Annotated in this window: 203 protein-coding genes, 1 tRNA gene and 7 pseudogenes (2 of these 211 only partly in view); 124 read left to right on the forward strand and 87 right to left on the reverse strand. The window is 66.4% G+C overall.

Going from position 1 to position 230,686, the window contains the following annotated elements; translation table 11 throughout:
* Both RHA1_RS25495 and RHA1_RS25500 read left to right on the forward strand, forming a co-directional pair.
* Window positions 1–417, forward strand: partial view of a TetR/AcrR family transcriptional regulator gene (locus RHA1_RS25495; RefSeq protein WP_009478243.1) — the 3' portion only. 201 nt of this gene lie to the left of the window's left edge; only the last 417 of its 618 coding nucleotides appear in the window; the start codon falls outside the window, past its left edge; the stop codon is at window positions 415–417.
* 49 nt (window positions 418–466) lie between these two features.
* Window positions 467–1,396 (forward strand): alpha/beta fold hydrolase, encoded by a 930-nt coding sequence (locus RHA1_RS25500; RefSeq protein ID WP_011597417.1) that lies wholly within the window; start codon window positions 467–469, stop codon window positions 1,394–1,396.
* Between the two features lie 33 nt (window positions 1,397–1,429).
* Here RHA1_RS25500 and RHA1_RS25505 read toward each other — a convergent pair whose 3' ends face one another.
* Window positions 1,430–2,203: a VOC family protein gene (locus RHA1_RS25505; RefSeq protein ID WP_009478245.1), complete on the reverse strand. Its 774-nt coding sequence runs from the start codon at window positions 2,201–2,203 to the stop codon at window positions 1,430–1,432.
* Window positions 2,204–2,306: 103 nt separating this feature from the next.
* Here RHA1_RS25505 and RHA1_RS25510 point away from each other — a divergent pair, with 103 nt between their 5' ends.
* Window positions 2,307–3,593, forward strand: a complete 1,287-nt coding sequence (locus tag RHA1_RS25510) for a lactate 2-monooxygenase (RefSeq protein WP_011597418.1) — start codon at window positions 2,307–2,309, stop codon at window positions 3,591–3,593.
* A gap of 5 nt (window positions 3,594–3,598) precedes the next feature.
* On the opposite strand, the gene RHA1_RS25515 is transcribed toward RHA1_RS25510, so the two are convergent.
* Together RHA1_RS25515 and RHA1_RS25520 are read right to left on the reverse strand one after the other, a co-directional pair.
* On the reverse strand, window positions 3,599–3,895 hold the full coding sequence (locus RHA1_RS25515) for a response regulator transcription factor (protein WP_005574983.1): 297 nt from the start codon (window positions 3,893–3,895) through the stop codon (window positions 3,599–3,601).
* Window positions 3,896–4,002: 107 nt separating this feature from the next.
* On the reverse strand, window positions 4,003–5,085 hold the full coding sequence (locus tag RHA1_RS25520; RefSeq protein ID WP_011597419.1) for a GmrSD restriction endonuclease domain-containing protein: 1,083 nt from the start codon (window positions 5,083–5,085) through the stop codon (window positions 4,003–4,005).
* A 172-nt stretch (window positions 5,086–5,257) separates the two neighbouring features.
* Here RHA1_RS25520 and RHA1_RS25525 point away from each other — a divergent pair, with 172 nt between their 5' ends.
* From RHA1_RS25525 to RHA1_RS25540, 6 genes are all read left to right on the forward strand, one after another.
* Window positions 5,258–6,250: an alpha/beta hydrolase gene (locus RHA1_RS25525; protein WP_041812008.1), complete on the forward strand. Its 993-nt coding sequence runs from the start codon at window positions 5,258–5,260 to the stop codon at window positions 6,248–6,250.
* The gene (arfB, locus tag RHA1_RS25530) at window positions 6,247–6,708 is read left to right on the forward strand and encodes an alternative ribosome rescue aminoacyl-tRNA hydrolase ArfB (RefSeq protein ID WP_011597421.1); all 462 of its coding nucleotides are present in this window, start codon (window positions 6,247–6,249) and stop codon (window positions 6,706–6,708) included. The genes RHA1_RS25525 and arfB overlap by 4 nt, the downstream gene beginning before the upstream one ends.
* A gap of 592 nt (window positions 6,709–7,300) precedes the next feature.
* Window positions 7,301–7,567 (forward strand): helix-turn-helix domain-containing protein, encoded by a 267-nt coding sequence (locus RHA1_RS51995; RefSeq protein WP_167540953.1) that lies wholly within the window; start codon window positions 7,301–7,303, stop codon window positions 7,565–7,567.
* 8 nt (window positions 7,568–7,575) lie between these two features.
* Complete coding sequence (locus tag RHA1_RS52000; protein WP_011597423.1) at window positions 7,576–7,869, forward strand: hypothetical protein; 294 nt, start codon at window positions 7,576–7,578, stop codon at window positions 7,867–7,869.
* A 15-nt stretch (window positions 7,870–7,884) separates the two neighbouring features.
* Window positions 7,885–8,850 carry an RNA-guided endonuclease InsQ/TnpB family protein gene (locus tag RHA1_RS51320; protein ID WP_237726944.1) on the forward strand — a complete coding sequence of 322 codons (966 nt, stop codon included), beginning with the start codon at window positions 7,885–7,887 and terminating at the stop codon, window positions 8,848–8,850.
* A gap of 103 nt (window positions 8,851–8,953) precedes the next feature.
* Entirely contained in the window at window positions 8,954–9,436 is a 483-nt protein-coding gene (locus RHA1_RS25540; RefSeq protein WP_011597425.1) for a sigma factor-like helix-turn-helix DNA-binding protein, read from the forward strand.
* 13 nt (window positions 9,437–9,449) lie between these two features.
* On the opposite strand, the gene RHA1_RS25545 is transcribed toward RHA1_RS25540, so the two are convergent.
* From RHA1_RS25545 to RHA1_RS25560, 4 genes are read right to left on the reverse strand one after another with little or no spacing between them, the layout of a single operon-like run.
* Complete coding sequence (locus RHA1_RS25545) at window positions 9,450–9,800, reverse strand: VOC family protein (protein ID WP_011597426.1); 351 nt, start codon at window positions 9,798–9,800, stop codon at window positions 9,450–9,452.
* A 41-nt stretch (window positions 9,801–9,841) separates the two neighbouring features.
* Window positions 9,842–10,405 carry an SRPBCC family protein gene (locus RHA1_RS25550; RefSeq protein WP_011597427.1) on the reverse strand — a complete coding sequence of 188 codons (564 nt, stop codon included), beginning with the start codon at window positions 10,403–10,405 and terminating at the stop codon, window positions 9,842–9,844.
* Window positions 10,402–10,719, reverse strand: coding sequence for an ArsR/SmtB family transcription factor (locus RHA1_RS25555; protein WP_011597428.1), 318 nt, complete (start codon window positions 10,717–10,719; stop codon window positions 10,402–10,404). Before RHA1_RS25555 ends, RHA1_RS25550 begins: the two co-directional genes overlap by 4 nt.
* Before the next feature lie 33 nt (window positions 10,720–10,752).
* On the reverse strand, window positions 10,753–11,370 hold the full coding sequence (locus tag RHA1_RS25560) for a TetR/AcrR family transcriptional regulator (RefSeq protein WP_009478259.1): 618 nt from the start codon (window positions 11,368–11,370) through the stop codon (window positions 10,753–10,755).
* Window positions 11,371–11,495: 125 nt separating this feature from the next.
* Here RHA1_RS25560 and RHA1_RS25565 point away from each other — a divergent pair, with 125 nt between their 5' ends.
* The 10 genes from RHA1_RS25565 to RHA1_RS25610 all read left to right on the forward strand — a co-directional run bounded on the left by RHA1_RS25565 (window position 11,496) and on the right by RHA1_RS25610 (window position 23,067).
* Window positions 11,496–12,422: an AurF N-oxygenase family protein gene (locus RHA1_RS25565; RefSeq protein ID WP_011597430.1), complete on the forward strand. Its 927-nt coding sequence runs from the start codon at window positions 11,496–11,498 to the stop codon at window positions 12,420–12,422.
* Window positions 12,419–14,230: a DUF4873 domain-containing protein gene (locus RHA1_RS25570; RefSeq protein WP_011597431.1), complete on the forward strand. Its 1,812-nt coding sequence runs from the start codon at window positions 12,419–12,421 to the stop codon at window positions 14,228–14,230. Before RHA1_RS25565 ends, RHA1_RS25570 begins: the two co-directional genes overlap by 4 nt.
* A 51-nt stretch (window positions 14,231–14,281) precedes the next feature.
* The gene (locus RHA1_RS25575) at window positions 14,282–15,424 is read left to right on the forward strand and encodes an XdhC family protein (protein ID WP_011597432.1); all 1,143 of its coding nucleotides are present in this window, start codon (window positions 14,282–14,284) and stop codon (window positions 15,422–15,424) included.
* 76 nt (window positions 15,425–15,500) lie between these two features.
* Complete coding sequence (locus tag RHA1_RS25580; RefSeq protein WP_011597433.1) at window positions 15,501–16,406, forward strand: FAD binding domain-containing protein; 906 nt, start codon at window positions 15,501–15,503, stop codon at window positions 16,404–16,406.
* Between the two features lie 2 nt (window positions 16,407–16,408).
* A complete protein-coding gene (locus RHA1_RS25585; protein WP_011597434.1) occupies window positions 16,409–16,993 on the forward strand; it encodes a (2Fe-2S)-binding protein in 585 nt (194 codons plus the stop codon).
* Window positions 16,990–19,392 carry an aerobic carbon-monoxide dehydrogenase large subunit gene (locus tag RHA1_RS25590; RefSeq protein ID WP_011597435.1) on the forward strand — a complete coding sequence of 801 codons (2,403 nt, stop codon included), beginning with the start codon at window positions 16,990–16,992 and terminating at the stop codon, window positions 19,390–19,392. The genes RHA1_RS25585 and RHA1_RS25590 overlap by 4 nt, the downstream gene beginning before the upstream one ends.
* A 29-nt stretch (window positions 19,393–19,421) precedes the next feature.
* Window positions 19,422–20,315, forward strand: coding sequence for an XdhC family protein (locus RHA1_RS25595; RefSeq protein WP_009478266.1), 894 nt, complete (start codon window positions 19,422–19,424; stop codon window positions 20,313–20,315).
* Window positions 20,312–21,199 carry an AAA family ATPase gene (locus tag RHA1_RS25600; protein WP_009478267.1) on the forward strand — a complete coding sequence of 296 codons (888 nt, stop codon included), beginning with the start codon at window positions 20,312–20,314 and terminating at the stop codon, window positions 21,197–21,199. Before RHA1_RS25595 ends, RHA1_RS25600 begins: the two co-directional genes overlap by 4 nt.
* A 12-nt stretch (window positions 21,200–21,211) precedes the next feature.
* Window positions 21,212–21,853 (forward strand): SRPBCC family protein, encoded by a 642-nt coding sequence (locus RHA1_RS25605; RefSeq protein WP_009478268.1) that lies wholly within the window; start codon window positions 21,212–21,214, stop codon window positions 21,851–21,853.
* Window positions 21,850–23,067, forward strand: coding sequence for a vWA domain-containing protein (locus RHA1_RS25610; protein ID WP_011597436.1), 1,218 nt, complete (start codon window positions 21,850–21,852; stop codon window positions 23,065–23,067). The genes RHA1_RS25605 and RHA1_RS25610 overlap by 4 nt, the downstream gene beginning before the upstream one ends.
* Before the next feature lie 414 nt (window positions 23,068–23,481).
* Here the strand turns inward: RHA1_RS25610 and ligD are convergent, their stop codons facing one another.
* Both ligD and RHA1_RS25620 read right to left on the reverse strand, forming a co-directional pair.
* Window positions 23,482–24,453 (reverse strand): non-homologous end-joining DNA ligase, encoded by a 972-nt coding sequence (gene ligD / locus RHA1_RS25615; RefSeq protein ID WP_011597437.1) that lies wholly within the window; start codon window positions 24,451–24,453, stop codon window positions 23,482–23,484.
* Window positions 24,454–24,585: 132 nt separating this feature from the next.
* On the reverse strand, window positions 24,586–25,020 hold the full coding sequence (locus tag RHA1_RS25620; protein WP_011597438.1) for a PAS domain-containing protein: 435 nt from the start codon (window positions 25,018–25,020) through the stop codon (window positions 24,586–24,588).
* A 226-nt stretch (window positions 25,021–25,246) separates the two neighbouring features.
* Here RHA1_RS25620 and RHA1_RS25625 point away from each other — a divergent pair, with 226 nt between their 5' ends.
* On the forward strand, window positions 25,247–25,735 hold the full coding sequence (locus RHA1_RS25625; protein WP_011597439.1) for an FBP domain-containing protein: 489 nt from the start codon (window positions 25,247–25,249) through the stop codon (window positions 25,733–25,735).
* A gap of 211 nt (window positions 25,736–25,946) precedes the next feature.
* Here the strand turns inward: RHA1_RS25625 and RHA1_RS25630 are convergent, their stop codons facing one another.
* Window positions 25,947–27,065 carry an AbrB family protein gene (locus RHA1_RS25630; RefSeq protein WP_009478274.1) on the reverse strand — a complete coding sequence of 373 codons (1,119 nt, stop codon included), beginning with the start codon at window positions 27,063–27,065 and terminating at the stop codon, window positions 25,947–25,949.
* A gap of 93 nt (window positions 27,066–27,158) precedes the next feature.
* On the opposite strand from RHA1_RS25630, the gene RHA1_RS25635 reads away from it, so the two are divergent.
* On the forward strand, window positions 27,159–27,857 hold the full coding sequence (locus tag RHA1_RS25635) for a GntR family transcriptional regulator (protein ID WP_011597441.1): 699 nt from the start codon (window positions 27,159–27,161) through the stop codon (window positions 27,855–27,857).
* A gap of 9 nt (window positions 27,858–27,866) precedes the next feature.
* On the opposite strand, the gene RHA1_RS25640 is transcribed toward RHA1_RS25635, so the two are convergent.
* From RHA1_RS25640 to RHA1_RS25650, 3 genes are all read right to left on the reverse strand, one after another.
* Window positions 27,867–28,601, reverse strand: a complete 735-nt coding sequence (locus tag RHA1_RS25640; RefSeq protein ID WP_011597442.1) for a tripartite tricarboxylate transporter permease — start codon at window positions 28,599–28,601, stop codon at window positions 27,867–27,869.
* Between the two features lie 107 nt (window positions 28,602–28,708).
* The gene (locus RHA1_RS25645) at window positions 28,709–29,065 is read right to left on the reverse strand and encodes a hypothetical protein (RefSeq protein WP_011597443.1); all 357 of its coding nucleotides are present in this window, start codon (window positions 29,063–29,065) and stop codon (window positions 28,709–28,711) included.
* Window positions 29,066–29,097: 32 nt separating this feature from the next.
* Entirely contained in the window at window positions 29,098–30,594 is a 1,497-nt protein-coding gene (locus RHA1_RS25650) for an aldehyde dehydrogenase family protein (protein ID WP_050787522.1), read from the reverse strand.
* 451 nt (window positions 30,595–31,045) lie between these two features.
* Here RHA1_RS25650 and RHA1_RS25655 point away from each other — a divergent pair, with 451 nt between their 5' ends.
* Entirely contained in the window at window positions 31,046–31,939 is an 894-nt protein-coding gene (locus RHA1_RS25655) for a helix-turn-helix domain-containing protein (protein WP_041812014.1), read from the forward strand.
* On the opposite strand, the gene RHA1_RS25660 is transcribed toward RHA1_RS25655, so the two are convergent.
* Entirely contained in the window at window positions 31,897–33,150 is a 1,254-nt protein-coding gene (locus RHA1_RS25660; RefSeq protein ID WP_009478280.1) for an acyl-CoA dehydrogenase family protein, read from the reverse strand. The two genes, RHA1_RS25655 and RHA1_RS25660, sit on opposite strands and share 43 nt — an antisense overlap.
* A gap of 327 nt (window positions 33,151–33,477) precedes the next feature.
* Between RHA1_RS25660 and RHA1_RS25665 the strand changes: the two genes are divergently transcribed.
* Window positions 33,478–34,545, forward strand: coding sequence for a LacI family DNA-binding transcriptional regulator (locus RHA1_RS25665; RefSeq protein ID WP_081437535.1), 1,068 nt, complete (start codon window positions 33,478–33,480; stop codon window positions 34,543–34,545).
* A 13-nt stretch (window positions 34,546–34,558) separates the two neighbouring features.
* Here the strand turns inward: RHA1_RS25665 and RHA1_RS51325 are convergent, their stop codons facing one another.
* Entirely contained in the window at window positions 34,559–34,744 is a 186-nt protein-coding gene (locus RHA1_RS51325; protein WP_011597449.1) for a hypothetical protein, read from the reverse strand.
* 119 nt (window positions 34,745–34,863) lie between these two features.
* Window positions 34,864–35,103: pseudogene (locus RHA1_RS52005) on the reverse strand (salicylate 1-monooxygenase); the annotation flags it as partial.
* Between RHA1_RS52005 and RHA1_RS52010 the strand changes: the two are divergent.
* A complete protein-coding gene (locus tag RHA1_RS52010) occupies window positions 34,996–35,493 on the forward strand; it encodes a hypothetical protein (protein WP_237727023.1) in 498 nt (165 codons plus the stop codon). The pseudogene RHA1_RS52005 and the gene RHA1_RS52010 sit on opposite strands and share 108 nt — an antisense overlap.
* Here the strand turns inward: RHA1_RS52010 and RHA1_RS53650 are convergent.
* Window positions 35,484–35,612, reverse strand: a complete 129-nt coding sequence (locus RHA1_RS53650) for an NAD(P)-binding protein (protein WP_202800451.1) — start codon at window positions 35,610–35,612, stop codon at window positions 35,484–35,486. The genes RHA1_RS52010 and RHA1_RS53650 overlap by 10 nt on opposite strands.
* Before the next feature lie 270 nt (window positions 35,613–35,882).
* On the opposite strand from RHA1_RS53650, the gene RHA1_RS25675 reads away from it, so the two are divergent.
* The gene (locus RHA1_RS25675; protein ID WP_011597451.1) at window positions 35,883–37,061 is read left to right on the forward strand and encodes a Gfo/Idh/MocA family protein; all 1,179 of its coding nucleotides are present in this window, start codon (window positions 35,883–35,885) and stop codon (window positions 37,059–37,061) included.
* Between the two features lie 50 nt (window positions 37,062–37,111).
* Complete coding sequence (locus RHA1_RS25680) at window positions 37,112–38,113, forward strand: sugar phosphate isomerase/epimerase family protein (RefSeq protein ID WP_011597452.1); 1,002 nt, start codon at window positions 37,112–37,114, stop codon at window positions 38,111–38,113.
* On the opposite strand, the gene RHA1_RS25685 is transcribed toward RHA1_RS25680, so the two are convergent.
* Entirely contained in the window at window positions 38,110–38,988 is an 879-nt protein-coding gene (locus tag RHA1_RS25685; protein WP_011597453.1) for a LysR family transcriptional regulator, read from the reverse strand. The genes RHA1_RS25680 and RHA1_RS25685 overlap by 4 nt on opposite strands.
* Before the next feature lie 83 nt (window positions 38,989–39,071).
* Between RHA1_RS25685 and RHA1_RS25690 the strand changes: the two genes are divergently transcribed.
* From RHA1_RS25690 to RHA1_RS25720, 7 genes are read left to right on the forward strand one after another with little or no spacing between them, the layout of a single operon-like run.
* Window positions 39,072–39,962 carry an EamA family transporter gene (locus RHA1_RS25690; RefSeq protein ID WP_081437468.1) on the forward strand — a complete coding sequence of 297 codons (891 nt, stop codon included), beginning with the start codon at window positions 39,072–39,074 and terminating at the stop codon, window positions 39,960–39,962.
* Window positions 39,963–40,003: 41 nt separating this feature from the next.
* Window positions 40,004–40,588: a biotin transporter BioY gene (locus RHA1_RS25695; protein ID WP_011597455.1), complete on the forward strand. Its 585-nt coding sequence runs from the start codon at window positions 40,004–40,006 to the stop codon at window positions 40,586–40,588.
* Window positions 40,585–41,706 (forward strand): class I adenylate-forming enzyme family protein, encoded by a 1,122-nt coding sequence (locus RHA1_RS25700; RefSeq protein ID WP_011597456.1) that lies wholly within the window; start codon window positions 40,585–40,587, stop codon window positions 41,704–41,706. The genes RHA1_RS25695 and RHA1_RS25700 overlap by 4 nt, the downstream gene beginning before the upstream one ends.
* Window positions 41,703–42,830 (forward strand): thiolase family protein, encoded by a 1,128-nt coding sequence (locus tag RHA1_RS25705; RefSeq protein ID WP_011597457.1) that lies wholly within the window; start codon window positions 41,703–41,705, stop codon window positions 42,828–42,830. The genes RHA1_RS25700 and RHA1_RS25705 overlap by 4 nt, the downstream gene beginning before the upstream one ends.
* Window positions 42,827–43,507, forward strand: coding sequence for an energy-coupling factor ABC transporter ATP-binding protein (locus tag RHA1_RS25710; RefSeq protein ID WP_009478291.1), 681 nt, complete (start codon window positions 42,827–42,829; stop codon window positions 43,505–43,507). Before RHA1_RS25705 ends, RHA1_RS25710 begins: the two co-directional genes overlap by 4 nt.
* Window positions 43,504–44,106 (forward strand): energy-coupling factor transporter transmembrane component T family protein, encoded by a 603-nt coding sequence (locus RHA1_RS25715; protein WP_011597458.1) that lies wholly within the window; start codon window positions 43,504–43,506, stop codon window positions 44,104–44,106. Before RHA1_RS25710 ends, RHA1_RS25715 begins: the two co-directional genes overlap by 4 nt.
* On the forward strand, window positions 44,099–45,493 hold the full coding sequence (locus RHA1_RS25720) for an AMP-binding protein (RefSeq protein ID WP_011597459.1): 1,395 nt from the start codon (window positions 44,099–44,101) through the stop codon (window positions 45,491–45,493). Before RHA1_RS25715 ends, RHA1_RS25720 begins: the two co-directional genes overlap by 8 nt.
* A 4-nt stretch (window positions 45,494–45,497) precedes the next feature.
* On the opposite strand, the gene RHA1_RS25725 is transcribed toward RHA1_RS25720, so the two are convergent.
* From RHA1_RS25725 to RHA1_RS25735, 3 genes are all read right to left on the reverse strand, one after another.
* Window positions 45,498–45,818: an AtuA-related protein gene (locus RHA1_RS25725; RefSeq protein WP_011597460.1), complete on the reverse strand. Its 321-nt coding sequence runs from the start codon at window positions 45,816–45,818 to the stop codon at window positions 45,498–45,500.
* Window positions 45,815–47,188: an acyclic terpene utilization AtuA family protein gene (locus tag RHA1_RS25730; RefSeq protein WP_011597461.1), complete on the reverse strand. Its 1,374-nt coding sequence runs from the start codon at window positions 47,186–47,188 to the stop codon at window positions 45,815–45,817. The genes RHA1_RS25725 and RHA1_RS25730 overlap by 4 nt, the downstream gene beginning before the upstream one ends.
* Before the next feature lie 67 nt (window positions 47,189–47,255).
* Window positions 47,256–48,566, reverse strand: a complete 1,311-nt coding sequence (locus RHA1_RS25735; RefSeq protein WP_011597462.1) for a CitMHS family transporter — start codon at window positions 48,564–48,566, stop codon at window positions 47,256–47,258.
* A gap of 155 nt (window positions 48,567–48,721) precedes the next feature.
* Here RHA1_RS25735 and RHA1_RS25740 point away from each other — a divergent pair, with 155 nt between their 5' ends.
* Together RHA1_RS25740 and RHA1_RS25745 are read left to right on the forward strand one after the other, a co-directional pair.
* Entirely contained in the window at window positions 48,722–49,642 is a 921-nt protein-coding gene (locus RHA1_RS25740; RefSeq protein ID WP_011597463.1) for a LysR family transcriptional regulator, read from the forward strand.
* A gap of 9 nt (window positions 49,643–49,651) precedes the next feature.
* Window positions 49,652–50,017, forward strand: coding sequence for a VOC family protein (locus tag RHA1_RS25745; protein ID WP_011597464.1), 366 nt, complete (start codon window positions 49,652–49,654; stop codon window positions 50,015–50,017).
* A gap of 15 nt (window positions 50,018–50,032) precedes the next feature.
* On the opposite strand, the gene RHA1_RS25750 is transcribed toward RHA1_RS25745, so the two are convergent.
* A complete protein-coding gene (locus tag RHA1_RS25750; RefSeq protein ID WP_011597465.1) occupies window positions 50,033–51,058 on the reverse strand; it encodes a LacI family DNA-binding transcriptional regulator in 1,026 nt (341 codons plus the stop codon).
* Between the two features lie 142 nt (window positions 51,059–51,200).
* Between RHA1_RS25750 and RHA1_RS25755 the strand changes: the two genes are divergently transcribed.
* The 3 genes from RHA1_RS25755 to RHA1_RS25765 all read left to right on the forward strand — a co-directional run bounded on the left by RHA1_RS25755 (window position 51,201) and on the right by RHA1_RS25765 (window position 54,364).
* Entirely contained in the window at window positions 51,201–52,256 is a 1,056-nt protein-coding gene (locus RHA1_RS25755) for a Gfo/Idh/MocA family oxidoreductase (protein ID WP_011597466.1), read from the forward strand.
* Between the two features lie 5 nt (window positions 52,257–52,261).
* A complete protein-coding gene (locus RHA1_RS25760) occupies window positions 52,262–53,044 on the forward strand; it encodes a TIM barrel protein (protein WP_011597467.1) in 783 nt (260 codons plus the stop codon).
* Window positions 53,045–53,107: 63 nt separating this feature from the next.
* Window positions 53,108–54,364, forward strand: a complete 1,257-nt coding sequence (locus tag RHA1_RS25765; RefSeq protein WP_011597468.1) for an IS701 family transposase — start codon at window positions 53,108–53,110, stop codon at window positions 54,362–54,364.
* A 99-nt stretch (window positions 54,365–54,463) separates the two neighbouring features.
* Here RHA1_RS25765 and RHA1_RS25770 read toward each other — a convergent pair whose 3' ends face one another.
* On the reverse strand, window positions 54,464–55,564 hold the full coding sequence (locus tag RHA1_RS25770) for an IS630 family transposase (protein WP_041812017.1): 1,101 nt from the start codon (window positions 55,562–55,564) through the stop codon (window positions 54,464–54,466).
* A gap of 62 nt (window positions 55,565–55,626) precedes the next feature.
* A complete protein-coding gene (locus RHA1_RS25775; protein ID WP_041812020.1) occupies window positions 55,627–56,055 on the reverse strand; it encodes a hypothetical protein in 429 nt (142 codons plus the stop codon).
* A gap of 16 nt (window positions 56,056–56,071) precedes the next feature.
* Here RHA1_RS25775 and RHA1_RS25780 point away from each other — a divergent pair, with 16 nt between their 5' ends.
* The 5 genes from RHA1_RS25780 (at window position 56,072) to katG (ending at window position 61,703) form a co-directional block, all read left to right on the forward strand.
* Window positions 56,072–57,412 carry a histidine kinase gene (locus RHA1_RS25780; RefSeq protein WP_041812023.1) on the forward strand — a complete coding sequence of 447 codons (1,341 nt, stop codon included), beginning with the start codon at window positions 56,072–56,074 and terminating at the stop codon, window positions 57,410–57,412.
* A 17-nt stretch (window positions 57,413–57,429) separates the two neighbouring features.
* The gene (locus RHA1_RS25785) at window positions 57,430–58,089 is read left to right on the forward strand and encodes a response regulator (RefSeq protein WP_041812473.1); all 660 of its coding nucleotides are present in this window, start codon (window positions 57,430–57,432) and stop codon (window positions 58,087–58,089) included.
* Window positions 58,090–58,614: 525 nt separating this feature from the next.
* Complete coding sequence (locus tag RHA1_RS50600; RefSeq protein ID WP_041812026.1) at window positions 58,615–58,881, forward strand: hypothetical protein; 267 nt, start codon at window positions 58,615–58,617, stop codon at window positions 58,879–58,881.
* A 113-nt stretch (window positions 58,882–58,994) separates the two neighbouring features.
* Entirely contained in the window at window positions 58,995–59,438 is a 444-nt protein-coding gene (locus RHA1_RS25795; protein WP_043781216.1) for a Fur family transcriptional regulator, read from the forward strand.
* A 36-nt stretch (window positions 59,439–59,474) separates the two neighbouring features.
* Complete coding sequence (katG, locus tag RHA1_RS25800) at window positions 59,475–61,703, forward strand: catalase/peroxidase HPI (protein ID WP_011597474.1); 2,229 nt, start codon at window positions 59,475–59,477, stop codon at window positions 61,701–61,703.
* Window positions 61,704–61,797: 94 nt separating this feature from the next.
* Here the strand turns inward: katG and RHA1_RS25805 are convergent, their stop codons facing one another.
* The 3 genes from RHA1_RS25805 to RHA1_RS25815 form a co-directional block, all read right to left on the reverse strand.
* Window positions 61,798–62,124 (reverse strand): hypothetical protein, encoded by a 327-nt coding sequence (locus RHA1_RS25805; protein ID WP_009478310.1) that lies wholly within the window; start codon window positions 62,122–62,124, stop codon window positions 61,798–61,800.
* Between the two features lie 580 nt (window positions 62,125–62,704).
* The gene (locus RHA1_RS25810; protein WP_009478313.1) at window positions 62,705–62,938 is read right to left on the reverse strand and encodes a hypothetical protein; all 234 of its coding nucleotides are present in this window, start codon (window positions 62,936–62,938) and stop codon (window positions 62,705–62,707) included.
* 91 nt (window positions 62,939–63,029) lie between these two features.
* Window positions 63,030–63,809, reverse strand: a complete 780-nt coding sequence (locus tag RHA1_RS25815) for an acetoin reductase (RefSeq protein ID WP_011597476.1) — start codon at window positions 63,807–63,809, stop codon at window positions 63,030–63,032.
* Between the two features lie 327 nt (window positions 63,810–64,136).
* Between RHA1_RS25815 and RHA1_RS25820 the strand changes: the two genes are divergently transcribed.
* Window positions 64,137–65,045, forward strand: coding sequence for a hypothetical protein (locus tag RHA1_RS25820; protein ID WP_011597477.1), 909 nt, complete (start codon window positions 64,137–64,139; stop codon window positions 65,043–65,045).
* A gap of 413 nt (window positions 65,046–65,458) precedes the next feature.
* Complete coding sequence (locus RHA1_RS44695) at window positions 65,459–65,881, forward strand: MmcQ/YjbR family DNA-binding protein (protein ID WP_043781227.1); 423 nt, start codon at window positions 65,459–65,461, stop codon at window positions 65,879–65,881.
* 109 nt (window positions 65,882–65,990) lie between these two features.
* On the opposite strand, the gene RHA1_RS25830 is transcribed toward RHA1_RS44695, so the two are convergent.
* From RHA1_RS25830 to RHA1_RS50610, 3 genes are all read right to left on the reverse strand, one after another.
* Window positions 65,991–66,596, reverse strand: a complete 606-nt coding sequence (locus RHA1_RS25830) for a hypothetical protein (RefSeq protein WP_011597479.1) — start codon at window positions 66,594–66,596, stop codon at window positions 65,991–65,993.
* Window positions 66,597–66,950: 354 nt separating this feature from the next.
* Window positions 66,951–67,085, reverse strand: coding sequence for a winged helix-turn-helix domain-containing protein (locus RHA1_RS53655; protein WP_167540954.1), 135 nt, complete (start codon window positions 67,083–67,085; stop codon window positions 66,951–66,953).
* On the reverse strand, window positions 67,049–67,645 hold the full coding sequence (locus tag RHA1_RS50610) for a response regulator transcription factor (protein WP_011597481.1): 597 nt from the start codon (window positions 67,643–67,645) through the stop codon (window positions 67,049–67,051). The genes RHA1_RS53655 and RHA1_RS50610 overlap by 37 nt, the downstream gene beginning before the upstream one ends.
* A 297-nt stretch (window positions 67,646–67,942) precedes the next feature.
* On the opposite strand from RHA1_RS50610, the gene RHA1_RS25840 reads away from it, so the two are divergent.
* A complete protein-coding gene (locus RHA1_RS25840; protein ID WP_011597482.1) occupies window positions 67,943–68,821 on the forward strand; it encodes a dihydrodipicolinate synthase family protein in 879 nt (292 codons plus the stop codon).
* Between the two features lie 357 nt (window positions 68,822–69,178).
* Here the strand turns inward: RHA1_RS25840 and RHA1_RS25845 are convergent, their stop codons facing one another.
* The 8 genes from RHA1_RS25845 to RHA1_RS25880 all read right to left on the reverse strand — a co-directional run bounded on the left by RHA1_RS25845 (window position 69,179) and on the right by RHA1_RS25880 (window position 79,179).
* Complete coding sequence (locus tag RHA1_RS25845; RefSeq protein WP_011597484.1) at window positions 69,179–70,714, reverse strand: APC family permease; 1,536 nt, start codon at window positions 70,712–70,714, stop codon at window positions 69,179–69,181.
* Window positions 70,715–70,954: 240 nt separating this feature from the next.
* Entirely contained in the window at window positions 70,955–72,001 is a 1,047-nt protein-coding gene (locus RHA1_RS25850) for a proline racemase family protein (protein ID WP_011597485.1), read from the reverse strand.
* A gap of 83 nt (window positions 72,002–72,084) precedes the next feature.
* Window positions 72,085–73,581, reverse strand: a complete 1,497-nt coding sequence (locus RHA1_RS25855; protein WP_011597486.1) for a gamma-aminobutyraldehyde dehydrogenase — start codon at window positions 73,579–73,581, stop codon at window positions 72,085–72,087.
* A 91-nt stretch (window positions 73,582–73,672) separates the two neighbouring features.
* On the reverse strand, window positions 73,673–75,154 hold the full coding sequence (locus RHA1_RS25860) for a gamma-aminobutyraldehyde dehydrogenase (protein WP_011597487.1): 1,482 nt from the start codon (window positions 75,152–75,154) through the stop codon (window positions 73,673–73,675).
* Between the two features lie 46 nt (window positions 75,155–75,200).
* Window positions 75,201–75,626: a hypothetical protein gene (locus RHA1_RS25865; protein ID WP_011597488.1), complete on the reverse strand. Its 426-nt coding sequence runs from the start codon at window positions 75,624–75,626 to the stop codon at window positions 75,201–75,203.
* Complete coding sequence (locus tag RHA1_RS25870; RefSeq protein ID WP_011597489.1) at window positions 75,623–77,263, reverse strand: GMC family oxidoreductase; 1,641 nt, start codon at window positions 77,261–77,263, stop codon at window positions 75,623–75,625. Before RHA1_RS25870 ends, RHA1_RS25865 begins: the two co-directional genes overlap by 4 nt.
* Window positions 77,264–77,475: 212 nt before the next feature.
* The gene (locus tag RHA1_RS25875) at window positions 77,476–78,180 is read right to left on the reverse strand and encodes a FadR/GntR family transcriptional regulator (protein ID WP_237726946.1); all 705 of its coding nucleotides are present in this window, start codon (window positions 78,178–78,180) and stop codon (window positions 77,476–77,478) included.
* A 213-nt stretch (window positions 78,181–78,393) separates the two neighbouring features.
* Window positions 78,394–79,179 (reverse strand): SDR family NAD(P)-dependent oxidoreductase, encoded by a 786-nt coding sequence (locus RHA1_RS25880; protein WP_011597491.1) that lies wholly within the window; start codon window positions 79,177–79,179, stop codon window positions 78,394–78,396.
* Window positions 79,180–79,761: 582 nt separating this feature from the next.
* Here RHA1_RS25880 and bar point away from each other — a divergent pair.
* From bar to RHA1_RS25900, 5 genes and pseudogenes are all read left to right on the forward strand, one after another.
* On the forward strand, window positions 79,762–80,871 hold the full coding sequence (bar, locus tag RHA1_RS25885; RefSeq protein ID WP_011597493.1) for a barbiturase: 1,110 nt from the start codon (window positions 79,762–79,764) through the stop codon (window positions 80,869–80,871).
* A gap of 162 nt (window positions 80,872–81,033) precedes the next feature.
* Window positions 81,034–82,536, forward strand: a complete 1,503-nt coding sequence (locus RHA1_RS25890; RefSeq protein WP_011597494.1) for an amidase — start codon at window positions 81,034–81,036, stop codon at window positions 82,534–82,536.
* A gap of 49 nt (window positions 82,537–82,585) precedes the next feature.
* Window positions 82,586–82,984: pseudogene (locus tag RHA1_RS52015) on the forward strand (PucR family transcriptional regulator ligand-binding domain-containing protein); the annotation flags it as partial.
* Between the two features lie 206 nt (window positions 82,985–83,190).
* Complete coding sequence (locus RHA1_RS52020) at window positions 83,191–84,300, forward strand: PucR family transcriptional regulator (protein ID WP_237726947.1); 1,110 nt, start codon at window positions 83,191–83,193, stop codon at window positions 84,298–84,300.
* Between the two features lie 742 nt (window positions 84,301–85,042).
* On the forward strand, window positions 85,043–85,324 hold the full coding sequence (locus RHA1_RS25900) for a hypothetical protein (protein ID WP_011597498.1): 282 nt from the start codon (window positions 85,043–85,045) through the stop codon (window positions 85,322–85,324).
* 529 nt (window positions 85,325–85,853) lie between these two features.
* Here RHA1_RS25900 and RHA1_RS25905 read toward each other — a convergent pair.
* Both RHA1_RS25905 and RHA1_RS25910 read right to left on the reverse strand, forming a co-directional pair.
* Window positions 85,854–86,498, reverse strand: coding sequence for a TetR/AcrR family transcriptional regulator (locus tag RHA1_RS25905; protein WP_011597500.1), 645 nt, complete (start codon window positions 86,496–86,498; stop codon window positions 85,854–85,856).
* Window positions 86,499–86,646: 148 nt separating this feature from the next.
* Window positions 86,647–88,089 (reverse strand): MFS transporter, encoded by a 1,443-nt coding sequence (locus RHA1_RS25910; RefSeq protein WP_237726948.1) that lies wholly within the window; start codon window positions 88,087–88,089, stop codon window positions 86,647–86,649.
* 234 nt (window positions 88,090–88,323) lie between these two features.
* Here RHA1_RS25910 and RHA1_RS25915 point away from each other — a divergent pair, with 234 nt between their 5' ends.
* From RHA1_RS25915 to RHA1_RS25935, 6 genes are all read left to right on the forward strand, one after another.
* Window positions 88,324–88,758, forward strand: coding sequence for an acyl-CoA thioesterase (locus RHA1_RS25915; protein WP_011597502.1), 435 nt, complete (start codon window positions 88,324–88,326; stop codon window positions 88,756–88,758).
* A 409-nt stretch (window positions 88,759–89,167) separates the two neighbouring features.
* On the forward strand, window positions 89,168–90,001 hold the full coding sequence (locus RHA1_RS25920; RefSeq protein WP_011597503.1) for a phytanoyl-CoA dioxygenase family protein: 834 nt from the start codon (window positions 89,168–89,170) through the stop codon (window positions 89,999–90,001).
* Window positions 90,002–90,029: 28 nt separating this feature from the next.
* Window positions 90,030–90,431: a RidA family protein gene (locus RHA1_RS25925; protein WP_005570157.1), complete on the forward strand. Its 402-nt coding sequence runs from the start codon at window positions 90,030–90,032 to the stop codon at window positions 90,429–90,431.
* Between the two features lie 9 nt (window positions 90,432–90,440).
* A complete protein-coding gene (locus RHA1_RS25930; protein WP_011597504.1) occupies window positions 90,441–91,424 on the forward strand; it encodes a hypothetical protein in 984 nt (327 codons plus the stop codon).
* Between the two features lie 89 nt (window positions 91,425–91,513).
* Window positions 91,514–91,654: a hypothetical protein gene (locus tag RHA1_RS50615; RefSeq protein ID WP_167540955.1), complete on the forward strand. Its 141-nt coding sequence runs from the start codon at window positions 91,514–91,516 to the stop codon at window positions 91,652–91,654.
* A 28-nt stretch (window positions 91,655–91,682) separates the two neighbouring features.
* A complete protein-coding gene (locus RHA1_RS25935; RefSeq protein WP_011597505.1) occupies window positions 91,683–93,011 on the forward strand; it encodes an NAD(P)/FAD-dependent oxidoreductase in 1,329 nt (442 codons plus the stop codon).
* Between the two features lie 183 nt (window positions 93,012–93,194).
* Here RHA1_RS25935 and RHA1_RS25940 read toward each other — a convergent pair whose 3' ends face one another.
* Complete coding sequence (locus RHA1_RS25940) at window positions 93,195–94,163, reverse strand: alpha/beta hydrolase (RefSeq protein WP_011597506.1); 969 nt, start codon at window positions 94,161–94,163, stop codon at window positions 93,195–93,197.
* 158 nt (window positions 94,164–94,321) lie between these two features.
* Between RHA1_RS25940 and RHA1_RS25945 the strand changes: the two genes are divergently transcribed.
* From RHA1_RS25945 to RHA1_RS25955, 3 genes are read left to right on the forward strand one after another with little or no spacing between them, the layout of a single operon-like run.
* Window positions 94,322–94,987 carry a hypothetical protein gene (locus tag RHA1_RS25945; RefSeq protein WP_011597507.1) on the forward strand — a complete coding sequence of 222 codons (666 nt, stop codon included), beginning with the start codon at window positions 94,322–94,324 and terminating at the stop codon, window positions 94,985–94,987.
* The gene (locus RHA1_RS25950; protein WP_011597508.1) at window positions 94,980–96,335 is read left to right on the forward strand and encodes a glutamine synthetase family protein; all 1,356 of its coding nucleotides are present in this window, start codon (window positions 94,980–94,982) and stop codon (window positions 96,333–96,335) included. The genes RHA1_RS25945 and RHA1_RS25950 overlap by 8 nt, the downstream gene beginning before the upstream one ends.
* A complete protein-coding gene (locus RHA1_RS25955) occupies window positions 96,332–97,105 on the forward strand; it encodes a gamma-glutamyl-gamma-aminobutyrate hydrolase family protein (RefSeq protein WP_011597509.1) in 774 nt (257 codons plus the stop codon). The genes RHA1_RS25950 and RHA1_RS25955 overlap by 4 nt, the downstream gene beginning before the upstream one ends.
* Before the next feature lie 68 nt (window positions 97,106–97,173).
* On the opposite strand, the gene RHA1_RS25960 is transcribed toward RHA1_RS25955, so the two are convergent.
* Window positions 97,174–97,845: a TetR/AcrR family transcriptional regulator gene (locus RHA1_RS25960; RefSeq protein ID WP_011597510.1), complete on the reverse strand. Its 672-nt coding sequence runs from the start codon at window positions 97,843–97,845 to the stop codon at window positions 97,174–97,176.
* Between the two features lie 246 nt (window positions 97,846–98,091).
* On the opposite strand from RHA1_RS25960, the gene RHA1_RS25965 reads away from it, so the two are divergent.
* Together RHA1_RS25965 and RHA1_RS25970 are read left to right on the forward strand one after the other, a co-directional pair.
* On the forward strand, window positions 98,092–98,991 hold the full coding sequence (locus RHA1_RS25965; protein ID WP_011597511.1) for a phytanoyl-CoA dioxygenase family protein: 900 nt from the start codon (window positions 98,092–98,094) through the stop codon (window positions 98,989–98,991).
* 19 nt (window positions 98,992–99,010) lie between these two features.
* Entirely contained in the window at window positions 99,011–100,480 is a 1,470-nt protein-coding gene (locus tag RHA1_RS25970; protein WP_011597512.1) for an MFS transporter, read from the forward strand.
* A gap of 33 nt (window positions 100,481–100,513) precedes the next feature.
* Here RHA1_RS25970 and RHA1_RS25975 read toward each other — a convergent pair whose 3' ends face one another.
* Window positions 100,514–101,194, reverse strand: coding sequence for a TetR/AcrR family transcriptional regulator (locus RHA1_RS25975; protein WP_011597513.1), 681 nt, complete (start codon window positions 101,192–101,194; stop codon window positions 100,514–100,516).
* Between the two features lie 308 nt (window positions 101,195–101,502).
* On the opposite strand from RHA1_RS25975, the gene RHA1_RS25980 reads away from it, so the two are divergent.
* The 12 genes and pseudogenes from RHA1_RS25980 to RHA1_RS26030 all read left to right on the forward strand — a co-directional run bounded on the left by RHA1_RS25980 (window position 101,503) and on the right by RHA1_RS26030 (window position 117,946).
* The gene (locus RHA1_RS25980; protein WP_011597515.1) at window positions 101,503–103,125 is read left to right on the forward strand and encodes a class I adenylate-forming enzyme family protein; all 1,623 of its coding nucleotides are present in this window, start codon (window positions 101,503–101,505) and stop codon (window positions 103,123–103,125) included.
* 10 nt (window positions 103,126–103,135) lie between these two features.
* Window positions 103,136–103,915, forward strand: coding sequence for an enoyl-CoA hydratase/isomerase family protein (locus tag RHA1_RS25985; protein ID WP_041812033.1), 780 nt, complete (start codon window positions 103,136–103,138; stop codon window positions 103,913–103,915).
* A 14-nt stretch (window positions 103,916–103,929) separates the two neighbouring features.
* Window positions 103,930–105,024 carry a Zn-dependent alcohol dehydrogenase gene (locus tag RHA1_RS25990; protein WP_029539551.1) on the forward strand — a complete coding sequence of 365 codons (1,095 nt, stop codon included), beginning with the start codon at window positions 103,930–103,932 and terminating at the stop codon, window positions 105,022–105,024.
* A 49-nt stretch (window positions 105,025–105,073) separates the two neighbouring features.
* Window positions 105,074–106,531, forward strand: a complete 1,458-nt coding sequence (locus RHA1_RS25995; protein WP_011597518.1) for an aldehyde dehydrogenase family protein — start codon at window positions 105,074–105,076, stop codon at window positions 106,529–106,531.
* 110 nt (window positions 106,532–106,641) lie between these two features.
* On the forward strand, window positions 106,642–108,306 hold the full coding sequence (locus RHA1_RS26000; protein WP_050787383.1) for a flavin-containing monooxygenase: 1,665 nt from the start codon (window positions 106,642–106,644) through the stop codon (window positions 108,304–108,306).
* Complete coding sequence (locus RHA1_RS26005) at window positions 108,303–108,677, forward strand: hotdog fold domain-containing protein (RefSeq protein WP_011597520.1); 375 nt, start codon at window positions 108,303–108,305, stop codon at window positions 108,675–108,677. Before RHA1_RS26000 ends, RHA1_RS26005 begins: the two co-directional genes overlap by 4 nt.
* Before the next feature lie 5 nt (window positions 108,678–108,682).
* The gene (locus RHA1_RS26010; protein WP_011597521.1) at window positions 108,683–109,981 is read left to right on the forward strand and encodes an NAD(P)/FAD-dependent oxidoreductase; all 1,299 of its coding nucleotides are present in this window, start codon (window positions 108,683–108,685) and stop codon (window positions 109,979–109,981) included.
* Between the two features lie 77 nt (window positions 109,982–110,058).
* The gene (locus RHA1_RS26015; RefSeq protein ID WP_011597522.1) at window positions 110,059–110,748 is read left to right on the forward strand and encodes a hypothetical protein; all 690 of its coding nucleotides are present in this window, start codon (window positions 110,059–110,061) and stop codon (window positions 110,746–110,748) included.
* Between the two features lie 33 nt (window positions 110,749–110,781).
* Complete coding sequence (locus RHA1_RS26020) at window positions 110,782–112,167, forward strand: flavin monoamine oxidase family protein (RefSeq protein ID WP_011597523.1); 1,386 nt, start codon at window positions 110,782–110,784, stop codon at window positions 112,165–112,167.
* A gap of 159 nt (window positions 112,168–112,326) precedes the next feature.
* Complete coding sequence (locus tag RHA1_RS26025; RefSeq protein WP_041812475.1) at window positions 112,327–113,919, forward strand: AMP-binding protein; 1,593 nt, start codon at window positions 112,327–112,329, stop codon at window positions 113,917–113,919.
* Window positions 113,920–114,184: 265 nt separating this feature from the next.
* Window positions 114,185–114,594: pseudogene (locus tag RHA1_RS52025) on the forward strand (zinc ribbon domain-containing protein); the annotation flags it as partial.
* Window positions 114,595–114,691: 97 nt separating this feature from the next.
* The gene (locus tag RHA1_RS26030) at window positions 114,692–117,946 is read left to right on the forward strand and encodes a protein kinase domain-containing protein (RefSeq protein WP_011597526.1); all 3,255 of its coding nucleotides are present in this window, start codon (window positions 114,692–114,694) and stop codon (window positions 117,944–117,946) included.
* Window positions 117,947–117,980: 34 nt separating this feature from the next.
* Here RHA1_RS26030 and RHA1_RS26035 read toward each other — a convergent pair whose 3' ends face one another.
* A complete protein-coding gene (locus tag RHA1_RS26035; RefSeq protein WP_011597527.1) occupies window positions 117,981–118,295 on the reverse strand; it encodes a YbaK/EbsC family protein in 315 nt (104 codons plus the stop codon).
* A gap of 243 nt (window positions 118,296–118,538) precedes the next feature.
* Between RHA1_RS26035 and RHA1_RS26040 the strand changes: the two genes are divergently transcribed.
* The 7 genes and pseudogenes from RHA1_RS26040 to RHA1_RS48995 form a co-directional block, all read left to right on the forward strand.
* Window positions 118,539–119,438 carry an NAD(P)-dependent oxidoreductase gene (locus RHA1_RS26040; protein WP_011597528.1) on the forward strand — a complete coding sequence of 300 codons (900 nt, stop codon included), beginning with the start codon at window positions 118,539–118,541 and terminating at the stop codon, window positions 119,436–119,438.
* Window positions 119,435–120,895 (forward strand): aldehyde dehydrogenase family protein, encoded by a 1,461-nt coding sequence (locus RHA1_RS26045; protein ID WP_011597529.1) that lies wholly within the window; start codon window positions 119,435–119,437, stop codon window positions 120,893–120,895. The genes RHA1_RS26040 and RHA1_RS26045 overlap by 4 nt, the downstream gene beginning before the upstream one ends.
* 173 nt (window positions 120,896–121,068) lie before the next feature.
* Window positions 121,069–122,502, forward strand: a complete 1,434-nt coding sequence (locus RHA1_RS26050; protein WP_011597530.1) for an amino acid permease — start codon at window positions 121,069–121,071, stop codon at window positions 122,500–122,502.
* A gap of 76 nt (window positions 122,503–122,578) precedes the next feature.
* Window positions 122,579–123,940, forward strand: coding sequence for a serine hydroxymethyltransferase (gene glyA / locus RHA1_RS26055; RefSeq protein ID WP_011597531.1), 1,362 nt, complete (start codon window positions 122,579–122,581; stop codon window positions 123,938–123,940).
* Window positions 123,940–125,349, forward strand: a complete 1,410-nt coding sequence (locus RHA1_RS26060; protein WP_011597532.1) for an L-serine ammonia-lyase — start codon at window positions 123,940–123,942, stop codon at window positions 125,347–125,349. Before glyA ends, RHA1_RS26060 begins: the two co-directional genes overlap by 1 nt.
* A gap of 99 nt (window positions 125,350–125,448) precedes the next feature.
* Window positions 125,449–126,663 carry a PucR family transcriptional regulator gene (locus RHA1_RS26065; protein WP_011597533.1) on the forward strand — a complete coding sequence of 405 codons (1,215 nt, stop codon included), beginning with the start codon at window positions 125,449–125,451 and terminating at the stop codon, window positions 126,661–126,663.
* A gap of 85 nt (window positions 126,664–126,748) precedes the next feature.
* A pseudogene (locus RHA1_RS48995) lies at window positions 126,749–128,140 on the forward strand (NAD(P)/FAD-dependent oxidoreductase); the annotation flags it as partial.
* An 854-nt stretch (window positions 128,141–128,994) separates the two neighbouring features.
* Here the strand turns inward: RHA1_RS48995 and RHA1_RS26075 are convergent.
* Window positions 128,995–129,068, reverse strand: a tRNA-Gly gene (locus tag RHA1_RS26075).
* Between the two features lie 96 nt (window positions 129,069–129,164).
* Window positions 129,165–129,989: an oxygenase MpaB family protein gene (locus RHA1_RS26080; protein ID WP_011597535.1), complete on the reverse strand. Its 825-nt coding sequence runs from the start codon at window positions 129,987–129,989 to the stop codon at window positions 129,165–129,167.
* An 86-nt stretch (window positions 129,990–130,075) separates the two neighbouring features.
* Here RHA1_RS26080 and RHA1_RS26085 point away from each other — a divergent pair, with 86 nt between their 5' ends.
* The 7 genes from RHA1_RS26085 (at window position 130,076) to RHA1_RS26115 (ending at window position 139,620) form a co-directional block, all read left to right on the forward strand.
* On the forward strand, window positions 130,076–130,744 hold the full coding sequence (locus tag RHA1_RS26085; RefSeq protein ID WP_011597536.1) for a TetR/AcrR family transcriptional regulator: 669 nt from the start codon (window positions 130,076–130,078) through the stop codon (window positions 130,742–130,744).
* Window positions 130,745–130,753: 9 nt separating this feature from the next.
* Window positions 130,754–131,323, forward strand: a complete 570-nt coding sequence (gene dcd / locus RHA1_RS26090; RefSeq protein WP_005238072.1) for a dCTP deaminase — start codon at window positions 130,754–130,756, stop codon at window positions 131,321–131,323.
* 123 nt (window positions 131,324–131,446) lie between these two features.
* Entirely contained in the window at window positions 131,447–132,847 is a 1,401-nt protein-coding gene (locus tag RHA1_RS26095; protein WP_011597537.1) for a lipase/acyltransferase domain-containing protein, read from the forward strand.
* 12 nt (window positions 132,848–132,859) lie between these two features.
* A complete protein-coding gene (locus RHA1_RS26100) occupies window positions 132,860–135,817 on the forward strand; it encodes a CHAT domain-containing protein (RefSeq protein ID WP_011597538.1) in 2,958 nt (985 codons plus the stop codon).
* Window positions 135,818–135,900: 83 nt separating this feature from the next.
* Window positions 135,901–137,841 carry a DNA/RNA non-specific endonuclease gene (locus tag RHA1_RS26105; protein WP_011597539.1) on the forward strand — a complete coding sequence of 647 codons (1,941 nt, stop codon included), beginning with the start codon at window positions 135,901–135,903 and terminating at the stop codon, window positions 137,839–137,841.
* Window positions 137,842–137,863: 22 nt separating this feature from the next.
* Complete coding sequence (locus RHA1_RS26110) at window positions 137,864–139,135, forward strand: zinc metalloprotease (RefSeq protein ID WP_011597540.1); 1,272 nt, start codon at window positions 137,864–137,866, stop codon at window positions 139,133–139,135.
* 116 nt (window positions 139,136–139,251) lie between these two features.
* Complete coding sequence (locus tag RHA1_RS26115; protein WP_009478367.1) at window positions 139,252–139,620, forward strand: hypothetical protein; 369 nt, start codon at window positions 139,252–139,254, stop codon at window positions 139,618–139,620.
* Between the two features lie 4 nt (window positions 139,621–139,624).
* Here RHA1_RS26115 and RHA1_RS26120 read toward each other — a convergent pair whose 3' ends face one another.
* Genes RHA1_RS26120 through RHA1_RS26140 form a run of 5 tightly spaced genes read right to left on the reverse strand, consistent with a single transcriptional unit; the run spans window position 139,625 to window position 145,748 of the window.
* On the reverse strand, window positions 139,625–140,230 hold the full coding sequence (locus RHA1_RS26120; protein WP_011597541.1) for a hypothetical protein: 606 nt from the start codon (window positions 140,228–140,230) through the stop codon (window positions 139,625–139,627).
* A 49-nt stretch (window positions 140,231–140,279) separates the two neighbouring features.
* On the reverse strand, window positions 140,280–141,965 hold the full coding sequence (locus RHA1_RS26125) for an ABC transporter family substrate-binding protein (RefSeq protein WP_011597542.1): 1,686 nt from the start codon (window positions 141,963–141,965) through the stop codon (window positions 140,280–140,282).
* A gap of 29 nt (window positions 141,966–141,994) precedes the next feature.
* Window positions 141,995–143,851: a dipeptide ABC transporter ATP-binding protein gene (locus RHA1_RS26130; RefSeq protein ID WP_011597543.1), complete on the reverse strand. Its 1,857-nt coding sequence runs from the start codon at window positions 143,849–143,851 to the stop codon at window positions 141,995–141,997.
* Window positions 143,848–144,774 carry an ABC transporter permease gene (locus tag RHA1_RS26135; protein WP_011597544.1) on the reverse strand — a complete coding sequence of 309 codons (927 nt, stop codon included), beginning with the start codon at window positions 144,772–144,774 and terminating at the stop codon, window positions 143,848–143,850. The genes RHA1_RS26130 and RHA1_RS26135 overlap by 4 nt, the downstream gene beginning before the upstream one ends.
* A complete protein-coding gene (locus RHA1_RS26140; RefSeq protein ID WP_011597545.1) occupies window positions 144,771–145,748 on the reverse strand; it encodes an ABC transporter permease in 978 nt (325 codons plus the stop codon). Before RHA1_RS26140 ends, RHA1_RS26135 begins: the two co-directional genes overlap by 4 nt.
* Before the next feature lie 137 nt (window positions 145,749–145,885).
* On the opposite strand from RHA1_RS26140, the gene RHA1_RS26145 reads away from it, so the two are divergent.
* The gene (locus RHA1_RS26145) at window positions 145,886–146,659 is read left to right on the forward strand and encodes a serine aminopeptidase domain-containing protein (RefSeq protein ID WP_011597546.1); all 774 of its coding nucleotides are present in this window, start codon (window positions 145,886–145,888) and stop codon (window positions 146,657–146,659) included.
* 40 nt (window positions 146,660–146,699) lie between these two features.
* Here the strand turns inward: RHA1_RS26145 and RHA1_RS52950 are convergent, their stop codons facing one another.
* Entirely contained in the window at window positions 146,700–146,825 is a 126-nt protein-coding gene (locus RHA1_RS52950) for a hypothetical protein (protein WP_005257351.1), read from the reverse strand.
* A gap of 137 nt (window positions 146,826–146,962) precedes the next feature.
* On the opposite strand from RHA1_RS52950, the gene RHA1_RS26155 reads away from it, so the two are divergent.
* Window positions 146,963–147,259, forward strand: a complete 297-nt coding sequence (locus RHA1_RS26155; RefSeq protein WP_011597547.1) for an Rdx family protein — start codon at window positions 146,963–146,965, stop codon at window positions 147,257–147,259.
* A 2-nt stretch (window positions 147,260–147,261) separates the two neighbouring features.
* Here RHA1_RS26155 and RHA1_RS26160 read toward each other — a convergent pair whose 3' ends face one another.
* Window positions 147,262–148,653, reverse strand: a complete 1,392-nt coding sequence (locus tag RHA1_RS26160) for a WS/DGAT/MGAT family O-acyltransferase (protein WP_011597548.1) — start codon at window positions 148,651–148,653, stop codon at window positions 147,262–147,264.
* Window positions 148,654–148,987: 334 nt separating this feature from the next.
* Here RHA1_RS26160 and RHA1_RS26165 point away from each other — a divergent pair, with 334 nt between their 5' ends.
* The 5 genes and pseudogenes from RHA1_RS26165 to RHA1_RS26180 all read left to right on the forward strand — a co-directional run bounded on the left by RHA1_RS26165 (window position 148,988) and on the right by RHA1_RS26180 (window position 152,564).
* Entirely contained in the window at window positions 148,988–149,659 is a 672-nt protein-coding gene (locus RHA1_RS26165; protein WP_011597549.1) for a type 1 glutamine amidotransferase, read from the forward strand.
* A 96-nt stretch (window positions 149,660–149,755) separates the two neighbouring features.
* A pseudogene (locus RHA1_RS26170) lies at window positions 149,756–150,076 on the forward strand (VOC family protein); the annotation flags it as partial.
* Window positions 150,077–150,133: 57 nt separating this feature from the next.
* Window positions 150,134–150,466, forward strand: a complete 333-nt coding sequence (locus RHA1_RS46380) for an excisionase family DNA-binding protein (RefSeq protein ID WP_011597551.1) — start codon at window positions 150,134–150,136, stop codon at window positions 150,464–150,466.
* 82 nt (window positions 150,467–150,548) lie between these two features.
* Window positions 150,549–150,755 carry a recombinase family protein gene (locus tag RHA1_RS26175; RefSeq protein ID WP_041812040.1) on the forward strand — a complete coding sequence of 69 codons (207 nt, stop codon included), beginning with the start codon at window positions 150,549–150,551 and terminating at the stop codon, window positions 150,753–150,755.
* Window positions 150,756–150,758: 3 nt separating this feature from the next.
* Complete coding sequence (locus tag RHA1_RS26180; RefSeq protein ID WP_011597552.1) at window positions 150,759–152,564, forward strand: zinc ribbon domain-containing protein; 1,806 nt, start codon at window positions 150,759–150,761, stop codon at window positions 152,562–152,564.
* Between the two features lie 42 nt (window positions 152,565–152,606).
* On the opposite strand, the gene RHA1_RS26185 is transcribed toward RHA1_RS26180, so the two are convergent.
* From RHA1_RS26185 to RHA1_RS26195, 3 genes are all read right to left on the reverse strand, one after another.
* Entirely contained in the window at window positions 152,607–153,590 is a 984-nt protein-coding gene (locus RHA1_RS26185) for a sigma-70 family RNA polymerase sigma factor (RefSeq protein WP_011597553.1), read from the reverse strand.
* Between the two features lie 61 nt (window positions 153,591–153,651).
* Entirely contained in the window at window positions 153,652–154,152 is a 501-nt protein-coding gene (locus RHA1_RS26190; RefSeq protein WP_011597554.1) for an SRPBCC family protein, read from the reverse strand.
* Window positions 154,149–154,466, reverse strand: coding sequence for an ArsR/SmtB family transcription factor (locus RHA1_RS26195; protein ID WP_005573288.1), 318 nt, complete (start codon window positions 154,464–154,466; stop codon window positions 154,149–154,151). The genes RHA1_RS26190 and RHA1_RS26195 overlap by 4 nt, the downstream gene beginning before the upstream one ends.
* A 191-nt stretch (window positions 154,467–154,657) precedes the next feature.
* On the opposite strand from RHA1_RS26195, the pseudogene RHA1_RS26200 reads away from it, so the two are divergent.
* A pseudogene (locus RHA1_RS26200) lies at window positions 154,658–155,823 on the forward strand (zinc ribbon domain-containing protein); the annotation flags it as partial.
* Window positions 155,824–155,827: 4 nt separating this feature from the next.
* Window positions 155,828–157,049, forward strand: a pseudogene (locus RHA1_RS26205) (alkaline phosphatase PhoX); the annotation flags it as partial.
* A 32-nt stretch (window positions 157,050–157,081) separates the two neighbouring features.
* Here the strand turns inward: RHA1_RS26205 and RHA1_RS26210 are convergent.
* The 3 genes from RHA1_RS26210 to RHA1_RS26220 are packed head-to-tail and all read right to left on the reverse strand — an operon-like array spanning window position 157,082 to window position 159,992.
* A complete protein-coding gene (locus RHA1_RS26210; RefSeq protein WP_005238131.1) occupies window positions 157,082–157,537 on the reverse strand; it encodes a GtrA family protein in 456 nt (151 codons plus the stop codon).
* 5 nt (window positions 157,538–157,542) lie between these two features.
* Window positions 157,543–159,486 (reverse strand): MDR family MFS transporter, encoded by a 1,944-nt coding sequence (locus RHA1_RS26215; protein ID WP_011597559.1) that lies wholly within the window; start codon window positions 159,484–159,486, stop codon window positions 157,543–157,545.
* Complete coding sequence (locus tag RHA1_RS26220) at window positions 159,483–159,992, reverse strand: MarR family winged helix-turn-helix transcriptional regulator (RefSeq protein ID WP_016883656.1); 510 nt, start codon at window positions 159,990–159,992, stop codon at window positions 159,483–159,485. The genes RHA1_RS26215 and RHA1_RS26220 overlap by 4 nt, the downstream gene beginning before the upstream one ends.
* Before the next feature lie 117 nt (window positions 159,993–160,109).
* Here RHA1_RS26220 and RHA1_RS26225 point away from each other — a divergent pair, with 117 nt between their 5' ends.
* Together RHA1_RS26225 and RHA1_RS26230 are read left to right on the forward strand one after the other, a co-directional pair.
* Entirely contained in the window at window positions 160,110–160,520 is a 411-nt protein-coding gene (locus RHA1_RS26225) for an ArsR/SmtB family transcription factor (protein WP_011597561.1), read from the forward strand.
* Window positions 160,517–161,521, forward strand: a complete 1,005-nt coding sequence (locus tag RHA1_RS26230) for a cation diffusion facilitator family transporter (RefSeq protein ID WP_011597562.1) — start codon at window positions 160,517–160,519, stop codon at window positions 161,519–161,521. The genes RHA1_RS26225 and RHA1_RS26230 overlap by 4 nt, the downstream gene beginning before the upstream one ends.
* A 7-nt stretch (window positions 161,522–161,528) precedes the next feature.
* Here RHA1_RS26230 and RHA1_RS26235 read toward each other — a convergent pair whose 3' ends face one another.
* The 3 genes from RHA1_RS26235 to RHA1_RS26245 form a co-directional block, all read right to left on the reverse strand.
* Entirely contained in the window at window positions 161,529–162,362 is an 834-nt protein-coding gene (locus tag RHA1_RS26235) for a sulfurtransferase (protein ID WP_011597563.1), read from the reverse strand.
* Between the two features lie 180 nt (window positions 162,363–162,542).
* Window positions 162,543–164,882, reverse strand: coding sequence for a glycoside hydrolase family 65 protein (locus RHA1_RS26240; protein ID WP_011597564.1), 2,340 nt, complete (start codon window positions 164,880–164,882; stop codon window positions 162,543–162,545).
* Window positions 164,883–164,884: 2 nt separating this feature from the next.
* Window positions 164,885–165,610 carry an HAD family hydrolase gene (locus tag RHA1_RS26245; protein WP_011597565.1) on the reverse strand — a complete coding sequence of 242 codons (726 nt, stop codon included), beginning with the start codon at window positions 165,608–165,610 and terminating at the stop codon, window positions 164,885–164,887.
* Window positions 165,611–165,760: 150 nt separating this feature from the next.
* On the opposite strand from RHA1_RS26245, the gene RHA1_RS26250 reads away from it, so the two are divergent.
* The 3 genes from RHA1_RS26250 to RHA1_RS26260 all read left to right on the forward strand — a co-directional run bounded on the left by RHA1_RS26250 (window position 165,761) and on the right by RHA1_RS26260 (window position 168,436).
* Entirely contained in the window at window positions 165,761–166,291 is a 531-nt protein-coding gene (locus tag RHA1_RS26250; protein WP_011597566.1) for an ester cyclase, read from the forward strand.
* Window positions 166,292–166,647: 356 nt separating this feature from the next.
* Window positions 166,648–166,923, forward strand: coding sequence for a hypothetical protein (locus RHA1_RS52955; protein ID WP_272942762.1), 276 nt, complete (start codon window positions 166,648–166,650; stop codon window positions 166,921–166,923).
* A 379-nt stretch (window positions 166,924–167,302) separates the two neighbouring features.
* On the forward strand, window positions 167,303–168,436 hold the full coding sequence (locus tag RHA1_RS26260) for a glycosyltransferase (RefSeq protein WP_041812045.1): 1,134 nt from the start codon (window positions 167,303–167,305) through the stop codon (window positions 168,434–168,436).
* A 79-nt stretch (window positions 168,437–168,515) separates the two neighbouring features.
* Here RHA1_RS26260 and RHA1_RS26265 read toward each other — a convergent pair whose 3' ends face one another.
* Window positions 168,516–169,262, reverse strand: a complete 747-nt coding sequence (locus tag RHA1_RS26265) for an alpha/beta hydrolase family protein (RefSeq protein ID WP_029539543.1) — start codon at window positions 169,260–169,262, stop codon at window positions 168,516–168,518.
* A gap of 190 nt (window positions 169,263–169,452) precedes the next feature.
* On the opposite strand from RHA1_RS26265, the gene RHA1_RS26270 reads away from it, so the two are divergent.
* Window positions 169,453–169,821 (forward strand): hypothetical protein, encoded by a 369-nt coding sequence (locus tag RHA1_RS26270; RefSeq protein WP_011597570.1) that lies wholly within the window; start codon window positions 169,453–169,455, stop codon window positions 169,819–169,821.
* Between the two features lie 11 nt (window positions 169,822–169,832).
* Here the strand turns inward: RHA1_RS26270 and RHA1_RS26275 are convergent, their stop codons facing one another.
* Both RHA1_RS26275 and RHA1_RS50620 read right to left on the reverse strand, forming a co-directional pair.
* Entirely contained in the window at window positions 169,833–170,126 is a 294-nt protein-coding gene (locus tag RHA1_RS26275; protein WP_011597571.1) for a hypothetical protein, read from the reverse strand.
* A gap of 48 nt (window positions 170,127–170,174) precedes the next feature.
* The gene (locus RHA1_RS50620) at window positions 170,175–170,333 is read right to left on the reverse strand and encodes a hypothetical protein (protein ID WP_167540956.1); all 159 of its coding nucleotides are present in this window, start codon (window positions 170,331–170,333) and stop codon (window positions 170,175–170,177) included.
* 177 nt (window positions 170,334–170,510) lie between these two features.
* On the opposite strand from RHA1_RS50620, the gene RHA1_RS26280 reads away from it, so the two are divergent.
* The gene (locus tag RHA1_RS26280; protein ID WP_011597573.1) at window positions 170,511–170,954 is read left to right on the forward strand and encodes an SPW repeat protein; all 444 of its coding nucleotides are present in this window, start codon (window positions 170,511–170,513) and stop codon (window positions 170,952–170,954) included.
* Window positions 170,955–171,034: 80 nt separating this feature from the next.
* Here the strand turns inward: RHA1_RS26280 and RHA1_RS26285 are convergent, their stop codons facing one another.
* From RHA1_RS26285 to RHA1_RS26330, 10 genes are all read right to left on the reverse strand, one after another.
* The gene (locus tag RHA1_RS26285) at window positions 171,035–172,225 is read right to left on the reverse strand and encodes a TerC family protein (protein WP_011597574.1); all 1,191 of its coding nucleotides are present in this window, start codon (window positions 172,223–172,225) and stop codon (window positions 171,035–171,037) included.
* Window positions 172,226–172,349: 124 nt separating this feature from the next.
* Window positions 172,350–173,843: a gamma-aminobutyraldehyde dehydrogenase gene (locus tag RHA1_RS26290; RefSeq protein ID WP_011597575.1), complete on the reverse strand. Its 1,494-nt coding sequence runs from the start codon at window positions 173,841–173,843 to the stop codon at window positions 172,350–172,352.
* The gene (locus RHA1_RS26295; protein WP_011597576.1) at window positions 173,840–175,225 is read right to left on the reverse strand and encodes an aspartate aminotransferase family protein; all 1,386 of its coding nucleotides are present in this window, start codon (window positions 175,223–175,225) and stop codon (window positions 173,840–173,842) included. Before RHA1_RS26295 ends, RHA1_RS26290 begins: the two co-directional genes overlap by 4 nt.
* A complete protein-coding gene (locus RHA1_RS26300; protein WP_011597577.1) occupies window positions 175,222–175,683 on the reverse strand; it encodes an Lrp/AsnC family transcriptional regulator in 462 nt (153 codons plus the stop codon). Before RHA1_RS26300 ends, RHA1_RS26295 begins: the two co-directional genes overlap by 4 nt.
* Window positions 175,684–175,768: 85 nt before the next feature.
* Entirely contained in the window at window positions 175,769–177,304 is a 1,536-nt protein-coding gene (locus RHA1_RS26305) for an APC family permease (protein ID WP_011597578.1), read from the reverse strand.
* Between the two features lie 78 nt (window positions 177,305–177,382).
* Entirely contained in the window at window positions 177,383–177,763 is a 381-nt protein-coding gene (locus RHA1_RS26310) for a cupin domain-containing protein (RefSeq protein WP_011597579.1), read from the reverse strand.
* On the reverse strand, window positions 177,760–179,184 hold the full coding sequence (locus tag RHA1_RS26315; protein ID WP_011597580.1) for an NAD(P)/FAD-dependent oxidoreductase: 1,425 nt from the start codon (window positions 179,182–179,184) through the stop codon (window positions 177,760–177,762). Before RHA1_RS26315 ends, RHA1_RS26310 begins: the two co-directional genes overlap by 4 nt.
* Before the next feature lie 176 nt (window positions 179,185–179,360).
* A complete protein-coding gene (locus RHA1_RS26320) occupies window positions 179,361–180,800 on the reverse strand; it encodes a family 43 glycosylhydrolase (RefSeq protein WP_011597581.1) in 1,440 nt (479 codons plus the stop codon).
* Window positions 180,801–180,923: 123 nt separating this feature from the next.
* Window positions 180,924–181,355: a nitroreductase/quinone reductase family protein gene (locus tag RHA1_RS26325; RefSeq protein ID WP_011597582.1), complete on the reverse strand. Its 432-nt coding sequence runs from the start codon at window positions 181,353–181,355 to the stop codon at window positions 180,924–180,926.
* A gap of 340 nt (window positions 181,356–181,695) precedes the next feature.
* Window positions 181,696–182,631 (reverse strand): alcohol dehydrogenase catalytic domain-containing protein, encoded by a 936-nt coding sequence (locus RHA1_RS26330; RefSeq protein ID WP_011597583.1) that lies wholly within the window; start codon window positions 182,629–182,631, stop codon window positions 181,696–181,698.
* A gap of 113 nt (window positions 182,632–182,744) precedes the next feature.
* Between RHA1_RS26330 and RHA1_RS26335 the strand changes: the two genes are divergently transcribed.
* Window positions 182,745–183,590 (forward strand): SDR family NAD(P)-dependent oxidoreductase, encoded by an 846-nt coding sequence (locus RHA1_RS26335; RefSeq protein WP_237726949.1) that lies wholly within the window; start codon window positions 182,745–182,747, stop codon window positions 183,588–183,590.
* A gap of 51 nt (window positions 183,591–183,641) precedes the next feature.
* Here the strand turns inward: RHA1_RS26335 and RHA1_RS26340 are convergent, their stop codons facing one another.
* Entirely contained in the window at window positions 183,642–184,967 is a 1,326-nt protein-coding gene (locus RHA1_RS26340; protein ID WP_063711561.1) for an MFS transporter, read from the reverse strand.
* Window positions 184,968–185,252: 285 nt separating this feature from the next.
* On the opposite strand from RHA1_RS26340, the gene RHA1_RS26345 reads away from it, so the two are divergent.
* Window positions 185,253–187,211 (forward strand): flavin-containing monooxygenase, encoded by a 1,959-nt coding sequence (locus RHA1_RS26345; RefSeq protein WP_011597586.1) that lies wholly within the window; start codon window positions 185,253–185,255, stop codon window positions 187,209–187,211.
* 63 nt (window positions 187,212–187,274) lie between these two features.
* On the opposite strand, the gene RHA1_RS26350 is transcribed toward RHA1_RS26345, so the two are convergent.
* Together RHA1_RS26350 and RHA1_RS26355 are read right to left on the reverse strand one after the other, a co-directional pair.
* Window positions 187,275–190,457, reverse strand: coding sequence for a carboxyl transferase domain-containing protein (locus RHA1_RS26350; RefSeq protein ID WP_011597587.1), 3,183 nt, complete (start codon window positions 190,455–190,457; stop codon window positions 187,275–187,277).
* Window positions 190,454–191,035, reverse strand: coding sequence for a flavin reductase family protein (locus RHA1_RS26355; RefSeq protein WP_016883624.1), 582 nt, complete (start codon window positions 191,033–191,035; stop codon window positions 190,454–190,456). The genes RHA1_RS26350 and RHA1_RS26355 overlap by 4 nt, the downstream gene beginning before the upstream one ends.
* A gap of 287 nt (window positions 191,036–191,322) precedes the next feature.
* Here RHA1_RS26355 and RHA1_RS26360 point away from each other — a divergent pair, with 287 nt between their 5' ends.
* From RHA1_RS26360 to RHA1_RS26380, 5 genes are all read left to right on the forward strand, one after another.
* Window positions 191,323–191,832, forward strand: coding sequence for a nuclear transport factor 2 family protein (locus tag RHA1_RS26360; protein WP_011597589.1), 510 nt, complete (start codon window positions 191,323–191,325; stop codon window positions 191,830–191,832).
* 127 nt (window positions 191,833–191,959) lie between these two features.
* Window positions 191,960–192,442, forward strand: coding sequence for a nuclear transport factor 2 family protein (locus RHA1_RS26365; RefSeq protein WP_011597590.1), 483 nt, complete (start codon window positions 191,960–191,962; stop codon window positions 192,440–192,442).
* Window positions 192,439–193,302 (forward strand): enoyl-CoA hydratase-related protein, encoded by an 864-nt coding sequence (locus tag RHA1_RS26370; RefSeq protein WP_011597591.1) that lies wholly within the window; start codon window positions 192,439–192,441, stop codon window positions 193,300–193,302. Before RHA1_RS26365 ends, RHA1_RS26370 begins: the two co-directional genes overlap by 4 nt.
* 13 nt (window positions 193,303–193,315) lie before the next feature.
* Complete coding sequence (locus RHA1_RS26375) at window positions 193,316–194,092, forward strand: enoyl-CoA hydratase-related protein (RefSeq protein ID WP_011597592.1); 777 nt, start codon at window positions 193,316–193,318, stop codon at window positions 194,090–194,092.
* Window positions 194,093–194,275: 183 nt separating this feature from the next.
* Window positions 194,276–195,052: an SDR family NAD(P)-dependent oxidoreductase gene (locus RHA1_RS26380; RefSeq protein WP_011597593.1), complete on the forward strand. Its 777-nt coding sequence runs from the start codon at window positions 194,276–194,278 to the stop codon at window positions 195,050–195,052.
* A gap of 60 nt (window positions 195,053–195,112) precedes the next feature.
* Here the strand turns inward: RHA1_RS26380 and RHA1_RS26385 are convergent, their stop codons facing one another.
* Window positions 195,113–195,790: a TetR/AcrR family transcriptional regulator gene (locus RHA1_RS26385; RefSeq protein ID WP_011597594.1), complete on the reverse strand. Its 678-nt coding sequence runs from the start codon at window positions 195,788–195,790 to the stop codon at window positions 195,113–195,115.
* Window positions 195,791–195,936: 146 nt separating this feature from the next.
* Complete coding sequence (locus RHA1_RS26390; protein ID WP_011597595.1) at window positions 195,937–197,103, reverse strand: LLM class flavin-dependent oxidoreductase; 1,167 nt, start codon at window positions 197,101–197,103, stop codon at window positions 195,937–195,939.
* 413 nt (window positions 197,104–197,516) lie between these two features.
* Here RHA1_RS26390 and RHA1_RS26395 point away from each other — a divergent pair, with 413 nt between their 5' ends.
* Together RHA1_RS26395 and RHA1_RS26400 are read left to right on the forward strand one after the other, a co-directional pair.
* Window positions 197,517–199,175, forward strand: coding sequence for a class I adenylate-forming enzyme family protein (locus tag RHA1_RS26395; RefSeq protein WP_011597597.1), 1,659 nt, complete (start codon window positions 197,517–197,519; stop codon window positions 199,173–199,175).
* A 5-nt stretch (window positions 199,176–199,180) separates the two neighbouring features.
* Window positions 199,181–199,840, forward strand: a complete 660-nt coding sequence (locus RHA1_RS26400) for a carboxymuconolactone decarboxylase family protein (protein WP_041812052.1) — start codon at window positions 199,181–199,183, stop codon at window positions 199,838–199,840.
* A 63-nt stretch (window positions 199,841–199,903) separates the two neighbouring features.
* On the opposite strand, the gene RHA1_RS26405 is transcribed toward RHA1_RS26400, so the two are convergent.
* Window positions 199,904–201,349, reverse strand: a complete 1,446-nt coding sequence (locus RHA1_RS26405; RefSeq protein WP_011597599.1) for a 3,4-dihydroxy-2-butanone-4-phosphate synthase — start codon at window positions 201,347–201,349, stop codon at window positions 199,904–199,906.
* Between the two features lie 113 nt (window positions 201,350–201,462).
* Entirely contained in the window at window positions 201,463–204,135 is a 2,673-nt protein-coding gene (locus tag RHA1_RS26410) for a LuxR C-terminal-related transcriptional regulator (protein ID WP_011597600.1), read from the reverse strand.
* 231 nt (window positions 204,136–204,366) lie between these two features.
* On the opposite strand from RHA1_RS26410, the gene RHA1_RS26415 reads away from it, so the two are divergent.
* Genes RHA1_RS26415 through RHA1_RS26425 form a run of 3 tightly spaced genes read left to right on the forward strand, consistent with a single transcriptional unit; the run spans window position 204,367 to window position 206,720 of the window.
* Window positions 204,367–204,768, forward strand: a complete 402-nt coding sequence (locus tag RHA1_RS26415) for a nuclear transport factor 2 family protein (protein WP_011597601.1) — start codon at window positions 204,367–204,369, stop codon at window positions 204,766–204,768.
* A 60-nt stretch (window positions 204,769–204,828) separates the two neighbouring features.
* Window positions 204,829–205,944, forward strand: coding sequence for an LLM class flavin-dependent oxidoreductase (locus RHA1_RS26420; RefSeq protein ID WP_011597602.1), 1,116 nt, complete (start codon window positions 204,829–204,831; stop codon window positions 205,942–205,944).
* Window positions 205,945–205,970: 26 nt separating this feature from the next.
* Window positions 205,971–206,720: a glucose 1-dehydrogenase gene (locus RHA1_RS26425; RefSeq protein WP_011597603.1), complete on the forward strand. Its 750-nt coding sequence runs from the start codon at window positions 205,971–205,973 to the stop codon at window positions 206,718–206,720.
* A 128-nt stretch (window positions 206,721–206,848) separates the two neighbouring features.
* Here the strand turns inward: RHA1_RS26425 and RHA1_RS26430 are convergent, their stop codons facing one another.
* Entirely contained in the window at window positions 206,849–208,657 is a 1,809-nt protein-coding gene (locus RHA1_RS26430; RefSeq protein WP_011597604.1) for an MFS transporter, read from the reverse strand.
* A gap of 292 nt (window positions 208,658–208,949) precedes the next feature.
* Here RHA1_RS26430 and RHA1_RS26435 point away from each other — a divergent pair, with 292 nt between their 5' ends.
* Window positions 208,950–210,077, forward strand: coding sequence for an RNA-guided endonuclease InsQ/TnpB family protein (locus RHA1_RS26435; RefSeq protein WP_011597605.1), 1,128 nt, complete (start codon window positions 208,950–208,952; stop codon window positions 210,075–210,077).
* Window positions 210,078–210,327: 250 nt separating this feature from the next.
* The gene (locus tag RHA1_RS26440) at window positions 210,328–210,726 is read left to right on the forward strand and encodes a hypothetical protein (RefSeq protein WP_011597606.1); all 399 of its coding nucleotides are present in this window, start codon (window positions 210,328–210,330) and stop codon (window positions 210,724–210,726) included.
* A 115-nt stretch (window positions 210,727–210,841) separates the two neighbouring features.
* Here the strand turns inward: RHA1_RS26440 and RHA1_RS26445 are convergent, their stop codons facing one another.
* Window positions 210,842–213,460 (reverse strand): helix-turn-helix transcriptional regulator, encoded by a 2,619-nt coding sequence (locus RHA1_RS26445; RefSeq protein ID WP_050787387.1) that lies wholly within the window; start codon window positions 213,458–213,460, stop codon window positions 210,842–210,844.
* A gap of 289 nt (window positions 213,461–213,749) precedes the next feature.
* Here RHA1_RS26445 and RHA1_RS26450 point away from each other — a divergent pair, with 289 nt between their 5' ends.
* The 5 genes from RHA1_RS26450 to RHA1_RS26470 all read left to right on the forward strand — a co-directional run bounded on the left by RHA1_RS26450 (window position 213,750) and on the right by RHA1_RS26470 (window position 217,721).
* Entirely contained in the window at window positions 213,750–214,175 is a 426-nt protein-coding gene (locus tag RHA1_RS26450; protein ID WP_011597608.1) for a GTP cyclohydrolase II, read from the forward strand.
* Between the two features lie 163 nt (window positions 214,176–214,338).
* Complete coding sequence (locus RHA1_RS26455) at window positions 214,339–215,010, forward strand: hypothetical protein (RefSeq protein WP_011597609.1); 672 nt, start codon at window positions 214,339–214,341, stop codon at window positions 215,008–215,010.
* 138 nt (window positions 215,011–215,148) lie between these two features.
* Window positions 215,149–216,432 (forward strand): S8 family serine peptidase, encoded by a 1,284-nt coding sequence (locus RHA1_RS26460; RefSeq protein WP_011597610.1) that lies wholly within the window; start codon window positions 215,149–215,151, stop codon window positions 216,430–216,432.
* Window positions 216,433–216,447: 15 nt separating this feature from the next.
* Entirely contained in the window at window positions 216,448–216,690 is a 243-nt protein-coding gene (locus RHA1_RS26465) for a hypothetical protein (protein WP_011597611.1), read from the forward strand.
* 359 nt (window positions 216,691–217,049) lie between these two features.
* Window positions 217,050–217,721, forward strand: coding sequence for a chymotrypsin family serine protease (locus tag RHA1_RS26470; RefSeq protein WP_237726952.1), 672 nt, complete (start codon window positions 217,050–217,052; stop codon window positions 217,719–217,721).
* Window positions 217,722–218,333: 612 nt separating this feature from the next.
* Here RHA1_RS26470 and RHA1_RS50625 read toward each other — a convergent pair.
* The 3 genes from RHA1_RS50625 to RHA1_RS26485 all read right to left on the reverse strand — a co-directional run bounded on the left by RHA1_RS50625 (window position 218,334) and on the right by RHA1_RS26485 (window position 220,520).
* Complete coding sequence (locus tag RHA1_RS50625; protein ID WP_011597614.1) at window positions 218,334–218,480, reverse strand: hypothetical protein; 147 nt, start codon at window positions 218,478–218,480, stop codon at window positions 218,334–218,336.
* Window positions 218,481–219,671: 1,191 nt separating this feature from the next.
* On the reverse strand, window positions 219,672–220,049 hold the full coding sequence (locus tag RHA1_RS26480) for a hypothetical protein (RefSeq protein WP_148228415.1): 378 nt from the start codon (window positions 220,047–220,049) through the stop codon (window positions 219,672–219,674).
* A gap of 63 nt (window positions 220,050–220,112) precedes the next feature.
* Window positions 220,113–220,520 carry a thermonuclease family protein gene (locus RHA1_RS26485; protein WP_237726953.1) on the reverse strand — a complete coding sequence of 136 codons (408 nt, stop codon included), beginning with the start codon at window positions 220,518–220,520 and terminating at the stop codon, window positions 220,113–220,115.
* 716 nt (window positions 220,521–221,236) lie between these two features.
* Here RHA1_RS26485 and RHA1_RS26490 point away from each other — a divergent pair.
* A protein-coding gene (locus RHA1_RS26490) for a non-ribosomal peptide synthetase (RefSeq protein ID WP_011597620.1) crosses the window boundary here: on the forward strand, window positions 221,237–230,686 show its 5' portion. It continues 6,303 nt past the right edge of the window; only the first 9,450 of its 15,753 coding nucleotides appear in the window; it begins with the start codon at window positions 221,237–221,239; its stop codon lies off the right edge, out of view.

Raw genomic sequence — 230,686 nt, forward strand, 5'->3', positions numbered from 1 at the left:
GTGCAGGTGATCGAGGGCATTGCCGCGGAGATCGCGGAGGCGGCGAGGGTCACCCTCCAGACCGTGACCGGCGACCCCGAGGTGCGGGCGCGGGCGGCGATCGCGACGTTCGTCGACATCCTGACGGCGGACCCGCGAAAAGGTCGGGTGTCGATCATCGAATCGGCGGCTGCCGAACCGCTACGGACGCGACGGCGTGAGTTGTTACGGGCGTTCGCCCTGCTGGTCGCGGAGGAATCGAAGGAACTCTACGGCGACAGGGCGTGGTCGTCGCCGCAGGACGAGATCACCGCGCTGCTGTTCGTGGGTGGGCTCGCGGAGCTCATGACGGCGTGGCTGAACGGCGAGATCGAGGTGTCTCCCGAGCAGATCGTCGATGCCGCGACCTACCAGTTCACGTCCACCGCACACCGCTGAGCGGGTCCCGGACGGAAACGTGACGGGTGTCACGTGCGAAGCTGTGGGCATGGTGGATATCGCACGCCCGCAGTTGGAGGGCACGGTCGCGGTAGGCGAGGGGCGTCGGCTCGGCTTCGCGGAGTTCGGTTCGGCACAGGGCAGGGCGGTGTTCTGGCTGCACGGCACACCCGGTGCGCGGCGTCAGGTACCGATGGAGGCCCGGGCGTTCGCCGAACGCGAGCACGTCCGGCTGATCGGGATCGACCGGCCGGGGGTCGGGTCGTCGACGCCGCACCGCTACGGCGCCGTGATCGACTTCGCCGAAGACCTGCGCACGGTCGCCGACACACTGGGCGTCGACCAGATGGCCGTGGTCGGCCTGTCCGGTGGCGGCCCCTACACGCTGGCCGCGGCGTACGCGATGCCCGACCGCGTGGTCGCGACCGGCATCCTGGGGGGTGTCGCGCCGACGAAGGGTCCCGACGCGATCCGCAGTGGGCTGATGGATCTCGCCGTCCTGGCGGCTCCGGTGCTGTCCGCGGGCGGTGTCCCCGTCGGGTTGGCGGCGAGTTCCGTGATCAGGCTGGCGAGGCCGTTCGCGTCGCCGATCATCGACCTGTACGGGCGGCTGTCGCCGGAGGGTGACCGCCGTCTGCTCGCGCGGCCGGAGTTCAAGGCGATGTTCCTCGACGATCTGCTCAACGGCGGCCGTAAGCAGCTCAGTGCACCGTTCGCCGACCTCGTGCTGTTTGCGCGGGACTGGGGATTCCGGGTGAATGCGGTGAAGACCCCGGTGCGGTGGTGGCACGGCGACTGCGACCACATCATTCCGCTCCGGCACGGGCAGCACATGGTGTCGCTTCTTCCCGACGCCGAGTTCCACACGATGCACGGGGAAAGCCATCTCGGGGGCCTGGGCATGTCGGAGGAGATTCTCCGCTCACTCCTCGACATCTGGGACGCCAAGGAGGCGCAGGCGCCGTTCGGCCCGGTGTGACGGTGGCGCGTTCTGCGCGCCACCGTCACCGGGTCAGGACTGCAGCGTCGTGATCTGGAAGGTGGCGCCGAGCGGGTCGGCGACGGACGCGAGCCGCCCGAATGGGGTGTCCTCTGGGGCGCGCCGGACGGTGCCGCCCAGTTCGGTCACCTTCGCGACCGCGGCATCCGTGTCCTCGACGCCGATGTAGAACTGCCAGAACGAGGGGACGCCTTCGGGCAGGAACGAGTCGGCGTCCATGACTCCGGCCACGGTGCGGTCGCCGAGGTTCGCCTGCGAGTACCGGAATTCGTCTGTGTCGCCAAGGGTCCGGAAGGTCCAGCCGAAGACGTCCGCGTAGAACGGGAGCGCCGCCGCGTAGTTCCGCGACAGCGTTTCGTGCCAGACGGGCGCGCCGGGCTCGTCCACGAGACCGAAGCCGCCGTGCTGATCGGCCTGCCACACGCCGATGACGGCGCCGGCCGGATCGCCGAGGATCGCCATCGTGCCCTGGTCGCCCACGACCATTGCGGGCATCATCACCTGGCCGCCCGCCTCGGCGGCCTTCGCCGCGGTGGCCTCCGCGTCCTCGGAGGCGATATACGTGGTCCACACGTTGCCGTACGGGTTGCCCTGCTGTTGGGGGCCAAGGCCCGCAATGGGTTTGCCGTTCATGCTGAAGATGGAGTAGCCGCCGTACTGCGGATCCTCGTTGGTGTCGGACCTCCACCCGAACAGCCCGGTGTAGAACGGAATGACCTGTCGTGGGTCGGAACTGGTGAGATCGATCCAGCAGGGAGCGCCGGTGAGGGACGGGCGGTCGGGCATCTCGGTCTCCTAGGATGTCTGGGGTCGGTGTGGTGCCGGTCACAAACCTACGCGTCCCGACGACCTGCCGTCGGTTCGCGGCGGCCTGTGGAAGACTCGGCGCATGTCTGCGAGCGAGAACCAGGACAGCCCGGGCCGGGCCCGCCAGAATCTGATCTATCGCGACGGCGTCCTCGGTCGCACACCCTCCGTTCCCACCGACTTCGACACGCTGGAGCGGCGCGCGAAAAGGAAGATGAGCGCGAAGGGGTGGGCGTACGTCCACGGCGGCGCGGGGCTGGGTCGCACGATGCAGGCCAACCGCGATGCGTTCGACAAGTGGCAGATCGTTCCCCGGGTGTTGCGCGACGTCTCGAAGCGCGACATCGGGGTCGAGTTGTTCGGGCGCAGGATTCCGGCCCCGGTGCTGCTCGCCCCGGTGGGCGCGGCCGAACTGGCCAGCCCCGAGGCGGATGTGGCGATCGCCGCCGCGGCCGCCGAACTGGGTGTGCCGTACATCTTCTCCAACCAGGGCTGCGCACCGATGGAGGAGAGTGCGGCGGCGATGGGCGACGCACCCCGGTGGTTCCAGCTGTACTGGAGCACCGACGACGATCTCGTCGACAGCCTGCTCCAGCGCGCCGAGAACATTCGTGCGGACGCCGTCGTCGTCACCCTCGACACGACCATGCTCGGCTGGCGCCCGGAAGACCTCAATCTCGGCTCGCTGCCCTTCGCGCAGGGGCAGGGGATCGCGCAGTACACGTCCGATCCGGTGTTCCGCCGGATCGTGCACGAGCGGATCAAGGCCGCCGCAGGCAAGGCGGACGTCGAGGTGACACTCGGCGCGATCCGGTCACTGGTGTCGATGACCCGGCGCTTCCCGGGTCGCTTCCTCGACAACCTGCGGTCGCCGGAACCGCGGGCCGCCGTGGAGACGTTCCTCGACATCTACTCCCGGCCGTCGCTGAGCTGGGCCGATATCGAGACCCTCCGCAGCAGGACGTCGCTGCCGATCCTCCTCAAGGGCGTGCTGCACCCGGACGACGCCAGGCGCGCGCTCGACGCCGGGGTGGACGGCATCGTGGTGTCGAATCACGGTGGGCGGCAGGTGGACGGCAGCGTGTCGTCGCTGGACGCGCTCGTGGACATCGCGCCCGTCGTCGCCGGCAGGCTGACGCTGCTCCTCGACAGCGGAATCCGCACGGGAGCAGACGTCTTCAAGGCCCTCGCCCTCGGTGCGGACGCGGTGACGCTCGGCAGGCCCCACCTGTACGGCCTGGCCCTCGCAGGTCAGGCGGGTGCGCGGGACGCCGCCGCCAACGTGATCGCCGAGTTCGACCTCACGATGGGGCTCAGTGGCCTGACGTCGGTGGCCGAGATCGACCGGGACGCCCTGCGCAGGGCGTAGACATGTCAGAGTTCGGCGATCGTGATGATCCCGTCCTGAAGGGCCCGCACCAGCAGCGCCGTCTTGGTGGACGCATCACGCCCGACCAGCGCGTACTTCTCGCGGATACGGGTCAGGTGTGTGTTGACCGTTCCGAGGGCGATGTGGAGGTCGGCGGCGACGGCGAGCTTGGAGTCGCCGCGCAACCAGTGGCGGAGAACCTCGATTTCGCGCGCCGACAACGCCGGCTTCGGATACGTGCGGGCGACTGCCGGCTCGTCCGTATGTGGGGGGTGCCCGAGTGCGTCGGGTGCAGTGGTCATGCCGATCTCATCTTTCTGACATGTACGAAAGCGCTACAGGTACCCGACGTCCCTGCAGGCAGTTCAGGTTAACTGGTGACGGCGGCGCGTGTCGCACCAGGCCCGGATCAGCTCTCACAGCCGACGCCGTCGCCGTCGCGATCGAGGTGGGTGCCGTAGCCCGGCGCGCCGATGTGGACCGGCGCGGCACCGGCCGCCTTGGCCGCCGAACAGTTCTTGTAGTAGACGTCGCTCGGCGGTGCCGTGTCAACGAACGGGACGGGTGCGGGCGCGGGCGCGGGTGCCGGAACGGGCGCAGGTGCTGCTTCCGGGACCGTGCTGGTAGTCGGAGCGGGCGCGACTGCGGGCGCCGCCGCCCCGCAGTCCCGGAGAACCCGGGCGATCGCATCGTGCTCGGCCTGAGTCACCCACAGCCCGTACGCGGCCTTCACCTCCACCTGATCGGCCACGTAGGTGCACCGGTAGCTCTTGTTCGGGGGCAGCCAGGTTGCGGCGTCTCCGTCCGACTTCTGCTGGTTGGTGGGGCCGTCGACGGCTTTCAGGTTCCGCGGATCGTTCGCGAAGTTCGCCCTGGTCGCGGTGTCGAGCTGCTGCGCCCCCTTCTGCCAGGCGTCGGACAGCGCGACGACGTGATCGATCTGCACGGCATTCGACGTGTCCGCACCGCGAACGAAGGAGATGGTGTTGCCCGTGTACGGGTCGAGCAGCGTTCCGGTCTGTACCGCGCAGTCGCGGGTCCCCGGCCTGAACACGATCTGTTCGAGGTCGCGCCGGAGGATGTCGTTCCGCGTGTCGCACCCGTTGTGACCGCCCTCGACCGTGACGTCGTCGGTCCACGCCTGGCCGAAGAGATCCCGGTCGTAACCGGTCTTCGGTGCGCGTCCCTTGACCTCGAGGCCGGCGAGTAGCTGCAACGCGGCGGTCGCGTCCGCGCCGCCGGCCGCGGCGGGTTCGACCGGCGAGAGGGCGAGCACAGACGGCACCGGTGTCGACGAACTCGACGCGACACGCACGGTCGTCGGATCGGCGACCGAGGGTGCCACGGACGCGGATACCGCTGTGGCCTGGGCCGATTGGTCGTCCTGTCCAGGGCTGAGGAACGAGACCGCGGCCACGACTACGACGATCCCGCCGGTGATCCAGGGCCACTTCTGACGAGTGGCAGATGATGAGGGCGGGGGAAACGTCATGCCGGTCCTTCAATGAACGTGGGGGGTCGAATGTTCATCGCGCGGAAAGGCTCTTCCGTTACTCGGTATCGCGGGAACTGTTAGCATGCCCGGGACCGGAATTCGTGCGGGTGGAGGGCGGTAGTCGGTCGTGACACGACAGATCTTTCGGGGGAAATTGCGAACAGCGGCCGTGACGGCCGTGACCGTGGTCTCTCTCTGCCTCGGCGGCACCGTCGCGGCGGCCGCCGATCCGATCGTCGACACCGGTCAGGCGCTCGGTTCCGCGGTGGCGCCGAATGGGTCGACGCTCGATCACGTCACCGTGATCGATTCGAGACACCTGACGTTGCACGTCTTCTCGGCGTCGATGCAGCGGGTCGTTCCGGTGTACGTGCAGCGCCCCGCCGACACGAGCGTGCCGAGGCCGACGCTGTACTTCCTCGACGGTCAGGTCCGTCGGGAGAAGACCGATGTCGAAGAGTTCCTGGCCGACCAGAACGTGAACGTCGTGAGCCCTTCCGGCGGCGAGAACGCGTATTGGACGGACTGGAAGAGCCCCGACCCGGTGATGGGGGTGAACAAGTGGAAGACCTTTATGACTCAGGAACTTCCGCCGGTCGTCGACGCAGCCCTCGGCACCAACGGAGTCAACGCGCTCGCCGGCATGTCACGGGTGGGTACTGCCGCTCTGCAGTTGGCGATCGCCGCTCCCGGCCTGTTCCGCGGTGTGGCCGCCTACAGTGGTTGCGCTCTGACCAGTGATCCGCTCGGTCAGCTCCTCATCAAGATCACCATGGACAACTACGGCTACGGCAACCCGGCCAACATGTACGGGAAGGCGGACGATCCGGCGTGGGCGGCGAACGATCCCTACGTTCACGCCGCCGAACTGCGCGGAACGGAGCTGTTCCTCTCCAGCGGCAACGGTCTGCCGGGGCGCCACGAGACCCTGGACGGCCCCGGGATCGACGGGAACGTCGCGACGCTCGCGCGTCAGATCTACGCGGGTGGTCCCATCGAAGCGGTGACCAACTACTGCACCCATCGATTTACGGATCGCCTGGGGGAACTGGGAATACCTGCAACCGCGAGTTTCCGTGACTCGGGCACACACTCGTGGGGATATTGGCAGGACGACCTGCACGATTCCTGGCCGGTGCTGGCTCGGGCGCTGGGAGTGTGAGCGAAGTTCCTCCGGTGTTTCCCGGCGGCGAGGTCACCGACGACCTCGAGATCACGCGGTCGCTCGTCGTTCCGGCCGCCGAGTTGCAGTGGCGGTTCTCCCGCGCCGGCGGTCCCGGCGGTCAGGGCGTCAACACCACGGACTCGCGGGTGGAGTTGCGAGTGAACCTGTGGACGTTGTCGACGCTGTCACGGTCCCAGCTCGAACGCATGCAGGTTCAGCTGGGACACAGGCTCGTTGACGGGGTGATCACCGTGACGGCGTCCGAAACCCGTTCGCAGCTGCGCAATCGGCGCGCGGCGCGGGCCCGGATGGCGGCGTTGTTGCGCGCGGCCGTCCTCGCTGAAACCCGCACCCGGCGTCCGACCAAGGCGACCAAGGGTTCGCACCGACGAAGACTCGACGCCAAGAAGCAACGCGGCCAGACCAAGAACCTGCGGAGGAAGCCGGACATGTAGGGGGTTGCGTACAGCTGCGTGTTCTGAATGTTTGATGTCGTTTCGTGTTGTTTAGTGCAGTGATGTTGCGGGGTCGGGCGACCGGTGTGCAGTATCGGACCCCGTTGGTGTGGTTCCACGCGGCGGCACTGCCGGTCCAGGCTCACCGTTTGCTCTCGGAGACGATTGTGGTGGGGGTTCCGGCGGTCGGAACCCGGCGGTGGGTGCGGTGGTGCGTGTTGCCGGGTGTCGTCCTGTCAGTAGGCCGATCTGGAACGCCAGGCGGGGGTGTGGTGACCGAATATGGAACGCGAGGTCTGGGTGTGTCGAGGACGGTCACCGAGATCGGTTCCGACCACTACATTTCGCAGGCAAGTGGCTGATCCGAGTGTGTCGTCGGCATCGGGACCCACTCGCCAGGTTCGGGTTCGGCCTCATCGAGGCTGTGTTGTCGGTGCCCTGTCGTACCGTGCTTGTGTTGACCGACGACGGGTGGTGATGATCTGGTGCGCGATATGACCGAGGTGAAGGCCTCGCTGTGTGCCCGCCGATGCGGGCGGCGTGGTTCACGCCGGAGTGCCGCAGCTGCGGTGACCGCTGCGGCGGATCTGTCGTGACGCCCACAGCTGTGCTCGCCGATCCCGGTGACCACGTCACGGCACCGGCTCCGGGCGCGGCGCTCGACCAGGCTGCGGACTCTTCTCGGACGGTGATCCGTGCCTACGTTTTTGTCCTCGAGCCGACCCCGGAGCAGGCGTCGGTGTTGCGGTCGCACTGTGGGGCGCAGCGCTTCGCCTACAACTGGGCACTGTCGCAGGTCAAGGCGAACCTCGACCAACGGACTGCGGAACGGTCTTACGAGATCCCTGACGCGAGTTGACGCCGCCGGTGTCCTGGTCGGCGTACGGCCTGCGCAAACACTGGAACACCGTGAAAGACGACGTCGCCGTCAACACCGACACCGGGCAGGTGTGGTGGCCGGAGAACTCGAAAGAGGCCTACAGTTCCGGACTCGCGAACTGCGCGGCCGCCCTATCGAACTGGTCCGACGCCCGATCCGGAAAACGCAGAGGTCCGATGGGATTCCCCCGCTTCAAGGGCAAACGGGCGGTGCTGTCGTGCCGGTTCACCACCGGCAGTTTCGGGTTGGTCACCGACAGCGGGGATCGACGCCACATCTAACTACCACGGATCGGCGTGGTCCGGTCTGCCGAATCGACCCGCAAATTGGCACGAAAGACGATCGCCGGGACGGCGCGGATTCGGTCGGCGACCCTCTCGTTTCGTCGGGGCCGGTGGCAGGTGTCGTTCTCGGTCGAAATCGCTCTCCCCGCGCGGGCACTGCCACCCGCCACCACCGGTACCTCCGCCGCGGTCGGCGATTGCGGTGTGGTGGTCGGAGTCGATGCGGGGGTCAAACACCTCGCAGTCCTCTCGAACGGGGAGATGATCGAGAATCCGACGCACGCACGCAAGCATGCGAAACAACTTCGTAGCCTCGGGCGCCGTGCGTCCCGCCGTGTCGGCCCGGATCGTCGCACCGGTCAACAACCCTCCCGGCGCTGGCTGCGCACCCAGGAACAGATCCGGGCGGTGCGCATCCGCATCGCGAACAGTCGCCGCGATCACCTGCACAAACTCACCACCCGACCGGTGCGGGACTTCGATACCGTCGTCGTCGAAGACCTCAACGTCGCGGGAATGACCCGTTCCGGTGGCGCCTACAAGCGGGGGTTGAACCGGGCTCTGCAGGATGCGGCGTTCGCCGAGATCCGGCGACAACTGACCTATAAGTGCGAGTGGGCTGGCACCGGTCTGCAGGTGGCGGACCGTTGGTATCCGTCGAGTAAGACCTGGTCGAACTGTCAGGTAGTGAAAGCCAAACTACCCCTGAAGGTTCGGGTGTTCACCTGCGATGCGTGCGGATTCCGCGCTGATCGTGATCACAATGCTGCTCTCAACCTCGCTGCCCTCGCAGCGGTTGACGGTGGTGCGTCTTCGGCGAGTTGCGGACGAGACGTAAAAGACGCCCGACAGAAACCAACCATAAGACCCGCCGCTCGGTGGGCTGACGGTATTGCTGCGGGAACACCACTGAGTGGTGAACGTGACCGGGGTAACCCGGACACTCATGCAGAATGCACTAAACAACACTCAGCATGAACGGAACCTCCCGGATGTGTTGACCCCTGGTGTGCCGGAAGATGAGTACGGAAGCGCCGTGACGGGTGACCGGAGACGGCGAGGTCGGGGGATCGAGGGTCACATGAGTGTGCTTGACGAGGAATTACATTCGGCAGCGACGGCTGCCGCGGCGGGGGATCGCAAGGCCGTCGAGCGGGTGATGACGACGTTGTGGCCGCAGGTGGTGCGCTATTGCCGCACCCGCGTGGGGGATTCCATGCAGGTCACGCGGCCGGCGGACGAGGTGGCGCACGAAGCGTTACTCGCGGTGGCGCGGGAACTACCGGCTCTCGCGCGCAGTGATCATCCGGTCCGCGAGGTGTATCGCGTCGTGAGCCAGACCGTTTCGGATGTGCACGGCGGCACGGCCGGAAGTTCGGACATTCCGGCGGAAGTGGCCGGGCTGCTGCACCATCTCGACGTCACCGCCCGGGAGATCGTCCTGTTGCGGGTCATAGACGGGCTGTCCGTGCACGACACCGCGGGCGTGCTCGGGCTCCCGGTGGGCCGGGTCCTCGTCGTGCAGCACGAGGCGCTGCGGACCCTGCGGGCCAGGGTGGCGTGATCAGCGGTCGGCGTCAGCGCCTGCCGGACAGGACGCAGAACTCGTTGCCCTCGGGATCGGCGAGCACCACCCAACTCTGCTCGCCCTGACCGACATCCGCGTGCCGGGCGCCGAGCCCGAGAAGCCGCGCGACCTCGGCCTGCTGATCGTCGGGCCGGAAGTCGAGATGCAGCCGGTTCGGTATCTGCTTCCGGTCCGGAACCGCCACGAACAGGATCTCCGGGTGACTGTCGGCCAGGGGCCGGATGTGGACGTCGCCGTCGGAGTCGGTCACGGAGCCCCAGCCAAGGGCCTCGGCCCACCAGCCTCCCAGGGCTGTCGGATCGAGAGCGTTGACCACCACGGCTTCCCATTGCAGTCCCATGCGTCAACGGTACGGGGAGCGGCGGACGCCCGTCACCGATTTCACCGCAGCGTCGGATCGATCGGTTCGACGCCGAGGCGTTCGGAGTACTGCTCGTTGAGTTCGCGCCAGCCGTAGTTCATCGCCTCGGCGCCGACAATCGGTCCGATCGGATTGCGTTCGAGCAGGCTGTCGGCGACGTCCAGGCACATGTGCCACCCGGCGGCCGTCATCGCCGCGGTTCGCTGGTCGTCGACCGTGTGGCGCAAGGTCAGTCGGGTGCCCGCATCGGTTTCCTCGATCGTCCAGAGCAGGACGTCCTCGCCCCACGCGTGTTCGAGGACGTGAGGTGATTCGGCCCGGGTCACGGTGCCGTCGAGTTCGGTGCGGTCCTGCCCGTCGACCATGATCAGGGTTGCGGGACCGACCGTTCCGAGGTTCCGGTCCGCGGTGTACGGCGCCCACTGCGGAAGTTCGCCGGGATCCGTGAGCGCGGTCCACAGCGCCGCCGGCGAGTGGGTGAAGTCGCGAACGAAGGTCAGAGCCCATCGGGTGCCGTCGGGTCGTGCCTCGACGTGCCGCAGTGGGCCGGGGCGGTAGTCGCGTCGTGCGTCTGATTCGGTCATGACGGGGTCTCCTTCGATTCGAGGTGCCGCCCGAGCGCATCGAGGTGATTCGCCCACAGCCGGCGGTAGGGCTGCAGCCACGCGTCGAACTCGTCGAACGGTTCGCGGTGCAGGCTGTAGATGCGCTGCTGGGCCGCGGTGCGGCAGGTGACGAATCCGGCCTGTCGCAGCACCCGCAGGTGTTTGGACACGGTCGGCTGGGGCAGGGCGAGTTGGTCGACGAGTTCGCCGACGCTGGCGTGACCGGCCCGCAGCCGTTCGAGGATCCTGCGGCGCTGTGGTTCGGCGACCACGGTGAACACGTCCGGTGCCATGACCCCGAGTATGCGCCTACGCGTATATACGCGTCAAGGAATATGAACGTCCGGTTGTGGCATGAACGCGATCGTCAGCAGGGACCGGACGAACTCGCGCAGAGCCCGCTCGTCGGACGTGTCCACGATCCCCTCCGTGATGATGAGCGAGCCGATGATGCGGAACGCCCACTCGGAGATGGCGGTGGGGCTCACGCCCGACAGTTGGTCGGGAGAGAACAGGCGCTCGAAGTGGGGAGTGAGCAGTTGCGCCCCGAGTTCGATCATCGGCTTCGCCTCGACCGTGAACCAGGGGAGCACCACGGCGGGGTCGTCGCGCAAACCCTTCTGCAGCAACCGGTGTCCGCGTGCGTACTGGACGGCGAACACGACGGCGTCGACGAATCGCACCTGGAGTTGGCTCTGCCGTCCCCGCAGCACCGGGTCGAGCACGACGAAGAACCGTGAGATCTCCCGCTGGAAGAGGGCCTCGAGAATGGCGGACTGATCGCCGACGTGTTTGTAGAGCGTGGGCCGGGACAGTCCCGCTCGCTCGGCGATGACCGCGTGAAGCCGGGTGCTGTAACCGAGTTCGATCAGGCATTCCTCGGCCGCGTCGAGGATCCGTTCCCGGAGTTCGCCGGGTGTCGGTGTCGTCGGCTGCGTCCTCACGGCCCTGATTGTGCTGTTCGGGTTGGGTGGGCGCAAACAGAAGCCACAAATGTGAACTCGAGTCACAGATAACCATTGACCTGCGTCACACCCGGGTTTACGTTTTACCTATAAACGGCAACGAGATGGAATCGCGCTCGACGAAGGGATCAGCGATGTCTCAGCGTTCACACACGATCGATCGGGAGGAAGTCGCCGGGCGGCTCCTCGCAGGCTCCGTCAAGCGTTCGTACGCCCCCGTGGTCGATATCGACTGGGACGCGCCCCTCGAGGACGGCAAGTACTTCCTGCCGCCGCAGGTCCTGTCCCTGTGGGGAACCGAGATGTGGGACCGGATGAGCGAGGCACAGCGCATCGAGTTGTCCCGGCAGGAATCGGCGAACATCCTCAGCGTCGGAATCTGGTTCGAGAACATCCTCAACCAGGCGCTCCTGCGCGCGCTGCTGCACAACGATCCGAGCTCGCTGCACACCCGGTACATGCTCACCGAGATGGGCGACGAGTGCAGGCACATGACGATGTTCGGGCGCGCCATCGAGCGGATGGGCGCCAAGCCCTTCCAGCTCCGGTGGTATCAGGCAGTCGTGGTCAACGTGCTGCCCAAGACATTTCGCGGAACCATGCTCTGGGTGGCCGCGCTGATCGGCGAGGAGATCTTCGACGCCACGCAGCGGCGCGTCCTCGAGGACCCGCAATTGCAGCCGATGATTTCCCGGCTGATGCGGATCCACGTCACCGAGGAGTCCCGGCACATCCGATTCGCGCGCGAGGGGGTGCGTCGCCGCGTCGCGGAAGGCCACCGGATCGACCGGCTGTGGGTCGCAACGGTGCAGGGGATCGGCGGCCCGCTGTTCCAGCGGCTGTTCACCAACCCGGCCATGTACGAGCGGGCCGGGCTGGATCCGAAGGAGGCACGTCGACAGGCGTTGACAAATCCTCACTTTCGCGAGAATCAACGACGCGGGTTCGAGTCGCTGGCCGCGTTTCTCGAGGAGAACGGCCTGATGCGACCGACGTCCCGCGCGCTGTGGCGGCGCGGGGGATTCCTGTGACAACCGGGACCACCGAACCGGACGTCCTCGTCGTCGGCACCGGATTCGCCGGACTGTGCATGGCGATCAAGCTGAAGGAGGCGGGCGAGGAGAACGTCGTCGTTCTCGAGAAGGCCGACCGGGTGGGCGGAACGTGGCGGGAGAACACGTATCCCGGATGTGGTTGCGACGTGATGTCGCTGATGTATTCGTTCTCCTTCGCGCCCAACCGGAAATGGACCCGGATGTACGCGCGGCAGCCCGAGATTCTCGACTACATCGAACGGGTGGTCCGCGACTACGATCTGGCTCCACACATCCGGTTCGGCGCCGAGGTGATCTCCTACGAGTTCGACGAGACCACCGACCGGTGGCGGGTGGAGACCCGGTCGGGTTCGGTCTATCACCCCCGCATCGTGGTCGCCGGTCCGGGACCGCTGCACAAACCCAGCGTTCCGGATCTTCCCGGCCGGAAGTCGTTCTCGGGTGTGGCATTCCATTCCGCCGAGTGGGATCACTCGGTCGATTTGACCGGTAAGCGGGTGGCGGTCGTCGGCACGGGAGCGAGTGCCGTGCAGTTCGTTCCGGAGGTCGCGAAGACGGCCGCGCACGTCGACGTCTTCCAGCGGACGCCGCACTGGATACTGCCGAAGCTGGACCGTCCGATCACCGCCGGTGAGAAGGCGGTGTTCAAGGCTGTTCCCGGAGTCCAGAAGGCTTACCGCGGTGCGATCTACTGGAGCCACGAATCGCTGATCGCCGGTTTCCTGCACCCACGACTGATGACGGTGCTGGAGTCGGCCGCCCGGGGTCTGCTGCGCAGGCAGGTGCGTGATCCCGAATTGCGTGCCACGCTGACCCCCGACTACATCATCGGCTGCAAGCGGATTCTGGTGTCCAGCAATTTCTACCCGGCCCTGCAACGCGGCAACGTCGATCTGGTCACGTCGGGCATCTCGGAGGTCACCGAACGCGGGATCCGGACTGACGACGGAACGATGCACGAGGCGGACGTCATCGTCTACGGCACGGGATTCGCGGCCGGCGACCGATTCGAGAACGAGCACATCGTGGGCCGCCGCGGCCTGACGATCCAGCGGGCCTGGCGCGACGGCATGGAGGCGTACCTCGGTGTCGCGGTCGCGGGGTTCCCGAACTTCTTCCTCATGATGGGTCCGAATTCCGGTGGCGGCAACCAGTCGATCGTCTTCGTCATCGAGGCCCAGGCGCACTACATCACCCGATGCCTGGCGCTGATGAAGAAGCGCGACGCGACCCGGATCGAGGTGCGCGCGGGCGCGCAGCGCGAATTCAACCGGGTGGTCCACCGCAAACTCGCGGGCTCGGTGTGGAATTCGGGTGGTTGCGACAGCTGGTACCTCGATTCCACCGGCCACAATCGGGCGGCGTGGCCCGGGTCGAGCGCATCCTACTGGCGGCGCATGCGCACCCCGGACGACCGGCACTTCGAGCTGAGTTCGCTCGCCGAGCGCGAGGACGACACGGAGTACCGCGGGCCCGGCGTGCTCACGTCCGGCGACCTGACCGTGGCCGTCGAGGTCTTCCTGAACGGCCACATCGAACCGCTGGACGGCCTCTACCACTGGTACGGCCGCGTCGTCGGCGACGGCGTCGACGCGGCGAAAGGGCGCAACCGCACCCCGTTGTTCCTCACCATCGGGGACGGTCCGGAAGTGCCCGCGGCGCTCGCCGAGCGCGACCCGTGGGGCCACTTCCGGATCGCCGGGGTGGGCACGCCCCCGTTCCCGCTGGCGCCGGTCGAAGTCGAGGTTCCGATCTCCCGGGCCAAACTCGCCTCGGCGGAATAAGCTTGTTGCTGAGCGTGTATCACACGTCGGACTCGAGCGGGAAGGGTGCTGATGCGCGACGTGCTGGCGGACCTGATGGCGGTGTGGACCGCGGGCGGAACGGCGGGTGTCGGGACGGTGGTCCGCACGTTCCGCTCCGCGCCGCGACCGCCGGGGGCGTCGATGGTCGTGGCGCCCGACGGCAGCGCGTCCGGTTCGGTGTCCGGCGGGTGCGTCGAGGGGGCGGTCTACGAACTCGCATCCGAGGTCACGGCATCCGGCACGCCAGTGCTGCAGCGGTACGGGATCAGCGACGAGAACGCGTTCGAGGTGGGTCTCACCTGCGGTGGAATCATCGACATCTTCGTCGAGCCCGTGTCGCGGGACAATTTTCCGGAGCTCGGCGAGATCACCCGGGACATCGACAATCACCTGCCGGTCGCGGTCGCGACCGTCGTGGCGCATCCCGATGCGGCTCGGGTGGGGCGCCGGCTGGTCGTCCGGCCCGAGAGCGTGAGCGGTTCGCTCGGCTCGGACCGGGCCGATTCCGCGGTCACCGACGACGCCCGGGGCCTCCTCGCGGCGGGCGGCAGCACCGTCCTGACGTACGGCACCGACGGCCAGCGTCGCGGCGAGGGCATGGAGGTGTTCGTCGCCAGTTACGCGCCGAGGCCGCGCATGCTCGTGTTCGGGGCCATCGACTTCGCCGCCGCGGTGGCCCGGCAGGGCGCCTTCATGGGATATCGGGTGACGGTCTGCGACGCCCGTCCGGTGTTCGCGACCCACGCGCGGTTCCCGACGGCCGACGAGGTGGTGGTGGACTGGCCGCACCGGTATCTCGCTGCGCAGGCCGAGTCCCAGGCCATCGACGGCCGGACTGTGATTTGCGTACTCACCCACGACCCCAAGTTCGACGTCCCTCTCCTCGAGACGGCGCTGCGCCTCCCGGACGTCGCGTTCATCGGCGCCATGGGCTCACGCAGAACGGACCTGGACCGGCGTGAACGCCTACGTGAGGCCGGTCTGACCGACACCGAACTCGACCGGCTGTCGAGCCCTATCGGCCTGGACATCGGCGCCCGGACACCCGAGGAGACTGCGGTGTCCATCGCCGCCGAGATCATCGCCCGTCGGTGGGGTGGCACGGGGCGCCCGCTGGCGGAGTCGAGCGGCCGGATTCACCACGAGGAACCCGTCGATTCCTTCGTCGACTAGGGCGGTTCACCCGGGGTTGACGGACCACCGGTTCTTGCGCAGGCTGAAAGGATCCACGTTTGTGAGGTAGGTCACAATGCAAGTACCAGGATCCTTCGAATACGAGCGTGCAACGGGCGTCGAGGACGCCATCGCCCTGCTCGACCGGCTGGGCGACGAAGCCCGCCTCGTCGCAGGCGGCCACAGCCTGCTCCCCATGATGAAACTTCGCCTCGCCAATCCCGAGTACCTCATCGACATCAACGATCTCGAGGGCGAACTCGGCTACATCACGACCGAGCGGTCGAGGCTGCGGATCGGTGCGATGACACGGCACCGCCGGCTGCTCGAATCGGACGAGCTCGCGGTGGCGTTCCCCCTCTTCCGCGACGCGGAGAAGGTGATCGCCGACCCGGTGGTCCGCAACCGCGGGACCATCGGCGGATCGCTGTGCCAGGCGGATCCGGCCGAGGACCTCACCACTGTCTGCTCTGTTCTCGACGCCACCTGCGTGGTGCGCGGGCCCGGTGGACGCCGCGAGATCCCCATGTCCGAGTTCCTCGTCGGGCCGTACGAGACGGCGCTCGCACACAACGAGATGCTCATCGAGATAGTGATACCCGTCCACGGCCACAGCTCCAGCGCGTACGCCAAGGTCGAACGGCGGACCGGGGATTGGGCGGTCACCGCGGCCGGAGCGGCCGTCACGGTGGAGGGCGGCGAGATCGCCCGGGCCGCGGTCGGCCTCACGGCAGTCAACCCGGATCCGTCCGGACTTTCGGACGTCGCCGACTACCTGACCGGGCGTCCCCCGTCCGAGGAGGCGTTCGCCCAGGCCGGGCGGATGGCCGCGCAGGCCTGCGAACCTGTCGCCGACGCCCGCGGCACCGTCGACTACAAACGCCATCTCGCATCCGAACTCACGATCCGCACACTCCGTACAGCGGTCGACCGGGTGCTCCGTAGCGACGTGGAGCACGAGCCGACCGGAAAAGAGGCATAGCCATGCAGGTGAACATGACCGTCAACGGTGAAGCAGTGAGCGCCGAGGTGGAACCGCGCATGCTGCTGGTCCATTTCCTCCGCGACCAGCTCGGCCTGACCGGGACCCACTGGGGCTGCGACACCAGCAACTGCGGCACGTGCGTCGTCACCGTCGACGGCGATCCGGTGAAGTCGTGCACGATGCTCGCCGCGATGGCGGGCGGGCACGACGTCCGCACGGTCGAGGGCCTCGAACACGACGGCGAACTCGATCCCGTCCAGCAGGGCTTCATGCAGTGCCACGGACTGCAGTGCGGGTTCTGCACCCCCGGCATGATGATGACGGCGCGGGCACTGCTCGACCGGGAGGAGAGCCCCGACGAGGCCACCATCCGGGAGGCGATCTCCGGGCAGATCTGCCGCTGCACCGGGTACACCACGATCGTGCGCTCGATCCAGTGGGCGGCCGACCATCGGGCGGGCGAGGCCGCCGAGCCGGAACCGGCAGGCGACTTCGACGCGGACGTGCAGGAGGACAAGACGCGGGGCGCCGAGGGCGCACCGATGACAGTCGAGGAACACGCGACGACTGGAAGTGCATCATGACCACCGTCGAATCCCGCCCTCCGTCTGGCGGCGCGGATATCGTCGACAACGACAAGAAGCCCTGCGGCCACGGTCGCATGCTGCGCAAGGAGGATCCCCGCTTCATCCGGGGGCTCGGAAATTACGTCGACGACATCACCCTCCCCGGCATGCTGCACCTGGCGATCCTGCGGTCGCCGGTCGCGCACGCGCGGATCGTGAACATCGATACCACTGCGGCACAGGAACACCCGAAGGTGACGGCAGTGGTGACGGGCGCCGACCTCGCCGCGAAGAACCTCGCCTGGATGCCGACGCTGTCCAACGACGTGCAGGCCGTGCTGGCCACCGACAAGGTGCGTTTCCAGGGCCAGGAGGTGGCGTTCGTCATCGCGGAGGACCGTTATTCGGCCCGGGACGCGCTGGAACTGATCGACGTCGAATACGACATGCTCGATCCCGTGGTCGACGCGCGCGCCGCGCTCTCGCCCGATGCGCCGGTGATCCGCGACGACCTCGAGGGCAAGACGGACAATCACTGCTTCGACTGGGAGACAGGCGATGCCGCCGCGACCGAGGCCGTGTTCGCGAAGGCGGACGTGGTGGTGAAGCAGGAGATCGTCTACCCCAGGGTGCATCCGGCGCCGATGGAGACGTGCGGTGCGATCGCCGACGTCGACAAGGTGTCCGGCAAGCTCACCCTGTACACCACGTCCCAGGCACCGCACGCGCACCGGACGGTCTACGCCCTGGTCTCGGGGATCCCGGAGCACAAGATCCGGGTGGTGTCCCCGGACATCGGCGGGGGATTCGGCAACAAGGTCCCGATCTACCCGGGATACGTGTGTGCCATCGTGGCGTCGCTCGTGACGGGCAAACCGGTGAAATGGATGGAGGATCGCAGCGAGAACCTGATGAGCACGGGCTTCGCCCGCGACTACATCATGGTCGGCGAGATCGCGGCCACCGCAGAGGGCAAGATGCTCGCGATCCGCACGAAGGTGCTGGCCGACCACGGTGCGTTCAACGGCACTGCGGCCCCGGTGAAGTATCCGGCCGGTTTCTTCGGCGTCTTCACCGGCAGCTACGACATCGAGGCCGCGCACTGCGCGATGACGGCGGTCTACACGAACAAGGCGCCCGGCGGGGTGGCGTACGCCTGCTCGTTCCGCATCACCGAGGCCGTGTATCTGGTCGAGCGGCTCGTCGACTGCCTGGCGTTCGACCTGAAGATGGATCCGGCGGAACTGCGGCTGAAGAATCTGCTGAGGCCGGAACAGTTCCCGTACACCAGCAAGACCGGGTGGGTGTACGACTCGGGCGACTACGAGACCACCATGCGCAAGGCCATGGACATGATCGGCTACCAGCAGTTGCGCGAGGAGCAGAAGGAACGCCGCGAACGCGGCGAGCTGATGGGAATCGGCATGTCGTTCTTCACCGAAGCCGTCGGTGCCGGACCCCGGAAGGACATGGACATCCTGGGCCTCGGCATGGCCGACGGCTGCGAACTGCGCGTCCACCCGACGGGCAAGGCCGTCGTGCGGTTGTCGGTGCAGACCCAGGGGCAGGGTCACGAGACGACGTTCGCGCAGATCGTGGCGGAGGAACTGGGGATCCCACCGGACGACATCGACGTCGTGCACGGCGACACCGACAACACGCCGTTCGGGCTCGGCACGTACGGCAGCCGGTCGACACCGGTGTCGGGGGCGGCTGCGGCGCTCGTGGCCCGCAAGGTCCGGGACAAAGCGAAGATCATCGCCTCGGGCATGCTCGAGGCCTCGGTCGCGGATCTGGAATGGGAAAAGGGCGAATTCCATGTGAAGGGCGATCCCTCGGCGAAGGTGACCATCCAGGACATCGCGATGCGGGCGCACGGCGCCGGCGATCTGCCGGAGGGAATCGAGGGCGGACTCGACGCGCAGATCTGTTACAACCCCGAGAATCTGACGTACCCCTACGGCGCGTACTTCTGCGTCGTCGACGTCGATCCCGGCACCGCGGTGGTGAAGGTGCGGCGGTTCCTCGCCGTCGACGACTGCGGCACGCGCATCAATCCGATGATCATCGAGGGGCAGGTCCACGGCGGCATCGTCGACGGCATCGGTATGGCGCTCATGGAGATCATCGAGTTCGACGAGGACGGCAACTGCCTCGGCGGATCACTGATGGACTACCTGATCCCCACCGCACTCGAGGTCCCGAAGCTCGAGACCGGTTTCACCGTGACCCCGTCGCCGCATCACCCGATCGGCGCGAAGGGCGTCGGCGAGTCCGCGACGGTCGGATCGCCCCCGGCCGTGGTGAACGCGGTCGTGGATGCGCTCGCCCCGTTCGGTATCCGGCACGCCGACATGCCGCTCACCCCGTCCCGGGTGTGGGAGGCCATGCAGGGCCGCGCGACACCCCCGATCTGAATGTCGCCCGTCGGCTGCGAGGAGGCTTGATGGATCTGAAAGAGCGTGCGGCGCAACTGACGCGCGACCGCAGGCCGTTCGTCCGTGCGACCGTGGTGCGGGCGCAGCCGCCCACGTCCAGTCACACCGGCGACGAGGCGATCCTCCTGCAGGACGGGACGATCGAGGGGTTCGTCGGCGGTCAGTGTGCGCAGAATTCGGTACGCATGGCCGCCCTGGGTGCGCTGGCAACCAACGAGAGCGTGCTGTTGCGGGTCCTTCCCGACGGGGCCGTGCAGTTCCCCGAGGCTCCGGGCGCGTCCGTCGTGGTGAATCCGTGCCTGTCCGGCGGTGCCATGGAGATCTTCCTGGAGCCGCAGTTGCCACCGCCGTTGGTGCGGATCTTCGGCACCACACCGATCGCGCAGGCGTTGGGGGGCATAGCGGAACTGCTGGGATTCACCGTCGAGCACGACGACGCCGGAATCGGGCAGTTCTCCGGCACGACGGCGGTGGTGCTCGCCGGCCACGGCGGACCCGAAGCGGAGGTCATCCGTGCGGCGCTCGACGCCGGGGTCGGATATGTCGGGCTCGTCGCCAGCCGAACACGCGGTGGGGCCATCCTCGACACCCTGGGGCTGACCGAGCCCGAGCGGGCGCGCGTGCACACCCCGGTCGGTCTCGACATCGGCGCGCGGACGGCGGCGGAGATCGCGGTGTCGATCGCGGCCGAGTTGGTGCAGGAACTGCGGACCGCGGGACTTCGCGCGCCCGAGGATGATTCGACTCCGTCGGTGGTGGTGACGGAGGTGATCGATCCCGTGTGCGGGATGCGCGTCGTCGTCGGGCCGGACACTGCCCACCTACGGCGCGGCGGCGACGACTTCTGGTTCTGCGGGCCGGGTTGCCGGGCATCGTTCGCGCAGGAGACGGGAGCGGTATGACGGCGGCATTCGAGGACGTGGCGGACGTGGTCCGGCGCTTCGACGCCGAGGACTACCTCCTGGACTTCGGAACCGCGTCGGCCCTGTATCTCGCGGCTGCTCTGCGCCGGCCGCTCCTGCTCGAAGGCGAACCCGGAGTCGGCAAGACCACCGCGGCGAAGGCTCTCGCGACCGTCCTCGGCGCCCCGCTGATCCGGTTGCAGTGCTACGAAGGCCTCACCGCGAACGAAGCCCTCTACGACTGGAACTACCAGCGGCAGTTGCTCACCATCCGGCTGGCCGAATCGCGGGGCGACGGCCTCACCGAGGACGACCTGTTCACCGAGGAGTTCCTGCTGGAACGTCCGATCCTCCATTGCGTGAGATATCGGGGACCGACCCCGCCCGTACTGCTGATCGACGAAATAGACCGAGCCGACGACGAGTTCGAGGCACTCCTCCTCGAATTCCTGGGGGAGGCATCGGTCACCGTTCCGGAACTGGGAACGTTCACGGCCGAACAGCACCCCGTCGTCGTGCTGACGTCCAACCGGAGTCGCGATCTCCACGACGCGCTCCGCAGACGATGCCTCTACCACTGGATCGACTATCCGGAGCCGGCACGGGCGGCCGCCATCGTGCGCCGCACGGTGCCCGCGGCGGCGTCGCCCCTCATCGAGCACGCCACCTGCTTCGTCGGCAGGGCGCGCGAACTCGATCTCGACAAGCCGCCCGGAATCGCCGAGACGATCGACTGGGTGTCCGCACTCGCGGCGCTGGGAGTGGCCGATCTGGTGCGCGACGACGCGATCCAGAGCCTGAGTGCCCTCGCGAAGACCCCGGACGACCGCACAATAGTTCAGGACGCATTCGCCGACTACGCGCACGGCCTGGCCACCGGATGAGAGGCAACTGCCATGAAGATCGCCAACGAGTTCACCGTCAGCGCCCCGATCGAGCAGGCGTGGGAGGTGCTCAGCGACCTCGAGGAGGTTGCTCCCCTGCTCCCCGGAGCTCAGATGACAGGGCGGGAGGGCGACGATTACCTGGGGAAGGTGAAGGTCAAGGTCGGCCCGGTGACCAGTGAGTTCAAAGGCAAGGCCGCCTTCGTCGAGCGTGACCCGAAGGAGCACCGCGCCGTGATCGATGCCCGCGGGAGGGACTCGCGCGGGTCCGGCAACGCGTCCGCGACGATCACCGCCCAGTTGCACGAGGTCGGCGACCGCACCCGCGTCACCGTGGATACCGACATGAAGATCGTCGGCAAACTCGCGCAGTTCGGCAGCGGGATGATCCAGCAGGTGTCGGAGAAACTCATGGGGCAGTTCGCTGAATCGCTGGAAGCGAAGCTCGCCGGGGGACCCGCTGAACAGCCCGCGGCGGCGCCGGAGTCCACCGGCACCACGACGCTGTCCGTGGCCCGGCCTGCCGCCGAACCGGCGCCGCTGGACCTGCTGGCGTTGTCCGGCGCGGGTGCGTGGAAACGGTATGCCCCGATCCTCGCTGCCATCCTCGCCGGGATCGTGGTCGTCCTCGTGGTGGGCCGCCGCAGGCGATGACCGCGTCGGGCGTCCTGCGGGGCGTCGATCTCGCGGCGTTCGCGGTGGCACTCGTCGCCCGGTTGCGTTCCCGTGGCGTCGTCGTCTCCGCGAGCGGCCCCGCGGTGTTCGTGCAGGCACTTCATCTGTCGCCGCCGAGTTCGCGGTCGCGGCTGTACTGGTCGGCGCGTCTGACACTCGTCAACCGCGTCGACGACCTCGCGCCGTTCGACGCCGTCTTCTCCGCGGTCTTCGAGGACGCCCTGCTGTCTGTGGATCCGCATGCGCGGCGAGCCGCTGCGGGACGGGAGACGGCCCTCGCCGGTGTCCGAGACGGCCGCGACCGGCCCGGTGACGCGCAGGACGTCGACGGCGTGCCGTGGATGACACGACCGATGATGACCGGCGGCGACGACAGCGGCGAGGACGACATTCACGACGTGCTCACCGCCGTGCCGGACACCCTGCCCAGCAGGCTCGTGGTTCGCGCGGACGAATCCTTCGCCCGATTCGACGCCGGCGACCTCAGGCTCCTCGGGGCCTGGCTGGAGCAGGCCACCGCCGCGTGGCCGTCCCGCCGCACCCGACGTCGCGAAGTGCATCGCCGCGGCCGGCGTATCGACCTGCGGGCCACCATGAACCGGTCGAGGGCCACGGGCTGGGAGCCGGTGGTCCTCGCGCGGAGCCGTCCGCGGAACCGTCCGCGGCGCATCGTGATGCTGTGCGACGTGAGCCGGTCGATGCAGCCATACGCCGCGATCTATCTCCATCTGATGCGGGCGGCGGTGCAACGACAGACCGCGGGCAGGCCGGAGGTGTTCGCCTTCTCCACGTCGCTGACGAGGCTCACGCCCGTGCTCGCGCACCGCAGCGCCGAGACCGCGGTCCGCAAGGCGAACGACAAGGTGGTCGACAGATTCGGTGGCACCCACATCGCAGGCAGCGTGAGCGAACTGCTCGCGTCCCCGCACGGCAACGCGCTGCGCGGGGCAGTCGTGGTCATCGCGTCCGACGGCTGGGACAGCGACGACCCGACGCGCCTGGCGCATGCCCTCACCCGGGTCCGTCGCCGCGCCCATCGACTGGTGTGGCTCAATCCCCGCGCCGGTGATCCCGACTTCCAGCCGCTCGCCGGATCGATGGCGGCCGCGCTGCCCTTCTGCGATGCCTTCCTCCCCGCGCACTCCGTGTCCGCGCTCCGCGACGTGCTGGACGTGATCAGCCGGATGGGATAGCGGGGGCGCGATTTCCACCCCCAGGGTGCCTGGCCGCCGTCGTGTGTTTCGCCGAAGCTCTATGGACGGTGCACACCGTTCTTCAGCTCACAGGAGGAAACCCACATGTCGACTTCCAGAACTTCCGCCAGGATCGTGGCGGCCATCGGGGCGGTCCTCGCAGCCCTCTCGATCTCACTGGTGGGGACGGCCGAAATCGCCGGCGCCAGACCATGTCAGAACGACTGTCACGCACCGGTTCCCAAGCCGCCGGTCGACGGCTGCCAACTCTGCAATCCCAACCCACCACCGCCTCCGCCGCCACCGCCCCCGCCGCCACGGTAGGGAAGAGTTCGGCATGCGAGACACGCGCCTCGGCCGCACGGTCGGGGCGCGTGTCGCGTCATGGGGACGACCTCGGTCAGTCGTCCGCGATCAGTCCTCCGCGCCACCGGGATCCGACTCGCCTTCGGCCTCGTCGCGGTCGGCCCACTCGAGCAGCGGCTCGAGCGAGAACACGGCGTCGTCGATTCCGGCATGCAGGTCACCGAGTTTCGCGAAGCGGTCGGGGACGGTGGCGATCGTGAACTCGTGCGGGTTCACGTCGTCGATCTCCTCCCACGTCACCGGTGTGGACACGGTCGCGTCGGGCACACCCCGCACCGAGTACGCGCTGGCGATGGTGTGATCGCGGGCGTTCTGGTTGTAGTCGACGAACAGCTTGCGCGGGTCCCGGTCCTTCCGCCACCAGGTGGTGGTGACGTCCTGCGGGGCCCGGCGCTCCACTTCGCGGGCGAAGGCCAGCGCGGCCCGCCGGACGTCGCCGAAACCCCAGTCGGGCCGGATCCGGACGTAGACGTGCATGCCGCTTCCGCCGGACGTCTTCGGCCAGCCCGTCGCACCCAGTTCGTCGAGCACCTCGTGCACCACCCCGGCCACGCGCCGCACCGTGTCGAACCCGCACTCGGGCATCGGATCGAGATCGATCCGCCACTCGTCGGGGCGTTCGACGTCCGCGCGGCGCGAGTTCCACGGATGGAACTCGACCGTGGACATCTGCACCGCCCAGATCACGTCCGCCGGGTGCGTCACGCACAGTTCGTCGGCGTGACGGTTGTACCGCGGAAACGTCACCCGCACCGTCTGGACCCAGTCCGGTGCACCGTGCGGCAACCGCTTCTGGTGCACCTTCTCCCCGCTCAGGCCGTCGGGAAAGCGGTGCATCATGCAGGGGCGTTCGCGCAGGGCGCGGACGATCCCATCGCCGACGCTCAGGTAGTAGTTCGCGAGGTCGAGCTTCGTGGCACCGGTGGCGGGGAAGTAGACGCGTTCCGGGTGCGAGATCCGCACGGTCCGATCGCCGACCTCCAGTTCGACAGCGGGAGCCTTGCTCTTGCCGGTCGCCATGCAGTCAACCTAACCCGCACCCGATCCTTCCCGCGCTGTTTGCAGACGGTTTCGCCGGAATCCCAGGCAATTCGTTCGTTGCCAGGATGGTCGTGAGAATCCGGCCACTGTCCGTGCGTCTGTGGGGCGGGGTCAGAAGCCGGGCGCCCGGCCGCCGTTCCACAGTTGTTCGGTGACGTCGTGGAAGCAGACGAGGGTCACCGGATCGTCCTGACGACGGAGGATGGGCCGGCTGACGAGTGCGCGCACTCGGGATCCGTCCTGATGTGCGAGGTCGACGGGTGTGGTGGCGGACTCGCGGAGGTGTTCGACTGCGTCGGCACCCGCCGGTGCGTCGTCCAGGTTGAGGAATTCGGACACCGGACGTCCGCGCAGTGACGCAACGGGATGACCCAGCATCTCCTCGAAAGCACTGTTCGCGTGGACGACGGTGCCGTCGTTCTCGACCGCCAGGACGGGAACCGGAAGGCGTTCGAGCAGGACGAGGGCGGGTAGCTGCTCGAGGTAGCCCAAAGGAGTTTCCGGGGTCGGGCGACGTCTCTCCTCATACTCTGCCTGTGCGCTCACAGCCCTATACTCTCACCGATTCCGACCGCCCGTCCCGTTGTCGTCGTAGTCGGCGGTTCACGTCCTCCGTGGCCGGGATGTGCACCTGACTACCGGTAGCCGCGGCGACACCCGCCGCACTCGCTACAGCCTGGGATCGTTTCCGAAAATCCGTTGCCCGACCTCACTGCGGTCCGTATTGTCACGTGGCTTTGTCAACCCGTCGAGAGAAGGAGTTCAACTCGTCATGGAACCTGTCACCGAACGCGACATCAGGTCGTCGTTCATCAACTGCTCCAAAGGCGACGCCAAGCGCCTACCGGTCCCTCGTGACCTGGACGACCGGCCCTGGGACGACCTCGACTTCCTCGGCTGGAGTGACCCGTCGTTTCCCGGCCGCTGCTACGTCGTCGTTCCGCGGGACGGTGGTCTCGTCGGCGTCGCGCTGCGCTACGAAACGGGCGGCTATCGCCGCGCGCAAATGTGCACCGTCTGCATGACCACGCACGCCAATGGCGGCGTCTCGCTGATGACGGCACGCAAGTCGGGTGAATCCGGACGCCGGGGCAACTCGATCGGCACCTACATGTGCGCCGATCTCGCCTGCTCGCTCTACGCGCGCCGGAAGAAGTCGCCCGCGCTGGGTAGGCAGTACCGCGAGGATCTCGAGCCCGAGGAGAGGATCGAGCGGGTCCGCGTCAACCTCGACGCCTTCATCTCGAGGGTCTACGGCTGACCGACCCGACCCGACACCCACCCATCGAGCAGCTCGCTAGCTGCTCGTGAGAACGGAGGTAGATGCCATGCGCCGACATTCGAGGAACCCGCGTCCCGGTGGACCCCGAGTTCGGAGACACTGCAACGACACTCGGGGTGTACGGGACTCCTCTCCGGTCGAGACGGCCCGGACATAGACCGGACCGTCCTGTCCGGAGAGGATTCCCGAACTATGCTCGTCGACGCCGAGAACTGAAGTGGGCAAATGCCTTCGCCATGATCGGGGTGGTGACGAGCATGATGACCAGGCGCAACACCTGAGCGGCCGCGACGAACGTGACGTTGGAGGCGGTGGATGCCGATACGGCCAGCACCGCCGCCAGGCCACCGGGCGTCGTGGCGAGATAGGCCTCGAGCAGGCTCACACCGGTGAGGTGGGAGAGTAGGACGCCCAGGCCGGCGCAGGCCGCCCCGACCAGCAGCGTGAGCAGCGCCGCGTACGGCAGGATTCGTCCGATCGCCCGCAGGCTCGCCCGGTCGAACGCGAGCCCGGCCTGCCAGCCGATGAGAATCAACGCGCCGGTCATCAGCATCGGCGGGACCGCGACCGCGTCGCTCCAGCCGCCGAGTTCGAACCCGGCGCTCACCGCCAGCGGACCCAACGTCGCGGGAGCGGGTAGTCGCACGAGTGATGCCACGGCGGTGCCGCCCACGATGAACAATGCCAGGAACGGCAGGGCCACATACCATTCGGACCCACCGCCCTCGGTGCCTGTCACGGTTTCCGCACCGGTATCGGCGCGGAAGCCGAACGTGACGATCATCGGCATCGACACGACGACGAGCGCCACCCTCAGGTACTGCACCACTGCGACGACCCGGTCGTCGCCGCCGAGTTCGCGGGCCATCGCGACGAGTCCGGTGGCGCCGCCCGCAGTCATGGCGAGGGAACCGGTCACCGCGTCCACGTCGCGGTGCAGCGCGAGCAGGGCCCCGGCCGCCACGCTGAGCGCGAGAGTCGCGGCCGCGATCGAGACCACCGGCATCCACATCGAGCCCAGTCCGGCGATCGTGTCCCGGTGCACCATCAGCCCGACCGCGCTCGCCAGCACTCCCTGCGCAAGCTTTCCCAGCGGGCGCGGCACTCGGGCCGGCCCCCATCCGGTGACGGCCAGGGTCGCCGCGACGATCAGGGCGGAGAAGAGACCGGCCGCCGTCAGACCGACGCTTTCGCCGAGCACCCAGCCGCCGACCGACAGTGCGATCAGTGCGGCCCATCGGAGTCCGTGCCGACGCAGTGCGGCCGCGCGCGTGGGCACGGATCGTTCGGGGGATTGCACGTCGTTCACGGGTGGGCGCCTACTCCGGGATGCTGTCCCTGCTCTATGGTGTGCATCAATGTATACCTTAACGGATGTCACTGCGAACGTTAGGATGTATGCATGACGGGTGGCAGCAAGAGCGAACAGGTATACGAGCAGCTCAAGCAGGACATCCTGAACGGTTCCCTGTCCCCGGGCCAGTCGCTGAGTGCCATCGACGTGGGCGCGCGGTTCTCGGCGTCTCGCACCCCGGTTCGCCAGGCCTTCCTTCGGCTCGAGGGGGAGGGGCTGGTCTCGCTCATCGACCGGCAGGGCGCACGGGTCGCTCCCATCTCGATCAAGAGCGTTCGGGACCTGTTCGAGCTACGCATCCTGCTCGAGGCGGCCGCCGCGCGCATGGTCGCCGAGGCCGTCGCCCGAGACGCCACGGCCCGGCAGCAGTTCGAACAGGTAGCGGACGCACTAGGGGCGATCTCCGAGGAGGACCCATCCGAGTCCCGGCGAGATCGTTTCTACGAACTCGCGGAAACGTACGACCAGGCCGTGATCGCGCACACCCGGAACGCGCAACTAGCCCGATCGATCGCCGAACTCCGGCCGCACACCGAGAGGCTGCGCAACATCGCCCACTCTCGCCCGGACCGTCTCGACGTCTCGTTGGCGGAGCACCTGTCGATGTGCCGTGCGATCCTCGCCGGCGACGGACCGGCGGCTGCCGCGGCCTGCACCGAGCACCTGACCCAGACGCAGAAGACCATCCTCGACGCGGTCGTCGATCCGCAGGGAGCGGCCGTCGCCATCGACCTGGTCACCGCGTAGTCGCCGTGGTCAGAGCGCGAGGATGGCGGGGACGCTGAGGACTGCCACGTAGTACCCCATGAACAGGACGCCTGCGTGGATCTTGAACGCCCGCGACAGCAGACCGCCGACGAGTCCGACAGTGAGGGTGACGGCGAGGCCGAGGATGCCGCCCTCCCAAACGCTGATGACGACGACCAGGCCCGTGACCGTGGCGATGATCGCCTCGTGGCTGACGTACCGGACGACGAGCGTCGCCGCGCGGTGAGCGAAGTTCATCGCAAACGGGTACGCGATGATCGCGGCGATCACCACCGCACCGAGACCGTAGAGCAGAAACTCCCAGTTCGTCAGTGCCGTGGACAGGTTGCGGATCTGCCCGGTGCCGTCGTCGGTGGTGAAGACCGGCGGCGCGTTGAACAGGGGAGCGGCCGGGCCTGCCGCGACCGGGCTCAGCGGCAGACCGAACGCGATGAGCGGGATGAGCGCTTCGGCGATGTAGGTCGATTCGGTGGTTCCGTTGCGCGCGGCGATCACCGACGTCAACCGGTGGTAGCCCTGCTTGACCCGTGAACCGACGACCTCGCCCATGAGCACGGTCATCGCGACCGGGCTGAACACAAATGTGGCGCTCGAGACGGTCGCGGTCGCCGCGACCTGTGCGGTCTGCCTGCCGTCGAGCATCCGGAACGGGTTCGGGAAGTATCCCTTCCACCCCTTGATCTCCGGGGCGAGCCACACCGTCGCCGGTTCCTTGCGGGCCATGTCCTTGCGTCCCGACGCACCCAGTACGAGGAATAGGTCCGCGATGAGCGGGCCGACCGCGATGCCGAGGAAGTAGCTGATGTTCAGCGAGACGTCGTAGCTCTTCGTCAGACGTTCAGCTCCCGGGTCGCCGGATCGAACTCGGACAGGTAGGTGACGTCGGTGCCCATCATCTCGTGGGCGCGGCTTACCAACCGCCCGAGGAGGGCGTCGATGTCACGGAGTTCGGCGAGTTCGCGGGCACTCGAGAACAGCACCCCGAGTTCGCGTTCCCGTCGCCGCAAACGGGTCAGCTCGACCTGGTGCCGGCGCACCTTCTCCGCGAACGCCGCCCTGTCGGCCGGACCGGTAGCGACCCGGTCGAGCGCATCGCGCACTGCGGCCGAGTCGACCGTCAATTCGCCGACCATCGCATCGGCGAGTATCCCCAGCGAGTCGCCGTTCTCCCGTGAATCCGTGCCCACACTCTGCCCTGGCGGCCGGGGAAGTCCCTAGCTCATCCCTTCTTGAGGATCACGGTCTTCGTCTCGGTGTATGCGTCGAAGACCGCCGCACCGTGCTCACGTCCCCAACCGGACTGCTTGTAACCACCGAACGGCAGGGCCGGGTCGAGCACGTGGTAGCTGTTGATCCACACCGTCCCCGCTTTGATGCGCGCCGCGACGTTGTGGGCCTTCGACACATCCGAGGTCCAAATGCCCGCGGCGAGACCGTACTCGGTGTCGTTGGCAGTCCGGACGATGTCGTCGATGTCGTCGAACGGTATCGCGGTGACGACGGGTCCGAAGATCTCTTCCTTCACCACCCGCATGTTCGGTGTGGTGTCGACGAGCACTGTCGGCTCGACGAAGTAGCCGATGTCCCCCTTCCGGCCCCCACCGGTCACGGCGGTGGCACCTTCGGCCCTGCCGCTGTCCAGGTATCCGAGAACGGTGTCGAGTTGCTTCTCCGACACGACGGGACCCATCTGCGTGTCCGGGTCGAGGCTGTCGCCGACCTTCAACGTGGACGCGATCTTGGCGACCCCTTCGACGACCTGGTCGTACACCGTGGACTGAATGAACAGCCGCGACCCGGCCTCGCAGGCCTCACCCTGATTGAAGAAGATGGCCATTGCCGCACCCTCGATGGCGGCGTCGATGTCGGCGTCGTCGAAGACGATGTTGGGGGATTTGCCGCCGAGTTCGAGGGTCACCTTCTTCAGGTTTCCGCGTGCGGCACCGACGATGTGCCGTCCCACCTCGGTCGACCCCGTGAACGAGACCTTGTCGACGCCGGGATGAGCGCTGAGTGCGGCGCCGACGTTCTCGCCGTCGCCTTGCACGATGTTCACCACGCCGTCGGGGATACCGGCCTCGCGGAGCACGTCGCCGAGCAGCGCCGCGCTGAGCGGGGTCTGTTCCGCCGGCTTGAGGATGACGGTGTTGCCCGCGGCGAGTGCGGGGCTCAGCTTCCAGGCTGCGAGCAGCAGCGGGAAGTTCCAGGCGACGATCGCGGCGACGACGCCCACCGGCTCGCGCACGGTGTACGCCAGGTAATCGCCCGGCGCTGCGGTGGACGTGACCGGAATTGTGCTGCCCTCCAGTTTCGTGGGCCACCCCGCCATGTAGCGGAACCAGTCGGCGGACAGGGGGACATCGACCAGACGTGCGTAGGTCAGCGGCTTTCCGTTGTCGAGCGCTTCGACGAGCGCGAATTCCTCGACCCGTTCCTCCAGTAGATCGCCGACCCGCCAGAGAATCTTGCTTCGCTGTGCCGGAGTCATGCGTCCCCACGGTCCGTCGAGTGCTCTGCGAGCAGCCGACACCGCCCGGTTGACGTCCTCGTCGCCGCCGAACGCCACCTGCGCCAAGGCTTCACCATTGCATGGATTGACTGTTGCGAAGACTTCGCCGGAGGCGGACGGAACATTCCGGCCGTCGATCAGATGGAGAACGGGACTCGTCAGGAAGCGGGAGACCTCGGGTGACGGTGCGGGTGATGTCGTTGTCATGGTGTGCTCCTCGATGGTGTATTTGGCCTGTCGGCCGATGGTGGGCAGGGATGTGAACTGTGGTCTCGAACGGTGGCGCGGCTCTCTCTCCGCGCGGAAGATCGTCAATTGCCGGGAACCACAGTGCAGTTCGTCATTCGCCGGCTCGTGGACGACGCTAGTCTCCCGCGTCGAAGGTCATCTGTGTGGAAACCGGACAGTTTCTTGACAACCCCGTCGGAACGCGCAGAATTTGGAGTGCAACAGGCACCGGTTCCGAGTACCCGGCACCGGTGACCCTGCCCAGAAACCGGGAGGTGTCATGCCGTATTGGTCCACCTCAGGTCTGAGCACTCGCGATCAGGCGAGTTACTGGGGTGATGTCGTGTGTGAAGCCTTCACTCCACTGGCACCTCAGCGTGGGCGTGCCCAGACTGCGCGTAGCGCGACCCCGGACGGTATTCCCGGGTGGGTGCGCTCGGAGGCACTGGTCGAGACCAACTGCGCCGAGATCTCCTCGTGCACACAGCTACTGACCCACGGTCCCAGGGAAGTTCGCCGCGCACCCCTGGACGCCTTGTTCGTGAATCTGCAGTTGGAGGGAACGTGTCACGGAGAGCAGGATGGACGCCGTTGCATCGTCCATCCGGGCAGCTATGCCGTGTTCGACACGACGCGCCCGTACACCCTCGAGTTCCGGGAGCCGGACGACGCGGCCAGTTGGCGGGTGTTGTCATTTCGCATTCCTCGGGATCAGTGGAGCGCGAACGTGCGGGGCGTCGGAGCGACGGCGCGCGCCATCGACACGACGAGCGGACCGGGAAACGTCGTCGGGGCAATGATGTCTTCCCTCTGGCGGGAACGCCCCGCCTTCGACCAGACCACGGTGAGAACGCTCGAGCGTTCTTTCACGGATGTTCTCGCCGCAGTAACGGAGCCCCCGGCCGGAGGAACCCGCACCGAAGGTCGTGACGCGGCGCTCCGCCAGATTGTCCGCCATTACATTCGCTCAGCAGTCCCTCTGGGCCGGGTAACCGCGGCGGCCGCTGCGCGCGAAGCCGCCGTCTCGGTGCGAACGCTGCACCGCCTGTTCCAGGCGGTCGGCGCCACGTTCGCGGAGTGTGTTCGGGACGAACGCCTGCAGGGGGCGATGCAGGACCTGGCGGTAGCGCCCGACTCGGTGACCGTGAGTGAGATCGCTGCGCGGTGGGGCTTCTACGACAGCTCCCACCTCACCCGCACGTTTCAGAGCTGTCTCGGTTGCACGCCCACGGAATTTCGCGTCACGAGCAGAGCGTCGGTTGGCCGACGGGTCGTACGAGGTCAACCTGCCACGATTCCGGCGGCGGACAGCATCGGATCGTAGTCCGACCGCTTCATCAGGGCATGGAGCTGCCGGCGCCGAACGCCCATGTTGCCCCCGTCGTAGAGCGGGAAGCACAGGACGTCTTCCATGATTCCGGCGATTGGTGTCTGGTCTCCATAGGAGTTCACTCCCACCACACGCATCGTGTCGTACACCACCTGTACCGCAAGTTCGGACGCGTAGATCTTGACCATGTGGCCGAGCTCTTCGTCCGCGCCGCCCGTCTTGTCGTAGAGATCGCATGCTTTCCACGTGAAGTATCGAGCGGCCTCGATGCGGGTCTTGATGTCGACCAGCATGTACCCGACGTTTTGGTAGTCGATGATCGGGACCGGGCCCGAACGCCTGTCGCTCTTCGCGAAGGTGAAGGCGTAGTCGAATGCCGCCCGCATCCGGCCGACACACGCAGCCCCGATGATCGACGAGGTCCAGTTGAACGTCTTGCGGACGATCTCCATGCCGTCACCGGGCTTTCCGATGATGTTTCCGGCCGGCACGCGCACGTCGGTGAAGGTGATGCGAGGTGATGCCGTGGCACGGTGCCCCATGGTGTCGATATAGGACTCGACAGCGACGCCGGGCGTGTCCCCGGGTACGACGATCACGGCCATCGACTCGTTCAAGGGAAGTGTCGGATCCGTACGGCAGAGAACGCTGATCAGCGCAGCACCGTTGCCGTCCCAACCCGAACCATTGGTGGTGAAGTGCTTGTCCCCGTTGATCACCCATTCGTCGCCGTCCAAGCGCGCGAAGGTTTGCACACCTGCCGAGGCATCCGCATTGTCGAAGTTCGCGCCGCCGGCGGTCTCGGTGAACGCCCACGCCGCGAGTAACGGTTCACTGCCGGCGAAGGGCGGCAGGAACCTGGACTTCTGATCCGCGGTTCCGAAGTGGATGATGGGCTGCAGCCCCAATCCGGTGCCGAGCAGCGCACTGGGAACATTGATGTCGGCACGGGTGAGTTCTTCTGCCGCCAAGGCGAAATCGAGCGACGGCATAGCCGTGCCGCCGTACTCGACCGGCAGCAACGCTTTGAGGAATCCGGCATGCACCATGTCCTGATAGAACGGTTTGATCGCCGCGAAGCGCGCCTCGGGCGTCGGAAGCGGGGCGATGACGCCTTCAACGAGACTGAGCCGCTCGTCGGCGAAGGCTCGCGCCGCCTTCTGCAGGGCCGCCTGGTCTGGACTCAGGTCGAAGTCGATTGCCATTGGGATCAGATCCTCCGTCGATTGTGTGACCCCGGACACGTCCGGGCGTGACACATCAATAGTGGTCCCGCGCCGGCCCTCGAAATTGGACGGTTGCGCCAAAACTCGTGGATGGTTGCGCCAGGACCTGATCGATCCCTGTTGACGACCGATCAGTCGGCAGCGCCGGCGATCCGCTGCGCCGCTTCGTGCAGGGCTCGGTGGTTCTCGTCGTGCCGCCCGGACTGTTCGGCTAGCTGCGGTCGGGTAGGTAGCCCGGTCTAGTACTTCGGTCTATGTCGGATACTCTGGGTGTGCCTCGTGCTCGGCGAGCGAAAGGGTCTGCACATGCGAAACGACGACGACGCCCGGAGCGGCGGCTCCGTTCCGATGCCCCGGCAGGCCGTCACCATGCAGGACATCGCCGACCGCGTGGGCGTGTCGAAGGCATTGGTCTCCATGGTGTTTCGTCGCGTTCCCGGACCGAGTGCGGAGACACGGAAGCGGGTCCTCGACGTCGCGGACGAGCTCGGGTACCGACCGAACCGTACGGCCGCCCTGATGTCGCTCCGGCGGACCCACCTCGTGGGTGTGATGGCGGATATTCGCAACAGCTTCCACGCCGAGATGGTCGAGTACATCGTCGCCGCCGCCGACGAGCACGGGTACGAGGTGGTGCTCGGCGCCCTGACTCCCACGCACGCCGAACCGAAAGTCGTCGAAACGCTGCTCGATTTCCGCTGCGAAGCCCTGATCCTGCTCGGCACCGAACTCGGCGCCGACGTGCTCGACACGCTCGGGGAACGGGTACCGGTGGTCGTGGTCGGCCGCCGCGTCGGTGACAGCGCGGTCGACGTCGTGCGGACGGCGGACGGCAAGGGGATCGGCACCGTCGTCGACCATCTCGTGGAGCTGGGACATCGCCGGATCACGCACCTCAGCGGGGGTACGGGCACGATTGCAGCCGACCGGAGGTCGGGGTACACCCGTGCCATGCGTCGTCACGGACTCGATATCGACGTCGTCGAGGGCGATTTCACCGACAGCGCCGGAACGGCCGCCGCGGGCACTCTGCTCGGGCGGTCGCAGCTTCCCACCGCGGTGATCGCGGCCAACGACCGCAGCGCCATCGGGCTGATCGGCGAACTGCGCAGCCGGGGTGTGCGGATCCCCGAAGACGTCTCGGTCTCCGGATACGACGACAGCGTGCTCGCCCAGCTGGCACACATCGATCTGACGTCGGTCAATCAGCAACCGCGGGAGCAGGCCGCCACCGCGGTGGATGCGGTCATCCAGCGGCTGGACCGGGGGAGGACCGAATCGGTGGCGACCGTCCTCCGGCCGCGGCTCGTCGCGCGTCGTACCACCGCGCCCGCGCCCGTGCCGGTGGACGGATCCCGGTCGGGCGTGTCCTGACCTGCGACGGTCGTCAGTGTTCGGCGGGCCGGGGTTGCTCCGCCTGCGCGGGCAGTGTGCCCAGATCGTGGGTGTAGAGCCAGGTGGTGGCCCGTTCGTAGAAGTGCCCGAAGGCGATCGGCATGACGAGGTCGCGGAGCCGGCGCGCGAGCGGGCCGCTGGTCTTGGCGTCGCGGTTGGTGCGGGCCGCCTTGGCCATCTTCCCGATGCGGGCGCGCCGGAGCCGGTCGTACTCGGCGAGCCCTCCCCGGTCGAGTCTGCCTCGGTGAGTGCCCGGGCCAGGACCACGGCGTCTTCGATGGCCATGGAGGCGCCCTGCCCCGCGCCGACCGGGTGGGCGGCGTCGCCGACGAGGACGACGCGGTCATCGTGCCAGATGGGGACTTCGGCCAGCGTGTGCATGAGCGTCGAACGGTGCAATTGCGCGGTCGCCCTGATGATCTCGAGCGGCTGCGGCTCGAACCGGTACAGCTCGGCGAGTCGGTCGAGCCACCGGTCGTCGCCGACATCTGTCGGTTTCGGTGGCCGGGGATCGGCAACCTGCGCGGACCGCCACACGGTTCCGTCCGGAGCCGGGATGTGGAGAAAGGCGCCGCTGCGCGCGAAGACCATGTTGAACGTGCCGGTCTCGGCCGGGACGCCGTCGGCGAACTGCGCGCGGACACCGTCGCCCGCGGGCTCGGCGCCTACCAGTCGACGGCCCGTGACGATCCGAACACCGGCCTGCGTTGCGCACTTCCGCAGCACCTCGACCAGGGAACCGCGCATCAGCGTCGTGCTGAACAGCGGATCCCCCGACAGCCGTCCGCGCGGAACTTCCGCGAGCAGCCTGCCCGTACCGGACCACATTCGCTGAGTGGGCACCGCGAAACCGGCCTGCTGCACCTGGTCCAGGCAACCGAGCGCCTCCAGCGCCCGCAGTCCGTTGGATGCCAGACTCAGAAATGAGCCCACCTGTCCTGCCGATCGGAGTGTGTTTCGTAGAGGGTGACGTCGGAACCGATGCGGCGCAATGCGATTGCAGTCGCGGTCCCGGCCACACCTCCGCCTGCGACGATGGCCTCCATGCTTCCTCCTGAACTGTCATTCACTGAATCAATGCTCAGTGAAAGTCTTCAGAGTGTGCGGGGAAGGGGCGTTCGTCAAGGGGTGCGGCTTGCTTGCCGGCCCGCCGGGCCGGGGCTTGACAGGGTGTCGTGACTCAGCTCATAGTAGTCGTACTAGACCGGTCAAATAGACCGAACTAGCCGGAGGGCGTCTTCACTCTCGTGCGGGTGTCTGCGGGTAGCCGACGGGCACTCCCGCCGGGTCAACATCACACCGAAAGGCTTCCACTCATGACTTCCAACTCGATCGGTGTCGCCGTCATCGGCGGCGGCATGGCCGGACGAGCGCACGCCGCCGGATATCGCATGGCGTCGACGCTGTTCGGAACCGACCGCCCCGACGTGCGTCTGGTCGCGATTGCCGACACCAACCAGGCCGTCGCCGACGACACCGCGAAGCGGTACGGGTACGAGCGGGCCGAGTACAGCTGGCAGGCCATCGCCGAATCGCCGGACATCGACGCCGTCAGCGTCGTCGTCGCCAACCAGCTGCATCGGGAGATCGTCGAAGGCCTCCTCGCTGCGGGGAAGCACGTGCTGTGCGAGAAGCCCCTGGCCGGGTCCATCGCGGACGCCGAGGCCATGGTCGCGGCCGCCGCGGACGCCGACACGATCGCGACGGTCGGGTACACCTACCGCCGGTCGCCGGCCATCCAGGCGATCCGCGACGAACTCGCGACGGGCCGCCTCGGCGACATCATCCACTTCAACGGGCACTACTGGTGCGACTACGGCCTCGACCCCGCCTCGCCGATCACCTGGCGGTACCGCGGCGGTCCCGGAACCGGTGCGCTGGCGGACGTCGGCAGCCACCTGCTCGACATGGCCGAATTCGTGTGCGGTCCGATCGTCGAGATCAGTGGCGCGACCTTCGCCACGGTGATCACGGAGCGTCCCGTGCCTGCCGGAGTCACCTACGGCCACACCAAGGCCGAGACCACCGGTGAGATGGCACCCGTCGAGAACGAGGACCTCGCGACGTTCACGGCGCGCTTCGAGAACGGCGCGGTCGGAACGTTCTCCGCTTCCCGTGTCGCGCACCAGCTTCCGGACGGGCTCGGTTTCGAGCTGTTCGGGACGTCCGGCTCCGCGGCGTTCGACCTGGCTCGCGCAGCGGAATTCTCGGTGTCCAGCGAGGGCCTCGACCGCACCGTGAACGGTCAGCGTCGGGTGATCATCGGACCGCAGCACCCGTACATCCAGGGCGGCCTGCCGATGGATGCCGGCGGCGTCGGCCACGGCAAGGCGGAGTTCTTCGCCTACCAGGCCCGTGCGTTCCTCGACCAGATCGCCGGCATCGACGTCCTCGGCCCGCTGCCGTCCTTCGCCCACGCCCTGCGCGGCATGCAGATCGTCACCGCCGTCGCGGAGTCCGCCCGCGCCGACGGAGCAGCAGTCAAGATCGGCTGAACCGCAAAACCCCTGAACCCCCACTGCTTCCCACCACGCAAGGAACCCTCATGAAACTCGGTGTGTACACCGCCGTCCTGCACGACCGCAGCCTGCGCGAGGCGCTGGAGACCATCGCGTCCCTCGGACTCGAAGGCGCGGAGATCAACGCGGGCGGCTTCCTGCCCACCCCGCACCTGCCCGTCAAGGAACTCCTCTGCGGTGAGGTGTCACCGCAGGAGTACCTGAAGGTCTTCGACGAGACCGGCGTCTCCATCGCCGGGTTGAACTGCAACGGCAACCCGCTGCACGCGGATCCCGAGGTGGGCCCCGAGGACGCCGAGGACCTGCGCAACGCCATCAAGGTCGCCGGCCTGCTCGGTGTGGACCGGGTGGTCACGATGTCCGGCCTGCCTGCCGCGCACGCCGGCGGCCAGTGGCCGGCATGGCACGTGAACACGTGGGACAGCGGCTATCTCGACTCCCTCGACTACCAGTGGGATCAGGTCGCGGTGCCGTTCTGGAAGGAGATCGACGCGCTCGCCCGTGAGAACGGCGTGAAGGTCGCGATCGAGATGCACCCGCAGAACCTGGTGTTCAACCCGCCGACCCTGAAGCGTCTTGTCGAGAAGACCGGTGCGACGAACGTCGGCGCCGAGATGGACCCGTCGCACCTGTTCTGGCAGGGCATCGATCCGGTCGCCGCGGTCGACTGGCTCGGCGACCTCGTCTTCCACGCCGCGGCGAAGGACACCCGGATCAACGAGAACTGCAAGATCTACGGTGTTCTCGACGACCGGTTCACCCGCATCCCGGCCGACCAGAACCCCACTGGACTCGGTGGCAAGCACGTGGTGAACAAGTGGCCCGAGGACTCGGCGTGGGACTTCGTCGCCGTCGGCCGCGGACACGACGTCGATTTCTGGTCCCGTTTCCTCGCTGCGCTGCAGCGGGTCGACCCCGACATGGCGGTCAACATCGAACACGAGGACATCGAACTGGGACAGCTCGAGGGACTGCAGGTCGCGGCCCGCACCCTGAAGGACGCGGCTTCCGCCGTGGCCTCCCGCTAGAAACCGGTGACGGCGGCCAGGCGGTCGAGGACCAGCCGCAGCGGCGGCCAGGTCGACCTCCCGCGGCGGGTGACGGCGTAGGCCGTCAGCACCACCTTCGGGTTGGTGAGCGGGCGGACTGTGACTTCCTTGCGCGTGGGACGGTCGGCGGGCAGCAGACCCACCCCGTAGCCGGCGGCGACGAGGTCCTCGACGAGGTCGAGGCTGTCGATCTGGTGGGCGATCTGCGGTGTGAATCCCGCGAGCGAGGCGAGGGTGCGGACGGCGTCCTCGTCGGCGGTGTTGCGGGAGTTCACGATCCAGGGTGAACCGGCGTAGGCGGCGACGTCTGCGGGTTCGTCGCCGGCGGGCGCGGGGACGCCGAGTCCCCAGGGAGTCGACCACAACGGGACGGCCTCGAGCGCGGTGCCCGGGGATGCCGGTGCCAGGTTGTAGTCGTAGGTCAGTGCGAGATCGAGTTCGTCGTCGGCGAGCAACGCGAACGCCTCGACCGGCTCGTACTCGCTGATCACCACGTCCACCTGCGTGTGGGTGCGGGCCAGTTCGGCGACGACCGGGAGCAGCGACACCCGGATGCCGGTCGCGAAACCCCCGACGCGCAGGGTGCCGACCGGCTCGGCGTGGGGGTCGAGGTCGAGCCGGGCGGCGTCGACGGCCGCGAGGATGGTGACGGCGTGGTCGGCCAGCCGGCGACCGGCCGGAGTGAGCCGCACCCGGCGGCCGGTCGGTTCGACGAGCTGCGCACCCGTCTCCTTCGCCAGTGCGGCGATCTGCTGGGAGACGGTCGAGGTGGTCAGCCGGTGTGTCTCGGCGACCTCGCGCATGGAGCCGAGGCGGGAGAGCTCGAGCAGGAGATGCAGGCGGCGGGTATCCACTCCCCAATTGTTCGCGATATCCGAACGGTTTGTCCATGAAAGTCACGTGGACGTGAACGGTCGAGGTGTCATTCAATGCAGGCATGACCAGGAACTCGACCCACGTCGGCGCGACGATGGCGCTGACCTCGATGCTGTGCGTACAGAGCGGACTCGCCATCTCCGTGGGCGTGTCCGAGCGCGTCGGCGCCGAGGGCGCCGCCTGGTTGCGCCTGGCGTGGGCGGGGGTATTGCTGGCCGTGATCGTGCGGCCTCGGCCGAAGGCGTTCACGCGTTCGTCCCTCGGCGCGTGTGTTCTGCTCGGAGTGGTCACGGCGGCGGTCACCCTGCTGTTCATGGCCGCAGTGGACCGGATCCCCCTGGGAACAGCCAGCGCGCTGGAGTTCCTCGGGCCCCTCGGCGTCGCTGTTCTGCACGGACGAGGTCGCCTGAAGTGGCCGGCGCTGGCGGCCGTGGGGGTGCTGCTGCTGACGCAACCCTGGGCCGGCGGCGTCGACCCGGTCGGAATCCTGTTCGCGCTGGGCGCGGCCGCGTGCTGGGCCCTCTACATCGTGCTCACCCAGCGCGTGGGCGACGAGGTGGCCGGTCTCAACGGGCTCGCGGTGTCCATGCCGGTCGCCGGATTGGTCGCGACTGCGGTGGGCGGGCCGTCGATGCTCGGAAAGATGACGCCGGACCTGTTGATGATCGGGCTGGGTTTGGCGATACTGCTCCCGGTCGTGCCGTTCACGCTGGAGATGCTCGCCCTGCGCCGGCTGAACACCGCGGCGTTCGGGACGCTGATGAGTCTGGAACCGGCGCTCGCGTTGATCATCGGGCTCGTGGTGTTGCACCAGATTCCGGACCACGCTGCCGTCGCCGGTATCTGCTTCGTGGTCGCGGCGGGAATCGGAGCGGCGCGGGCCGGGGCGCGCACGACGCCCGACCAGGGCGACGTCACGGAGTCTGCCGCACCGTTGTCCGCGCCGACCTGATACCTTGAACGTCGTTCAAGTTTGCAGCAAGAGGAGTCGTCATGGCAGGTGTCGAGAGTGCTCGGGTGTCGAGGCTCGGTATTTCAGCGCGGGACATGGCGCAGATCGCGGTGTTCGCCGCGCTGATCGCGGCGCTGGGACTGCCCGGCGCCATCACGGTCGGCTTCAGCGGAGTGCCGATCACACTGCAGACGCTCGGCGTCATCCTCGCCGGCGCGGTGCTGGGCGCTCGCAAGGGCACAGCCGCCGTCGCGGTGTTCATCGCACTGACCCTCATCGGCCTGCCGCTGCTGTCCGGTGGCCGGACCGGACTGACCGCGCTCGCAGGCCCGAGCGCTGGATACCTCATCGGCTGGATTCCCGCGACGCTGGTCATCGGCCTCCTCACCGCTCGGATCCTGCCGAAGTACCCGATCGTTCTCGGTCTCCTGATCAACGCCCTCGGCGGGATCGTCGTCATCTACGTCTTCGGCACCGTCGGGCTCCTGCTCCGCACCGATCTGGGTGTCGGCGCCGCCATCACCACCAACTTCGCCTTCATCCCCGGCGACCTGCTGAAGGTCGTCGTCGCGACCGTGGTCGCCAAGAGCGTGCATCGCGCGTACCCCGGCCTGATCCGTACGTGAGTTCCGAACTCGGCGGCTCCGGCGATCAGCCTGCTCTCGATTTCGAAGACCGCACCTACACGTACGCCGAACTCGACCGTGCCATCGACCGATGGATCCTCGAGCACGGCTCGGGTGCGTCAGCCTACGACGCGTCGACGTTGCCGGTCCCGGACGCCCTGATCTGCGTGTGCGCGGCGGCGCGGCGGGGGACGGCGGTGATCGTCGAGAACCCCGACGCGCGCCCGGACCGCACGGTGATTCCACCGTCCGCGTTTCTGCTGGTCGCGACGTCCGGCTCCACCGGCAGCCCGCGTCCGCTCGCGCGCACCGCGGCCTCCTGGTTCGACAGCTTCCCCGCCTTCACCGCGATCACCGGCATCGACGCGACCGACCACGTGCTGATCACCGGCCCGTTGCACGCCACGATGCATCTGTTCGGCGCCGTGCACGCATTGTGGCGCGGCGCGTGCGTCACCGACGACCCGTCCCGGGCGACAGTCGTGCACGCCGTTCCCGCCGTTCTCCGTGAGGTCGTGGGGAAGGCCCCGAAGCTGCGCACGGCGATCGTCGCCGGGACCGCCCTGGACGACGGCGCCCGCGCGGTGGCGGAGGGCATCGAGATCGTCGAGTATTACGGCGCCGCGGAACTCTCCCTCGTCGCGGCACGCCGGGTGCCCGAACCGCTCCGGCTGCTGGACGGCGTCGACGCCGACATCCGCGACGGTCTGCTGTACGTCCGGTCGCCGTACAGCGTGATCGGAGTCCCGGAGTGGTTCGGCGTCGGTGACCTGGCCGAACTCGGAAATGATGGCGAGCTGACGGTGCGCGGCCGGGGCGAATCCGCGATCAACGTCGGCGGCACCACGGTGGTTGCCGAGGACGTCGAGCGCATCCTCGAGACGGTCGATGGTATCGCCGCGGCCGCCGTCGTCGGGTCGCCGCATTCGGTGCTCGGCGAGACCGTCACCGCCGTGGTGGAGCTCGACGGCGCCGCGGAGATCGGTGACGTCCGTTCGCGCGCACGCCGGATGCTGACGAAGGAAGCCCTGCCCCGCCGCTGGGTGCCGATCGAGTCGATGCCGCGGACCGCCAGTGGCAAGGTCGCCCGCGGCCGAGTGAGAGACTGGCTGGCATGAGCTCTGTCCCTGTTCTGGTGGCGCCGCGCCGGACGCCGATCGGCAATGCCGGGCACGGGTTCGCCGATCTGACCACCACCGATCTGGCCGCCCCGGTGTTGTGCGATGTCCTGACGTCGCTGCGGGAGTCGGGCCTCGACGCCGAGGTCGACGACGTCGTCCTCGGCAACTGCCTCGGGCCGGGCGGTGATCCCGCGCGGGTCGCGGCCCTGCAGGCGGGGATGGGCGTGGAGGTTCCCGGTGTCACCGTCGACCGGCAGTGCGGTTCCGGCCTCGACGCGGTGATGCAGGCCGCGCTCCGCGTGCGCAGCGGTGCCGACGAGCTGATTCTGGCCGGTGGCGTCGAATCGGCGAGCACGGCGCCGTGGCGGTTCTGGCCGCCGGTGTCGGGCGCCGATCCGGTGCGCTACACCCGCGCTCCCTTTGCGCCGCACGGCTTCCCCGACCCCGACATGGGAGCGGCCGCGGACGAACTCGCGCGGGTACGCGGTATCAGCCGTGAGCGGCAGGACGCGTACGCGGCGCGGTCGCACACGCTCGCGGCGGCCGCCGACTTCTCGTCGGAAATCGTGCCGATCGGTGACATCGCGCGGGACCAGCGCATTCGCGCAGGCATGACCGAGGCCAGGCTCGCGCGGCTGCGCCCCAGCTTCGGTGCCGGCGGAACGGCTACGGCGGGGAACTCCTGCGGCATCTCGGACGGCGCCGCCGTGCTGGCGGTGACGACGGAGTCGCTGTCCGCCGGACTGCCTGCGTTGCGAATCCTCGGTTCCGCCGTCGCGGGATCGGACCCGGCGCTGCCCGGTCTCGGACCGGTCCCCGCGATCCGCAAACTCCTGAAGAGAACCGGATACGACGTGGCGGATCTGGGCGTCGTCGAGATCACCGAGGCCTTCGCGTCGGTGGTCCTGGCGGTGTCGGACGAACTCGGCCTGGACGAATCCGTGATCTGCCCGCAGGGCGGCGCCATCGCCATGGGACACCCATGGGGAGCGTCGGGAGCGATCTTGCTGGTGCGCTTGGCAAGTCAGATGCTGCGCGAGGACGGACCCGCGCTCGGGCTCGCGGCCTGCGCCATCGGCGGCGGACAGGGCATCGCGATGCTCGTGGAGCGCGTGTCGTGAGTGAGATCGTCTTCGATTCGGTGACGCATGCCTTCGGGGACCGCCCGGTGCTCCGCGGCGTCGACCTGCGATTCTCCGAGCGTCGCGTCGGCATCATCGGATCCAACGGTTCCGGCAAGTCGACCCTGGCGCGCATGATCAACGGGTTGCTGAAGCCCACCTCCGGCACCGTCACGGTCGACGGTGTCGACGCCGCCAAAAAGGGCGCCCAGGTGCGCCGCAAGGTCGGGTTCGTGTTCACCGATCCCGACACCCAGATCGTCATGCCCACGGTGTCCGAGGACCTGGCGTTCTCGCTGCGCCGGTCCGGTCTGAGCAAGCCGGAGATCGCCGCCCGCGTCGAGGAGATCCTGGTGCGGTTCCGGCTCGACCAGCACGCCGATCACCCCGCGCACCTGCTGTCCGGTGGCCAGAAGCAGTTGCTCGCCATCGGTGCCGTCCTCATCCGCAGGCCCGAGGTGATCATCGCCGACGAGCCGACCACACTGCTGGATCTGCGGAACGCCCGCGTCGTCGCCGAAGCACTCGATTCGATGGACCAGCAGGTGATCGTCGTGACCCACCAACTGGCGCTGCTGGAGAGTTTCGAAAGGGTCATCGTCATCGACGACGGTCTCGTCGCATTCGACGGCAGCCCGGACGACGCCGTCCCCGCGTACCGGCAGTTGGTCGAATGATCGGCCTGTACCGCCCGGGCGACTCGCTCCTGCACAGGATGCCCGCCGGGCTGAAACTGTTGCTGTTGATCGCGTCGATCGTCACCGCCACCGTGTTCGTGCGTACCCCGCTCGAGGTCGGTCTCGTCATCCTGGTGGTGGGCCTGCTGTTCGCGGTGGCTGGCATTCCGTGGCGGGTCGCCGTGGCGCAGTTGCGTCCGGTGGTGTGGATGTTGTTGATCATCGCCGTGTTCCAGGTGCTGATCACCTCGCCCGCGCGGGCGGTCGTCGTGTGCGGGGTGCTGCTGATCTCGGTGGCGCTCGCCGCGTTGGTCACGCTCACCACCAGGGTCACCGACATGCTCGACACGGTGTCGCGCGCACTCGGGCCGTTGCGGAGGTTCGGGGTCGACCCGGACCGGATCGGACTCCTGCTCGCGTTGGCGATCCGGTGTATCCCGCTGTTGACGGGAATCGTGCAGGAGGTGGCGCAGGCGCGGAAGGCGCGCGGGTTGCAATGGTCGATGACGGCGCTGGCCACACCGGTTCTGGTCCGCGCCCTCCGGACCGCGGATGCGATGGGCGACGCCCTCGTCGCACGGGGAGTGGACGATGACTGAGCTGCTCGCCGAGCGTGTCGCTCGACGGGCCGCCGAGAACCCGGAGACGACAGCGGTCGTGTCCACGCGCGAGACCGTCGACTACGGCCGGTTCTGGTCGCGGGTCACACGCACCGCCGCCGGGCTCGACGGCATGAACCGGGTCGCCGTGCTGCCGACGTCGGATGTCGGGTCGCTGGTCGTGGTGACGGCGGCGATGCACGCGGGAGTCAGCGTCGTGCTGCTGCATCGGCATCTCCTGCCCGCGCAACTGACGCGGGTGCTCGAGCTCGCGAAACCCGGCGCCGTGGTGGCCGCGTCACACCAGCACACCAGGCTACGGAGACTGGGATTCGACGGGACCGTCGAGACGGCGGACAGCCTCGAATCCGACGGCGTCGCGGACCGGGCGCGTCCCGGCACCGAACTGCTGGTCGGCATCACGTCCGGCACCACCGGTGAGCCGAAGCTGTTCGTGCGCAAGCAGCGATCGTGGGCCACGACCCTCGACCGCTCGGACGCGACGTTCGACATCGGCAGCGGCGACCGCGTGGCGGTGCCCGGAGTTCTCGACCACACCCATTTCCTGTACGGCGCGCTGCACGGGCTCACTCGCGGTGCGACGGTGGATCTGCGACCGGTCACGCACTCGCTGCGCGACGCGGCCACACATCTGTACTCGGTACCCACCATCGCCTGGGACGTGGTGCGGTCGGGGATCGGTCCGGTCGGCAGCGTCCGTGAGGTGCTGTCGTCGGCGGCCCGGTGGCCGCGCACCGGGCGTGAGGCGTTGCAGGAGGTGCTGCCGAATGCGTCGCTCGTGCACTTCTACGGCGCATCCGAACTGAGCTTCGTGTCCTTCGACCGGGGTGTCGGCGCCGCCGACGAGCATGCGGTAGGCGAACTGTTCGACGGCGTCGACGCAGAGATTCGCGAGGGCCTCGTTCACGTGCGCAGCGACATGCTGTTCGACGGCTACCTCACCGAGGACGGCGTGGTGAACGGCCCCGCCGACGGGTGGATGACGGTGGGGGACCGAGGCCGGGTGGCGGGCAACAGCCTGCAGTTGTTCGGTCGCGACAGCGACACGGTGATCCGGGCGGGACTCAATGTGGAACCCGCGGCCATCGAGGCGGCGTTGACCGCACTCCCCGGGATCTCGGAGGCCGCGTGCATCGGAGTGCCCGACAGCCGGATGGGCGAGGCACCGGCCGCCGCGATCGTGATGGACGGCGACGGGCCGAGTTCCGGCGAGATCTGGCGGCATCTGCGCGCCACGTTGCCCAGCCCGAGCATGCCGGTTCAGGTGCTCGCGGTCGACAGCTTGCCACGCACGCCGCGCGGCAAGCTCGACCGTCAGGCGCTCGCCGCCACCCTGTCGGCGTCTCGGGACCGGAATCCCGCGTAACCCGTCAGATTTCGAGGCTCAGCAGGTGATAGCCCAGCGTCTTGCCGTGGCCGTCGAGTGCGGGTGAACCCGTGACGCCGCCGCCGAGGACGCCCGGCAACTCGAACACCATCGCCATCAGGTTCGGCTGGCAGGTGCGCCGGGCCGGGCCGGTGATCAGTCCAGCGTAGTGGGCGGCGACGACGTCCTCGGTCAGTCTCCGGGCGAGATGACGGTAGGCGGCGTCGTCCCGGGCCAGCACGGCGAGGATGAGCGTGTCCCCCTTGTCGCCGGCACGGACGTCGGCGAGGGTGTCGATCTTCTGAACCGTTGCGGGCGTGGTCATTTCGTCACCTCCGTGAGATGCACCCGGGTGGATGCGAGGTCGCGGGGGAGGGTGCACGAGCGGATCGCGAGTACCTCGGTCGCCGAGCGCCGGGCACCGCCGCCGCCGGCCGGTCCGTTGGTGTACAGACTTTCCACTTCCCAGCCGACGAGGTCGGCTTCCTTGCGGGTACGTGCGCGGGCGGTCACTCGCAGTCGAACCTCGCGGGCATCGGTGTCCGTGTCGAGGCCGCGGAAAGCCGCACCGGCGCCGATGTATTCGACGGAGACGGCGGCCTCGGTAAAACCGTGCACGTCCACGAGCCGTTCGGCGACGATGTCCGCGGCGAGCCGGGCGCGGGGGTAGGCACGCGGGCCCGCGTAGCTGATCTGCCCCTCACCGAGCCAGCCGCCGCGGAAGCCGAGGGTGACCTTCAGCTGCTGCGGCCGGGGGCGCCCCGTCGCACCGGTGATGGCGACCCGGTCGGGTCCGACGCTGGTGAACGACACGTTGCCGAAGTCCGCGGTGACGTCCGGCGTGAGATAGGCGGTGGGATCACCCACCTCGTACAGGAGTTGCTCGGCGCAGGTTCGTTCGGTGAGTATGCCGCCGGACCCGTCGAGTTTGCCGAATGTCGCCGATCCGTCGGCGAGGACGTCGGCGAACGGGAAGCCGAGATCGGCCATGCCCTTCACCGGTTTGGTGACGGGATCCGCGTAGTACCCGCCCGTGAGTTGTCCGGCGCACTCGAGCAAGTGCCCGATCGCGGTTGCGGCGCCGACGGTTTCGTGATCGGCCAGGTCCCATCCGAAATGGTGGGCGAGCGGGGCGACGTAGAGGGAAGGGTCGGCCAGACGCCCGGTGACGACGACGTCGGCGTCCAGTTCGAGCGCGGGGATCACGGCCTCCGCCCCGATGTACGCGTTCGCGGAGACGAGTTCCTCGTCGTGCTCCGCCAGGCGTTTCCCGGTTTCCCACACGACGGGGTCGTGGCGCAGCACCTGCTCGAGCACCGCGTCGCCCGTGATCGCAGCGATGCGCACCTGCCGGTCGGCGGACCGGGACGCGATGCCGGAGACCAGTTCGGCAGCGGCGAGAGGGTTCGCGGCACCGGCATTTGTGATCACCGTGGTCCCGGACGCGAGCGTGTGCGGGAGAACCGCGCGCATGCGTGCGGCGAGGAGCGGATCGTATCCTTCGTCCGGGTTCTCGAGGCGGCGCGCGTTTCCGGCGGCGACGGTGCGTTCGCCGAGGCATTCGAAGATCAGGTAGTCGAGGTCGGCGTGCCGGGCGAGTTTCTCGGCGGGGTCGATGCGATCCCCGGAGAACCCGGATCCGGCGCCGAGTCGCACGCTCCGCGAGGCTCTGTCGCGGGTGCTCGATGGTGTCACGGGCTCGAAGTCCTTTGCTTGTTCGACGGATGGTGGGGTGGGCCGGCTGCGGTGATGTCGCGGACGATTACAACGAGAGGGCACCGGTGAGCAGCGCCACGACGGTCATCACGATGGTGGTCCCGAAGGCCCAGCCGAAGATGAACCGCTGGTGCTTGCCGAGGTCCACCTTGCTCAGTCCGATCAGGATGAACGTCGCGGCGGTCAGCGGGCTGAGCGGGAATCCGGTGGTCATCTGGCCGAGGATGGCGGCGCGGCCGATCTCCGCGGGGTCGCCTCCGAACGATGCCGTGGTTTCCGCGAGCACCGGGACGACGCCGAAGTAGTAGGCGTCCGGGGTGAAGACCAGACTGAGCGGCATCGACGTGACGGCGGTGATGACGGGGATCAGAGAGCCGGCGGACTGCGGGATCCAGGAGACGAAGGTCTGCGCCATCGCGGTGATCATCCCGGTGCCGTTGAGGATTCCGGTGAGCACGCCTGCCGCGAGGATCATCGCCACCACCATGGTGACGTTGCCGCCGTGCTTCGCGAACAGGGCCTGTTGGTCGTCCCACTTCGGGCGGTTGACGGCGAGCGCAAGTGCGAATGCGATGGCGAATGCCACCTCCAGCGGCACGAGCTGGAACAGCAGGATCACGATCAGGACGAGCGTGAGCACGGTATTGAACGCCATCACCACCCGTTGGCGTCCGGTGCGCACCGGCGCGTCGGAGATGTGCGGCGTGCCGGGACCGCCGCCGCCGGCAGATGCCAGTTCGGTCACGCCGAGCCGCTTACGTTCGGTGCGACCGATCATGTAGGCGGCGAACAGGACCCACAGGATCCCGGCACCCATCGCGGGCAGGACCGGCGTGAAGATGTCGGCGCTGGTCAGGTCGAGCGCGGCCATGGCGCGGACGGTCGGGCCGCCCCACGGAATCATGTTCATCAGTCCCGCGGCCAGGCAGACGATGCCGGTGAGGACGACCGGGCGCATCCCGAGTTTCTGGTAGATGGGCAGCAACGCCGAGATGGTGATCAGGAAGGTCGAGGTTCCGTCGCCGTCGAGCGCGACGAGCAGGGTCAGTACCGCGGTTCCGACGGCGATCTTGGTGGGATTGCCACCTGCCCACCGGACGATCCGGCGGATCGCCGGGTCGAACAGTCCCACGTCGACCATCAGGCTGAAATACAGGACCGCGAAGGCGATCATGATGGCGACGGGCGCGACCTTCAGCAGACCGTCGCCCACCATCTCCCCGAGGTCGGGTGCCCATCCGCCCACGATCGCGAACGTGACGGGAACGAGGATCAGTGCGACGAGCACCGAGACCCGGCGGCTGAACGCCAGCGCCAGGAAACAAGCGATCGTGGCGAACCCGAGCGCGGCAACCATGTGACCTCCTTCGAAATGGAGTCTCAGTGTCGCGCGCCTCACATTTGCGCGTCAAATATCAATGATTGATTGATTCATGAGTTCAACTCATGAATGAGGTGATGCAGCTCGGGCGGCGGGTACGCCAGCCCAACGCATGAATACCGGCCATACTGATGCGCATGAGCATCAATCTCGGGATCTCGCACCTGAGGAGCATCGTCGCGATCGCCGACTACGCGAGCTTCACCGCGGCGGCCCACGCACTCGACGTGTCTCAGTCCTCGCTGAGCCGCTCGGTCGCCGAGGCCGAGCGCAGACTCGACGTCACGCTGTTCGAACGCACCACTCGCCGTGTCGAGTTGACCACGCACGGGCACGAGATCATCGAGCACGCCCGGCGGATGCTCCACGATTTCGACGACGGGCTCACGCAGATCGAACGATTCGTCACCGGCGACCGCGGAATCGTGACCGTGGCATGTCTGCCCTCACTCGCGGCCACGTTCCTTCCCCCCTATGTGGTGAGCTTCCGCGAGCAGCACCCCGACGTGCGCCTCCAGATCCGGGACGGACTACGTCAGGAGGTTCTCGACGCCGTGTACTCGGGCACGGTCGACCTCGCCCTGGTCACCACCTCGGGCATTCTGCCCGGACTGCAACAGGACGTCCTGACGAGCGACTCCTTCTATTGCGCTGTCGCGCCCACACATCCGTTCGCCGATCGGCCGGCGCTGAGGTGGTCGGATCTCGCCGGGCAGCCGTTCATCGCGTTCGGACCCGAGAGCAGCATCGCGGCGCCCGTCCGCCGGGCCGTCGAGGACGCACGCATCGAACTCGGTCCCGTCATGCAGGCGCAGAACATCGGCGCGGTAGCGGGATTGGCGGCGGCCGGGCTCGGCGTCACCGCGGTACCCGAACTCGTGCTTCCCATGATCTCGTTCGCCGGACTCGTCCACATACCCCTGCAGCCGACGGTCGAACGCACCATCTCCCTCGTTCAGGTCGCCGGCCGACCCCAGACGGCGAGCACCCGCGGTTTCGTGAACATGCTTCTCGCCGACCGAACTCCTGATCGAGGAGCCGATTCCGGCTAGAGTTCCGGCATGTCACCTTCTGGCGCAGATCATCATCGACTGAATTACGTGGAGTTGTCGGTCACGGACCTCGCGGACGCGGAAGCATTCTACCGCTCGGCATTCGGCTGGGAGTTCAATCCCTACGGCCCGCAGTACGCGGGGATCGTCGGTGCGGACGGTGAGGAAGTCGGCGGCCTGCTGCAGGTGCCGGAACGGAAGCCGGCAGGGGGACCGCTGGTGCTGCTGTACTCGGTGGACCTCGACGCGTCGGTGGATGCGGTGCGCGCGGCCGGTGGCATCGTGGTCAACGGCCCGTACGACTTTCCCGGCGGGCGCCGCTTCCACTTCACCGATCCGAGTGGCAACGAACTCGGTGTCTGGTCGGCGGCCTAGTATCCGGCAGCGAATCTAGTCGCGGTGTGCGACAGGGCCGGTGGTCGCGCGGCGGACGAGGTGCGGCGCGAGTACGAGGTCGACGGCCTTGTCGCCGGAGATCTGAGCCAGCGCTCCGTCGACGGCGGCCTCGGCCATGTGCGTCGCGTCCTGGGAGATCGTCGTCATCTGCACGTGCGGAATCCTCGCCAGGCGGGAGTCGTCGTAGCCCACGACGGAGATGTCCGCGGGCACGTCCCGGCCACTGCGGACCAATAGGTCGAGCACGCCGGTGGCGCACCGGTCGTTGAAGGCGACGACGGCGGTCGGGGGAGTGGGCATCTCCAGAAGTGTGTGCATGCCTTCTGCGCCTTCGGTTTCCGTCGTACCGCCCGTCACGACCGTTGCCGAAGCCGACAGTCCGTGCCGGTCCATCGCGGCCAGGAATCCGGCCCGCCGGTCCGCACCGCCGGGAGCGTCGGCGCCGTCGATGTGCGCGATGTTCCGGTGCCCGAGTTCGGTGAGGTGGTCGACGGCCAGGGTGATGCCGGCGACGTCGTCGCCCCGCACGGCACCGACTCCGGGCAAGCCGCTCGCGCGCGCCACGACGAGGGCGGGCACGCGGTCGGCCAGCGCGCCGAGCTCATCGGTGTCGAACCGGGTGCCGAGGAGGATCGCGGCCTCGCAGCGCTCCCGCATGAGCGCCTGGACGGCGACCTTCTCGGCGCGACTCGGGGCGACCGCGCTGAGCATCACGTCATAGCCCCGGCGGGTGGCCGCCGCGTAGATCTGTTCGACGAGATCGCCGTGGAACGGCTGCTGCAGTTCGAACACGACTCCGAGCAACCGGGAACTGGCCTGGCGCAGTTTCTGTGCGCGACGGTCGGGGACGTAGCCCATCTCGTCGGCGATGTCGAGCACGCGCCTGCGGGTGGCCTCGCTGGCCCCGGGAACGCCGCGCATCACGATCGAGACTAGCGCTGTGGAGACTCCTGCTGCTCGCGCTACGTCGCCCATCGTCGGGCGGGCGCCGCCGGTCGATCCCGCCACCGGTTCGACCACGTGCACGGCTCCTGTCTTCCGGGCCCCGCGCTGCTGCGCTCGAGGCTGCTCTTGACCAATGATCGCACGAGTTCTACGGTCTAGAACTAGAACGTACTAGTTCGCCTCGACCTCCACCCTTTCACTGCACTGGAGCGCACCCATGTCACACACCGAAGCCGCAACCGTCCACTCGACGGCGCCCGCTTCCCACCCGGTACGCATCGCGTTGATCGGTGCCGGACGCATCGGCTCGAATCACGCGGAGATCGTGGCCCGCCTGGTCCCCGGGGCGTCGCTCGTCGCAGTCAGCGACCCGGTCGGCGAGTCCGCGCAGCGTCTCGCCACCACGTTGGGAGCGTCACTCGCCACCACGACCGTCGACGACGTACTCACCAGCGACGAGGTCGATGCGGTGCTGATCACCGCCCCCGCGCGGAGTCATACGGACCTGGTCGTCGCGGCCGCGGCCGCCGGCAAGCACGTGTTCGTCGAGAAGCCGATGGCGGTGACCCTCGCCGACGCCGACCGAGCCATAGCGGCGGCCGCCGACGCGGGCATCGTCCTGCAGGTCGGCTTCAATCGCCGATTCGCTCCCGGATTCGCCGCCGCCCGCGCCGCGATCGACGCGCAGAAAGTCGGGGCCCCGCAGTTGCTGCGTTCGCTGACCCGCGATCCCGGGCCGTACACCGCCGATCCGGCACGCGTTCCGCAATGGACGATCTTCCTCGAAACGCTCATTCACGACTTCGACACCCTCTGCTTCCTCAACCCGGATGCCCGCCCGGTGCGGGTGCATGCCGTGGCCGACGCCCTGGTGCGACCGGACGCCAAGGGCGCGGGCCACCTCGACACCGCAGTGGTGACGGTCCAGTTCGACAACGGCGCCATCGCCACGGCGGAGGCGAGCTTCAGTGCGCTGTACGGATACGACGTGCGCGCCGAGGTGTTCGGCTCCGGCGGCATGATCACCGCAGGCAGCGGGCTCAGCACCGACATGACGTACTACGGGCCCGACGGGATGCACGCCGACACCGCGCGCCGCGACACCGACCTCCTGCACTCCGCGTACCTGGGGGAACTGACCGCCTTCGTCGACGCGATCCGCACTCACACACCGGCCGTCGTCACAGGCCAGGACGCCCGCACCGCGCTGTCGATCGCACTCGCCGCCATCCGCAGCGTCGAGACCGGCTCCGCCGTCGACCTGGACGGGTGACACCGATGGCCACGTACACGCTCGCCGCCAGCGCCGAAATGCTCTACCTCGACCTGCCGTTCCTGGACCGCGTGCACCGCATCGCCGAACGCGGACTCCAGGTCGAGATCTGGGACTGGTCCACCAAGGACATCGATGCTCTCGCCGCCGTCGGCGCCGAATTCTCCTCGATGACGGGCTATCTGGAGGGCAACCTCACCGAACCCGACGGCATCGAGGCGCTGCTCACCACGGCGCAGCAGTCCCTCGACGTCGCGAAACGGCTCGACTGCCCGCGGTTGAACCTGCACGGAACCGGACTCGACCACCGGGGACTGCCCGTCCGGCCGGTCGAAACGGTCACGCCCGCAATGTGGCTCACCGCCGCCGACACTCTGCGGAAGGTCGCCGAACTCGGCGAACAGGCGGGACGGGTGTTCACGCTCGAGAACCTCAACCTCGCCGTCGATCATCCCGGTACCCCGTTCGCGACCGCGGCCGACACCCTCGCACTCGTCCGGGCGGTCGACAGCCCTCACCTACGCATGAATCTCGATCTCTATCACGCCCAGATCGGTGAGGGAAACCTCATCGAACTCATCCGAAAGGCGCTGCCCTACATCGGGGAGATCCAGGTCGCCGACGTCCCCGGACGCTGCGAACCCGGAACCGGCGAAATCCACTACCCGGCTGTCGCCGCGGCCCTCCGCGACATGGGCTACACCGGCGTCGTGGGACTCGAAGGGTGGGCGAAAAACGATCCGGACGACGCGCTCGACGCGTTCGAGGCGGCATTCGCGCACCCCTAGTAGTACTTTGTTACCTCAGCGTGTCGGCTCGAGTTTCGATTCGAATCTCGAGAGGATCCGGGCATGGATGCAGCCGCTCTCGCCCGTGTCGGGGAACAGTTGGATACGTTTGTCGGTGAAGTGTTCTCGTCGCTGGCGCGCAAGGATCAACGGGAGAAGGCGGGACTGTATGCGCGGGGGTTGATGCTCGACGGCCGGCGGAAGTCGATGCAGCCGATGGCGCAGCGGCTGCGGGTCGATCATCAACGGTTGCAGCAGTTCGTGACCACCTCGCCGTGGGATGTGGTGCCGGTCCGGAAAACGCTGTCCCGCCGGGCGTGTGATCTGGTCGCTCCGGATGCCTGGGTCATCGACGACACCGGGTTCACCAAGGACGGCGATTCCTCGCCGGGCGTGGCCCGGCAGTACTCGGGCACCCTCGGCAAGGTCGGCAACTGCCAGATCGCGGTCAGTGTGCACGCCGCCTCCGACGCCGCGTCGGCACCGTTGGACTGGCGGCTGTTCCTGCCCGAGAGCTGGGACGATCGCTCGACCACCGATCCCGACGCGGTCGCGGCGATCACCGCTCGCCGGCAGCGGTCCGCGATCCCCGACACCGAGCATCACCGCCCCAAGTGGGAAATGGCGATCGAGATGATCGACGAGCTGATCGAGTGGGGCCGCACCCCACCGGTGGCGGTCGCGGACGCCGGCTACGGCGACGCCACTGCCTTCCGGCTCGCGCTGACCGAGCGCGGCATCGACTACGTCGTCGCCGTCAAGGGCTCGACCAGCGCCCATCCCGGCGACGCCATCCCGCAGACCGCGGCCTACACCGGCCGCGGGCGCCCGCCGACACCCCGCTACGGCCCGCACACGACCTGCAAGGACCTCGTCCTCGCCGCCGGGCGTAAAGCCCTGCGCACCGTGACCTGGCGGCAGGGAACCAAAACCAGCCCGAACAACCCCACCGCGGCGATGCGCTCGCGGTTCGCCGCCATGCGAATCCGCCCGGCGAACCGCGACATCCCCCGCGCCGAGGACGGCACCCTGCCCGCGGTCTGGTTGCTCGCCGAATGGCCCACCGGAGCCGACGAGCCGACCGACTACTGGCTCGCCACGCTCCCCGAGGACACCCCGCTGCCCGAACTGGTGCGCCTGGCGAAGATCCGCTGGCGCGTCGAGCACGACTACCGGGAACTGAAAACCGGTCTCGGGCTGGATCATTTCGAGGGCCGTTCCTGGCTGGGCTGGCACCACCACGCCACCCTGGTCACCGCCGCCCACTTGTTCATCACCACCCTCCGGCTGGCCGACCCAAAAGCGACTGGGCAGGACTGACGCTCTACGGCATCGTGCGCGAACTCCAACGCGCACTTGCTCGTTGGATCGGTACCTGCCCACTCTGCCACCACACCTTCCCGACCTAACAAAGTACTACTAGTGGTCTGTCTGCGATTTGATCTTGTGGAGGGCGGTGCGGCCGCGTTGGACTTTGGCGATGATGTCTTCCGCGGTCGCTTTCCACACGAAGGGTTTGGGTTCCTCGTTCCAGTGTTGTGCCCACGTGGTGATCGCGTCGGCAAGGTCGGTGACGCTGGTGAAGACGCCGCGGCGCAGCCGCTTGTCGGTCAGTTCTTTGAACCAGCGTTCGATCAGGTTCAGCCAGGAACTCGACGTTGGGGTGTAATGCAGGTGCCACCGGCGACGGTTCTTGTGCGCCAACCACGCTTTGATCTCCGGGGTCGAGTGCGCGGACAGGTTGTCGAGCACGACGTGAACGTCGAGCGAGCGCGGGACGCTGGCGTCGATCTGCTTGAAGAACCGCAGCACATCGGCTCCGGCGTGGCCCTTGCGGAGGTCTGTGAGGACCTCCCCGGTGCCGACGTTCATCGCCGCGAACAGATCGATGGTGCCGTTGCGCTTGTAGTCGTGGGTCATCGTCCCGGCGCGTCCTGGCTTCATGGGCAGCGACGGCTGGGTGCGGTCCAACGCCTGGCATTGCGTCTTCTCGTCGAACGAGAACACCACCGCCCGCGCGGGCGGGTTCAGGTACAGCCCAACGACATCGACGAGTTTCTCCTCGAATCGCGGATCGTTGCTGATCTTGAACGTCGCGACCCGCCAGGGCTTGAGATTGTGATCAGCCCAGATCTTGGCGACGGAGTCCTTCCCGATCCCGACGCGGGCGGCCATCGTCCGGGTGCTCCAGTGTGTCGAGCCGTCCGCCGGACGCCCCTGATGGGTCAACCGCAGCACCTCTTCGACTGTGCCCGCCGGCAAACTCGGTTTGCGGCCTCGCCCCTTCGCGACCGTCCCGACCCCGGAAGTTCCCTCTTCTGCGAAACGAGAGCGCCAGCGCCGCACCGCTTCCGGAGTCACCTGGCAACGTCTGGCTATCTCGGCATTGGCCACCCCGTCGCCTGCCCACAGCAAGGCCCGCGCCTGGACCACCTTCCGGTGCGGCAGTGTCGTCGAGGCCGCCATCCGCCTCAACTCCGCCCGCTGTTCGTCACTGACCGACAACGCCGCTGCAACCATGCGTCGACTATATAAAAAGCTCGACTAATTCGCAGACGGACCACTAGCCGTCCGTCCGTTCTTCACACGGGGGTCATCGTCGGCGTTCGCGCGCCGATCGGTCGCTGCTCGATCCCGTGGCCGGACAGTCGTCCGGTGTGGTGGGCCTCGATCATCCGCTGCTCCGCGCGCTGGGACCCGCGCAACGGCAGGGAGGAGGCGGCCGCGGTGTCGAGGAGCGCGCGCAATGCCGGTTGCTCGGCGGCCAGCGCATTCCAAGTCACATTCAGGGGGGTGCCGTCCTCGACCGCCTGGTCGAGACGGGCCGCGAGGTGATTGCTCCACCGGTGCTGAAGTGCGAGCAGGATGTTGTCGGTCGAGCCGAAAAGCTCGATCGCGCCGGGCACTTCGTCGAACCGCAACGCCTGTGCGGGGTCGGTGTGCGCCCGCGCCAGGATCTCTTCCAGTACCGCCCGGCGTGCACGGAAATCGTTCCACGACATCTCGGCCACCTCCGTAGTTTCGTTGATGGCGGCAACGCTACGGATCCGCGGCAGCGGTTTCGCCGTGCCACGGTCGAGTTCTCGTCTCCTACCGTGGGCGGAGGGGGTCTCCGCTCCGGAGAGGACGCGGTGCGGGTGGGTCTTCGCCTACGCTGGTCGTGTGCAGGTGACGGCATTTTTTCGTCGACGCGTGGCGGAGAGTGAGTACGACTACCCGCTCGCTGTGCCGGTGTTCGCGCACATCGCCGTCGTGGTCATCGCCGGTGCGGCTGTCGCGCAACGCGACGGCTTCGTGCCGCCGGGGTGGGTTCTGCTGTGTGGTCTGGTCGCCGCGGTGACCCCCGTTGCGGGAGACATGATCAGGCCGGGGGTGGTGCTTCCGCGTCCGTTCCTGGCCGTCGTCGTCGTCGCGGCGGCCGCACTGTTGCTTCTGCAGCAGCCCGACACGGCCTTCGACTTCGCTCCGCTCATCCTGGTGATCCTGACCGCCGAGGTCGCGGCAACGGCGTCACTGGCAGTCAGCCTCGCCACCTTGGCTGCCGCGATGGCAGTCCTGTCTGCGTTTGCACTGACGGGCCGACTCGACGGCGCGCCTTACGCTCTCGCGGGAGTCGTGCTGGGCTGGGCCTTCGGTTACCTGATGCTCACACAGTTGCGCCTCCTTCACCAGGAGCGGGCCTCGAAGGCGATTCAATCCGAGCAGGCCGCCACACGTGAGCGCCAGCGCATCGCCCGCGAGGTTCACGACGTCATCGCCCACTCGCTGAGCATCACGCTGCTGCATCTGACCGCGGCCCGTCGCGCGCTCGAGCAGGACCGCGACGTCGACGACGCGGTGGACGCGCTCTCTGACGCCGAGCGACTCGGGCGGCAGGCGATGGCCGACATTCGGCGCACCGTCGGGTTGCTCGACGCAGGTCCGTCGGGCACCCGTCCCGAGCCGGGCGTCGCCGACCTTCCCGATCTGATCGACGACTTCCGCCGTGCGGGTCTACCGGTGGCCTTCGACATGCAGGGCGACCTCTCCGCCGTGACCGGCACGGTCGGTCTCGGGATCTTCCGCATCACGCAGGAGTCGCTGGCCAACGTCGCCAAACATGCACCCGGCGCCAGTGCCGACGTGCGACTCACGATCGAGCCGGAACGCATCACCCTGGAAATCCGCAACCCGACCCGAGGTCAGGTGACCCCACCGACCGGCTCGCTCGGCTCCGGTCTGCGGGGCATGCGCGAGCGCGCCGCGCTGCTCGGTGGCACACTCCGCGCCGGCCCGGACGGCAGAGGATGGTCGGTGCACGCCGCGGTCCCATTGCCCCGAGATTCCTGTCGGCCGGCGATCCTCCGCCACATCCCGGGACTGTCGTGACGGGCCCGGAGATCAGGGTGCTGCTGGTCGACGACCAGGAACTCGTGCGGTCGGGGCTGCGCCGGATCCTGCGGCGCAAGGACGGCTTCGTGATCGTCGGCGAATGCGCCGACGGCGCGGAGGTGCCGGGCGCGGTGGTGGAGCACACTCCGGACGTCGTGCTCATGGACCTTCGGATGAAGAAGGTCGACGGCATCCGCGCGACCCGCGATCTCCGGTCGGGAGCGCAGCCACCGCCGGTGCTGGTGCTCACCACGTTCGACGATGACGAACTGCTGTCCGGGTCGCTCCGCGCGGGTGCGGCGGGTTTCATCCTCGAGGATTCGCCTGCCGAGGACCTGATTCGCGCCGTCCGCACCGTCGCCGAGGGCGGCGCCTGCCTCGACCCCGCAGTGACCGGACGCGTTCTCGCCACGTACCGCACCGTCGCGCCGTCGTCCGACGGGGGCCGGAACCACCTCACCGAGCTGACCGCGCGAGAACTCGATGTGCTCGCCCTCATCGGGCGTGGGCACAGCAACAGTGAGATCGGGCGTGAGCTGGGTATCTCGGGCGTGACCGTGAAGAGTCACGTCGGGCACATCTTCCTCAAGCTCGATCTCCGCGACCGCGCGGCCGCCATCGTGTACGCCTTCGATCACGGCATCGTCTCCCCGGGTGACGCCCGCCCGGATTAGGATCCGACGGAAGGCTTTTCATCCCGGCATCGTTGGCGCGGTTACAGTCGAAGCGTGGGACCCGTTCACCGGGCCGGTGCGCGACCGGGGAGGGTGAGCGTAGGGGGTCGGTGTCGAAGGTACGGCTTCTCGGTATGGCCGCGGCGGTGGGTTCCACCGCGGGCGGGCTGGCGGTCTTCCCGGGTTCGGGAGTGGCAGTGGCGGAGTTGCCGTCGCAGTGCGTCCAGTCCCAGACGGCGGTCACCTGCGCGTACACCGACAACACCGGCGAAGTGTCTCCTTCCGGAGGTGTCCACGGTGTACCGCTGAGGATTCCGGACGGCGTCTGGAAGGTGCACATCGAGGCGGTCGGCGGCCGAGGCGGTGACAGCAGTTGCCGCACGGTCGCTCCCGGCGGCCGGGGAGCGGTAGCCCGTGGTGACGCCTGGCTCGTTCCGGGATCGACGGTGTACGTCCGGGTCGGCGAGAACGGGCACGGCGGCGGACAGCCCGTGTTCGGATCCGACGGGTCGAGCCCGGCCAGCCTTGCGGTGGTCCCGGATACGGCGGCAGCGCAGGAAGTTCCGGTGCGACGCTCCCGGGGCCGTCGGCGACGGGATCGGCGCCGGGGGCGGAGGTGGGTACGGCGGCGGCGGAGGCGCCGCCGGGGGACGGATCGGTGGCACCGGCGAGGCGAACGAGCCGCCGGGCGGCGGAGGTGGCGGACTCTCCCTCGTGCCGTCGGGCGGCACGATCGGACTGTCTTCGCCGGATTCGGTGCCCTCGGTCGTCGTCACCTTCGAGCTTCCCTGAAGTTTGTCGGAGCCGCGGTCAGCCAACGGGCCAGGTGTGCGTGAGTCGAAGTCACGGCAAATAGTTTCCGCAAAGTCTTGGCTGAGTCCAGAAAAGTAAGTCATAGTGGGTGGGTGCCGTCGATGCCGGATTACGCAGCGCTGCTGCGCGGGGCTGAGCTTCGCGTGACCCGCCCGCGGGTCGCGGTGTTGGAGGCCGTGCACGCGCGTCCACATGCCGATACGGAGACGATTTTCGGAGCGGTGCGCACCGTTCTGGAAGGGGTGTCCCGGCAGGCCGTGTACGACGTGCTGCACGCAGTGACCGCTGTGGGATTGGTGCGGCGGATTCAGCCGCCCGGCTCCGTTGCTCGTTACGAGTCGCGGGTCGGAGACAATCACCACCACGTCATCTGCCGGTCGTGTGGGGCCATTGCGGACGTCGACTGTGCCGTCGGCGAGGCGCCGTGCCTGACCGCGTCCGACGACAACGGTTTCCTCGTCGAGGAGGCCGAGGTCATCTATTGGGGTCTGTGCCCCGACTGCTCGACTTCACAGACTTCTCGATCGAACCCATGACCACAGCCCAGTTTGGTCTCTCCCGGAAGGAATGTTGTGTCCGATAGCTGCCCGGTCGCTCATGAGGGAAACACTCAGAGCACCAGTGAAAGTGAAAACCCCGTAATCCCGTCTCCCACTCCGGCGGCGAACCGCCCGAGGAACAACCGCGACTGGTGGCCGAACCAGCCGGAGCTGTCGGTGTTGCACGCCCACACATCCAAGTCGAACCCGATGGGTGAGGACTTCGACTACGCCGAGGAGTTCGCCAAGCTCGACGTCGAGGCACTCAAACGCGACGTCATCGATCTGATGACGACCTCGCAGGACTGGTGGCCCGCCGACTACGGCCACTACGGCGGCCTCTTCATCCGGATGAGCTGGCACGCCGCGGGCACCTACCGCATCGCGGACGGTCGCGGCGGCGGCGGTCAGGGCGCTCAGCGGTTCGCCCCCCTCAACAGCTGGCCCGACAACGCGAACCTCGACAAGGCCCGCCGGCTGCTCTGGCCGGTGAAGCAGAAGTACGGCAAGCAGATCTCGTGGGCGGACCTCCTCGTCTTCGCCGGGAACTGTGCCCTGGAGTCGATGGGGTTCAAGACCTTCGGGTTCGGATTCGGCCGCGAGGACATCTGGGAGCCCGAGGAAATGTACTGGGGTCCCGAGGACACCTGGCTGGGCGACGAGCGCTACAGCGGCGATCGGGAACTCTCGGGTCCGCTCGGGGCCGTGCAGATGGGCCTCATCTACGTGAACCCGGAGGGGCCCAATGGCCAGCCGGATCCGCTGGCAGCCGCCCGCGACATCCGGGAGACGTTCAGCCGCATGGCGATGAACGACGTGGAGACCGCTGCGCTGATCGCAGGCGGCCACACCTTCGGCAAGACGCACGGCGCAGGCGACGCCGACCTGGTCGGTCCGGAACCGGAGGGCGCCCCGATCGAGCAGCAGGGCCTCGGCTGGAAGAGTGCCTACGGCACCGGCGTGGGTAAGGATGCGATCACCAGTGGTCTCGAGGTCGTGTGGACCCCCACACCGACGAAGTGGGACAACAGCTTCCTGGAGGTCCTGTACGGCTACGAGTGGGAGCTGACCAAGAGTCCCGCCGGTGCCTGGCAGTGGACCGCGAAGGACGGCGCAGGCGCGGGCACGATTCCCGACCCGTTCGATTCGTCGGCGGGGCGTGCTCCCACGATGCTGACCACGGACCTCTCGCTGCGCATCGACCCGGCCTACGAGAAGATCACCCGGCGTTGGCTCGACCACCCGGAGGAATTCGCCGAGGAGTTCGCCAAGGCCTGGTACAAGCTGCTGCACCGCGACATGGGACCCGTCACGCGCTACCTCGGCCCGTGGGTTCCCGAGGCGCAGCTGTGGCAGGACCCGGTCCCTGCGGTCGATCACCAGCTGATCGGTGACAGCGAGATCGCCGCGCTCAAGGGCAAGATCCTCGACTCGGGCCTGTCCATCCCGCAGCTGGTGTCCACCGCTTGGGCGTCGGCAGCCACCCACCGCAGCACCGACATGCGCGGCGGCGCCAACGGGGCGCGGATCCGGCTTGCGCCGCAGAAGGATTGGGAGATCAACAGCCCCGCCGAGCTGTCCACGATCCTGCAGACCCTCGAACAGATTCAGCAGGACTTCAACTCGTCGCAGTCCGGCGGAGTGAAGGTCTCACTCGCGGACGTGATCGTTCTGGCGGGTGCTGCGGCTGTCGAGAAGGCGGCGAAGAACGCCGGTCACGACGTCACGGTCCCGTTCACGCCGGGTCGTACCGACGCCACACAGGAGCAGACCGATGTGGAGTCGTTCGCCGTACTCGAGCCGAAGGCCGACGGGTTCCGCAACTACCTCCGGGCGGGGGAGAAGTTGCCTGCCGAGGCACTTCTGGTCGACCGGGCCTACATGTTGAACCTGACCGCTCCGGAAATGACGGTTCTCGTCGGCGGCCTGCGTGCACTGAACGCCAACTTCGGCCAGACGAAGCACGGCGTCTTCACCGACCGGCCCGAGGCGTTGACCAACGACTTCTTCGTCAACCTCCTCGACATGGGTACGGAGTGGAAGGGTGCGTCCTCGGCCGAGAACGTCTACGAGGGCACCGACCGTGTGACGGGTGCCGCCAAGTGGACCGCCACCGCCGTCGATCTCGTGTTCGGTTCGAACTCGCAATTGCGCGCTCTCGCCGAGGTGTATGCCGCCGACGACGCGCAGCAGAAGTTCGTGCAGGACTTCGTTTCTGCCTGGAACAAGGTGATGAACCTCGACCGGTTCGACCTCGACTGATCACGGTTTGATCGGCCGAGGCCGATCAACCGCCATCTGGCCCGGCACCCGCGAGTGGATACTCACCGGGTGTCGGGCCGGATTGTGGCGTATGTCAGAGGTGTGGGAGCGCCGCAGTGAGAAAGACTGTGCCGGCGGCGATTCCGAAAGCGCCGGTGAGAATGCCCAGCAGTGCTTCCAGAGACTTGGGCTCGCTTCCTTCGACGGCAGGGTGCCGGTTGGCGGCGATGCCGGCAGCGATGGCGCAGACGCCGAGAACGATGCCGAATCCGAACATCCAGAACATCACTATCGATAGTGCTCCCAGCATGACCGAGATGTCGCTCCAGTGTTCGCCCTGCAGGTGCTGTGGTCTGGTGAGCCGGGAGAATCGTGCGGGCGAACTGCCGGGATCGGGGCGGGATTGGGTCGTGGCGGTCATGGTCTTCAGGTCCTCGGTTGCGTGCTGACGCGGATCGGTGCGTGGATCGCGAACGGCGAGGGCTCTGGAACGGCATCCAGCAAAGATCGGGTCATTGAGTGGATGTCGGTGACGGGATCGTGACGCAGCACAGCAATACACCTCCCATGATCAGTCGATAGGCCTACCACCTCGGTAGACGCTCATCACTGTGCACGAGAAATTTAGCACTTGACTACCGCGAGTGCCAGAGTGGGTGGTGGTGCGCTTTCTGCACGCGGGAATCGGATTCTTCGCTACCCGGTGGTTAACGGTCGCGAAACGGTGGTCGTTCTGGCCCGGCGGTGCTAAATTTCGGTTTGCACAGTGGGCCGCGCCCGCCGCCGTGACGGGCGCGCAGGAATTCGGGAGGTGCAGTGCTGTGCGTCGAGAAGAAGGCGGATCATCGAATCAGCGTGCGCAACGTCGAGTAACGGAACTGCGTGAGGACGAGCCCATCCGGTGGCCGGACCCCAGTCCGCTCAGCAGTTGGTGGGATCGGGTCGTCTGGGGTGCGAGGGGATCGGCGACCTGACGAGTCCGTCTTCGTCCGACGCGGGGTTCAGTCGGTCGACAGTTTCTCGGCGTTACGCACCGCGGTCTCGAGATGTCTGTCCGCGGTGCTCAGGTCGAGCCGGGCGTCGCTGAGGCTGTCGATCACCTGTTCCCGCGACGCACCCTCGGTCGTGCTGTCGAGGAGGTCGAACGCGTCGGTCAACTCCTTGATGCGGTTTTCGAGTGCTTGCAGATCGAACCGCAACCGAGCGGTGCGCTCGACCAGGTCGTCTACGTCCACGGCTGCCCCTTTCGTCCCCGGACGTGCTGTCGCATCACCCTACGTCCGTCTACCCGTGGATCCGGGCGTGAAACCCCGCTGCGGGTGGTGCCTATCGGTACACCAGGCCGCCGTCGATCAGTCCCGATTGCCCGGTCATGTAGTCGGAATCCGGTCCGGCGAGATACGACACGTACGCGGCGACGTCCTCGGGCGTCTGCGCGCGACCGAGGGCGATGCCGCCGACGAACTTCTCGAACGTTGCACCCTTCGGTGCACCGGTGAGGGCCGCGAAGCGTTCGTCGATGGTGACCCACATGTCGGTGCCGACGACGCCGGGGCAGTAGGCGTTGACGGTGATGCCGTCCGCCGCATACTCCTTCGCCGCGGCCTGGGTGAGTCCGCGGACTGCGAACTTGGTCGCCGAGTACACGCCGAGCATCGGGAATCCCTCGTGGCCGGCGATCGACGAGGCGTTGATGATCTTCCCGCCGTGTCCCCGCTCCCGGAACTTGGCTGCCCCGACCTGGATACCCCACAGCACGCCTTCGACGTTCACGGCGAGGATGCGTGAGACCTCCTCCGGTGTCACGTCGGCGATCGGGTTGACCTGGGCGATTCCCGCGTTGTTGACGATGATGTCGAAGCCGCCCAGTTCGCGCTCGGTCCGGTCGACAGCAGACTGCACCTGATCGCGGTCCGTCACGTCGGCGACCAGTGAGATCGCCTTCACTCCTACCGCCCGGACCTCGTCGGCCACCGCATCGAGCCGGTCGCCGTTGACGTCGACGAGCGAGATGTCGGCGCCGTCCGACGCCAATCGCAATGCGATCGCGCGCCCGATGCCCTGCCCCGCGCCGGTGACCAGAGCGACTTTGCCCTTGATGCTCATGCTTGGCTCCTGCCTGTTGTGATCGTCCTCACAGATGAGCCAAGCATCCTCCACGGCGCGTTTGCAAGGGTTGCACTCGGTTGCAGTGTGGTCGAGTAGACCGTCGATTGCGTTCGCCTCCAACGGAAATGGTCGGAACCTGACGCTGGTCGAGCACTCGCATACCCGGTAGGCTCGGCCGGGTGAGTACTCCCGGTTCGGTTCGGCACCGCCTTCCTGCTGTCGGCTCGGGGGTGTCGGGAGGGATTGACACGGCATTGATCGCGGCGCTTGACTGGAACGCAAGCTGGTGTGGGCTCGCCCGATGGTGTTCCGGGAGGTTGACGTATGCGCGGCACAGGATTAGCGGGTCCGGGCCATCGACGCGGAGCAACATCCCATTGCAGGACCATCCCGGTACTGGCACTGGTGGGAATGTGCATTCTCTCCCTGAGTGTGACCCGAACAGCCGGCGCAGACCCAGCAGCGGACACCGTCGAGACCGGGTTCGCGATCCCCTTCGCCGGGGCACCCGGCTACGAGAGCCTGGCACCGACGCAGGTGACCAACCCTGGGCAGCTCAACGAGCCACTCGGTCAGCAAGCGGCGGACGAGATTGCCGGCCAGGTGGGGCTCACCAGGGCTGACGCCTTATCCGAACAGCAGTATCGCGACCTCGTCACCGGCGGCGGAGTCGGCGGCAGCCGCGACGCTGCCGAGGTGATCGATGCATGCGCCCAGATCCTCACCAATACGAACGGCCGTCCCCTGTATTCCGCCGTCGATGGCCAGTCCACACCGTCGGTGCTGGCCAGCTACGGGCTCTACGTGAACACCAGCGGGCTGCTGGAGAGTCCGGCCAACGCGGACGCCCCGACGAGGCAGGTGAACTCATTGATCGCTCCCGGTGGGTTCGTGGGCACCTGGTTGAGGAACAACGATGCGACGCGAACCCTGATAGCGCTGTACCGGTCGGCGTACACGGTGCAAGCGGTCTATGGCTTCGCATCGCAACAGATTTCGGGCGCGGCTCAACTGGTGACCAACACCAAGGGGGGTGTGAGTTCGGAGGTAGGCATGTCGATGGCGCCGCCGCTCTGGATTGTGAACTTCGCCCTGCTCTACGTATTGAATCCTTCCGTGGCCGCAGCGATGCCTGCCCACTGGGCTCCCATTCCGTCCGCGGTTGCCGAGGCAATACACTCGAGCCCCACCGGCCAGGTTCCTTTCAGCGACTATGCGTCCTACTTCCAGTGACTCGATTCCGGAGCTCGGCGAGATGCATTGACGTCGAGATGGCCGAGTTGTTCGACCATGTAAGTCACGGCGTTGTCGATTTTGCGGCGCCAGGGCCGCGTCACCTCTTCGGGATCCTGGGCCTCGAGAGCATGGAATATCGCAGTGTCGTCGGCGACGATCTCATCGACCGAGTACGCGTATTCCAGACCGAGAATCGAGACGAACATCCGCAACTGCAGCGACAGGCGGAAGAACATCTTCTCGATTCTCGGCATGTCGGCTGCGGCAGCGAGGGCGTCCTGCCACCGGATATCGGGGTAAGTCCCTCGTCGACTCCGCGCGAATCTGACCGCGGCACCACGAATGCCCTCGTTCCGCACAGTTCCCACGTGACTCGCACGAGCCTGCGGGTACCGTTCTATGATGTTGCGATGACGGCAGATCCGCGCCGCGCACGGGTGGACGATGTGCATGAGTTGGCGTTGGGTATGCCCCACGTCAAGGTCGAATGTGGGCCGCGGGGCAATCCTGTCTATCAAGTCGGCGGCAAATCGTTCGTGTTCTTCCGAACGCCTCGCCCCGATGCCTTCGACCCTCGTACCGGTGAACGGTATACGGACGTGATCGTGTTCTGGGTGCCCTCCCAGTCCGACAAGCAAGCAATGGTTCAAGACCCGGCGTCGCCGTTCTTTACCACTCCACATTTCGACGGACATCCGTCGGTGCTGTTGCGGTCAAGTCGGATCGGCGATCTGACGCTGAAAGAACTGACCGAGGTGGTTCAGGATGCGTGGCTCTGTCGGGCATCGTCGGCCCGGGCTTCGGCATGGCTCGCCGCGCACCGTCTGTCGTAGTGACGGTTCTTCCCGGTTGCCGAAGCTTCCCGTCACGTAGCCAGACGGTGCACTGCACGCAGAACGCGCGGTAGTCGCGTCATCCCGCGTGGAATCGATTAATTTCGTGTCAGAACTTCCCGACGGCGTCGAGGTTGGCGAACACCTCACCGGCCATGAAGACGTTGGCACCTGCAGCCTCGTTGAGGGTCTGCGCGAAATACGGGGAGAAGCGGAACGGCCAATACGTGGGGCCGATCCCGCCACCGTGCGGCGTCATGACCGTCGGCATCATCTCACCCACGTTGTAGGTGGCGACCATCCTCTCGCCCTGGGGGACCCCGTTGATCGTCACAGTCCCGTAGGCGCCGTCCATCCGCAGCCAGATATCCTGAACCAGAACAGAGTTCCCGGTCTTGCTGACGAACCTCGGCCCGCCGGGGTAGAACACGCCCATGCATGCGTCGATATGGTTGGTCTGCGAGCCGATTGGCAGATAGAGACCGGTCTTCGCGGGCTTAGCCTCGAACGGTGCGACGCCTTCGACCGCGATCTCGTTTTCGTTCAGCAGCGCGACGATTCGCGGGGGGAAATCGAAGTTGGCATATCCGGACTGCGTGAAATATGGCAATCTCATACACTCGGCCTGAGCAGTCGGCAGGGGCGCGTGAAGAGATAACGCCAGCACCAGGAAAACCCAAGCGACCGCTCCTACAAACGCACGCAAGATACGCATCTCTGCTCCAATCTTCGGGTTTGTTCGGCGTGGCACCGGGCGGCAAGTGGCGCCAAGAAGCCACACATAGTACGGTACGCGCCCCGCGTCTGGCATCAAATCTCTATTTTTGCTGGGATTGACTTTCGCTTGGGGTAATCGTCATCGGTCCGCGGAGAAGACTGAAATGCCGCCTTCGCTGCTGGTACTCGACGTCGGGCTGTTGCCGATCACCTCGGTTTTGCGAGCAGACGCAGCAGTGTTCTTCGCGTTTCCGCAACGCTGTCTCGGACGCGCGCTGGGCGCCCCGATATCCCAGTGCCGCAACGTAACCTGACGTACCGGCAACCTCGACCTCGTGCCGGGATCGCCCTGTCACGTCCGAAAGACGTAACCGATCCCCCGGACGGTGTGGATCATTCGTCCAGCGCCCGTGGCCTCGAGTTTGCCGCGCAGCGAACTGATACACACGTTCAGCACGTTCGACCGTGCGGCCACGGACACCGGCACCGCCCAGATAGTTCGGAGGAGATCTTCGCGGAGACGACGCGCCCGACCTCCTTGGCGAGGACGACCAGAACATTGAATTCCTGTCGGCTCACATCGACCCATTGGCCGTTGGAGTAAACGGTCCTCCCGGTGACGCTGATGGTCAATGAGGGGAAGACGAGGTCCTCGATCGGTGCCCAGCGCACACGACGAAGGACAGCGCGGAACCGCGCTGCGAGTTCGGGCACGGTGCAGGGCATCACCACGTGGTCGTCGGCGCCGGCATCGAGGATGGCGATGCGGTCGGCGGTGGACGCGGTGCCACTGATGACACAAATTCCGGCACCGACTCCGTCGAGCCGCTGCCGTTGAACGGTGGACACGATCTCGACCCCCTCGCGGTGAAAATAGGCGATCAAATCGGGGCGCAGTGCGTCGAGCCTGCCCGGTGTCAGGTCGCGGAGGTCCGTGCAGGACACCCGAAGGCCGTGGGATCCGAGCTTGCTCAGTAGGTTCGGCGACCCGAGGCCCACCAGCAGTGCCGAGGGTTGTGTGAGCTCATCTGACGCGAGGCACGTCACGGATCCGATCCTCTTCCGGAAGTGCCAACGGAGATGACATCTGCATCGACATGCTGCAACACATCTCGCGAAGAAGGTCTCGGCACAGCACGGCCCAGGAGGGCGGGACGGGTTCACCTGCGGTCACGTTCATCTGCGCACTCCGGATTGCTCGGGGGCGCCGGTGGCGCCCTGGGGATGTTCCAGTCCGTCGGGGACACGTCCCGTTTGATTATGACCCCAATTACATCCCATGCTTGCCGTTATTGGCAAGGTTCATTTACCATTAATGGGTCACTTGTTCCCCAGGAGGTATCCATGTCAGAAGATCTCGCGGGCGTCTACTCGGCGGTCGCCACTCCGTTCACCCAGGATCAGCAGCTCGACGAGGCCGGTCTGCGCCGGTTGGTCGACCGCACCATCGAATCCGGAATTCACGGGCTCGTTCCGCTGGGGTCGACGGGTGAGTTCTTCGCCCTGAGTCGCGGCGAACGCGAGTGCGCGCTGGAGGTGGTGCTCGACCAGACCGCAGGGCGGGTGCCGGTGGTGCCGCACACCGGTGCGACCAGCACCGCCGAGGCGATCGCTCTGTCCCGGCACGCGGAGAAGGCGGGTGCGACCGCGCTGATGCTGGTGGCGCCGTACTACGAGCCGTTCAGCATCGAAGAGGTCAAGAGCTACTACAAGGATGTAGCCGGATCTGTGTCGATCCCCGTGATGGCCTACAACCTGCCGGCCGCGACCGGGGTGAACCTGACCCCGCACATCCTCTGTGAACTGATCGACGAGGTTCCCAACGTCAAATACGTCAAGGACACCAGCGGTGACTTCACCGCCGCGGCGCAGCTCATTCACGAATTCGGGGACAAGGTCTCGGTGTTCGTGGGTTGGGACACCCTCTTCTATGCCGCCCTGCTCGAGGGCGCCGCCGGTTCGGTCATCGGTGCGGCGAACGTGGTGCCGCGTCAGCTGATCGACGTGTACGACGCCATCCAGGCAAGCGACCTCGCGTTGGCTCGTAAGCTGTGGGCCAAGCTGTTCCCGGTGATGAGCACCCTCGTCAGCGGTGGATACACCGCGGCCGTCAAGGCGGGGATGGAACTGGTCGGTCACCCCGCCGGGCCGCAGCGGGCGCCCGGTGCCGCCCTGACCGGTCCTCGCCTTCGCGAGCTCGAAAAGGCCCTCGCGGCACTGTAAGCGGGGACATCCCGGCCCCCGTCGGTATCTATGATCGCCGGCCCCGACATGGGGCCGGCGATCATCGTTGTCGGCGGGGTTTCTTGCTGTGCGGGAATGTGAATCGACCACACCGCTCGGGAGATGATCGACCGTGGTGTGTTCTCGAGCGCGTCGAGGAAGACCTGGATCGCTCTGTCCACGAATCGGTCTCGCGGTTGTCATGTCGGGTAGTGCAGTGAGCCGAGTGCGTACCGCCATGGGTGCCTCGGGCGGCGGCGTCGGTCCGCTCAGATGCGCGACGAACGGCGGGGGACGAAGTCGTCACTTCGTCTCCCGCCGTGCGGATTTCGGCCTAGTGGCCGTCGCTGTCGGGTCTCATGCGCGACCGGCGCGGAGCCGTTCGGCGACCTCGATGGCGTCACCTTCGGGTGCGGTGGAGTCGGCGCCCGGCTTCGCGATCACCAGGTAGAGGAACCCGGCGACGGTGATGATGGAGAACCCGATCAGCGCGATCCAGCGGTCGACGAACGGAAGGCCCTCGTCGCCGCTGGGGCGGGCCAGGATGATCATGGCGATGATGCCGTAGACCAGGGCAGCGATGTTGACGGCGACGCCCAGTTTGCCCAGGGTCCACGGTCCGCCCGGCTTCCAGCCCTTGAACCGCATCCGCAGCGCGGCCAGGACCACCATCTGGAAGGCAAAGTAGGCGGCGATGACCTGGAACGCGGCGATCCGGAACAGGGAGTCGGGGAAGAAGTAGACGAAGACCGTGAGCAGCACCGGCGCGACGTTGATACCCAGCAGTGCGTTGACCGGGATGTGGCTCGAGGAGGTGCGGGCGAAGAAGTGGCTGCCGGGGAACATGTCGTCGCGGGCGAACGAGTACACCAGCCGGCTGACGGCCGTCTGCTGGCCCATGACACCGGCCAGGAAGGAGGTCAGTGCGATGACGAGGAACGCCTTGGAACCGACCGTGCCGAGGCTGCCCTGCAGGATCGTCGGGATGGGGTTGGCGTCCTCCCCGGCCACGACGGCGGCCAGATCCGGGCAGGCGAGGACGAATCCGGAGAAGGCGAGCAGGGCGGCACCGCCGCCGACGAGGACCGTCAACGCCATCGCCCGAGGAATGGCGCGGGCCGGATTGGGGGTCTCCTCGGCGACCTCGCCGCAGGCCTCGAAGCCGTAGAACATGTACAGGCCCACGAGTGATGCTCCGACGAAGGCGTAGATGTAACTCTGCCCGCCTCCGGCGCCCATGGTGTCGAAGAAGACCGAGAAGGGCTGCTTGCGCTCGAAGATCAGCAGGTACAGGCCGATCGCGACGACGCCGATGAGTTCTGCGGTCAGGCCGACGACGGAGATCCGGGCGAGGGTCTTGGTGCCGGTGAGGTTGAACAGCAGGCAGACGGTCAGCACCGACAGGGTGATGACGAGTTTCTGCAGCCCGGTCGCCGAGACCGACGGCTCGTCCGCGGTGCCGAACAGCAAACTTGCGATGAAGTCGGAGCTGAACATGGCAGTGGTGGTGATGCCGATGGTGATGGCACAGATGTAGACCCACGACATCAGCCAGGCGTACTGGCCGTTCCAGAGCCGGCGCGCCCATTGATACAGGCCGCCCGCGAGCGGAAACTGGGAGACGATCTCACCGAAGACCAGGGCGACCAGCAGTTGTCCGAACCCGACGATGAAGATCCAGAAGATCGCCGGGGGCCCGGCAGTGGAGATTCCCAGCGCGAAGATCGAGACCACGCCGACCATCGGGGACAGGTAGATGAAGCCGAGGGCGAAGTTCGCCCACAGGTTCATCTTGCGCTCGAATTTCGGTTCGTAACCGAGGGCGCGGAGATGCTCGTCATCTCCATGGGGGGCGACTTCGCGGCTGTTACCCGTATCGCGCGTCTCTAGCATGTTTCCTCCGGGGATGGGGACTGACCGAGTGAATCGAAGATCGACGCAGTGTGCGGATCGACTTCAACTCGACCTCTCAGTGATGCATGTCACTGTGCCATTAAGGTTAATTCACCTAGCCATTTTTGGCAATGCTATCGGGGAAATGTTGTGGGGCGTCCTGGGACTGCTATAGCACGAGACTGCACGCCCCGAAATATGGGGGCGTGCAGTCGCGTTCGGCCTTTCGTGTGTGGTTGTTCAGAGCGCAGTGAGCCAGGTGTCGCCCAGGGTGTATCCGTTCGGGAAGGGATCGCTGGGGTCGAGCCCGAGCTGGGTGGTTCCGGTGATCCAGGCCCGTCCGGCGACGCTGGGGATGACCGCGCCGTACCCGCCGATGGTGGTCACGGACTCCACCCGGGAGTCGAATTTGGTGCCGATCAGTGATTCGTGGACGAATCGCTCGCCGACGGCGAGTTCGCCGCGTGCGTGCAGGACCGCCACTCGTGCCGAGGTGCCGGTGCCGCACGGGGACCGGTCGATCCGGCCGGGGGAGACGACCACGGCGTTCTTCGACGTCAGATACTCGCCGTTCTCGTCGGTCTGCCGGGACAGCGGCCCGGTGAAGACCGTCTGGGTGATGCCGGGGATCTGCGGGTTCTCGGGGTGCTTGACCTCGTACTGTTCGGCGCCGGCCTGCTTGATGCGCTGGCCGAGTTCGCAGAGGGCGCGGGCTTCGGAGGGTACGAGGTCGAAACCTGCTTCGGCGGCGTCGACGACGACGTAGGTCATTCCGCCGTAGGCGATGTCGACGGTGAGCTTGCCCAGATCCGGGACCTCCAGCGGCACCTGAGTGTGGTAGACGAAGGCCGGCTGGTTGGTCAGCCGAACGTTTTCGACCTTGCCGTCCTTACACTCGCACTGCACCTTGATCAGGCCGGCCGGGGACTCGAGGACCACTTCGGTGACCGGCTCGGACATCGGCAGCATCCCCGTCTCGAGCAGCACGGTCGCCACGCACATGGTGTTCGATCCCGACATCGCCGGGTACTCCGTCGACTCGAGGATGACGTAACCCAGCGGGGCGTCGGGGTGGTTGGACGGCAGGATGATGTTGGCGTTCTGCACCGCGGCACCGCGCGGCTCGAACAGGATCAGCTGACGGATCTGATCGAGGTTCTCCTCGAGGTAGACGCGCTTGTCGAACATCGTCTGGCCGGGAACGTCGCCGATGCCCCCGACGATGACGTTGCCGACCTCGCCTTCCGCGTGGCAGTTGACCACATTGAGTACGCGGCTGAATCGCATTGTTCGCTCTCTTCTTTCGGCGCTACCGACGCGCGCTGAGGTTGTCTTTCGGGGTACCCACAGTGTCCGGTGGGCAGACGGACTTACCGGTCACCGAAGATCGTCCGGTGCCAGTCCTTGTGGGCGACGCCGGTGATATCCGACATCACATGCTTGACGTTGGTGTACTCGTCGAGCGAGTAGGTCGACATGTCCTTGCCGTAACCGGACTGCTTGTATCCGCCGTGTGGCATCTCGCTGATGATCGGGATGTGGTCGTTGACCCACACGCACCCGGCGGCGATATCGCGAGTAGCGCGTTGCGCCCGGTACAGGTCCCGGGTCCACGCCGACGCGGCCAGACCGAACGGGGTGTCGTTGGCCAGAGCGATGCCCTCGTCGTCATTGTCGAAGGGGAGCACGACCAGGACCGGGCCGAAGATCTCCTGCTGCACGATCTCGCTGTCCTGTGTGGCACCGACGACCAGGGTGGGCTCGTAGTAGAAGCCGTCGGCGAGGTCGCCACCCGGGATGTTCCCGCCCCGCACGATCGTGGCCCCACCGGCGCGGGCGCGGTCGACGAATCCGGCGACGTGCCCCTGCTGACGGCGCGAGACCAGCGGCCCCTGATCGGTGGACGGGTCGGTGGTGGGACCGAGCCGGACGGTGTCCATCACGGCAGCGACGCCGTCGACGAAACGGTCGAACAGTGGGCGCTGCACGTAGGCGCGGGTCGCGGCGGTGCAGTCCTGGCCGGTGTTGATCAGCGACGCGGCGACCGCCCCCTGAATGGCGGCGTCGACGTCGGCGTCGTCGAAGACGACGAACGGGGCCTTGCCGCCCAGTTCCAGGTGCAGCCGTTTGCCGGCCGCGGCGGCGGCGATGCCGTGTCCGACCGGTGTGGAGCCGGTGAACGAGACCATGCTGATGTCGCGATGGGTCACCAGTGCGTTGCCGGCGGTGGTGCCCTTGCCGGTGATCACGTTGATCACCCCGTCCGGGATCCCGGCGCGGGTGGCGGCCTCGGCGAACAGCAACGAGGTGAGCGGGGTGATCTCGGCGGGTTTGAGGACGATGGTGTTACCGGCGGCCACCGCGGGCAGGATCTTCCACGCGGCCATCTGCAGCGGGTAGTTCCACGGGGCGATCGAGCCGACGACACCGATCGGTTCGCGGCGGATGCTCGAGGTGTGATCGCCCGAGTACTCGCCCGAGGCCTTGCCTTCGAGGTTGCGTGCCGCGCCGGCGAAGAAGGCGACGTTGTCGATGCTGCCCGGCACGTCGAACTCGGTGGTCAGCTTGATCGGCTTACCCGCCTGCGCCGACTCGACGGTCGCGAGCTGATCGGCGATCGCCTCCAGTTCCCTGGCCCACCGGGTCATCACCTCGCAGCGGTGGGCCGGGGTGGCGCCGGCCCATTCCGGTAGGGCGCCGGCGGCCGCGGTGACGGCGTCGTCGACGTCCTCGGTCGAGGCCAGGGGGCCGGTGACGACGGTCCGACCGGTGGACGGGTCGAGCACGTCGAACGTGTCGGCGGACTTGCCGTCTCGGTAACGGCCACCGATGTACTGCGCGGGGCGGTCCCAGATATGTTGCGCCACAGTGATTCCTTCGTTCTTCCGACCTGCCCGGGCGGCGTGACGCCGCCCGGAAAAGGGGAGGGTTGGTGGGGTCGAGGTCGCGGCGGGCCGGTTAGCGGATGTCCACCATGACGTGCTTGAGGCGGGTGTACTCGAGCAGTCCGGCCTCGGCGTTCTCGGTGCCGATGCCCGAGGCCCCGAATCCGCTGACGGGCAGGTCCGCGGCGAAGACCAGGTGGTTGTTGACCCACACGGTGCCGAAGTTCAAGGCGTTCTGGACGCGGGTGGCAGTACCGACGTTGCTGGTGAACAACGACGACGCCAGCCCGTACCGGGTGCCGTTGGCCAGCGCGATCGCCTGCTCTTCGGTCTCGAAGGTCTGCACGGTGAACACCGGGCCGAAGATCTCCTCCTGGACCAGTTCTTCGTCGTCGGCGACTCCGACGACGATCGTCGGCGGGAAGAAGAACCCGTCACCCTCACAGCTCTCGCCGCCGGACACCACGCGGGCGCCGGTGCTGCGGCCGGTTATCTTGGCGAGCACCCGGTCGCGCTGCTGAGCCGAGTTCATCGGTCCCACCGTGGTGGTGGGATCGAGGACGTCACCGAGTTTCTCCCGGCTGCACCGCTCCTTCAGTCCGTCGACGAACGCGTCCAGCAGGCACGCGTGCACGATGACCCGGCTTGCGGACATGCACTCCTGACCGGTGTTGTACAGCCCACCGGTCGCGATCGCATCGAGCGCGGATTCGAGGTCGGCGTCGCCGAACACGATGACCGGGGAGTTGCCGCCGAGCTCCATGATGGCCTTCTTGACGCCGTCGGCGGCCGCGATGCCGACCTTGCGCCCGGTGTCGATGGATCCGGTGAAGGAGACCACGTCGACCTTCGGGTGCCGGGCCAGTGCGTCACCGGCGACGGCGCCGGTGCCGAAAACCACGTTGAACACCCCGTCCGGGAGCACCCGGGCGACGATCTCGGCGAGCCACGCCGTCGAGTACGGAGTGGTCTCGGCGGGCTTGAGGACGTATGTGTTGCCGGTGGCCAGCGCGGGGAACACCTTCGCGACCGCCTGCAGCAGCGGGTAGTTCCACGGCGTGATGCCTGCGGCGACACCGATCGGTTCGCGGCGCATGATCGAGGAGACGCCCGCGAGGTAGTCGCCGCTGGAGGGAGCCGGCAGGGTGCGGGCGGCGCCGGCGAAGAACCGCATCGCGTCGATCACCCCGGGCAGTTCCTCGTCCCGGACCGCGGTGATCGGCTTGCCCGCATCGACGGCCTCGACGATCGAGATCTCCGCGAGAAGTTCCTCGGTCATGGTGGCGATGTCGAGCAGGAATTTCGAGCGGGCGGCGGGGGTGAGGGCCGCCCATCCGGGCTGCGCGGCGCGGGCGGCGGCCACCGCTGCATCGACGTCGGCAGTGGAGGAAGCCGGGACCGTTCCGATCTCACGTCCGGTGGACGGGTCGAGCACCGTGATGATCTCCGGCGAGTTCGACGGGGTCCAGCGGCCGTTGATGAAGTTGCCGGTCACTCGTCCGGCGAGCCTGTGGAGAACCGAACGCTGGTCGGATCCGATCGTGGAGAGGGTCATGGGTGGAGTCCTTTGCTGTGAGGCAGGTGTGATGGGTGACGGGGGGCTATCGAGGTGTCGGCCGGTAGGAGCCGGGATAGTTCATCGCTGCCTCGAAGATCTCGTCGGAGAGTTCCTCGGCGGCTTCTTCGAGTCGGGGCGGGTTGCGATGCTGACCGGGGTAACCGATCAGCCCACGTACCTCGGGGACGAGGTAGTAGGCGCCACTGACCGCGGTGGCCACCACGTCGAACCGCGCCCGGTCGCTCTCGTGCAGGTCGACGACTGCCGGTTCGAGGTCGGAGGCCGTCGCCAGCAGTGCCAGCTCCGCCTGCAGCGCACCGACCAGGTCCGTGCGTGCCGTGAGTGCTCGCTCGAGCCAGATGCCCTCGGGGTCGGCGTCGCGGAGGCTGGGCCGGGTCGTCGTGGCGGGAATGAGGACGTCGGCGATGCGCCAGAGCGTCTGCCGTTCCTGCTCGCTCAGGTGGGTCATTCGGAAATCTCCTGCCAGCGTGCGTTGTTCGTGAGGTGTTCGGCTGCACGCAGCGCCAGTGCCGTGATGGTCGCGGTCGGGTTGACCGCACCCGAGGTGGGCATCACGCTGCCGTCGACGATCGCCAGGTTCGGCACGTCGTGGGCGATGTTCCACTCGTCGACCACCGACGTGGCGGGATCGGCACCCATCGTGGCTGTGCCCAGCAGGTGGCCCGGCTGCTCCGGCCACAGGTCGGTCGCCACCGTGCGCACCGCTCCGGCGGCCTCGTGCGCCTCGACGGCGCGTTCGAGGTTGAACTGCAGGAGCTTCCTCGTGTTCTCCGACAACCGGTAGCGGACGCGCGGAGCCGGGATCCCGTTCGAGTCGGTGAGCGTCGGGTCGAGGTCGACGTGGTTGGTCTCCTCCGGCATGTCCTGCGAGTTGATGCCCCACTGCAGGCCCCGGCCCAGTGTTTCGTCCATGCGGTCGTGCACCGCAGGCCCCCACTTTTCGGCGAACGGGCGCCGATCGTGCAGCGACAGCGCGCGCAGCGGCCCACCGATAGGCATCACCTGCCACTTCGCGCCGCCGACGAAGCCGCGGGATGCGTCGGTCTCGTAGAATTCGAGCGAGTGAATGGCCTGTCCGGCCGGCCCCAGCCAGCTGTCGAGCGGCTCGTCGTAGATGCCGGTGACCTCGGCGTTCGGGTGGAGCATCAGCCGCTTGCCGACCAGACCGGACGAGTTCGCCAGCCCGTTCGGGGCGCCGCCGTGCGCGGAGAGCAGCAGCAGGCGTGGGGTGCCGATGCCGTTCGCGGCCACGACGACCAACCGGGCCTTCTGCCGGTATTCGCGTCCGGCGGCGTCGACGTAGACGGCGCCGTCCGCGCGGCCCTTGGCGTCAACGGTGATCGTGCTGACCCGCGCGCCGGTGATCAGCCGGGCGCCGTGCCGGATGGCGGTCGGCCAGTGGGTGAGGTCGAAGGATGACTTCGCTCCCTCCGGACAACCGGTCTCGCAGGTGCCCCACCGGGCACATCGCGCGAACTCACCATGCTTCTGGGAGGCAATCGCGTTGGGGGAGGGCCACCAGTGCCAGCCCAGCTTGTTCATTCCGCGGGCCGCGATCCGCCCGATCCGGCCGATCGGGTGCGGGGGCAGCGGGGGCACCATGCCGTCGGGGTACATCGGGTCTCCTTCGAGCCCGGCGAGGCCGACGGCGGCGTCCATCCGGTCGTAGTACGGGGCGAGGTCCTCGTACGTGATCGGCCAGTCGTCGGCGACACCGTTGAGGGTCTTGACCCGAAAGTCCGAGGGCAGCAGGCGCATCCAGTGCGCGCTGTAGATCAGTGTGCTGCCCCCGACGCCCGCGAACATCACTGGGGAGACGTCCGACTCGGACACGTTGGTCGGATAGTCGGTTGCGGTGCCGCGCACGTTCGGCTCGGGATACCACTGCTTCTGCGAAAGCAGCTCGAATTCCGGTTTGTCGCCAGGGAACTCGCTGTTGTCGACCCAGCGGCCCTGCTCCAGGCAGACCACCGAGAACCCGTGCCGGGCCATGTGTTCGGCCACGACGCCCCCGGAGGGGCCGGCGCCGATGATCAGGACGTCCGCCCGATCCGAAGGTGTAGGTGCCCCATCGCCGATTGTCATCGGGATATCTCCTCCCGGCCTCACGGCCTCGGGTGTACCGGAGCGAGGCGGCAACCGCAGGTCGCGCATTCGCTCGTCTGTTCACTCACGCGGCGCCGAGACGCCGATCACACCTAAGAGGATAATTAACTTGGCCATTTTTGGCAAGGTAAATACAACTGAGGCGGATGATCGTGTGATCATCCGCCTCAGGGGGTAGGGAAGGGCGTGGGTCAGGGGACGCCGGCGGTGAGGAAGGCTGGAAGTTGCCGATGCGGTGTGCGCTGCAGAACGTCTGCGACGATCCCCTCGAAGTGGCCGAGATGCCGGTACATCTCCTGTTCGATCTCGACGGGGTCGCCCCGCTTGAGGGCCGCCAGCGTCGCTTCGTGCAACTCCACCCCGCATTCGTAGTCTTCCGGGGTGCGCAGCATCATGTCGTGGACGGGCGCGAGCTCCTTTTCCAGCCCCTTCATCATCGCCTCGAGCGACGGGTTGCCCGCGGCGCGCCAGATGGTCCGATGGAACAGCAGCTCGGCCTGCGCGGCCCGGCTGAGGTGATCCTTGTGCGCGCGCAGCAGATCGATCGAATGCTGCATCAGCTGGTAGTGCTCGTCCGTGGCACGCACGGCGGCCAGCTGCGCCACGCGCGGTTCGAGGGTCTTGCGCGCCTCCAGGATGCGGAAGATCTCGTCCGCCTGGAGCGGGTCGGCCGCCGGCAAATTCTCGAGGCCCTCGGGAATCCAGATCGAGATCACCTCGGGATTGCCGTGCCGACCCGGGCGGCTCCTGAGGATGCCCGCCTCGACGAGCTTGGAGATCGCGCTACTGACCGTCGGACGCGAGACGTCCATCTGTGCGGCGAGCGCCCGCTCCCCGGGCAGGACATCGCCTTCGCGCAGCTCACCAGACTTGATGCGGTCGATGATCTGATGCATGACGTCGCCGCCCGCGCTACGGCTCCGTACCGGCCTGAAGTCCCTCACGATTGCCTCCTTGTACGTTGCCGTCCGCGTCTCCATTGTAATGTAAGACATCTGCCAAATATGGCCAGTCATTGTGTCCGCTGAAGATGCAGATTTGTTGGCGCGGTCTCGGCTCTACCCGTCAAGGGTGCATCCTCCCCACTGTCCGTTAATGGAAAGCCGACGTCAGTTCGTATACAGCGCCGCGCCGAGTCCGCCGTCGACCACGATGGCTGCGCCGTTCACGAACGACGCGTCGTCCGACACGAGGAACCGCACCACATTGGCGACTTCTGCGGGTTCGGCGATGCGCTCCATCGGATAGGCAGAGGAAATATCCTGCCGTGCCAGATCGGGGTCGGCGTGGGCAGCGAAGTACTGCTGGACCATCGGGGTGTTCATGTCGCCGGGAAGTACCGCGTTGGCGCGGATCCCGGCGCGCGCCAATTCGCGCGTCACGGCGATGCTGCGAGTGAGTCCGAGGACCGCGTGTTTACTGGCCGTGTACGCGGTCAGCATGGGGTCGGCGCTCACCGACAGTACGGAGGCGATGTTGACGATGCTTCCGCCGCGGCCGTGTCGCAGCATCGCTGCTGCGGCGTGTTTGCACACCCAGAAGGGGCCGCGCACGTTCGTCAGGTCGATGATGTCCCAGTCCTCGTTGGTGGTCTCCAGAAAGCTCCGTTCGATCTGACGCCCAGCATTGTTGACCACGAAGTCGAGCGTTCCGAAGCTGGTCTCGACCTGTCTGAGGGCGTCGACCACGCTCGGTTCGTCGGTGACATCGGCCTGTACCGCAATGACGGTCCCCTGCAGGTCGTGGGCCATCTGTGCGGTTTCCTGCAATGTGTCGGCGTTGCGGCTGAGGGCTACGACGTTGGCGCCGTGTGCGGCCAGCGCCAGGACCGTTGCCCGGCCGAGACCACCGGAGGCGCCGGTGACGAGTCCGGATTTAGCTGTGCAAGAGAGCATGTGATTCCTCGAGGTATGGGATCGCGATCGGAAGACCCGTTGCGGTATAACCGATCCGGCGCGTCGCGACCGGGCACTCGTCGGGTTCCACGAATGTCTCGGTCAAGGATTCGCCGACCGGGCGGCAAGATGGTTCGATTTCCGAAAACCTACCCTGGCAAGTGACCCGAGGCCCTGGTTTGCGCAGCCTACTTATCTCACGCTCATCTTCGGTTGGGAGACGGAGACGGAGGAGACGAGCTGGTGACGCGGCGTGGGCGCATGTGATTTCGCGGGGCGGCGGCGAGTCAGATCTGCCCAATAGCAGCTCTGGTTTGGGCAAATATTGCCAGTGCTCAAAGGTGGTCGCCCTCATAGCGTGGGCGGCGTGAGAGTTCTGATCGGGTTCCCGGTGATCCGCACAGCAGGTGGTGACTTCTGGCGGTGCTCGCCGAGGTCACGACCCGCATGCCGATCCGTTGAGATCGGGCGGGGTGGTCGCCACATCCCGCACCGTGTTCACCGTGGACGCGCCGATACCAGCCGAACGATCGTCACCGCCTGATTTTCCTACCCCGCACGCCCCACACAGAGGAGATGTCAATGCCCGACGCAATCGAGGTCCGCAAGGTTCCGCTGCACAGCGTTTCCGACGCCGGCGAGCTGGCCAAGCTCATCGACGACGGCGTGCTCGAAGCGGACCGTGTCGTCGCTGTCATCGGCAAGACCGAGGGCAACGGCGGCGTCAATGACTACACGCGCATCATCGCGGACCGAGCCTTTCGTGAGGTCCTCTCGGCGAAGGGCCGCCGCAGCGCCGACGAGGTGGCCGAGGTGCCCATTGTCTGGTCCGGCGGGACCGACGGTGTGATCAGCCCGCACGCAACGATCTTCGCGACTGTGCCAGCCGGGAAGGCGACGAAGACCGACGAGCCGCGGCTGACCGTCGGTGTCGCAATGAGCGAGCAGCTGCTGCCCGAGGACATCGGTCGCACACCCATGATCACGAAGGTGGCCGCGGCAGTGAAGATGGCGATGGCCAATGCCGGCATCACCGACCCGGCCGACGTGCACTACGTGCAGACGAAGACGCCGTTGCTGACGATCCACACCATCCGCGACGCCAAGAGCCGCGGCGAGACGGTGTGGACCGAGCACACCCACGAGTCGATGGACCTGTCCAACGGCGTTACGGCACTGGGGATTGCCGTCGCGCTCGGCGAGATCGACATGCCCAGCGACGCCGATGTCATGCACCGCCGGGACCTCTTCTCGTCGGTGGCATCCTGTTCGTCGGGTGTCGAGTTGGACAGGGCCCAGGTCGTCGTCGTCGGCAATGCGCGTGGCATCGGCGGTCGCTACCGGATCGGGCACAGCGTGATGAAGGACCCGCTCGACCAGGACGGCATCTGGGCGGCGATCCGGGACGCCGGACTCGAGCTGCCCGAGCGGCCGCACACGAGCGACCTGGACGGCCAGCTCGTCAACGTCTTCCTCAAGTGTGAAGCGAGCCAGGACGGGACGGTCCGTGGCCGCCGCAACGCGATGCTCGATGACTCGGACGTGCACTGGCACCGCCAGATCAAGTCCTGTGTGGGCGGTGTCGCGTCGTCGGTGACGGGTGATCCGGCGGTGTTCGTGTCGGTGTCGGCGGCACACCAGGGTCCGGAGGGCGGCGGCCCCGTTGCCGCGATCGTCGACCTCGGCCAATAGTTCGTGCTCACACCGTGAGTGAGGTTGCGTCGCGGCCCGGCAACCGGGCCGCGACGCAACCTCGACCACACCAACCGCCGATCGTGAACGATGCTGCGGTCGGTGTCCATGCACGTCGGCGGTTCGCCGGTATTCACTCTTGAAACGTGGAGAGGTTCACCCATGTCACACGTCATCGACCCCGTCACCGTCGGCGATTCCGGCCCTCGCCCGGGAGCCTCGTGCCAGCCGCGCGAATACGGAGAGCTCGTCATGTGTGACGCGCTGACGCTCAGTAGTGCGATCAAGAGCCGCGAGGTGTCGTGCATCGACGTGATGACCGCCTATCTCGACCACATCGAATTGCACAATCGCAGTGTCAACGCCATTGTCGCCCTGCGTGACCGGGACCAGTTGCTTGCCGAGGCGCGCGAGCGGGACCGCCAACTGGCCGACGGGCACTACCTCGGCTGGATGCACGGGTTCCCGCACGCCGTCAAGGACCTCTCCGCGGTCAAGGGATTACCGTTCACCTCGGGATCACCGATCTTTGCCGACCGGATCGCCGACGCGGACGACCTGTTCGTCACGCGGATCAGGGCAGCCGGTGCCATCATCATCGGCAAGACCAACACCCCCGAGTTCGGACTCGGATCCCAAACGTACAACCCGGTCTGGGGGACGACGGCGACACCGTACGACACCTCACGCACCGCCGGTGGAAGCAGCGGCGGCGCTGCTGCGGCCCTGGCGTTGCGGATGGTTCCGGTTGCCGACGGCAGTGACTACATGGGCTCGCTGCGTAATCCGCCGGCCTTCAATAATGTTGTGGGATTTCGCCCGTCGTGGGGCCGCATCCCGGAGGCCGGATTCGTCGCGCAGGGTGCGGTTGTCGGTCCGATGGGGCGGTCGGTGGCTGATGTGACGCACCTGCTGTCCACGATGGCGGGTCCCGACGCCAACGCCCCGCTGGGCATCGACGAGGACCCCGAGGTATTCACCCGGAGCCTCGACCGTGACTTCAGCGGGACTCGGATCGCGTGGGTAGGGGACTGGGGCGGGTACATGGCGACGGAACCCGGAGTCCTCGAACTGTGCGAGTCCGCATTCGAGGCGTTCGGGAACATCGGTTGCCGCGTCGAGGCGGCGCTCCCCGACTACAAGCCCGAGGACATTTGGCAGCTGTTTCTGAGGTGGCGCTGGTGGGCGCAACTCGGCTTGGTCGACCTCTACAACGACCCGCAGACACGCGCGCAGATGAAGCCCGAGTTCGTGTGGGAGATGGAGCACGGAATCGCTCTCTCCGCGCTCGACGTCACCAGGGCTGCGGCGGCACGCAACGACTGGCAGGCGGCCGTCACGAAGATGTTCGAAACCTATGACTACATCCTCGCGCCCAGTGCGCAGGTGTTTCCGTTCGACAAGGCCACACACTGGCCCACGACGATCGCGGGCCGGCCGATGGATACCTATCACCGGTGGATGGAGACCGTCGCACCGTGGACGATGGCGAGTCTTCCGGTTGCTGCGATGCCGGTCGGTTTCGATGACCGCGGGCTTCCCATGGGAATCCAGATCATTGGACGACACGGCGCAGACCGGGCCGTTCTCCAACTCGCCCACGCGTACGAGCAGGCAACGAAGTGGGTGGAGCGTGTGCTTCCGCCCGCGCTCCTCCCGGGCTGAGCCGTGTTGGTGACGCGGCGCTGTATCGTCGCCGGCGTACGGTTGGCATATGGAAGATGTTGCCAACGGAGAGCGACCACAGGCACATGATTTGCCAACACCGGTCGGCTACGAGTTGACGGTTCGAGAGCTGCTGACCCTGCCTAGCCTGACCGGCTCGAAGCTGATCGCGGGGGCTGACGGCCTGGAGCAGATCGTCCTGCGGGTCAACGTCATCGAGGTGCCGGACATACTGCCGTGGGTCAAGCCGAACGAACTGTTGATCACCACCGGATTCCCGCTGCGGCATGCCGACTCGGGCCAGCCGTTCGACCCCGCCGCGCTGGTCGAGCTCATCGAAGGTCTCGCCCAGTGCGGCGCTGCCGCACTCGGTGTAAAGGAGGGCCGGTACCTCGACGAGCTTCCCGCCGCGATGCTCGAGGCGTCCGACCGTCTCGGGTTTCCGCTGTTCCTCATCCCGCGGGAGATCGGATTCGACGAGGTGATGTCCGAGGTGTTTACGCACCTCGTCGATCGTCAGGCGTGGGCACTGGACGTTGCGGACCGCATGCACCGTGCCTTGACCAAGATCGTCCTCGAGGGCGGGGATCTGCCGCAGATTGCGGCGCGGAGCTGTTCGACGCCGCGGTCCTCATCTGCACGCCCGACGGGCGAGTGCAGGCGACAGCTGGTGCGACTCCCAACCTGCAGGCGCTGGACGGGTTGCCACTGTTCGACCCGTCCGGCAGGCTTCGTACAGAACGCCTACACCACGGTCTGCAGCCGGCACCGGGCACCGAGGCAGGTCAGATCGCAGTCGCGCCGGTTGTCGCCGGCGGCACCGACCACGGCCTCATCGTCGCCTTCGTGGCAGAAGGCGGACTGGGCCCGGTCACCGTGCAAGCGCTCGAGCGGGCCGCCACCGTTGTCGCGTTGGCGGTCACCAAGCAACTCGCGGTGTCGGCCGTCGAATCCAAATTTCGTGGCGACTTCCTGCGCGATGTTCTCAACGGCACCGCAGGGACGACCGCCCAGATCACGGAACACTGCGCGCAGCTCGAATGGGACGTGAATCGCAGCATGGTGGTCGTCGTCGCAGAGCTCGACCCGGACGCCGATCCGGCGACGGCCGGCCGGACGACACCCACGCCGGTTGCCGGGCGAATGCCGCAACAGCGGCTCACCGCTGCCTGGCAGCAGGTGGTCCGTCGCAGGGATCGGTTCGCACCGGTAGTTGGCTTCAGTCATGAAGTGGTGGCCTTGATGCCGGTGGACGGCAGTGACACCAAAACTGTGATCGAGGATCTGATCGCAGCCGTCACCGGGGACCGTGGAGGCGGCCGGCATTCGTTCTGCACCGGAGTCAGTCGCGTCATCGACTCGGTGGCCGGCATCCCGCAGGCGTACGCCCAGGCGCGGAAGGCGGTGACGGTGGGGCGGCGGATGCGCGGGAACGGTACTGTCGCCCACTTCGACGGCCTGGGCGTCCACAGACTGCTCTCCCTGGTCGACGACAGCGCTGAACTCCAAGCCTTCGCCAGTGAGGTCCTCGGCTCGCTGGCCGACGACGCCGACGAGGCGATCGATCTCCGCCAGACGCTGCAGGCACTCCTGGACACCAACTGCAACGTCGCCGAGACTGCACGCGTCCTGCATTTCCACTACAACACGTTGCGTTACCGGATCGGCAAGTTGGAGAGCATCGTCGGCCCTTTCACGACGGATCCGATACTGCGCTTGGATGTGGCGCTTGCATTGCGGGTCGTGGAGATGGAGGGTTTGTAGCCGATCAGCGGTGGCCGTGTCGGGGACGCTCGAAGGAGGCCTGCGGATCGAGGCCGGTCCGCATGCGCCACGCCGTCAGGGCAAGTCCGAGGCACACCAACTGTGCCGGTAGAATATGTTGTGTCACAAGTGATCACGGATCCGAGCTGCTCGGACTCGTCCCGGCGGTGCTGGGCAAGGAGCGTCTTCGCCGAAAGCGATCCGCACCCACCTGCGCCTGCCTGTTTGCCTCGAGAGGAGAAGTGCAAGGGACGCAATGTCGTCGACCGGCCCATCGGGAACGACAAAAGCAGTGGCGGGCCCGCCATCCCTTACGGCAACCTCACCTCGAGTAAGGGACATGCGCGAGCCGGAGCAATCAGCGCTCGTATGCCGCGAAAACATCTGCCGCGCTCATGAGGGCATCGGCGATGTTTGCTCAATTAGTTTGCAAATTTTGGTAGGGAGTACCAGCGTTGCACCCCGGGCATCAATGGAAGAGTGGGTGAAGTTGGCGGGAGTACCCCCATAGTCAGTCCCGCGGATATATGACGTGGCGGCGCGCCACTTCTTCTCTCCGGCTGCCCTTGCCGGAATCTCGATCTCCGCGCGTTTGCACAACGGGACTTCTGGAAGGAGGCCAGGACACATTCGCCTGAGCAACCACGACGCCTTGACTACCCGTCACGTCGGTGGGCGGCACTGGTCTTCGGCAAGCTAGGAGCTCGCCGCTCACCGTCCACCGCCCTGTGAGAGGAAACCAATGAATGCTTTGCACTACGTCGGTATTGCGCTGCTCATTGTTTCGAACGTACTGATCCCCCCGACGCTTCTGCGATTCCAGAACGGCGCCAGCCAGTTTCTGCGCTCGACCGTCACCTTGGCATTGGCTGGGTCGGCAGCAATGCTGGTAAGCGCACTGACCTCCATCGATGCTTCAGTTGGACAGCGGTGGGCTACCGCGCTTGCCGGAGTCCTCAGCGGCAGCGTCGTGGCTGCAACCATTGCACTGGTGATCGAGCCCCGATTCACCGAATCGGGCTAGCCCGGATTCGGACAGCGGCAGTCCAACGAGTGGCCGGCGGTGCCCGGTCGCCTGTATGAGGTAAGTCCTGCAATGGTCAGATCGTTCTGGTGGGCACAGAGTTTCACGAGTCGCGTTTTGTGCGGGAATCTCAATCTGACTGGCAGTGCCCCCGATGCGATGGCGCTCGAGCGCTGGAGAGCGGGTCCCAAGCCCGGCTGTCGGACCTGTGCGAACTTGGGATTGGTGGGGACGGCGCGCAAACTGACATTCTCGTTGCCGAGTGCGAACAAATCATGAGTGACACGGTGCAGGTCAGAGCGTTTCTCTGGTAGTCGACTAACGCCACGGTCGACCTGGAGGTCGAGAATATTGACAAGATCGCGGGAATCCGCTGATGACCGGACCGTGAGAATCCTACGCCAATCAGCACCGGCCGCTACAAATCTCCCTGTACGTTCCACTGGTTGCCGAGCTCCCGAACGGCGCCACCGGCAAGGTCCTCGAGCACGAACTGCGCCGAGGCTGAATTCGCTCCGGCTCATCGCCGCTACGGCGGAGAGATGAGCCGGATCACCCCATCGAGTATCAGCTCGATCTTGTCTGCGCCGAAGTTGTGGGGCTCGAGGGGGGCGATGATCGCCAACCCGTCACCCATCGCCCCGATTTGATCGACGAGGATCACCGCGGATACGTCATCGCGGATCGTGCCGCGCCGCTGGCCTTCCCGGACAACGTCGGCGAAGCGCGCACGATAACTCGCGTATCGCCGAGCGATGGTCTCCCGCAATTTCGCGTCGAATTGCGTATTGGCCAGCAGTTGCGACATCACATGGGAGAATTCCGGTTCCCCGACCGACATTTCCAGCCATTGCTGCAGCAGTCCACGGATGTCTGCCTCCGGTGCGACGGCATCGAGCAGTGTGTCGTACCGGTCGAAGCGGCTTTCCGCGAGCGCGTGGACGAGGTCGCTCTTGTTGGCGAAATAGTAGGTCACCGCCCCCGTCGTATATCCAGCGCGTTCGGCGACTTTTCGAAGCGACGCTCTCGCGAACCCCTGCTCGGCGATGACGCTGGTGGCCGCTCTGAGCAGCTCCGCCCTCTTCTCCTCGTGATCGCCTACCGGGCGCCCGGGTCCTCGCATCGGGGGTGCCGTGTGTTCGGCACCATCCGGGTCGTTCGTCTGCGTGAGCATGGTCCCATCATCACATCGACGCCGCCCCGGATCGACCCCGCGGGCATCTGCACGGTGCCGAGCAGCCTTCCAACGTGGTTTCGGTTCCTGGCGACAACGGGCCGCCGGGCCTTTCCAGACCGGGCGGCCCGCTCGTACGCGACTGTGGTCAGTCGGCAGGTCGCAACTCGCGCGCCGAGACTTCTTCCAACGACTTGTTGGCCGTCTTCGGGCCGAACCCGAACACCACGATCGCGGACACGATGTACACCGCGGCTGCGCTGATCATCAGGCCCGACCGGTCGAGACCCCATTCGTCTGCGCTGTAGATGGCGGCGCCGAGCACGCCTGAGAGAACGCCACCCAGTCGGCCGAGACTGAAAATGACGCCGGTGCCCAGACCTCGGGCCTCGGTGGGCATTGTTTCGGGAATGTAGGCGTAATAGACGGAGAACACGACACCGGTGAGAATGCCCGCGGCGCCGCCCGCGATGGCGACCACGACATTGCTGGTAGCGAGGCCGAGCGCCAGGATCGGGAGCGCCGAAGCCGCCGACGACCAGAGAATGAGTGCTTTACGCTCCATCCGGTCGATCAGCAATACGGTGACGAGTGGAGTGAGCGCATACACGAGCGACCAGGCGAACTGGAGTGTGTAGGCGTCGGTCTCGGAGTATTGCAGCGAATCGATTAGCACATAGACCGACCAGTTCTGATACATGTAGAGCCCGAGTGTGGCGCCGAACCAGCCGAAGCCGACGACGGCGACCAGCCGGAGCATCTTCTTGTTTCGCACCAGTTCGCGCAGGGTGTATTGGGTGCCGGTTTCGATGCGTACGATGGGCGTCGGCAGCGGTTTGCCCGCGTGCCGGGCCCTGCCTTCGAGGTCGGCGACCTGCTTGTCGGCGGCGTCGAGATCTCCTTGGCCGACCTGCCAGCGCACCGATTCCGGGAGCAAGAGGCGGACGGCGGGGGCGATGAGCAAGCCGACTGTGCCGAATAGGAACAGGTAGCGCCAGGTTCCCGGCGCGCTGTTGGGCAGCATGTACAGCGACAGTGCGCCGAGGATGGGGGCAGTGAGGGTGAAGGCGATCGTGGCGATGGCGACGAAGCGTCCCCGCGATTTCGACGGGAACATCTCGGCGATGTACACGAGCAAGACCGAGGTCGCCGCCTGCACACCTATGCCGGTGATGATCCGGGAGACCAGCAGCCAGGAGTATTCGGGCATTGCCGCCGACATCAGTGAGGCGAGGGAGTAGACCACCGTCGCCCACACCAGCACCGTGCGGCGTCCGAACCGGTCGGCCAGTCGCCCGCCGATGAGCGCGCCGACGAGCATGCCGACGAAGAAGACGCTGCCTATGGTGCCGATCTGGCCGGTGGTGAGATTCGCGTCGGATTGCAGTGCCGGTGCGATGTAGATGAAAAGCCCGTTGTCGTAGTACTCGATCATCAAATTGATCGCGATGAGGCCAATCCACACGATGTGTGGTTTCAGTACCGGGAGCCGGTCCAGCCGGGCGACGATTTCGGGCCCGTGCAGGGGTGGGCTGACACGGTCGGAAGTGGTGGGCTGCTGTGTCAAGGTGTGCTCACTGATGTCGATCACACCGTCGCGGTGTGATGGGGATGGAGGCGTCGACACGTGGGGGACGCCTGCGAGCGGAACGGTCTCCCTCTCCGGGGCTCCGGCCCTCAGTTCTTCGGGTGACGCACGCCACATTATCGACTCACCATGATTAACGCAACAGTGGTTATGTAAACTCCGAGTTGCCGGCCGCGGAGGCCGGCTCGTCACGAGCTGGTCGGCGGGCGGACCCTGAGAAGTGAGCGGGTGAGGTAGATGGACACATCGCAGGTCATCGGAATTCCGTTGCGTTGGAACGACGTCGATGCCTATCGGCACGTCTCGCACATGGCCCTGGTGGCAATCCTCGACGATGGCCGCGGCCGCTGGCTCGACAGCGTCGTCGGCTCCCTGGTTCCAGACTGGGGGTATGTCGTCGCCCGGCTCGAGCTGGACTTCCGGGCCCCCGCCTCACTTGGCGAACGGGTGCTTTTCGGCACGTTCGCTGTGGAGCATGTCGGCTCGTCGAGCATCCGACTGCAGGAGCGACTGACGACCAATTCGGGCACGGTGGTGGTCGAAGCTGTCAGCGTGATCGTCGCCTGGGATCAGGACCAGGCGGTCGGCCGCCCACTGACCGGTGCGGAGAAGGCAGCGCTCACTCGCGAAATAGCGCCAGCTCACGGTGTGTCGAAATCTCTGACAACATAGTTGTGCAAACCCTCCTGGCTTGCTGCAGTGATCTGTGCACCAGGGATTCCGATTCGGTCGCCACGATGTGGGGCCGAGCTCACCGAATCTTGGCTGACGGCACGGTGGTGGCCGTGCGACTCACTCACCGAGGAATCGGCGACCTCAGCTTCTTGCTCAGCTCGGTGCTGTAACACCGCAAATGTGTGGCTGTCTGGTTCGGGCCAGGTCGAAATCGCTGGCGCCGGAGCCGATGTCAGCTGTGGGCTGTCGCTTCGGTCCCGGGCAATCACCCGTTCAGGCTCGGCAGCGTAGATCGCGGGCCGGGACGGTCTTCGCCTCACAAGCCATTTACAAAACAACTGTTGTGCAAATATTGCCTAGCCGTTAGCGTGGTCTGCGTCACCCACCAGGAAATTAGGAGACCCCCATGATCGACGAATCCGTCAAGAAGGCCTTCCGGGAAGACGGCGCCACCGTTGTCCGCAACTTCCTCAACCCGGAACAGCTCGCGGAGCTGTACGAGGTCTTCAAGTGGAATGTGGCCAACCCGGGCCCGTTCGTCTTCCGTCGCCTCGACGGTACGAGCCTGCAAACCCACATCGACAACGCCAACCCGGCCGCCAAGGAACGGCTCGACGAACTGATGACCAGGCTTCCGTTCGGCGAATTCTTCGCCGAGCTGTGGGACTCCGAGCACGTCTGGTACTACGCCGAAGAGGTGTTCGTGAAGGAGAACGGCGCGAGCGGTCGCGGCCCATTTCACCAGGACACCTCGAACCTGCCGTGGGCGGGCCCGGACTGGGGCAACGCCTGGATCTCGTTTCAGCATGTCCCCAAGAAGAATTCGCTGGAAATCGTGCGTGGCAGCTGGAAGGGCATCGAGTACGACGGTGCCAGCTTCGCCAACGCCGACGATCCCACCGAACCGCTGTACGGCGACGGATCGCTGCCGCGGCTGCCGTGGATCGACAAGGACCTGGAAAAGGACCCGACCTCCTGGGATCTCGTCTCGTTCGAAGTCAACCCGGGCGACGTGGTGTTCCTGCACCCCCGCTCCCTGCACGGCGGCGCCGCCGTCGACGCCGATTGCCCCGATCGTCACACCCTGGTGCTGCGATTCTTCGGTGACGACGCGACGTTCCGCGAACTGCCGAAGTCGAACCCGCGCTACGCGCGCAACGGCGTGCTGTTCACCGACGAGATGGCGAAGCTGAACGCCGGCGACGCGTTCCGCTCGCCGGTGTTCCAGCAGCTCGTCTAATCCATCCCAGAACAGGAGACCTTTCCCGATGTCGAAGCGTCAGAACTTCAATCCCGGACCGCGTGCAGAGCGTTACCACAATGACCTGCATTTCTCGACGGCCACCCGCGTCGGTGACCTGATCTGGGTGTCCGGTCAGGTCGGGATCGACCCGGCCACCTCGGCGCCCGCCGACGGCATCGAGGCCCAGGCCCGGTTCGCGTTCGACGGCGTCAAGCAGGCCCTCGAAGCGGCCGGGTCCTCGATGGACAACATTCTCGAACTGCTCACCTATCACACCGATATGGCCCGTGACGGTGAAACTTTCGGCCGGGTCAAGGACGAATACATCAAGGAACCGTACCCGTGCTGGACCGGCATCGGAGTCACACACCTCGCCCGCCCGGAGCTGCTGTGTGAAGTCCGCGTCGTCGCCTATGCCAACGACTGAGGAGCGGTAATGAATTCGACGCAGTCACGCCGGGTCGGACTCTACGGAACCGGACGCGCCGCCGCCCAGCTCGTCGGCGCCATCGAGGCGAGCCCGCACACGCTGACCACCGCCATCGTCTTCTTCGACGAGCAGGCCGGCCAGGACATCGGCACACTCACCGGGGGTCGGGCCACCGGGATCACGGCGACCACCGACCTCGAGGGCGCGATCCGCTCCGGAGACTTCGACGTCCTGGCCTACGCCGGCCTGAAAGGCGAAGTCCTGCACCGGGCGATGGAACTGTGCGCCGATTCCGGTGTCGACCTCGTACACGCCTGCTTCGTCCATCCCCGGGTCAAGCTCGATCCCGAGATGTACTCGCGGTTGCAGAAGCGCGCCGAGGAAACCGGTGCGCGCATCGTCGGCACCGGCATGCTGCCCGGATTCTGGCTCGACGTGCTGCCTGCACTGCTGAGCAGCGCGCTGCCCGCGCCGGTCTCGATCATCGGCGAATCCCGCTCCGACATCACCGCGTGGGGCCGAGGCGTCCTCGCCGACGAGATGGGCCTCGGCACACTCGCAGACGGTCAACCCGGTCCCGTGGGCGGGGTACTGCACGAATCCGCGGAGATGATCGCCGATATCCTCGGCCTCACCGGGTACGAGTCGAAGGTGTACGGCGGATACGTCACGGCCCACGCCGCCACCGAGGTGGCGGGCATCCAGATCAGCCCGGGCGACCGGGTGGGTTTCGACGAGGCCGCGACGGTGGTCCACGACGGTCGCGAACGCGTCCGCATCGCCTGGAAGGGACTGCCCAAGGGGTCTTTCGAGGGCTACGAGCGCTCGTTGACGGTCACCGCGATCGGCGGCGACGGCTCCGAGTGCACCCTGAGCATCACCCCGGCACTCGATCCCTACCCGGGTACCGCCGCACGCATCGTGCACGCCGTCGGCGCGCTCGGGGCGCTGCCGGGCGGCCAGCACACCCCCGTGCAACTCGGCATCTGAACCAACAAAGTAGGGAGCGTGCGCCGCGCGAACGACGACGACCACGAAGCCTTCGAAAGACCGCCCGCGTCAACATCGACACCGAGATCGTGCCGGTCTTCGACGAGTGGCTCGCCGCAGGCATCGTGCCGAGGGACTTCTATCGCACAGTAGGGGAGGAGATGGCCAGGGTCGACGGCGGCACCAGCGAAGTCATGCGCTCGATCATCGCCACAGACATCGGTCTCTAGGTTCCATCCGAAACACAAGGAGTGCATCATGAACGGGAGTTCGCTACCGGCCGAAGACGCCGACACCAGATACACCACCTTCACCGGCTGGGTCGACCGGCCCACCGACCTCACCGCACCACTGGACGCCACGATCAGCTGTGACGTCGCCGTAGTCGGCGGCGGTCTCGGCGGCATGGCGACCGCGCTGCGACTCGCCGAGCGCGGCGTCGATGTCGTCCTGCTCGAATCGGATTTTTGCGGCTATGGGGCGAGTTCGCGCAATGCCGGACAGATCTCGGCCAAACCGACCGGTGAGCCCCAGATCCTGGCGAAGGTAAACTCGCAGCTGCTGCGTGACCTGGTCCGGTTCGCCGGGTCGTCGGTGCAGTTCGCGGAGGACCTGATCAAACAGCTCGGTATCGAGTGCGACTACGAAGCGGTCGGCAATGTCGGGGCGGCAGTCACCAAGGGGCAGATGCGCAAGGCGCTACGCGACGCGCAAGCGCTGTCCGACGCCGGTGCGACACTGCAATTCGGGGACCAGCACGAACTCGGCCTGCCCGACACCTTCCTCGGCGGCCTGCTGACCCCCGCCGGCGGCACGATGAACCCCGGCATGTTCACCCTCGGTCTCCGGGCGGCCCTGCTGGAATCGGGGGTGCGGGTATTCGAGCAATCGCCCGCACAGTCGGTGGACGACATCGGTTCCGGCGCAACGGTGACTACCCCGCTCGGCCGGGTGCGCGCGAAGAAGGTGGTGCTGGCCAACAATGCGTGGGCGCCCGAACTCGCGATCACGCCGCAGCGGGTGTCGCGGCCGGTGTGGGTCAACATGATCGAGACCGCACCGGTCGAGCGCGAGCGTATCGAGGCGACCGGCTGGACGAGCCGTTCGGGCTTGGCGACCAAGCACAACGTAATGGAGAGCTATCACGTCACCCCGACCAACACGATCGCCGTCGGGGTGCGTCGGCTGCAGATCGGGAAGAACCCGATTTCCGACCGCATCTCCGATCCCGTAGTGGTGGCCGACCTCACCGATGCCTTCCGTGCGCGGTTCCCGTCGCTGCGTGATGTGCCCGTGACCAAGACCTGGGGTGGCTGGATCGCCATGACGTCCTCGCGGGCGCCCGTGGCCGGTAAGGCGTCGAAGAACGTCTACTACGCGATCGGTTGCAACGGTCACGGGCTCGGCCAGGCACCCTACCTCGGTAGCCTCCTCGCCGATCGCCTCGCCACCGACGAAATCCACCCGGACATAATGCCGTGGTGGCAGTCGGAGAACCACTTCCCCCGTTCGCTGTACCTGCACAACCCGGTGCTGCGGGCGGCGTGGCTGGCGGACCGGATCGGCGACCGCCGCGCGGGCCGTTAGTGGATGGTCGTCGCGGGGCGGGCCCCCGAGCTCGCGACAAACCGAACCGGCTGGTCCAGAGGTCGCGACTGGGTCCATGCGTGGTGTTCGGCGCGCTGCGAGACTTGAATATCAGCCGTCGGCGGCGCCTGGCGTTGTGCCGCTGGCTGTCGGTCGGGTGACCGCGGCCCCAGTCGTCGACGACTAACCCCCGTCTCGGACCTCGCGCAAGTGCAGGCACACCTCGTCGATCGCTTGCTTGGCCTGCGCGAACGCGCCGATCTCGGTGACGAAGCCGTGGAAGACGCCGGCATACCTGGTCAGCGAGACGGGGACGCCGTCGCGCCGCAGCCGTGCCGCGTAGGCCTCGGCGTCGTCCCGGATCGGGTCGACCTCCGCGGTCAGGATCAGGGCAGGCGGCAGACCGCGCAGCGACTCGGCGCGCATCGGTGCGGCGAGATGGTCGCCGCCCGAGTGGTGCTCGCCGACGTATTGCTCCCAGAACCAGCGGGCGTCCGCGGCGCTCAGCATCGGTGCGTCGGCGAATTCCGACCACGACGACGCGGTGAATGTCTCGTCGACGGCGGGGTAGGCGAGTACTTGCGTCACAGGGAGGGTGCTGTGCTCGTCGCGGCGGTACAGGCACAGGGCGGCTGCGAGATTGCCGCCCGCGGAGTCGCCCCCGACGGCGATGTAGCCCGGATCGATACCGAACTCCGATGCTGTCCGGCTCAGCCACGCGTACGCGTCGACGCAGTCTTCCAACGCGGCCGGGTAGGGGTTTTCGGGAGCCAGGCGGTAGTCCAGTGACACGACCGTCCATCCGGATCCGGCGGCGATCGCGCGGCACAGCTCATCGGCCCCGTCCAGGGTCCCCAGGACGAAACCTCCGCCGTGCAGATAGACGAGGGCGGGCGCGTCACCGTCCGGTGCGGCACGGGTCGCGCCGTACAGGCGAGCCCGGATCGAGCCTGCGCGGGTTGGAATGGTCAGTTGTTCGACACGGTCGAGCGGCGTGATCGGCTCGGCGGTTGGGGTCGTGTTCAGGAGCGCCCGGGCCTGCTCCGGTCCCAGCTCCCGGATCGGTTTCGGCAGGGCGTGGGCGAGCATCCCGGCCGCGGCCTGTGCGGCGCCGTCGAGCAGATTCCACCAGGTGGGGACGTCGTCGTTCATCTCGGAAACCTCGCAAGTCATTGACAACAAGTGATCTGTGCCTCACTATCATAGTCACGCGACCAAGACGTTTGATCATATCGGTCGCATCACCAACTGGGATCCGCTGCTGACGGTCTACCGCGCACATGATCTCGTCGAATCGAAAGGACTGAAGGATGACCGAAACGACGATCGGCCACGCGACACGCGAGGCCGACGCGGTCGACGGGGTCGACATTCGGATCGAGGACGACGCGAGTCCGATCGTCCGGCTGATCGGACGCACGATCGCCAATTCCGTCCGCGCGAACCGTGCACATTCCGTCGTGGAGGGGGTGGAAGGCATTGTCGCGGTCCGCTCCCACGACACTCCGCAGGCTGCGACGATCAGCATCTCCAACGGTGTCGTCGCGGTGTCGAGCGGAGTGTTCACCTCACCCGACCTCACCCTGACCGTCGACCTGAACGGCCGGCTCGCCCAGGTCGGGGAGCCCGCGGGCGAGGGTGACCTCGCCGCCGCTGCGCTGGCGCTGTTGTCGCCGCCGCTGCCGGACTGGCAGGTCGCCGCGGAGACCTTCTGGGCCGCGGCCCGGTCGGTGCCGGGGATTCCCGACGTGCTCGTCGTAGTCGCGGACGGCCCCGACGGATTGGCCGAGCAGGTCGTCGGCGAGGGCGAGACCCACTATGTGATCGCCGGCCCCCCGGATCTGCTGGCCGGCATCTTCTCGGGCGCCGACGACCTGATCGCCGCCCTGTCCACCGGTCTGGTCGGCGTGCGCGGCACGCTCTCTCAGCTGTCGGTGCTCGTCGCCGCATCCTGGAAGGTTCGCTACGATGTCTGAAATCACCACCACCGCAACGGATCGCACCGCCGCCGTCCACACGGTCCGACTCGAGGCCACCAATCACGATGGCTCGTTCCTCGGCAAGAACGTGGCGCCCAAGAAGTTCGCCGCGAGCGCGGGCTCGGGTTTCGCGTTCGCCGATCTTCTGTTCGGCCTCGACCTGGGCAACGATCCGACCTTCGGATTCGCCTACCCCGAGTGGCGTGGGCACCTCGCCGACCTGCAGTTCCGGCCCGACATGTCAACGCTGGTGCAGTGGGAGCCCGGCCTGCAGTCCGTGATCGGTGACTACTGGCAGGCGGACGGCACCCCGGTCGGGACCTGTCCGCGGAACCTGGCCCGAAAGCTGGTCGACCGACTCGCAACGCACGGCTTCACGGCCACCGTGGCGGTCGAGATCGAGGCGACCCTGTTCCAGGAGTCCATCCACGAGGCCAGGGCCAAGGGGTATCGCGACCTGACCCCGCTCGGCGGTTCCGCCGGAACCGCGTACCACCTCGCGAAGTCGAAGGACTGGATCGACTACATGTCGGCGGTCGCCCGCCGCCTCGACGAGATCGGCATCGAATGGGAGGCCTGGAGCGACGAGGACGCGGCCGGCCAGGTCGAACTCAATCTGGTTCCCGGCGATCCGATCTCGGTGTGCGACAACTGGGCTCGGACCCGCCAGGTGATGCGCGAGGTCGCTTTCGAACTCGGCCACACCGTCACCTTCATGGCCAAGCCGACCGCCGGGTACGGCCAGGCCTCACACGTCAACCTGTCTCTGCAGCGCGACGGGGTCAACAGTTTCTACGCCGCCGACGGCCCGTCGCCGACGATGCTGCATGCGGTCGGCGGACTCCTCGCGACGATGCGGGGCGCGACGTCGATCGTGTTGCCGCAGATCACCTCGTACCGCCGCCTGATCGACCTGAGCGGCCCTCCGACGACGGTCACGTGGGGCATCAGCAACAAGACCGCCGCGGTGCGTGCGGTGTGCGGGCACCCGGCCTACTCGCGCCTCGAGTACCGGGTTCCCGGTGCCGACGCGAACCTGTATCTCGCGGTGGCGACCATCCTCGCCGGGGTGATCGCCGGTCTCGACGGCGCGATCGAGCCACCCGAGCCGGTCACCGACATGGCGTGGTGTGTGCCCGACCTCGAGCGGTTGCCGGACACCATCACCAAGGCGGCCGATGCACTCGAGACGGACCTGATCCTGCGCGAACAACTCGGGGACGAGTTCGTCGACTACTGGGTCGGTACGCGGCGGTGGGAGTGGATGCAATTCCACACCACGGGCGGTGATCCGTTCGCCGAGCTCTCCGAATGGGAGTCGGCGCGGTACTTCGAGTTCCCGTGAGCGCGGGCAATTCGACGCCGGGCCTCCTCCGGCCGATGATCGGCATCACCGGACGACGGTTCCGGCTGGGACTGGTCGACGGTCTGGACAAGCGCTACGGTCACCTGCTCACCGACAGCTTCATGTCCGACTTCTCGCAGCGAATCGACAGGGCCGGTGGGGTTCCGGTGAACCTGCCCTACGATGCCGACCCGGAGGCGCTGTGCCACTGGCTGGCGGGTGTGGTCATCACCGGCGGCCAGGACGTTCATCCCGCGTACTGGGGTGGCGACCCGTCGGTGGTCCGGGACGTGGATCCGCGGGACGATCCGATGGTCCACGATCCGGATCGGGACGAGTTCGAGATCGCGCTCGTGCGTGCCGCCCTCGACCGGCACATCCCCGTGCTCGGAGTGTGCCGCGGCCTGCAGGTGATCAACGTCGCCCTGGGCGGCACGTTGATCGCCGACCTCCCGCCCGGTGCTGTCGAGCACCTGTCGGTGTCGCCCCCGCTCACCGACGGTGCCGACGACCACAAGGTGACGTTCGAGCCCGGTTCGATCGCGGAACGGCTGTTCGGCGCCCGCGTGGTGACCAACTCGTGGCACCACCAGGCGGTCGACCGCTGCGGTACCGGCCTCGTGGTCACGGGACGCGCGGCCGACGGCGTCGTCGAAGCGGTCGAGCTACCGGGTGCCGCGGTGCTCGGCGTCCAGTGGCATCCCGAGTGGATGGAACGTGACGACCCGGCGCTGAGCTGGATCGTCGCCGAAGGCAACCAGCGGATCTGACCTGGAAGAAACTGTCGGCCGCCACCAAAAGTGGCGGCCGACAGTTGTTTTTCGGCGTCAGCGCGGAATCACTGCACGCTCACCCAGGACGCGAGCGAGCGCGAGGTTTCCGCGGGGGAAACCGTCGAAGCTCCGCGCGCCGGTCGGGAGACATCGCCGAGGTTGGTGGCCATCCACGCGTCGAGCACGCCGACGGTGAGTTCGATCTGCGGCTCGGCCGCTGTGCGGTTGGTGAACACCAGCCAGTTGAGCGCGAATCCGTCGGACAGCACGGACATCATGTACGTCAGCTCCTCGATGATTGCCGCGTCCACCGGTCGGCCCGCAGCAGTCTCGAGGATCGCCCGCATGGTCGCGAAGGCTTCGTTGTACACCATCTCGGCCTGCCGGCCCTCCTGACGCTGGCCCCAGCTGATCAACTCGACGGTCGCCGCGCCGAACTCCGGATTCGCCACGTACCACTCCAGCAGGCCGCGCAACAGAGCACGGGCGGTGGTCGGCACGTCGCCGTGGACATCGTTGCGCGTCAGCACTTCTCGGTACAGTCCGGCGACGTGCTCGAAGACCGCCGCGAACAGCACCTCCTTGGAGGCGAAGCAGTAGTGCAGGGTGGCCAGTGGAGCGTTCGCCTCCTGCGCGATGCGACGGGTGGTGGCACCCTCCACCCCGTGGGCGGCGATCATGCGCACGGCCGCAGCCACCAGTTCGGCGCGACGTTCGGCGGCGGGAATGCGGGCCATGCGTTCCTCCTGTCGAAATTAAATCTGGACGAATGATCAAGTCAGCTCGCACGTTATCAGTCGGAACGGTCACCGGACTGCCATATCGCCGTCAGGACTGTCGCGAGCTGCAGCGTGTATCGGTGAATACACAGTCATATGCCTTGATCGAATGACCTACTTGGCTTACGGTATGAGCCGGATCACATCGTCGGCTCGGCGCACATTTAATGCGACCGGCCCAAATTTCGAAGGAACAGACCCCGCATGACGACGAACGAACTGATGCGTCTCGGCCCCGACTCCACCACAGAAGCCGTGGTCGAGGTGATCATGCGAGACGGCGGCGTGATCATCGAAGGACTCTTCGACGAAGCCACCATCGAGGGACTCGAGAACGACTTGAACCCCGTGCTCGACCGAGTCGACACCGGCCACGACGAGCTGTTTGCCGGCAACAGAACCAAGCGCGCAGGCGGCTTGTTCGCGCGGACCGAGCACATGGCGACAATCGCGCTGAACCCGTTGTACCGAGGCGTCGCCGAGTGCATCCTCGACAAGCCGATCAACATCTTCTTCGGTGAAGAGTCGGTGCCGAACCCGGCAGGCATGCACGTCGGCGCGACGATGGCGATCAAGATCGGCCCAGGGCAGGGCTCGCAGCCGCTTCATCGCGACGACTCGGTGTGGTTGTGGCGGCACCCCACCTATCAGCGCGAAGCGCGGGTGCAGATCATGGTGGCGGTCAGCGACTTTACTGCCGAGAACGGCGGCACCCTGGTGATCCCGGGCTCGCACCTGTGGGACGACGAGCGCGCACCGCTCCGCGAGGAGGCGGTCCCGACACAGATGAAGGCCGGGTCGGCGCTGATCTGGATCGGCTCCACCTATCACGGTGCTGGCGAGAACACCACCACGGACGAGTATCGCTTCGGTCTGTCGATGGGCTACGACCTCGCATTCCTGCGCCCTGAGGAGAACCCTTTCCTCACCTACACCCTCGACGAGGTCCGGTCGTTCCCGGAGGAGATCCAGCGAGCACTCGACTGGTCTTCGGAGCACTACGTCGGCTGGGTCGAGGTCGGGGGCCAGATGTCCGACCCCAGGGACCTGCTCACCCGTGACGACTACACCGCAATCGGTGCCGTGCTCCCGGCCCGCCCCTGATCACGAATCGGAGAAACACATGACTGAGATCCACCAGCACGCCGGACTCGCCGGCGAGCGGCCCGCTCGTCGTGCGCCGCACAAGGGAGTGCTCATCGGCGTCGCCACGCTGCTGATCGTCCTGACCAACGCCGTCATCTTCATCCTGCCGCCACTGTTGCCGACCATCCAGGCGCAGTACGGCCTTGCCACAGTGGCCGAGACTACGTGGCTCTACACCGCGCTGACCCTCGGTGGGGGAGCGGGCTTCATCTTGCTGCCGCGCCTCGCCGATCTGTACGGCGACCGAAACGCCTCGGTGGCGGCGTCGGCATTCCTCGCGGTCGGTGCGCTCGTTCCGGCTGTCGGCGACTCGTATCCGACCCTGCTGGTCGGCTGCACTCTCATGGGCTTCGGGGGTGCGGCGCAGCTGCTTCCGCTCGGTTTCCTGCGCCGCAATCTCGGTGAGGACGGCATCACCGTGGGTGTCGCGGTTCTGGTCATCGCCACCGGTGTCGGCATCGTCGTGGGCATGATCGGCGGCGGCTTCATCGTCGAGAGCCTGTCGCTACGGAGCTTCTTCGTCATCCTCACCGCAGTGTGCGCGGCCACGACCCTTGCGTGCCATGTCACGATCCCCCATGCCCCGCCTGCCGAGCGTGGCGGTCGCATCGCAGTACTCGGAACGGTGTGGATGATCGCGTGGGTCGCGGCGATCCTGCTGACTCTGACGCAAGGCCTCGTGTGGGGCGCCGCGGCGCTCGTTCCGTTGGTGGTCGGCATCGTCGGCGGCATCGCCTGGGTGCGCGTCGAGCGCCGGTCGACCGCAGCGGTGTTCGACGTCGCTCTGCTGAGGGCGCCTCTGGTCACCGCTTCGTGCCTGTGCATCGCACTGTTCGCTGCGGTGAACTCGGCCTTCCTGTTACTGCTCAGCACATACGCCCAGGTCATTCCCGGGGATCTTCGTCCCGACGACGCCTACGGGCTCGGGCTCAGCGCGCTGCAGACCGGATTGCTCATGGCACCGTTCGCGGCAGCGTTCCTGATCCGCGGGACCGTGCTCGACCGCGCTCTGATCAACGGCCGTGGTGTGCCCGTCTTCATTATCGGAGCGCTCATCAACGTCGCGGGGCTGGCCTGGCTCGCCCTGGCGCACGAGCAGCAGTGGCACTACCTCGTGGGGGCTGCCGTCATGGGTTTCGGGACCAGAATCGGTTACGCAGCGGGCTTCACCTTGGTGCAGCTGGCAGTGCCGGAGGAGAAGGCCGGGATGGCCGCCGGTATCGCCGGCACGGCCATGGCAGTGGGATTCGCCTTCGGCACCGCACTGGTCAGCGGCGACCTCAGCGCCTCCCTGGTTCCGGTGGTCGGCACCGGCCTCGAGGTCGCCGCTAAGGGCCTCTACGGCACCGGCTACTGGCTGTCGGGAGTCCTCGCCCTGCTCGTCGTGGTGACCGTGCTGATCTCACGCGCCCGGACCGGTCGACGCGTCGAAGCTGCCGCGTCCTGACTCAGATGGCCCTGACCGACGATCTCAGCTGCGTCATTCCACGCTCACCCAGGACACCAGTGAACGCAGGGCCTCTTCGGGTGAAGTCTTCGCGGCCGGAGTCGCCGGCCTCGGCACATCGCCGAGGTTGGCGGCCATCCACGCGTCGAGGACGCCGAGAACGAGCTCGATCTGCGACTCAGCGACTGTACGGTCGGTGAACACCAGCCAGTTGAGCGCGAATCCGTCAGACAGCGTGGACACGATGTAGGTCAGTTCGTCGATCGTTTTCGGGTCGACCGACTGGCCTGCACCGGTCGCGGCGGCCTCGAGGATCCGCCGCATGGTCGCGAATGCCTCGTTGTACACCATCTCGGCCTGCTTGCCCTCCTGACGCTGGGCCCAGCTGATCAGCTCGACGATCGCCGCGCCGAAGTCCGGATTCGCCAGGTACCACTCCATCACGCCGCGCAACAGGGCGCGCGCGTTGGTCTCGACGTCTCCTTGGGAATCATTGCGCACCAACACTTCTCGGTATTGTGCGGTGACGTGTTCGAATACCGCCGCGAACAGCACCTCCTTCGTGGCAAAGCAGTAGTGCAGCGTGGCCAGCGGAGCGTTCGCATCCTGCGCGATGCGGCGTGTGGTCGCGCCGTCCACCCCATGGGCGGCGATCATGCGCACGGCAGCCGCCACCAGTTCGGCGCGACGTTCGGCAGCGGGAATGCGGGCCATGCGTTTCTCCTGTCGAATCAGATGCGAACGACTGATCAAGTCATCGCAACGCTACCAGTCGGAGGTACGAGCGAGCCGGGCATGTGGTCGAGATCAGACCTCCGCGACTTGCAGCACCTAGCACATTGTGATCATCTGCCTTGATCATTTGACTATGTTCTTCTAGGCTATGACCGGGCCCACACTCCGGCGCCCTCGGCGATCGGAGGGTTGCGGTCCACGAGTTCACCGCGGATGCGCCGTCACGACTCGAGATCGCGAGCTGCACCCGCATCGGCACCGCATCACACCCGACCCAGAGGATGACCATGACCGGAGTCGAAACAGTCCACCAGGAACGCGCGATCGCGCTCGATCGCATGGCTGTGGACCCGCCGATCGATACCCTCGTCGGCCTGCTGGCGATCCAGGCCCTCCGGTATCCCGACCGCGAGTTCCTCCGGTTCGAGGAAGGGGCGTGGACCTTCGGCGAGATCGACGACTGGACGTCGCGCCTGGCGCAGCGACTCGTCTCCGAGGACGGGGTCCGCGCGGGTGACCGGGTCGCGATCATGCTGCCCAACGTGGTGCAGTGGCCGATCGCCTGGCTCGCGATCCTCAAGGCCGGTGGCGTCGCGGTGCCGATCAATTCGTCATACCGGCGCGCAGACCTCGAATTCGTGCTGCGGGATTCCGGCGCCCGCGTGATGTTCACCGACGCCGAGCACGCCCCGCTCGTCGACGAGGTGCGCGCCGCGAACGGCGATCTGGCCGATGTCCGGATCGTCGACGCCGTCTCGCGCGACGAACTCGCGCAGTATCCGGCGGACAGGCCGGGGGTCGACATCTCCGGCGACACGCTCGCGAACCTCCAGTACACCTCGGGGACAACCGGGTTCCCGAAGGCGTGCATGTTGACCCACGACTATTGGGTCCGGCTGGGGTGGATCTGTGCGAGTGCGGTGGGTCTCGGGGCCGACGACGTGGCACTCACCTCGCAGCCGTTCTCGTACATGGACCCGCAGTGGAACACCTCGCTGTGTCTCACGATCGGCGCGCCGCTGGTGGTACTGCCCCGGTTCTCCGCCTCGGGTTTCATGGCGGACGTCCGCAAGCACCGCGCCACATTCTGCTACGTGCTCGGCTCGATGCCCACGCTGCTGTTCAAACAGGCGCCGAGCCCGCAGGACCGGGACAACGACCTGCGCGTGGTGCTGTGCTCGGCGATCCCCGTCGGGCTGCACGCGCAACTCGAACAGCGCTGGAGTGCACCGTGGCGGGAGATCTTCGGGATGACCGAAAGCGGAGTCGACCTGGTCAGCCACCCCGAGCACACGGCCGACGTCGGCAGCGGGCGGCTGGGGCAGCCGATTCCCACCAAGCAGGTCCGGGTGGTCGATCCGCAGGGTCGCGAGGTCGCCGACGGCGAACCCGGTGAACTGATCACCTCGGGCAGACCGATGATGCTCGGCTACTGGAACCGGCCGGAAGACACGGCGCAGGTCCTGCGCGACGGCTGGTTGCACACCGGCGATGTCGCGGTCCGCGAGGCGGGCAGCTACCGCCTGGTGGGCCGGATCAAGGACATGGTGCGCCGCGGCGGCGAGAACATCGCGAGCGCCGAGGTCGAACGCGTCCTCGAGCGCGACGACACCGTCGTCGCGACGGCGGTGGTCGGCGTCCCGGACGAGCTGTTCGGCGAGGAGGTCAAGGCCTTTGTGCAGCTGGCCCCCGGCAGCCCGGAGAGTCGCGAGACCGCACAGCGAATCATCGACGGCGCGCGAACCCAGCTGGCGCGCTTCAAGGTTCCGCGCTACGTCGAGTTCGTCGCCGATTTCCCGCGGACCCCGTCGGAGCGGGTGTCCAAGCCGGCCCTGAAGGCGCGCTCCGCCGAACATCCGGGCATCACCTACGACCTGCAGCCGCCGCGCACCGTCGGCAGTGCCAACTGAGGAGCCAGACATGACCGAGAACTACCTGGACGTGCACATCGACCGCGACGTCGCCGTGCTCACGCTGAACCGCCCGGCGAAGCTGAACGTGATGGACGTGGCCGCCCGGGTGAGACTCGCGCAGACGATCCGCCGGTTCGGGACGGGTGACGTCGTCCGTGGGATCGTGCTGACAGGTGCCGGGCGGGCCTTCTCCGCCGGTGAGGACCTGCAGTCGGTGCCGACCAGCTACAACGAGATTCACGAGGCCTTCGCGACCTTCCACGACATCACCCGGGCGATTCTCGAGACGAAAGTCCCCGTGATCGCGGCCGTGAACGGGATCGCGGTCGGCGGCGCCTCGGAGATCACGCTGTGCTGCGACTCCCGGATCGGCACCCCCGCCGCGGAGTACTACCAGCCGGAGAACCACCGCGGGATCATCATCTCGAACGCCTCGAGCTTCCTCATGGGCCGCCTGGTGCGCAACCACGCGATGCGAATCATCCTCGGCTCTCAGCGAATCGACGCGGAAGAGGCACTGCGGATCGGGCTGCTCGACGAGATCGTGGCCCCACAGACACTGGTGGACCGCGCGGTCGAGGTGATCAGACAGTGGAACTCCGACCCTCGTATCACCGCACTGCACCTGGGTCTGCTGCGACCGCGCCCCGAAGAGATCGAGGCCGCGTTCGTCCGCGAGGACGACGCCGCCCGCCAGTCGTGGGAGTCCGGCGCCTTCACCGAGGGCATCGAGGGCTTCTGGGCATCGAAGAACGCGACGCCGACGGCGCCCGCGCAAAGCAATTGAGATCGGAGACAATGATGATCACCACCGAGGCAGCACTTCTCACCGCGTTGAACGAACCGCTGGAGTTCACCGAGATTCAGGTCGACGACCCGGAGCCGAACGAGGTCCGCGTCGCGGTTTCCAATGTGGGCCTGTGTCACAGCGACCTGCACTACATGACCGGCACCGTGGGCGCCGACCTGCCCGTGGTGGTCGGGCACGAAGTGGCGGGCATCGTCGAATCGGTCGGCTCCGCGGTGACCTCGCTGCGGCCGGGCGACCGCGTCGTCGGCGCCCTCACACCCTCGTGCGGATTGTGCCGCAACTGCCAGGCCGGGCACTCGACGCAATGCCAGCGCGTCTCGCAGATCCGGCAGCGCCCCCGCCCCGCTTTCCAACTGCCGGGCGGCCAGGCCGTCGAACGGCTCGCCGACATCGGCGCATTCTCCCGTCACACCCTGATGCGGGAAAACTCGCTGGTCACGGTGCCCGACGAGGTGGGACTGCACGTCGGGTGCCTGCTGTCGTGCTGCATCGTCACCGGCGTCGGCGCCGTGTTCCGCGGCGCGCAGGTCCGCCCCGGCGCCACCGTGGCCGTGATCGGTTGCGGCGGTGTCGGATCGGCGATCATCCAGGGCGCGCGGCTCGCCGGCGCCTCGGCGATCGTCGCCGTGGATCTCGACGACGCCCGGCTCGCGGCGGCGCGGACGTACGGTGCCACGCACGTCGTGAACGGCGCGGCCGACGTCCCGGCCGAAATCAGGAACGTGCTCGGCGACGGCGTCGACTACTCCTTCGAGGCCGTCGGCAACGCGCGCACCGCCGCCACCGCGCTGGCGGTCCTGCGCGCTACGGGCACCGCATGCCTGGTCGGCATCGCACCCGACGGCACCGACCTCACCCTCCCCGCATCGGACTTCTTCTTCGGCGAAAAGCGCCTCATCGGCTCCTACATGGGCTCGGGGCAAGCGCACGAGGACATCACCCAATTCGCGCGGCTCTACCTGCAGGGCCGCCTGCTGCTCGACGAGATGGTCAGCGACGTGATCCCGTTCGGCGAGATCAACAAGGGCTTCGAGGCGATGAAGTCGGGCGAGGTGACCCGCATCGTCGCCGACCTCACCGCGTGATCACACCCGACTCCATCCACACCTGAAAGCCCATCGAAGGAGGCCGCAGATGTCGAACCCGCAAATGCCCCAACCGGTCAATTACATCGCCGACGAGTGGTCCGAGTGCCGCACGATCCCGGACGCGTGGAATCTCGACCCCAACACCGGCCGGCCCGTCCACCGCGCCGTCACCACCGGTCCGGAGGACGTGGAGCGCGCACTGCGCCATGCCGAGAGGTCCTACGGCTTCGAACGCTGGGATGACGCGGCGAGCGAGGAACGCGCGGCGGTCATCGAGCGGGCGGCCGACATCGTCGAGGCGCGGATCGAGGACATCGCGCGGACCGACGCCCTCACCAGCGGTGTTCCGATCGGGAAAGCTCGGATGGTCGCGCAGTTCCTCCCGCACCGGATCCGCTCGTCCGCTGCGGATCTGCGCGCCACCCCGCGTCGGACGGCGCTGGAGGCCGGCGGCCGCGACGTGCGGCTCTACAAGGTCCCGTGGGGCCCCGCCGCCATCCTCACGCCGTGGAACGGGCCCAGTTTCATCCCCGCCGCGAAGATGGTGAGCGCCCTCGCCGCCGGCTGCCCCGTCATCCTCAAACCGTCGGAGCACGCGCCGAGCAGCGCCCAGATCATCGTCGAGTGCTTCGTCAAGGCCGGGCTGCCCGACGGTGCGCTGCAGCTCGTCCACGGCGCGGGCGACGTGGGCGCCGCGATCACCGGCGATCACCGCGTGAAGATCGTCTCGTTCACCGGCGGCCCGACCGCCGGCCGTGCAATCGCCCGCGCCGCCGCCGAGGACTTCAAGGTCCTCCAGCTCGAGCTCGGCGGCAACAACCCGGCCCTCGTGCTGGACGACGCCGACATCGACGTCGCCGCCGACGGGATCCTCGAGGGGATGACGAAGCTCAACGGTCAATGGTGTGAGGGCCCCGGAAAGGTGCTGGCGCACAAGAGCCTCGTCGAGCCGCTGCTCGACGCGCTGCTCGATCGCATCTCCCGCATCGACATCGGGCACTCACTCGACGAGAACACCCAGCTGGGCCCGATCTCGAACGCCCCGCATTTCGCCACGCTGCAGAGCCGGATCGATGAGCTGCGGGCCCACGGCGCGACGATCCATCAACCAGCACAGCTGCCCGCCCTCGACGGGTTCTTCCTTTCCCCGACAGTCGCTTCGGGAGCCGACGCATCCGTGGCGACCGCCGAGCTGTTCGGGCCGCTCATCAGCCTGCACGCCGTGGAGTCCGATAAGGACGCTCTGCGTGTTGCCAACGCCAACCCGTCGGGTCTGGACGCGTACGTCTTCGGCGGCGACCTGGACCGCGCCATCGAGGTCGGATCCCGGGTGCTGTCGGGCGAGGTGCGCGTCAACGGTGCCAAGGTCGCCGATCTCGCCGACGGTTCGGCGCAAAGTTTCTGGGGCACTTCCGGAATCGGCGGTCACGCCCCCGGCGAGTCCGTGCGCGTGTTCTGCGGCGACCGGGTGGTCGGCGTCGATTCACCCGACCTTCCGATGTAAGAACCGGACTACTTTCGACTCAACCCTTGACTGTGACCGGTACCACTGGTCTACTGAACACAGTCAATTGATCCAGTCATATGACTACTTCAATGAAAGCGGCAAACCCCATGAACTTCCCCTCCACCTCGGATACCGGGATCGTCGACGTCCTCGGCGTCGGCGCCGGTTTTTCCGGCCTCTACCTCTCACACCGGCTCACCACCGCCGGGTGGACCTTTGCGGGATTCGAGGCCGGACCCAGCGTCGGCGGCACCTGGTTCTGGAACACCTATCCGGGCGCGCGCTGCGACGTCGAGAGCATCTACTACTCGTACTCGTTCGACGAGGCCCTCCAGCAGGAGTGGACGTGGAGCCAGCGATTCGCGCCGCAGGCCGAGATCCTCAGCTACATCAACCACGTCGCCGACCGCTTCGACCTGCGCAAGCATTTCACGTTCAATACCCGCGTCGTCGGTGCGACGTGGAATGCGGCCGAGCGGCTGTGGGAGGTGCAGCTGGACAACGGCGAGACGCGCCGCGGCCGCTACCTGATCTCGGGCGCCGGCGGCCTGTCCACCCCGAAGGACTTCGACGTGCCGGGCCTGGGAAACTTCACCGGACTCCAGGTGTCGACCAGCCGGTGGAACATTTCGCTCGACGACCTCGCCGGCAAGCGCGTCGCCGTGATCGGCACCGGATCGTCGGGTGTGCAGGCGATCCCACTGATCGCGGAGGTTGCCGAGCACGTCACGGTGTTCCAGCGCACTCCGAACTACGTGATGCCCGCGCGCAACGCCGAACTTCCCCTGGAACGGGTCGATTCCATCAAGGACGACTACCCGGCGATCCGTGAGGAGTGCCGGCACTCACCCGGCGGCATCCCCGACCGCCCCGTGACCGACAAGGCCTTCGACGTGTCGGCCGAGGAACGGCAGCGGCGCTACGAAGCGGCTTACGAACGAAGTGGCTTCAACGGCGTCGGCGGCGAGTTCGCCGACCTGCTCACCGACGTCGAGGCGAACCGAACCGCGTCGGAATTCATCCACGACAAGATCCGCGAGATCGTCGAGGATCCGGCCACCGCCGAGCTGCTGGTGCCCAGGTATCACCCTCTGGGCGCCAAGCGCAGCGTCTTCGGTACCGACTACTACGAGACCTACAACCGGCCGAACGTGTCGTTGGTGTCGCTGCGTGACGAACCGATCGAGACGATGACCGCGAACGCGATCGTCACCTCGAAGGGCACCTACGAGGCGGACGCCGTGGTGCTCGCCATCGGGTTCGACGCCTTTACCGGCCCGCTGTACGGGCTGGGTCTCACCGGCGCGTCCGGCAGGAAACTGCAGGAGACCTGGCAGGACGGTATCCGCACGTACCTCGGGATGATGACCACGGACTTCCCCAACTTCTTCATGGTCGCCGGCCCACAGAGCCCCGCGCTCGCCAGCAACGTGGTGATGACCATCGAGCAGGCGGTCGACTGGATCGCCGATCTCATCGAGCACGCCCGCGACTCCGGGGCGACGCTCGTCGAGGCCACTCCCGAGGGTCAGAACGACTGGGTGGACATCACGGAGGAGACCGTCGCCCAGACGCTGTACGCCACCACCGACTCCTGGTACCGAGGCTCCAACGTCGAGGGCAAGCCCAACACCTTCATGGGCTATGTCGGCGGTGTGGGCAAGTACCGCCGGATGTGCACCGAGATCGCCAAGCGCGGCTACCCAGGTGTCCGGATCGACGGCGAAACAGAGTCCCCCCACCTCGGCCCCATCCACCGGGAGATCTCGTGAGCACGGCAGTCCACCGGCGCTACGTCGCTTTCTCCGACGCGCATTACGCGGGCAATCTGGTCGACGGTGCATTCGCCCTGAAGCTCTTCGGCGACGTCGGCACGAACCTGTCGATCGAGACCGATGGCCACGAGGGGTTGTTCGCCGGCTACTCGTCCGTCGAGTTCCTCGCCCCGGTCCGCGGCGGCGACGTCGTGGAGGCCGAGGCCCGGCTGGTGAAAAAAGGAAACCGCAGCCGCACGGTCGACTTCGAGCTCCGGGTGATCTGCCGCGGCTCCGACGACACCGGCCGCTCACAGGTCCTGGAGTCGCCGATGGTCGCGGTGCGCGCTCGCGGCACCGCGGTCATCCCTGCAAGCGAGACGGAGTGACGACGATGAAGCTGATTCACGACACAGGTTGGGCCACATCGCCCGCCGCGGTCGAACCGTCCCTGACCGGAGACATCGACTGCGACGTGGTCGTGATCGGCGGCGGCGGAGGCGGCATGTCGGCCGCACTCCGACTCGCCGAGAAGGGCGTCGACGTGGTGCTCCTGGAGGCGCAGACCCTCGGTTGGGGCGCCACCTCCCGCAATGCGGGATACATCACGAACTCGATCGCCGCCGATCCGGAACTGCTGGGTTTTCTGCTGAAGCGCGAGCGGCTGCGGAACCTGTACCGGTACGCCGAGAACGCGGTGCACTTCGCCGAGGACGCCATCGCTCACCACGACATCCAGTGCAGCTACCGGCAGGCCGGAATCGTGATGGCCGCCGTGTCCAAGGGGCAGCTGCGGCACGCGCGCCGCAATGCCAAGGTCATGGCCGAGGCCGGATCGTCGGCCGAATTCGTCGAGGGCCGGGAGGCGGGCCTCCCGGACGGCTTCCTCGGCGGAGTGCGGGAGGGTGTCGGGGGCACGCTCAACCCGGGTGAGTTCGCCCTCGGTCTGCGGGCAGCGACGATCACGTCCGGCGCGCGCGTCTACGAACACACTCCGGCGCGCGACGTCACCGACTCCGGCGGCGGGGTCACGGTCGAAACACCGCACGGGCGGGTCCGGGCACGCAAGGCGCTGCTGACCACCAACGCCCACACCACCGGTCTGTCCATCGCGCCGAAGAACCTCGCGACCCCGGTGTGGACGTCCCTGGTCGAGACCGAACCCGTCGCACCCGAGCGACTCGACGAGATCGGCTGGACCAGCCGCGCCCCGATGGTCACGCTGCACATGATCATCGAGAACTACCGCGTCACCCCGCGGGGCACCATCGTGTTCGGCACCCGCCGCGTGCAGACCGGGCGAAACCCACTTCCGGACCGCACCCCGGCGCAAAACGTCGCCGACGACCTCGTCCGCGGATTCCGCGAGCGATTCCCGGGCCTGCGCGACATCGAGCCGCAGCAGGCGTGGGGCGGCTGGATCGGCATGAGTTCCACGTGGCTCCCCGTCGCCGGTGAGGCGTCCGACAACGTGCTGTACTCGCTCGCCTGTAACGGCCACGGCTTCGCCCAGGCGCAGTACGTGGGCCACCTGCTGGCGGACCGAATCGACGGGGTGCCACTGCACGAAGACCTGTCGGCGATTTGGAACGGCCGAAAGCGCTTCTGGCCCAGCCTTGTCAGCGGCCCTGCGCTGCACGCGACCTGGCTCGCCGACCGCGCCTCCGACCGCCTGGCAGCCCTCACGAAATAGCCATCGCCACCGACCCGGCTGCTCGAATTCTTCGCCGTCCGTCCGGTCGGCTGATGTCACCATCCAAGGAGAAAATCATGTCCATCCGAGAACTGCTCTTCGCGGTCGCGGACATCTGGATGATCGCCGTCGGATTCACGTACGGGATCAAGTTCATCCGGATCTACAAGAACTACCTGCTCGGCATCGAGTGGATGATCGTCGCGACGTCGGGTTCGAACTTCCTGGTCTACGGCCTCATCAAGGCCGGTCACGACAGCCCGATGTATGCCTTCGCCTACTTCCTCGATGCCTTCTCCCGGTCCGTCGGCATCACGCTGATCCTGGTCCTCGGACTGATGAAGGTCACCCACCGGTACAAGCCGTCCGTGGCGGTGGACATCGGCGCGTTCGCCCTCGCGGCCGTGGTGGGCTTCCTCCTCAGTCAGTTCGCCGAGGCGATCGGAACCCCCGGCAAGATCTTCTACATCGTGGTCAACGTGCTCACCACGATCTTCCTGATCTACTTCGTCAAGCGCCTGTGGGGAATCGGCGAGCGCGGGCACGCTGTCTGGGCCGCGGTTGCCACGGCCTGCGGATTCGTCATCGCCGCGACCTACGACTTCGTCCACATCCCGGGTGACGACGCGGAGCACACGATCTTCTACATCTTCGCGCTGTCCACGTGGGGCCTGCAGATGTTCGCGTACTTCCGCGCCTACCGGGCGTTCGATGCCCACAACAAGCGCGTGGACGCTCAGGCGGTCCGCGCTGCAGCTGCGGCGTGATCCGCACCAGGTCCCGAAAGTCAGGAACCGAGAATGACAACGCACGAAGTGCACGAAGAGACCACCGAAGTAGTCGTCGTGGGCGCCGGAATGGCCGGGCTGACGGCAGCAACCACGCTGGCGGCGGAGACCGACGTAGTCGTTCTCGAATCCACCGACCGCGTGGGCGGACGAGTCGAGACCGTCAGGAAGGGCGACTACTGGATCAACGTCGGTACCCAGTTCACCGAGGGCACCGGCACGCTGATCGATGCCCTCGACCGGCACGGCATCGAGATGGGTTCGCTCGCAGGCAAGAGCGTCGCGCTGTACCTGAACGGCGGGGTGATCGACACCTCGAATCCGGTCGCGCTCATGTTCCGCACGCGGATGACCATGATGGACCGACTCGGCATGGCCCTCGTCGGTGCACGCATCCTCGCGGCCATGCCGTTCCTGGAGTCGCAGAGCCGTATCGCACAGCGGGTTCGCGCCAACCTCGACACCAAGCTGGCGTCGTACCTCCTGAAGGGCGTCCGGTCGAAGCTGGCCGCCGATGTCGTCCGGTCGTGGTCGGCGCAGTGGATGGGATGCGAGGTGGAGGAGACGGCCGCCACCCAGTTCGTCACGTCCGTCGGCCTCGCGTTGGCCGACCCGGAGAAGATCCCGAACTTCTCGCTGCCGGTGGGTGGCAATCAGACGTTGACCGACGTGCTGACGGAAGATCTCGGTGGCCGGATCCGGCTGAACTCGGTGGTGCGCTCGGTGCGGCAGGACGGTGACGGCGTGGTCGTCGACTATCACGACGGTGACCGACCGGTGCGGCTGCGGGCAAAGCGCGCGATCGTGACCGCACCCGCCGATGTCGCCGAGCGAATCATCCCAGACCTCCCGCAGCAACACCGGAATGCTTTCAACGACATCACCTACGGCCGGTACGTGATCGTCGGATTCTTCACCGACGAAGTCGGGCCGCAACGCTGGGACGACTACTTCGCTGTCTCGACGCCGCAACTGTCGTTCCAGGCGATGTTCAACCACGCCGCGGCGATGCGGAACGGCGACGACCGTAAGCCGGGTGGAGCGCTGGCCTGTTTCGCCGGCGGTGCTCACGCCGACGCGTTGTTCGACCTCCCCGACGAGGAGATCGTGTCGCGATACCAGCAGGACCTGCTCGCAGTGTTCCCCGAGCTGGAAGGGAAACTGGGCGAGGGCATCGTGCGGCGGCATCGTCGGGTCGTGCCCTTCTGGGCGCCCGGGCGGAGGAACTCGCTTCCGACGTTGCGTGATCCGCTCGGAACCATCCACCTCGCCGGCGACTACCAGCTCGATCTGCCGTCGCTCGCCGACGCAGCGACGTCGGGCGAGCGAGCGGCGAAGGCCGTACTGGCGAGCCTGAGCCAGGCCGCGAGAGAGAAGGACTCGGCAATCAGAGTTTGAGCAGTCGCTTCGCCAGCTTGCCGGAGGCGCGGGGTAGTTGCCGCGTAGTCCGGGCACGCCCTCAGCCGAACAACTCGGCGTCGACGCATTCGAGTGCGCCCGGCATTCGGCCACGAGACCAATTCACCACTGCTGCAACACTTCGAGGGAGAGGCCCCAGTGAGCTTCAAGAGCCCGTTTCCGGACGTCGAGATTCCGAACCTCAGTGTCTACGATTTCCTCTTCGGCCGGGTCGACCCGGCCGATGGGGACCGGCCTGCGCTGATCGACGGTGCCTCCGGCGCGGTCACCACGTACCGGTCGCTGGTCGCCCAGATCAACGGGGTGGCCGGGGCGCTGGCCGCGCGCGGTCTCGCCGTCGGCGAGGTGGTGGGTCTGCACTCGCCGAACGTTCCGGCGTTCGCGTCGGTGTTCCACGGGATCCTGCGGGCCGGGGGTGTCGCGACCACCATCAACGCCCTCTACACCGCGGAGGACATCGCCAAGCAGCTCACCGACTCGAAGGCGAAGTTCCTGTTCACCGTCTCCCCGCTGCTGCCGCAGGCCAAGGATGCGGCCGCGAAGGTCGGGATTCCGGTAGCGAACGTGATCGTCCTCGACGGCGCCGACGGGCACCCGTCACTGACCGATCTGCTGGCCGAGCGCGCCCCCGCCCCGGAGGTATCGTTCGATCCGGCGACCCAGCTGGCGGTGCTGCCGTACTCGTCCGGGACCACCGGCCGGCCGAAGGGGGTGATGCTCACGCACCGCAACCTGGTGGCGAATGTGTGTCAGATCAACCCGCGGATGGGCATCGGCGCCGACGACACACTGCTGGCGGTGCTGCCGTTCTTCCACATCTACGGGATGACGGTGCTGCTCAATGCGGCCCTGTACAACCGGGCGAGTTTGGTGACGATGCCGAAGTTCGACCTCGTCGAATTCCTGTCGATCGTCTCCGGCCAGAAGTGCACGTATGTGTTCATCGCCCCGCCGGTCGCGGTGGCGTTGGCCAAGCACCCGCTGGTCGACGATTACGACCTGTCGAGCGTGCATTCGATCTTCTCCGGCGCCGCCCCGCTGGATCAGGAACTGGGCAAGGCCGTCGCGAACCGGCTCGGCTGCCGGGTGCGGCAGGGCTACGGGATGTCGGAGATGAGCCCGGTCTCGCATGCGATTCCATTCGACCGTGACGACATCGCCCTGGACTCGGTGGGTCCGTCGATCGCGAACATGGAATGCAAGCTGGTCGACCCGGCCACCGGCGAGGAGGTCGCCTACCCGGCCGACGGGGTCAGCGCACCGGGTGAGTTGTGGTGCAAGGGCCCGAACATCATGGCCGGGTACCTCGGCAACGACGAGGCCACCGCAGAGACCCTGGATGCGGACGGGTACCTGCACACCGGCGACATCGCGACCGTCGACTCCGAGGGGGTGGTGACGATCGTGGACCGGATGAAGGAGCTGATCAAGTACAAGGGCTACCAGGTGCCGCCCGCCGAGCTGGAGGCATTGTTGTTGACGCACCCGCAGATCGCCGACGCCGCCGTCATCGGGGTTCTCGACGACGAGGGCGAGGAGGTGCCGAAGGCGTTCGTCGTCCGCCAGCCCGGTGCCGAATTGGACGAGGCCGCGGTCATCGGCTTCGTCGCCGAGCGGGTGTCGCCGCACAAGAAGGTCCGCAAGGTCGAGTTCATCGACCTGGTGCCGAAGTCCGCCGCGGGCAAGATCCTCCGCAAGGACCTACGCGCCGCCGAAACTGCCGGGAGGTAGGCCCTCCGACAAGGCACACATCGAACCGACCACTACCGCCACCCTCATCGACGGTGTCCTGCAGCTGCCCATCTCCATGGCGGCCGCAGGCATGTCGATGGATTTCACCCAGATCGACGAGGCCACCGAGGCCGTGCGCGTCGGCTTGCCCGGCCAAATTGTCGCCGACGACGAGATCCACACCGAGCACCCCGTGTCTCGCAGTTTCGCTGAAAGAACCCGCGGTACACGACGATACGACAACTTCCGGGCTGCTCACTCGCCCCGGCCGGGTGGTTATCACCGGGCATGGTGTGCGCGGTGCACAGTCGGCGGACATCGTGACCATGTTGCGGGCGTGAACTGGCCAAGCGGGCATAACTGGGACGCGGACAAGCCGTTCGCAAGCGCGGGGACAGTCCGCAGATCCGGGTGATCGAGCATGCGCCGGTGCGCCACTGCCGCGACAAGAAGAGTCCCACTCCGCGCCGGCCGCGACATCGCCGTGTCCGTCGCAGTGCTCCCGCCGCGACACCCCGGGTGGGGGTGAACCAGACAAAGACTGTTCCTGCGCCACAAGCGTCGGTGTGGGACACGGTAGAACCCGCAACACCGCAGGGTGTTACGGGTAGCCGTGAAGTACATCCATCTCCAAGGCCAGCCACGTCAGTGGTAGGAAGTATGAGATCTATGTAGACGCTACCGTCAGCGATATCCTGGAAACCTGTCGTCGAGAGGCTGACCGTGCGGATTGCATCGAACGTATCGCGGACCGGATGAATCGATTGGGACGATGTCCGATATCGATCCGTTCGAGACGCATCGCGATGTGACACCGTCGGTCGCGTCGGAACTGGCGGTTGACGGATTCGACGACGCCCGGGAGATCGGGCGTGGAGGCTTCGGTGTCGTGTACCGGTGCACGCAACCCGCACTCGACCGGACCGTCGCCGTGAAGGTGCTCACCAACGATCTCGCGGAGGAAAACCGGGAGCGCTTCTTTCGCGAACAGCGGGCGATGGGCCGCCTGACCGGCCACCCCAACATCGTCAATGTCCTCCAGGTCGGGGTCACCGACAGCGGACAACCATTCATCGTGATGCCGTACCACCCGCAGGGCTCCTTGGACGAACGTATCCGACGGCACGGTCCGTTAGGTGTGGACGAGGTGCTGGAGTTGGGGGTGAAACTGGCAGGCGCGTTGGAGGCCGCCCACGGCGAGGGCATCGTCCACCGCGACGTCAAGCCGGCGAATATCCTCCTCACGGACTATGGCGAGCCGGCGCTCACGGACTTCGGGATCGCGCATATTTCCGGCGGGTTCGAGACCGCTACCGGCATCGTCACCGGTTCACCCGCGTTCACTGCGCCCGAGGTCCTCGGCGGCGCCGCCCCGAGCCCCGCCTCGGACATCTACGGACTCGGAGCCACCCTGTTCTGCGCAGTCACCGGCCACGCCGCATTCGAGCGCCGCAGCGGCGAACAGGTGGTAGCCCAATTCATCCGCATCACAACGGAATCCGCACCGGATTTGCGAGATCAGGGCCTCGCCGATGATGTTGCTACCGTGATCGAGCAGGCAATGGCCGGTCGCCCCGAGGATCGGCAACCCTCTGCCGCCGTATTGGGTGAGCGTCTGCGCGATATTCAACGCAGCCGCGGATTGCCTGCGGGTGACATGGCTCTCCATGCGCGAGCCACGGTGGAACCAGAACTGTCATCACAGGGGCAGTTTCCAACACACTCTTCCCGCCGTGAGCGCGGGAATCTGCCCCTGGAATTGTCCAGCTTCGTCGGTCGCAGGCACGAGATCACCGAAGCGAAGAATCTACTGGCGTCGTCACGATTGCTGACGTTGGTCGGAATCGGCGGAGTCGGGAAAACACGCCTCGCACTACGACTTGCAACGAGTATCCAGCGAGAGTTCACCGACGGAGCATGGCTCGTCGAGCTCGACGAGGTCCGCACTGAATCTCGACTGATCGACGTGGTGGCGTCCACACTCGGTGTGCGGGACCAAACTGACCGGTCGCTACGCGAGATCATCCTCGACGTCCTGTCGTCGCGAGAACTGTTGCTGGTGTTGGACAATTGCGAGCAGGTGGTTGACGCCGTCGCCGACCTCGCCACAGCTTTGCTGCAATGCAACCCGAACCTGCGCATCCTCGCGACAAGCCGCGAACCCCTCGCAATAGCCGGCGAGGCGACGCTGCGCGTTCCCCCACTCACCGTCCCCGACCCCGACCGCGAGCCGTCCCTGCAGGGTCTGCCCCGCTACGACGCCGTCTCGCTGTTCACCGAACGCGCCACCACGGCGGTATCGACATTCACGTTGACAGATGCCAACAAGTCCGCGGTCACCCGGATCTGTCACCGGTTGGACGGGTTGCCGCTGCCCATCGAATTGGCGGCCGCGCGATTGCGTGCGATGTCGCCCGAACAAATCCTGCAGAGACTTTCCGACCGGTACGCACTGTTGACTCGCGGGAGCCGAGGCGCGCCTTCGCGCCAGCAGACGCTCCGGTTATGTGTCGACTGGAGCTACGACCTCGGCACCCCGCTCGAGCAACTGACGTGGGCACGACTGTCGGTGTTCCCCGGCAGCTTCGATCTCGATGCCGCAGAACACGTGTGCGGGGACGATATGCCCACCGGGGATCTGCTGGACTCACTGGCATCCCTCGTCGACAAGTCGATCCTGATCCGCGAAGAGCACGACTCCGTGGTCCGCTTCAGACTGCTCGAGACGCTACGCGCCTACGGCCGGGAGAAGGCCGAAGAATCCGGCGAGTACCTCGATCTGCGCCGGCGGCACCGGGATTGGTATCGCCAGCTCGCTCGCACCGCCGAGGACGAGTTCATCGGCCCCAGACAGCTCGAGTGGATGGAGCGACTCAGCAGTGAGCAGCCGAATCTGCGGGACGCGATGGATTTCTGCCTCGACGAAAGCGATGCCGACACCGGTTTACAGATTGCCACACCCTTGTTGCAGCTCTGGGGGTCGCGAGGCCAGCTCAGCGAGGCGAGGCGCTGGCTCGACCAATTCCTGTCACTCCGGAAAGAACACCCGACCATCACCTACATCCGGGCGCTGTACGCCGACTGCCTCATGACCGAACAGCAGCGGGACCACCAGCGAGGGGCTGCCCTTGTCGAGCAGGCGCGGATCCTCGCCAACCAGATGACCGACCCGATAGCGCACGCGATCGTCGACCACGCGGACGGCATCGTCGGATTGTTCACCGGCGACCTCTCGCGCGCGGCGTCACGTCTGGAGCGGGCACAGCCGGTGTTGCGACAAGCAGAGAACGAACTCGCACTGCGGATCGAGTCACTGACGCTGCTGGGATTGACGTATCAACTGGCCGACACCGAACCCCACCGGGCGATCGAATGCTACGAACAAGTTCTCGCGATCACGGAAGCTCACGGTGAATCCGTCTATCGGTCCTACGCACTGTGGGCCATGGCCGTCGCACAATGGCGTCTGGGTGATCAGCGTCGCGCAACCGACCTACTCCAAGAAGGAGTGCGGCTCGCTCGACTCGTCGACGACCCGGTCAGCTGCGCGAACTGCGTCGAAGTACTCGCCTGGATCGCCGGAACCAGTGACCCTGAACGCGCCAGCACACTGATGGGGGCCGCGGACGCGCTCGGCCGTGCGGCCGGAAGCCCCTCCGTGTTCGTTCCCGACCTGCTCGTCCATCACGAAGAATGCGAGCGGTCCGCCCGCCGGATGCTCACCGAACACGCCTTCGAGGAGGCCCGGCAGCGCGGCAGGGCCATGGATCTCGGTTCCGCTGCTTCCTACGCGCTCGAGGAAGACCCCCGAAAGCCGACGCCCCCGGGTCCCGCCACCCTGACGAAACGCGAACAGCAGGTTGCGGAACTGATCGCCGAGGGCCTCACCAACAAGGCGATCGCCGCCCGACTCGTCATCTCGCACCGCACCGCGCAAGGACATGTCGAACACATCCTCACCAAACTCGGGTTCACCTCACGAGCACAGGTCGCAGCCTGGGTTGTCGAAGAGAGACAATCGTCCTAATTTCCGCTCAGCGTGACGGGGAGGCACGGGTCAGTCATCGGACCCGCCTCCACGTTCGAGCGCTACCTGCGAACCATAGTGATCGCCGCAAATCGTTCTGGTTAGCGCAGAGCGTCACGCGAGAGGATGTGTCGAAGCCGAGTTCTCCGGCGACCCGCTCCGTGTCGACGCGGTGGGCGCCGCTGGCGAGGATGAGCAAGGGGGAGCCGTCGGCGTCGAAAACGAGGCTGTTGACGATCGCGGCGGTCTCGCACCCGAGTGTGCGGGCGGCTTCCGGAGCGGTGGGAACAGGGGTGTCGAAGATCCGCATGCGGTCGGTCAGGCCTGCGTCGATGAGTGCGGTGGACACGACGGCGGCGGCGGCGTCGGTTCAGAAGGGTGACACAGCGCGGTAGCCAATCACACTCCCGTGTGGACTGCGAAATGCCTGGTTAACGCCCCTGAAGAGCCGGTTCGACAAATGTAGGGCAGATCGGGAAAAGCTCTCGTCATTTGCCGGTCGTGACCCAGCTCACGTGTTCCTAGTGTTGGCGTCGTACGAAAACGACGGTCTCGCTGATCAGCGAGAACACTTCCTCGATAGGAGCAACTGATGACATCCACCGTGGGCTTTGTGGGCCTCGGCAACATCGGTGGCCGGGTGGTTGCGCACCTGGTCAAGGCGGGTCACGACGTCGCGGTGTACGACCTGAATACGGCGGCTGTCGACGCCGCGGTCGCGCTCGGTGCCCGCTCGGTCGCCTCACCCGGTGAAGCGGCGCGGAAGGCGGAGGCACTCTTCCTGAGCCTGCCCACCCCGGCGATCGTCGAGGGCGTCGTCGCGGACGTCTTGCAGCAGGGCAATCAGGGCCTGGTCATCGTCGACCACAGCACCATCGACCCGGACACCACCCGCCGGTTGGCGCAGGATGCCCAGGTCGCCGGGGCTTGCTTCCTCGACGCCCCGGTCAGCGGCGGCGTGCAGGGCGCCGAGGCCGGCACCCTCGCGGTGATGCTCGGCGGCGACGAGGCCTCGGTGAAGAAGGTCATCCCGCTGATCGAAACCTACGCGGGCAACATCTTCCACGTCGGCCCGTCGGGCAGCGGCCAGGCGATCAAACTCGCCAACAACCAGATCACCGCCGCCAACATCGTCGCCCTCGGCGAGGGCCTGAGCAGCGCCGTCGCCGCCGGTGTCGACCTCGACACCGCGGTCGCCGTGCTGACCAAGAGTTCGGCCAACAGCAACGTGCTGAGCAACTACTTCCCCAAGACCCTGTTCACCGAGGAGCGGCCCACCGGCTTCGCACTGGACTTCATGCACAAGGATCTCGGCCTGTTCCTCAACGCCGCCGGCAAGGCCAAGCTCCCCACCCCGGTCACCAGCCTGGTCCGGGACCTGTTCAGCATCGGCCAGCGCGACGGCCGCGGCGGCAAGGACTTCACCAGCGTCGTCGAGTTCTACGAAGACTTCACCGGCATCCGCCTGCAGACGAAGGGAAACAACCAGTGAGCACCCCCACCCTGACCACCGCGACCAAGGTCAACCAGCTCATCGGCGGCCAGTGGGGCCCGGCCGACTCCGGCAACTGGCTCGAGGTCGAAAACCCGGCCCGCCGTGAAATTCTCGCACTGATCCCGGACTCCGGGGAGGCTGACGTCAACCGCGCCGTCGCCGCCGCGAAGGACGCGTTCGGTCCGTGGAAAGCGCTGCCGGCCCGAGACCGCGGCGCCCTGCTGATCAAGCTCGGCGACAAGATCGCCGAAAATCAGGAAGAACTCGCCCGGATCATCGCCTCCGAGACCGGCAACGCCCTGCGGACGCAGGCCCGCGGTGAGGCCGCCAGCGGCGCGGACATCTTCCGCTTCTACGGTCAGATCGCCTCCGAGCAGAAGGGCGAGACCCTCCCGTTCGGGGAGAACCTCGTCAGCTACACCGTGCGCGAGCCGCTCGGTGTGGTCGGCGGTATCGTCCCGTGGAACGCCCCGGTCACGCTGTCCTCGCTCAAGATCGCGATGGCGTTGGCGATGGGCAACACGCTGGTCCTCAAGACCGCAGAACTCGCTCCGCTGGCCGTGCTCAAGCTCGCCGAATGGGCGCACGAGATCCTGCCCGCCGGTGTACTCAACGTGCTGACCGGATCGGGCCAGAAGGTCGGCGTGCCGCTGTCGAAGCACCCCGACGTCGCGAAGCTGACCTTCACCGGCTCCACCGGTGTCGGCAAGGAAATCCTCGCCGCGGCCGCCGACCGGATCGTCCCGGTCACCCTCGAACTCGGCGGCAAGTCGCCGGCGATCGTATTTCCCGACTCCGACGACGACGCCACCGTCGACGGTGTGATCGCCGGGATGCGCTTCACCCGGCAGGGCCAGTCCTGCACCGCCGGATCGCGGCTAAACCTGCACGAGGACATCTTCGACTCGTTCCTCGAGAAGCTGAAGAACAAGCTGGGCCAGTTCAAGATCGGTGACCCGCTCGACGAGGCCACCGACATCGGTGCCATCGTCAGCGAGAAGCAGTTCGACACCGTCTGCCGCTACATCACCTCCGGTATCACCCAGGGTGGCACCGTGATCACCGGCGGACCCGAACGTCCGGTGGACGGTGACGGCTTCTTCGTCGCCCCCACCGTCATCACCGGCGCCGACGCCGACTGGGACATCACCCGCGAAGAGGTCTTCGGACCGGTGCTCGTGGTGATCCCATGGAAGGACGAGGACCAGGTCCTGGCCGCGGCCAACGACAGCACCTACGGTCTGGCCGGCTACGTGTGGACCAAGGACATCACCAAGGCCATCCGCACCGCCAACGCCCTCGAGGTCGGCTGGGTGCAGATCAACCGCGGCGGCGGCCAGTTGCCCGGCATGTCCTACGGCGGCATCAAGCAGTCCGGCCTCGGCCGTGAGTACTCCGTCGACGGGGCACTCGAAAGTTTCACCCAGGTAAAGAACATCACCATCGCGGTCTGACCTCCGCCTCTCCCGGCGCCGCCCCGGCGGCGGCGCCGGGAGCCCACTCGGGCGTCCTCGGACAAGCGCCTCCCTCGCACTCGATCCGAACCCCAGCTAGAGCAACCGAGCGACGCCGGGCACCTTCCCTGTGTCACGGCGGTCCTCGCCGACCCTGGAAACAAGGACACACCATGACAGTCGACAGTTCCCACGAACAGTTGAACGAGGACGGCCTCGCACAAGGCCTGAACAAACGGCACATCCGGATGATCGCCATCGGCGGCGCCATCGGCGTCGGCCTGTTCCTCGGCTCCGGCAAGGGCATCTCCTACGCCGGCCCCGCCCTGGTCGGTGTCTACGCCATCACCGGCGTGTTCATCTTCATCATCATGCGCGCCCTCGGCGAGCTGCTGATGTACCGGCCCGTCACCGGCTCCTTCGCCGAATACGCTCGTGAATTCCTCGGCCCTGTATACGGTTTCATCACCGGGTGGGGATACTGGATCACCTGGACCATCATCGGCATGGCCGAGCTCACCGCCGCCGGCATCTTCGTCAGATTCTGGTTCCCCTCGATGCCGCAATACCTCACCGCCCTGATCGCCCTGATCGCGCTCGTCACCCTGAACCTGGCCAAGGTCGGCTTCTTCGGCGAAGCCGAATTCTGGTTCGCCTCCATCAAAGTCATCACCATCGTCGCCCTCATCGCCGGCGGGATCTTCGCCCTGGTCTTCAACGTCGGCAAGGCCGGCCAGGAAGGCGGCATCGCCAACCTCTGGGATCACGGCGGCATCGCACCCCACGGCCTGCTCGCCGTCCTGCTCGCCTTCCAGATCGTGGTGTTCTCCTACCAGGGTGTCGAACTGATCGGCATGACCGCCGCCGAAACCAAGAACCGCGCCACCGTCCTGCCCAAGGCCATCAACTCCATCCCCTGGCGCATCGGCATCTTCTACGTCGGCACCCTGGTCGTGCTTCTCTCCCTCTTCCCGTGGGATCAGTTCAACGCCGACTCGAGCCCATTCGTGAAGGGCTTCACCCAGATCGGGCTGCCCGCCGCCGCCAGCATCATGAACTTCGTCGTCCTCGCCTCCGCGCTCTCGTCGTGTTCGGCGGGCCTGTTCAGCAACGGCCGCCTGCTCAAGAAGCTCGCCGCCGACGGGGTCGCACCGAAAATGTTCGAGAAGACCAACCGCGGCCACGTCCCGGCCGCCGCCATCATCGCCTCCGGGTCTCTGATGCTCGTCAGCGTCGCGATCAACGCCATCGTCCCCGAGCAGGCGTTCTCCTACATCTCCTCGGTCGCCACCCTCGGTGCGATCTGGTCCTGGGGCGTCATCGTCGCCTGCCACCTCGTCTACCGGCGCCGCGTCGAGCGCGGTGAGGTCCCCGCAAGCACCTTCCGCCTTCCGCTCGCCACACCGTTGTGCTGGGCCACCCTCGCCTTCCTGGCTGCGGTCACCGTCCTGCTCGCCTTCGACGAGGGCCAGCGCATCGCCCTCTATGCCCTGCCGATCTGGGCCGCCGTCCTGCTTACCGGGTACTACCTCTCGGCCCGGCGCACAGCGTCCCCGGTGGCGCCGAGCCCGGCCACCGAAAACGACCGTCCCGCACTACATCCCTGACGTCGAGTCTGGCCGCACCTGCAACCGGGTGCGGCCAGGCTCGCCGTCCACCCACCACCGACCAGGAGACAGACGCATGACACCCCGTTCGACCATCGCTCCCTGGGCATCACCGATCGCTCAGCAGCGTCTGTCGACCCTGGAGACCGCGCATACCGAGACCAGCACCGCCCAGGTCGTCGAATCGGTGCATCGGTCGCTGGCTGAGCACCATGCGCGGATCAACGATGGGATCGTCCTCTACGCCGGCACCAACGTCCTGTCCCCGAATGTGACGGCCGCACACGACACCGCGCTGTCCACCCGCCCGGCGTTGGGGTGGCCGGGGGAGAAGGTGCAGACCGCGGTGCAGGAGATCGAGCACCTCGAGGTGCTCGCTACCCGCCAGGTCGCCCAGGCGCTGCGGGGAACCTACGCCGAGGTGCGGTACCTGACCGCCACCATGGCCAACCTCGCCGCCTATATCGCGTTTACCGACCCCGGCGACACCATCGCCGTTCTGTCCCCGGAATCCGGCGGCCACGCCAGCCATCAACAGATACTCGGCACCGCGGGCATTCGGGGGCTGACCGTCGAGCACCTGCCGTACTCGCCGAGCGCCCTCGACATCGACGCCGGGGAAATCGACGACTTCGTCCACCGGTTACGACCGCGGCTGATCGTGGTCGGCGGCAGCGTCACCCTGTTCCCTCACAACCTCGGACCGATCCGCGAGGCCGCCGACCGGGTCGGTGCCGTCGTGGTCTACGACGCCTCCCACACCGCAGGTTTGATCGCCGCCGGCTACTACCAGGACCCACTCGCCGAGGGCGCCGATGTGGTGACGTTCTCGACATACAAGACCTTCGCCGGCCCCGCGGGCGGCGCCGCCGTCACCCACTCCGCCGAGCATGCCGAGCGCCTCGCCGCCGCCGCATATCCAACGATGCTGTCGAACTACGACCCAGCCCGCCTCGGCCCGCTCGCAGTAGCCGCCGGTGAGGCGGTCGACCAGTCGCCGCCGTGGGCCGCGGTCACCATCGAGTACGCAGGCGAGCTGGCCGCGAACCTCAACGCGCTCGGGCTGGTCGTCGTCGGCCGCCGCCTCGGCTACACACGCAGCCACCAGGTCGTCATCGACGCCCAAGGCATCGGCGGGGGGCCGGCCGCGGTCCGCCGGCTCGAGGCCGACGGCATCTACACCGGCGCATGCCGGCTGCCGTGGCAGAGCCCGGGCACCCCACCCGAGGGCGTGCGCCTGGGCGTGCAGGAGTTCATCCGCTGCGGCGCCGGGTTCGACACCGTCACCGACCTAGCCGCTCTCGTGCACCGATCCCTCACCACCACCGACGACACCCCACTGACCCCGGCGACCCGGCACCTGCGCCGACAGGTCACCACCGACCTGTGGGGTCGTCCCGCCGCTTGTCCATCCACCGACGAATGGAGCACCGTCTGATGGCTCTCAGCGCTTTCGACCTCTTCTCCATCGGCATCGGCCCGTCCAGCTCGCACACAGTAGGCCCGATGCGCGCCGGCACCCTGTTCGTCGACGAGGTCAAACACCTCCTCGAGGTCCGGTCGATCACCCGCCTCGAGGTCGACCTCTACGGGTCCCTTGCGGCGACCGGCCGTGGGCACGGCACCCTCGGCGCCGTCCTCCTCGGCCTCGAGGGCAACGCCCCCGAGACGGTCGACCCCACCTACGCCCACACCCGCGTCGAACAAATCGACACCGAACACCGCCTACAGTTCGGCTCGACCACCGACCTGGTCTTCGGCACCGCGGACATCGGCATGCACCCGTTGACCATCAAAGACCGCCACACCAACACCATCCGGTTCGCCGTCCACACCGACCCGGCCGCCGCCGAGTGTTCCGCCGACCAACTCGCCGCCACCACCCCCGCCCACGAGGCCGTGTACTACTCGATCGGCGGCGGCTTCGTGGAACGAGACGGCCACAACGCCGCCGGGCCGGAGACCCCGGTACCACTGCCCTTCCGCACCGGCGCCGAACTGCTCGACATCTGCGAGCGCAAGAACCTGCCGATCAGCGACGTCATGTGGCGCAACGAACTCGCCACCCGCAGCCCCGAACAAATCCGTGCCGGGCTGCTCGAAATCTGGCAGGTGATGGCCGCCTCGATCCACAACGGGTTCACCACCCCCGGCCACCTGCCGGGATCGCTACGGGTCAAGCGCCGCGCCGCGGAGTTCTACTCCCGCCTGGTCGAACGCGAGAAGGTCGTCGACCATGCCGACTCGATGGATTGGCTCAACGTCGCCGCGATGGCGGTCAACGAGGAGAACGCCGCCGGCGGGCGGATCGTGACCGCCCCCACCAACGGCGCCGCGGGAATCGTCCCCGCCGTCCTGTTCTGGGCGCTGCGCTACCTCCCCGGCCTCAACACCCAGCACGACCGCGACGACGCGGTAGTGAAGTACCTGCTCACTGCCGCCGCGATCGCCGTGCTCTACAAAGAACGCGCCTCGATCTCCGGCGCCGAGGTCGGCTGCCAGGGCGAGGTCGGCTCCGCCTGCTCGATGGCCGCCGGCGCCCTCGCCGAACTGCTCGGCGCCACCCCCGCGCAGGTCGAAAACGCCGCCGAGATCGGCATCGAACACAACCTCGGCCTGACCTGCGACCCGATCGGCGGCCTGGTGCAGATCCCGTGCATCGAACGCAACGCCATCGCCTCCGTCAAAGCCGTCAACGCGGCGAAAATGGCCCTGCACGGCGACGGCACCCACCGCGTGACGCTCGACCAGGCAATCGAGACCATGCGGCAGACCGGGATGGACATGCTCACGAAATACAAGGAAACCTCCACCGGCGGCCTCGCCGTCAACGTCCCCGAATGCTGACATGACCGCACCCACCCGAGCCCGGCCCCAGCGGATCGACAGACGCGTCTGCCTGCACCGGATCCGCCCCGACCCACGCATGAAGCGGATGATGAGGCTGTGAGCGAGAGCGAGATCCAACCCGCGATCGACGAGATCGCCAACGCACTGGGCACCGGTGCGTCCCTTGACGACCTCACCGGCCGACTCGTCGCCTACAGTGCCCAGCACGGCCGTGCCGACGACGCCCGGGTACGGTCCCTGCTCAACCGAGAAGTACCCGAGGACATCCGCGACTGGGAAGCACGCCACGGCACCGGAACTGCCGTCGAACCGATCATCATCCCGGCCAACCCGGACCTGAAGATGGACCCCCGCATCTGCGTTCCGCTGATCCACCGCGGCGTGCGCACCGGACTGCTCTATGTCATCGACCCGCTCGCCCCGGAGAACCCGGATCGGGTCACCACGACGGTCGCCCTCATCGCCGACCAGGTCGAACTCCTCGCCACCGTCCTCTACGAAATGGCCTCCCCGCACCTGGACGAACGACATCAACGCGAACTCGAGTTCTTCGCCGCCTGCCAAGGCAACGCCGATGCCCTCGACACGGTCGCGAACTGGTCGCCGGTGCGGTCGGCGTCCTCGCTGCGGCTGGCGGTCTCGATCTTCTCGGCCGGCGAAGACGTCACCGCCTTCTCCGAGACCCGCGCCGCCCAGCTGCGACTGGCCAGTCAGCAGACCGTCTCACGGTATCCGAGCGTGGTCGCCGGATCGGTGCAGGACAGCCACTCGGTGGTGCTGCTGCGACCGGACAACGAGGCGAACGCCGCCCTGCGTCTGCATCAGCGGCTCGCCGCCGCATCCGGCGTCACCCAACCCGGCACTACCTCGCCGGAACGTCTCTACACCGGTGTGGCAGAGAACATCTCCTCCATCGACCAACTTCCCGAAGGATACCGGCGGGCGGTGATCGCCGCTCAAACCGCCGCCGTCGAACCGGAATCGGGCACCATCGCCACCTGGGACACCATCGGCCCATACCGGTTGATCGCCACCCGCCTACGCACCGACGGCACCGTCTCCGACCTACTCGCCGCCCTCGTCGAAGCAGACCCCAACGGTGACCTCGTGAACACCCTCGAAGTGTTCTACGACCAGGGCGACAACGTCAAAGCCGTCGCCGACACCCTGCACCTGCACCGGACCAGCCTCTATTACCGGATCAACAAGATCCGCGACATCCTCGGCGTCGACCCCCTGGGCGGCGCCACCCGCCTCGAGCTGCACCTCGCGCTCAAGGCACGCCGCTGGACGCGACGCCCACGAATCTGAACCAGGCGCCGAAATCCGACGCAGCACGCCCCGTTCCTCATCTATCGCAGGCCGATTCGTCACGTCGGCCAAAAGGAGATCTGTCATGACTTCCCCCGCCGCGCCCGCCGCCTCTCCGCGCCATCGGGTGGTGGTGATCGGGTCCGGGTTCGGCGGGTTGTTCGCCACCAAGGCATTGCGTCGCGCGGACGTGGACCTGACTATCGTCGACCGCACCACCCACCACCTGTTCCAGCCACTGCTGTACCAGGTCGCCACCGGCATCCTCTCCGAAGGAGAGATCGCACCCTCGAACCGGATGATCCTCGAGGACCAACCCAACGCCACCGTTCTGCTCGGCGACGTCTCCACGGTCGACCTGACCGCCCAGACGGTCACCTCCGTGCAGGACGGGCGCACCACCGTCACCGGATACGACAGTCTCATCGTCTCCGCCGGCGCCCAACAGTCCTACTTCGGTAACGACCACTTCGCCGAACACGCCCCCGGCATGAAAACCATCGACGACGCCCTCGAACTCCGCGGCCGCATCCTCGGCGCGTTCGAACGCGCCGAGATCTGCTCCGACCCCCCCGAGCGTGCAAAGCTGCTGACCTTCGTCGTCGTCGGTGCCGGACCCACCGGTGTCGAGATGGCCGGGCAGATCGCCGAACTCGCGCACCGAACCCTGGTCGACGTCTACCGCAACTTCGACACCCGCGACGCCCGGATCATCCTCCTCGACGCCGCCCCAACCGTTCTGCCACCGTTCGGACTCAACCTCGGCAACAAAGCCGCCGCGGCACTCGAGGAGCTCGGCGTCGAGATCCAACTCGGCACAATGGTCACCGACGTCGACGCCGACGGGCTCACCGTCCGCGACAGCGACGGTGAACACCACCGCATCGACGCCGCCTGCAAGGTGTGGTCCGCCGGCGTCGCCGCCAACCCCCTGGGCGCCCAGCTCGCCGCCCAGTCCGGGGCCGACCTCGACCGCGCCGGCCGTGTCACCGTTGAGGACGACCTCACCCTGCCCGGACACCCGAACGTCTTCGTCGTCGGCGACATGATGGCCAAGGATCGTCTGCCCGGTGTCGCGCAGGTCGCCATCCAGGGCGGCCGCTACGCCGCGCAGCAGATCAAAACCGAGCTCACCGCAGCCACCAAGGACCGCACCACATCCGAGCGGGCACCGTTCCGCTACCGCGACAAAGGTTCGATGGCCACGATCGCCCGCTTCAAGGCCGTCACCAAGGTCGGCAACCCCGAACTGACCGGTGTTCTCGCGTGGATACTCTGGCTGGCCGTCCACGTCGTGTACGTCGTCGGCTTCCGCAGCCGCCTGGCCACGCTGATCTCTTGGACCTGCACCTTCCTCGGCCGCTGGCGAGGCCAACTCACCATCACCGACCAACAGATCACAGCCCGAAACGCCATCGCCCAACTACACCTGATCAACAACGGCCACGACGACGCCGACGACCCGATCGCAAAGGCCGGCGCAGATTTCCTTGGCGACGCGTTCGCGCCGGAAACGCCCCCCTCTCCTTCGCCGTCTCGGGGAAAGAAGAGGTCTGCAGGGATCGGCGGTGGTGTGACCGGCTTTGTCGCTCGCTGCCGCTGGCTAGGCCCCGGCGTTGTGGAAATTGTGCGGTTGGTTCTGGCGCTCGGGTCGGCACACCGGTGCGGCTTGGAGGCCCTGGCGGATGAGCATGTGTCGGTGCCGACCGACAAGGGTGCATGTGGGCAAGGTGTCCGCACTGGTGGCCGGAATGGTTGCGGGCGCGGACAGCATCGACGACATGGCAGTGCTGCGGCACGGAGCCCTCCCCACGGTCTTCGACCGCCCGTATGCCCCGTCGACGCTGGGCTCGTTCCTGCGGTCGTTCACCTTCGGGCACGTCCGCCAACTCGACGCCGTAGCCACCCGCTTCCTGTGTGGCTTTGGCCGAACGGACATTCAGCCTGCACGACTGGTTCGCCAGTCGCGGGATTCCCGATCCGTGGGCTCGGTACCTCGGAGAAGCGGCATCCGAGCGCACACCGGTTCGAGGGCGCCGCGGCAATCGAGCCAACAAGTGCCACACAGAATCGTCGTCTGCCACACCTCCCGGCAGAAAATGACCCATTATCAGGCACGGGTTCGCCAGATTCAGCGCCCCACCGGTCGAACGTCTCGCACACCGACCGTAGAAGCGGGTGTAACCGCGTCGAATGTGCAGAAAGTACGGTCCGAATCCGATCCCGGCCTAGTAGGTGAACCCAACAGGCTCCATCGGGTGTACACCCGGTGGTTCGGTCGGTCGTCCGTCCGTCGGTCGTGGTGGATGGAGCCGAGTAAGTGTAGAGAGATGGAGCCGATGACGGGAATCGAACCCGCGTATTCAGCTTGGGAAGCTGATGTTCTGCCATTGAACTACATCGGCGCGCACGATATTGGGCGCCCGTAGGCAGGCCCAACACCCTGCGGCGGAAACATTATCAGATGGTGATCCGGACTACCCGGGCACACGCGCGGTGTGTCATACGAGGGGTTTGCCGGCTTTCATTCGGCGTCGCAGATCGAACATGAGCAGGTTGTAGGGGAACTCCCGGATGCGGACGGGGATGCGCCTGCTGAGGGTGCCGATGGTGCGCAGGGTCCGGTCGAAGCGCTGCTGATCCTTGTCGGTCCATGTCAGGTGCATTTCGTCGCGGAACTGCTGGGGCAGGAAGCCGTTGGTGAAGAACATGTTGAGCCGGCCGAACAGGCGGGAGACGATGGCGGGCAGGAATTCGAGTTGTGCGATGGAGAGGACGTGTTCGCGGATGGTGTCGTCGATCGACACCTTGTCGAGGGCCTTGTTCCAGTACTCCTCGAATGCGACGCGGTCTTCGGGCCACATGTCCGGGGGCACCTGGAGGGTGGTGCCGAACGTGGCGCCTTCCTTGTAGAAGAACTCGGCGGCTGCGGGGGGGAGGTCGCCGTGCAGGGCGCGGTTGACGTCCTCGAACCCCCGGTAGATGCAGGCGGCCACCCACAGCTGCAGTTCGGGGTCGAACGCGTTGTATTGCACGGGGCTGTCGGGGGTGGAGCGCACCTTGGCGTGGGCGCGGTTGACGCCCTTGCGGAAGGCCGCCTTCTCCTCGTCGGTGCCGCGGGCCGCCACCACGAGGTAGGTCAGCGTGGTGCGGGTCCGTTTGATCGGATGCCTGAACAGCTGGCCGCTCTCGACCTTGCTCTCGTATACGCCGTACCCGACCCCGGGATGGGCGAGCTGCATGATGATGTTCGCGGCGCCTGCCAGTAGTCCGGCGCCGTCCATGACCTGATCGAGACGGTCCGGTACTTCGAGTGACGTCGACATTTGTGTTCCCTCTCCCCACCACGGATTCGCTATCTGAACACGACCGTACTCACATATATGTTCGCCGTCCAGGGTCCGGTGGAAAGATGGTGCGCATGGCTACCGCACCGGTGAACGCGAACGTCGGACCCTCGACGAGCGACGGTGGGCGCGTCTATGGCGGCCAGGAGCGTGACCAGCGGAAATCGGAACGGCGGGGCCAGCTCATCGAGGCGGGACTCGATCTGCTGGGCAGCGCGGACGGCGACCACGCCCTGACCGTGCGCGGAGTCTGCAAGCAGGCCGGACTCGCCACCCGCTATTTCTACGAGAGCTTCACCGACCGCGACGCGCTGGCCGTCGCCGTCTACGACCACGTGGTGGACCGGATCGCCACCAGCACCCTGGACGCCGTGTCGAACGCCGGGCCGGGTGAACGCGACATCGTGCGCGCCGGCGTCCGCAACATCGTGCGGGAGGTTGCCGAGGATCCGCGTCAGGGCCGTCTCATGTTCTCGGTGGCGCAGTCGAGCGCGGTGCTGGCGCAGCGCCGCCTCGACAGTTCGCGGCTGTTCGCGGGCCTGGTCACGAAGCAGACGGTCGGGTACTACGAGGTGGCCGAGAGCCCGCGCCTCGACCTGGCCGCGCACTTCATGGTCGGCGGCCTGGCGCAAACTCTGACGGCGTGGTTGAACGGCACCGTGACCCTCCCCGAGGAGGAGCTCGTGGACACCTGCACCGAACTGCTGCTCTCCATGGCCATCCACACCCGTTAACCTCTACCTGTGCTCCTCTCCGATCGCGATCTCCGTGCCGAAATTTCCGCTGGACGTCTGGGCATCGACCCGTTCGACGATTCGATGGTCCAGCCCTCGAGCGTGGATGTGCGCCTCGACAGCCTGTTCCGGGTGTTCAACAACACCCGCTACACGCACATCGACCCAGCTCAGCGGCAGGACGAGCTGACGACGCTGGTCGAGCCGGCCGAGGGGGAGCCGTTCGTCCTGCACCCGGGCGAGTTCGTTCTCGGCTCCACGCTGGAGGTGTGTTCGCTGCCCGACGACCTGGCGGGACGCCTGGAGGGCAAGTCCTCGCTTGGCCGCCTCGGACTGTTGACGCACTCCACGGCCGGGTTCATCGACCCCGGCTTCAACGGGCACATCACGCTGGAGCTTTCCAACGTCGCGAACCTGCCCATCACCCTGTGGCCGGGCATGAAGATCGGCCAGCTGTGCCTGCTGCGGCTGTCGAGCGCGGCGGAACACCCGTACGGCAGCTCCGCCGTCGGCTCCAAGTACCAGGGCCAGCGGGGCCCGACGCCGTCGAAGGCCTACCTCAACTTCGCGCAGAGCTGAGCCGCGCGGCCCGACGAAAATATTGCAAACCGAGTGGTCCGCTACTCGTGTGTATTGCGGCGGGTGAGAGAAGACTGAGAGTCGAAGCCGCCCTCTCCTGGGCGTTCGATCCCGGAGGCCGCCATGAAAGACGTAGTCGTGTTGTTGCCCGGCATCGGCGGGTCGGTCCTCGCCCGTGACGGCAAGGACGTATGGGCGCCGACACCGGGTGTCGCGCTGGCGGGCGTGCTGTCGCTGGGCGGGAACATCAAACGCCTGAAGCTGGACGGCGACGACCCGGATGTCGACGACCTCGGTGACGGCGTCGTGGCCACCCGCCTGGTCCCGGACTTCCACTTCGTTCCCGGGCTGGACTGGAAGATCGACGGGTACACGAAGTTCCGTGACGACGTCGTCCGCCGATTCGGGGTGGTTCCGGGCGACAACTATTTCGAGTTCCCCTACGACTGGCGGCGCGACAACCGGGTGGCGGCCCGCGCCCTGGCCCGCCGGACCCACGACTGGCTGACGCGGTGGCGCGAGAAGTCGGGCAACGCGGACGCGAAGCTCGTCCTGGTGTGCCACTCCATGGGCGGAATCGTCGCTCGGCTGTTCCTCGAATTCCTGGACGGGTGGCGTGACACCCGCACCCTCGTCACGTTCGGGACCCCGTACTCCGGTTCGGTCAATGCGCTCGACTTCCTCGTCAACGGTTTCCGCAAGGGCTGGGGCCCGTTCACCGTCGACCTCAGCGCGCTGATCCGGTCGTTCACGTCCGCCTACCAGTTGCTGCCGTCGTATCGGTGCATGGCGGGCGACGGCGGGTCGTGGCTCGCGCTCGACGACGAGAAGCTCGACTGGTCGGGGACGGGTCTCGACGCCGGCCGGATGGCTGCGGCGGTGCGCCTGCACCGAGGTCTGCGCGACGCCGTCGACGCACGGCTGAAGTCGGGACACGAGGGCTACGACATCCGGCCGGTGATCGGCGACTTCCAGCCCACCAAGTGGGCCGCCCGGCTCGCCGGGGAGAAGGTCGAGACGATGACCGTCCGCGGACCCGACGAGAGCGGCGGCGACGGCACCGTGCCGAAATTGTCGTCCACCCCGCACGAACTCATGACGGGATGGAAGAACGCGGCCTTCTTCAGCCAGCGGCACGGCTCCCTCCAGAACGACGACCCGGTGCTCGACCACGTGGGCGGAATCCTGAACACCGCGACGCTCGCGCCTCCGAACGTGTTTCCGGCGGTGAACGAATCGGTCGCGCTGGAAGTCGATGACGTCACGACAGCCGAGCCGCTGGTGATCCGGGCGCGCACGGGCGCCGGGGGCGCTCGGCTTCTCGCGACGGTCGAGCCGATGGCCGGCGGTCCGAGCCGGGAACACCCGCTCGTGTCGACCGCCGACGGCTGGCAGGAGACCAGCCTCGACGGGCTGGCCGCCCAGGACTACCGGATCACCGTGCGCGCACTCGGGGTGCACCCGGTCACCGACGTCGCGAGTGTGGTCGACCTCGACGAGATCGCCCGGTCCGTGGACGTCTAGGAGCGCGGACGCATGGGACCGACACCCGGTTTCGAGGCACTGGAGATCAGCGTTCTCCGGGCCGGCGACCACATCTGGCTCTCGGCGCAGTCGCGGATGGGTTCGGTCTTCGCGGTGCGGCGGCCGATCCCGGAATGGAAACTGCCGAACGATGTCACCGGGAAGACGATCGACACACCGTCCGACTGGTTGACTGACACCGTCCGGCATGCGCGCACCGACGCCGCAACCCATGCACTCGACGTCGGGAAGGTGTTGACGGACCTGGTGTTCGGGGTTCCGGACATCGTCACGCTGCTGCAGCAGAGCCGGGGGTTGGCCCGGACCACGGGAACCCAGCTTCTCGTGCGCGTCCTCGCCGCGCCGCAGGAAGTGTGTGCCTGGCCGTGGGAGTTGCTGCTGGATCCGCAACGACCCGACCAGTTCCTCGCCATGGCGCGCGATGTCCACGTGGTGCGATCGGGGCGGTCGCGCACCTATCCGTTGCGGCAGACGCCGATCGAGCCGCCGCTCAACCTTCTGTTGGTGATGTCGAGCCCTCTGCGGGAGGGTCCCGAGGATTCCGAGGCCCCGTTCGACCTGTATGCCGAGAAACGTAGCCTTCTGTCGGAATTGCGGCCCCTGGTGGACCGGGGTCTGCTCCGCGTTGTGGTCGAGGACCGCCCGTCCGTCGAACGGCTCCGCAGTCGAATGGGCATGCAGAGACGCGGTTTTCACCTCTTCCATTACCTCGGCCACGCCAATCCGGACGGGCTCAAGCTGGAGCGGCGCAACGGTCGCGGGATGCTGCTGCCCAGCCAGGAATTCGCGTTGCTGTTGCAGCAACTCCCGGACCTCCGGCTGGCGGTGTTCGCGGGGTGTGAGACGGCACGCGCGCCGGACGGTGCCGCCGACGACGATCCCTGGCCCGGGCCGCTGTCGTCCGCCGACATCTGCGTACGTGATGCGTGCCCGATGGTGATCGGGATGCAGGCGGTGCTGCCCTTCAGGACGGAGCGACTGCTGACGCGCTTCTTCTACCAGGCACTGACCGCCGGCCAGCCGGTGGCCGAGGCGTTGCGGCTGGCGCGGCTCGCGATCAACGGAGACGAGAACAGCGGTGACCCGCTGCTCGACTGGGCGGTTCCGTGCCTGTTCGTCGGGGGTAGCGAGCCCGGCGCGATCATCGACCCGGAGGCGCGGGCGCGGCCGGAGCCGCCGTCCCGGCGGGTCGGGTTGCGGCTCGGTATCCGCCAGGGCGAACTTCGCTTCATCTCCCGCCTCGCGGAGCTACGCGAGGGGGTGGACGTGCTGTCCGGGCAGACGCCGGCGCGGTTGCTGCACGTCGTCGGAATGCCGTCGACGGGAAAGACCTCGCTTCTGGACCGGGTGCTCGACGAGCTCGATCCGCAGATCGCACATCTGTACATCAGCGCGAAACGGCTGCTCGCGGAACCCGACCCGGTCCGCGAACTGGCCCGCCTCGTCGACGAGCTGATGCGCGACGTCGGAGTGCGCACCGTCCGGCCGGGCAGATTCAGCGCCGGCGACTGGTGGGAGCGACTACTCGGCGACCTCACCGAAGTCCCGGTTGCGATCGTCATCGACGACGGTGACCTGCTGCTCGGCGACGCACCCGGAGCCCCGGACCTCCTCGACGCGCTGGTCCTGCTGACACAGCGGCGCAGCAAGGCGCGGCTCGCGGTGGCGGCCACCGCGGACCTCGTCGAACTGACGCGACCGCTCCGCCCCTCGGAGGTGCGCACGATCCGCCTCGACGCCCTGTCGTGGCCCGAAGTGTGGCAATGGATCCGGCGGAATCTGCCGACCCTGACCCGCTATCCGGAGAAGGACCTGTCCCGGCTCTACGCGGACGTGCGACACCTGGAACTGTGGGAGCAGTTGGCCGATCTCGCCGCCCGGAACGGCACGTTCGACCCGCGGGACCTGCCGGTCCTCGTCCGGCAACTCGGCGTCGGCGCCCCGAAACCGGCGCCCCAGGTATCGAACGGGTCCGACTTCTTCGGCGCCGAAACCGCTGTCCCCGAAGCGGAGGCAGCGGCAGCGTCGCCGGTGCGGCGCGCGTTGCGGTTGGCGGTCGCGGGTCCGTTCACGGTGGGCCGACGCGAAGAGATCGCCGTCGCTGTCACGCAGTGCGCCATCAAGCACGGGGTTCCGGGGCGGGTAGTAGCCGGAGAGACGGGGGAGGGTGAATCGGCACTGGCCGAACTCCTTCCCGGGGAGCTGGCCTTCGGCGACGGTGTCCCGTCCGAGCGCGACGTCTGCCGGTGGATGGAGGACGCGGCCCTGGCCGACGCGGACATCCTGGTGTTCGACTACGGCAACGCGGTGCCCTCGGATGCGCAGAATGCGGTGATTGCGCGCCTGGTGAGCGACGGCAGGCTGGTGATCGCCTCGGGCGACCACTCGGACGAACCGGCATATCCTGCGTGGAGTGCGGACGCGTTCGCCGTCGGAGCCGTCGAGGACGACGGCACGCTCACCCACGAAACCCCGTACTTCCCCGACGCGGGGAAACCCGACATCTACGCGCCGCGGACGATCACCGGGACAGCGTGCGAGCAGCTCGTCGATCGACCGGAGATGGACGGCACGACGTTCGCCGCGCTGTACGTGGCGGTCGCCGCCATGCTGGTGTGGGCGACCGACCGCGATCTGACGGCGCCGGAGGTCCGGGCGCTGCTGGTCGAGACGGCGACACCGATACAGGCGACGCGCGGCGACACCGCGAAGCAACTCGACGTCGAGGCGGCGCTGGATTCCGCGCGGCGGAAGGTCATCGTCGGCGCGCTCGGGTCGGACGCACTCGAACTCGGGCAGCTCCTCGCGGAAACCCCCATCCGGCCGGAACTGGCGGTTCCGTTGCTCGACGACCTCGTGGCCGACGGCGACCGCATCCGACGGGTCGTCCGGAACGGCGTCGAACAGTACGAACGCACCGACACCGTGGCCGGGCCGAGAAACGAGTAGCTCACTACGCATGACCGATGTGCCCGCGACGAGCAGGCTCGCAATCGCAGGACGAGCCGCCCGACCTACGTGAGGACCGAGTCATGACCATCGTCGACAACATCGGAGACGGACAGGCGCAGCGCGCGATGCCCGGGGGAACGTTCGAGGCGGAACGGCAGCGACAGCGCGATGCGGCGGAATTGCGTGCCCGCGAACGGGCACCGCAGCGGGGCGAGCACGTGGACGCACTCAACGGCCCCGGAGGCGTCGCCGCCGCGGACACTCCCGAACGGATCGCGAAGCGGGTGAACCGGCTCGGTCGCTACTACGCGGCGGGGGACTGGGCGTCGGACACCCTTCCGGATCAGGTTCTCGAGAAAATAATCAACACAGCCGATTTCGTCGGCGTCCGATACCTCGATGCCGGCGCCGCCGCCGCCCGGTCGATCGGGCGCGTCAACATCCGCGACGCGCGGGGAACCCTGCAGGGCTACGGCACGGGCTTCCTCGTCTCACCCACCCTGCTGCTCACCAACCATCATGTGCTGCCGAACGCGGACACGGCGCGCAGCAGCGTGATCGAGTTCGACTACCAGGACGGCATCGACGGGAAACCGCGCCCCGTGCAGATGTTCCCGCTGGACCCGGGGCGGTTCTACCTCGCCGACCGGGAACGCGACTTCGCGCTCGTCGCCGTCGGAGCCGAACCCGGAACGCTCGCCCAGTTCGGTTTCAACCCGCTGATCCAGGCGGAGGGCAAGGCCGTCATCGGCGAATTCGTGACCATCGTGCAGCACCCCCGCGGCGAGAAGAAGCAGATCGCCCTGCGGGAGAACCGTATTGTCGACATACCCGAGCGGTTTCTGCACTACTCGGCCGACACGGAACCCGGATCCTCGGGTTCGCCGGTCTTCAACGATCAGTGGGAGGTGGTCGCGTTGCATCACGCGAGCGTGCGGGCGCTACAACACACCGAGTTCGGTGGTGTCCTCAACGAGGGCGTGCGCATCAGCCGCATCCTCGAGTACGTGCGCGCGCAGAACCTCACCCCGCAGTCGCGTGACCTCGTCGACGACATCGTCCGCGCGGAGCGGACGGCCCCGACGGCATCCCCGGCCGTCGAACACGAACGGGAAGTGACCGTCCGGGTTCCCCTCGAGATCACGGTGCGTCTCGGCTCCGTCGACTCACCGGCCGCCGCCCGGCGACCCGCTGAGCCCGAGGCGATCTCGATCGACCCGAACTACAACACGCGCGGCGGGTACGACGCGAACTTCCTGCGTGTGCCGCTACCCCTTCCGCGGCCCGGGACACCGTCGGTCGCGTCACCGGAGTTGAAGTACCACCACTTCAGCGTCGTGATGCATCGTGAGCGGGCGCTGGCGCTGTTCACTGCCGTGAACATCGACGGAACGCAGTCGCAGAGCCCGCGGCGCGACAGCGACAGATGGATTCTCGACCCGCGACTTCCGGCCGATCAGCAGACGGGGGAGGACGTGTATCGGGACAATCCGCTCGACCGCGGACACCTGGTGCGCCGACTCGACCCGGCGTGGGGGCCGCTCGCCAAGGCGGCGAACGACGACACGTTCCACTTCACGAATTGCACTCCGCAACATCACAATTTCAACGCGGGCCAGACCCTGTGGCTGGGCCTCGAGGATTACGTCCTGAAGAACGCGGACAACGCCGACCTCGCCGTCAGTGTCGTCACCGGACCCGTTCTCGCGCCCGACGACCCCGAATACCGCGGGGTGGCGCTGCCGCGTCAGTTCTGGAAGACGGTGGCCATGGTCAAGCAGAACGGCGGTCTCTCGGTCACCGGATACCTGCTCAGCCAGGCCGCCCTGCTCGACGAATTCGCCGAGGGGGAGGAGGCGTTCTCCTACGGCGCGTACCGCACGTTCCAGGTGCCCGTGCGGCGGATCGCCCAGTTGACCGGGCTCGGGTTGGACCCGTGCATCGCGGCCGATCCGCTCGAGCGGATCGAGGCGAGCGCCCTGCCTCGCGAACTGATCCGTCCCCAGGACCTGATTCTCTGAAACCGAAAGGGAGCCCGACGCCATGAGCACCAACGAATCAGCGATCGATCTGCCCACGCAGCGCACCTGCGGGGCGATGGACGTGCACCGCCGGTTGTTGACCGAGTCGGAGTCGTATCGCATCGCCCGATCGGAGATCGAGAACCAGACCATCGACCTGGAATCGCTGCAGTCGATCGCCGCTCGCGGCGTCGCACGGATTCCGGTCGTCGTTCACGTCGTGTGGAAGGCTGCGGCGCAGAACATCTCCGACGCGCAGATCGAGAGCCAGATCGCGGTGCTCAACAAGGATTTCCGGGCCACCAACGACGACGTGGACACCGTTCCGTCCGTGTTCGAGCATCTGGTCGGCGACGCGGAAATCGAGTTCTACCTCGCCGACACGGATCCGGACGGACGGGCGACGAACGGAATCACCCGAGCTGCAACCGAAGTCGATGCGTTCGATCAGAACGACGGCGTCAAATCCGCGGAGACCGGCGGCGCCGATCCGTGGCCGACACAGAGATACCTGAACATCTGGGTCTGTGCGCTCGGCGGTGGTCTGCTCGGCTACGCGCAGTTCCCCGGCGGTCCGGTCGCCACCGACGGCGTCGTGATCACCTACACCGCGTTCGGGACGACGGGCACCGCACGGGCCCCGTTCAACCTCGGGCGCACCGCGACCCACGAGATCGGGCACTACTTCAACCTGTTCCACATCTGGGGTGACGACGGCACCGGGTGCCGGGGCTCCGACGAGGTCGGCGACACCCCCAATCAGGGCGGGCAGAACGTCGGGATGCCGCGATTCCCGCACATCACTTGCGGGAACGGCCCCCACGGCGACCTGTTCATGGATTACATGGACTACACGGACGACGCCGGGATGGTGATGTTCACCAAGGGGCAGGGCGCGCGGATGGGAGCGTGCCTCGACGGCGTCCGGAAGCAGTTGTGGACCGGGCGGCCCGGGGGAACGGAGTCCGCCGCGTCCGCGCTGGTTTCCCGAAGTGCCGCGGGACGATGGCGGCACTCGTTCGAGGAGGACCACGACGGCGTCCGCGTGTACAGGCCCGCCGGATTCGACTTCCCGCGCGCGAGGGGGCGTGGCGGTATCGAATTCCGGCCGGACGGCTCGTTCGTCGACTGGGTGATCGGCCAGGGAGACGCCGACGAACCACGTGAAGGCACGTGGGTGCCCGCCGAGGACGGGCGGCTCGAGGTCACCACGGCGGCGGGCGACTTGCGCACCGTCCGGGTGGTGCGGCTCGAGGAGGACCGTCTCGAATTGGACGTGGGTGACGCCTCCTGACCCTGGCGGTGGGAGGTACCCGCGGGGATATAATTCTCTGACCTGGTATTCACACTCAGTGACGCGGTTCCGCCGTACTCGGGGAGACGGATTGGCGCGCCCCGAAAGGAATTCCGATGTCTACTCGACAAGTGGTGGGCCGGTTGGGTGCAGTGATCGCCGTGGCAGGCGCACTGTCGTTCGCAGTGCCCTCGGCCGTCTCCGCGGCGCCCTTCATCCCCGGCTCGATGTCGACCTGCGCCCCCGGCGCGTGGCTGACGTTCAACGCGGAGCGGGTCGCGCCCGACCGGATCCGGTACACCACCGCCGCGCCGCTCGCGCAGTGGAACGGCGCCGTCGTGCAGTTCACGAACCTCACCACCGGGTTCCGGGGTGTCGCGTTCGTCAACGACCCGGTTCCCGCCGCCGTGGGGTTCGGCCCCGTGCTGAGCGAGATCGCCGGACTGCTGCCGTGCTTCGTCAGCGCGGGCGTCACCATGTCCTGACCCCTCAGCTGGGGTCGGAGCCGCGGACGGCCGCCAACCACACCGCGACGGCCGCCGCCACACACGTCGCGCCGGCGAACGCCGGCAGTCCACCGCCCGCGACGTAGACCCACAATGCCCCGACGAACGGCGCCGCGACCGCGAATTGGGCGTCGAGGACGAGTCGGCGGACCGGCCGAGCGGCCGTCCGTGCGCGCACCGGACCGTCCGGATCCGGACGCGACGGGTTGTCGATCAACCGCCCGGCCGGCTCCGAGCGACGCGCTCGACCGGAGGGGAGCAGTCGACGGTTTTCCCAGACGACGACACGGCGACGCCCCGCGCAGTGCACGGTCGCCGCGGTCGGGGTCGGCAGGGTGATCAGGACGGGATCGAAGAACACCGGAATCCACAGTGAACCCGGTTCCTCACGAACCTCGATCCAGGACCTGCTGGTCAGCCGATGCAGCTGGCGGACCCGGTGCACCGTGGCAGGGCGCCCCGGCTCCGACCCCGAACGGGTGGCAGCGAACCATGTGTAGCCGGTGACACCGAGCACCGTCGCCGCGACCACGACCAGTGCGCTGAGCTGATCGGCGTCGGCGACGACGGCGAACGCTCCGCACACCACCAGCGCACACGCGCCGACGGCAACGGGGTAGCGGATGGCCGCGAACCCGCTAATTCAGGAAGCCGATCTTCGTGTAGTCGTAGGACGCGAGTCCGGCGGCGCCGAAGTTCGCCAGGTTGTCGCGCACCGCGACATTGCCCGGCGCCTGCACCAGCGGCAGCGAGAACCCCTCCTCGAACACCGCGGTGTCCACCTCGTTGGCCAGTTCGATCGCCTTCTGCGGGTCGAGTTCCGAGATCGTTCGCTCGATCAGCGCGTTCAGTTCGGGCGAACCGATCCGGCCGTAATTGCCCTGCAGGTCGTCGGGGTTATACGCGTAGATCTGGGGCAGGCCGCTGAGCGGGAACGGGTCACCCACCCAGGAGAATTGGGCGATGTCGAAGTCGCCGGGCTGGATGACATCGGTGAAGAATCCGGTGCCGCCGCGGGTGTCGATGTTCAGTTTGACGCCGATCTGCGCGAGGTTCTGCTGAAGGATCTGTGCGATCTGAACCCAGGTGGTCGACTGGTACATGACGTCGCGGATCTCGAGCCTGCGCCCGTCCTTCTCCCGGAACTCGCCGTCGAGTGTCCAGCCGAGTTCGTCGAGCCGCCTCGCGGCCTCCTCGGGGTCGTAGGAGACGGCTGCGCTGTTGTCCTGGTAGCCCTCCTGACCGTTGAGGTAGACGTGGTTGTTCAGCGGCTGGGGATCGTCGACCAGACCGTTCTGGATCGCGGTCGCGATGCCCTGCCGGTCGATGCCCTTGGACAGCGCCACCCGCAACTCCGGATCGGCGAGGATCGATCCCTCCGCGCCGTTGAACGTGATGTGCGAGAACTGGTTTCCCGGCGCCCGGCGGATCGCGATTCCCTCCGAACCCTGTGCGGTCTTCACCTCGTCGATGGTGCCCAGTCCGGACGCGTCGATCTCGTTGTTCTGCAGAGCGGGAATGCGCGCGGCGTCGTCGAGCACGCTGTAGGTGATGGTGTCGAGTTTCGGGGTGTCACCCCACCACGCGGGGTTGCGGCCCAGTGTGATTCGGTTCTGCGCCCTGTCGATCGACGCGATCCGGAACGGTCCCGACGTCAGCGTGACCCCGTCGCGCAGACTCTCGTTGAACGCCTCGGGGGTCGCGGTCACCGACTTCGGGTAGAGCATCGAATTGCCCGCGAACTGGCCCTTCCACTCGGCGTACGGCTCGGCAAACGTGATCACCGCCTGACGGTCGTCGACGCCGCGCTCGACCCTGTCCACCCGCTCGAACCCGGACGTGTTCGCGATCAGGAAGTCCTTGTTCTCACCGCTGAGTGCCGCGGCCTGGGACTGGATGTCCGCCCACGTGATCGGGGTGCCGTCGGACCACACCGCCCTCGGGTCGATCGTGTACGTGACCTGCTGGGGGTCGGTGCCGGTGAGCGCGACGTCGGTGAAGTAGTCGTGGTTCACCGACAGCGCTCCCGAGGCGTCGGTGCTGAACGCGCGGGGCATCATCGGCTTCAGCATGGCGCCGATCTCGGTGTCGTTGCCGTCGTTGGACAGCGTGTTGAAGTTCGCGGGGAAGCCCGACAACGCCAACCGCAGGTTTCCGCCGTCGCGCAGCTCGCTGGGGTCGTGCGGGTTGATGTCGTTGGTGGTGCCGATCGATCCGGATCCGGCCTCGACATCACCGGTGTCCGAACCGCCGCAGCCACCGAGAACAAGTCCGATGGCCAGGATCGATACCGCGAGGCGGGTGCGCGCCGAACGAATCCTCATGGGGTGCCCTTCCTCGAAGTTCGCTGACGCTAGTGTGCCAAAAACGTCGGATCCGGAACGGGAATTGCCTCGAGGAGCGCCCGGGTGTACTCGTGTTGCGGATTCTCGAAAATCGTCTGCGCGGCCCCCGACTCGACGATCCTGCCCCGGTACATCACCGCGACGTCGTGTGCGATGTTGCGGACCACCGACAGGTCGTGGGAGACGAACAGGTACGACATGCCCCGCTGCTCCTGAAGATCGCGCAGGAGGTTGAGCACCCCGGCCTGGATCGAGACGTCGAGCGACGACACCGGCTCGTCCAGGATCAGCAGTTCCGGGTCGAGTGCGAGCGCCCGGGCGATGCTGATCCGCTGCTTCTGGCCGCCCGAGAAATCCGCCGGATAGCGATCGGCGTGCTCGCGGCGCAACCCGACGAGGTCGAGTAACTCCGGTACCCGGCGGCCGACCTCCTCACGCCTGCGGCCGTCCAGCCGGAGTGGCTCGGCGAGAACGTCGAACACCGGCAGCCGGGGGTCCAGTGACGCCGTCGGATCCTGGAAGACGACCGCCATCTTGCGCCGGATCGCGCGCCTCTCGGGTGGGCTCAGCGCCGCGACGTCGGCGCCCAGCACCGCGATCGAACCGGATTCCGGCGCGGCCAGGTCGAGAATCTGCGTCAACGTGGTCGATTTGCCCGAGCCGGATTCACCCACCAGCGCCAGCGTGCGGCCGGCTCGGATGTCGAAGCTGATGCCGTCGACCGCTCGGATCTCGCCCCGCTTGCGGCGGAACACCAGACCGCTGGTGATCGGATACGTCTTCACGAGATCGGTCACCTGCAACACCACCCGGTGTTCGGGTGCCGTCTCCGCGGTGGGGGCGGGTGCCGGCTGGTCCCGCCGATACGCCGTGAACAGGTCTCGGGTGCCCATCTCGTCGACGCGGATGCACGCAGTCTGATGACCGGGTCCGGTCGAGACGAGTTCCGGCTCGGCGAGCAGGCAGGCGTCCACCGCGAGCGGGCAGCGCGGCGCGAACGTGCAGCCCGGTGGCAGCGAATGCAACGCGGGCGGGGCACCGGCGATCGAGACCAGGCGGCTCCGGATCGGTGCATCCATCCGCGGCACCGACACGAGCAGCCCTGCGGTGTAGGGCATTCGGGGTTCGGCGAACAGTTCGCGCACCGGCGCCGACTCCACCACCCGGCCCGCGTACATCACCACCACGCGGTCGGCCAGCGTCGCGGCGATGCCCATGTCGTGGGTGATCATCACGACGCCGGCGCCGGTGAGGTCGCGGGCCTTGCGCAGCAGGTTCAGGATCTGCGCCTGCACGGTCACGTCGAGGGCGGTGGTCGGTTCGTCGCAGATGATCAGCGCAGGGTCGTTGGCGATGGCGATGGCGATCACGACGCGCTGGCGCATGCCGCCGGAGAACTCGTGGGGAAAGGCCTTGGCGCGCACCGCCGGATCGGGTATCCCTACCAGGTCGAGGAGCTCGACGGCACGCTGCGCGGCATCCTTCTTGTTGCTCGCCCTACCGTGGACGAGCAGCGCCTCGGCGATCTGGTCACCGATCCGGTACACCGGCGTCAACGCGGACAGCGGGTCCTGGAACACCATGCTGACCGTCTTCCCGCGCAGCGCCGACAGCTCCTTGTCGCCCATGCCCAGCAGCTCGCGGCCCTGCAACCGGATGGAGCCGGTGACGCGCGCGTGCTCGGGCAGCAGACCCATCACGGCGAGGGACGCCACCGACTTGCCCGAACCCGACTCACCCACGATGGCCAGCACCTCGCCGTCGGAGACGCTGTAGCCGACACCGCGGACCGCCTCGATCCGGCCTTCCTCGCTGGGAAAGCTGACCCGCAGGTCCTCGATCTCGAGCAGCGGTTGCCCGGTCACCGCGTCGCCATCGTCTTCCTCTTGCGGGACCGGGCGCGCGTCGAGCTGGGGTCGACCGCGTCACGCAGACCGTCGCCCACCAGGTTCGCCGACAGCACGGTGATCACCAGCAGTCCGCCCGCGAACAGGAACAGCCACGGGTAGGTGAGGGCGGATTCGGTGCCGTCGGCGATCAGCGACCCGAGAGAGATGTCCGGTTTCTGGACACCGAACCCGAGGAAGCTGAGCCCGGTCTCGGCAAGGATCGCGGCACCGACGTTCAGGGTCGCGTCGATGATCAGAATCGACGCGATGTTGGGGACGATGTGGCTGGTGATGATCTTGTGGGTGGGGGCGCCCATGTACCGGGCCGCCTGGACGGATTCCCGCTCGCGCAGGCTCAGCGTCATTCCCCGGACCATCCGGGCGGTGATCATCCAGCCGAACACCGCCAGCAGCAGGATCAGCAGGGCGATCGAGCTCGAGGACTTCAGCCGCGGAGTGAACACGGCGATGATGATGAAGCTGGGAACGACGAGCAGCAGGTCGACCAGCCACATGATCACCCGATCCGGCCAGCCGCCGACATACCCCGCCAGGGCACCGACGAGCGCCGCGATGGCGGTGGAGAAGATCGCGACGCAGATCCCGATGATCAGCGACTTCTGCAGCCCGCGCAACGTCTGGGCCAGAACGTCCTGGCCGATCTGGTTGGTGCCGAACGGATGTTCGGCGCTGGGCGGCTGCAGCAGCGCGGTGTAGTCGAGTTGCTGATAGTCGTAGGGGAGCAGGTACGGTCCGACGAAACTGCCCACGAACAGCAGCACCAGGACGCACACCCCGGCGATGGCGGGCTTGTTCCGGAGAAACCGCCGCCACAGCAGGGTCCGGCGACCGACGGCCGACACCGCCGCATCGGTGGACGCGATCTGGATCTCGGTCACCCGACACGCACCCTCGGGTCGAGCGCCGCGTACACCACGTCCGAGAGCAGCCCCGACAACAGCACGATCAGCCCGGTGAACGACGTGATCGCCACGACGATGTTCGTGTCCTGATTGTCGATGCCGATCACGATCCACTCGCCGATACCGTGCCAGCCGAAGATCGTCTCGGTGAACGTCGCGCCGACGACCAGCGCCCCGAAACCGTAGGCGAACAGCGTCGCCATCGGGATCAGTGCCGTACGGAGCCCGTGCTTGAGCAGTGCCGCCCGCCGGGTCAGTCCCTTCGCCCGCGCGGTCCGGATGAAGTCGCTCCCCAGAACGTCGAGCATCGCGTTGCGCTGGTACCGGCTGTAACCGGCGATGCTGCCCAACGCCAACGCGATGGTCGGCAGCACGAGATGCTGCACGCGGTCGACGAACTGCGGCCAGAACCCGGTGATCGTGCTGGCCGAGGATTCGCCGGTGTACAGGAAGATCTGGTTGCCGGTGGCCGAGTTGATCTGGAGAGCACCGTATTTCAGCAGGGTCGCGACGAGGAACACCGGCGCACTGAGAATCAGCAGCGACACGACGGTGCTGAAATAGTCACTGAACTTGTACTGCCGGATCGCACCGGCGGCGCCGATCAGCACACCCAGCACCGCTCCGATCACGGAACCGAGGATCAGCAACCGCATGCTCACCAGGATCCGGCGACCCAGCTCGTCCGACACCGGCTGACCCGTGATGGTGGTGCCGAAGTCGCCGTGGACCACGCCGCCCAGCCAGTTCGCGTACCGCACCGGGATCGGATCGTCCAGATGCAGTTCGGCGGCCTTCGCGTCGATCACCGATTGCGGTGGCCGCGGATTGCGCTGCTCCAGGCTGTCGAGCGGACGGAACGTGAGCGAGGCGAGACTGAACGTCAGGAACGACGCCAGCAGCAACAGCACCACGTAGTTGAGCGCTCGTCGTAGCAGGAAGCCGGCCATCGGTCCCCCTCGCAGCTAGGGCTCAGGGTACGAATTATAGGAGCGTGCCGCCGGCGGTCGGCCCTCCTCGGCGAAACCGGTGCCGGGTCGGAGATCGCCGCCCGGCACGTCGCGTCCCCGCTTGTTAGCGTGGCGGGGTGATACTTCGTGCCGGGTCCGCCGAACCGCTGACGCGGCGCACGGCACACCTCACGACGTACGAGGAGCACGCGGTGACCGTCCCGCGCTCCGGCGATCGTGCGGTGGTCGCGGTGCCGCGCGGGGTGACGCCGTCCGCGGTCGCGTACTACCTGCACGGGCGGACGGGGGACGAGAGGTCGATCGGCGACCGCGCCGGCCTGCGGGACGGCTTGCTGGACGCCGGCTACCTGGTCGCCAGCCCGTACCTGCACGGCGACCAGTGGGGAAACCGGCCGGCGCAGGACGCGGTGGTCGCACTGGACGAGTGGGTGTCGCATCGGTGGCCGGTGACACGCCGCTTCCTGATCGGCGAATCGATGGGTGGTAACGCCGCCGCCAACGCCGTACGCCTGCGGGAGGTCGCGTGGGACGGAGCCGTGTTCATCGCTCCGTCGCTGTCGCTGCGCGCGGTGTGGGAACGGGGCGAACACGGACGCGACACCGTGCGGGACGCCTTCCGCTTGTCCGCGGACGGGCAGGACCTCGAATCGAAGACCGAGCGCTGGGACGCCGTCCGGCACGAGCCGGGAGACTATGTCGGAGTGCCGATTCGGGTGTACGCGTCGCGGGAGGACGAGGTGGCGAACATCGCCGGCGTCACGGGACCGTGGGTCGAGATGCTCCGCCGCGGCTCGGACGCCGTCGAGTTCGTGGAGGTGAGCGGACCGCACGTCTCGGAAGACCACTTCCGCACCGCGGAGGTCGTGCAGTTCTTCGAGAGGATCCGGTGAACACGGGGAGGCCTTCTCGGCGAAGACCTCCCCCCGTTGTTCAGGCCTCGGTGCGGTGCGTGGTGTCCAGGCGGAAGATGTTGGTGAAGAAGTCCTTGACGGCCTGGATCTTCTCGTTGGTCAGCTCGATGGCGTGGCGACGCGATTCTTCGAGCGCGGTGGACATGGCGGCTTCCTTTCGTCGAGGGGCACAGCATGGCGATCGACAGTCTGCCTCAGGATGCTGACGTCCGCATGACGAACAGGTGTCCTCCGTGCAACTCGAACAGCAAGCGGGGGAGCACCTTCGGTTAACCTGGCACGATGACGACGAGCAGCACGGACGGCCGGGTCGCGATCACCTACTGCACCCAGTGCCAGTGGCTGTTACGTGCAGCGTGGATGGCGCAGGAACTACTCGGCACGTTCGGGCAAGAACTCGGCGAGGTCGCGCTCGTCCCCGGCACCGGCGGGATCTTCCGCATCACCGTCGACGACGAACTGATCTGGGACCGCAAGGAGCAGGGCGGCTTCCCCGACATCACCGTGCTCAAGCAATTGGTCCGGGACCGGGTGGCACCAGACCGCCACCTCGGGCACAGCGACCGTAAGAGTCCCTAGGGTCAGATTCCGACCGCGCGCTCGAGGGCGCGCAGTTCGTGCCCCAGCCGGGCGGGGATCGACTTCAGGTCGGGCACCGCGCTGCGGCAGCCGGTGACCCCGAACGAGATGATGTCGTCGTTGCTGGTGCAGGTGATGTTCAGGCCCTGGCCGTCGACGGGCACCGACAGCGGGTAGATCGCGTCGAGTCGCGCCCCGTTCCAGTACAGCGGCGAGCTGGGGCCCGGAACGTTGGAGATGATGAGGTTGAACGGCGGGCGCACCCGCGAGTTGTGCCCGAACAGCATGCTCGCGCCGATCGGTGCCGCGCCGAGAGCGCTCATCGCGAGGATCTGCGTGGCACTCATCGTCTCGTACGCCTCCTTGCCCTCGCGCATGGACGTCCGGATGGTGTCGAGGCGATCCGCCGGATCGGGGAGGTGGGTGCCGAGGTTGCACATGAGCACCCCGATGTTGTTGCCGTTCGACGCCTCGCGCTGACTCTTCAGCGACACCGGCACCATCGCGATCAGCGGCTCGGCGGGCAGCGCGTTCTGATCCTCGAGGTAGCTGCGGAGCGCTCCCGAGGACATCGCGAGCACGACGTCGTTGATGGTGGTGTCGGACAGCTTGGCGACGAGCCGGAGACGTTCGAGCGGCCACGACTGCGCCGCGAACTGGCGGGCACCGGTGATCGGCACGTTGAACGGGGTCTTGGGTGCGGACAGGGCGAGCGGGCCGCCCTGGTCGCGGAAGGCGCGGGACACGGTGCCGGCGAGCGCGGGCACGAGCCCGGCGACCTCACCGACGGTGTCGCGGGCCGCGCGGAACGTGGAACCGGCCAGACCCGACAGGCTGAACGCCTTCGACGGCGTCCGCTGCGGCCGCGGTCCCCGCGGCTGCCACGGTGCCGGCACGTCCCGGTCCTCGGAGTTCTCGCTGAGCGCGTTGCGCAGCATCTTCATCGCGGTGACGCCGTCGGCGACCGCGTGGTGGATCTTGGTGTAGACGGCGAACCGTCCGTCGCCCAGTCCCTCGATCAGGTGCATCTCCCACAGCGGGCGGCTGCGGTCGAGCAGCGATCCGTGCAGCCGCGAGCAGAGTGCCATCAGCTCCGCCTCGCCCCCGGGGGCGGGCAGCGCGTCGTGCCGGATGTGGTGACCGAGGTCGATGTCGTCGACGGTCTCCCAGCTCCACTGACCGAGCGTCGAGAAGGACCGGTGGGCTCGCTTGGCGAGCCGGGGGGTGACGATTCCGTCGCCGTCGGCGAGCGCGCGGTCGAGCATCGCGCGCATGTCGTAGGTGTCGGCGCCTTCCGGGAGCTGGAAGATCTCCACGCCGCCGACATGCATCGGGTGCTCACGGGACTCGCCGAGAAGGAACATCGAGTCGAGAGGGGACATGGGGAGCGGCATCTGAGGCCCTTTCCATCCCGTAGACGACTTCCCGGATCGCGGGAGGGCTCGTCTGTGGTCTGAGGTAACGGGAGATGGTGACGTTCCGTTTGTCAGGGACCACCACCGGATAACTAATTGATATGGGACGGGTCACGAAAGCGTGACGTCGTATTTCTACAGGTTTCGCGTGAGCCATGCCACTAGACAAGCGTCCAGTTTGGATGGTGTCATTCGAGTGGAGTACACCGAACATGAACTCCGTGTGAACATCCGAATTTTGTGCACTCAGTGCGGAATTCGCGAATCCCGGCCTGCATAGGGCCGAAAGTCCCTACTCGGTAAGAATTGTGGCATGAACAAGCACTGGGCGGTTGTAAAGCACGTGCCGTTCGAAGGGCCGGCACTCGTCGGTACTTTGCTGGCGGAGCGGGGAATTCGCTACACCGAGTACCCCATGTACCGAGCGTCCGAACTGCCGGCCGTTCACGACATCGGCGGCCTCGTGGTGATGGGCGGTCCGATGGGCGCACGCGATGACGTTACCCACCCGCAACTTCCGCGAGAGCGAAACTTCATCAAGGAATCTGTGGACGCCGGACTCCCGATGCTGGGAATCTGCCTCGGCGCCCAGCTTCTCGCCGCCTCGTTCGGCAGCGCGATCCGCCGGGGGCCGACCCCGGAGAACGGCGCCGGGACGGTCACCGTGTCCGACGACGGGACGCGCGACCCCGTGTTCGGTTCGGTCCGTGCCGAGGTGCCCGTCGTCCACTGGCACGGCGACACCTTCGACCTCCCCGACGGCGCGGTCCGGCTGGCGAGCAGTCACCTCTACGAGAATCAGGCCTTCGCGATCGGCCGCCGCGCGTACGGGTTGCAGTTCCACGTCGAACTGACCCGCGGGCAGCTACCGGTGATGCAGGCTCACATGCCGCCGGACACCGCCCCGTCGGGGGAACACCTGGACGACGTGGAAGCCGCCGGGCGGATCATGATCGGCTCGTTCCTCGACCTCGCCGAGAGCTGAGAGGATCGGACGATCGGACGCCGATGAGTTTTGCGCACCGCTGCGGTCTGTATCGATGACCTTCCGCACTGGGCGGAACCCGAGAAGGAGAATCACATGTCCCGGATGCTCTTCGTGAACCTGCCGATCAAGAACCTCGACGCGACCAAGACGTTCTTCGGCGGACTCGGCTTCGAGTTCAACACCACGTTCAGCGACGACTCCTGCACCGCCATGGTGATCAACGAGCACACGTCCGTGATGCTCCTCGTCGAGTCCCGGTTCACGGACTTCATCGAGGGCGGCATCTGCGACACGTCCAAGTCCATCGAGGCCCTCATGTGTATCTCGGCCGACAGCCGCGAGGAAGTCGACAGCCTCGTCGACAAGGCTCTCGCCTCCGGCGGGACGTCGTGGGGCAAGCTCCAGGACGAAGGCTCTCAACTGTTGACGTAATGTCGAGTACTTCCTAATCCTTCCTGTGGCTATCGGATCATGCGCATCGGCGAGGCGGCGGCATACCTGAACATGTCGGTGGTGGGGGTCCGGAAGGCCGCGTCGGAGGGCCGGTTACCCTCTCGGCGGACAGGTTCCGGTCAGCGAGTCGTCGATCGGCAGGATCTCGACGTCTACCTGGGTCGACCTACACCGGAGAGTGTTCCAGCCCCGGCGGGGTGGAAGCGTTGTACTGCCGGGTGTCCGGCTCGACCGGTCAGGATCCAAGCTCGCCAATTAGGAAAAGATGCTGCGTGCGAGTGCCACCGGCACCGTGTACCGGGTCAACCACGGATCGTGGTTCAGGTCTGCGGGAGACCCGAGCAGGACTGAATCGGATGCATCGACGACGCAGCCGGGGGTCACGTCACGGTGGTGCGAGTGGTGTGGCGGGATCGGTTGGCGCGGTTCTCCGGTGGCGTGGATCGTGCGTTACCTGTCGGTGGTCGGCGTTAAGGTCGAGATCCTGCGGGAGCATGGGGACACTTCGCTGGTAGAGGAGCTGATGGATGACTTCATGGCAGTGCTCGCGTCGTTTTCCGGCCGCTTCACCGATTGTGGTCGAAGCGGAGTCAACGTCGGCTTCTTCGGCGATGCGCCGGCACGGTGGGAGAGGGGCTAGCTGATGGCCGATTCCGGTTTCACTGCGCTGCGGCAGTTCTCGTTTACCACCCGCCCGTACCTGGCTGTCGATGACGCGACGGGTGAGCCGATCGGGCTCGACGACGTCGACGTTCGTGTCGGGTGGATGCTCGGCCTGATCTCGGGCGCCGAAGCGCACCTGCTGTCGGGTTTGTGGCAACCGGCCACCTTCGATGTTCTCGCTACCGGTCGTGACAGCCACGGTCGGAAACTCCCGAGGCACGGGCATGTCGCGGCTGCGCGTCTCGGCTGGACCCCGCATTACCCGGACGGTGTCTACGTTCCGTCGCGTGTCACGCGGGTGGTGACCGCGCAGGCGGTAGGCACTTTGCGGGCTCTGTCATACCGGGATACCGCGATCACGGCACTGTCGGCCCGGTTCGACCCGGCCACCGGCCGCCTCGCCGCACCCACGGCGGCCGCGGAGTACGTCCCGCCCGGATTCGCCCGAGGCGTGGTGCGGCAGCTCAAAGCGCACTCAGCCCGCACCGCCGGGGCGGCAGAGGAGCGCCTGCGGATCACGGACGTGCAAGCACCACCGCGGACCTCGGCGATGGCTCGGCTTTCCGCAGCGGATCGACAACTCGCACACCTCACCGTCACCGACGCCGTCATGACGTTGACCGTCAAACTCCCCACCACTCCCGCTCCGGAAGGACGCGCCCAGTGGCGACGAGTCCGGATGACCACCGCGATCCCACCGCACCTGCACCGGCGGCCGATCACCGAGTGGCATCTACCGACCCTGGTCCTCGACCACCGAGGTCTGCTGTTGCGGTGCGCTGCCACCGACGCAGTCCCCGCCGTTGATGTGACATCGGGAACGACCGCGGTGGGCGTGGACTGGTCCCCGTCCACACTCGGTGCCGTCGCCGTCGCCACACAAACCCCGGGCGGGGTGGTCTCGGACTATCGGGGTTTCACGTACGACGACCGAGGCCTCGGGATAAAACTGGCGCGCCTGCAAGCCGAAGGTCAACTGCTGCACCGCAAAGCTGCTCGCTTGACCCAGCTGGCCGCCACCGCACCCCCCGAGGTCCGAGCACAACTCGACGCGAAGATCGCCGTCCTCGACGGGCACCGCACCGCTGTCGGCGTCAAACGGGGAAAGATCAACCGGGAACTCGCCTTCCACTTCGGTCGCCAGGTCACCGACTACGCCGCCGTAGCGGGCGCGACGGTGATCGCGGTGGAAGACCTCACCACCCTCGAAACCCGCGGGCACGGACGCGTCAACAACAATCGGGCCGCGCAATCCGCCCGCCGCAAAGCCGTCGACGCTCTCACACACACCGCCGCCGGTGTCGGTGTCACGGTGGTGTCCGTACCAGCACGCGGATCCTCAGCGTTGTGTCCGGGCTGCGACGAACCACTGGCTCGCCCCGGCGGTTACCACCGGGCATGGTGTCCCCGCTGCCGGGTCGGCGGCAACCGCGACCACGTCGCCGGGGTGAACCTGGCCAAACGCGCGCTCCTCGGCAAGAACAACGTCACCCGCCGGCGTGGGCAGATGCCCGCGATCCGGGTCGCCGAGCACGCGCCGGTCCGCCAATGCCGCGACAAGAAGAGTCCCACTCCGAGCCGGCCGCGGCATCGCCGTGTCCGTCGTAGTGCTCCCGCCGCGACACCGCCGGTGGGGGTGAACCAGATAAAGATTGTTCCTGCGCCACAAGCGTCGGTGTGGGACACGGTAGAACCCGCAACACCGCACGGTGTTACGGGTAGCCGTGAAGTACATACATCTCCAACGCCAGCCACGTCAGTGGTAGGACGTATGAGATCTATGTAGACGCTTCATGTACGGACGCGTTTTCCGCGCCATCGGTAGGAGTCAGGCGGGCGGGGTGTCCGGTAGTCCGAACTTCTCGAACAGATCGACGTCGAAGAAGCAGACGACATGGGAGACCCCGTCGGCCGTCACGTCCAGGACGTGGAGTTGGAACGGCCGGTGGACGCCGTCCTCCCCGCGCATGTACAGGCCGAGGGCCGGCTGTCCGTTGGCCGCCGTGGGCACCAGCCGCATGTCTCCCGGAGCGTTGGCCGGACAGTTTCCTCTGATCAGGGTGCCGATCGAAGGGCCGCCGCGATACCAGCCGTCGAACGGGGGCATCTCCCAGACGGCGTCCTTGGTGAACAGTTCGACGATCGCGTCGATGTCATAGTTCTCGAACGCGGCGACGTACCGGTCGAGGAGGTCGCGTTCCTCGGGGGACTCCGGTTCGACGAGGGTGTCGGCCGTCGGCGTGGCCAGTTCGAGTTGCGCGCGTGCGCGCTGCAGCAAGCTGTTCACCGCCGTCGTGGTGGTGCCGAGAGCCGCCGCGACCTCCGACGCCTTCCACTGCAACACGTCGCGGAGGACGAGAACAGCACGCTGACGTGCGGGAAGATGCTGAAGGGCGGCGATGAACGCCAGCCGCACCGACTCGCGCGACGTCACGACGGTGGCGGGATCGTTCGCGTCGTCGTCGATGAGGCGGTTGGGGAGCGGTTCGAGCCACGGGACCTCGTGTCGCTCGACGAGGTCGGCGGTCGGGTCGGAGTCGGGAGCCCCCAGCCCGCTCGGCAGCGGACGCTTGGATTTGCTCTGCAGGGCCGTCAGGCACGTATTGGTGGCAATCTTGTACAGCCATGTCCGCAGCGACGCCTGCTGCTGGTAGCCGTCGTACCCCCGCCAAGCCCGGATGAAGGTTTCCTGCATCTGGTCTTCGGCGTCGTGAAGCGAGCCCATCATGCGATAACAATGGGCGAGCAACTCGCGCCGGTAAGGGTCGGCGAGTGCGAGGAAATCCCCGTCGAGCGACTGCGCAGCCGTCATGGTTGGAGCTTACTGCGGCCGTCCGACAGATGTCGGGCCCTCGCGCCCACCGACCCGACGGTCAGCCCCAGTTCACCATCGGCTGCCCCGTCTCGAGCAGAGTCTTCATTCCGCTCAGCACCTCGTTCCAGCCGCCGCCCGCGCCCTCGGACTCCCGCTTGCCCGCGACCATCTCGGCCAGGCCCGGTGCGTTGGTGAGGTCGTGTGTGACAGTCAGTTTCGCGACTCCGGGCCGGCTAGACTGCACGATCTCGTAGGTCAGGGTGGTGAAACCCTCCACGTTGTCGGCGTCCATCAGCATCCGCCACGTCTGCACCAGCTTCTTCGGCGGATCGGACTCGATCACCTCGCCGTCGACGATCACGTCGGGCACGCCCGGGTATTCCTTCATCGCATCGTCCGCGCGCGATCGGAACGCGCCGCCCGTGCGGAGGTCGTAGTCGACCAGGCCGCCGTAACCGTACTGCTGCGACCACTCGGGTTTGGTGATGGCATCCCAGATGGCCTCCGGCGTCGCCTTGATGTAGACCGCATAGATCTGGATTGCGTCGGCGGTAGTCATTTCTCTTCCTCCAGTTCGGCTTTCAGCTGAGCGAGCGCACTCGTGTGACGCTCGGTGTATTTGTCGATCCACCGGTTGTGGATCAGCTGTATCGGCACAGGATTGAGGTAGTGAAGTTTTTCCCGGCCGGAGCGGCGCGTGACGACGAGCCCCGCGTCTTCGAGCACACGCAGATGCTTCATGACCCCGAATCGCGTCATCTCGACCTGCGACTCGAGTTCGGTGAGCGTCTGACCATCCTGGGCGAACAATCGGTCGAGTATCAGGCGGCGGGTGGAATCGGCCAGCGCCTTGAAGACGTGATCGTCGTCCATGAATCGACAATAGGTGACCATTTGGTCACATGTCAACGCCCGTGAGTACTTATCAACCGCGGGGGGTGAGAAGTACTCACAGGGGAAGTTCGCATGCGGTTCGCGCGCGGGCCTCGGCGTGGCACTGCGGGCAGCGTCGACGCCCTCGTCCGTCCGGCGTTCGTGTCCACCTCACCGTCACCGACGCCGTCATGACGTTGACGGTGAAACTGCCCACCGCCGCCGCCCCGACAGGGCGTGCGCAGTGGCGACGAGTCCGGGTGACCGCCGCGATCCCACCGCACCTGCACCGGCGGCCGATCAGCGAGTGGCATCTCCCGACCCTCGCCCTCGACCACCGGCTGCGGTGCGCTGCCACCGAAGCGGTCTCCGCCGCTGATCTGACCTCGGGAACGACGGCGGTGGGCGTGGACTGGTCTCCGTCCACTCTCGGTGCCGCCGCCGTCGCGACACACACCCCGGAGGGTGTGGTCTCGGACTATCGGGGTTTCACGTACGACGACCGAGGCCTCGGGATCAAATGGCCCGCCTGCAAACCGAGGGGCAGCTGCTGCACGCCAAGGCGGCTCGCCTGCCCCAACTGGCCGCGACCGCCCCATCTGAGGTCCGCGCCCAGCTGGAGGCGAAGATCGCCGTCCTCGACGCCCACCGCGAGGCGGTGGGTATCAAGCGGGGGAAGATCAACCGGGAATTGGCGTTCCACTTCGCCCGCCAGGTCACCGACTACGCCACCGACACCCAGGCGCAGCTGATTGCGGTGGAAGGTCTCACCACCCTCGAGACCCGCGGGCACGGACGGGTCAACAACAACCGGGCCGCGCAGTCCGCCCGCCGCCAAGCGGTCGACGCCCTCGCGCACACCGCCGCCGAGGTCGGTATCGCGGTGGTTTCGGTGCCTGCCCGGGGATCGTCCGCGCAATGTCCGAGCTGCGACGAACCACTTGCGCGCCCCGGCGGCTACCACACCGCGTGGTGTGCATGCTGCCGGGTCGGCGGCAACCGGGACCACATCGCCGGGGTGAACCTGGCCAAACGCGCGCTCCTCGGCAGAAACAAAGCCACCCGCCGGCGTGGGCAGATGCCCGCGATCCGGGTCGCCGAACATGCGCCGGTGCGCCGGTGCCGCGACAAGAACGGTCCGACACCGCGTAGGCCGCGGCATCGCCGGGTCCGCCGCAGCCTGCCCACCGTGACACCGCGGTTGGGGGTGACTCCGAATCAGCATGTTCCTGCATCACAAGCGTCGGTGTGGGACACGGTCAAACCCGCACCGCCGCACGGTGATGCGGGTAGCCGTGACACACGTCCATCTCCCACGCCCGCCACGCAAGTGGCAGATAGTATGAGATCTACGTAGACGCTTTTCGTACACCGTCGTCTCCCGGTCGGGTGAGACGCAGTTGGACGGTGGCGTACCGGTGCCGAGCGATCCCGACGCCATCGGGGTGTTCGCGCGACCCGGCGGTTCCACACTCGTCACCAATCACGAGATCGGCAGCGACGAACCGTTCGGCGTGCCCGCTCTCGAGGGATTGACGTACGACGCGGGCGCGCGGCGGCACGACCACGACCGCGGTCGGCGCCGACGGGGCACGGCAGGGCCAGTACGTCAGCGTCGCGGGCACCGTGAACAACTGCGCGGGCGGCATCACCCCGTGGGGGGCGTGGTTGACCTGCGAGGAGACGGAGGCGCGCGCGGGGGAGGACGGGTTCCTGCTCGACCACGGTTACGTCTTCGAGGTGGACCCGGCGAGTCAGGACGGGAACAGGGGCAAAAGTCCTGTGCCGCTGAAGTTCCTGGGCCGGTACGCGCACGAGGCCGTGGCGGTGGATCCGGCGTCGAGCACCATCTATCTCAAGGAGGACGCGTCCGGGCCGAACGGCCTGTACTACCGGTGGACGCCGCCGCAGCGTCTCCGGGGCGGGCCGAACGCGCTGCGCGAACTCGCGCAGTCTTCGGGCGGCGACGCCGCGGGCGCTCTCCAGGCGATGGCGTGCTTCCAGGGCGGAACGGACGTCCCCGACCTGTCGCAGGCCACCGAGCCGGGAACCGTGTACACCGTGCAGTGGGTAGGCGTGCCGGACCGTGACGCGACGAGCACGCCGGTGCGTGAGCAGCCCGGGAACGACGTCGTCACCCGGAGCCGCAAGCTGGAGGGGCAGTGGTGGGGCGACGGCGGTGCCTACTTCGTCGCGAGCTACGCGCGGACCAGCGACGGCAGCGTCGCCGAGCACGACGGCCAGGTGTGGTTCTACGACCCGGCGAAGCAGACCGTCACGCTGAAGACCCTGTTCGGTGTCAATCCCGATCCCGCAGCCGACACCGGAAACTACGACGGGCCCGACAACATCACCGTCTCGCCGTACGGCGGCGTGATCCTCGCCGAGGACGGCGAAGGGATCAGCCACCTCGTGGGCGTCACGGCGGAGGGCGAGCCGTTCGCGATGGCGCGGAACGAGTTGAACGACAGCGAGTTCTGCGGCCCGGCGTTCAGCGCGGACGGGAAGATCCTGTTCGCGAACATCCAGTCGCCGGGGCTGACGTTGGCGATCACGGGTCCGTGGCACCGTCCCTTGCCGTGAGTACTTATTAACCGCCCGCGGTTAACAAGTACTCACGGGCCGGAGGCATAAACCCACCCGCGGAGCGCGAGGAACCGCAGCCCGCCGACGACGGCGCTGACGGCGATGACGAGCGCGACCTGCGCTGGGCCGTCGGCGCCGGGGAAGAGCATGTGCAGGAGGGCGAGCGCGAGTGAGCTGACGGCCAGGCCGATCAGCGCGAGGGTTCCGCCTTCCCACTGTGCGACGAACCAGCGGACGCGGTCGACGGCCCGGAAGGTGAGCCGCCGGTGGAGTTCGTTGGCCAGCATCGAACTGGTCACCACGCCGACGAGGTTGGCGACGAACGACCCGTACATGTCGAGGGTGAAGAATGCGAGAGCGTAGAGCACATTGCTCGACGTGCCCACCAGCGTGAACCGGGTCAATTGAGCGAACACGCCGCCGGCCCGCCCACGTAGAGGGGGATACGTGGGCGGGCCGACGGCGTCGTGGAACTGAACGATCATCTCATTCAGTGGATGAGGGCACCGTTGCCGGTGTCCGTCACGTGGCCGCCGCCGAGGACGCCGGCCACTTGCTCTTCGCTCAGTCCCAGCTCGCGCAGGCGATCCCAGACCGCGTCGAATTCGACGAGCTTGGCGTTGAGATCGTTACGCAGGCGGTTGACCTCGTCGCGGATCTTCTCCGCTTCGTCGATCGCTTCCAGCGTTCGCTCCGGCTGGGGCAGCAGCATGGACAGGAGACGGTCCCGGGCGTCGGCGCTCAACCCCGCGAAGGGCTGCCGCTGATCGGCGGGGGCCTCGTGCCTGCCGCCGCGGACCTCGGACGACTGGATCGGCGCCGTGTCGGGCTCGAGTGCGTACTCCGGAACGGTGGCGTACTCGGGTTCCTGGACGGGCTCCTGCTCGCTCGACAGGTCGATGGTGCGACGCAGCGGGCGGTTGGGCAGCAGGATGACGGCGATCAGGGTGACGACGGCGACGGCGGCGGCGATCAGGAAGATCCGGCCGGTCGCGTCTCCGTATGCGGCGCGGATGACACCCTGCACGGGGGCGGGCATGGACGTCAGGTCCAGGCTTCCGCCGCCGCTGCTCGACCCGGCGGGGATGCCGAGCTTCGCGAAACCGTCGGCCGACAGGTCGGCGACGCGGGTGGCCAGCACCGAACCGAGAACCGAGACGCCGATCGCGCCACCGAAGGTCCGGAAGAAGGCAACCGAGCTGGATGCGGCACCGATGTTCTGGACGCTGACGGTGTTCTGCACCGCGAGGACCAGGTTCTGCATCAGCATGCCCATGCCGAGACCGATGATCGCGATGTACGCGCCGACGAGGGTCAGGCTGGTCTCGTGATCGATGGTGCCGAGCAATCCGAAGCCGACGATCATGAGGACGGCGCCGCCGACGACGAACGGCTTCCACTTGCCGAAGCGGGTGATGAGCTGTCCGGATCCGACGGTGCCGAGGAGCATGCCGGCGACCATCGGGATGGTGAGCACTCCGGCCATGGTGGGGGTGTAGCCACGCGAGGTCTGGAAGTACTGGCCGAGGAACGTGGTGGAACCGAACATTCCGACACCGACGGCGACGGACGCGATGATGGCGAGTCCGGTGGTCTTCTCCGTGACGATCTTGAGCGGGATGATCGGCGACTTGGCCTTGGCTTCGACGAGGATCGTCGCGGCCAGCAGGAGCACACCCGATCCGACGTACATGACCGTTTCACGGGAGAACCACTCGTAGTAGCCGGCCTTGCCGGCGAACGAGACCCAGATCAGCAGGATGGACACACCGGCGGTCAGCAGCAGGGCGCCGAGCCAGTCGATGGAGACGTCGTCCTTCTTCTCGGTCGCGAGGTGCAGGGTGCGCTGCAGCAGGAACAGTGCGATGACGGCGAGCGGCACGCACACGAAGAAACACCAGCGCCAGCCGAGGGGGCTGTCGACGATGACGCCGCCGAGGATCGGACCACCCGACATCGACACGGCCATGACGGCACCCATGTAACCGGAGTAGCGGCCGCGCTCGCGGGGAGCGACGATGGTGCCGATGATGGCGACGACGAGAGCCGTCAGGCCACCCATGCCGATGCCTTGGATGACGCGCGCGGTGAGCAGGATCGGCACGTTGTGCGCGAAGCCGGCGATCACCGAACCGATGACGAAGATGACGATCGCGCTCTGGACGAGGACCTTCTTGTTGAACAGGTCGGCGAGCTTGCCCCAGATGGGTGTCGAGGCGGCGTTGGCGAGCAGGGCGCTGGTGATGACCCAGGCGTACGCGGTCTGCGTGCCCTTCAGGTCGCCGATGATCGTGGGGAGGGCGGTGGCGACGATCGTGCTGCTCAGCAGCGCGGTGAACAGCGCGGCGAGCAGGCCCGTGAGGGCTTCGAGGATTTGGCGGTGCGTCATGGCCGTCGTTTCTTCAACCGGCGGCCGAGTCTGTGTTTCGGTCATACGCTTTGTGTTCCAATCGGGTTCGAGCTCGTGACGATCCGGTGTTCTGGATCGAAGAGTGTTTCCTTCAGGTGCCGGATGGATTCGAGGGCAATCGCTGCCTCGGTTTCGTTCCAGCCGGTCATCAACTTCTGCATTCGTGCCGCTCGCTGTGTTCTCACGTGCTTGACGTAGGCCATTCCCTCCGGCGACACGCGTATTCGGAATGCGCGTCCGTCGGCGGGATCCGAGTGTCGGGTGACGTAGCCGACGTCCACCAGATCGGTGATCTGGCGACTGAGTGAGGACTGGCTGACACACAGTTCGGTGGCGAGTTCGTTCTGCCGGCATTCCCCCCGAGCCGCGAGGACGAGGAGGACCCCCGTCAACGCGCGCGGGATGTGACCGTCGCCTTCCGACACCAGGGCGTCGCGAAGCACGCGGCCGAAGAGGAAGACCTCGTCGATGAGCGCTTCGGTGGTGCCGAGAGACACGGACGGCACGGTAGGCACTGACGAGACGGACATGGCAACCCCTGAAGGACGACTTACTTGATGCAAGCAACTATATACATCGTTAGCGCAAGCAAGTAAGTCCTTTCGGTGTCTGATGCATCACAAAACGAAGTGACCTATTATCTGCGTATGAATGCAGATAAGCGCGCTTGTCGGCGCCGACTCGACGAAGACCAGGTCGGGCTGGTGGTCGAGGTCTTCCGCATGCTCGCCGACGCCACCCGGGTGCAGGTGCTCTGGCAACTGGTGGGAGGCGAGCTGTCGGTGAACGAGCTGGCCGAACGGGTGGGGAAGCCGGCGCCGTCCGTCTCGCAACATCTCGCAAAGCTCCGGATGGCGCGGCTGGTGCGCACGCGGAGGGAGGGAACGTCCATCTACTACAGCGTCGCCAACGAGCACGTGCAGCAGTTGGTCACCGACGCCGTGTTCAATGCCGAGCACGCGGGCCCCGGCATCCCGGGACATCACCGCGCCACCGGCGGCGACCTGCAGGTCATCCACGAGGGCGCAGACCTCGCCGCGGAGGGAGGCGGCTCGTGAATCACGGACATTCCCACGGCCACGGCCACGGACATTCGGGCGGCGTCCGCGGGGCGATCCGCGAGATCTTCGCCCCGCACAGCCACGACTCCGCGGACAGCGTCGACGACGCGCTCGAGGCGAGCGAGATCGGGATCCGGGCGGTGAAGATCAGCCTGGTGGTGCTGGGAGTCACCGCCCTCGCCCAGGTGATCGTGGTGGCGCTGTCCGGGTCCGTCGCTCTCGCCGCCGACACCGTGCACAACTTCTCCGACGCGCTGACGGCGGTCCCGCTGTGGATCGCGTTCGCCCTCGGACGGCGGGCGGCCACCCGGCGATTCACCTACGGCTACGGCCGGGCCGAAGACCTCGCCGGGTTGTTCGTCGTGGTGATGATCGCGTTGTCCGCGGTCGTCGCGGGTGTGGAGGCGACCCGCCGCCTCCTCGATCCGGTGCCCATCCACCACCTCGGGTGGGTGGCCCTCGCCGGTGTCATCGGATTCGCCGGCAACGAATGGGTGGCGCTGTACCGCATCCGGGTCGGCAGGCGGATCGGCTCCGCCGCGCTCGTCGCCGACGGGTTGCACGCACGGACCGACGGATTCACCTCCCTCGCCGTGGTATTGGGCGCCGGCGGTGTCGCGGCCGGGCTTCCGCTCGCCGACCCGGTGGTGGGCCTGGTCATCACGGCCGCGATCCTGCTCGTGCTGCGGACCGCGGCGCGCGACGTGTTCCGGCGGCTGATGGACGGCGTCGACCCGGGACTGGTCGACGTCGCCGAACGGGCCCTCGCCGCCGAACCGGGGGTGGTCGGGGTGCGGAGTGTGAAGATGCGCTGGATCGGGCACCACCTGCATGCCGACGCCGAACTCGACATCGATCCCTCGACCAGCCTGCGCGACGCGCACCGCGTGGCGCACACCGCTGAACACACACTCACCCATGCGGTTCCGAAGCTGAGTACCGACCTCATCCACGCCTATCCGGCGCACGACGCGGAGACGGTCGGTCAGACGGCGTGACTCGCAGTCATCGCCGGTCGGGGCCGGTGGCGACCGGCCGCCCGGGATCGGACGACCACTGCGACCAGGACCCCGGATACAGGGCGGCGTCGACGCCGGCGAGCGCGAGCGCCGCAACCTGGTGGGCCGCCGTCACACCCGATCCGCAGTACACGCCGACGGGACGTCCGGGCTCGGCACCGACCACGGCGAACCGCTCGCGCAGCGCCTCGGCAGGCGCGAACCGTCCGTCGGGCCCGAGATTCTCGGACGTCGGGACGCTGCGGGCACCGGGAATGTGCCCGGCGCGGGGATCAATCGGTTCGGTCGCGCCCGAATACCGCTCGGCGGCACGGGCATCGAGAAGGCAGCCGTCGGCGGCGAACTCGGCGGCCTCGTCCGCGGTCAGCGTCGGCAGGTGGCCTGCGGTGAGCACGACGTCACCGGGCAGTGGTGGGTGCTCGTCACCGGATCGGACGGGACGGCCCGCCGACATCCACGCGCCGAGACCGCCGTCGAGCATCGACACGTCCGCAACTCCGGCCCAGCGCAGCAGCCACCATGCCCGCGCGGCGGCAAGGTTCCCGGTGGCGTCGTAGACCACGACAGGGCTGCCGGCCCGGACACCCCACCTGCGCGCGGCGTCCTGGAGGTCCGCCACCGTCGGCAGCGGATGCCTGCCCAGTTCCGGGGATCCCGGGGCGGCCAGTTCGGTGTCCAGGTCGACGAACACGGCACCGGGAATGTGCGCGTCGAGATAGTGCCGCCTGCCTTCGGTGTCGCCGAGCGCCCACCGCACGTCGAGAAGGACCGGCGGAGCATCGCCGCTCAGCGATTCCGCCAACGCGTCGATCGTCACCACAGGGCTCATCGCACCACTGTCGCACAACGCAGGTTCGGTGTGCATGACGGCGAGCTCTCGAACTGAGACTCCACTCGTTTCGTCCAGAGGGCCGCTTCGGCCCCGAAGCGTGGGAAAGTGGCGCGTCAGTACGACCCCGGACCGCAGACGCGCAGACCGACTCCCACTCCTGATCGGATGTCAGCCCCGACGCACGGGTGCGCGCCCGTACGGTTGCCGCACCGGCGCGGCAATCGGCAGTTCCGGGATCGGCCGCGTGACCGGGAAGGAGTCGAGAATGAACGGGTTGCCGTGGTGGGCGAGCTGAACCGGTTCACCGGACAGCAGGCGGTAGGTTGCGGTCTTGGCGCGGATGTCCACGTGGATCTGGCTGCCCCGCACCGTCATCCGGAACGACAGATTGACCAGCTGCGATGGGATCCGCGGTGCGAACGAGATGTTGCCGCCGTGGTCGCGCATCCCACCGAATCCCGCGACGCACGCCATCCACGTCCCGGCGAGTGAGGCGATGTGCAATCCGTTCTCCACGTTGGCGTGGAGGTCGTGGAGATCGGTCAGGGCGGCCTCGGCGAGGTAGTCGTAGGCGAGTTGAAGTTGCCCGACCTCGGCTGCCATCACGGACTGCACGCACGCCGACAGGGACGAGTCCCGAACCGTCAGGGCCTCATAATAGGCGAAATTGGCGATCTTCTGTTCGTCGGTGAAGGCGTCGCCCCGAAGATACATCGCCAGCACCAGGTCGGCCTGCTTCACCACCTGCTTGCGGTAGAGATCGAAGTACGGGTAGTGGAGCAGCAGCGGATAATGCTCGGGTGGTGTGCCTTCGAAGTCCCACTCGGCGTGGTGCGTGAAGGCGTCGGATTGCTGGTGCACGCCGAGAGCGTCGTCGAACGGAATGCGCATGTGCTCGGCGGCATCTCGCCAGAGCGCTGCTTCCTCGTCGTCCACACCGAGCTCGCGCGCCAGGCCGGGGCGTCTCTCGCAGGCGGCCGCCGCGTCGCGCAGATTCTTCTGCGCCATGAGATTGGTGAACACGTTGTTGTCGGCGACGGCGGTGTACTCGTCCGGCCCGGTGACACCGTCGATGCGGAACTCGCCCTGCGCATTGTGGTGGCCGAGCGATGTCCACAGCCGGGCGGTCTCCACGAGCAGTTCGACGCCGCATTCGGCTTCGAACTCCTCGTCCCCGGTCGCGGCCAGGTACCGGGACGTGGCCGCGGCGACATCGGCACCCACGTGGAAGGCTGCGGTTCCCGCGGGCCAGTAGCCGGAGCATTCTTCTCCGTCGATCGACCGCCACGGGAACACGGCGCCTGCCTGCCCCAGCTGTACGGCGCGGTTCTTCGCCTTGTCGAGCGTGGAGTGCCGCCAGCGCAGTGCGTCGCGGGCCGAGTCCGGCACCGTGTACGTGAGCAGGGGGAGGACGAACGTCTCGGTGTCCCAGAACGCATGACCGTCGTATCCGGGCCCGGTCAGGCCCTTCGCCGGGATCGCCCGCGATTCACCGCGGGCACCGGCCTGCAGCACGTGGAACAGCGCGAACCGCACCGCCTGCTGCAGTTCCGCGTCGCCGTCGATCTCGACGTCCGCTGTCTCCCAGAAGGTGTCGAGATACTCGCGCTGGCGTTTCAGCAGGGTGTCCCAGCCGGTTTCGAGTGCTCCGGCGAGCGCCCCCTCCACCTGGCCGCGCAGGGCCGGAGTCGACCGCCGCGCCGACCAGCCGTACGCCAGATATTTCGTTACCTTCAGGCGTTCACCCTGGGGGATGTCGACGGCCACGGTGAGCCGAGCCAGATCCTCCTCGGTCTCGATGCTGCACCGCCCGTTGGCGGGGTAGTCGACCTCGTGGTCCATCCCCGCGGCCATCCGCAGTCCCGACGCACGCGTGTGGTGGGCGAGGACCGCCCTGAAGTCGTGGGCGGCAGCGAAATCGGAGACCAATGGAGTATCCAGGGCGGCAGCGACTCTCGGGTCGTCCGTGCGGGCCGGGATGTGTTCGTTGGCGAGTAGATCCGACTGCAGGACGAGTTCGATGTCACCGTCGAGCGGCTCGACCTCGTAGTGGATGGCGGCGACCGCACGCGAGGTGAACGAGACCAGACGTTCCGAATGGATGCGCACGCGGCGACCGGTCGGCGACGTCCACTCGGTGGTGCGGCGCAGGGTGCCCGATCGGAAGTCGAGGACGCGCTCGTGCGCCGGTGCACTCCCGTACCGCATGTCCATGGGCTCGTCCTCCACGAGCAGGCGGATGATGCTGCCGTCGGTCACGTTCACGATGGTCTGCCCGTCCTCGGGGTAGCCGTAGCCCGCCTCCGCGTACGGCAGGGGACGTTGCTCGTAGAACCCGTTGAGGTAGGTGCCGGGGAGACCGCGCGGTTCACCCTCCTCGAACGTGCCACGAATCCCGATGTGTCCGTTGGACAGTGCGAAGGTGGATTCGGTGGCGTGCAGCGCCTCCAGATCCAGTCCGCGCCAGCGCAGCTGCCACGGCGAGATCTCGTAGCCCTTGTCGTCCATGCTCACCTTTCCAGGAGTTCGGCCAGGTCGTTCACCACCACGTCGGCGCCGTGCTCACGTAACGCCTCGGCCTGATCGTTGCGATTCACCCCGACGACGTAGCCGAATTCGCCTGCCCGCCCCGCTTCCACTCCGGACAGGGCGTCCTCGAAAACGGCCGCCTGATCGGGGTGCACGTTGAGGGCGCGGGCGGCCGCGAGAAACGAATCCGGCGCGGGTTTCCCGCGGAGACCCTGCTCGCTGATCACCACCCCGTCGATGCGGACGTGCACGTAGCGGCTGAGATCGGCCGCGTCGAGGACGGCCTTGCCGTTCGCAGACGACGTGACGACGGCGATCTTCAGGCCGGCGTCGTACGCCGCGCTGATGTAGCGGACCGAACCGGGATAGGGGCTGACGCCCTCCTCCTCGATGACTTTCAGCAGCAGCCGGTTCTTGCTGTTCCCGACACCGTTCACGGTCTCGGCGCCGGGTGGATCGTCCGGCGACCCCTCCGGCAACGTGATGTTGCGGGACGTGAGAAAGGTCCGGACCCCGTCGGCGCGGGGACGTCCGTCGACGTAGTCGTAGTAGTCCTGGTCGGTGAACGGCCGGAAGTTGGCGCCCTCGCGATGCTTCAGGAACTCGTCGAACGTGCGTTTCCACGCCTTCCGGTGCAGCACCGCCGTTGCCGTGAGCACACCATCGAGATCGAACAAGCAGGCCGAGATAGCATCAGGCAGTCCCATCACCTCCCCGACGGTACCGCCGTCGGCGGCGGTTTCGCTGAGGCGCGCGCAAATCCCGCACTCGAACGGACCCATCAGGTCGTTGACTTCCAGTCGAGGGCGGTCGAATACTGAGAGTTCCCACCGACTGTTGCGGAGTGCACCGTGAACATGGAGGAACCGGCCCCGTCGGAGCACGTGAAATCCCTCGCCGTTCGCGCGATGGAGATCATGGCGAACGGAAGCCGCGCCGATTTCGATTCCGTCGTCCACACGGACGCATTCAACCGGGAGAGCGCGACGGAACCCCCGCGGACGCGAGGGCGTGGACCCGACGCGTTCTACGCTACCGCGGTGTGGCTGCGCTCCGCGTTCGCCGAGCTGCGGTTCGACGTCGAGCATGTCGTCGTCGAGGGCGACCTCGCCGTCGCCTTTACGATCATGAAGGGCAGGCACGTCGGACCATTCGTCGTCTACGACGAGCAGGGGTCGATCGACCAGGTGTTCGCGCCGACGGGACGATCGTTGGCGGTCAACCAGTCGCACTGGTTGCGCGTCGAAGGCGGCCGCGTCATCGAGCACTGGGCCACCCGGGACGACCTCGGTCAGGCGGTCCAGCTGGGCTGGGTGCCGCCGACGCCGCTGTCCATGGTCCGCAATGCCTGGGCCAAACGTGCAGCGCGCAGGAATGCATTGCACTGACCCCTGACCCATGTCGGAGCGGTGACGATTTCTCGTAAAGGGCGCAAAACGTACCAAACGGACCGTATGTTTCGTTCGATCGATAGATACTCGAACGAAGGAGATGGCCCTTGAAACGCTCGGTGGTTATCGCGGCAAGTTGTGCACTCCTGACGCTGTCGGCCTGCGGGTCCGACGGCGAACCGACGCCGACATCCGAAACGTCCAGCTCGACGACAAGGGCGACATCCGCCGCCGCCACGACCCCTCCGCCGACATCGGAACTCGCACCGCCGGCTGTCGAACCCGAGTCGAATGGCAGTGGCGGTACGCAGGGGAGCGGGCAAGGAAGCGGACAGGGTGGTTCCGGCGCGGGTGTGCAGGCTCCGGTCGCCGGCCAGCAGCAGCCGCCGGCGGTGGTGCCGCCGCCGGCCGTCGTCGAGAACCCGCCGGCGGCGGAGCAGACACCCACCGAGCAGACTCCCACCGAGCAGCCTCCTGCGGGTGAGAATCCGGACGCGGAAAACCCGGACGCGGAAAACCCGGACGCGGAAAACCCGGACGCGGAAAACCCGGACGCGGAAAACCCGGACGCGGAGAATCCGGACGCGGAGAATCCGGACGCCGAGAACGCCGAAGGAGACACCCCCTAGTCGAAGTAACGGTGAGTGGCAGGGCATCGCGAGCATGGCGGCGCCCCGTCCTCGGGTGCCGATGTCCAGTGGCGTCGCCATGTCTACCGAGATTGCGTGTGGGCCCTCTGGGATGCCGGCGCGTGAATTCGCCACCAGGGTAATGGGTGCCGATCCCGGGCTGCAACTGCGCGCATTGGCTGTACCGCCGCTGTTGACGGCCGATAGTCCGGGGATCATCGTTGTAGACATGATGGTCGGGTCCGCCCGCGACCTTGGATCTGTACGGGACCACAGGCTCGACGAGATCACCCTGGAACAAGTTGCAGTCCGGGCCGTCGTCTGCCTCGAACCGTGGGCACACCCATCAGGCGCGACCCCGAGCCCCTGGAGGCACCACATGGCACGCATCCTGTTCGTCACCTGGGACGGCGGCGGCAACGTGCCACCCGCTCTCGGCATCGCGACGGAGGCACGCAACCGCGGTCACCAGGTTCGATTTCTCGGGCACGCCCAGCAACGCCGGCGGATCGAAAGACACGGTTTCCGGTTCACGCCCTACGTCCACGCGCGACCCTGGCAGTCGACCACAAATCATCCCGGTATCACTGGGTTGTACCAATCGCTTGCCGTCTTCACCGACGCCGGGCCTGGAATCGATCTACTCGACACCGTCGCGCGCGAGCCGATAGACGTGGTCGTGGTCGACTGCCTGCTGTATGGGGCCCTGCAGGCCGCCGCCGACGCGCACCTGACGCGTGTGACGTTGGTGCACACCTACTACGAGTTCATGTATCAAGGCGTGACACGTGGGGTGACGCCCGTGATGGCCCGTCTGAAAGGTCAGCGGCCACTGAGGCTGTGGACGTCATCGGACCTGGCGCTGGTGACGACCGACAAGGACCTCGATCCGGCCTCCCATCGAAGCCTGCCCGCCTCAGTCCACTACACCGGGGTGGTGCGACATCCGATGCCGTCCCCGTTGACACCGGTGTCCGAACGCGATCCGCTGATCCTGGTCAGCCTCAGCAGCCTCAACTTCGACGGGCAACAGCGGGCCTTGCAGAACATCCTCGAGGCTGTCGGTGGACTGCCTGCCCATACCGTTGTCACCACCGGACCGTCCGTCGACCCGACAGGCTTCACGGCGGGTCCGAACACCGAAGTGCACGGTTACGTTCCACACGAACAGATCCTGCCGACCGCCACCCTCGTTATCGGACACGGCGGACACGACACCACTATGCGCGCCCTCGCGCACGACCTGCCCTTGGTCATTCTGCCGATCCACCCGGCGCTCGACCAGAAGATGATCGGCCGCAGTCTGGAGCAGCGCGGCGTCGCCCGTTGCCTCCGCAAGACGGCAGCGCCCGAGCGCATCCGGTCGGCAGTTGGCAAGCTGCTCGTGGCCGGACCACACAGGACGACCGCAGCAACTCTGGGAGCCCGGATCCGGGCCCATGACGGTGCCGTTCATGCCGCGGACCTCATCGATCAACTGCCGATCCGAGAACGACGGAGGGGAGTGCGATGACGGGAGGGCGTTGAGCAAGGCATGTATCTGCATCTCCGCCCCGTGCGGCCCTACTCTGAAATCCCTCGGCGTGCGGGGATCAGTCCGAAAGGCTGCCGACGCGATCGGCGAGCAACTCACTGTAGGTGCGATTGGTGCCCGGGGCGAGCCGCGCCCAGTAACTGGTGTGGTCGCCCCGGAACAGGTAACCGTTCACGTCGTCGATGGCCTCGGAGTATTGCTGCCACACCGTCCACGGTCGCCACCAGTTCAGGATCACCGCCTGCCACCTGCGGGTGCGGAGCCGGTCGAGGAGGTCCGCCACCCACGCCGCCGGGTCGGCGAGTGAGAAGGCCGCCGACTGGTCTGCGAACGTGCGCAGCGGCGAGTTGCCCGGACAGCAGCAGATGACGTCCAGCGGATCGGCGATCTGCCACACGGGCATCCCTGTGATCGGGCGTTGCCCGGCGATGCCCCACCCGGGCAGGTCCGGAGACGCCGGCCGCAGGGGATCGGCGATCAGTCCGACCCCACGCACGTCCAGGGCGGGGTGCTGGCCCCGTCCCACCTCCGCCGCCACGTTGCCGGCGAGCGCGGCGCCTCCCGAATAGCCGAGCAGAACAACGGGATTCGGGTCCTCCGCGATCATCCGCAACAGGAGTGTGCGTCCCTCGGACAGTGCCTTGTCGAACGCTGAACCACCCGGATCGGGCACCGGTCCGTAGCTCGCCTCCCACGGAACCTGCTTGACGACGAACCGTGCGGGATCCAGCAGTTGTGTGGTGTTGGTGAGCATGTTGACGCCCCGATCCTCACCGATGCCGCGACAGCACAGAACGGTGATCATGCAACCTCCCATGTGAGTGCCGATGCGCACCCGAGCACACTGTGCCACTCACGTGCGGGGGTGTCCCCCGATCGGGGGAGGCGCGATTCATCCGATGCACGACCTGATCGGAGGACAGACGTGGGCACCGGGAAGGGAGAGAGTTGTCTCGTACCGGGATCAGCCGTTCACGTGGACAGGAGCCTTCGGCATGTCACCCATCTCCAGCATCGAGGTCGCCCGAGCCCGGCGGTCTCGCCGCGTGTTGTTCGTCGGTAATCCCACCCGCTACAACGATGTCTCGCAGTGGGCGATGGTCCGGCAATGGGTGGCCCTGCACGGAATGGAACCGATCCGCGAATTCGAGGGAGACGTGCTCTGCGTCATTGTCACCGAGGACATCCTGGACGGACGTTGTTCGCCGAAGGAATCGGCTGCCGTTCAGCGCGCCCGTGCGCTCGGCGTGCCGTGCATCAGTGTCCACGACACCACCCTGATCTGGCAGGTCACCGCCCGTGTGCGGTCGCGGATTCGCGAGTCGGCGGCCGTACCTGCGGGAATGCATCGCGGCGGCGCGTGATCGGAAAGCAGTTAGTCGTCGGCTGCTTCAGATGCGCTTGCGGAGGGGGCGTCGACAGCGCCTCGGTGGAACCCCCAGATCGCGATTCCGAGTGCGACCGCCGACAGCAGGTCGGACACGGTTAAACCGTGCGAGGAGTTGAGTTTCCAAAGGATGTCGCCCTCGAGCGGGCCATTGCCGAATATCCACAGCACGGCGGCGGCGACGGTGGCTGCGGCGGACGCGCGGGAGGGTCGTGCAAGGCACAGTGTGGTCGCCGCAAACAACAGGTTCATGAACACGAGTGGATAGAAGGGCAGCGCCATCCCGTCATTCTTCCAAGCTGCAGCGGGAACGCACCCGGTGGGGCGCGGTCATGCGACCGTTCGGTCGGGAGGGTCGTTCTTACTCGTCGCGTCTTCTTTGGCGGGCAGTTCGTGCAGGTCTTTCTGCCGTATCGCTTTCCCGATGAGGATCGCGAGCGGCACCGACAGTGCTACCCACACCAGCGCGACCCAGGCAATCCACCACACACATCGAGTATGCCCGCCCCCTGGACGCCTACCCAAGGGCTACGAATACGCCGCGGTCCGTGGGGACTGGTCGGTAGCGCAAATTCGGAAAAATTACCTGGTCATCGCTGGTTTGCCGCACGAAGTTCGGGGCACCCCCTTCGGTAGGGGTTGGTTCTCTTTTCAAGGAGGTGGGTGATGACGACACCAGGAATGTCGATCGAGAGACACCCTGATATCGCCGAGTTGCGGGCTCGCTACGACCGAGTCTCGGAACAGCCGATGACGCAGGTCACCGAGGGCCTGATGTTCATGGCGGGCCTCTACATGGCGGCGTCGCCGTGGATTGTCGGGTTCGCGAGCCAGTCGGGCCTGGCGATGTGCAACCTGTTGTCGGGTGTTGCGGTGGCACTGCTTGCCGTCGGTTTCACGTCGGCCTACTCACGCACGCACGGCATGGCGTTCGTCGCGCCGCTGCTGGGTCTGTGGATGATCGTCAGCCCGTGGCTGGTCGTCGGAGTAACCACCACGGCGGGAATGATCTGGTCGAACGTGATCTGCGGCATCGTCGTCTGTCTGCTGGGTCTCGGTATCACCGCCATGGGAATGGCGGACGGCGGAATGCGGATGAGGAGGAGGTAGTCGCGGCGCGTGCCTTCATGGGGATGGGGCACGAGTCACAGGAGCGCCCGCCGATTCGGTGGGCGCTTCGCTGAGTTCACCTAACGTTGTTTGAGGAACGCGTCGTGCTCCTGGTGGGAGCGCTTGATGAGGTCCATGAGTGCGGTTTCTTCGCGGACCATCTTCTTGAACTTCGGGTCGAGCTTCTTGAGCTGCTCTTCCTCGCCCCGCAACTTGTCGTACATGCGTTCGCGCTCTGCCAGGTCGGCGGTGTAATCGAGGTCGAGGTAGTTGATCGCGTGCCGCCGGGCACCGGCGATCGCGGACTGTGCCCTGCCCTTCTTGCTGGTGAGCGACGCGATCACGGTGATGACGAGGATGCCGATGATGACGGCCAGCGACGCGAACGTGCTGATCTCGATGACGTTCACCGGTTCGCCGTCGTTGACGAACGGCAGGTTGTTCTCGTGCAGCGCGTGCAGGATCAGCTTGACCCCGATGAACGCGAGGATCGCGGACAGTCCGTACGACAGGTAGATGAGGCGGTCGAGGAGACCGTCGAGCAGGAAGTACAGCTGCCGCAGACCCATCAGCGAGAACACGGTGGCCGTGAAGACGACGAAGACATTCTGGGTGAGGCCGAAGATCGCGGGAATGGAGTCGAGTGCGAACAGGATGTCGGTGCCGCCGATAGCAACCATCACCAGCAGCATCGGCGTCATCGCCCGCTTGCCGTTCTCGATGGTGAAGAGTTTGTCGCCGTCGTAGTGCTCGGTGGTGTGCATGAACTTCTTCGCGATCCGGATGATGAAGTTGTCGGCCGAGTGCGAATCCTCGGTCTCGGGTCGCAGCATGTTGCCGGCGGTGATCAGCAGGATCAGGCCGAAGAAGTAGAACACCCACGCGAACGAATTGATCAGCGCGGCGCCGAGGAAGATGAACGCGGTCCGGGCGAAGATCGAGAACACGATGCCGAACAGCAGGACCTTCTGCTGGTCTTCGCGCGGCACCCGGAAGCTGGACATGATGATGAGGAAGACGAAGAGGTTGTCGACGGACAGCGCCTTCTCCGTGACGTAGCCGGCGAAGTACTCCGAACCCATGTCGACGCCGCCGAAGATCAGGACCGCGACGCCGAAGAGCAGCGCGAGGCCGACGTAGATCGACGACCAGATGGCCGCTTCCTTCAGCGTCGGGATGTGCGCGTGGCGGACGTGGAAGAAGTAGTCGAACGCGAGCAGCGCGACGATCACGATGATCGTCACAATCCAGGCGAACGGGGTCACATGCATCGTCTCTGCCTTTCAGCTGAAGCGAACGCGCCTGTTCGTCAGCGTAGTCGCGCGCGGGGCGCGACTTGGCAGAACCGCCGCTGTCGCCGGGACGGCACACGAGCTGCCGTCCCGGCGACCGGGCTCATCGTCGGTCGCCGAACACCGTCCGGTGCCAGTCCTTCCTGGCGGTTCCGGTGATGTCGGACATGACGTGCTTGACGTTGGTGTACTCGTCGAGCGAATACGTCGACATGTCCTTGCCGTAACCGGACGCCTTGTACCCGCCGTGGGGCATCTCGCTGATGATCGGGATGTGGTCGTTGATCCACACACAGCCCGCGGCGATGTCGCGGGAGGCGGTCTGGGCCCGGTACAGGTCCCGCGTCCAGGCGGACGCCGCCAGCCCGAAGTCGGTGTCGTTGGCGAGTGCGATTCCGTCCGAATCGTTTTCGAACGGCAGGACGACGAGAACCGGGCCGAAGATCTCCCGCTGCACGATCTCACTGGACTGGTCGGCACCCACGACGAGCGTCGGCTCGTAGTAGAAGCCGGACGCGAGATCGCCCCCGGGGACGGATCCGCCGCGGACGATCTTCGCCCCGGTGTCGCGGGCGCGATCGATGAACCCGGCGACGTGCTGCTGCTGCCGCCGCGACACCAACGGACCCATGTCGGTGCCGGGATCGGACGGGTCGCCGAGCCGGACGGTACCCATCAACGATGCCACTCCGGCGACGAAGTCGTCGTACAGCGGCCGCTGCACGTAGGCGCGGGTGGCCGCGGTGCAGTCCTGGCCAGAGTTGATGAGGGCACCGGCGACGGCTCCGTTGATCGCGGCTTCGAGATCCGCGTCGTCGAACACCACGAAGGGGGCCTTCCCACCCAGTTCCAGGTGGAGTCGCTTGCCCGCCGCGGCGGCCGCGATCTGCCGTCCCACGGGCGTCGATCCGGTGAAACTCACCATGCTCACGTCCCGATGCGACACCAGCGACGACCCGGTCGTCACGCCGCGGCCGGTGATCACGTTGACGACGCCGTCCGGCATTCCGGCTCGGGACGCGGCCTCCGCGAACAGCAGCGACGTGAGGGGAGTGATCTCCGCCGGTTTGAGCACGATGGTGTTGCCCGCGGCGACCGCGGGCAGGACCTTCCACGCGGCCATCTGCAGCGGATAGTTCCACGGCGCGATCGAGCCGATCACCCCGATCGGTTCGCGGCGGATGCTGGACGTGTGGTCGGGGGAGTACTCGCCCGACGCCTTGCCCTCCAAATTGCGGGCCGCGCCGGCGAAGAACGACACGTTGTCGATCGACCCGGGAACGTCGAACGCGGTCGACAATTTGAGGGGCTTGCCCGTCTGCCGGGTTTCGGTGCGTGCGATGTCGTCGGACATCTCCGTGAGCTCGGCGGCCCACCGAGTCAGGACGGCGGAACGCTCGCCCGGGCTCGTCGTCGACCAGTCCGCGTAGGCGGTCTTCGCGGTGGCGACCGCCTCGTCGACGTCGTCCACCGACGCCTCGGTGCGGGAGGAGATCACCTCACCGGTGGCCGGGTCGAGCACCTCGTACCGCTCGGCCGCCCGCCCGTCCCGGTAGCGGCCGCCGACGAACAACCCGGGAAGGTCCTGGTGGTTCACAGCAGGGTCCAGGCTTCGGTGAGGACGCTGCGGAGGATGTGTTCGATCTCGTCGAATTCGGCCTGTCCGCAGATCAGGGGTGGGGCGAGTTGGATGACCGGGTCGCCGCGGTCGTCGGCGCGGCAGTACAGGCCGGCGTCGAACAGGGCGGTGGAGAGGAATCCGTGCAGGATCCGTTCGGCCTCGTCGTCGGTGAACGACTCCTTGGTGGTCTTGTCCTTGACCAGCTCGATGCCGTAGAAGAACCCTTCCCCGCGCACGTCGCCGACCATCGGCAGGTCGGTGAGCTTGTCGAGGGTGGCCCGGAACGCCGGTGCCTGCTCGGCGACGTGGGCGTTGAGGCCCTCGCGTTCGAAGATGTCGAGGTTCGCCAACGCCACCGCCGCCGAGACGGGGTGTCCGCCGAAGGTGTAGCCGTGCGCGAACATCGAGGTCCCGTCGGAGAACGGTTCGAAGAGCCGGTCCGAGGCGATCATCGCCCCGATCGGCGAGTACCCCGAGGTCAGGCCCTTGGCGCAGGTGATGATGTCGGGCACGTACCCGAAGTCGTCGCACGCGAACATCGACCCGATCCGGCCGAACGCGCAGATCACCTCGTCCGAGACCAGCAGCACGTCGTACTCGTCGCAGATCTGCCGGACCCGCTCGAAGTAGCCGGGCGGCGGTGGGAAGCAGCCGCCGGCGTTCTGCACCGGTTCGAGGAAGACGGCGGCGACGGTGTCCGGGCCCTCGAATTCGATGGCCTCGGCGATCCGGTCGGCGGCCCAGATCCCGAATGCCTTCGGGTCGGAGCCGAGGGGTTCGGGGGCGCGGTAGATGTTGGTGTTGGGGACCCGGAACGCGCCGGGGGTGAGCGGTTCGAACGGGGCCTTCAGGGCGGGGATGCCGGTGATGGCCAGGGCCCCCTGCGGGGTGCCGTGGTAGGCGATGGAGCGGGAGATGACCTTGTGTTTGCCGGGTTTGCCGACCTTCTTGAAGTACTGTTTGGCCAGTTTCCAGGCGCTTTCGACGGCCTCGCCGCCGCCGGTGGTGAAGAAGACCCGGTTCAGATCGCCGGGGGCGTAGCCGGCGAGGCGTTCGGCGAGTTCGATCGCCGGTTCGGTGGCGTAGGACCAGAGTGGGAAGAACGCGAGCTGTTCGGCCTGTTTGGCGGCGGCCTCGGCGAGTTCGGTGCGGCCGTGTCCGGCCTGGACGACGAACAAACCGGACAGCCCGTCGAGGTAGCTCTTGCCGGCGGTGTCCCAGATCCGGGCACCCTCACCGCGGGTGATGATCGGCGGGGTGATGTTCTGCCCGTGGCGGGAGAAATGCCCCCACAGATGGCGGCGGGCGGCCGCCTCGAGGTGCGCCGTGGTGGGCGAAGAGTTGGTAACCGTAGTCATCGGGTTCCCCAATCATATTGCTGTTTGACAAGTTTCAGGTACACCATCGTCTCGGTGCCGAGCACACCGGGAATAGTGCGAATTTCTTTGTTGAGCACGGCAAGGAGGTGGTCGTCGTTCTCGCACACGATCTCGGCCAGGATGTCGTAGGCGCCTGCCGTCAACACGACGTAATCGATGGCGTCGACGTCCGCGAGGCGAGCGGCGATCTCGGTGACGTCCCCCGAGCAGCGGATCCCGACCATGGCCTGACGTGAGAATCCCACTTGCACGGGGTCGGTCACCGCGACGATCTGCGTGACGCCGGTGTCGATCAGCTTCTGCACGCGTTGGCGTACAGCCGCTTCCGACAATCCGACGACCTTGCCGATGGCCGAGTACGACCGTCGTCCATCCTCCTGAAGTTGCTCGATGATCTGCTTGGACACGGGATCGAGAGAGGCAGGCTGCTCAGACATGGTCGAATCCTCCCTTGCTCGTCGTGTCGAAGACAATCGGCTCGGACATTTCGGAACTATCGCCTCTTCCTGGTGACGTGGGTACTCACGATTCGGGCACCTTCACTTCGGTGTCGGCGGTGAGGGTGCGTCCGCGGAAGAAGTTCCGGGAACCGGTCGCGAAACACAGCAACATCAGGGGGATTCCGACCACCAGCATTCCGACGCCGAGAACGAACACGCCCCCGAACGGGCCGAACGCGGTGAATCCGTAGTCGGGACGCAGCATGTCGACGGCGCTCTGCACGAAGGCCCACGTCATGCAGAGGGCACCGAGAAGCGGGAAGATGCCGCGCATGAACAGATTACGTGCCGATTCGAGGAGTGTCCGACGGAAGTACCAGACGCACGCGTAGGCGGTGATGCCGTAGTAGAAGGCGACCGCGAGTCCGAGTGACGCCACCGAATCCTGCAGAGCGTTGGCGCTGGCGAACGACAGGACCAGGTAGAACAGCAGTGCCGCGGCTCCCATGACCAGGGTTCCGAAGCCGGGGGTCATGTACCGGGGGTGCACCGAGGCGAACCGGCGCGGCAGTGCCTCGTAGACCGCCATCGACAACGTTCCGCGAGCCGTCGGCAGGATGGTGGTCTGGGTCGAGGAGAGCGCGGAGATCGAGACCGTCAGCAGCAGCAACGAGGCTGCCACCGGCCCGGCGACCGGTCCGCCCAGCGTGGTCAGCACGTCGTCGACGTTCTCGGGATTGTTCAGTCCGATCCCGGTGTCCCCGAACCCGGCGAACGACTGGACCGCATATCCGACGAGGACGTACGTGGCGACGAGAATGACCGTGGTCAAGACCGCGGCGCGGCCGGGAGTCCGCTCGGAATCCTTCGTTTCCTCACCGACCGCCAGGCAGGCGTCCCACCCCCAGTAGATGAAGATGCACAGGATGATCGCCTGTGCGGCACTGGACATCGAGACACCGGTCGGAATGATCCAGTCCAGTCGCGGGGTGACCGCCTGCGGGCCGGCGGTGCCGCCGAACACCTTCGACAGTGCGATGACGCTGACCCCGATGAGGACGGTGAACTGCACCGCGATCAGCACGTTCTGCAGGCGTTCGCTGATGAGGATGCCGCGAAAGCTGACGTAGGTCATGGCTGCGATGAAGAAGCAGCCCAGCAGCACCTTCGCGGTGAGCGACTCGGCTGCCGCGTGCAACCCGAGAACCTCGAACAGGTAGATCGCCGCGATCTCCGCGGTGTTGGCGAGGACGATGATCGCGGACACGGCGAGTCCCCATCCCGCCATCCAGCCGATCCACGGGCCGAACGCCTTGGTGCCCCAGGTGAACGAGGTGCCGCAGTCCGGGGTGTCCCGATTGAGCTCGCGGTAGGCGAACGCCGTGAGCAACATCGGAATGAACGCGACGAGGAACATCGACGGTGCCTTGTCGCCGACGGCCAGGACGACGTATCCCAGTGTCGCGGCGAGGCTGTAGGCGGGCGCGACCGAGGACAGCCCGATCACCGTGTTGCCGATCAATCCCAGTGCCCCGCTGTTGAGGCCCTTCGCGGTGCCGAGCGGGTCGTGGGTCTTCGAGGGCTGGGTCTCCAAGGGTGGCGGTTCGGCAATGCTCATCAAGTCTCCCTCGAGGTGTGCGGCTGCGGGCAGAGGTGCCCGTGCGTGTGTGATGAAGGGGTGTAGTGGTTTTCGCGATTACGTGGCCGGCGCGGCGATGAAGATCTTCCGCAGCGTGTCACGCACGATCCACCGGGTCTTCTGCCCGGACCGCACGTGGACGACACTTCCGGGACCGAGTTCGAGATCGGGGGTGCCGTCGTCGAACTGCACTGTCGCGTCACCGCTGAGCACGACGAACACCTCGTCGATCTCGACGTCGGACGAGACGCTGGGCTCGATCTCCCACACGCCGACGGTGACACCGGCGAAGTCGCCGAGCACTCGTTCGCCGACCATCGGCACGCTGTCGCCGATCACCTGCTCGTCCGGGAGGCGGTGGTAGTCGAGATCGGCGGTTCGAGCCTCGATGTGCGGTCCGGATTCCCAGGCGACGACCCCGGCCGCGGGGCCGGTCACGAGTCGAACCCCAATCCCACCGCGTCGAGAGCCTTGAGGAAGAGGTTCCGCCGGCCTTCCTGATGATCGGCGCGATCGAGGGACCACCGGGTGGCGTTGATGCCGGCCGCCGCCAACGGTTCGGGCGGGAAGGGGAGGGGCATGGACTTCACCAAGTCCAACTCCGTCAATGCCGTCGTCTCACCGGACACCTTGTCGAGCATGACGTTCGCCGCGAAGCGGGAGGCGCCGACCCCGAGACCGGTGAAGCCGGCCGCGTACGCGATCCGTCCCTTCGCCGCGGAACCGAAGAACGAGCAGAAGCGTGTCGACGTATCGATGACGCCGCCCCACCGGTGGGTGAACTCGAGACCCTCGAGCTGGGGGAACGTCGTAAAGAAGTGGCTTGCGAGCCTCGTGTGGGACTCGGCACGGTCTTCGAGGTCGTGGTGCATACCCCGCCCGAAATGGTAGATCGCGTCGTAGCCGCCCCAGAGGATTCGGTTGTCGCGGGTGAGCCGGTAGTAGTGGAACTGGTTGGACATGTCGGCGACGCCCTGCCGGGCAGACCATCCCACCTCGGCGAGCTGTGCGTCGGACAACGGTTCGGTCATGAGCACGTAGTCGTACACCGGAACCGTGTGCAGCCGGTACCGCTTCAGCAGGGACGGAAAAGCATTGGTTGCCAAGATCACTCGGCCGGCCGACAGGGTCGCGGACGCCGTCCGAACGCCGACCCGGGACGACGATCGGGAGCGGACGAGATCGAGGACCTGGGTGTGCTCGAACATCTCGACACCGTGCTCGGCACAGGCTCGGCCGAGTTCGGTGGCGAGCTTGGCCGGATGCACCAGCGCAGTGGACTGCTTGTCCCATACGCCGGCCAGATACGTCGGCGAGTTCACCTGCGCGCGCATCGCAGGGCCGTCGAGCACCGTGGTGGTAGCGCTCGGCGGCGTGTCGAGCACGTCCTTCGCCTGGTAATCGGCGATCGCGACCGAGATCGCGCCGTTCCGTTCGAAATCACAGTCCAACCCCAGGGTGTGGACGGTCTTCTCGATGGCGTCGAGGTTCTCGAGTCCGAGCGCCTCCAGGGTGTCGATTTCTCCCGGCCAGCGTCGACGTCCGTTCTCGCTGCCGTGGGTCAGGCTGGCTTCGACGAACCCGCCGTTACGGCCGGATGCCGCCCATCCGATGGTCTCGCCCTCCACGAGGGCGACGGACAGGTCGGGGTGGCGCTGTTTCGCGAGGAGAGCACTCCAGAGTCCGGTGTATCCGCCGCCGACGACCACCAGGTCGTACACGGCGTCGGCCGAGGCGGCCGGGTAGGTGGGGGTGTCGGCGACGTCCTCGATCCAGAACGGTGCCAACCGAGTGCGCCGGAGCGCATGGTCGACGACCTTCGCGTTCGGTTGATTCTTCTCGAACACTGTCTGCAGCATGGAGCACCTTTGTTGGTGGAATGACCGAAAGGTGACGTGTGAGGCACGTCACCGTGGCACCCATCCTGACCTACGCTCCCCACTATTTCAATAGCAAAAGGCGAGAAACATTGCGGAATCAGTTGTCGAAGTGAGAATCGAAAACCGAATCAGTGGTTCCTTACTGGCCTGCCTCGTCAGCGCGCGACCGTGCCGAGGTGCAGCGACACCGAGCGGACCGGGCTGATCCTGGCCTCGTCGCCGGACTTGACGGCGTGAACGGTGCCGAACTCGACGGTCTCGTCGGGGTAGGTGCCCGCGAAGGCGTAGGCGTAATAGGTCCCCGCGACCGCATCTCCCGGCACCGTGTACGCAACGGCCTCCTCGAGGACCTCGCCGGGCTGCAGGTCGACGTCGATCGGCCCGAAGAACGGATCGCTTGTCTGGCCGTCCGGGGAGACCGCGCTGACCCATACCTGCCCCGCGTAGGGACGGTCCTCGGGTGCCTCGACGAGCATGGTCGTGTCGACGGTGCCGCCGCCCGCGGGCAGTGTGGTGTCGGAATCGGCGCGCAGCGTGACCCGCACCGGCAGGTCCGTGTCGGGGTTCGCCGGCCCGGTCGACGCGGGCGAACCGTCGCCCACCTCGGGCCAGCCGTTCGCCCACACGATCCGGTCGATCATCCCTTCGCGCCGGCGGGCTCCGCTGGGCAGATCCCGGTTGTCGCGCGGAATGGCGTGGTACACGATCCAATCCGAGCCCGCGTCGTCGGAGACCACCGTGTTGTGGCCCGGCCCCGCCCACGGTTCGCTGCCGGCGAGGATGAGGGCGCCGCCACCCTCGTTCAGGTCCTGGCCCTTCCGGTCGAGGTACGGCCCCGTCAGCGACTCCGACCGGCCGACGAGGACACGGTAGGCGGTGTCGGCGCCGTTGCAGCAATTGCCGGCCGAGAGGAACAGGTAGTAGTAGCCGTCGTGGAATTCGACGAACGGGCCTTCGAAGCGCTCGTCCGCGACGCGTACGGGTTCGCCGGCCGCCGCGGTGCCGTCCGGGCTGAGGGGGATGGCGTGGACGCCCTGGAAGTTGCCGACGAACATCGTCTTCGTCGTGCCGTCGTCCCACACGAACGGGTCGATGGTGCCGCCGACGCCGACGTCGTGGGCGCAGAACACGGGGCGGCCGAGATCGGTCCACGGTCCGGTGGGCCGGTCGGCGGTGGCGAGACCGATGCACGGGTTCGACTCGTCGTAGAGCGAGTAGTACAGGCTGTACCGGCCGCCGGACTCGAGCACGTTGGGTGCCCAGGCGAGCTTGCCGTCGGGATGCCACGCGGGCCGGTCGGGGAAGACGTCGCCGAGGTACATCCAGTCCATGAGGTCGGCGGACTTGAAGATCGACATGTTGTGCATGCCTTGGCCGTCGCCCCAGTCGTCGGCGGTCGTGTACATGTAGAACATGCCGTCGGATGCGCGGACGACGCTCGGGTCGGCGGCCACCGGTTGCACGATCGCTTCGGCCGTCGCCGACGGGGCAGGCGCACCCATGAAGACGAGAAGCATCAGAGTCGTCACGATCCACCCGCGCCGCGGACGGTGTCGGGTGCCGGACTTGCGTAGCGCAGCCTCGTCAGTGTCCACGTCACTCCCAACCTCGCCTGCCCGGAATCCGCAAATCTATAAGGGTGAGGTCGAGGTTAAGGGTGGAACCGGCTCACAGCGCCGGACTGCAACCGAACCGTGTTCTGCCGGCGGTGACCGGCGTCAGGTCGTGGGGTCGAGCAGGACCAGAGGGATCTCGCGGTCCGTTTTCTTCTGGTAGCCGGCATACCCCTTGTAGGCGGCGGTCACTTTCGGCCACAGACGGGCCCGCTCCTCCGGGGTTGCCACGTGGGCGCGCATGGACTGCGCGGGGTTTCCCTGCAGCGACAGTTGGACCACCGGGTTGGCCTGCAGGTTCAGGAACCACGCGGGGTGGCGGTCGTCGCCGCCGCGTGAGGCCACCACGACGAGCGTGTCGCCTTCCCTCACCGGGACGGTCAGCATGACGCTGTGCACCTTCCCGGTCCTGCGGCCGACGGTGGTCAACTCCACCACCGGCATCTTGCCGAAACTCCGCCCCACCCGCCCGCCGGTCACGCGCAGGAGGGCGCGGTGGGCGGCGTTCATGAACTTGAGTCCGCGGTCCGTCGGCATGGTGTCAGCCTAACGGTTGATTCCTCGAAGGGTGTCGCTACAGGACGGGCACACGGAGGGTTTCCAAGATCAAAGTGTGACAATTGAACGGGAAACCCTCCTGACCGAACCGTCGCGGGCGGTCTGACTACAAACGAACGTGTCGGGGCCGCACGGGGGTTGCTGTGCAGGCCCATTCAGACTCTGGCGCGGATCTCACGAAGTCAACAGTGCCGGATCACCGCAGGTAGGTTCACAATGCGCTGGTGTCCCACTCAGTGGGCCCCTTTCGGGGGTCAGTTGGGCGGGGCGGCAGTAGCATCGGGCAACCGTCGCCTATCGGCGGCAAGCGGAGGTCGGTCTACAGTACGGCGATGAGGCGTCCGTCAGGTGCGCCCCGCTCGAGGCGGTGCAGGCCATCGGGAATCTCGCCGAAGGAGATCTGCTCGGTCTTCGGCTGCACTGCCCCTTTGGCTATCAGCGCGAGTATTGCGCTCGCTTCGGCTTTGGTGCCGTTCGATGCACCGACGATATGTACTTCTTTCATAGTGATGCTGGGGATCGAAACGGATGTGGCTTCGACGCCCAGCCCAACCTCGACGATGCGGCCGCCATGCCGAATGGCTCCGATTGCGGAGTCGAGAGTTCCGTCCGCGCCCGCGAAGTCGATGATCACGTCGAGATCCTCGGATTCGAAGACACGGATGTCCTTCGAGCACGACTCGACACCCAGATGGCATGCGAGTGGCCACCGTGCCTCATTGACGTCAGCGACGAACACGGAAGCTCCTGCGGCCTTGGCGATCTGGACACCGAAGTAGCCGAGGCCGCCGAATCCGACTATACCGACCTTCATCCCGGATTCGATCTGCCCAGCTGTGTGCACTGCCCTGTACGCGGTGCGACCCGAACAAGTCGCCGACGCCGCGTCGAGAAACGACAACCCATCGGGTAACGCTACGGGGAGGTGGGACGGAACCCTGACCTTCTCGGCGTAGCCGCCGTCCATCGCGGTCCCGGGGCCGTCCGTGGTTGCAGGTATCCCGACACGGTCACCGAGGACGAACTCGGAGACGTTCGATCCGACAGCAGAGACGGTGCCGACTATCTCATGGCCGAGTGTGATGGGGACGTGTCCGAGTAGGTGCGTGATAGTTCCGTTCATGAACCCGATGTCGGAGTGGCACAGGCCGACCGCTCCGGTGTCGATGACGATGTCTTCGGGGCCGGGCACCAGTTCGCCGACTTCTTCGTGTCGCAGTTTTTCGTTGACCGCGGTAAATCGCCATGCCTTCATTGCTTCGATCCTTTACGCTATGCCGTCGATGGCGGCTTGTGGTATATCGAAAAGTGTTGTTGCAGTTAACCACAGTTGTGCAACTATCATCAACGAAGTGGACGACTCGGTCCGTGATCCGCCTCGGGCAGCATTCGTTATCACGCTTGCCGGAAGCCGAATTCAATCTGAAAGAAGTCAGCATGCAACTCGAAGGAAAACGCATCCTGGTCACCGGTGGCGCCCAAGGTATCGGTGCTGCCATCGTAAAGGCATACGCCATGGAGGGTGCGACCGTGCGTTCGTACGACCTGAACGAGGAGGGCGGTAGGGTCGTCGCGGAGGAAGCGAGCGACGCTGGGCCCGGAGTGGTCGAGTTCTCGCGTCTCGATATCACCGACGGTGATGCTACGGAGTCGTTGTTCCGCAGTGCTGCAAGAGAACTTGGTGGAATCGATGTCCTGGTGAACATCGCCGGTCTGCAGCGCTCCGCGATGGCCGAGGAGATCACCGATGACTTGTTCGAGAGCATCTACCGTGTGAATGTGCTGGGAACGATTCATACCAACCAATCCGCGTACCGGATCATGCAGTCGGCAGGCACGGGGGCGATCATCAACTTCGGGTCGATGTCCGGATTTACCGGGGAATTGGCCAACGCAACCTACGGCTCGTCCAAGGGTGCCGTGCATACGTGGACCAGGACTGTCGCCCGTGAATGGGGTCCATCCGGAATCCGCGTCAATGCTGTTCTGCCCTATGTAAACACACCGATGTTCGACAAATACACCAACTCGCTGGGGCCGGAAGAGCTTGCCGCCTATCAGGAACAGCTCCGCAAGGACATTCCGCTCGGTGGAACGTTCGGAAACGCCGAACGCGATCTGGCTCCGGTGCTCGTATTCCTGGCGAGCGACGCGTCGCACTTCATCACCGGTCAGCTGCTTCCGGTCGACGGAGGATTTGCAGCCGTACGGTAGCGGAAAAGCTCTGTGCCCCCTGGTCCAGTGGACCAGGGGGCGCGATCTTCGTCAGAGCTCGAGTTCCTCGCGGTGTTGCGAGCGTTGTGCGCCACGAATCGTCAATAGCGCAACAACACTGATTGCTGCACATCCAAGCGTGTAGTAGGCCGCCGACAGCGGATCACCTGTGGTGGATGCAAGCCAAGTGATGATGTACGGCGCCGTGCCGCCGAAGATCGCCACCGACAACGCGTAGGTCACGGATACGCCGGTAGCACGGTTGCGGGTACGGAAACGTTCGGACAGGAATGCCGGCATCGGGCCGCCGACGACGCCGATGAGCAGACCGGCGATCACGAGTGCCACCAGTCCGCCGCCGAAGCCGAGATTCAGCATGAAATAGAGGGGGTAGGAAAGGACGACCACCGCAACCGATCCGAACATAAGCACCGGGCGTCGTCCCACGCGGTCGGACAGTGCACCGAACACCGGCATCGACAGCCCGGCGATGAGTCCGGTGACGAGTGCAAGGAAGTAGGACCGCTCGAAGGTCATGTCGTAGCTTGTCGACAGGAAAGTCGGCATTCCGACCATGAAGGTGTTGCCGACTGCGTTGTACACGACCACGACGCCCATGGTTGCCGCGAGAAACGTCAGTGGTCGTCGCTCGATGGGTTCCCCGACGGCAGGTTTGCCTGAGTCGACCTCGACCTGGATCTGCTTGAAGTGCGGCGTCTCGTCGACCTTGAGCCGAAGGTAGAGGACGATGAGGCCCATGGGAGCCGCAATGAGGAACCCGACCCGCCAGCCATAGGAAGCCATGGCATCGTCGGAGAGAAGGACTGCCAGAAGTGTCGCGACGCCGCCGCCGAGCACGAAGCCCAAGGTGGTTCCGACGAACGACCAGGAGCCGTAGAGCCCGCGTTTGCCGGAGGGAGCGGACTCGACCATCAGGGACACCGCTCCGCCCATCTCGCCGCCCGCGGACAATCCCTGGGCGATGCGGCACAGCGTCAGCAGCAGGGGCGCGAGGATTCCGATCGAGGAGTGCGTAGGCAGAAGGCCGATGCACGTCGTGGCAATGGTCATCAGCACAATGATCAGCGCGAGTACGGGCTTACGTCCCAATCTGTCCGTCATCCGCCCGAAGATCACTGCCCCGACAGGGCGCAGGAAGAAGGCGAGGGCGAAGAGCAGGAACGTCGAGAGTATCGACGCAGTCGGGTTGTCCGACGGGAAGAACAAGGGCGCGATGATCGGCGCCATGTAGGCGTAGATCGCGAATTCGTACCACTCGATGAGATTGCCGAGCGAACCTGCGACAAGTGCCTTTCGCGACTTCTGGACGTCGAGCACCACCTCGGTGCGCGGCGTGGAGCGGACTGTGTTCGGCATGGTGATGTCCATTCGGGTGAGTGTCGCCAGAGGCCTGTGCCCCGGGTCCGACGTATGTATGTGACGACTGACACACGGAAATCAACACGAATGTTGCCCGCCTGGGCTGACGTTGTCAACGTTTGTGTAGATGGGCGCATCTTTTGCAACGCGGGCGTTGACAACTCTCCGCGACGGCTGCCACCATGAGTCGAAGGCTTTTCAACGTCCATGTTGAAAGTTCGTGATCTCGGCGAGGAGCGACTCACAGCTCCGGACGCCGCACTCGACGCGAGAGGTGCTCAGATGAAGGCAGCGCAGCAGGTCCAGGAGGCAGGCGCAGCAACCGACGATCGAATCAATCCCGATCGGCTCACCGAATCCGAGATTCGAACCGCGGTTGCACGGGCAAATGTGCCCTCGCTGCTCATGGTCGTGTTCCAGACGACGGGTGACGAGAAGTGGCTGGCAGCGCCATACAGGCCGACGAGAGGCAAAGGTCTCGGCGACCACGACTCGGGCGGTCTCGAGGAGCCGATTCAGGATGAGATCAGGGAGGCCGCGGTCAAGGCCATCCTCGACTTGCAGAACGGCGCTCTTCCTGCGGTGGAGACTCCCTCTCCGGAACTGACGGTGCGGATGATCAGTGTCTGCACGGGCGAAGAAGTGGGGGAGGAGTACGGACCCATGCTATCTCTCGAGCTCGCTCGCCGTGCCGCGCCCGACGCTCCGAGCCTCGCACTGGAGCCTGTCGATGCACCGGAAGGATACTCGGTGGTCGTCATCGGTACAGGCGTTGCGGGAATAGCTGCGGCGCAACAGCTCGAGGACATGGGCATCGACTATGTCATTCTGGAGAAGCAGCCGGAGGCCGGCGGAAACTGGTGGCAGAATACGTATCCCGGCGCGGGTGTCGATACGCCCAGTCACCTGTACTCGTTCTCATTCGCGAAGAACGACTGGACGACACACTTCGAACTCCGCAACGAACTGCAGGCCTACTTCGGAGCCGTGCTGAAGGACCTCGGTGCCGGCGAGCGTGTTCGTTATGGAACCGAGGTGCGGTCGACGCGGTATGACGAAGCCGCCGCGCAGTGGTCAGTCGACATGATCAATCCCGATGGCTCGTCGTCGACGCTGAGGGCCGATGTGGTGATCAGTGCGGTGGGAGTGTTGAATCGCCCGAAGACGCCGAACGTCCCTGGGATGGACAGCTTCACCGGAACGAGTTTCCATTCGGCTGCGTGGCCCGACGATCTCGATCTGGATGGCAAGCGTGTTGCTATCGTGGGCACGGGTGCCAGCTCCATGCAGATCGCACCGGCCATCGCGGACCGCGTCGCCCATCTCAGTATCTACCAGCGCTCGCCGCAATGGGTCGCGCCGTTCGAGAAGTTCCGCGCCCCGATACCCATGGAACTGCGCCGCCTCATGCAAACCTGCCCGATCTACCACAGCTGGTACTGGATTCGCTTGTTCTGGCAGTTCGGCGACAAGGTGATCGAGTCGCTGCGCGTCGACCCGGAATGGGAGCATCCCGAACGCTCGGTGAACGCCCGCAACGATGCCCATCGAGAGTACTTCACGCGGTACATCACGTCGCAGGTCGGAGATCGAACGGATCTGCTCGACAAGGTGATGCCCGACTACCCGCCGTTCGGCAAGCGGATTCTGCTCGACAACGGCTGGTACTCGACTCTGCGCAAGGACAACGTCGACCTCGTCGACAGGTCCGTCACCGCTGTCCGCCCGGAGGGCCTGGTCGACGATCAGGGCGCTGAGAACGACGTGGACGTGATCGTGTGGGCCACCGGATTCGAAGCAGCACGATTCGTGAGTTCCATGGACGTCGTGGGAATGGACGGCCGAACGCTCCGTGAGGTCTGGAACGACGACGACCCCAAGGCCTACCTCGGTGTGTCGGTTCCAGGGTTCCCCAACTTCTTCATGCTTGGTGGTCCCAACTCGTTCCCGGGTAGCGGCAGCTTCATGTTCTTCATGGAGGTCCAGATGCGCTACATCCGTGGGCTACTGACAGAGATGTTCAAGAAGGGAATCAAGGCGATCGATGCGCGCCCCGAGGCGAACGAGGAGTACAACGAGCTGGTGGACTCGACTCATGCACGCACGGTCTGGACGCATCGTGGAATGTCGACGTACTACCGGAACTCGCACGGACGGGTGGTGTTCGTGATGCCGTTCCTCAACGTCGAGTACTGGCAGATGACGCGGCGCCCTGATCTGGAGAACTACACCGCGCGATAGCGCACCGAGGACATTGCCCCGGAACCGAATCGGTTCCGGGGCAGATTCGTTCGAGGATGACCGTTACCACGCGTCGATGCGCCTGCGAACCTGAGTCGGGCGGTCGGGACGCGGAGCGGCGAGGACATCGACGATCCGTGAGCGAGTCGAGGCGGGATCGATGACGTCATCGATCTCGAACACGGACGCCGCATTGACGGCCTTGCCCTGCGCCACGTAGTCCTCGAGGTGCTGTTGGTAGATGCGCTCCCGTTCCTCGGCGTCCTCGATCGCAGCCAGCTCACGACGATAGCCGAGACTGACGGCCCCCTCCGGGCCCATGGCACCGAGTTCGGCCGACGGCCATGCCACGATGGTGTCCGGGACGCGGAAGCTTCCGCCTGCCATGGCCTGGCCGCCCAGTCCGAATGCCTTGCGGACGATCACCGTACAGAACGGAACGGTGAGAGCAGGCGCTGTGACGAAAAGCCGGCTCACATGACGTACCGAGGCGGTGCGTTCGGCGTCGGGTCCGACCAGGAAACCGGCTGTGTCACAGAGCGAGAGAACAGCGAGGCCGTACGCCTCGCACAGTTGCAGGAACCTGGTCATCTTGTCGGCTTCGGCGCTGCCGATCGTGCCGCCTGCACGGCTGCCGTCGTTGGCAACGAGCCCAATGGGATGTCCCTCGATCCGGACCAGCGCAGTGATCAAGCCGACGGCGAATCCGCGTCGGAGTTCGAGAACGGATCCCTCGTCTGCAATGGTGTCGATCAACGTGCGGATGTCGAACGGCCGATTGCGTCGTTCGGGGACGATGTGGCGCAAGATTCGCTGGTCCGCGGCGGTCCACTCGATCTTCGGGCCGGCGAAGTATCCGAGATATCGCCGTGCGACGTCGACTGCCTCCGATTCGTCGGCCACGACGATGTCGATGACCCCGTTGGCCTCCTGGACGGACACCGGCCCGATGTCGTCCGCGGCGAACACTCCGAGGCCGCCCCCTTCGATCATGGCGGGCCCGCCGAGGCCGATCGACGAATCACGAGTCGCGACGATGACATCGCACGATCCCAGCAGCGCAGCATTTCCGGCGAAACAGCGACCGGACGCGATCCCCACGGTCGGAACCGAACCGTTGAGCCGTCCGAGTGCGACGAATGTCCCGAGATCCATCCTCGTCGCCCGAGACATGTCGTCGGTGTCGCCGGGGCGGCCCCCGCCACCTTCGGCGAACAGAACTACCGGCGTTCCTCTGCGGCCTGCCAGCTCGAACATTCGCTCGGCCTTCTTGTGGCTCTGAAGGCCCTGGGTTCCGGCGAGCACCGTGTAGTCGTACGCGAGCACTGCCACCGGCCGTCCGGCGACCCTTCCGAAGCCCGCGACCAGGCCGTCTGCCGGCGTTTCGGATTCGAGTTCGTCCAGAGACCTCCGTCGTCGCTGCGCAGCCACGACCAGAGATCCGTGCTCGTGAAAGCTCCCTTCGTCGACGAGATGGTCGACGTTTTCGCGCGCCGTGCGTTTGCCGCGCTCGTGCCGACGTTCGATCGCCGCCGGACGCGACTCGTCCAGTGTTCGGCGCTGCCGTGCTTCGATCTCGGCAAGGTCCGTGCGCTCGGCCGTGACGTTCACGCCGATGGGGTCTGTCGATGCGTCGTCCTGACTCACATCGAGCCTCAGGGTCACGAGCAACTGGCCGGCTGTCACGGTATCGCCGACCGCAATCCACACGTCGGCGACGCGCCCTGCTGTTGTCGCGCTGACGTCGGTCTCCATCTTCATGGCTTCGAGCGTGATCAGCGCGTCGCCGTTTCGCACGACCTGTCCCGGCACCGCGGCCGTCGCGACGACGGTGCCCGGCGACGGGGCCCGCAGATCGAGTTGTGTCACCGGCTCCGCCGGTGAATCCGGTATCGAGAGTGTTGCCAGATGATCGTCGATCGTTCGTGTCGTCACCGTGCCGGACCGGAACTCGTGACTGCCCAGCAGCCACGCCGACGTCGTGACGTCGGTATCCATGTCGTCCAGGGTCAGATCCGAGAGTGCATGGATCAGTTCTGCTGCGGCTGAGCCGAAGTGGCCGTCGTCCCGGTGCACGATGACCTTTGCCAGCAGTGGGTCGTATCCGATTCCCACTCGCATTCCTACGTGTGCGTGAGAGTCGACGCGGATCGAAGAACCGGACGGAAACCGAACGTCGGTGAGTACGTCGGAGCCATCGGGTCTCGGGCTGCCGGTGACCCGCGCCTCGATCGCGACACCGTTCGGTTCGCCGAGCGTTGCCGGTGAGAGTTGTACGTCCTCGAGCGTGCGTCCCTGTGCGACGTCGAGTTGCAGACCGACCAGGTCGAGGCCGGTGATCGCCTCGGTAATTCCGTGTTCCACCTGGAGGCGTGGATTGGCCTCGATGAAGTACCACCGATCGAGATGGTCGGACTCCACGAGGAACTCGAATGTGGCAAGTCCCCTCAGCCCGACTGAGGACGCCAACGTCAGTGCTGCGGAGTGGAGTTCCTTGCGAGTGGAATCGGGAAGGTTCTGCGCGGGTGCGATCTCCACGACTTTCTGGTGGCGGCGTTGCGCCGTGCAGTCGCGGTCGAAGAGATGCATCGGTGTGCTCACGCCATCGCCCACGACCTGGACTTCGATGTGCCGTGCGCGCGGTAGGTAGGCCTCGACGTAGACATCGGACAGGCCGAAACTGCGTTCCGCCTCGGAACGGCATCTGTCGATGGCACGATCGAGTTCGGTGAGATCCTCTACTATTCGCATACCACGACCCCCGCCGCCTGCGGTGGCCTTCACGATTACCGCGCCGGCGGGAAGTGACTGCGCGAACTGACGCGCGTCGGTTTTCGATGTGGGACCTGCGGTGGCAGCGAGTACGGGTACTCCGCAGCCGGTCGCGAGTGCACGTGTGGCGGACTTGTCCCCGAGAGTTCTCAGCGTGTGAGCGTCGGGTCCGACGAAGGTCAGCCCCGCCTCGGCGCAGGCCTCAGCCAACTCGGCGCTCTCGCTGAGGAATCCGTATCCGGGGTGGACCGTCGATGCCCCCGACGCCAGTGCCGCGTCGCGAATGGCCGCGACATCCAGATACGCGGCGGGGCCCGTTTCTCGAAGCGGACGTGCATGGTCGGCAGCAGCGACGTGCGGGGCATCGTGCTCGTCCTCGCTGTACACCGCAATCGTCTTGATTCCGCGTGCTGTGGCGGTGCGGATGATTCGAAGCGCTACTTCACCGCGATTGGCGATCAGAATGGACGTCATACCGCTTGCCGGTCGGCGGCGAACCCGCCGTAACCGCCCTGGAAGAAGATCAGCGGCGACTCGGGTGTGTCGAGTTCGAGGTGTCGCACACGGCCGACGACGATGTGGTGATCGCCGGCGTCGTGCACGGCATCGATCTCGCAATCGATCCACGCCAGCGCACCCTCGATGCGAGGCATACCGGAGGGGGTGGGGGCCCACTCGACGTCCGCGAACTTGCCGGTTCCCTTTCGGGCGAGGCTGCGGCAGATCTGTTGTTGCTCGGAGCCGAGCACGTTGGCGCAGAAGCGTCCGGCCGTGCGGATCTTGGGAAAAGTGGACGACGACTTGTCGGGCAGGAACGCGACCAGTGGCGGATCGAGCGACACCGAGGTGAAGGACCCGACGGCCATGCCGGTCGGGTTGTTCTCGGCGTCCATGGTGGTCACAGCTACGACGCCGGTGGGGAAGTGGCCGAGAACGTTTCGGAAGCGCAAGGGGTCTATCGCGTGAAATTTGTCGACGATCACGCCGTCGGGGACAGCGGTGCGCGAGTCGGATTCGTGTGTCTCGACCTTGCCCTCCATTGTGAAGCCCATGGTGATTCCTTTCGTCCGTGAAGCCGAGCCGTGCATCGAGGACATATGACTCCCGACGCGGAGACTGATTGCAGCCTCCTCCGGAGCCGGAAATCTGTCAACTATGTCGTTGATGCAATCTACGATGGCGTAGATTCAGTAGTTGTGGCCGCGGGGTCGAGGGTTGACATCTGTGGCGCAGGGCACAATGATCGGGACAGCGATCTACGCTGACGTTGATCGCGAGATGCGGGGTTCGGCCCTTCGGTCGAGTCGCTGGATTTCCTTCACCGCGCAAAGGAGTGCACATGTCCGACATGGAAAGCAGGGTGCGTCGGCTTGAAGACAGGGCGGAGTTGGAAGACCTTGCGGTCCGCTACTTCCTCGCCTCTGATTTCGACGATTTCGACGCCATCGCCGATGTCTTCGCAGAGAACGGGACGTTCTCGGCTGGAGGATTCCCCGGCGCCACCACCGGCAGTGGGATCGCGAACATGATTCGGCAAGCTCGTACCGCGTTTGGAACCACCATTCACACGCCGCACTACGTCCTGCTCGAGTTCGTCGACGACGATCACGCGACAGGGCTGGTAGGTGCACACCTCGAGATCGCAACGGGTGGAACGACGGTGTTCGGCGCTGTGCGTTACGAAGACGAGTACGTCCGCGAAGGTGGGCGCTGGAAGTTCGCGTCTCGCAACATGCGCACCGTGCATCTAGGCCCCTGGGACGAAGTGGCCACGTCGCTCACTTCGGATTTACCTGTTCGGTGGCCCGGGGCCGAACCTGCGTCCTCCGACTACGCGGTTCGCGTCTGACCGTTCGCACCCGTTGCCGACGGGTGCACTCTGTCCTCGGAATCTACATCAATGTTGATTTCCCGTCTCGTGGCCGAGGCGGGTGATCGAACCGTACATCAACAATTCACGCCCCAAGGAGATCGATATGACTGCAACCCATGAGGTGTCCACCAGGGAGCTCGCCGAGCTCGTGGAGACCGGCAAGATCGAGCGCGTCCTGTTCGACTACGCCTACAACCTCGACATGAACCGTCCCGACGATCTCGTCGCTTTGTTCACCGAGGACTGCTACGTCGCCTACGGTCCCGACTTCGGCGCCGACGGCCGCGCCGCCTATCGCGAGACGCTCGACGGCATCGGAACGTTCTTCACGGCAACCAGTCACCACGTATCCAACATCGTCGTCGACTTCTCCGATGATCTGACGTCGGCCAAGGTCCGCTCGGTCCTGTATGCATGGCATCGCTACACCAAGGAAGGCAAGGCCGACGGGTACTTCTTCGGCCAGTATCACGACGATTTCGTGCGGGACGACGAGCATGGCTGGCGCTTCTCGCGCCGCGAGTTGCGCGCGTCCGGTGTCGTGGACTTCCATGTCAAGAAGCAGATCCCGATCGGGCGGTCATGACGGCGATCGCGGACACGCCTGCCGAGACCCGCTACGAAAATCTACGCATTGAGCACCGGGGACCGATCAGTTGGATAGTGCTGAACCGGCCGGACAAGGCCAACTCGCTCTCGAACGAGATGCTGGACGAGTTCAGTGCGGCGTTGGCCGCTCTGGCGACGGCCGGCGGACCGATCATCGGAATCCGTGGAGCAGGCAAGGGATTCTCGGCAGGCTACGACATCGGTCAGGTCGGAAAGGTCGTCGCCGAGCCGGACCCGGTAGCGGACCGAGAGCGGCTGGCTCGCAACGTCAATCGCTTTCTCGCGATCTGGGATCACCCGAAACCGGTGATTGCTGCAGTGCACGGATATTGCATCGCAGGAGCCACACAGATGTGTGTGTTCACCGACGTGACCCTGGTGGCGCGCAACGCGAAGATCGGTGAGCCGGCGATCCCACTCGGTGGTGGATACATCGCGCCGTTGTGGGCGCCCCTGGTCGGCCCGAAACGTGCCAAGGAACTGGCGTTCGTTCCTGGCAACTCGATCGACGGCACGACCGCGGTCGAGTGGGGCTGGGCCAATCACGCGGTGGCCGAGGAAGATCTGATCGCCGAGACCGAGGCGCTTGCCGCTCGTATGGCACGCACGCCGTCGGACATCCTGCGGATCAAGAAGTTGTCCATCAACAAGACGATGGAAGCAATGGGCGTGCGTACCGCAGCCCAAGGCGGTGCAGAAATGGATGCCCTGCTCCATCTGTCGCCGTCGGTGGCCGAGGTGCGCAAGTTCGTCGCCGACGTGGGACTGAAGGCGGCGATCGCTGCCTACCGCGAACCCGTGGCGTTACCCGATCATGCGGTCGCAGAACAACTATGAGAGAGGACCTACCGTGAGCAGCGGAATCTTGTTCGAGGTCGACAACCACATTGCACGTGTGACGCTCGACCGCCCCAAGGCGTTGAACTCCATCGATCCCGAGATGGACGCGGCACTGTTCGAAGCCTGGACCGAGATCAACTCGAATCCGGACATCTGGGTCGCAGTGCTCGGTGCTACGGGGGAGAAGGCGTTCTGCGCCGGCGCCAACGTGAGCGGCGGGACCGAAGGCGACGGCCGCAGGATGGCGCTCGGCGGCGGTCTCACCGGTGTCGGCGGGCCGATGCTGACGCTTCGTAAACCATTGATCGCGGCGGTGCAGGGATACGCAATCGGTGGTGGATTCGAACTGGCGATGTGCGCCGACATCATCGTCGCAGCCGACAACGCTCAGTTCGGCATTCCGGAGACGAAGGTCGGCATCATCGGCGAGGCCGGCATCATGCATCGCGCGATACGGCAGCTGCCTCATCACATCGCGATGGCCTTGATCCTCACCGGAGAGCGCATCGACGCCCAGCAGGCAGAGCGCTACGGACTGGTCAACGAGATCGTGCCGTACGAGAAGCTGCTCGAGACCGCGTCGTCGTGGGCGGATCGAATCGCGTCGGCGTCACCGCTTGCTGTCCAAGCAGCAAAGGACGCAGTTCTGTCGCGTGCAGGATGGCCGCTGGATGTCGCGTTGGCAACTCGCTACGAGCCCATCGAGGCGTACGCGAACAGCGCGGACCGCATCGAGGGACGTGCAGCGTTCGCAGACAAGCGTGCTGCGCAATGGAGCGGTCGCTGACACTGCTTCTCGTCTGGTCGCTGGGTGCGGGGTGCTGGGCTCGGCGTACGCGCCGCGGTTCGAGCGCACGGCACCTGCACCCAGCGCCGGTCGACGGATGGCCGCGTGATGGTGTTGCGAGCACCGAGAGTGAAATCCACCCGTGGTCGCCGACAAACCTGAGATCAAAAGGAGTACTTGGCTATGCAGCTGGACGGAAAGAAAATCATTGTCACGGGCGGATCCATGGGCATCGGCGAGTCGGTCGTCCGGGCCTACACATCGGAGGGCGCTGACGTCGCCTCTCTGGATCTCGCTGACGAGCTGGGTGTTGCGGTAGCGCAAGAAGCGAGCCGATGCGGACCTGGCAAAGCAACCTTTCACTCGTGCGACGTGCGTGATCGCGACCAGGTTGAGAAAGTCTTCGAGACCGCTGCTGACCAACTGGGAGGCCTTGACGTAGTCGTGAACGTGGCTGGTGTACACAAGCACTGCGATCCCGCTGGAATCTCGGCTGAAATCTACAGATTCATTTTCGATGTCAATGTGTTAGGGACAATCAACACCAACGGTGCCGCACATCGCCTGATGAAATCGAATCGTGTCGGGAACATCATCAACTTCGGTTCCGAGTCGGGACTGACGGGTGAGATCAACAATGCTCTGTACGCCGCGTCGAAGGGTGCGGTCCATACATGGAGCCGGAACGTCGCCCGTCAATGGGGGCCGGATGGGATTCGGGTAAATTACGTACTCCCGTACATGTGGACAAAGATGTACGACGAGTTTCGCGCCGCCTTGTCTCCCGAAGAGCTGAAAGCGCACGACGACCAAACCGCTGCAGACATACCTCTCGGTGGGGCTTTCGGTCGAGCCGACCGGGACTTGGCTCCGGTCATGGTTTTCCTCGCCAGCGATGCTTCACACTTCATCACTGGACAAATGTTCCCTGTCGACGGAGGGCTGATCTCGGGACGGTAAAAGTGCGGTGACAGGGCGCTGTGTGCTGGGTCCGACCTCGCGTCGCGGCCCAGCACACTGTCAGTTCTGCGTCCGCGCACCGTCGAAGAACAGAGTGCAGAAGGCTTCGGTGGTCTGCTTGGCGTCCACGCTGCGCATTCCCGGCTTGAGCCACCGATGCGTCCAGTTGACCATGCCGAACAGTGCCTTGGACATCAACTGCACCGACACGTCGCTGCGTAGAGTTCCGTCGTCGACTCCCTGCTGCAGCACGTCGAGGACAATGGTTTCGAAGCGTTTGGTCTTTCGTGCCATGTCCTTGCCCCAGGACGTGGTGTCCAGCTGTAGCTGCGCCATGTCTTCCTGGATGTAGAGGTACACGAAGGGGTAGTTCTTCTCGTACGAGTTCATCTGTTGCTCGACGAGGCGGCGAAGCTTCTCGGGTGCGTCGTCGTCGCCGGCGAGGATCTCCTCTGCGACCGCGATGTTCTGATCCAGAACATCGACGAGAACGTCGTGGAAAAGAGCCTGGAACAGTTCCTTCTTGCTCGCGAAGTAGTAATAGATCGACGCTCGGTCGGTCCCGAACCGCTCGGCGATATCGTTGAGGGTCGCTCCTTCGAAGCCCTTCTCCTTGAAGACATCAGCTGCTGTCCGCAACAGTTCCTGGCGCTTGGCCTGGTAGTTGGGGCTGCTGTCGTTCTGAGCGCTGCGACGGCGTCGGCTCATGCCGCTGTTGGCTGCGGTCGAAGTTGGCATTGTCGGATGATACCTCCGGATCGAGGGCATTGATCAACGTTGACGTCGATCGACCTCGGCGTCGATCGAGGTCGAGGTGGGGACGGGTAAGGCCCCGGGAAGTCGCTGTTTGTCGACAACTTCCCGGGGCCCTGTTATCGGTGGGGTCAGCCCACTGCGACGGTTTCGTGTGTTCCTTCGACCGGAACGTTCGGTACGACCTCGGTGGCGAAAAGGCGGAGGGATTCGATCCACGGCTCGGGATCGTCCATGGCGTCGTGAGTGTTGACGGCAAGCTGTCCGTACCTGAAGCCGGCCAGGTCGAAGGTCTTCTCGATCTTCTCGATGACGGTGTCCGGGCTTCCGCAAAGCCACACGTTGTCGGCCAGGTAGTCGAGATCGACGTCGTCGATGTCGACCTTGTGGTCGGCGTCGTCGATGAAGCCCTGAAGGATCCGGTACTTCTGGTAGACCGGCATCAGGTACTTCTGCCAGGCGAGTCCCAGTGCACCGTTCTTTGCCTTCTCCTTGGCCTCTTCGTCGGTCTTCGCCACGAACACATCTCGTGCGATCTTGAATCGAGATCCCTGCGGGGTTCCGCCGATGGACCTGACCGCCTCCGAATATGTGTCCCACTGCGATCTCAGCAAGGCCGAACCACCGTAGAACGAGATCGGGGTCCAGCCTCGTTCGCCTGCGAGGCGATGCGACGGTGAGTTCTTGCTCAGGCCTGTGACAGCGATTTCCAGGCCGTCCGCGCCACCGTGGGGTGAGTGATCCGCGGTCAGGTGGTACTCCTCGCCGTCCTTGACCTTGAACTCTCCATGGGACGCGACACTACCGGGATCGATCTGTCCGTCGAGGCGGGCGGCCTTGTAGTACTTGCCTTCGAAGTCGAATGGCTCCTGGCGCCACACTTTGTCCATCACCTCCAGTCCCTCCATCAGGCGGGGGTGAGCTTCGGACAGGTCGCCGGGCTGGCCGCGAAGCACTGCCTCGTTCTCCCACGATCCGGCTCCGACCCCGAGGAAGTACCTGTCCTCGAGCAACTGCGAGGTGTAGCCGATCTGAATGGCGAGCGTCGACGGGTTGTGCAGGGGCACGATGTGCGCCATGGGCGCGAAGCGCATGCGCTCGGTGATCTGTGCTGCCGCGACGATCAGCAACTCGGGATTCGGAATGTTCTCCCATGCCTGCATGCCGTGCTCGCCGACCATGAAATCGCGGTAGCCGAACTTGTCGCATGCTGCTGCAAGCAGGAGTGAGTATTCGAAGGTGTCCTTGTCCTTGCGACCGGGACGCATGTACGGGGTGTGGAAAACGCCGCATTCCATTTGTGAATCTCCAGCTTCTGGTCGTTGTGAATGCACTCTGCTGCGGTGTCCGGCACGAGCCTGACAGTGGTGGTGGACAGCCCGAAGGAAAGCGAGGGTGGGTTGGTGGAACGTGCATGCAGAGCTGTTCTGTCCGATCGATCCGACACATGTCGTGGCGGTCCGCCAGGCGAAATGCTCGCATTGGCGTATTCCCAACGTAGGGTGATCCGGATCACTTTGTCAACTGCAACGTTGACGTTGAAGTTGGGTGTAATCAACACTCATGTAAATCAACTTCAGCGTTGACAGTGTGACGTGAGTCGCTTAGCGTCTACGTCGACACGTTCCCCTGGTGCGCGCGGATCAAGCGCCGCTGATCAAGACAACTTCGGTGGCGCATCCGCTGCCGACGATCGATGATTGAGGACGAGATGACTGACATCGGCGACTGGTGCAACGTAACCCCACTCGGCGACCTGCTGGTGCGCGGTGCGCACCTGTGCCCTGACCGCGACTTGATCGTATTTCCCGAGGCGCGGTTCACGTATGCCCAGGTGCTCGACGGCGCGGTCGCCGTCGCGCGAGGTCTGTTGGCCATGGGCGTCGGGTCCGGTGATCACGTCGCGCTCCTGGCGCCGAACGGTATCGAGTTCGTCGAGGGGCTCTTCGGATCGGCCTTGATCGGGGCGGTAGTCGTACCGCTCAACGCGCGGCACAAAGCGAAGGAGCTCGGCTACATCATCGAGAACGCGGACATCACCGCGTTGCTGACGGTGTCCGGTCCCGACGACTACGTGGACTTCGTGCAGGTGCTGCACGAAGCGCTGCCCTCCTTGGCCGCGGCGGGCTCAGGTGATCTCGATCTTCCCGAAGCACCGCGGCTGCGTCGAGCCGTATTGCTGAAAGGAACCGAACGGCCCGGTTTCACGTCCAGGGCAGCCCTGGATGCGGCAGCAGAGACCGTCGACGCGACTCTCGTGCATCGTCATCGCCGCCGGGTGCGGACGAGGGACATCGCCGCGATCCTGTACACGTCGGGGACCACCGCCAACCCCCGTGGATGCCTGCTCACCCACGAATCGATGACGCGTGGCCCGGTGGAGCGCGCGACCGGCCGCCTCTCGGCAGGAGAGCGCCACATCAGCTGGGCCGGCGGACCACTGTTCCACATCGCTGCGCTGGCCCCCCTCATCGGCGCAATCGGTGCCGGGGGAACGTTCCTGACCGACACGTTCTTCGAACCTGGCCGCGCCATCGAGCTGATCAGGGCCGAACGGCCCACCTGTGTCTGGCCCTGGTTCCCCGCACCGATGCAGATGATGATGGCGCACCCGAACTTCGACGCAGCGGAGTTCGACTCGATTCGGTACCTGTTCCTGATCGGTCCCCGCGTCCTCATCGAAGAGGTTCAGAATCTGTTCCCGGCCGCCGAGCTCATGGCCGCATGCGGAATGACGGAAACGACCGGCATCTATGCCCTCAGCGAGCCGGACGAGTCGTTCGAGGATCGAAGCGGTGCGCAAGGAAAGGCCGTACCCGGCATCGAGATTCGAATCGTCGATCCGTTCAGTGGTGCCGAGCAGCCGACCGGGGTTCCCGGTGAGATCTTGATTCGCGGTTACTGCGTGACCGAGGGGTACTACAAGGATCCCGCAAAGACCGCCGAGACGATCGATTCCGACGGCTGGTTGCGGACCGGCGACCTCTACAGCCGTACCGAGTCGGGGTGCCTGGTGTTCCACGGACGGCTCAAGGACATGCTCAAGGTCGGTGGTGAGAACGTCGCGGCCATCGAAGTCGAGTCCTTCCTTTGTGAGCATCCTGCTGTGTTGACGGCCGCCGTCATCGGCCGCCCGGACGACCGGCTCGACGAAGTGCCGGTGGCATTCGTCGAGGTCCGAGAAGGACATCAGCTGACAGAAGCGGAACTGATCGAATTCTGTGACGGCAAGATCGGCCGGTACAAGGTCCCGCGCGCAGTGTTCTTCGTCGAGCCCGGCGAGTGGCCGATGTCGGCGACGAAGATCAACAAGCGCGGACTCAAAGCGCAACTGGCGACGCTGGCCAGCTCGCTGAGTGCAGCCGGATGACCTCCATGACAGTCGAGTTCGACATCGGAGATCTTCGTGTGTTGGCCGAAGTGATTTTGAAAGACGTGGACGAGGGCCCAGCCCTCGATGAGCAGACGCGTGTGCTCACCCACATCGCGGTGTGTTCGGCGGCCACGACGATGGATGTGGCGGGTACCGGCCGCTATATCGAGGAGGCGCTCGATCTGGGTCTCGACGCCACGCAGATCCAGGAGGCTTTGACGGTGGTCTCGGGTCTCGGTGTGCACACGCTGTTCGAGGCGTCCAGGCAGTTGTCGAGTGCCATTCTGCGCAGAGGCGGTGGCGAGGCCGAACCGCTCGATACTTCGCAGCAGGACTTGTGGGACCGCCACATCGGTACCGATCCGTACTGGCAGCGGATGGAGGACGAGCTTCCGGGATTCTTCGATGCACTGCTGCGGATGTCACCAGAAACGTTCGTCGCGTTCTTCGACTACTGCGCGGTGCCGTGGAAGAGTCGGGCATTACGGGCCGTGACCAAGGAATTGATCTCTCTCGCTGCCGATTCCACTCCCACCCACCGATACAAGCCCGGGTTCCTGTTACACCTGAAGAACGCCCTCGACCTCGGAGCAGGTGCCCGCAGCATCCGCGAAGTTCTCGATATCGCGGCAGCTGCTCCTGAGCACCACGGTGTCGGCTGACTTTTCTCTTTGCAAAGGATCGGCCCCGATACGAACTTTCGTATCGGGGCCGATCCGTATTGTTCAGCCGGCGATCAGCGATCGTGTCCGCACCACGTCGGCGGCGAGGGCGGCGACCAGTTCTTCCTTCGACGCAAAGGTCACCTGTCCGCGCATCCACTGGTGGAGGCTCACCTCGAGAGTTGCGTCGTAAAGATCGCCATCGAAGTCAAGCAAGTGTGCCTCGAGCAGTCGAACTCCGGACCTGCCGTAGAACGTCGGGCGCCGGCCTATCGATATCGCAGCGATCGCGGTCGAGCCGTCGGGGAGTGTGCACCGGCCTGCCCACACACCGTCGGCGACCGAATTCGAATCTTCCAGCTCCAGATTCGCAGTTCGGAAGCCAAGCTCTCGTCCGCGTTGATCGCCGTGAACGACCGTACCGACGATGGAAGGATTCTCGAATCCGAACGGCGCCGGAGCGTTACCGCGAGCGAGCGACGCAGAGCCTCCGGCGCTGATGCTCAATCCGATGTGCCACATCATCGTCCGCGACTCGGGTGGAAAATTGCTCAGCGAGGGGGAGTGGTAGCCGCACTCGCGCACCACCTCGGCGAGGTCGCCGTGCGTGTCGGCCGAGATGTAGTTGTTCGGGGCGTATCTCGCCACCACCACGGCTCCGTAGCCGTGTTCGGCCACCTGCGCCAGGGCCACTCCGATCGGGCCGTCCTGACACAGATGCGGTGCGGGATCGCTCTCTTGCTGGAAGCAGACGAGCGGGGTTGTGCCGGCGACTGCCGGTCCGATGGAGTAGGTGAGATATTCCGAGCCCGTGACGTCACTGCGGTAGCCGACGCAGCGAACCGGGCCGTGGACGCTGTCACGCTCGAAGGTGAACTGCGTCAGCATGTGCGGTTCGGCCATTCGCCGATATGTCGCGACGTCATCGATGGACAGGTGTCCGAGTTCGTGTGCACGAGCGAATGTTTCGGCTTCAGCGGAGTCGGCGATAGCTGTCGGATCGAGCTCGGAGACGAGGGCGCTGTAGGCGCAGGTCCGATGCAAACCTGCGACGGACATGAGATCCACGGCAGCTTCCGCTGGTCCGCGGAACTCGAGCACGCCGCCGGGTACGGACCGTGCCGGAAGCACGTGCCCGGGCCGGGTGAACGCGTCGGGGGTGCTCGCCGAGTCGGCGAGTAGGCGCAGTGTGTCCGCCCTGTCGGACGCCGAAATTCCGGTGCCGGGTCCGATTGCATCGATGCTGACCGTGAACTCCGTTCCGGCATGATCTCTGTCCGCGCCGACCATGTTCGGGAGCCCGAGGCGGTCGCAGTCCGCGCCGACCATGGCGGCGCAGACCAGCCCCGAACTGTGGCGAACAAGAAATGCGATCGATTCCACGGTTGCCTTCTCGGCCGGGATCAGGATGTGGGCGTCGCTGGTGGGGGAGCTGCCGGTCAGCACGACTGGACGTCCGGCGCTCATGTCCGACAGCGCTCGTTGCACGCGGGTTGTTGGACCATCCATTGTGGGGAACCTCGCTTCGATATGGACGACTGACGTCTGCACTGTGACGAGCGTCGCAAATTGCGCTCACCGTGTCAACATCAACGTAGACATTGAAAACGGCCTTCGACGCCCTACACCCTGCGGGATGAAGGATTTGCAAGCGCGGCAGCCACCTGGTGGCGGCGGGGGACACCCAGCTTTCGGAGCACGTGCGCGACGTGCCCCTCGACGGTTCTGACCGACAGGACCAGCCGATCCGCGATCTCCTTGTTGGTGAGCCCGTCCGCAACGCACTGTGCAATGTCCCACTCGCGAGGGGAGAGCCCGACTGCCGGGTACGACGACGACGGCACGGGGCTGTCGGAGAACTCCTCGTCCAGGGCGTAAGCGATGAGTTCGGCCATCGACAACGTGGAGCCGCGACGATGGGATGCGGAGTAGACCGTGTCGCCGAGCGAAGTCCGCGCGCGCGATTCGTACACTTCTCGTCGTTGGACCCAGTGCTGGGATCCGTACAGTTGCATGCCGAACGAATCCCACAAGGACGATGCTGCGCCGAGAAGTACGGCTGCACGTTCGCCGGAACCGGCCGCGGCTTCGGCCCACGCGAGAAGGTCTGTGACCAGTGTGGCTCCGACCGTGTCGTCGAAGGCGCGTTTGAGTGCGAGGGCGTCGATCGCAAGGGTGATCGCCTCGTCGTGACGGCCGCGCATCAGCGCTACCAAGCCCAGTCCGTACACGGCATACGACAACATCCATTTCTCTCCCGTGGCCGATGCCTGGGTGTGAACGAACTCGAAATGTTCGGCAGCGCGGTCGCTCTCTCCGTTCGAGCTGCACAGCATTCCCATCTCGATGTGGGCGGTCCACATGAGATCGGTGATGCCGGGCAGGCGCTCGTACAGTGCCAACGCCTCCGACAGGTTGTGTTCGCCGGCCTCGAAATCACCGCCGAGGTAGGTGTTGAGGCCTTGCGTCTGCAGAGCGAACGCGAGGGTCGCATCGTCGCCGAGTTCGCGTGCGCGATGCGCGGCAGTGTCGAGTGTCCGAACTGCCTCGACCCGGTCACCCTGCATCGTCTGCAGCACGCCGAGGGTGGCGTAGAGCTGGGGTACGACGTCTTCGGCCAGATCGGAGAGCGCGAGGAACTCTGTCACCCACATGCGGTGTTCTCGTACCGAAAAGGCCGACGACCACAGAAACCACGTCGCGACGAGGCTAGAGGCAAGGTGCAGCGTCTCGTGGTTCTGGCCCGTCAGCGCCGTCTGCAGTGCGGATCGCAGGTTGGCGCGGTTCTCCCGAAGCCGGTTGCTCGCACTCTCCTGCTCGGCCCCGGTCCATGACCGGCGGGCGGTACGTACCAGCTCGGCGCACCAACGGAGGTGTGCCACCCGTAGCTCGGCCTTCTCGTTGTCGGACAGTTTGCTCGCACCGAAGTGCCGGATCGTTTCGAGCATCTTGAACCGGACATGTCCTTCGCCGGTGGTGCGTTGTAAGACCGACTTCCCGATCAGACCGGTGATGGTATCCAGAATGCTCGCGGCGTCGACAGGGGCTCCAGCGCAGATGCTCTCGGCCATGGCGAGATCGAAGCCTTCGGAGAAGATGGATAATCTCGCCCACAGCACCTGCTCCTGAGTAGTGCAGAGGTCGTAGCTCCACTCGACCGTCGCATGCAGGCTTCGATGTCTGCTCGGCCCGCCACGATTACCCGTCGTCAACAACGCCAGCCGGTCGTCGAGACGTTCTGCGAGATCGTCTACGGACAGCGCGGTCAAACGCGCGCACGCCAGTTCGATGGCCAGCGGCATGCCATCCAGCTGCGTGCACACCCGGCGCACAGCGTCCCGGCTCGAATCCGTGATCGAGAATCCGGACAGTGCCGCCGATGCGCGGTTCTCGAACAACTCGATGGCGGCACCGGGCATGTCCGGGTCGCGGTGGTCCGTCGTGGACAGCGGCTCGAGGACGTGCACGTGCTCGTCCGGAATCGACAGCACTTCACGACTCGTGACCAGGATCTTCACGTGTTCGGTGTTTCGTAGAATCAGCGCGACCAATTCGGCGCATGCGCTGACGAGATGCTCGCAATTGTCCAGCACCAGCAACAGGTGCTTGTCGCGGAGCGATTCGAGGAGCGATTCGGTTGCACTTCGTTCCGGTGCGTCCCGCTCGTCGAACCCCAGGACGTCCAGAATGGTCTGGGGGAGCAGGGTTTCGCTTCGCAGTGACGCCAGCTCCACGAAGCGGATTCCATCGGCAAATGCCCGCCGGTACGCGGTTGCGGCCTCTGCTGCGAGTCGGGTCTTGCCGATGCCACCGGGGCCGGTGACGGTGACGAGGCGGCTGTCGCCGAGCAGCACCCGGATTCTGTGGAGTTCTTCGGTGCGGCCGACGAAACTAGTCGAGAAGAGTGGAATATCGGTTGCACTGGACATGCGGGTGCTCGACGTGTGCGTGCCGGACGTTCGCGGCGAACGCTCCTCCTTGATGCGGCGGACCGCGCTCGCCAGAGTATTCCGCGATCCGCTCCATTCCAGTTCCCGATGCAGCTGGGCCACCGTGACGTCGGGGTCTGCGTCGAGCGCCGCGGCGATCCGGGGTCGGAGGGCATCGGCCGACGATCCTGACCGTGGCCGGTGGTCCTGGGGTGGTGCCTCGAATTCGAGGGCGCGGCGCACCGTGTTGCGCGAGATCTTCAATCGCGTCGCGATGCCCGAGATCGATTCGCCGGATTGTCGAAGCTCGACTATCTCGCGCCACTCGTCAGCGTTCACGGTGTCCTCTCTGTTGCACGCGGGCATCTGTGAGCGGTGTCACTGTTCGATCATGTCGCGCCCCGACCGCGTGGTCAAGATCTGACAACACGCCTATTGACCAATTGCAGCGGCGTGCCTCGGCGTGCATATCGGCTCTGAGCTGGTCGGATGCCGGCAGATTCGGGAGGGGTGGGGAATCGAGTATTACTACGGTTTCGCCTCGAGCGCCGCGGGCGGACAGTGATCCAGGTCATAGAGGAAAGAAACGGAGCATCCATGACTACGCCGGAACAGAACATCGACTTGGCCGACAACTTCGCAAAGGTCTTCTCCACGGGCGACGTGGAACAGATTCTCGACACTCTCCATCCCGATGCGACCTACTGGGTCTCGGGGCGGATCGACGGGATGTCGGGCAGCTATAACAAGGAAGGTCTCGGCGCGTTGCTCGGCGGGGTCACCTCCGTGTACGAGAACGGCGCGCTCGAAATCACCCCGACTTCGGCAATCGCGCAAGGCGACAAGGTGGCTGTCGAGGCGACGTCGTACGCGAAGTTGAAGAACGGCAAGGTCTATCAGAACGCGTACCACTTCCTGTTCGAGTTTCGCGACGGCAAGATCCTGTCCGTCAAGGAGTACATGGATACCCAGCACGCATACGACATCTTCTATGCCTGACAAGGGGTTTCATACCGCCACTGGGTAATCGACCACAAGTTAGTTGAAAGGCAGTTCACGATGGCAATGGAAACCGGACTCATCGTCCACCCGTACATGCGCCCTGAGCGGACCGCGCGCCAGACATTCGACTGGTGCGTGCAGCAGGCCGTCGAGGCCGATAAGATCGGCTTCGACTCGATCATGTTCTCCGAACACGCTTCACAGCGTTGGGAGAACATCCCCAACCCGGAGCTGATTATCGCAGCAGCCGCACGCCAGACCGAGCGGATCAAGTTCGCGCCGATGGCTCACATCCTTCCCCATCACAATCCGGCGAAGCTCGCGATCATGGTCGGCTGGCTCTCGCAGATTCTCGAGGGTCGGTATTTCCTCGGCGTCGGTGCGGGTGCGTACCCGCAGTCCACGTACATCCACGGCATCAAGAACGGTGAAGACACGCAATTCACCAACGAGATGGTCCGCGAATCGCTCGAGATCATGGAGAAGATCTGGAAGCGTGAACCGTTCTTCTACGAGGGACGTTTTTGGAATGCGGGCTACCCCGAAGAGTTGCACGGCGAAGAGGGCGACGACCAGCACATGCTCGCGGACCTCAGCCCGTGGGGTGGTGCACCGGAGATCGCGGTGACCGGATTCAGTGCCAAGTCGCCGTCGATGAAGTTTGCGGGCGAGCGCGGATTCCGACCGATGTCGATCTTCTCCGGCCTGGACGCTCTGAAGACGCACTGGGAGACCTACTCTACGGCTGCGGAGGCCAATGGGCACGTCGCGGATCGCGCGCGCTACCACGTGTCCCAGACAGTGTTCGTCGCCGACACGGACAAAGAGGCGAAGCGGCTCGTGATGGAGGGGCCTATCGGATACTGCTTCGAGCGCTACCTCATTCCCATCTGGTGGCGGTTCGGGATGATGGATGGATTCATCAAGGACGCCGGCGCGGACAGGGCCGACGTCGACCTCGAGTGGGTCGTCGACAACGTGTTCTGTGTGGGCTCACCGGACACCGTGGTGGACAAGATCAATACTTTGTTCGAGGCCAGCGGCGGTTGGGGCACCCTGCAGGTCGAATCGCACGACTACTACGACGATCCCGCGCCCTGGTTCAATTCGCTGGCCATGATCCAGAAGGAAGTGGCTCCCAAGATCTCGCTTCCTGTGTCGGTGACGTCGTAGTACTCGGATCGAACGAAGGGACAGAAATGACAAAGCGGTTGGAGGGCAAAGTGGCCCTCATCACCGGCGCATCTCGTGGCATGGGTGAGTCGCACGCGAAGGCATTCGTCGAGCACGGGGCGAAGGTCGTACTGGCGGACATCACGGACGACGCAGGGGAGCTGCTTGCCAAGGAGCTGGGGGAGAATGCAGTCTTCGTGCATCACGACGTCACGCAACTCGATTCATGGACCAATGTCGTCGAACGGAGTGTGAACGCGTTCGGCGAGATCAATGTGCTGGTGAACAATGCAGGGGTTCTCGGCCCGCTGGCCACGACGGCAGAGCTTACCGAGGGCGACTACCGGAAGGTGTGCAGTATCAACCAGGACGGTGTGTTCTTCGGGATGAAAGCTGTTCTGCCCTCCATGGAACGAGCCGGTATCGGCTCCATCGTCAACATCTCGTCGATCGCCGGCATGGCCGCGAACTACGGGTTCCCCAGTTTGGCGTACGTCGCAAGCAAGTTCGCAGTCCGCGGCATGACGAAAGCGACAGCCGTCGAATACGGACCCAAGAACATTCGCGTCAATTCCGTGCACCCTGGGTTCATCCAGACTCCGATGATGGTGGAGGCCACCAACGAAGAGGGCGGCGACGCCTTGGCTCAGATTCCCCTCGGTCGCATCGCAGATCCGCAGGAGGTGTCCAACCTCGTTCTGTTCCTCGCGTCGGACGAATCCTCCTACATCACCGGATCGGAGCATCTGGTCGACGCGGGCATGCTCGCGCAGTAGGCGTTGAGCCCAAGGTTGTGGAAGGTCTTCAACGTGGCCTTCCACAACCTGGTGGCAATCGGAGGGTGTTGTTCGGCACCCGATTCGGCGGCCATGTGAGGTTCGGTGAATCCACGTCCAGGGTCTGGTCAGTTCGTCCGGTCGTGGACGAGTTCGCTCGGGCCGATTCCGGCCTCGCCGGCGATTCCGGCGAGTTCCGCGCCGACCGACTCGTGCGGCTCGTCGGCCGTGGGCTTCTTCTGCGGACTGGTGAGCAGCGAGGCGATTCCGCCGATCACGCACGCGACGATCGCGAAGGCGAATGCCATGGCCAGACCGTCGGCGAACGGGCCGGAAATCAGCTGGGGGAAGAAGTCCAGGCCGGTCAGGTGTGCCTGCTGCTGCTCGGTGAGCGAGGACAGTTGGGGTCCGAGCAGTTCCTGGATCGGGTTGACGCCGAGGAACGCCGCGAACAGCACGGCCACGGCGGGGAGATTCGCGATCTGGGTGGCCTGCGCCGCGGATACCCCGTTCGCCATCAGTCCGTCGCTCATCGCGGCCGGAAGGTGGGAGCTGAGTCCGGCGATCATCAGGCTGAAGAAGAATCCGATCGACAGCACCATCGCCGCGTTCTGGAAAGTCGTCATCATGCCCGCGCCGACGCCCCGCGCGTCGGCGGGCAGGCTGTTCATCACCTCCGCTCGGTTCGGCGCGGAGAACATCCCCATTCCGATGCCGTTGATCAGCAGCGTCACGGCGAAGGCCCAGTAGTCGAAGTCGACCGGCAGGGCGATCAGCAGACCGAATGTGCCCGCGGTGATGAACATGCCGGTGCTGGTGAACCACTTGGTGCCGAACCGGTCGGAAATGACGCCGGATACCGGTGCCGACAGCAGGAACCCGATGGTCATCGGCAGCATGTAGATGCCCGCCCACAGCGGGGTGCGGCTGTAGTCGTAGCCGTGCTGCGGCAGCCAGATGCCCTGGAGCCAGATGATCAGGATGAACTGCAGTCCGCCGCGCCCGAGTGATGCCACCAGGTTGGCGATGTTTCCCCAGGTGAACGACTTGATCTGGAACAGGTGCAGGTTGAAGAGAGGATTCGCGACCCTGGTCTCGATGACGCAGAAGACCGCGAGGACGGCGAGACCGCCGACGAGGCACCAGAGCACCAGCGGGCTGCCCCAGCCCATCGACGAGGAGCCGTACGGCTGGATGCCGTAGGTGATGCCGACCAGCACGGCGATCAAGCCGACGGCGAACGTGATGTTGCCCCACCAGTCGATGTCGGCGTGTCGGCGGACGTCGGTGTCGCGGAGTTTCAGGTAGGCCCAGATCGTGCCGACCACGCCGAAGGGAACCGAGACGAGGAAGATCAGATTCCAGTGGATCGGCGCGAGGATGCCGCCGATGAGCAGGCCGAGGAAGGATCCGGCGATCGCGGCGACACCGTTGATCCCGAGCGCCAGCCCACGCTGATCGGCGGGGAAGGCATCGGTGAGGATCGCCGACGAGTTCGCCATCAGGAACGCTCCGCCCACACCCTGGACGACGCGCCACCCGATGAGCCACAGTGCCGCCTCGGACCCGTCGAACCACGTCACTGCCAGGAAGATCGAGGCGATCGTGAACACCGCGAAGCCCATGTTGTACATCCGGGCGCGACCGAACATATCGCCGAGCCGTCCGAAACTGACGACCAGGACTGCGGTGACGACGAGGAAGCCCATCATCATCCACAGCAAATAACTCGTGTTGCCGGGTTCGAGCGGGTTGAGATGGATGCCTTTGAAGATGTCCGGGAGCGCGATCAGCACGATCGACGAGTTGATCGTCGCCACCAGCATGCCGAGGGTGGTGTTCGACAACGCAATCCACTTGTAGTGCGGGCCGAGTTCGTCGAGGGTCGGGGTGTCGTCACCGATCGGGGCGGAAGGTTCCTTCGTGTGGGAGACCAAGGGACTTCACCTCTCGGGTTTTCATAGTTTTCAAAAGTAAGTAATCGGAAAGCAAAGTGTTCGGTTGTTGCGTGTTCTTTGTGGTGGGCAATCGGCCGACCGTGGAATCCCCTGATTGGAAATGCCCGGTTTGTCCGTTATGTCACTGTCGTTCGACCGGTTCCGTAGAGACGGTCGATCAGATTTGCGATCCGTGAGTCTTTCGGCGCAAACCCGGTCCTTCGGGTCGAGGATAGCCGATCTGGTTTTGTCGGACTGTATGGCTAGTGTCTGGGTTATGGCGGGGAGGGTGGTGAAGCGGGCGTTCAAGTACCGCTTCTATCCGACTGCAGTGCAGGCGGAACAGCTTGCTCGGACCTTCGGATGCACCCGGTACGTCTACAACCGGGCGTTGGCCGAGCGCTCGCGTGCCTGGTCGCAGGAGCAGCGCCGGGTCACCTACAGCGACACCTCGAAGATGCTCACCGGATGGAAGCGGGACACCGAGACCGCGTGGCTGTCGGAGCCGTCGAAGGGGCCGTTGCAGGAGTCGCTGCGGCAGTTGCAGGGCGCGTTCGACAGGTTCTGGCGCAAGCAGTCCCGCTACCCGCAGTTCAAGAAGAAGGGCCAGTCGAAGGATTCGGCGACCTACTATTCGAACTGCTTCGCCTACCGCGGCGGGCAGATCCGGTTGGCCAAGCAATCCGAACCCCTGGATATCCGGTGGTCGAGGCCGCTACCGGAGGGGGCGACGCCGTCGCAGGTGACGGTGTCGCGTAATGCTCGTGGTCAGTACCACATTTCGATTCTCGTCGAGGACACGATCACCGAGCACCCGTCGACCGATCGGGTGGTCGGGCTCGACGCCGGGATCACGAGCCTCTACACGCTCTCGACGGGGGAGAAGATCATAAACCCGCGTCATGAGCGCAGGGACCGCGAGCGGCTGGCGAAGGCGCAGCGGGTGCTGGCCAAGAGGCAGAAGGGATCCCGTAACCGGGCCAAGGCCCGACTGAAGGTCGCGAAGATTCATGGCCGGATCGCCGATCGGCGGCGCGATTATCTGCACAAACTCTCCACTCGGCTGGTGCGCGAAAATCAAGTGATCGCCATCGAGGATCTGAGTGTGCGGAACATGGTCAAGAATCGGTCGTTGTCTCGGGCGATCTCGGATGCGAGTTGGTCCGAGTTCCGGTCGATGCTCGAATACAAGGCCGACTGGTACGGGCGGCGGGTGGTGGCGATCGACCGGTTCTTTCCGTCGTCGAAGACCTGCTCGGTGTGTGGGGCGATCGCGTCGACGATGCCGCTGAACGTGCGGGAGTGGACGTGCCGATGCGGCGCCGTCCATGATCGGGATGTGAACGCTGCGAAGAACATTTTGGCCGTCGGACTGACGGTGGCAGCCTGCGGAGATGGTGTGAGACCGCCCCGCACATAAAGTGTGGGGAGGCAACTGTCAGTGAAACAGGAACCTCGGGACGCGAGTCCCGAGGGGAATCTCGGTCGTTCACGGCCGAGAGGACGTCAAGATACGGCGTCTCGATCAGTGCCGCAGCGCTGCGTCGCCGGGCCGATCGGGGGACGTCCGATTCATCCCACTTCAGGCCCGATCGGGGGACAGGTGCCGCGTCCGATTCGCGACAGGATGGTCCCCATCGAGTTGGACCTAGGAACAGGAAAAGGGCGCGATGTCGACGATTGCAAGCACCGGGTTGGCGGAGTTGGCATCCGAGTGGTGCACCGAGGCAGAGATTCAGGTGCAGCCATCCGCCGTCGCGGGTGGACGGAACGCGACGCGGAGAGTGTTGTTCATCGGCAAACCGTCCACCGTCACCGAGGTGACACACTGGGCCGCCGTCAGGCATTGGACGGTGGAGCAGGGGCTGAAACCGGTACGCGACCTCGGCGGCGACGTGCTGTGCGCGATCGTCACCGAAGCCGTAGCCCTCGGCACCTGTTCCGGTTCGGACGCGGACGTCGTGCAGCGCGTGCGCGCCCGCGGTCTGGACTGCATCCCCGTCTACGACATCGAGCCGTGGGGAACGGCCCGGCTGTCCGGGGTGCTTCCGCCTACGTCGGCTCCTTGAGCGCGTGCCGGGCGGCCGGCCGGAACTCGAACCGCACACCCGATGCCGACTCCGCAACAGGACGATTCCTGTTGCCGAGCCGGCATGTCGTCGTGCACCGAGTCCAGGCACGACATCACCGAACCGTCGTCCCCATCGACTCCGCAAGCCCGCTGCGATCCGCGACATCCAGCTTCATGCACGCACGGTAGATATGACCCTCCACCGTCCGCACCGACACGAACAGCCGATCAGCGATCTGCCGGTTCGACAACCCGGCCGCAACCATCGACCCCACTTCCCGCTCACGGCTCGTGAGGGGGAGAGGATGTGCGGCCTCCACGAGAGCGGGAGACGACATATGGTCGCATCGCGCCGACAGGGCTTCGGCCGCGGCTGCGCACTCGATCGATCGACGCTTGTCGCCGGCGTGCGTGAAGGCGATCGCCGCCCGGGCATAGGCGTCGGCGGCGTCGGGCAAGGCGCCGATTCTCTCGAATTCGGCCGCAGCCGACGCCACACCGCACCCGTCGCCCGCTCCGACAGCCACGGCCTGCTTGGCCGCGATCGTGACGAGGTCGCCATCGCAGAGCTCGGTCAACTCGGCGAGACGAGTGGCGGCAGTCGTGTCGCCGAACCGGGTGGCAAGGTGGAGAGCCACCACCTCGATGCCGAATTGTCCGGACGCGCACGCAGATTCCGCCGCCGACTGCGACAGGTCGACGGCCCGCGAGGTCTCTCCCCGCGCAGCCGCGAGCCATGCCTCCGACATCGCGAGTTGGGGGCCGAACACCGCAACGTGCCGGCCGTTCCTAGCTCGCGCCTGAGCGGTGATGTCCTCGGCCTCGTGAATGCGCCCGAGCTCCGCATATGCCTGCCCTAGAGCGATGTAGGCGGGAAAGCTCCAGGAGATGGCATCGGCCGTATCGCCGACGTTGAGGGCCGCGATCGCCTGCTCGAGGCGACCCGCGGCGTCGGTGAACCGACCGCGGGCAAGTTCCACCGTCCCCACCAGGATGTTCGCGAGCCCCCAGGCAACGTAGCGGCCGCTCGACGCCAACGAGAGGTACTCCTCGGCCCGGCGCTGCGCCGCAGCGAACTGTCCGGTGAGGGTCAACGCGAGGATCTCACCGTGTGCGGCCGGGAACCGCAGCAACCCGTCGATCTGATCGGCCACCGCAGCGCTGCGTGCCGCCAGTTCCGGCACTTGGCCGCCGCGTCCCATGAGTGCCAGGGACAACCCGCCACCGAAGTACGCCCACTCGATCGCCCACGGCAATACTCGGTCGGCGGCCAGAATCGCCGTCGCGGCCGCTGCTGCTTCCTCGGGCCGATTCTCGAACACCGCGCACACCGAGCCGATGCCCTCGATGATCGGCACGAGACTGGGATGCGTGACCTTCTCGCGGAGAACCGCGAGGACCTCGTCGGCCTTCTCCGACTCGCCGCTCGCCCAGAACAGGTTTGCGATCCGCGACGTACCCCAGCGCACCAACTGCACCTGGTCCAGGCTGTCGGGCGAAAAGGACAGCAGCAACGATTCGGCCTCCGTGGCGTGCCCCTGCCACAGCAGAGCACGGGCCAGGAGGTCGGCCGCCTCGAAGCTGCCGGTCTGGTCGAGTGCCGCGCGCGCGAGCCGTTCCCCCAGCGGAACATTCGCCAAACCGATCGCATCCTCGGCGGCGTCGACCAACAGATCGGGTTCGACGGACCGGTCGCTGTCGAGGGCCAACTCTGCCAGGCGAATTCGATTGGAGGATCCGACCACGGCCCGGCTGCTCAGCGCTTCCACGAGCCGTCCCCGGAGCCTCCGGCCCGCCGCGCGCCCCACCCGTCGTCGAATCACCTCACCGAACAGCGGATGCGTGTAACGGACGTCGAGGCGGTGGCCATCCTCGACGATTCTGACGAGGCCGCGTCGCTCGGCCTCCTCCACCGCGTCCTCACCCGCCAACTGCCCGAGGATGTCCAGATCGAGCGGCTCGCAGAAGGTGAGAAGCTGCAACGCCTGCAACACGTCGTGGGGAATTTGATCGATCCGGTGCTCCAGCAGGGAAGCGAGTTCGGACGTGATGGCGGCACGCCCTCGCAACTGCCAGACGCCACCGGAACGACGCAGCGTCCCCGCTTCGAGGGCGCCCTCCACCAGATGCCGGACGAACAACGCGTTCCCGCCGGACGCCTCCCAGATCATGTCCGCGCTCAGCCCCTCGAGGGGGCCGTCCAGCACGGATTCGATCAACTCGATGCTCTGTTCCCGGCTGAACGGCGTCAGTTCGAGCCGCAGGAGATGACCGTCCTTCCACAACGACGTGATCGCGTCGGGCACGGTCTCGCCGTTGCGAACGGTGGCGACGATGTGCACGGCCCTGTCGAGGGCAAGCTGATGAAGGAATGTCGCCGAGAGCTGATCGAGGAGGTGCGCGTCGTCGACACCGATCACCACCTCGCCACTGTGGCCGTCGTCGAGGAGCGCCTGCCGCGCCGCGGACAGGAAGGCGACCGGATCCCGGGAGGTGGACGCCCCGACCAGATGGGCGAACACACCCAGCGGGATGCTGCGCGCCGACTCGGTGCCCGCCACCCATTTCACGTCACGCGGCAACGACTCGGTGGCGAACCTCGCGAGGGTGGTCTTGCCGACGCCGGGATCGCCCGTGAGGACGACACCGCATCCCCCGGACCGAGCCGTGAGCGACGCGGTGATCGCGTCGAACTCGACTTGCCGCTGAATCAGAGGCCACACCGGACCCATAGGTCTGATTCTAGATTCTCGCAGCACCGGTGACAGCACCGAGACGCGTATTGATCGCGAGTTCTCCAGCGAAACAGTGCAATACAACCTTGGAGTCGCTTTCGGCCGCACTACTCCGGAGACGTAGATGGATTGAGTGGCGCGACACGGGCACGAGTTCGGTTTCGTGATCGACCGAAAGTATGTCCCGCGCGATCGGGTAGGACGCTACTCGCGAGATCAGCCGACATCCGGGCGACGCTGAATAGGTATCGCGGAAAGCTATTGCGTCGAACTACAGGAGCATGTCATGACCGCGCGGCCGGAACCCTTCTTCAGTTGGACGGCGAGACGAGTCGAACTCCGTGAATCGGAGTCCGCTGTCCTGGTGTTGGACGAAGTCGTGCCGGTGGGAACCGGCACGGCGCGACTGATCGCCACCCGCGTCGACGACGTCGACTACCTTGCACTGGTCGTCGGCGACGTCGCCGACCGACACGACGTTGCGGTCCGCGTCGTCGATGAGGAGGCCCTCCTCATCGAGGGCAGCCGATCCGAATCCTCTCCGGAGATCCTGATCGGGTTACGGGCCGCACCGAGCATCTGCGGTTGCTCCGTAGCTCGGCACGTGGACAGCCAGTTGTGCCTGGACGGTCCGATCCGGACGATGATCGCATCGATCGGCGTCCGGTCAGTCGTCGTCGACTGGTATCACGCAGTGTCTGCGGTCGCGTGAACCGAACTACTCACCCGACAACTCGGCCCGCGAGAAAGTCGGGTAGCGCGCCACTCGCGGAATCCCGGCCGTCGTGCTGGACCGTTGAGGACGTCCGACGAGCGACACTCCGGAGGCGTCGACAGTCACCTTCCCGTCGCCATCCCATTCGAAAGGAACGGTCATGTCAGTAATCAACGTCCCGCAGGACACCACCGACCAGTACGTGGACGCCGGCGAGCTGTCCGACGACAGTGCCCCCAGCCCTGGCGCGGGGCACATCGTCACGGGAGCCGACCTCGTCGCACCTCCCGCGCTGCCGGACCCGGAGCGCATCAAGGAGAAGGTGGAAAGTGAAGGGGCCGAATTGGACAGCATCGACTGGGACGCACTGACCACTGAGGAAGATCCCCTGTCGCCGACCGCGGAGGTTCTGGGCTTCACCCGCATCGGTGGGTCAGGACGCATCGTGTTCGGCGGGGGTGTCCCCGTCGGCGGGTGGACGCAGATGGTGGTGTTTCCCGACGGAAGCTACAACTACAGTGGTCACCTTCATGTTTCGGGCGCCACGAGTTACACCGTCTCGATCGCGTGGATGCTCACCACCGGCTCCGGTCATCCGTCGTTCGTGATGCCTGCGAAGGGTCGCCTGCACGGCACGTTCGAGCCGGGTTCACGGGATTTCGACTGGAACAGGAGTGGAACCAACCCGGCTCTGCGCAACGCGTGGCCCATCTTCAATGCGCAGGGGTACCGATGGCGCTGGTCGGCCTCGGCGAACCTCGACATCGGCCCGCTGATCACCGGCCTGGGTCAGGCAATCGGTGTCGTGGGTGCGGTCGTCGCGCTGCTCTGAGCTGCGCAGTGGATTCGTGACCAGCGACAGTGCTGCGCCCGGTTCTGCAGTTACCGGGCGCAGCACACGAAACCTGAAGAAACATAGATGCATTGACGCGGCGAGTGCGCTGCGTTCCAGAATTGTGAGGAAGAAACAGTGATATCTCGAGAAGATTCCGACCGGAACGGGGACGGTGGACGGCCTGCCGCCGATTCGACGGCCGAAACGACGGGCCGCCACGTGGTGGTGTTCACGGAGCACGGCAGGCGAACGGATCCCACGGGACTCCTACGATCCCTCACCGGCGTCTCGAACGTGGCGAGAAGTAGCGAGTTCGATTCTTCGGCAATGGATCTCGAACGGGCGGAAGTGGCTGACGCAGTTCTGTTCGACGAACTCGGAATTGCCGTGGTCGCCGCAGATCCCGGCCAGTTGGAGGCACTCCGCGCCGCGGCTGCCGCACCGGACGTCGCGGTCCTGTCCGTTGAACCCGAGTTGGTGCACCATGCACTGGACAGCGAAGACACCGTCGCAGAGATCGCACGGCCTGCGAACGGCGCCGCCGCGGTGGAGGACGCCGAGCACTTCCTGGATTCGCCGGAGTTCACCTGGGGACTGGAGGCGACCCGCACCACGACGTCGGCGTGCAGTGGGCGCGGTGTCAGGATCGCCGTCCTCGACACCGGACTCGACCTCAGCCACCCGGATTTCCACGGTCGCACCATCACGGCCCAGTCGTTCGTACCCGGCGCAGAACCCCAGGACGGACACGGGCACGGCACGCATTGCGTCGGAACGGCCTGCGGTCCGGCGGCAGCCACCGGCACCCGCCGATACGGAGTGGCTCACGAGGCCGACATCTTCGTAGGGAAGGTTCTGTCGGATCAGGGACGTGGCGTGGACGGTGGCATCCTCGCAGGCATCGAGTGGGCCATCGCCAACGGTTGTCAGATCGTCTCGATGTCGCTCGGCGCCGACGTCGCGTCGGTGTCCGTCGCCTACGAGACGGTGGGGCAGCGTGCACTGGCGGCCGGAGTGCTGATCGTCGCCGCGGCCGGCAACAACGCGAATAGAGCTGCCGGGCGCCCGGGACTGGTGGGCGTTCCCGCCAACAGTCCGTCGATCATGGCCGTCGCTGCAGTCGACCCCGATCTCGGGCTGGCCAATTTCTCTGCCGCCAGCAATCCCGTCGCCGGTGGTCAGATCGACGTGGCAGGACCTGGCGTGCGCGTGTTCTCGACGGTGCCTATGCCCGTGCGGTACGGCACGAAGAACGGAACGAGTATGGCGACTCCGCACGTCGCGGGTGTCGCTGCCCTGTGGTGCGAGAAGACCGGGCGCAGCGGCCGCGATCTGTGGTCCCTGCTCACCCAGCATTCCCGGCGGCTCGCGTTGCCGTCACTCGATGTCGGTGCCGGCCTGATCCAGGCATCCGCGTAGAGGGCTCGACATATCGTGCCGGGCATGGTCGGAATCAGTGTCACGGTGGACGCCGACTACGTCGAGGACATCGACGTGGTCGGCGTCGCGCTGGCCCAGGAGGGCATGCGGATCGACGCGGTGCACCGCACGATCGGAATCATTTCCGGTTCCGTCCCCGCGAGCCGATTCGCAGCCCGCGAGGCAGTCCCGGGCGTCCTGGCCATCGAACTGGAGCGGCACGTCGACAGCCGTCGTAACGGACCCGATGCATGGTAGGTGACCTCAGACTTCGTGAGGGTGGGGCTATTTCTCGCTCCTCAGGAGAAGTTGCCGGTGTTGCAGACGTTCAACTCCTCAACGTCGGGAAGCGGGGATTTCCGCGCCGACTATCGGATGAGGTCCGCCGGCGCGAGCTGATCTAAATGGACAAGTCGGTTGCCGGCCAGTTGGATGGGCTCTGTATGTCATCCGAGTGACAAAGGGTGTGGAACGATTCCGTTCAGAACTGCTCAAAATGCCCCTCGCTCGTCTCAGGGGGAGGTGCTTTCGTGCGCGTAGCACCTCATGAGTGGGCACTCCGGTGAGAGAAGCAGGAGAATGCTCCCCAGTAAGAGGAATGGGAGAAACGGATGAAGATGGTTTTGGTCGCGGGTTTTGCCGCGCTCGTGTTGACGCTCGGTGTCGCCCCGGTGGCGCAGGCGGGACCGACCGTCCATGTCGGGCCGGGAACCGCGTACACCCCATACCCGGATGTCGAGGGGTACTGCTCGATCGGGGCGGTCGGCACCGACAACGCGGGCAGCTTGGTTGCGCTGACCGTCGGTCACTGCCACCAGGGCGCGGATAAGGCCGTGTACAAGGTTGGTGAGGCTGCCAAGGGGCCGATCGGGTGGGAGACCGACGTGTTCTCGCGCAACACGGATGGCACGTTCACGGGGCTCGATTACGCGGTGATTCGGCTGAACCCGGATGTTGTGGTGCCGAGCAAGTACGGCGATACCACTGACGTCATCGTCTCGTCTGTCGGTGATGCCTCGCTGGCGGACGTGGGGTGCAACCACGGAGCGACCACCGGCAAGAATTGCGGGATCATCGGCAATGCAGACGGTATTCACCTCCAGAACTGGGCGGTGATGTGGGAGGGCGATTCGGGCGGTCCGATCGTGGTGGGGGAGAAGCTTGTCGGCCTCAACATCGGCATGGACTTCGGAACCCAGCCGACGACGTTCTACGGGAAGATCATGCCGATTCTGGCGGATATCGACGCAAAGGGTAGCTACGGCGCTGGGTTCACTTTGGTGCAGTGACTACGGGGCCCCACCCCACCACCCACCGGAGGGGGGCGGTTTGTTCTCTCTAGGAGGCGCTACCAGTGGTGAGGAAGGTGATCACCGGCGCTAAGACAATCAACCACTCCGGCCACATGCCACCCGGATTCCACACATCGTCCATTCCATTTCCTCCTTCTGTAGGTCCACGCGGATGCCACTGCCTCCCATCGGCACCCGTTTCCCGAATTGAACTGCGGTAGCTGGCTGTACCTCGAGCGGTCGGTCTGTGGACGGATTGGCCTCGCTACCAAGGTGCACGATGACGCCCCATCCTTCCGGGTGGGGCGTCGCCGTTTCTAGTTGACGCTGCCCCAGTTGAGGGCGTGCAGCACTCCCGAGACGAACTGGATGAACATGCCAGAAGGTGTATCCCAAACGCCGCTGTCCATGAGCTCTCTTTCTGAAGGTAGGACGAAACCCCGCTCGACGTCGGGGGAAGGCGGGGTTTCCGCGCCGGCTGTCGGATGGGGTCCGCCGGACGCGAGCTGATCATAAACAGGCAGGTCGGCTACCCGCCAGTTCGGCTCGTGTGCGTATACCACCCGAATGACAAACGGCTGAGTCATTTCTGGCCGGCACTGAATACAGCTATTCCCTATCAGGTGTCGCGGTCAGGTTGGTGAGCAGTGGTTTCAACTGCGCTTCGAGTTGCATGACGCCGATGAGGTCGCCCTTCCCGTAGGCGTGCTTCAGGAGGGCGGCAAGGTCGTAGAGGCGGTCGGGAATGGACTGCATGCCGAACCTCCGGAGCGCGTGGCCGAGCTAATGCTCATTGAGAATATGGGGAGCGTCGGCGTCACAACGATGTGGTCCGCCGGCGTTGAGATCAGCGAGTGGGGTCGAAACCCCGTCGGAACCAGGGGGCGAACAGCGGCGGGGTCGCTGCACTGGCGCTTGGTTGGGATCGCCACCAGTGTGCGTTGAGCCTATCCGCGGGTTCGGTTTGCCGTTACAGCGTCGGGCGAGTATGTCACCGCCGACTGCCTCCCACTCTGCCGCGAAAGCTGGTTCTCGAACCCGCTGCACGCCAGTCGTTGTCAACGTGCGATGTACGTGAAGGTGTCGGGGGGTGCGCGATGCTACGGGCTACGGTTGATCTGGTTTGTGGTCACTTTTCCGGGGTTCTGGATGGTTTTTCTGTAGGTCATGTATTGCGCTGGCCCACTTCGAGATTGATGTGTATGGGCGATACACCAACTCGAGAGCTGTCCGCCGTCGTCGCCGCATCGCGAAGGAGCGGGTCGGATCGCGGGAGGAACTCGTGCCAGCCGCTCCCCTGCTGTTGCAAAGTCTTTCAACTCGTGTAGAAAGAACGAGTGCCCGGCAGGGGTACGGATCGAGATTCCAACACCATCGCCTCAGTAGGAGTGAAATATGTCTGTAGATTTCGCCAGCATCGCGGATCTGATCAACTTCTTTGCTTCGTTCCTGACCTTCGGGTCGGAGGGTGGATCTACCGGAGTGTAATCCATTACCGATCTGAAACTGGGGCTCACAGAACGCTGTGGGCCCCAGTTTTGGTATCCGTGTCATCTGGTGTGGGGCCTTCACCCGCTCGACCAGGTGCGTGGCACGATCGGGAAGGACCGATTCGAGCGTGCGCGCAGTTCGGCGGCCGGCGCTTGTCTTCCGTTGCCGTGGTTACGCGGCGTTTTGGTCGTGAGGCCCGCCGGTCCGGCTCTTGCGCCGGCGAGGCAACTTTTCGCGGCGGTCTTTCTGCCGGGCTGCTTTCCCGATGAGTATTGCGAGTGGCATCGACAACACCGCCCACGCTATGACGATCCATATCCACCACACGACACCAGTATGCCGCACCTGTGCGGCCGTCCAATCTAACGTACTGGGGATTCCTATCTGCGAAAATGCTGAGAATTCACGAGGGAGTCAGGGCGTCGAACTGGCGGTCGAAAGCGCGTCGTGAGCCGTTCACCACAGGTGGTCGCCCACGCCATGTTGTGGGTCCCAGAACTCGATCGTCGTCGAGCGACGCACCGGGCTCTGGCGTCCGATCAGAGCCCGGTCGGCTTTCGCGGGTTTGCTCAAGTGGAAGTGGCGGAGCCCCTGGGTGGTTGGGGCCGACACGCCGAGAATGGGCCAGACTTCTGCGATGACACCGGCGGCGTTTGTTGCGATCAGTAATACGCGTTCGCCTGTTGCGAGGCGCTGATGGAGCCTTGTGACCATCGCATCCGAGATATCGCGGTCGACGCGCGCGTCCTCGGCCGACGATTCGAGTGAGTGTGGACCGCGGAGAGACACCACGATTGCTGGATCGGCAGGAGCCGCGGGGTGGTCGGGCGTCACGGATTTCCTTGTCGTTCGCACCAGAAGGGGCGTGTGGGAGGAGGATGGTTCGGGGCGAACCGGTCAAGGGGCCGGCCGGGGCCCCGGGTCTGGACTGGGTGCTGCAACCGGGATGCTCCCATCGCACGTCCACAAGCCGCGGTGGGTATCGCGCGCCCCCGCTTCGGCTGAGAGCAGCTGGCTGGCAAGGCGTACATGGTCGGTGGCGTGTGCCCGTGCTGCGCCCTCGCGGGCAGCCTTGATCGCGTAGTCGCCGTCCATGTCATTGTCGAGAACAACGCGCCGGACGAGCGCGCCGGTGGGATCGGTATTCGGCAGTGTCGCCTCTGCCGACAGCATGACCCGCCGGCCCAGGAGGTGGTCCCTGGCGAACTGCGTCGACTGCGCGGCCCAGCATTGCTCGCCCTCGGGTGCGTCGATGCCCACAACACTGACAGCGAAGATCTCGCTCTTGTCGAGGTATCGCGCCACCAGTGTGTCTCCGTCGACAACATCGACGACTTGCGCCGCCGCTGCCGCACCGTCCAGTGCGACTGGGTAAGCCGCCGCGGGGCACGCGACCGCGCACGCAATACTCAGAGCGCACAGTGCGACCGCGGAGGGTGCGAGAAGGCGGCGCCGATGAGCTCCTCGATGGTGAGCGGCGCGAATCGCGGGGATGCGTGTGACCGGCATTGTTCTCCTGAAAGCCCACTAGGGGAGATGGTGGCGTCGTGGGGAGTGGACCATCGAGCCGTGCTGCCCGCGGGGACGGATTCGAAGTCGGCTTGGCGAGTGCAGAGGGAAAGTTGCTAATCGTCTGCTGGTGCCGCTCATGCGCGGGCGCGCGGACCGCAGATCACTGATTCTCCTCATGCTTTGCTGGACCTGCACCCAGTCGGGGCGCGCGGGTCCGGGTTGTTGGAAGATACATACCAGACGAACTCGGCGTAACAGATACTTGCCTGCGGCGTCGGAGGACGGCATCGTCCACTCGTCCCCGCGTGCGCGCAGGAGCCGAGGGGCCGCGGCCCCGAGCGGATTCCGGCTCACGCGCGGAGACGGACGCGCCGTCCCAGTGTGGTTGACGGAGGCATCGGAGCTGCTTTGCGATGTTGGTCACTGAGCGGCTTCCCGTTCGTGTCCGGCCGCCAGGGTGGACGAAAGTGGCCGAGCGATAACTGACATACACCGCTCGAGTCCGAGACGTGTATGGGACCCCCGCTTCGACGGCGGTGCTTCGGCAGGTAAATTTTCGGCCGGAAACAATATTGGGCGGTACTGGGTCCTGCGGGTGTTCGACCCAGGTGCTCAGGCTTGATGTGGAGAGCTGGAACAATCAGGTGTCATCGCTGGACAATCTCGATAGCAGTTCTCCTCATACAGAGTCCGTGACCGGAAACACTCCGGGGAAATCCGATCTCTTTCCTCTTTCTGCTGCTCAACGCGGTATCTGGTTCGCCCAGCACCTCCTCGGCGAGGTGCCCATCGCGATCGCTCAGTACGTCGAGATCGCCGATTTCGACCTCGACATCGACCTGCTGAGCGCGATCGGGCCGGTCGCGCTCAGGGAACTCGGCACGGGACTGCTTCGGGTCGTCGAGTGGGATGGTGAGCCGTTCCAGCAGATCGACGAGGCGCTCGCATTCGAGATGACTCATCTCGATCTCCGGTCCGAAGACGATCCGCTGGTAGTCGCGCAAGCATGGATGCGCGCCGAGTACAGCAGCCCTATCGACCTCGTGAACGACCGGCTGATTCGCACGGCGATGCTGCGTCTCGCCGACGATCACTACTACTGGTACTCACGAATCCATCACATCGCGCTCGACGGCTTCGGTGCGATGACGTTCATGAACCGGGCAGCGGAGTTGTACACCGCAGCAGTGGAGGGGCGTGAACCAGCGACGTTCCAGGCCAGCGGATTGCGTGAGATCGTCGAGGAGGAGGCGCGCTATCGCACCTCCACCCGGTTCGAGAAGGACCGCACGCACTGGGCCGATCGCAGCCGTGACTTTCCGCACCCGATCAGCCTCGCCGGGCGCGCCGCCGGCCTCGGCACCCCCTCGCTGGTGGCCAGTGCACCGCTGCCCAGCGCCACGGAGGTCGCCTTGCGGAGACTGCTCGAGCAGCAGCAGGGCGCGACATTCGCGGTCGCCGCGGTCGCTGCCGTAACCGCCTTCCTGTCACGCCTGACGGGCGAGGGCGATATCGTGCTGAGCCTGCCGGTCTCGGCGCGCACTACCGCGAAGCTACGCAACTCGGGTGGCATGGTGTCGAACGTGGTCCCGATCCGCCTCCCGGTGCACGCCGAGACGACCTTCGCGGACTTAATCCGGCAAACGCAGCTGGAGTTGACCGGCGCGCTGCGGCATCAGCGGTACCGGCACGAAGACATTCGGCGGGACGCCGGCGTCGGGGGCGGCCGGCGCGGCTTCTTCGGACCGTCGATCAACATCATGATGTTCCACGACGAGATTCGGCTCGGCCCCGCGATCGGCCGCCTCCACGTGCTGACCACCGGGCCGGTCGAGGACCTCGCCGTCAACATCTATCCCGGCGTCGCGGGCCACCCGGCGCATATCGACTTCGAGGCCAACCCCAATCTGTACACCGAGGAGCAACTCCGCAGTCACCACGCGCGGTTCCTCGAATTCTTCGCCGCCGTCGTGGAGTCTGCCGCCGGCGACCGCATCGGTACCCTCGACGTGCTTCACGCCGATGAACGAGCAGATCTGGTCCCGTTCCACGGCCCCCGGATCCAGCCGTCCCGGCTGCTTCCGGAACTGCTGGCCGACGGGGTGACTGCCGCACCGAACGGCGCCGCGATCCAAGCGTCGGGTCGGGAGATCAGCTATCGGGATCTCGACGCGGATTCAAACCGGTTGGCGCGATTGCTGATCGAGGCGGGCGCCGGGCCGGAGACCTGTGTGGCTCTGAGTCTGCCCCGGTCTGCGGAGTCCCTCCTCGCGTTCTGGGCGGTTGCGAAGACCGGAGCCGCGTTCGTGCCGATCGACCCGAAACTTCCGACCGAGCGGATCACGCACATGCTCGCGGATTCGGGTGCGCTCGTCGGGATCACTCTGGATGAGCTTTGCCCGTCGTTGCCGGACACCACCAGCTGGATAGTCCTCGACGACGTTACGGTGCGCGTGCGTTGTGCCCGTCTGTCCGATGCGGCGATCACCGACTGGGATCGGCGAGCCCCGCTGTCGGTCCACAACGCGGCCTACATGATCTACACGTCCGGCTCGACCGGCGTTCCCAAGGGTGTTGTCGTCACGCACAACGGGCTGGCGAACTTCGCGGCCACCGCCAGGCCGGAACTCGGTGTCACCCGCGAATCGCGAGTTCTGCGGTTCTCATCGGCCAGTTTCGACGCGTCCGTGTTCGAGATGATCCAGGCATTCAGCGTCGGCGCCACGATGGTCGTCGCACCACCCGAGATGTACGGCGGCGGTGAACTGGTCGATCTGCTGCGCGAACAGCGGGTGACCCATATCATTTCGGCTCCTACCGTACTGAACACCGTCGACCCGCGTGGGCTCGAGCAGCTCGAGGCCGTAGTGGTCGGCGGGGACGTGTGTACTCCGGACCTCGTCGAGCGGTTCGGCGCGGTGTGCCGGTTCACCAACAGCTACGGGCCGACCGAGGCGACGATCATCATCACGGTCGGGGAGCCGTTGGCTCCGGGTGCGCCGATCACCATCGGTCGGCCGATCCAGGGCGCGAGCGTCGTCGTGCTCGACCGCAAGATGCGGTCGGTGCCGGTCGGGGTGGTGGGTGAGCTGTATCTCGCCGGGCCAGCGCTGGCCCGCGGCTACCACAATCGGCACACACTGACCGCGGAACGGTTCGTGGCCAACCCCTTCGGCGAGCCGGGTTCGCGACTCTATCGGACCGGTGACGAGGTGCGCTGGGTGCGCTCTCCGGGGGCGGCCGGCGACGACTACGCCCTCGAGTTCATCGGTCGGTCCGACTCCCAGGTCAAGATCCGCGGGTTTCGTATCGAGCTCGGCGAGATCGACGCGGCACTACTGGCGCAGTGCGGTGTCAATTTCGCGGCTACCGTCATTCAGCAGACCGCCGGTGGAACGGCGACCCTGGTTTCGTACGTGCGTCTGGACGCCGGCTGCGAATTCGATCCTGCTGCGATCGTCGAGGGCGTCGCAGCCGTCGTGCCCTCGCACATGGTGCCCCCGATAGTGATGCGGCTCGAGCATGTGCCGGTGACTGCGGCCGGCAAACTCGACCGCAGCGCCCTGCCACAGCCACATTTCGGCTCCCGAGACCACGAATTCCGCGCCCCGTCGACGTCGGCGGAGAAGCTGCTCGCCGACCTTGTCGCCGAGACGCTCGGGCTGGAACGGGTCAGTGTGGACGACTCACTGTTCGGGCTCGGTGGCGACAGCATCGTCGCGATGCAGATCGCCGCCCGCGCCAGAGCACTCGGACTCGGGTTCACCGCGCGGGCGGTCTTCGAGCACAAGACCATCGCCGCAATCGCCCGGGTGGCAGAGCAGGTCGAACCGGAATCAGCGGTCCTACTCCGAGAACTGGCCGGCGGGGGTGTCGGCCGTATCCCGCTGACGCCGATCATGTACTCGATGCTCGAGCGGGGCCCCTTCGCCGACTTTTCCCAAGCGCTGCTGCTGACCCTGCCCGCCGATGTCGACTCGAATCGGTTGAGCGCGACGTTGGCGGCGGTGCTCGATCATCATGATGTGTTGCGCTCGAGGTTCTTCCACGACGGCAGTAGCTGGGTGTTCGAAACGAGTGACACCGGATCCGTGGCAACCGACCGGCTGATCTCGCAGATCCCGGCGGTGGCGGCGCCGGGCAGTCGTGCGTTCACCGAAATGGTGAGGGCTGAATATGCGGCCGCGGTGAGTCGTCTCGACCCGGAAAACGGGATCATGCTGCAGCTCGTCTGGTTTGCACCGGACACCGTGCAGGCGCGCGGCCGGTTGCTGATCGTCGCGCATCACTTGGTGGTGGACGGGGTGTCGTGGCGGGTGCTCTTGCCGGACTTCGCGATGGCGTGGCTTCGACTGGGTGCCGGACAAACCTCGGTATCGGCTCCTGTGGGCACCTCGTTCCGCCGCTGGGCCCACGGCGTGCGGGACGCCGCCGACCGTGGCGCGCACGCCGGTGAACTGGCGTACTGGCAGCAGGTTCTCGGCGGCCGTGATCCGTTGATCGGCGCTCGTGCGATCGAGCCGTCAACCGACACCATGGCTACGACCGAGCGGGTGCACATCGAAGTCAGCGCCGCCGTGACGGAGACCGTACTCTCGCACCTTCCGGACGTCTTCGGGTGCGGGGTCAACGATGGTCTCCTCTCCGCGCTGGCGTTGGCTATGGCCGAGTGGCGGCGCTCGCGCGGTGTCGACGAACCGTCTGTGCTGCTGACGTTGGAAGGTCATGGCCGCGAGGAAGACGCCGTGGCGGGCGCCGACGTCGCGGGTACCGTCGGTTGGTTCACCAGTGCCTTCCCGGTTCGGCTCGAGGTGCCCGTCGTCGAGCTCGCCGAGGCTTTCGAGGGCGGACACGCCGCCGGTGACGTCATCAAGGCCGTCAAGGAGCAACTCGTCGCCGTGCCCGCCCGCGGCGTCGGATACGGGGTGCTTCGGTACCTCGACGAGACCACCGTGCCGATACTCGCGGCCCTGCCGACGCCCCAGATCAGCTTCAACTACCTGGGCCGGCTCGGCGGGCAGCACCTTGCGGAGGAGTTGCAGGAACTGGGCTGGATGCCGGACCCGGAGACTCCGGATCTCATCGCGGCGAGCGGGTCCGCCATGGCGGTGGCGGCGACGATCGATATCAACGCCGTTGTCGTCGACAGCCCCGAGGGGCCTCGCCTGGTGGCGTCGTTCGCCTACCCGCGCGGGGTGCTCCGGGACTCCGACGTCGCGACACTGGCGGATCTGTGGCGGCGCGCCCTCGACGGTCTCGCCGCCCACACCGCACTTCCCGGGGCGGGCGGTCTGACGCCGTCCGATCTGCCGCTGGTGTCGGTGGGCCAGCAGCAAATCGAGCGTTGGGAACGGCGGTTCCCCGCCTTGCGCGAGGTCTGGTCGTTGTCCCCGCTGCAGTCCGGGCTGCTGTTCCACGCCACTCTTGCCGCCGAGACTCTCGACGTGTACACCGCGCAACTGCGCATCGATCTCGAGGGTGCGGTCGACGCCGTGCGGCTGCGCGAGGCGGCGTCCGGCCTACTCGCTCACCATCCGGGCCTGCGGACCGCCTTCGTGTACGACGACGACGGAGTGCCCGCGCAGTTGGTGGTCGACGATGTAGAGCTGCCTTGGGAAGAGGTCGATCTCGTCGGGACCGACACCGCCGATGGCGAGCTGATCCGTTTGCTTGCCGAGCACCGCACCGCCCGATTCGACCTGACCGGGCCGCCGCTGCTGCGGCTGCTGCTTGTTCGCACCGCACCCGAGCGTTACGTGCTTGCTTTGACGAATCATCACATCATTCTCGACGGCTGGTCGATGCCACTGCTGGTGCGCGAGCTGCTGGTTCGGTACGCCGCCGGAGGCGCCCCGGCCGCACTGCCGGAGCCGCCCCCGTACCGAACCTATCTGCACTGGGCGGCGAACCGCGATACCGACGAATCGGCCCGTGTCTGGGACACCGCGCTCGACGGATTCGCGGAGCCCACGCTGCTCGTGCCCCAGGCATCGTCCCCTACGCACTACGGTGTGCCGGGTGAGGTCGACGTCGCGCTGCCCGTCACGCTGATCGAGGCACTCGCGGCCCTGACGCAGCGCGGTGGGGTCACCATGAATACGGTGGTACAGGCGGCGTGGGGACTGGTGTTGTCCCGGCTGCTCTCCCGCGACGATGTCGTTTTCGGCACCACGGTCTCGGGTCGACCTGCGCAGCTGCCGGGCGTCGAGAACATGCTGGGGCTGTTCATCAACACGCTGCCCGTGCGAGTGCAGGTGGATCCGGGTGAAACCCTCGAGCAGCTGCTCACCCGACTGCAGGACGAGCAGGCGACGCTGCTCGATCACCATCACATCGGGCTCGGTGACATCCAGTCGCGTGTGGGGCTGGGGAACCTGTTCGACACGTTGTCCGTGTTCGAGTCGTATCCCGTGGACAAGTCCGGGTTCGACGAGCACACCGACATCGCGGGTATGCGTGTGAGCGGCATCGATGCCCGTGATGCCACGCACTATCCGATCACTGTGCTGTCGATCCTCGAACCACGCTTGCGGCTGAGTCTGCGCTACCAGCCGGCAGTCGTCGACCGCGATACGGCCACGACGCTCGCGGCCCGCATGACCCGGGTTCTCGAGACCATCGCGAGCGATACGGAGACGAGGGTCGGTGCCCTCGACTTGTTCACCGCGGGTGAACGAGAACTGGTCGTCGACACCTGGAACGCGACCGAACACCTGCTGCCTCGACTCACTCTCGCCGAGCTGTTCGCCGCGCAGGTGGCTCGCACCCCTGAGGCCCCGGCGGTCGCGTTCGGGGGGACGATGTTGTCGTACGCGGAGTTCGACGCCTGCGCGAATCGGCTGGCCCGGCACCTGATCGGTGCGGGTGTGGGTCCCGAAGCGCTGGTGGGTATCGCGGTGCGCCGGTCGGTGGATCTGCTGGTGGGTATCTACGCGGTGATCAAGGCCGGCGGCGCCTATGTCCCGATAGACCCGGACCAGCCTGCCGAGCGCACTGCGTACGTGTTGGCAACGGCGGATCCGGTTCTGATCCTCACCACCACCGGCGACCGCGTGGCACTGCGTGCGGCCGCCCCGATGGTCGACCTCGACACCCTCGATGTGTCCGCCGAATCCTCCGACCCGGTCGGGGACCGGGACCGGCTGGCGCCATTGCATCCTGACAATCCGGCATACGTCATTTTCACGTCCGGGTCGACGGGCAGACCCAAGGGTGTCGCGGTGCCGCACGAGGGCATCGTGAACCGGCTGCTGTGGATGCAGCACCGGTACCCGCTGGGCGCCGGTGACGTGGTGCTGCAGAAGACTCCCGTGACGTTCGATGTGTCGGTGTGGGAGTTGTTCTGGCCGTTGCAGACCGGTGCACGGCTGGTGATCGCCGAACCGGATGGGCACCGGGATCCCGTCTATCTCGAGCGGGTGCTCCGCGAGCAGTCGGTGACCACCGTGCATTTCGTGCCGTCGATGCTCGCGGTGTTCCTGGCCGGCGCGCATGTCGAGGGGTGTGGTTCGCTACGCCGGGTGTTCACCAGCGGTGAGGCGCTCCCGCCTGCGACGGCGGCGGACCTGAACCGGGTGAGCGGCACAGAGCTGCACAACCTGTACGGTCCCACCGAGGCATCGGTCGACGTCACCGCCTACGAGACGCGGCCGGACGAGAACGTCGTGCCGATCGGAGCCCCGGTCTGGAACACGCAGACGTATGTGCTCGACGCGCGTTTGCGTCCGGTTCCCGTCGGGGTGGCGGGGGAGTTGTACCTGGGCGGGCGTCAGCTGGCCCGCGGGTACCAGCGCCGGGCTGACCTGACTGCGGATCGGTTCGTCGCGAACCCCTTTGCGGTTGCGGGAGACGGCCGGGGCGGTGCCCGGCTCTACCGCACCGGCGACCTGGTGCGGTGGCTGCCGAATGGGCAGCTCGACTACCTGGGTCGTACCGACTTTCAGGTCAAGCTTCGCGGTCAGCGCATCGAGCTCGGTGAAATCGAGGCCGTGCTGTTGCGGCACGACGATGTCGCTCAGGCGGTGGTGGTGGTTCGCAACGATGGCTCCACCGGCGACTACCTCGCCGCGTACGTCGTACCCGCAGTCGGGGCGGCCGCGGACGAGCGCGCTGTCCTCGACTTCGCGGTGGTCCTGCTGCCCCGCTACATGGTGCCGTCGGCCCTGGTTGTGCTCGAGGCGCTGCCGGTGACCGGGAACGGCAAGCTCGACCGCAAGGCACTACCGGTCCCGGAATTCGCAGGTTCGGCGGAGTACGTCCCGCCGAACACACCGACCGAGCATGCCCTGGCGGAAATTTTCGTGGACGTCCTCGGAATCGACGGGATCGGGGTGTCGGACAGCTTCTTCGACCTCGGGGGCAACTCGCTCGTGGCCACGCGGGTGCTGGCCCGGATCAACGCCGAGTTCGGTGCGGTGGTTACGGTGCGGGAGCTGTTCGAGGGGCCGACTGTCCGAGCTCTGGCAGCTGTGGTCGCTCGCGCGAATGTCGGCGCGCGACGGCTCCCCGTTCTCGCGGCCGGACCGAGGCCGGACCGGATTCCGCTGTCCCTGGCTCAGAACCGGATGTGGTTTCTCAACCGATTCGACCCGGGTTCCGGCGCCTACAACGTGGCGGCGGCCCTCCGGCTGTCCGGCACGCTCGACGTCGACGCACTCCGGCGCTCCGCCGCGGACATCCTCGAACGGCACGAGGCGCTGCGGACGATCTACCCCGACTCCCCGGACGGTCCGCATCAGGTGATCCTGTCGGCCACTCACTCCGAGGCTGACCGGGACCTGCTGCGCGCGGCGCCCGAAGTGGTGGACACCGATCTCGGTGAACGGATCCGGGAGTTGGTGGCCCGCGGATTCGATGTCACCACGCAGATCCCGATCGCCTTGACGTTGCTCCCGACCGGGGACCCGCGTGAGCACGTGCTGGTGATGGTGGTGCACCACATCAGCATCGACGGCTTGTCGATCCAGGTACTCGCCCGGGACCTGGTGCATGCCTACTCGGCCCGCACCGCCGGTGATCCGCCCTCATGGACCCCGCTGCCGGTGCAGTATGCGGATTTCGCCCTGTGGCAACGATCGGCGCTCGGGGACGAGGCCGACCCGGAATCCACGACGGCCACGCAGCTCGCGTACTGGTCCCGGCACCTGGCGGACGGCCCCGCCGTGCTGGATTTGCCCGCAGACCGTCCCCGCCCTGCGCGGGCGTCGCATCGCGGGATACGCACCGAATTCATCGTCGACGCCGATCTCACCGAACAACTCGCCGCGCTGGGACGCGAGCAGGGCGCCACGATGTTCATGGTGTTGCACGCCGCCCTGTCGGTGTTGTTGGCGCGGCTGAGCGGGACCACCGACATCGCGGTCGGGAGCCCGATTGCCGGTCGCGGTGAACGGGCGCTCGAGGATCTGGTGGGCATGTTCGTCAACACGTTGGTGCTGCGCACTCGGGTCGACCCGGCGTGGAGTTTCATCGAGCTGCTCGCGCACACGCGGGCCACCGATCTGGCCGCCTACGACCACGCGGACGTACCGTTCGAACGTGTGGTGGACGCGGTCGCCCCGCCGCGGTCACCGGCATATGCGCCGCTGTTCCAGGTCGCGCTGTCATTGCAGAACCACGGCGCCGCGACCCTCGAACTGCCGGGTCTGCACATCGACCCGGTTGATCCCGGCGTGGACGTCGCGAAGTTCGACCTCGAGCTGACCCTGCGTGAGCAGGACGGCGCACTGGCGGCCGCGCTCATCTCGGCCGCCGATCTGTTCGACGGGTCGACGTCCGCGCGATTCGCCGCGCGATTCGTCCGGCTCCTCGCGGGCATCGCCGCGGATCCGCGGGTGCCCGTCGGCGATATCGACGTGATGGGCAATGCCGAGCGGGGGCGGATGCTGGCCGCCGCGCAGCCGCAGCCGCTGAGACTGCCGGCGCGGACACTGCCGGACATTCTGGTGGCCGGCGTCGCG

The organism is Rhodococcus jostii RHA1, assembly GCF_000014565.1.
GTDB lineage: Bacteria > Actinomycetota > Actinomycetes > Mycobacteriales > Mycobacteriaceae > Rhodococcus_F > Rhodococcus_F jostii_A.

Coding starts and splice junctions, on each gene's coding strand:
- RHA1_RS25565 (WP_011597430.1), top strand. CDS start 11,496: ATGGAATCGCGCTCGACGAAGGGATCAGCGATGTCTCAGCGTTCACAC.
- RHA1_RS26300 (WP_011597577.1), bottom strand. CDS start 175,683: ATGTCTGAGCAGCCTGCCTCTCTCGATCCCGTGTCCAAGCAGATCATC.
- RHA1_RS26030 (WP_011597526.1), top strand. CDS start 114,692: ATGTCCGATATCGATCCGTTCGAGACGCATCGCGATGTGACACCGTCG.
- RHA1_RS25765 (WP_011597468.1), top strand. CDS start 53,108: ATGGATGCAGCCGCTCTCGCCCGTGTCGGGGAACAGTTGGATACGTTT.
- RHA1_RS26280 (WP_011597573.1), top strand. CDS start 170,511: ATGACGACACCAGGAATGTCGATCGAGAGACACCCTGATATCGCCGAG.
- RHA1_RS26420 (WP_011597602.1), top strand. CDS start 204,829: ATGGCAATGGAAACCGGACTCATCGTCCACCCGTACATGCGCCCTGAG.
- RHA1_RS25510 (WP_011597418.1), top strand. CDS start 2,307: ATGTCTGCGAGCGAGAACCAGGACAGCCCGGGCCGGGCCCGCCAGAAT.
- RHA1_RS26265 (WP_029539543.1), bottom strand. CDS start 169,262: ATGATCACCGTTCTGTGCTGTCGCGGCATCGGTGAGGATCGGGGCGTC.
- RHA1_RS25725 (WP_011597460.1), bottom strand. CDS start 45,818: ATGACCACGCCCGCAACGGTTCAGAAGATCGACACCCTCGCCGACGTC.
- RHA1_RS25890 (WP_011597494.1), top strand. CDS start 81,034: ATGTCACACGTCATCGACCCCGTCACCGTCGGCGATTCCGGCCCTCGC.
- RHA1_RS25905 (WP_011597500.1), bottom strand. CDS start 86,498: ATGCTCACGCAGACGAACGACCCGGATGGTGCCGAACACACGGCACCC.
- RHA1_RS25590 (WP_011597435.1), top strand. CDS start 16,990: ATGACCACCGTCGAATCCCGCCCTCCGTCTGGCGGCGCGGATATCGTC.
- RHA1_RS25870 (WP_011597489.1), bottom strand. CDS start 77,263: ATGACAATCGGCGATGGGGCACCTACACCTTCGGATCGGGCGGACGTC.
- RHA1_RS51325 (WP_011597449.1), bottom strand. CDS start 34,744: ATGGCCAAGGCGGCCCGCACCAACCGCGACGCCAAGACCAGCGGCCCG.
- RHA1_RS26345 (WP_011597586.1), top strand. CDS start 185,253: ATGAAGGCAGCGCAGCAGGTCCAGGAGGCAGGCGCAGCAACCGACGAT.
- RHA1_RS26295 (WP_011597576.1), bottom strand. CDS start 175,225: ATGACTACGGTTACCAACTCTTCGCCCACCACGGCGCACCTCGAGGCG.
- RHA1_RS26245 (WP_011597565.1), bottom strand. CDS start 165,610: ATGGGACTGCCTGATGCTATCTCGGCCTGCTTGTTCGATCTCGATGGT.
- RHA1_RS25545 (WP_011597426.1), bottom strand. CDS start 9,800: ATGGGACTGCAATGGGAAGCCGTGGTGGTCAACGCTCTCGATCCGACA.
- RHA1_RS25975 (WP_011597513.1), bottom strand. CDS start 101,194: ATGGCCCGCATTCCCGCTGCCGAACGTCGCGCCGAACTGGTGGCGGCT.
- RHA1_RS25845 (WP_011597484.1), bottom strand. CDS start 70,714: ATGCTAGAGACGCGCGATACGGGTAACAGCCGCGAAGTCGCCCCCCAT.
- RHA1_RS25995 (WP_011597518.1), top strand. CDS start 105,074: ATGTCGAACCCGCAAATGCCCCAACCGGTCAATTACATCGCCGACGAG.
- RHA1_RS26155 (WP_011597547.1), top strand. CDS start 146,963: ATGACGACGAGCAGCACGGACGGCCGGGTCGCGATCACCTACTGCACC.
- RHA1_RS25860 (WP_011597487.1), bottom strand. CDS start 75,154: ATGACCCTCTCCACGATCGGATCCGACCAGCGTTCGGTTCTCCACAGG.
- RHA1_RS26125 (WP_011597542.1), bottom strand. CDS start 141,965: ATGAGGATTCGTTCGGCGCGCACCCGCCTCGCGGTATCGATCCTGGCC.
- RHA1_RS25805 (WP_009478310.1), bottom strand. CDS start 62,124: ATGACCGCCACGACCCAATCCCGCCCCGATCCCGGCAGTTCGCCCGCA.
- RHA1_RS26405 (WP_011597599.1), bottom strand. CDS start 201,349: ATGGATGGTCCAACAACCCGCGTGCAACGAGCGCTGTCGGACATGAGC.
- RHA1_RS25945 (WP_011597507.1), top strand. CDS start 94,322: ATGACCGAAACGACGATCGGCCACGCGACACGCGAGGCCGACGCGGTC.
- RHA1_RS26015 (WP_011597522.1), top strand. CDS start 110,059: ATGTCCATCCGAGAACTGCTCTTCGCGGTCGCGGACATCTGGATGATC.
- RHA1_RS25755 (WP_011597466.1), top strand. CDS start 51,201: ATGTCACACACCGAAGCCGCAACCGTCCACTCGACGGCGCCCGCTTCC.
- RHA1_RS26210 (WP_005238131.1), bottom strand. CDS start 157,537: ATGATCGTTCAGTTCCACGACGCCGTCGGCCCGCCCACGTATCCCCCT.
- RHA1_RS25635 (WP_011597441.1), top strand. CDS start 27,159: ATGACGGGTGGCAGCAAGAGCGAACAGGTATACGAGCAGCTCAAGCAG.
- RHA1_RS25705 (WP_011597457.1), top strand. CDS start 41,703: ATGAGCTCTGTCCCTGTTCTGGTGGCGCCGCGCCGGACGCCGATCGGC.
- RHA1_RS26220 (WP_016883656.1), bottom strand. CDS start 159,992: ATGTCCGTCTCGTCAGTGCCTACCGTGCCGTCCGTGTCTCTCGGCACC.
- RHA1_RS25740 (WP_011597463.1), top strand. CDS start 48,722: ATGCGCATGAGCATCAATCTCGGGATCTCGCACCTGAGGAGCATCGTC.
- RHA1_RS26370 (WP_011597591.1), top strand. CDS start 192,439: ATGACGGCGATCGCGGACACGCCTGCCGAGACCCGCTACGAAAATCTA.
- RHA1_RS26340 (WP_063711561.1), bottom strand. CDS start 184,967: ATGCCGAACACAGTCCGCTCCACGCCGCGCACCGAGGTGGTGCTCGAC.
- RHA1_RS26180 (WP_011597552.1), top strand. CDS start 150,759: ATGGCCGATTCCGGTTTCACTGCGCTGCGGCAGTTCTCGTTTACCACC.
- RHA1_RS26095 (WP_011597537.1), top strand. CDS start 131,447: ATGAAAGACGTAGTCGTGTTGTTGCCCGGCATCGGCGGGTCGGTCCTC.
- RHA1_RS26275 (WP_011597571.1), bottom strand. CDS start 170,126: ATGGCGCTGCCCTTCTATCCACTCGTGTTCATGAACCTGTTGTTTGCG.
- RHA1_RS26190 (WP_011597554.1), bottom strand. CDS start 154,152: ATGACTACCGCCGACGCAATCCAGATCTATGCGGTCTACATCAAGGCG.
- RHA1_RS53650 (WP_202800451.1), bottom strand. CDS start 35,612: ATGGAGGCCATCGTCGCAGGCGGAGGTGTGGCCGGGACCGCGACTGCA.
- RHA1_RS25840 (WP_011597482.1), top strand. CDS start 67,943: ATGTCAGAAGATCTCGCGGGCGTCTACTCGGCGGTCGCCACTCCGTTC.
- RHA1_RS25690 (WP_081437468.1), top strand. CDS start 39,072: ATGACCAGGAACTCGACCCACGTCGGCGCGACGATGGCGCTGACCTCG.
- RHA1_RS26285 (WP_011597574.1), bottom strand. CDS start 172,225: ATGCATGTGACCCCGTTCGCCTGGATTGTGACGATCATCGTGATCGTC.
- RHA1_RS26445 (WP_050787387.1), bottom strand. CDS start 213,460: ATGGGTCCGGTGTGGCCTCTGATTCAGCGGCAAGTCGAGTTCGACGCG.
- RHA1_RS25600 (WP_009478267.1), top strand. CDS start 20,312: ATGACGGCGGCATTCGAGGACGTGGCGGACGTGGTCCGGCGCTTCGAC.
- RHA1_RS25505 (WP_009478245.1), bottom strand. CDS start 2,203: ATGCCCGACCGCCCGTCCCTCACCGGCGCTCCCTGCTGGATCGATCTC.
- RHA1_RS26050 (WP_011597530.1), top strand. CDS start 121,069: ATGACAGTCGACAGTTCCCACGAACAGTTGAACGAGGACGGCCTCGCA.
- RHA1_RS26355 (WP_016883624.1), bottom strand. CDS start 191,035: ATGGGCTTCACAATGGAGGGCAAGGTCGAGACACACGAATCCGACTCG.
- RHA1_RS25930 (WP_011597504.1), top strand. CDS start 90,441: ATGAATTCGACGCAGTCACGCCGGGTCGGACTCTACGGAACCGGACGC.
- RHA1_RS25695 (WP_011597455.1), top strand. CDS start 40,004: ATGGCAGGTGTCGAGAGTGCTCGGGTGTCGAGGCTCGGTATTTCAGCG.
- RHA1_RS25960 (WP_011597510.1), bottom strand. CDS start 97,845: ATGGCCCGCATTCCCGCCGCCGAACGTCGCGCCGAACTGGTGGCTGCG.
- RHA1_RS26260 (WP_041812045.1), top strand. CDS start 167,303: ATGGCACGCATCCTGTTCGTCACCTGGGACGGCGGCGGCAACGTGCCA.
- RHA1_RS26380 (WP_011597593.1), top strand. CDS start 194,276: ATGCAGCTGGACGGAAAGAAAATCATTGTCACGGGCGGATCCATGGGC.
- RHA1_RS44695 (WP_043781227.1), top strand. CDS start 65,459: ATGACGGCAGATCCGCGCCGCGCACGGGTGGACGATGTGCATGAGTTG.
- RHA1_RS25625 (WP_011597439.1), top strand. CDS start 25,247: ATGGAACCTGTCACCGAACGCGACATCAGGTCGTCGTTCATCAACTGC.
- RHA1_RS25865 (WP_011597488.1), bottom strand. CDS start 75,626: ATGACCCACCTGAGCGAGCAGGAACGGCAGACGCTCTGGCGCATCGCC.
- RHA1_RS25925 (WP_005570157.1), top strand. CDS start 90,030: ATGTCGAAGCGTCAGAACTTCAATCCCGGACCGCGTGCAGAGCGTTAC.
- RHA1_RS25540 (WP_011597425.1), top strand. CDS start 8,954: ATGAGTGTGCTTGACGAGGAATTACATTCGGCAGCGACGGCTGCCGCG.
- RHA1_RS25735 (WP_011597462.1), bottom strand. CDS start 48,566: ATGGTTGCCGCGCTCGGGTTCGCCACGATCGCTTGTTTCCTGGCGCTG.
- RHA1_RS26385 (WP_011597594.1), bottom strand. CDS start 195,790: ATGCCAACTTCGACCGCAGCCAACAGCGGCATGAGCCGACGCCGTCGC.
- RHA1_RS25900 (WP_011597498.1), top strand. CDS start 85,043: ATGAATGCTTTGCACTACGTCGGTATTGCGCTGCTCATTGTTTCGAAC.
- RHA1_RS26110 (WP_011597540.1), top strand. CDS start 137,864: ATGAGCACCAACGAATCAGCGATCGATCTGCCCACGCAGCGCACCTGC.
- RHA1_RS26470 (WP_237726952.1), top strand. CDS start 217,050: ATGGTTTTGGTCGCGGGTTTTGCCGCGCTCGTGTTGACGCTCGGTGTC.
- RHA1_RS26040 (WP_011597528.1), top strand. CDS start 118,539: ATGACATCCACCGTGGGCTTTGTGGGCCTCGGCAACATCGGTGGCCGG.
- RHA1_RS25605 (WP_009478268.1), top strand. CDS start 21,212: ATGAAGATCGCCAACGAGTTCACCGTCAGCGCCCCGATCGAGCAGGCG.
- RHA1_RS26325 (WP_011597582.1), bottom strand. CDS start 181,355: ATGCCGACGGACCGCGGACTCAAGTTCATGAACGCCGCCCACCGCGCC.
- RHA1_RS25745 (WP_011597464.1), top strand. CDS start 49,652: ATGTCACCTTCTGGCGCAGATCATCATCGACTGAATTACGTGGAGTTG.
- RHA1_RS26010 (WP_011597521.1), top strand. CDS start 108,683: ATGAAGCTGATTCACGACACAGGTTGGGCCACATCGCCCGCCGCGGTC.
- RHA1_RS25500 (WP_011597417.1), top strand. CDS start 467: ATGGTGGATATCGCACGCCCGCAGTTGGAGGGCACGGTCGCGGTAGGC.
- RHA1_RS26085 (WP_011597536.1), top strand. CDS start 130,076: ATGGTGCGCATGGCTACCGCACCGGTGAACGCGAACGTCGGACCCTCG.
- RHA1_RS26395 (WP_011597597.1), top strand. CDS start 197,517: ATGACTGACATCGGCGACTGGTGCAACGTAACCCCACTCGGCGACCTG.
- RHA1_RS26250 (WP_011597566.1), top strand. CDS start 165,761: ATGGAGGAACCGGCCCCGTCGGAGCACGTGAAATCCCTCGCCGTTCGC.
- RHA1_RS26225 (WP_011597561.1), top strand. CDS start 160,110: ATGAATGCAGATAAGCGCGCTTGTCGGCGCCGACTCGACGAAGACCAG.
- RHA1_RS25680 (WP_011597452.1), top strand. CDS start 37,112: ATGAAACTCGGTGTGTACACCGCCGTCCTGCACGACCGCAGCCTGCGC.
- RHA1_RS26000 (WP_050787383.1), top strand. CDS start 106,642: ATGAACTTCCCCTCCACCTCGGATACCGGGATCGTCGACGTCCTCGGC.
- RHA1_RS25980 (WP_011597515.1), top strand. CDS start 101,503: ATGACCGGAGTCGAAACAGTCCACCAGGAACGCGCGATCGCGCTCGAT.
- RHA1_RS26105 (WP_011597539.1), top strand. CDS start 135,901: ATGACCATCGTCGACAACATCGGAGACGGACAGGCGCAGCGCGCGATG.
- RHA1_RS25720 (WP_011597459.1), top strand. CDS start 44,099: ATGACTGAGCTGCTCGCCGAGCGTGTCGCTCGACGGGCCGCCGAGAAC.
- RHA1_RS46380 (WP_011597551.1), top strand. CDS start 150,134: ATGCGCATCGGCGAGGCGGCGGCATACCTGAACATGTCGGTGGTGGGG.
- RHA1_RS25990 (WP_029539551.1), top strand. CDS start 103,930: ATGATCACCACCGAGGCAGCACTTCTCACCGCGTTGAACGAACCGCTG.
- RHA1_RS25950 (WP_011597508.1), top strand. CDS start 94,980: ATGTCTGAAATCACCACCACCGCAACGGATCGCACCGCCGCCGTCCAC.
- RHA1_RS25880 (WP_011597491.1), bottom strand. CDS start 79,179: ATGCTCTCTTGCACAGCTAAATCCGGACTCGTCACCGGCGCCTCCGGT.
- RHA1_RS25760 (WP_011597467.1), top strand. CDS start 52,262: ATGGCCACGTACACGCTCGCCGCCAGCGCCGAAATGCTCTACCTCGAC.
- RHA1_RS50625 (WP_011597614.1), bottom strand. CDS start 218,480: ATGCAGTCCATTCCCGACCGCCTCTACGACCTTGCCGCCCTCCTGAAG.
- RHA1_RS26450 (WP_011597608.1), top strand. CDS start 213,750: ATGACCGCGCGGCCGGAACCCTTCTTCAGTTGGACGGCGAGACGAGTC.
- RHA1_RS25675 (WP_011597451.1), top strand. CDS start 35,883: ATGACTTCCAACTCGATCGGTGTCGCCGTCATCGGCGGCGGCATGGCC.
- RHA1_RS26160 (WP_011597548.1), bottom strand. CDS start 148,653: ATGCCGCTCCCCATGTCCCCTCTCGACTCGATGTTCCTTCTCGGCGAG.
- RHA1_RS25850 (WP_011597485.1), bottom strand. CDS start 72,001: ATGCGATTCAGCCGCGTACTCAATGTGGTCAACTGCCACGCGGAAGGC.
- RHA1_RS25875 (WP_237726946.1), bottom strand. CDS start 78,180: ATGCATCAGATCATCGACCGCATCAAGTCTGGTGAGCTGCGCGAAGGC.
- RHA1_RS25915 (WP_011597502.1), top strand. CDS start 88,324: ATGGACACATCGCAGGTCATCGGAATTCCGTTGCGTTGGAACGACGTC.
- RHA1_RS25650 (WP_050787522.1), bottom strand. CDS start 30,594: ATGACAACGACATCACCCGCACCGTCACCCGAGGTCTCCCGCTTCCTG.
- RHA1_RS25520 (WP_011597419.1), bottom strand. CDS start 5,085: ATGACGTTTCCCCCGCCCTCATCATCTGCCACTCGTCAGAAGTGGCCC.
- RHA1_RS26410 (WP_011597600.1), bottom strand. CDS start 204,135: ATGCCCGCGTGCAACAGAGAGGACACCGTGAACGCTGACGAGTGGCGC.
- RHA1_RS26360 (WP_011597589.1), top strand. CDS start 191,323: ATGTCCGACATGGAAAGCAGGGTGCGTCGGCTTGAAGACAGGGCGGAG.
- RHA1_RS26440 (WP_011597606.1), top strand. CDS start 210,328: ATGTCGACGATTGCAAGCACCGGGTTGGCGGAGTTGGCATCCGAGTGG.
- RHA1_RS26020 (WP_011597523.1), top strand. CDS start 110,782: ATGACAACGCACGAAGTGCACGAAGAGACCACCGAAGTAGTCGTCGTG.
- RHA1_RS25580 (WP_011597433.1), top strand. CDS start 15,501: ATGCAAGTACCAGGATCCTTCGAATACGAGCGTGCAACGGGCGTCGAG.
- RHA1_RS26185 (WP_011597553.1), bottom strand. CDS start 153,590: ATGACGGCTGCGCAGTCGCTCGACGGGGATTTCCTCGCACTCGCCGAC.
- glyA (WP_011597531.1), top strand. CDS start 122,579: ATGACACCCCGTTCGACCATCGCTCCCTGGGCATCACCGATCGCTCAG.
- RHA1_RS25815 (WP_011597476.1), bottom strand. CDS start 63,809: ATGAGCATCAAGGGCAAAGTCGCTCTGGTCACCGGCGCGGGGCAGGGC.
- RHA1_RS26425 (WP_011597603.1), top strand. CDS start 205,971: ATGACAAAGCGGTTGGAGGGCAAAGTGGCCCTCATCACCGGCGCATCT.
- RHA1_RS25780 (WP_041812023.1), top strand. CDS start 56,072: ATGGCGGCAACGCTACGGATCCGCGGCAGCGGTTTCGCCGTGCCACGG.
- RHA1_RS25715 (WP_011597458.1), top strand. CDS start 43,504: ATGATCGGCCTGTACCGCCCGGGCGACTCGCTCCTGCACAGGATGCCC.
- RHA1_RS26100 (WP_011597538.1), top strand. CDS start 132,860: ATGGGACCGACACCCGGTTTCGAGGCACTGGAGATCAGCGTTCTCCGG.
- RHA1_RS25935 (WP_011597505.1), top strand. CDS start 91,683: ATGAACGGGAGTTCGCTACCGGCCGAAGACGCCGACACCAGATACACC.
- RHA1_RS25595 (WP_009478266.1), top strand. CDS start 19,422: ATGGATCTGAAAGAGCGTGCGGCGCAACTGACGCGCGACCGCAGGCCG.
- RHA1_RS25550 (WP_011597427.1), bottom strand. CDS start 10,405: ATGACCGAATCAGACGCACGACGCGACTACCGCCCCGGCCCACTGCGG.
- RHA1_RS26365 (WP_011597590.1), top strand. CDS start 191,960: ATGACTGCAACCCATGAGGTGTCCACCAGGGAGCTCGCCGAGCTCGTG.
- RHA1_RS26060 (WP_011597532.1), top strand. CDS start 123,940: ATGGCTCTCAGCGCTTTCGACCTCTTCTCCATCGGCATCGGCCCGTCC.
- RHA1_RS26455 (WP_011597609.1), top strand. CDS start 214,339: ATGTCAGTAATCAACGTCCCGCAGGACACCACCGACCAGTACGTGGAC.
- RHA1_RS25830 (WP_011597479.1), bottom strand. CDS start 66,596: ATGCGTATCTTGCGTGCGTTTGTAGGAGCGGTCGCTTGGGTTTTCCTG.
- RHA1_RS25770 (WP_041812017.1), bottom strand. CDS start 55,564: ATGGTTGCAGCGGCGTTGTCGGTCAGTGACGAACAGCGGGCGGAGTTG.
- RHA1_RS25515 (WP_005574983.1), bottom strand. CDS start 3,895: ATGACCACTGCACCCGACGCACTCGGGCACCCCCCACATACGGACGAG.
- RHA1_RS26350 (WP_011597587.1), bottom strand. CDS start 190,457: ATGACGTCCATTCTGATCGCCAATCGCGGTGAAGTAGCGCTTCGAATC.
- RHA1_RS52950 (WP_005257351.1), bottom strand. CDS start 146,825: ATGTCCACCGCGCTCGAAGAATCGCGTCGCCACGCCATCGAGCTGACC.
- RHA1_RS26315 (WP_011597580.1), bottom strand. CDS start 179,184: ATGCTGCAGACAGTGTTCGAGAAGAATCAACCGAACGCGAAGGTCGTC.
- RHA1_RS25970 (WP_011597512.1), top strand. CDS start 99,011: ATGACTGAGATCCACCAGCACGCCGGACTCGCCGGCGAGCGGCCCGCT.
- RHA1_RS26400 (WP_041812052.1), top strand. CDS start 199,181: ATGACAGTCGAGTTCGACATCGGAGATCTTCGTGTGTTGGCCGAAGTG.
- RHA1_RS26140 (WP_011597545.1), bottom strand. CDS start 145,748: ATGGCCGGCTTCCTGCTACGACGAGCGCTCAACTACGTGGTGCTGTTG.
- ligD (WP_011597437.1), bottom strand. CDS start 24,453: ATGGCGACCGGCAAGAGCAAGGCTCCCGCTGTCGAACTGGAGGTCGGC.
- RHA1_RS26305 (WP_011597578.1), bottom strand. CDS start 177,304: ATGAGCATTGCCGAACCGCCACCCTTGGAGACCCAGCCCTCGAAGACC.
- RHA1_RS25555 (WP_011597428.1), bottom strand. CDS start 10,719: ATGGCACCGGACGTGTTCACCGTGGTCGCCGAACCACAGCGCCGCAGG.
- RHA1_RS25820 (WP_011597477.1), top strand. CDS start 64,137: ATGCGCGGCACAGGATTAGCGGGTCCGGGCCATCGACGCGGAGCAACA.
- RHA1_RS26080 (WP_011597535.1), bottom strand. CDS start 129,989: ATGTCGACGTCACTCGAAGTACCGGACCGTCTCGATCAGGTCATGGAC.
- RHA1_RS26215 (WP_011597559.1), bottom strand. CDS start 159,486: ATGACCGAAACACAGACTCGGCCGCCGGTTGAAGAAACGACGGCCATG.
- RHA1_RS26270 (WP_011597570.1), top strand. CDS start 169,453: ATGTCACCCATCTCCAGCATCGAGGTCGCCCGAGCCCGGCGGTCTCGC.
- RHA1_RS25575 (WP_011597432.1), top strand. CDS start 14,282: ATGCGCGACGTGCTGGCGGACCTGATGGCGGTGTGGACCGCGGGCGGA.
- RHA1_RS26240 (WP_011597564.1), bottom strand. CDS start 164,882: ATGGACGACAAGGGCTACGAGATCTCGCCGTGGCAGCTGCGCTGGCGC.
- RHA1_RS26165 (WP_011597549.1), top strand. CDS start 148,988: ATGAACAAGCACTGGGCGGTTGTAAAGCACGTGCCGTTCGAAGGGCCG.
- RHA1_RS26115 (WP_009478367.1), top strand. CDS start 139,252: ATGTCTACTCGACAAGTGGTGGGCCGGTTGGGTGCAGTGATCGCCGTG.
- RHA1_RS25585 (WP_011597434.1), top strand. CDS start 16,409: ATGCAGGTGAACATGACCGTCAACGGTGAAGCAGTGAGCGCCGAGGTG.
- RHA1_RS25940 (WP_011597506.1), bottom strand. CDS start 94,163: ATGAACGACGACGTCCCCACCTGGTGGAATCTGCTCGACGGCGCCGCA.
- bar (WP_011597493.1), top strand. CDS start 79,762: ATGCCCGACGCAATCGAGGTCCGCAAGGTTCCGCTGCACAGCGTTTCC.
- RHA1_RS25985 (WP_041812033.1), top strand. CDS start 103,136: ATGACCGAGAACTACCTGGACGTGCACATCGACCGCGACGTCGCCGTG.
- RHA1_RS26330 (WP_011597583.1), bottom strand. CDS start 182,631: ATGAAGGCATGGCGATTTACCGCGGTCAACGAAAAACTGCGACACGAA.
- RHA1_RS26415 (WP_011597601.1), top strand. CDS start 204,367: ATGACTACGCCGGAACAGAACATCGACTTGGCCGACAACTTCGCAAAG.
- RHA1_RS25920 (WP_011597503.1), top strand. CDS start 89,168: ATGATCGACGAATCCGTCAAGAAGGCCTTCCGGGAAGACGGCGCCACC.
- RHA1_RS26195 (WP_005573288.1), bottom strand. CDS start 154,466: ATGGACGACGATCACGTCTTCAAGGCGCTGGCCGATTCCACCCGCCGC.
- RHA1_RS25640 (WP_011597442.1), bottom strand. CDS start 28,601: ATGGCCCGCAAGGAACCGGCGACGGTGTGGCTCGCCCCGGAGATCAAG.
- RHA1_RS26390 (WP_011597595.1), bottom strand. CDS start 197,103: ATGGAATGCGGCGTTTTCCACACCCCGTACATGCGTCCCGGTCGCAAG.
- RHA1_RS25665 (WP_081437535.1), top strand. CDS start 33,478: ATGCGAAACGACGACGACGCCCGGAGCGGCGGCTCCGTTCCGATGCCC.
- RHA1_RS25965 (WP_011597511.1), top strand. CDS start 98,092: ATGACGACGAACGAACTGATGCGTCTCGGCCCCGACTCCACCACAGAA.
- RHA1_RS25660 (WP_009478280.1), bottom strand. CDS start 33,150: ATGGCAATCGACTTCGACCTGAGTCCAGACCAGGCGGCCCTGCAGAAG.
- RHA1_RS25610 (WP_011597436.1), top strand. CDS start 21,850: ATGACCGCGTCGGGCGTCCTGCGGGGCGTCGATCTCGCGGCGTTCGCG.